Source organism: Halomonas sp. JS92-SW72, from assembly GCF_003547075.1.
GTDB lineage: Bacteria > Pseudomonadota > Gammaproteobacteria > Pseudomonadales > Halomonadaceae > Halomonas > Halomonas alkalicola.
The window spans coordinates 3,422,362-3,646,346 of sequence record NZ_CP032147.1 but is presented as its reverse complement, the minus strand read 5'-3'; the positions used below and the strand labels follow the sequence as shown (position 1 = coordinate 3,646,346).

Below are 223,985 nucleotides of genomic sequence, written 5' to 3'. Positions count from 1 at the left end.
GCCTACCTGACCTGCAACTTCACCCGCCCGGTGGGTGACAGGCCGGCGCTGCTGACCCACGACGAGGTGACCACCCTGTTCCACGAGTTCGGCCACGGCCTGCACCATATGCTGACCCAGCAGACCGTTGCCGACATCTCCGGCATCAACGGGGTGGCCTGGGACGCCGTGGAGCTGCCCAGCCAGTTCATGGAGAACTACTGCTGGGAGCGCGAGGGCCTCGACCTGATCGCCGGCCACGTCGAGAGCGGCGAGCCGCTGCCCGCCGAGCTGCTGGCGAAGCTGCAGGCAGCCAAGAACTTCCAGTCCGCCATGGGCATGGTGCGCCAGCTGGAGTTCTCGATCTTCGACCTGCGCCTGCACCACCAGCTGGCCGCGCCCTCGGCGGCGGAGATCCAGGCGCTGCTCGACGCCGTGCGCGACGCCGTCTCGGTGGTGCCGCGGGCCGAATTCAACCGCTTCCAGAACGGCTTCAGCCATATCTTCGCCGGCGGCTATGCGGCGGGCTACTACAGCTACAAGTGGGCCGAGGTGCTCTCCGCCGACGCCTGGAGCGCCTTCGAGGAAGCGGGTATCTTCGACCCGGAGACCGGCCGGCGCTTTCGCACCGAGATCCTCGAGCAGGGCGGCGCCCGGGATGCCGCGGAGCTGTTCCGCGCCTTCCGCGGCCGCGAGCCCAGCGTCGAGCCGTTGCTGCGCCACAGCGGCATCCGTGCCGCCTGATTCGTTCACCCTGCCCCGGCCCGCCGCCGGGGCCCGACAGGAGCCCTCATGGCCGCCCAGAAACGCTTTATCGCCGGTGCGATCTGCCCGCGCTGTGCCGAGCTGGACCGCATCCGCAGTTGGGAGCAGCACGGTATCCGCTACCGGGAGTGCGTGAGCTGCGACTTCTTCGAGCAGCTGCCCATCGAGGACGAGGCCGCCCCGGAGCTGGCCACCCGCGTCAACCAGGCCCGCGAGGAGCAGCGCCGCCAGGACTTCCAGCCGGTGAAGATCCTCGACCCCAAGGGCCACTGAGTTGACCCGCCAGGGAGTGGCACAGGCGCTGCTGTCGCGGCGCCATCATCTCGAGCTGCTGGGGCTGGCCGCGGCCGCGGCGCTGCTGCTGGCGCGGTTGGATCTTGCCACCCTGGCCGCCGGCCTGGGCCTCTTCCTGTGGGGCATGACCCACCTGGGCGACGCCATAAAGCGCCTCTCCGGCGGCACCCTGGACCGCTGGCTGCACACCGCCACCCGTCACCCCCTCCGCGCCATCGGGGTGGGGGCCGCCGCCACGGCGCTGGTGCAGTCCAGCTCCCTGGTCACCCTGCTCTCGCTCTCCTTCGTGGGCGCGGGTCTCGTCGCCCTGCCCGGCGCCATCGCCCTGCTGTTCGGGGCCAACCTCGGCACCACCACCGGGGCCTGGCTGATCGCCGGCTTCGGCCTGCGCTTCGACCTCGCCCAGTTCGCCATGCCCTTCCTGGCCCTCGGGCTGCTCGGCTCCCGGGTGCTCAAGGATGGCCGCGCCGCAGCGGCCGGGGTGCTGCTGGGCATCGGCCTGCTGTTTCTGGGCATCGACTTCATGAAGCTGGGCTTCGAGGCGTGGCAGGACGGCCTCTCCCTGGACGGCCTGGCCGGCGACAGCGCCTGGCACTGGCCGCTCTTCGTGCTGTTCGGGGTGGTGGCCACGGTAGTGATGCAGTCGAGCCACGCCACCCTGCTGATCACCCTGGCGGCCCTGGCGGGCGGGCAGCTGCCCTACCTGCCGGCCCTGGCCATCGCCATCGGCGCCAACGTCGGCACCACCGTCACCGCAGTGCTGGGGGCGCTGGGCGCCGGTGCCGCGGCGCGACGGCTGGCCGGGGCCCACGTGGTGTTCAACCTGGCCACCGCCGCCGTGGCCCTGGCACTGCTGGTGCCGCTGGCCTGGCTGGTGGACGAGCTCGGCGAGCTGATCGGCCTGGCCGCGGATGCCTGGCCGCTCAAGCTGGCGCTCTTCCACACCCTCTTCAACCTGCTCGGCATCGTGCTGATGCTGCCGCTGATCCCGCGGCTCGCCGCACGCCTGGAGCGATTCTTCCCCGAGCCCTCGCGGATCCCCCCCGCCCAGGCCCGCTACCTGAACACCAACGCCCTGGAGCACGCCGACACGGCGCTGGCCGCCATGGAGCAGGAGTGCCAGCGCCTCAACCGCCGCGCCTACCACCTGCTCTGCTCGGCGATCCTGATGCCCAGCGCCGAGGTGATCGGCCATCCGCCCTCTCGGGAGGTGGTCAAGGCGCGGATCGACACCACCGCCTGGCCGATGGTCAACGCCCGCTACCATGAGCAGATCAAGCCGCTGATGGCGGAGATCCTCGACTTCTACGCACGGCTCGACATGCCGCTCACCGAGGGGCAGCAGGCCAGGCTCGAGAGCCTCTATGCCCGCACCCTGCGCATGGTGGAGGCGGTGCGCTTCGGCGAGGTGCTGCAGCGCAGCCTGATGCGGCATGCCGCCCCGGCCAGCCCCCTGCGCGAGGCCCATGACGATATCCGAATGGCCCTGGCCCAGGGCCTCAACCGCCTGGCCGCCGCCCCCGACTCGGCGGATGTCACCTCGCCCATCGACGAGGTTCGCCAGCACTGGCAGCAGGCCCTGGCCGAGCGCCTGCGCCAGCACCGCCTCGACCCCTGGCTGGCCTCCTCGCTGATGAACGACCTGCACCAGGCCACGCGCCTGATGGGGGCCCTGGCCCCCGCCTGAACCCGCTGTGCGGATTTCCGCACACCCTCGCCTCGACCGGCGTGCGGCTTTCCAGCCTGGGCGCCTCCGCGGCGCTTCGACCATGGTCGAAGGCAGTGATTTCAAGCAATTGAAATAGAAATACTTTCCAGCCTATGGCCCACCGTTTGCCATGGATAACGTTGAATGAACACCCCGCCCGGCACCGGCGGGCACCGGAGGAGCTGCCAGACTACAGGCACCCCTCCGGGCCTGAACTGACCCCCAATAGTTGGACGTTTCATTCAGCCGGCGCCCAAGGCCTGAGTCCTGTACTCGATCAGTCAGACAGGACTGCCGCCTGACTTGCCGTACACAGGATTTGACAATAACTCCAGGCTTGGCCAGGTCCAGGGGTTCACCGGCGGCAGCCTTGCCTTGAACATGGCGTTCAAAGCGCTTGGCTTCTGCCTGAGTCTTGAAGGTGCGACGGACGCGACGAGATCCACGGCCACCCGGCTGGATATCGACTTGCCAACCCGTGGTGACTTTCCTGATGGCCATCAAGCGGCCCTCCCGAGTAATCGTCGATCTATGAGCTTCTGTTCAACGAGCTGCCGGAAGGCGGCGTTGTCGACCCCTCGGCGGCGGTAGTACTCGGCAAGGTCTTCCCACATGCCAGAACGCTGGAGGAAGCGGATAGCTTCATGGGTACGGAAGCCTTGCCGGGCGTAGATGCTGATGAGGTTACCGAAGGCGAGGCAGACGTTCTTTTCGTTTCCCAGGCCGGGAGCCTTGCGGGCACGCTTGTAGAGCCAATCGGGGGCGTCGCAGTAAAAGCGGGCGTCATCCTGGAGAAGCTGCCAGGAGGGATCAATGAGGCCTCGGGAGTGATCCAGGCGGTAAGACTGGAGAGCTGAACGCCAGAGGCCGGTTAGGTGGGGGATGGTGTCGGTGAAGCGGGCAAAGCCGTTGTCATCCAGAACTTCGCCGGTGTCGACGTTGCAGGGGATGGCCCGGGCGAACTCGGCAAGAACAGATTGATGAAAGCGCATTTCGATACGCCACACCTCGGCCTCGGGATCGTAGGCGGGGGCGAGGTCGTCGGTGGTGGCGCGTGACCAGATATTCTCCCAGAAGTGGATCTTGTCGCGGTGATGGGCTTCCTTGGTCTTGTTGTAGATGGCGCACTGGAGGGCTCCGGCAGTACCGAACATGAGGGTTTCGGCGCGACCGTAGGTGGTGGCGATGTTCCCTTGATCCAGGGTCATGGAGTCGATGCCGTCAATCTTCATGATCTTCTTGGAGCGGGTAACGAAGCGGTCCATGAAGTCGCGAGGCGGTTCCCAGCCCTGGACATCGAGGGCAAGGTGGACGGCGCAGCCGGCAGGCTCGAGGCCGCTGAGCATGTGCTTAGCGATGTTGTCCATGAAGGCCTGGCACTCGCCGGGGTCGAGTTCGTGGATGAAGTGGGGAGACAGCTCAATCTTCAGATGAGTGCCGACGGTGTCGATCTTCACGTGACGGGCCTGGAAAAAGACGATGACGCCGAGCTTGTTGTTCTGGAGGCGGTAGCGGAAGCCAGAGCCGGAGGCTCCAGCACCGACAGCCCAGGTGGTGCCGAAGAGGTCGATGGTAGCGCCGCGGCCTTCCTGGTAGGCGGTGATGATCTGATCGAACTGGCTTTGGCAAGGGCGGCCACGGTAAAGCTGACGAACGGTATCAACGCCGGCGTGGAGGATGCGGATAGCGTCAAGCTCGCGTTGGCCCTTGGGGCTGATGAAGAGACGGCCAAAGGGGTCTGGCTGGCCTTCGATGAGCGATGAGGGGGAGTAGCGTTCCCAACGTGACATTTTCTGAACTCCTTTCAACATGCCGTAGTGTGCTTTCGTGGGGGGTGACGTTGTCACTCTGCGAGACGTGTTACAGGGAGGGTCTCGCCCCGCTCCGCTCGTGCGTCGCGGGGATGCGGGCGCAAGCGTCCTCTCCCGCGACGCACAAGCGGGCGGGGGTGGGGAGGTCATAGGTCGAGGATTTCAACGTCATAGGGCAATCCCATGTCGAGGGCTTCGAGGCACATGGGCCGGGAGACCAGGAGGGGGCGGCCTTCCTGGTCGAAGAGGCGGCAGAGATCGGCATGCTGAAGACCGCCGTAGGCCGTGACTGTGGGGCGGGATAGCTGAGGCGCGGCGATAGTGGCCTGGGGGTTGGCCGTGTCAGCGGCGGTATCGGCGGAGGAGTCGCCAAAGAAGCCGGTAACCGAGTTGACGGCATAGGCGACGGAGGCGGCGGCGCCGAGGAAGACGACCGGGGCGATGACGAGGATACGGGGGAGGCGACGCTTGCCGGTGTGCAGGGTGGCGGACTGGTACTGGTCGAAGAGCCATTTCGGATACCTCCATACGGACACTTCACAATCGGCGTCCTTGGCGTGGCTGGCGGGGTTGGTGTGGCAGTTGCCTTCCCAGCGCCAGACGATGGCGCCGTTGAGCTTGCCCCGGCGCATGAGGTGTTCGTGGGTGTCGACCAGAGCGCGGACGTCGCTGGTGAGCTGGCTAGGGTTCTGGCAGGTGATGATGAAATCGATGCCACGATGCCGGTGGGTTTCGAGGGCGGCGATCTCGGGGGGCGGGGTGCCGGTGTTGCGGTAGCGACGCCAACGCTGCTGGACTTCGTCGATGAGGATGATGGCGCCGTCGGGGACATCCATCCATTCCTCAGGGATCGGGGCCTGGTTGCGCAGGCCGTTGACGTTGCCGAAGAAGGGGCGGTCGGCGCCTTCCTCGGTGCGCAGTAGGTTGACCATGGTGTAGACGGCGCGAAGGGTCTTACCCGCCCCTGGTACGCCAGAAATAAGGTGGATGGACATTTTAAAGGTCCTCCGAGTTAAGCACTTTCCACATAACCCAGACGAAGAAAACAATAAGGCAAAGCATTATAAGTTCAGGAAATGAAGGCATTTCAGTTGCCTCCAGTGATCGCCGATCCTGGGCGCATGCTCCAGGCGTTCATGGTGGCGCGGAGCATGAGCGCGGAGCCGATGGAGGAAAGGGCGATATCGAAACCAGCGAGCTGGATAAACCAGAGGGCTTGACCGACTTGGCCCAGGTGTGTGGAGACCTGGGAGAGAATGCCGGTGATGAGAACCGCGCCGATGGTGGTGAAGACGATCAGGCTGGCGACCTTGGCGAAGATGGAGCCCACCAGGAAGGTGGAGAAGCCGGTGAGGATCGTGACGAGAATGGCAGGCATGGGTTAGCCCCTCCTTAAGACGATGTAGAGCGAGAGGATCATGGCAACGGCGATGACAGCGCCGCGAATCATGGCGGCGAGATCGCAGAAGGGTTGCCAGTTGATCACCAGGTTGGAGTTCAGTGGGAACGGCAGGTTGATAACGGTCGGCGAAGGACACTGGCCAGAGCCGATGCCGATGTTGTAAGAAGGCAGTTCGTCAATGGTTTCGACTTGCCATTCTGGGTTGACCTCCGTGAAGTTGGGAACAGGTTCATCCCAGCGGTCGAGCATTTCATCTTGTGCAGTATTGCCACCAGGGGCAACGTTGGTGCCAGGGTGTGGCTCAGGATCGCCGTTAATCTGAGCGGTCATGTTCTCCGACAACTTAGCCACGTCCTCGAAAATCTCCGGTGCGGCTTGTCCATTGGGACTTGCCACTTGAGACAACGGAAGCGATGAAACATTTAAGGATTCGTACCAGGGCTCAGGGTAGGTATCAGCTTGGTAAATCTCCCTTAATAAAACGTCGGGTAAATGCTCATCAAGTGCAGAAAGTTCCGATTCTGGAACAGAGTTAGTAACCAAAGAAAGTTGTGGGGTAATAGTTGGTGATTGAGCTGTTGAGGTTATAGTAATGTTGGAAGGATTACCGACTGTGGAATATCGAATAACATATTGGACACAGACACCATTAGAGGTATTTGAACACCAATGGGATATAATATTGAGGTGTGAATAATATGATGTATTTTGCGGAATATAAGCAGAAAATAAGGTCAAAGGATCAGAATAACCAGTGTAAGAAGAACCAAAGTGCCAAGACCTACCATCAGAAATAAATTGAGAAATTAACTGTGAATCAGATTGATTTTGAAAAAGGGGATCAACATCATATACAGATGATGTCACATGGATGCCATCCTGTAGGCTCCAGGCCCAGCCAACAGCGGCTATAGCTACTGCAAAACCCGGATGCATGACGCCACGACCTAAAGCAGCAAGAGCCCCAATGCGTACAGTTTGCCGACTGACAAGGGACAGAGAACGATTATAGAAGCGGGGATCGTTGGCGCTGAATCGATAGTTACTAGATACCCTGGCCTCGATATGGGTTGGCGTAGAATTGCCAGTAGGGCGCACGTCGGTGATTTGAGCCTGCCAACTCGCGTGGCTCAGTGATGGAAAAGCAACCAGAAGGCCGGCAATAAGGCCAGCAGCACCAACATACCGGGGGAAAGTTCGAGCATGGGTCATGGCCTCAGGTCCTGATGGTAGTGGATGAAAAAGGGGCCCCGAAGGGCCCCGGGGGGTGTGGCATTGGCCCTGGATCAGCCACGCATGACGCGTTTCAGCAGCGCGAAGACCAGGATGGCGGCGAGGACGGACAGCACGGCGATTCCCACATCGCCGATGGGGCCGGTGGCACCTTCGATGGTGGTAACGAGGTCGGTGGTGTCGATGGCTTGAGCCATGGCGGCACCGGAGGCCAGGAAGGAGGCCGGGACCAGGACGACGGCTTTGGCTTTCTTGATGAGACGCATAGCGATTACCTCAAGGTAATGAACGAGTGGAGTTGTTGCGCGATGGCGCGAATCGCCCAGGCAGCGGCCCAGAGCGTTCCTATGGCCCCGGCGATCAGGAGAGCGCCGGGGACATCTAGCCAGGGCTCGGAAGCGGCCTGGACTAGCTCTGCTGCCTCGATCCATTCCAGGGCCAGGCATTGCCCGGTTTCCTGGTCGAGGTCGTGACAGACTTGAACTTGCATGGCTTAGGCCTTGGCCTTGGCGTCAGCGGGCTGGGGGTGGCCCGTGGCGGAAGGCTTGCGGATGGCGACGGCGTGAAGGGTGGCTTTACCACCGGAAACGCGCATTTCCACGTCGACCTCGAGGTTGCAGGGCAGGTGAGCCGCATAGGGGCGGACCTGCTCGAGGATGTCATAGGGGCCGGAAATGGTCATGACGTCATGGCCGACGCGGTTCTCGTTGTTGGGATCGGCGTCGTTCATGACGGTGATCTTGGCGCCCTTTGCACCGTTATCCATGGCGTAGCGCATGGCACCGAGGACGCGGACTTGCATGGTGTTGATCATGGTCATGGTGATGTTCCTTCCTGGTTAGCATTGGGCCCTGGCACGTTGTTCGCAGTGGTGCGCGAGGGCGTCCAGCTCAGTGGTTTCGGGGGTGTGGCCAGTGGTTTCGTAAAGCAGGTATTCGGCGAGCCGGTACAGGAGCGCGGCTTTGCCGTAGTCGCGGCCCTGGAGGCAGCGAGAAGCCCGCTCCCTCAAGGCTCGGGGTTCTGGGCAGGCACGTGCCGGCCCTTCCCGACGCGCCATCGGTCGTGATGCACGGCAGTCGACGCCCGTCCCGCGGTCAAGGGCGCTCGCTGCGCTCGCACCCTCGCCCTTGACCTGGGCCGGGGCGCCGACTCGGGGAGCCGTGCGACCGATGGGCGACGGGTGACGGGCAGGCACAAACATTTTCAGAGCTCCGAGCCGTGGACGCGGGCGGCGGTGGCGTCGGGGGTGGCCAGGGGGCCGGTGTCGCCGGCTTCGAGGCGACGAAGGCCGTCATCGATCAGGCGTTCACCCAGGGCGCTGGAGGTGAGGCCGTGGGTACCGGCCTGAATGAGATACCGGCTGTGGGTGTCCTGGTCGATGAAGACGCGGATGGGGATTTTCTTGGTGGTCATGGGGTGATCCTCGTTTAGCAGACGGAGCGCCGGGGCGGTTTGCCGCGTGATGCGCCTGTGGTGACGGGAGGGGGAGTCCCGAGTTGCCCGAACAGCTTCCGGCAGAGGCAGAAGGCAATGCCGAGAGCAAGAACGGAGAGAACCGCCATGGCGACCGCGAAGATCGGGGTCGTGCCGTCCTGGATGACGGTGACGATGGCGGTGGTGTCAGTCATGCCGGCGCCCCTCCCTGGTGGAGGTGGACGATGGCGGGTAGCTGACGCGCTGCGCTTGTCGGACTCCGGCCCTCACGAATCGGAGATTCGTTTCGGTCAGGAGTCTGGGGGAGGGGCTTGGGCGCGTTGTGTGTGTTGATCTGAAGGGCCTGGACGGCGGGCTGGGGTGCGGTGATGCCGTACAGGCTGGCAAGGAAGGCGAGGGCTTCCCGGCGGGTGGCGAAGGTGAAGTAGCGGACGCCTTCGCGGCTGGTCAGGTGGTTGTGGCTGGCGAAACGGGCGAGGGGGCCACGGTCGACCAGGTCACAGGGTGGGACGATGACGGTGCAGGCGTGGGGGTAGCCATCGTAGCCCTCGAGGGCGATGTGAGCGGAGCAGAGTCCACGCTTGTACTTGCCATCCGCACGGATGATGACGGTCTCGAAGGCGCCTTCTGAGCCGGTTTCGCCTACCTGGGCGGTGTGGAGGGTGTAGGTAGTCATGCCCAGTCCTCCGAATGCAGGCACTCGGCGGTGAGGAGTGCGACGTTCACCAGGCGGCGGCGGCCAACCTTGATGAAGGGGAGGTTGCCTTGCTGAATCTGGCCCCGGACGGTGTCGACGGTGAGGCCTGAAAGCTCGGAGAACCGCTCGAGGGTCATGACGGGCACGATGGCCGGGACCTGGGGCGCATTGCTCGTTTCCATATGGCACCTGCTCGCTTTGGCTGGTTGTGATAGTCTTCAGTGTGTAGAGCTAGGACTGGCTGGGTGTGTCACGATCTCAATATAGTAGGATCACAACACAGTGTCAAAGACTGATGGTGAAAAAATTCGGGAAATTCGTGAAGCCGAAGAAATGGGTCGGCAGGAATTTTGCGACCTGACAGGAATAAAGAAGCAGACGCTTATAAGTACAGAGCAAGGGAGAATGGCTTGTTCTTTGAAGACCGTGCGGCAGATAACAGCAGTATTTCCGCAGTACAGGTCGTGGCTGATCGACGATGTGGTAAATGAAGAAGCCGGGCAGATAAGCCCGGAGATCGAGAAGGCGCGGAAGACGCTGAAGCAAACAGGGACGGATATCGACTAGCCAGAAGAGCGGCGGAAAGTTGGTACCAGGGAGGAAGGCATAATGGATAATATGTTTGAGGGTTTATTTGTAAACATTTTTGGAGCAATATGGCCGCTGCTGCTGATGGCTGTAATTTGTTATGTGTTATTAGAACTGGTAAGGAAGAGTAAAAAAAAGGGAGTGAGTAAAGGTAAGAAGAATAATAAGCACAAGAATTACTCAGAATTGCTAATGGAGAAAGGGCAGGCCTATAGAAAGAAAGAATATTTCATGACGCCGGTGGAGCGTGAGGTTTATAAGTTGTTAGAAAGATCGTATGGAGATAGATACCGCATTTTTAGCCAAGTGCGTGTTGTGGATGTGGTGGAGCCAGATTCAACAAAGCATCATTCTAAGAGCCGTGAATTCATGTCACTATTCAGACAGCTTTCACAATGGCACTTCGATTATGTGCTATGTGAAAGAGACAGCTTCAAAGTGTACTGTGCGCTAGAACTAGATGATGCCAGCCATGAAAGAGAAGATAGGATAAAGCGAGATCGTATACTGGATATGGCATGCAAGAATGCAGGTCTTGAGTTAAAAAGAATGAGAATAAATCATGAAGATAGGAGTGTCGATGTAACTAATCGGTGAGGGAGGTGATAGGGGGAAAGGGTGTCAACGAAGCGTCGACGGCGATGAGCCGAAGCGGGCCAGAGTGGGCTGGCGGATGGTCGCAAAAGCGCCAGTTATGGCGGTTCCAGCCAGACCGGGCAGGCAGGAAAGGGCCTTGTAATCAGTAGGTCCCGGGTTCGACTCCTGGTGCCGGCACCATCAAGCAGCGCAAGATCAGCAGATTAGAGCGAATACTAACCGTCCACTGTGGCGGTTTTTTTGTGCGCGCGCAACGGTCCTGCGCCTCGTGCCTGCCTCTACTTCCTCTTCTTTGCGTATGCGGTCGATCAGGCACGGGGAAAGACAACGGCTGCCAGGGTCTTGAGGGAAGTGTGCCAACTGCCTAGGTCAGTAATAATTCCTCGGCAATTATTTTTATCGCTACCGCGAAAAGCATCAACATTACGACCTTGTCGAACCATTCAAGAGACAGTCGTTGTCCGAGACGCCCCCCCAGAGGCATGGCGGCGGAAATGATAAGGAGGGCGCCGGCGCTTGACACTGCCAGTGGCCAGGTGACGATCCCCAAGGACATCAAGGCAGGAAGCTGAACCACCGTGATGGCGGTAAAGAACGTTGAGATAGACCCTATGAAAGCTCTTCTTTCTAGACGCATGAAATTCAGGAACGCCACTGATATCGGGCCTGACATACCCACTGCACCCTGCAAGACACCACCGCATAGCCCAACAGGAAAAACCAGCCTCTCTGCCAGGGAGTGCTTGAGGTAGGCTTTTCGCTTCGATAGCCTGAGGGTCAGGTAGCACAGGATGGTAAGTGCTACTGCTATCGAAAGTGTGGCCTCGTCGATGCGGACAAGGGCCCAGGTGCCAAGTGCAACTCCGATTCCGCCTGAAAGTGCAAAGTAGACGAGAAATCTTGTCGGTAGCAGATGTCGCCTGTAGTGCCAAGTCTGCCATGCGTTGTTGAGAAGATTGGGGAGAAGCAGTACCACGATGGCGGTCTGTATATCATAAGCCATCGTCAATATGGGAATAACAATGAGAGGAACGCCAGACCCAATGGCGCCCTTGACAATGCCAGCGAAAGCAAGCGTTAGGATCGATAATATCAGCATCTGAACTGGGGCCCTCCTTGGCCCCAAGAGGGGTAGTGGCTTGGGAATGGTCGGTGTGACGCGCGACGCGGGGTCGATCTAGGCTGGATCTACGACTCGGGTATGCAACTCGCCCACGCCTTCAACACCCCCTACCAGCATGTCTCCCTTATTGACTGCCCCGACCCCTGAAGGTGTCCCAGTCATGATCAGGTCGCCAGCGCGCAGCTCAAAAAGGCTGGAAAGCTGTGAGATGATTTCCGGAACCTTCCAGATCATCTGGTCAAGATCGCCTTGCTGACGAAGCTCGCCGTTGATCTTCAGCCAGATTGCGCCTGAGCTAGGATGACCAATGGTCTTGGCAGGGACCAAGGCGCCACAGGGAGCTGCGCCCTCGAAGCTTTTGGCGGTATCCCAGGGGCGCCCCATTTTTTTCATTTCGGCCTGAATGTCTCGGCGTGTCATGTCTAGGCCTACGGCATAGCCATATACATGCTCCAATGCCTCTTCTACCGGGATATTGACGCCGCCCCTGGCTAGCGCCACCACCATTTCGATTTCGTGATGAACGTCCTGGGTTGCCGGCGGGTAAGGGAAATCTTGATCATCTGCGATCAAGGTGGTGGCGCTTTTCTGAAAGAAGAAAGGGGGCTCCTTGTCTGGGTCATGCCCCATCTCCACGGCATGTGCCGCAAAGTTTCGTCCCACGCAATAAATGCGGTGAACGGGAAAGCGCTGCGTAGATCCCTTGACGGGAAGAGTGGCTTGCTCTGGTGCTGCAATGACAAATGAAGGAGAGCTCATAAAATTGTCCTCAAGAAGAAGGGGGGAGTGGTGCTGGGCGCTCAGGCGGGATCGGGTGTCTGAAGCACATGATAGCCATGCCGACCGCGGGCCTCGCCGAGTGTCATGCCGCTGCGGACATCCTGAAGAATGGCTTCTTCCTTGTGCTCTATGTCCTCTGCGACAGCGAGAACCTCGTAGATGTAAGCCAGCGGGATCACGACGACGCCGTTGCCATCGGCACAGATGACGTCGCCGGGTTCCACCCGAACGGTGCCCAGGCAGACAGGCACATTGACAGCCTGCAGCATGACTCTGTCCTTGCCGGTTCTCATGTGCCCCTGACGTGACCAGATGGGGTAGTCGAGAGAAAGGCTTTCCTGAAGGTCTCGGTTGACCCCATCTACCACGGTACCTTCGACCCCATTGCGTTTGGCCACTTCGGTCATGATGTTGCCCCACACCGTGCAGTCGGTACGACCACGGTTGTCGATGACCACCACATCGCCCGGTCCTGGGTCATCAATGAAGTCGCCGACCGTGCCTCCGGAGGCACCAACTGGCAGATAGGCAAGGGTAAAGGCTTGGCCTGCAATGCAAGCCTCAGGAATCAGGGGATGGAGCCCTTCCACTGCGCCCGGCAGTCCACGCTTATCGAGCGCATCGCTTAGCGTGGATGTGGAAAGCTGCCGGCAGCGGTCGAGCACGGTCCGGTCGAGTCGTTGAGTTGTCATGAACCAGGGTCTCCTAGCGCCGAGTCAATCGAAAGTATTGTTGTGTTTATGATGGCTCACGTTGGTCGAGCGGCTTTTCACCAAGGTGAGCCAGGCCAAGGGGCGAATGCGATGTGAGCAGCTTCCGCTCTACGCTGAGCAAATGCTCCAGCATCATGGCCGAGGCAGCCCCGGGGTCACGATCGGCTATGGCCTGAATGATGCGCTCGTGCTCATCGAACGAGTGGTGGTTCGCGGGTGGGTGCGGGCTGCTACTTCGCCGGCGGCCCCATACCATGGCGCGCCTGACAGCCGACAGCATGTCAAACATCGACGACATGATGAGGTTCTGAGTGGAGTCGGCAATTAGCTTGTGGAACTGGTTGTCACAGGCTTCATACTCTCGCCATGTCGCGGCTTCTCGGCTGCGCTTGGCCACATCGAACATATCGTCGATATTTCGTGGGGTCGCTTGCAATGCCGCCTGAGCCGCCAAGGCCGGTTCGAGGGTCATGCGCGCCCGCATCACATCGGAGGGGCTGCACTGCTGCAGCAGGCTTGCGGGTTCAAAGGCCTTTAGAGGCGAGCGGTCCCCCACGAAAGTCCCTTTCCCTACATGCCGCCACACCAGTCCTTCCTGTTCAAGAATTGCCAAGGCCTTGCGCAGGTCTCCGCGAGTGACGCCGATCAGCTGAGCAAGTTCACGCTCAGGGGGGAGGCGGTCGTTAGGCCGCTTATCACCCTGAGACAAGTAGGCTCGCAACTGAATCAGCGCCGAATGCTGCTCATCCATAACTCCCTCCCGCAAGAATCAGTCCCTCAGCGTTCACTGTAGGCGGCAATCGAGAATTGGGCAACCATTTCTTGACCAATCCGGAAAATTGGTTAAATCTGTGATCAGGACTCGCGCCTCAAGGCCAGCCAATGGAGGGCAATGCCTAGCATGTCGGGCGCTGACGCCATGCATCTCAAGCGTCCACAGGCAGACAAGGCACCATCACAACAGCAACAAAGGAACACGCCATGAACAACAAGAAGGCTCTCGTTGGTGCGCTCGGCGCCATCGCACTGGCTACTACCTCCCTCGCAGCGCACGCCTGGCCGGATCGAACCGTGACGATCATCGTGCCCTACGCACCAGGCGGTATCGCGGACATTGCCGCACGCACCGTCGCTGAGGCCATGAGCGGGACCTGGGGGCAGGAGGTCATAGTGGACAATCGCACGGGAGGGGCGGGTTTTGTCGCCGCCACCGCGGTTGCCAGGGCTGCCCCAGATGGCCACACGCTGTTTGTGGCTGATATGGGGGTCAATGTCATCAATCCCTATCTGTTTGATGACACACCTTACGACCCGGCCACCGACTTCCGGCCGATCACGATGATCAGTGATACGCCCTTGGTCCTTGCGGCCTACAGAGGGGCTCCCTTCGACACGACGGAAGAGTATCTCGCCTACGCAGAGGCCAACCCGGGCGAGCTGAGCTTTGCTTCAGCCGGGATTGGATCTCTTAATCACATCGTGCCCGAGTGGATCAACTACGAAACTGGCATCGATACCGTGCATATCCCCTATCGGGGAGGTGCCCCTGCTGCTACTGCCGTTGCCTCCGGCGAAGCGCAGGTCGGGGTCCTGGCGCTCTCCTCAGTCGGGCCCTTTGTCGACAGTGGCGATATCAAGGTGCTCGGTGTGGCCCGCCAGGAGCGAGTGGAGTCGCACCCTGAACTGCCGACGCTGATCGAGGGCGGAGTCCCCAATGTCGCCGCAGGTCAGTGGGCGGGACTCTTTGCCCCGTCCGGAGTGAGCGACGAGATTGCCGACAAGATCTATCAGGATATGGTGGCGTTTCTAGAAACGGATGAGGCCCGTAACACCTTTGCCGAGCGCGGTGCCATCGTCTCACCCATGTCTTCCGAGGAATTCGGCCAGATGCTGGACGACCTGCGCGAGCAATTCTCGATCATCATTGAAGCCGCCGAGATCAGCGCCGACTGAGACCACCGGGCCGGGACCAGCCCATGAGGTCCCGGCCACTTCTGACGAGATTGCGCAATGAACGTACTGACCTCCAAGGATTTCTTGGCGGGACTCGTCTGCGTGCTGTTGGGTGGCCTGGTCTTGGTGGTTTCATCAGACTACAACTTCGGCACCCCGAGACGCATGGGTCCTGGCTTCTTTCCCATCACTCTAGGAGCTCTACTGGTCCTGCTGGGATGCGCCATCCTGCTGACTGCCATTCGCGTCGGTGAGCGCCTGCCGGCACTCAACCTTCGCCCATGGCTGGTCATACCTGTCGCCGTGCTTGCCTTCGCGCTGATACTGCCAAGGTTCGGTTTTGCTCCCGCGGGCATAGCCGTGGTCATTCTGGCCGGCATGGCAGACCGTGGAGCGAAGGTGATGACTCTCGCTCTACTGGCCGCCGTGTTGGTTCCTGCCGTGTGGGCGCTGTTCGCTCTCGTACTGGGTGTACCCCTTCCCTTCGTGACCTGGAGCTGACCCATGGACCTATTAGAGAGTCTGCAGTTGGGCCTGGCGACTGCCCTCACCTTGGAAAACCTTTTCTACTGCCTGCTAGGCGTCAGTGTCGGCATGATCGTGGGGGTGTTACCAGGCATTGGACACCTGGCTGCAGTATCCCTGCTGATGCCATTGACGTTCCATGTTCCCGCTACCGCCGCGTTGGTGATGCTGGCCGGGATCTACTATGGCGCCCAGTATGGTGGTTCCATTGCTTCGATTTTGCTTAACCTGCCTGGCACTGCATCCTCGGCTGTCATCTGCCTCGATGGCTATCCAATGGCACAGAAGGGGCGCGCCGGATCAGCGCTCATGATCACTACCATCGCTTCCTTCTTCGGCAGTTGCTTTGCGATCCTGGTGCTGATTCTGATGGCTCCGCCACTGGCGCAGTTGGCCCTGTCATTCCATTCAGCCGACTACTTCTCGATGATGGTGCTCGGCCTGGTGGCGGCGGGCTCCATCAGTCAGGGGCGTCCCCTGCTTGGCCTGGCCAGTGTCGTACTTGGCCTCTTGATTGGCCTGGTCGGCATCGATGTCAACAGCGGTGTCATGCGCATGACGTTTGGCGTGCCAGAACTGTTCGATGGGATCAGCATCATTGTGATCGCCATGGCCTTATTCGGTGTGTCTGAGGTCATCTCCAGCATTGGAAAGACGGGGGGTAGCGCCCGCTCCATCAATGTGAGCTTCCGCTCGCTTTTGCCGACAAGGAAAGAGTGGTCCCAGTCTGGCTGGCCGATTCTTCGCGGCTCTGGTGTGGGCACTGCCATCGGTATCCTTCCTGGGACAGGTGGGGGATCAATGGCATCCTTCATGGCCTATGCGGTCGAGAAGCGCGTGTCGTCGAAGCCTGAGTCCTTTGGCAAGGGAGCGGTGCCGGGAATCGCGGCTCCGGAGGGAGCCAACAATGCTGCCGCACAGTCATCCTTTATTCCGACCTTGACACTTGGCATTCCAGGCGATGCCATCATGGCGCTCATGTTGGGTGCTCTGATGATTCATGGAATTGCTCCTGGCCCCCGTGTCGTGACCGATAATCCTGAGCTCTTCTGGGGTCTGATCGTCAGCTTTCTGATCGGTAATCTGATTCTTCTGATCCTGAATATCCCTCTGATCAAGGTCTGGGTAAAGATTCTTCAGATTCCCTATCGGCTGCTGTTTCCCGCGATCATTCTTCTGATCTGCGCCGGAGTTTATAGCCTGGATCGTTCGGCAGTTGATGTGCTGATGGTGGCCGGGTTCTCGGCAGTCGGCTACCTGCTGATCAAGTTGGGATTCGAAGCCGCGCCTCTGCTGCTCGGTTTCATACTTGGTCCCATGCTCGAAGAGAACCTACGCCGCTCGATGCTGCTTAGTCGTGGCGACTTCATGGTGTTTCTGGAGCGTCCGGTCAGTGCCACCTTTCTGATTCTGTCGGCACTGCTCCTGCTATGGGTCATCTGGGGAACCCTGAAGCCCCGTCAGCGTCCTGTCGTCAACGTTTAGTGCATCATCCACACATCACGAGGAACTCAGGAATGAATAAATTAGCGATCAAGACCATTGCGCGTGCAGAAGCGGCTGTCATCCAGGGACTTGCCGAGTGCGGGGTGGCCACGGTGCATGAAGCCCAGGGGCGTACCGGTGCGATGGAGCCCGAGATCGGAGCCGTGGTGCCCGGGGCTGTCATGGCGGGCTCTGCCGTTACTGTGATGTGCGCGCCGGGTGATAACTGGATGCTGCATGTCGCCATCGAGCTCATGCAGCCCGGTGATGTGCTGGTGGTTGGCACCACTTCCCGTAGCCTCGATGGATTCTTCGGCGACATTCTTGCTGAATTCGTGTCGCAGCGTGGTGGTGCGGGTGTCGTTCTGGATACCGGGGTCCGGGACGTCCGCGACCTGAGGGCTCAGGGCCTCCCGGTATGGTCCCGTGCTATCAGCCCTCAGGGGACCGTCAAGGAGACGGTGGGTGCCGTCAACGTGCCCATCCAGTGTGGCGGTCGACTGGTAATCCCTGGTGATGTCGTGGTGGCTGACGATGATGGGGTCGTGATGGTACCGCGCACGAGGGCTGCCGAAGTCCTGGCAGCCTCTCGTCAGCGCATTGACAAGGAAGAGGCCATGCGCCATGCCATCCGGCAGGGGGGCAACACACTGGATCTGCTTGGTCTGCGCGACAAGGTCATCGAGAAGGGGCTCCGGTATGAAGAGGGGCCAGTCGACTGGTCGCTTCGCGGGGAACAAGGGGCCGTATCATGAAGATCGCTATCCTGGATGACTACGGCAACGACGCCCTTGGTCTGGCGGACTGGTCAGGGCTTGGAGAGGTCACGGTCTTCCGTGACACGCTTAAGGACGCAGATGAATTGGCCGAGCGGCTAAGGCCGTTTGACGTGCTCTGCGTGATGCGTGAACGCACTCCCCTCCCGGGATCGCTGCTTGAACGCCTGCCTCACTTGAAGCTGATTGTCACCTCCGGGCCAAGGAACCTCTCGATTGATCTCGATATCGCCAAGCGACAGGGCATCACCGTGTGCGGAACCGAGCTTCGCAAGACTACCACCGCCGAACTCACGCTGGCTCTCATGCTCGCCGTACAGCGCCGAATCGTGGTTGAGGCCAACCACCTTGCCTCGGGGCGCTGGCAGCAGGGTCTTGGGCGCGATCTTGCCGGCCTCACCCTGGGCCTTGTTGGGCTCGGCAAGGTGGGGCAGCAGGTCGCGGTATTGGCGAAGGCATTTGGCATGCAGGTTGCGGCTTGGTCGCAGAATCTCACCGAGGCCACCTGTCAGGCGCATGATGTGGCGTACGCCGACTCGCTCGAGGGACTGCTGGCTCAATCGGATATCGTGTCGGTGCATCTGGTGCTGTCTCCCCGGAGCCGTGGCTTGATCGGCCGTGAAGCGTTGCGCCATATGCGTCCTGATGCCTGCCTGATCAACACGTCGCGTGGTCCCATCATCGACAATGTGGCACTGCTTGAGGCATTGCGAGCCGGTTGGCTGGGCTCCGCCGCCATCGATGTATTCGAGGAGGAGCCCCTGCCTGGCGAGGCTGCCATCCGAGACCAGGCGCTGATCGACTGTGGACGCCTGCTGCTGACTCCGCATCTGGGGTATACCAGCCAGCAGACATTCGAGCTCTTCTACCGGCAGATGGTCGAGGCCATCAAGGCGTGGCGCGTTGGCGCTCCAATCCGACAGTTGCAGTAGTCGCTGGGGCCCCGGGCACAGAGATGTCGAGCCGGTGGTGGCGGCATGCCGTGGGCCGGCGGTAGTGGTACGCGGCGCCTGGTGCGGTAGACTGTATGGCTTGTCGCCGAGATGCGGCACGCATAATGAGAAGGAGAAGACCCGCCATGCGCTTTGTTCCACGTTTCACCGATGGCCAGGAGTTTCCCCACGCGCTCGGCAAGATCGTCTGCGTCGGCCGCAACTACGCCGATCATGCCCGGGAGCTCGACAATCCGGTGCCCAGCGAGCCGCTGCTGTTCATCAAGCCGGCGACCTGTGCCGTGCCGCTGGAGGAGCCCATCGAGGCGCCCTTCTCCCGGGGCGAGGTGCACTACGAGACCGAGCTGGCGCTGCTGGTCGGCGAGGAGCTCTCCCATGCCACCGCCGATGAGGCCGAGCGCGCCATCGTCGGCATCGGCCTTGGGCTGGATCTGACCCTGCGCGACCTGCAGACCCGCCTCAAGGAGAAGGGGCATCCCTGGGAGGTCTCCAAGGCCTTCGATGGGGCCTGCCCGCTCTCCACCTTCCTGCCGCTCTCTCAGGTCCCCAACTGGAGTGCGCTGACCTTCACCCTTGAGATCGACGGTGAGCTGCGCCAGCGCGGGGAGGGGGCCGACATGCTGTTCCCGGTCGCCACCCTGGTGGCGGAGATGAGCCGCCACTTCACCCTGCTGCCGGGCGATGTGGTGCTCACCGGCACCCCGGCCGGCGTGGGCCCGTTGCCCCGCGGCGCCGAGCTGCACTTCACCCTGACCGGCGGCCTCGAGTTCACCACCCGGGTGGTCGAGTGAGCCCGGATGGTCGAGTGAGTTAGTCACGCCCGATAGCGCAAGGCAGTCGTGCAACAACAGACGCCCCGCGGCCTGGCCGCGGGGCGTCGTCGTCTGGCAGGGCAGGCGAGCGCGCTATTCGAGGTAGGTATAGCCCGCCAGGCCCTCGGAGAGGTCGTCGAGGAAGCGCTGCTGCTCGGCCTCCTCGAGACCGCTGGCCGCGAGCTGGTCGGCCAGGTGCCGGCGTAGCACCTCGGCATCGAAGTTGACGTAGCTCAGCACGTCGGCGACCCGATCGCCCTGCTGGATATGGCTCAGGGCCCAGCTGCCGTCCTCGGCCAGGGTCGCATCCACCGAGTCGGTGTCGCCGAACAGGTTGTGCAGGTCGCCGAGGATCTCCTGATAGGCGCCCACCAGGAAGAAGCCCAGCAGCTGCTCCTCGCCCTCCTGCCACTCGGGCAGCGGCAGGGTGGTCTCCACGCCCTGGCCGTCCACATAGCCGTCGATGCGTCCGTCGGAGTCGCAGGTGATGTCCTGGATCACCCCGCGGCGCACCGGCTCCTGGTCGAGGCCGGTCAGCGGCAGCACCGGGAAGATCTGCTGGATGCCCCAGACGTCGGGCACCGACTGGAACAGCGAGAAGTTGACGAACAGCTTGTCGGCCAGCTTCTCCGCCAGCTCGTCGGCGATCTCGCGGTGGGCCCGATTGCGGGTGTCGAGGCGGGCGCGCAGCCTCGCGCAGGCGGCGAAGTAGACCGCCTCGCCCTCGGCGCGGGCGTTGATGTCGGTCATGCCGATCACGAAGCGCTCGTGCAGCTCGCCCATGGCCTGGACCAGGTCGTGCCAGGCTTCCACCAGGCCGCGTGGCTCGATGTGGGCGTGCAGCAGGTCATGCACTCGCCACAGCTCGTCGACCTGGGGGTCCCCCTCGACGCGGCGTTCGGGGGCCTGCTCGCTGACCCGCTCCTCGCCGATCACGTTGGTGATCAGTACCGCATGGTGGGCGGTCAGGGCGCGGCCGGATTCGCTGATCAGGTGCGGCTCGGGCAGCCCCTGTTCCTGGCAGGCCTGGCGGAAGGCGTAGACCACGTTGCGGGCGTACTCGAGCATCGAGTAGTTGGCGGAGCAGAAGCTGCGCGAGCGGGTGCCTTCGTAGTCGACGCCGAGGCCCCCGCCCACGTCCACGGTATCCACCGGGGCGCCCAGCTCCACCAGGCTCTGGTAGAAGCGGGCGCACTCGCGCAGCCCGCCCTGGATGTCGCGGATATTGGCGATCTGGGAGCCCAGGTGGAAGTGCACCAGCTGCAGACTGGCCAGGGCGTCGGCCTCGCGCAGCTGCTTCACCACGGCCAGGATCTGGCTGGCGGTGAGGCCGAACTTGGACTTCTCGCCGCCGGTGTTCTGCCAGCGGCCGCGGCCCACGGTGGCCAGGCGCGCGCGCAGGCCGATGCGCGGCTTGACCCCGAGCTCGGCGGCCTCCTCGAGGATCAGCGGCAGCTCGGAGAGCTTCTCCACCACCAGGTAGACGCGGTGGCCGAGCTTCTCGCCCATCAGCGCCAGGCGGATGTACTCGCGGTCCTTGTAGCCGTTGCAGACGATCAGCGAGGGGCCGTCGCCGGAGAGCGCCAGCACGGCGAGCAGCTCGGGCTTGCTGCCGGCCTCGAGGCCCACCCGGTCACGACCGCGCTCGGGGGTGGCGAGGATCTCCTCCACCACGCGGCGCTGCTGGTTGACCTTGATCGGGTAGACGGCGGTATAGCCGCCGCCGAACTCCTCCTCGGCCATGGCGGTGTCGAAGGCGGCGCACAGCTGCTCGACCCGGTCGTGGAGGATATCGATGAAGCGTACCAGCACCGGAAGGCGCAGGCCGGCGGTCTTGAGTTCTGCCACCAGGTCGTCCAGCGGCAGGGCCGGGCCCTCGATCTCGCTGCCCAAGGGGCGCACCAGGGCGTGCCCGGAGTCGTCCACGTCATAGTAGCCGCTGCCCCACTGGTCGATGTTCCAGACGCGCCGCGCGCGCTTCGCCGGGCTGCCGGCACTGGCCATGGAGAGACTCATGCATTCACCTCCGGGAGGGGAAGGGCGCCATGTGCCAGGCGCGCCTTGAGGATGGTGCGGAACTGTTCGGGGTCGTGGGGGGTGAGGTCGTGGGCCGGCGGATCCACGTAGACCACCAGCAGCCTCGAGAGCCAGTAGCGCAGCGCGGTCATGCGCAGCATCATCGGCCATGCCTCGCGCTCGGCCGCGGTGAGAGGACGGCGCGCCTGATAGGCGCCGAGAATGGCGTCATGGCGCTCGACGTTGAGGCGGCCGTCGGCCTCGGTGGCCCAGTCGTTGATGACGATGGCCAGGTCGAACAGCAGGTCGCCGGTGCAGCCGTTGTAGAAGTCGATGATGCCGCCCAGGCGGTCGCCCTCGTAGAGGGTGTTGTCGCGGAAGAGGTCGCCGTGCAGGGCCCCCTGGGGCAGCTCGGGGCTGTTGCCGAAGGCCTCCTGATAGATCTCCACCTCATCCTTCATCAGGGCCTGGTCCTCCGGCGAGAGGTAGACCAGCACCTTGTGGTGCATGGGCAGCAGCCAGTGGAGATCCCGCGGGTTGGGGCGATGGCCGGGGAAGTGCTGCGACACCCTGTGCATATGGCCCAGGGCATCGCCCAGGGCTGCACACTGCGCCAGGTTCGGCGACTTGGGATGCCGGCCGGGCAGGCGCGGGAAGAGCAGCGCCGGCTTGCCGGCGAGGCGGTGCAGCGCCACGCCCTCGCGGTCGTGGAGCGGTCCCGGTACCGGCAGGCGGTGTTCGTCCAGGTAGTCTAGCAGGTCGACGAAGAACGGCAGCTCCCCGAATTCGCCCTGCTCGAACAGGGTCAGCACCAGCGCTCGCCGGTCGGTGGTGACGAAGAAGGTGCTGTTCTCGGTGCCGGCGGGCACGCCTTCCAGGGAGACCAGCGAGCCGGCATCGAAGCGTGCCAGGAAGTCCGCGACCTGGGTCTCGGTAAGCGGTGTGAATACGGCCATGTGTCTCTCACCCGGGAATGCCAAGCCGCCTATTGTAGCGACTTGGCAGGCTGATGCACGCGTCCGGATTCGGGGAGGAACGATTGATGGCGATCGAGAGGCTCGGGCCGCTCCGTCTGGCGGGTCAGAAGGTCCGCAGGATCCACTGCGGGACGGCGATGCGGTCGCCATCCTGGCGCTCGAAGTTGCCGTCGCCGTCGTGGTCCACCAGGTAGTAGGAGGGGCCGCGGGAAGGCCGGATCTCGATGGCGTAGAGCTCGCCGTTGATGCGGTACTCGCGGATGGTGCGATCCTCCTCCTGGCGGATGGTGATGTCCGGTTCCAGGTCGGCAGAGGACTGGGCCAGGGCGGGGCCGGTGGCGATCAGCGAAAGCCCCAGCAGCAGGGCGATGAGAGTGCGTGTCACGATCATGGTGGCCTCCGGGCTGCCTGGGGCAGTAGCGAGGGGAGATACCCGCAGTGTAAGGCGCTCAGCGCACGCTGCCCACTACCCGCGGAAAAACGCGCCGGCAATGCGTATCATGGGTGATCAGGATCACTTTCCGCCCAGCTTGAATGGATGCCTCCATGGCCGATACCCCCATCGTACTCGTCGACGGTTCCTCCTACCTCTACCGCGCCTTCCACGCCCTGCCGCCGCTGACCACCTCCAGGGGCCAACCCACCGGTGCCATCAAGGGCGTGCTCAACATGCTCAAGCGGCTGATCAAGGAGTATCCGGACAGTCCCATGGCGGTGGTCTTCGACGCGCCGGGGAAGACCTTCCGGGACGATCTGTTCGCCGAGTACAAGTCCCATCGCCCGCCGATGCCCGACGACCTGCGCTCCCAGGTGGCGCCGCTGCATCGATGCGTCAAGGCGCTGGGGCTGCCGCTTTTGTGCATCGAGGGGGTGGAGGCCGATGACGTCATCGGCACCCTGGCCCGCCAGGCCACCGAGGCCGGCCGCGACGCGGTGATCTCCACCGGTGACAAGGACATGGCCCAGCTGGTCAACGCGCACATCACCCTGGTCAACACCATGAAGGACGAGACCCTGGACGTGGCGGGCGTGAAGGCGAAGTTCGGGCTGCCGCCCGAGCTGATCATCGACCTGCTGGCGCTGATGGGCGACAAGGTCGACAACATTCCCGGCGTGCCGGGGGTCGGGGAGAAGACCGCCCTGGGCCTGCTGCAGGGCATGGAGGGCGGCCTCGAGACCATCTATGCCGACCTGGAGAAGGTCAAGACACTGGATTTCCGCGGCGCCAAGACGCTGCCGAAGAAGCTCGAGGAGCACCGCGACCAGGCCTTTCTCTCCTATCAGCTGGCCACCATCAAGACCGACTGCGAGCTGCCGGTGGGCCTCGACGATCTCGAGATCGCACACCCCGACCGCGAGGCGCTCCTCGAGCTCTACCGCGAGTACGAGTTCAAGGCGTGGCTCGCCGAGCTGCTGGAGGGCAGCGACAGCGGCGTCGATGACCTCGCCGGCGGCCCGCCGCCCTCTGCCGATGCCGACGCGCCCCCCGGCAGCGCCGCACGGGAGGACCAGGTGATCCTCGAGCAGGCCGACTTCGACGCCTGGCTCTCGCGCCTGCAGGCGGCCGAGGCCTTCTGCTTCGACCTGGAGACCACCAGCCTCAACTACATGGAGGCGCAGATCGTCGGCGTGGGGCTCTCGCTTGCGCCCGGGGAGGCGGCCTATATCCCGCTCGCCCACGACTACCTGGATGCCCCCGCGCAGCTCGACCGCGACGCCGTGCTCGCTGCCCTCAGGCCGCTGCTGGAGGATGCCGGCAAGACCAAGATCGGCCAGAACCTCAAGTACGACATCTCGGTGCTGGCGAGCCACGGCATCAGGGTGGCGGGGCCTCTGGAGGACACCATGCTGGAGTCCTACGTGCTCGACTCCACCGCCACCCGCCACGACATGGACTCCCTGGCGCTGAAGTACCTCGGCGAGAAGACCGTCTCCTTCGAGGAGATCGCCGGCAAGGGGGCCAAGCAGCTCACCTTCAACCAGATCGCCCTGGAGCAGGCGGCCCCCTATGCCTGCGAGGACGTCGACATCACCCTGCGCCTGCACGGTGAGCTGCGTCCGCGGCTGGCGAAGGAGGGGCGCCTGGCCGAGGTGCTGGAGACGATCGAGCTGCCGCTGGTGCCGGTGCTGTCGCGCATGGAGCGCACCGGCGTGGCGCTGGACCCCGAGCGGCTGCACACCCAGAGCCGGGGGCTCGAGGGGCGTATCCGCGAGCTGGAGGCCTGCGCCCACGAACTGGCCGGGCGCGAGTTCAACCTGGGCTCGCCCAAGCAGCTCGGCCAGATCCTCTTCGAGGAGCAGAAGATCCCGGTGATCAAGAAGACCCCCAAGGGGGCGCCCTCCACCGCCGAGGCGGTGCTGGAGGAGCTGGCGCTGGACTACCCGCTGCCCAAGGTGATCATGGAGCATCGTGGCCTGGCCAAGCTCAAGTCCACCTATACCGACAAGCTGCCGCGGCTGGTCAACAAGGGAACCGGGCGGCTGCACACCAGCTACCACCAGGCGGTCACCGCCACCGGGCGGCTCTCCTCCAGCGACCCCAACCTGCAGAACATTCCGATTCGCACCGAGGAGGGGCGCAAGATCCGCCAGGCCTTTATCGCCCGGCCCGGCTACCGCATCGTCGCCGCCGACTACTCCCAGATCGAGCTGCGCATCATGGCGCACCTCTCCGAGGACAGGGGGCTGCTAGAGGCCTTCGCCGAGGGGCGCGACATCCATGCCGCCACCGCCGCGGAGGTGTTCGGCGTGCCCCTGGAGAAGGTCTCGGGCGACCAGCGGCGCAGCGCCAAGGCGATCAACTTCGGCCTGATCTACGGCATGAGCGCCTGGGGCCTGGGCCGCCAGCTGCATATCGAGCGCAATCAGGCCCAGACCTGGATCGAGCGCTACTTCGACCGCTACCCCGGTGTGGCCCGCTACATGGAGCGCATCCGCGCCCAGGCGGCGGAGGACGGCTTCGTCGAGACGGTGTTCGGCCGGCGCCTCTACCTGCCGGAGATCCACTCCCAGAACCGCGCCCGCCGCCAGGGGGCCGAGCGCACGGCGATCAACGCCCCCATGCAGGGCACCGCGGCGGACATCATCAAGCGGGCGATGATCGACGTCGATGCCTGGCTCCAGGCGGGAGAGATGGATGCCTGGATGGTGATGCAGGTCCACGACGAACTGGTCTTCGAGGTGGCGGAAGGGCAGGTGGAGGCCTTCATCGAGCAGGTGAAGGGGCGCATGCAGGGCGCCGCCGAGCTCAGCGTGCCGCTGATCGTCGAGGCGGAGAGTGGGGCGAACTGGGATGAGGCCCACTAGGGAAAAGGGCGATTTGCTATTGCGCTCGGGCTCTTGATAAAAGCAGCTGGCCGCCGGCGGTGCCGGTGCGCCGGCTCGGTTGTCTCCTCATGTAGCAGGCTACACTCCGGGAGCCGTGCTCCGGCGGCGACCAGCCTATCTTCGCTCATAACACAAATCTCTCCTGTTCCTATCTACTGAGTGGAATCCGTAGTAAGAACGCCACCGTCCTGTCTACTGGCTGAAAGCCGAAACAAGAACGCCACCGCGGCTGCGGTGGCGTTCTTGTTTGCGCGGTCGGTGATACTGGCTAGTCCCTGAGCACCGTGGCGGTGCGCTGGGGCTCGAGGCTGACCTGCTCGCCTACCTTCCACAGGCTGTGGCTGGGAGTGATGGCGCAGAAGTGCTGGCCGTGCTGCTCCAGCAGGTAGAAGCAGTCGTGGCCGCGGAACTCGCGCTCGACGATGGTGGCGCCCTGGCCGTCCGGAGCGGCGGAGAGGGCCAGGTACTCCGGGCGCAGCGAGAGGCGCACCGGGCCGCGCCGGTGGCTGTCGATGGCCACCGGGCCGAGGGCGGTACGGGCGATCTCGCCGTCGGCCTCACCCTCCAGCAGGTTGGTGTGGCCGAGGAACTCCGCCACGAAGGCGGTGGCCGGCGCCTGATAGATCCGCTCCGGGCGGTCCTTCTGGATCAGCTGGCCATAGTGCATCACCCCCACCTGGTCGGCGAAGGAGAGCGCCTCGGCCTGGTCGTGGGTGACCAGGATCACCGAGGTGCCGGCTGCCTTGAACAGCCGGCGCACCTCCTTGCGGGTCGATTCGCGCAGGGCGGCGTCCAGGTTGGAGAAGGGCTCGTCGAGCAGCACCAGCTCGGGCTCGGCGGCGAGCGTCCTGGCCAGGGCCACGCGCTGCTGCTGGCCGCCGGAGAGCTGATCGGGCATGCGCGCGGCGAGGTCCGCCAGCCCCACCAGGTCGAGCCACTCCCGGGACTTGGCAGCCCGCTTGGCCTTGGGCACGTGGCGCATGGCAAAGGCGACGTTCTCACCCAGGCTCATGTGCGGGAAAAGGGCGTAGTCCTGGAAGACGATGCCGATGCGGCGCTGCTGGGGCGGCAGGCGGGTGACGTCCTCGCCGCGCAGCAGGATCTCGCCGGCATCGGGGTGCTCGAAGCCGGCGATCATGCGCAGCGTGGTGGTCTTGCCGCAGCCGCTGGGGCCGAGCAGAGCGAGGATCTCACCGTTGTCCAGGGAGAAGCTCACGTCCTCCACCGCCAGCGGGTCCTGATGGCGATAGCGCTTGTGCAGCCCGCCCACCGAGAGCAGCGGCTCGGGTAGCCGGGTCGGCACGCCCTGAGGAGCGGCCTTGAGGTCGAGGTTGGACATCATTTGCCCTCCTTGGTGAGCAGCAGGCCCACGGACAGGCTGGAGAACACCACGATGGCGGCGGCGAAGGGAGCCGCTTCTGCCAACATGCCTTCCGAGGTGCGAGTGAAGACGGTCACGGCCAGGGTCGTGTAGCCGGTGGGGGCCAGCAGGAAGGTGATCGGCAGCTCCTTCATGCACAGCACGAAGACCAGCACCACGCCGGCCAGGATGCCGCGGCGCAGGCGCGGGAAGATCACGTGAATGAAGGTACTGATGGGGCCGTGGCCCAGGGAGTGAGCGGCCTCCTCCATGCTCGGCCGTGTCTGCAGCAGGGCGCTGCGGATTGGGCCCAGGGCCAGGGCCAGCGAGGCCATGGCCCAGGTGATGATCAGCATCGCCAGGGTCTGATAGAGGAAGGGGGCGGTGCGCAGCGAGAAGAACACCATGGCCAGCGCCAGCGCCAGCGGCGGAATGGCGTAGCCGATATAGGCCGAGCGCTCGACCAGGGTGGCGAAGGGTGAGCGGTAGCGCACCGTCAGGAACGCCACCGGCAGGGCGAAGGCCGCGGCCAGCAGGGCGGCCGGCAGGGCCGCGCCGGCGGAGCGCAGCAGGGTGCCCGGCACGCGGGCGAAGAAGGAGAGATCCGGCGGCGCCAGCAGCAGCCAGTAGGCCAGGATCATCACCGGCAGGCCGATGGAGGCGGTGAACAGCGCCACCAGATAGGGCCAGGCCAGGAAGCGTGCCCGGCCGAGCGGCTGGGGCGTCATCGGGCGGGCCACCCCAGTGCCGATGCGCGCCAGCTTGCGCTTCACCACCAGGCTGTCGAGCATCACGAAGCAGGCGGCCAACGCCAGCAGCATCAGCGCCAGCCAGGCGGCGTAGACGCGGTCGAAGGCGCCGGAGTACTGGGTGTAGATGGCGTAGCTGAAGGCCTCGTAGCGCATCAGCGCCACGGCGCCGAAGTCGCCCAGCACGTAGAGGGTGATCACCAGCCAGCCGGCCATCAACGCCGGCATCAGGTGGGGCAGGGTCACCCGACGAAAGATCTCGCCTTGGGTGTAGCCCAGGCTGCGTGCGCTCTCCTCGAGGTTGCCATCGAGACCCGCCAGGGCGGCGCGCAGGTTCAGGAACAGGTAGGGAAAGGTGTAGAGCGACAGCGCCAGGGTGGCGCCCCAGTAGCCCTGCAGGCGCGGCAGCTGGAGCCCGGTGAGCTGGGCCAGCACTCCGTAGTTGCCGCCGAGCCCGATCAGCGCATAGGCCATCACGTAGCCAGGCACCGCCAGGGGAATCACGCCGAGAATCGTCAGGGTCTTCCTGAAGCGGATATCGGTGCGGGTCACCAGCCAGGCCAATGGGAAGGCCATCAGGGTGGTCAACGCCACTACGCCGGCGGCCAGGGACAGGGTGTTGATCAGCAGCTGCAGGTTGCGGGGGCGGAATACCAGGTCGACGAGGGTGGCGCTATCGGCTTCGAACGCGCGTAGCCCCAGGTAGGCCAGGGGCACCAGCATCACCCCCGCCGCGATCAGCGAGGGCAGCAGGATATGCAGCGGAACGCCGCGAGGCAGCAGCCGGGGCAGGCCCGGGGTGCGGTGCGGCGTGGCGGTGTAGCGTGTCGGGTTCATCGTGCCTCGTTGGTGAAGACCTGCCGCCACGGGGCGGCAGGTCGCTGGCCGGGGTTACAGCAGCCCGGCGTCACGCAGCAGCCGGAGGGTGCCCTCGAGATCGCTCAGGTCGTCAAGGTCGATCTGAGGGGAGACCTCCAGCAGGCGGTCGAAGTCCTCGAGCACCGGGTTCTGGATCACGTCGCGGGTGACCGGGTACTCGTAGACGTTGCCGGTAAAGTACTGCTGGGCGGCCGGAGAGAGCAGGAAGCGCACGAACTCCACGGCGGCCTCCTGGTTGCTGCTGCTCTCGAGCACCGCGATGCCGGCCACGTTCACCAGATTGCCGATGTCGCCGTCGGCGAAGAAGGCCTGCTCTACCGGGAAGTCGGCGTCGGAGGCCACGAAGCGCGGCAGGTAGTAGTTGTTCACCAGGCCGAAGTCGATCTCGCCGTCGGCGATACCCTGCACCTGGGTGGTGTTGTTGCTGAAGGTGACGGCGCCGTTTGCCTTCATCCCCTTGAGCCAGGCTAGGGTGCGCTCGTCACCGTGCTCCACGCGCATGGCGGTGACGAAGGACTGGAAGGAGCCGTTGGTGGGTGCCCAGCCGACGCGGCCTTCGTAGCGCTCGTCGACGAGGTCGAAGACGCTCTCGGGCAGCTCATCCTCGCTGGTGCGCTCCGGGGAGTAGGCGACCACGCGGGCGCGACCGCTGGCGGCGACCCAGTTGCCGCTCTCGCTGGTGTAGATGGTCGGCAGGCCTTCGTAGATGTCGGCGGGCAGCTCGGCCAGCAGGCCGGCCTTGCTAAGCTCGCCCATGGCGCCGGCGTCCTGGCCCCAGTAGAGGTCCGCCGGAGAGCGGCGGCCCTCCTCCTGGACCAGCACCGCCAACTGAGCGGTGTCGCCGTAGCGGACGTTGACGCTGATGCCGGTGTTCTTCTCGAACTGGCTGATGATCGGCTCAACCATGGACTCGCCGCGACCGGAATAGAGTGTCAGGCTGGCGGCGGAGGCCAGGGGAGTGGCAAGCAGGGTGGCCACGAGGGTGGCGGAGGCGAACAGCGACTTCTGCATGTCGGAATGATCCTTGGGTTGGCAGTCGATACGATTCCGCTCTGCGGCGGTTAGCGGTCCACGGCCAGTCTCGGTCTATCGGCACGATAGCAAAATTATTGTCTGCTGCAAATGATAATGATACGCAAAAGGGTTTTCATGACGTGCGTCAATTCCTGCTCTCGCGATGGCCGAAGGTGGGAGCCTCGCGCCTTGAAAACCGAAGCGCCCGCCATGCGGGGCATGGCGGGCGCTGGGTGTTGCCGCTGGGCGGGCAGCACCGCCTTGTAGAGATCGATGATCTCCACCCCCTTGGGCGCCACCCCCTTCATGTAGAAGAGCGCATAGCCGAACGGCGGGGTGAGGAAGGAGGTCTGCAGCACCACCGCCACCATCACCACGAACCACAGCACGTCGATGCCCAGCTGCTGGACGATCGGCAGCATGATCGGGAAGCTCAGCAGCACGATGCCGGTCCAGTCCAGGAACATGCCCAGCAGGAACACCAGGAACAGCATGAAGATCAGCGCCCCCACGGTGCCGCCGGGCATGGCCATGACCAGGTCGCTGATCACCGTCATGCCGCCGCCGCGGGAGAAGACCCCGGTGAAGGCGGTGGCGGAACACCTCCAATGTCTCCAGTATGAGGCTTACCGGGGTGTCCGCTCCAATTAGACCAGTTCACTGTGGTGTCGCAATCTGTTGGGGTCAGTTACCCGGCAACTAACGCATCCGATATTGTGCGCCTTCCGATCGCCTTCCCGGATATCGACCAGCAGCAAAAAATCGCCGCCTTCCTCGACCGCAAGACCGCCGAGATCGACACCCTGATTGCCAAGAAGCGCCGCCTGCTCGACCGGCTGGCCGAAAAGCGTACCGCCCTGATCACCCGCGCCGTCACCAAGGGGCTCAACCCCGATGCTCCCATGAAAGAGAGCGGCATTGAATGGCTGGGGGAGATTCCGGCGCATTGGGAAACCGGCGTTCCGATAAAGTATCTGGTGACAATGTCCGGGGGGATGACTCCTTCAACCAGCAATCCACTTTACTGGGATGGAGATATTCCTTGGGTGAGCCCAAAAGATATGAAGAAGACTGAGCTATCTGATGCTCAGGATCATGTAACCGATCTGGCGTTGTCAGCGACAGGGTTGAATCTAATAGAGCCTGGCTCGGTGTTAATCGTTGTGCGAGGAATGATTCTAGTCCACTCGTTTCCAGTGGCTATCAATAGGGTTCCAGTAGTCCTTAATCAGGATATGAAGGCGCTGAAAGTCGGACCGCGCCTTTCACCAGAGTACTTTGCGCTCCTGTTGCGGGCCATTACCGACGTTATGCTTGCCTTGGTTGAAACATCAGCTCACGGGACAAAAGCACTACGCACAGACCGTTGGAAAGAACTTGTGATAGCGCTTCCCCCTATTGATGAGCAGGATGGTATCGTTACACAGGTGGAAAAGGTGGTTGCTGGCCTGGATTCTTTAGAGAATGCAACAAGTAGGACAATAGAAAAACTCGAAGAATACCGCTCCGCCCTGATCACCAACACCGTCACCGGCCAGATCAGGGTGGCCTGAACCGGAGAAGCCCATGCACCAGGAAATTTACTTCGAACAGGCCATGGAGCACTCGCTGATCGAGCAGGGCGGCTTCGAGCGCGGCGATGCTAGTGGCTTTGATCCGGCCCGGGCGCTGTTCCCGGAGGAAGTCATTGCGTTTGTCTCCGCCAGCCAGCCCAAGCGCTGGCAATCGCTGGTGAAGCTGCATGGCGATAAGGCGGGAGAGGTGCTGCTGAGTGCGCTGGTCAAGGAGCTGGCTTCCAAGAACGCGCTGTATGTGCTGCGCCACGGCTTCAAGTGCTTCGGCAAGACTTTCCGGCTGGCCTATTTCGCCCCCAATACCGGCATGAACCCGGAGGCCGCCGTGGCCTACGGCCACAACCGGCTGCGGGTGACCCGGCAGGTGCATTTCAGCGAGAAGCACCCGAACAAGTCCCTGGATATGGTGCTGTCAGTCAACGGCCTGCCGGTGGTGACGCTAGAGCTGAAGAACCCCATGACCGGGCAGACGGTGGGCGAAGCCATGGGCCAGTATCGGCGCGACCGCGACCCGGCCGAGCCGATCTTCCGCTTCAAGGAGCGCTCACTGGTGCATTTCGCCGTGGACCCGGACCAGGCCTTTATGACCACCCGCCTGGCCGGGGACGATACCCGCTTTCTGCCCTTCAACCGCGGCCACAACCATGGCGCCGGCAACCCGCCCGCCGAGGATGGCGGCTATCGCACCCGTTATCTCTGGGCGCAGGTGCTGACCCGCGACAGCCTGATGGATATCATCGCCCGCTTCCTGCATCTGGAGGTGAGCGAGAACAAGGTCACTACCAAGAAGGGCGTCAAGCGCCACCGGAAGGAAACGCTGATTTTCCCCCGCTATCATCAGCTTGATGCGGTGCGCCGGCTGATCGACTCGGCCCGCGCCCAGGGGCCGGGGCACAACTATCTGGTGCAGCATTCGGCGGGCTCGGGCAAGTCCAACTCCATCGCCTGGCTGGCTCATCGGCTCTCTAGCCTGCACGATGCCGACGACAACAAGGTCTTCGATACCGTGGTGGTGATCACCGACCGCCGGGTGCTCGACCAGCAGCTGCAGAACACCATCTACCAGTTCGAGCACAAGCAGGGGGTGGTGCAGAAGATCGACGAGAATACGCAGCAGCTTGCCCAGGCGCTCTCATCCGGGGTGCCCATCATCATCTCCACCATCCAGAAGTTCCCCTTCATCACCCAGGCCATGGACACCCTGGCGAAGAAGGGCGAGGGAGTGGCGCTCAACACCGGCGGCAAGCGCTTCGCGGTGATCGTGGACGAGGCCCACAGCTCCCAGTCCGGCGAGACGGCGATGGAGCTGCGCAAGGTGCTCAACCGCGACGGCATCGAAGCGGCCATCGCCGAGGAGTTTCTGGAGGTGGAGGAGGAAGATCTCTCCGAGGAGGCGCGCCGAGAGCTGTTCAAGGAGATGCTCAAGCGCCCGCGCCAGCCGAATATCAGCTTCTTCGCCTTTACCGCCACGCCCAAGTTCAAGACCCAGGCGGTGTTCAACGAACCCGGCCAGGACGGCCAGCCGCCGTTTCATCTCTACTCAATGCGCCAGGCCATCGAGGAAGGCTTCATCATGGATGTGCTGGCCAACTACACCACCTACAAGACCTACTATGGACTGATCAAGTCCATCGAGGACGACCCGCAGGTGCCCCGGCGCAAGGCGGCTCGGGCGCTGGCGCGCTTCATGTCGCTGCATCCGCACAACATTGCCCAGAAAGTGGAAGTGATCGTCGAGCACTTCCGCCACTACACCCGCCACCGCATCGGCGGCCGGGCCAAGGCCATGGTGGTCACCGCCTCGCGCCTGCACGCCGTGCGTTACAAGCAGGCTTTCGACAAGTACATCAAGGACCACGACATCACCGGCATCCGCTCGCTGGTGGCCTTCTCCGGCAGCGTCGCCGACCCGGATTTTCCTGATCAGTCCTACACAGAAGTGGGCATGAACGAGGGCATCAAGGAGTCGGAGCTGCCCGAGCGTTTCGCCTCCGAACATTACCAGGTGCTGTTGGTGGCGGAGAAGTACCAGACCGGCTTTGATCAGCCGCTGTTGCACACCATGTACGTCGATCGTCGGCTGGCTGGCATCCAGGCCGTACAGACGCTCTCCCGGCTCAACCGGACCACTGCGGGAAAGGAAGACACCTTCGTGCTGGATTTCGTCAATGAACCGGGGGAGATCTTTGAAGCCTTCAAGCCCTACTACGAAGTCACCCCCGCCGGGGAGCCCAGCGACCCCCACCAGCTCTATGACCTGCAGCACCGGCTGGACGAGCACCAGGTCTTCACCGCCGAGGAGGTCAATGCCTTCGCCGAGGTGTGGTACAGGAACCGCAACGAGCCCACCGTGGCGGATCACCGGAAGATCAATGCCATTCTCGATCTGGCCGTGGAGCGCTACCGCGCACTGGACGACGACCACCAGGACCAGTTCAAGGGCCAGCTTGCCAGCTTCCGCAACCTCTATGCCTTTCTGGCGCAGATCATCCCCTATCAGGACAGCAGCCTGGAAAAGCTCTACAGCTACGGGCGCTTTCTGCTCCACAAGCTGCCGCGCCGCGCCGATGACACCGTCTACGAGCTGGAGGACGAGGTTTCGCTGAAGTATTACCGGCTGCAGAAGATCAGCGAGGGCGCCATTGACCTGAATGTGGGCGAGGCGCACCCCCTCTACGGGCCCACCGAGGTGGGCACCGGCAAGGCCGAAGACGATGAGGTGGAGCTTTCCACCCTGATCGGCAAGCTCAACGAGCGCTTCGGCACCGAGTTCACGCCGGCCGACCAGCTCTTCTTCGACCAGATCGCCGAAAGCGCAATCGAGAACGACACCCTTCGCGAAGCCGCCCGGGCCAATACCCGCGACAACTTCGCCTATGTCTTCAACCGCATGCTGGAAAACCTGTTCATCGAACGGATGGACGGCAACGAGGAGATTTTCGGCCGCCTGATGAACGACGACGGTTTCCGGCGGGTAGCGGGGGAACACCTGCTGCATGAGGTGTATGAGCGGCTTCAGACGGGGGGAAGAGACCGGCCATGACGGAAAGGAAGGCGCCCTGGCTCCGCACCGCCCAGAGCATCTCGTCCAGCAACGGCTGGTACACCACGCCGTGGGTGAGGGCGTCACCCTCGCGCAGCAGCTCGCCGGCGGTGTGCGCGGCCTGCTTGAGGGTTGTGATCAGCGTGGTGGCTGGTTTCGTCATGTGGCCTGCTCCCTGGTCTTGAGTGGATCGTCGAGGCGCCGGCCACTCTCCCGGTGGAAGGGGTGCAGGGCGTCGCGGGTGACGTAAAAGCGCAGCGTCTCGCCCTCGGCCACCGGGGGCTGGCCGGCGGTGCGGATCACCGTGGGCTGGTCGCTGCCGGCCAGGCAGACGTAGAGGTGGCTCTCGGCGCCGGCGGCCTCGAACAGCTCCAGGGTCGATTCCACCACCAGGTGCGGCTCGCTCGGCGCCCGCATATGCAGGTCGTCGGGGCGGATGCCGACGATGTCGGTGCCCTCGGGCAGGTCGTGGAGCAGGGCCGTTGCGGTGTCGCCGCCCCCGTTGGTGTGTAGATAGTCCAGCGGGATCAGGTTCATGGCCGGGGAGCCGATGAAGGTAGCCACGAACAGCGAGGCGGGCCGGGCATAGATCTCCATGGGGGTGCCCACCTGCTCGATGCGCCCGCCGTTGAGTACCACCAGGCGATCGGCCAGGGTCATGGCCTCGAGCTGGTCGTGAGTCACGTAGAGGCTGGTGGTCTTGAGGCGGCGCTGCAACTTCTTGATCTCCACTCGCATCTGAACGCGCAGCTTGGCGTCCAGGTTGGAGAGCGGCTCGTCGAAGAGGAAGACCGCGGGTTCGCGCACCAGGGCCCGGCCCATGGCCACCCGCTGGCGCTGGCCACCGGAGAGCTGGCGCGGCTTGCGGGGCAGGAAGGCCTCGATCTCCAGCATCGTTGCCGCCGCCTCCACCCGGCGGCGGATCTCGTCGCGCTTGAAGCCGCGGTTCTTCAGGCCGTAGGCCAGGTTGTCGAACACCGTCATATGCGGGTAGAGCGCGTAGTTCTGGAACACCATGGCGATATCGCGCTGGGCGGGCTCCAGCTCGTTGACCCGGCGCTCGCCGATATGCAGCGCCCCAGCGCTGATGGTCTCAAGCCCCGCCACCATGCGCAGCAGGGTCGATTTGCCGCAGCCCGAGGGGCCCACCAGCACCACGAACTCGCCGTCGGCCACCTCCAGGTCAATGCCCTTCACCGCCTGCACGCCGCCGGGGTAGGTCTTCTCGAGGCCCTCGATCCTGATACTTGCCATGATTATTTCTCCGTCTCGGTGAGGCCCTTCACGAACAGGCGCTGCATGAACAGAATCACCAGCACCGGGGGCAGGGCGGCCATCACCACCGCGGCCATCACCAGGTGCCACTGGGGGTCGCCGTCGGCGGCGGTGGTCATGCGCTGGATGCCCATCACCACGGTGTAGTAGTCGCTGTCGGTGGTGATGAGGAGGGGCCAGAGGTACTGGTTCCAGCCGTAGATGAACAGGATCACGAAGAGCGCTGCGATATTGGTGACCGACAGCGGAAGCAGGATGTCCTTGAAGAACTTCAGGGGGCCGGCGCCGTCCACCCGGGCGGCTTCCAATAACTCTTCCGGCACCGTCATGAAGAACTGGCGAAACAGGAAGGTGGCGGTGGCCGAGGCGATCAGCGGGATGGATAGCCCGGCGAAGCTGTTGAGCATGCCGAGGTCGGCCACCACCTGGAAGGTGGGGATGATGCGCACCTCCACCGGCAGCATCAGGGTGACGAAGATCAGCCAGAAGAAGAACAGCCGGAAGGGAAATCGGAAGTAGACGATGGCGAAGGCCGAGAGCAGCGAGATGGCCAGCTTGCCGAAGGTGATCGCCAGCGCCATTACCAGGCTGTTGAAGAGCATCTGGCCCACGGGCGGCGCCCCGGCGCGGGAGAGCCCGCTCTCCCACATGGCGCGATAGTTTTCCAGGGCGTGGCCACCGGGCATCAGGGGAAGGGTGCCGCGCAGGAACTCCCCCGGCGCCTGGGTGGAGGCGACGATGGCGATATAGACGGGAAACAGCACCAGGGCAACGCCGGCGATCAGGATCAGGTGGGCGGCCAGCTGGCTAAGAGGGCGGTGTTCGACCATGGGGGGCTCCTCCGGGTCAGTAGTTGACGCGCCGCTCGATGAAGCGGAACTGCACCACGGTAAGGGTGACCACGATGGCCATCAGGATCACCGACTGGGCGGCGGAGCTGCCCAGGTTGAGCCCCACGAACCCATCGGCGTAGACCTTGTAGACCAGGATATTGGTGGCCTGGGCCGGGCCGCCCTGGGTGGTGGCGTGGATCACTCCGAAGGTGTCGAACATGGCGTAGACCACGTTGACCACCATCAGGAAGAAGGTGGTGGGCGTGAGCAGCGGAAAGACGATCGTCCAGAAGCGCTTCACGGGGCCGGCACCATCGATGGCCGCCGCCTCGATCAGCGACTGGGGGATCGATTGCAGCCCGGCCAGGAAGAACAGGAAGTTGTAGGCGATCTGCTTCCAGGCGGCGGCGATGATCACCAGTGCCATGGCGTCGGTGCCGGAGGTGCGGTGGTTCCAGCGGTAGCCGAGCATCTCGAGCACATAGGGCACGATACCGATGGAGGGGTTGAAGATGAACCACCAGAGCACCCCGGCGATGGCCGGAGCGATGGCGTAGGGCCAGACCAGCAGGGTGGTGTAGAGATTGCGTGAACGCAGCATGCGGTTGACGGTGGTCGCCAGCAGCAGGGCGGCGGACATCGACAGCAGGGTGGTGCCGATGGCGAACACCGCGGTCACCGAGAGCGAGTCGAGGTAGTAGGTGTCGGCGAAGAGTCGTCTGAAGTTGGCCAGGCCAACGAAGCTGGTGTTGAGGCCGAAGGCGTCCTCGCGCAGCAGCGACATGTAAAGTGCCTGAAGCGAGGGCCAGATGAAGAAGATCAGGGTGACGATCACCTGGGGCGCCAGCAGGGCATAGGGCAGCCAGCGCCCGGGAAAGGTCATGCGTTTGGTCTGCATCGATAACTCGACAGGAGAGTGGCAAGGCAGGTGTGGGGAGCGCCAGAGATAACGCCACCCGCTGCCGGGCAGCGGGTGGCGAGGGTGGTGTGTCTCAGCGGTTGGCGGCTTCGAAGTCGCGCAGCAGGGCGTTGCCGCGCCGGGCGGCATCGGCGCTGGCCTGCTCGCCGTTCTTCTGGCCGCTCATCACCGCCTCCAGCTCCTCGGAGATGATGTCGCGGATCTGCACGAAGTTGCCGAAGCGCAGCCCCTTGGAGTTCTCGGTGGGCGGGTTGAGGTTCATCTGCCGAATGGAGATGTCGGCGCCGGGATTCTCGGCGTAGAAACCCTGCTCCTCGCTCAGCTCCCAGGCGGCGTGGGTGATCGGCAGGTAGCCGGTGCGCTGGTGCCAGTCGGCCTGAACCTCGGGGCGGGAGAGGTACTCGAAGAAGGCGGCCAGGGCCTCGTACTCCTCGTCGCTGTGGCCCTGCAGGGCCCACAGGGTGGCACCGCCGATGATGGAGTTCTGGGGGGCGCCCTCCACATCGGCGTAGTAGGGCTGCATGGCGTAGTCCACCGTGAAGTCGGCATTGGCCAGCACCCCGGCCCGGGCGGCGGAGGAGCCGAAGAACATGGCGCACTCCCCCGAGTAGAACATCGGGGCGGCGTCATCCCCCGGCCCCGGGCCGCCCCAGCGGAAGACCCCCTCGTCCTGCCACGCCTTGAGGTTGTCCCAGTGGCGCGCCACCAGGGCATTGTCGAAGACGAACTCGGTCTCCAGGCCGCCGAAGCCGTTCTCCAGGGTGCCCAGCGGCGAGTCGTGCATGGAGGAGAAGTTCTCCAGCATCACCCAGCTCGGCCAGGAGGTGGTGAAGCCGCAGTTGGCGGCACCGCTCTCGCGCAGCTGGCGGGAGGCGTCGACGATCTCCTCCCAGGTCTCGGGCGTGCCGTCCAGGCCCGCGGCATCGAAGGCGTCGCGGTTGAGGTAGAGGATCGGGGTGGAGGAGTTGAAGGGGAAGGAGAGCATGTTGCCGCGGGTATCGGTGTAGTAGCCCACCACCGCCGGCAGGAAGGCCTCCCGGTCGAAGGCGCGGCCGTGGTCTGCCATCAGCTCATGGATGGGGTAGATGGCGCCTTCGGCGGCCATCATGGTGCCGGTGCCCACCTCGAAGACCTGCAGTATGTGCGGCTGCTCACCCGCGCGGAAGGCGGCGATGGCGCCGGTCATGGTCTCGGTGTAGTTGCCGCGGTAGCTGGGGCGCACCCGATAGTCGTCCTGGGAGGCGTTGAACGCCTCGGTGATGCCTTCGAGGATCTCGCCGAGCTCGCCGCCCATGGCGTGCCACCACTGGACCTCGACGGCGGCGTGAGCGGACAGCGACAGGGTGGCGGCGGCGACGCCTGCGGCCAGGCTCTTCAGGGAAAATGCGGACATGTAGCGCTCCTTGCGGTGTGATGAACAGCGATGTCGTGGATGGCGATCAGCCGCCCTGTTACGGGCAAGACGTTATCCGCACAAGATGACGCCACGGTGGCGAGCGCGTGTCAGTCGTATGGCAGCAACGTGACGCGCCTCGTCGGTCATGCCGTTGTCACCCGGGTGGTTCAGGCTGTCGGCCTTTCTCGAGCTACCGGGCCACTGGAGACCGACATGCGCCTTGCCCTCTTCGACCTCGACGACACCCTGCTGGACGGCGACTGCAGCGCGCTGTGGAACGACTGGATGGTGGAACGGGACTGGATCGCCGCGCCGGGTGACTTCCTGGCCAGCACCCAGAGGATGAACGACGCCTACCACGCGGGACGGCTGCGGCTTGAGGAGTACCTGGCCCTGACGCTGTCGCCTCTGGTGGGGCGCCATCTAGAGGAGGTGGCGAGAGAGGTGGAGGCCTTCGTGGCGGCTCGTGTCGTACCCCGGCTGTTCGCCCAGGGGCGCGAGCTGATCGCTCGGCACCGCCAGCAGGGCGATCTCCCGATGCTGATCTCCGCTTCCTCGCGGCATCTGGTGGCGCCGGTGGCGGTCGCCCTGGGCATCCGGGAGGTGATCGCCGTGGAGCCGGCCCTTGATGGGCAGCGCTTCACCGGCCACACCACTGGTGTTCTCTCCTACCGTAGCGGCAAGGTCGCCCGCCTGGAGGCCTGGCTGGCCAAGCAGGGCGTTGCGGCCAGCCACCTGAGCTTCTACTCAGACTCCCAGAATGATCTGCCGCTGCTCAACCGGGTCGATCGTCCGGTGGCGGTCAATCCCGACCCGGTGCTGGCCGAGGTGGCCAGGTATGAGGGCTGGGAGCGGCTGGATTGGCGCGACGGGTCAGGGCTCCATGGGTTGTCCATGATGGCGATCAGTGAATGAACGAAGCCTACTGCCTGCGCCTCACCGATCACCTGCGCGAGCTGCTCAGCGATCCCGACGCCTTCGAGGAGGGGCGGCTGGAGGGCAAGGCATAGGGGCTTGCCGGCCGCTCTTCACGCCATCTTCAGCTTTTCATGTAGGTGTTAGCCAAGCATCACCGGGTTGCCATTCGAGGTCGCCAGATTGCTGGTCTATACCAGAGCTGCAGTCCTGGTTGCCACTCACCCCACCCGGATAGCCACCATGTCCCTGTTTCCCCGTTCCCTGCTCCCTGCTCGGCGGCGCCGTTGCGCTGGCCATGATAACCGGCACCCAGGCCGCCACCGAGCTGACCGTCTACACCGCCGTCGAGTCGACGGCCCATCGATGACATCGGGCCGCTGTTTTTGCCAGAGTTGCTGAATACGGCGCGTTGCTGATGAAGATGTGACATCCGAGTGAAAGCATACTGTCATCGCGCTGTAAGCCAGTGACAATAATGTCGATGGGGCTCACTCATCGGAGGTTTTCCTAATGTCGAAGTGCCCCCTGTCAGCGGCCCTCTCCGCCGCCGTGGTTCTTGCCGGCCTGGCCCTTCCGGCTCTCGGTAACGAGAAGCTGGTGCTTTACACCAGCCAGCCCAACAGCGATGCCCAGCAAACCGTCGACGCCTTCCAGGCGACCTACCCCGAGATCGAGGTGGAGTGGGTGCGGGATGGCACCACGCAGCTGATGACCCGGCTGCGCTCCGAACTCTCCGCCGGCGTCAGCAACCCTGATGTGCTGTTGATCGCCGACAGCATGACCCTGGAGTCGCTCAAACAAGAAGGGCACCTGCAGCCCTACCTGAGCCCGGAACGCGAGGTCTACGCCGCCGAGCTCTACGATCCGGAAGGCTACTACTACGGCACCAAGCTGATCACCACAGGCATCGTCTACAACACTGGGGCCGAACGGCAGCCGCAGAGCTGGCGGGAGCTCACCCAGCCCGAGTACGAAGGGCAGGTGACCATGCCGAGCCCGCTCTATTCCGGCGCCGCGCTGATTCACATGGCGACGCTCGAGGCCAACCCCGAACTCGGTGAAGAGTACTACGCAGCACTCCAGGCCAATCGTGTCGAGGCCCAGGGCGGCAACGGCGGCGTGTTCAACGCCGTGGCGTCGGGCACCAAACCCTACGGCATCGTGGTGGACTTCCTGCCGATCCGCGAAGCGGCCAAGGGCTCGCCGGTGGCGTTCGTGTTCCCCGAAGAGGGCGTGAGCGCCGTGACGGAGCCGGTGGCGATCATGCAGGGCGCCAGGAATGTCGAGGCGGCGCAAAAGTTCGTCGATTTTGTTCTCTCACGTGAAGGCCAAGAGCTAGTCAGCGAGCAGGGTTATCTCCCGGCGCATCCCGAGGTCGCTCCGCCGGCCGGCTTCCCCGCCCGCAACGGCATCACGCTGATGCCGTTGGACATCGAAAGCGCCCTGGCCAGGGAAGCCGAACTCAAGCAGCGCTTCGGCGACCTGTTCGGAAGCTGACCATGTCGCCGGGTCTCGCCGATAGCAGGCAGCATCGCTGGCTGCTCACCCTGCTCATGCTCGTCATCGTGGCGCTCAGCCTCGTTCCCAGCCTGCGCTTGCTGATGGAGTCGCTGGGCGGCCTGGGCCAGGGCAGTGAGTCGCCGCTATGGCGCGTGCTGCAGGCCAAGAGTACCTGGCGGGCGCTGTGGCGCAGCCTCTATACGTCGGGGCTGGGCATGCTGATTGCGCTGGTGCTGGGCAGCCTGTTCGCCTTCGTGATTACTCTCACGGACATTCGCGGCAAGGCCTGGCTGGTGTTCTGCTTCATGTTGCCGATGATGATCCCGCCCCAGGTCACCGCGCTGAGCTGGCTGCAGCTGTTCGGGCCCGCCAGCCCGCTGCTGAAGAGCATCGGCATGGCGCCGCCCCTGGGCAGCCCCCAGCCGCTCTATTCCGCCGAAGGTATTGCCCTGTTGCTGGGGATCCAGAGCGCGCCGCTGGTGTTCCTGGCGCTGCGCACTTCACTGCTCTCCCTCCCCCGCGAACTGGTCGAGGCGGCCCGTATCAGCGGCGCCCGCCAGGCTCAGGTGTGGGGGCAGATCATCCTGCCGGTGACCCGTAGCGGCCTGATCGCCGGTGCCGCCATGGCTTTCATTTCGAGTCTGGGCAACTTCGGCATTCCCGCCATGCTGGGCATCCCCGCCGGCTACTACGTGCTACCGACCCTGATCTACCAGCGCATGGCCAGCTTCGGCACCGGCGTACTGGCCGAGATGGCCTCGCTGTCGCTGCTGATCGGCGTGCTCGCGCTGGCGGGGGTGGCGCTGCAGCAGGCGTGGATGAAGCGCAGCCGTTTTGGCCTGATGGGCCACAGCGGCCGCGCCCACGACTTTTCTCTGGGCCGCTGGCGGGGAGGGGTGACCGCCCTGCTGGTGACGCTATTACTGGTCATCCTCGTGGCTCCCTTGCTGGCGCTGGTGGTGAGTTCGCTGGTGCCCGCTGTGGGCGTGCCGCTTACCTGGGAGACCGTCACCCTGAACGCCTATCACGAGGTGATCGGCCGCCAGGGAGCGACCTGGCGCGCGGTGCGCAACAGCCTGTGGCTTGCGGGTTGCGCCGCCCTGGTGTTGATGCTGTGCAGCCTGCCGCTGGCCTACCGCCTACAGCGACTGTCGCCGCGCTGGCAAAGCTTGGCATTGAGCGCTATCGAGCTGCCCTATGCGCTGCCCGGTGTGGTACTGGCGGTGGCCTGTATCCTGCTCTTCGTGCGGCCCATCCCAGTTGTGAACGTGGCGCTCTACGGCACACTGGGACTGATCTTCGTCGCCTACCTGGCGCGCTTCCTGGTGGTGTGTCTCAAGCCGGTGGCCGCTGGCCTCGCCCAGCTCGACCCCTCGTTGGAGGAGGCCGCGCAGTTGGCAGGCGCTGGCCCCTGGCGGCGCCTGGGTGGCATTGTGCTGCCGCTGCTGGCCCCGGCGCTATTTGCCGGTGGGCTGCTGGTATTCCTGCTGGCAGTGAACGAGTTGACCGTTTCGGCGCTGCTGTGGAGCGCGGGGAACGAGACTCTGGGCGTGCTGATCTTCAACCTCGACGAAGGCGGCGAGAGCGTGCTGGCTGCTGCAGTTTCCGTGCTGGTGGTGTTGATGGTCGCCACGTTGATGCTCTGCCTGAGCCTGCTGGCACCGCGCCTGCCCAAGGGGGTCGTGCCATGGCAGGGTTGACGATCGATAGTGTGACCAAGCGCTTCGGTGAGCACCCTGCCGTCGAGGCGCTCTCCCTGGACATCGCTTCGGGAGAGTTCGTCGCGCTGCTCGGCCCCAGCGGCTGCGGCAAGACCACCATGCTGCGCATGCTGGCCGGCTTCGAGTCGCTCAGTGAAGGGGAAATTCGTCTGGGCGGGCGGATATTGGCCAGCCGCGAGCATCACGTTGCGCCGGAACGGCGCAATATGGCGATGGTGTTCCAGTCCTACGCTCTGTGGCCGCACATGAGCGTGGCCGACAACGTCGGCTACCCACTCAAGCTGCGCCGCCTGGCTGGCGAGACGTACCGGCATCGGGTGGCCCAGGCGCTGGCGCTAGTGGGGCTCTCGGCTTACGCAGAGCGCTCGCCGCAGGAGCTCAGCGGTGGCCAGCGTCAGCGCGTGGCGCTGGCACGCTGCCTGGTGACAGATCCGGAAGTGGTATTGCTCGACGAGCCGCTGGCCAACCTCGACCGCCACCTCCGTGCGTCCATGGAGCAGAGCTTTCGCGAGTTCAACCGCCGCACCCAGGCCACCCTGGTCTACGTCACCCACGACCAGAGCGAGGCCATGGCGCTGGCGGACCGCATCGCGGTCATGCGCGAGGGCAGGCTGGTGCAGTGGGCCACGCCGGAAACGCTCTATCGCCAGCCGCGGACCGCCTGGGTGGCCAGCTTCATCGGCCAGGGCAGCCTATTGAACGTGGCGGCCGGGCGGCCGGACCAGCGCCTGGAGGAGGCCACGCTGATGCGTGGGCTTGCCTCTGCTCCTGCTGAGCGCACCCAGCCGGTACTGGTGCGCCCCGAGCACGTGACGGTGCTGTCCGATGCCCTTTCCCCACAGGCGTTGTGCGGACGAGTGGAGAGCGTGACCTTCCGCGGCGAACGCTACGAGCTGCACCTGCGCCTCGAAAGCGGTGAAGCGCTGCTGGCTTACCACCACACGGCGCTCGATGAAGGGCGGCAGGTGGCCCTAATCCTGCGCGAGGGCTGGTGCCTGGAGCCCGAGACATGAGCCTGCGCATCGAGGTGCTAAGCGGGCTGGGCGACAAGGCGCCCGCCGCCATCCTGGTCGAGGCCGAGGGCAGGCGCCTGCTGCTCGACGCCGGCGGCGCCCTGCATCCGGGCCAGTCGATAGCCTGGGCAGAAGGGCTGGACGTCGATGCTGTGCTGATCAGTCACGACCATTTCGATCACATCGGCGGGGTCTCGGCGCTGCCTGCCGAACTGCCGCTCTACTGCGCGCCCTCGGTGGCGGCGGCGTTGCCCAGCGGCCGGGAGTGGCGAGCGCTGCCCGAGCGCGGGCAGTGCCGAATCGCGGGCATTCCGGTGACCACCGGCCAGGCGGGGCATTCGCTCGGTGGCGTATGGCTGCATCTCGGCATTGGTGACGGCGTATTCTACAGCGGCGACGCCTGCCGTGAGTCGCTGCTGTTTCCTTTCGACGAGCCGCCCCCGGCTCGCGTTGCGCTGCTGGACGCCTCCTATGGCAGCTACGACACGCTCCAGGCGCAGTGTCGCGAGGCCATCGCGCAGCGGCTGAGCGGACCTCGAGTGCTGCCGGTGCCGGTCTCGGGCCGAGCACTGGAGATGGCGCTATGGCTCGACGAGCTTGGTGTCGTCTGGAATCTGGACGACGCCTGCCGCGCGGGGCTCGAGGCGTTGCTGAGGCTGCCCCGTACGTTGCGCCGGCAAGGGCAAGATGATGCCATACGCCGACTGTTAGAGGCTTCACGTCCGGACTCCCCCACGCTGTGGCTGGTGGCGGACCGCGACGATGACCCCGAGGACTGGCCGGGGTACCGGCTACTACATACGGGCTATCTCACGCCCCGGCGGCAACGCCAGAGGATAGCCGGGGAGGTCGACTGGCAGCGCTGGAACGTCCACCTTCGGCTGTCCCATATGCGGGGGCTGGTGCAGCAACTGGGAGCGGAGCAGGTAACCCCCCTCTTTACCACCGAGGTGCGCGAAGTGAACGAGTTGCTGACGACAGATGAGCCACTATTGTCGGAGGAAGACAGCGATGCTGCTGGCTAGGCCCTTCGTCTTTATCCGCCATGGTGAAACGCAGCTCAACCGAGAGCAGCGCATCTGCGGCCGCAGCGACGTGCCGCTGACGTCGCTGGGTGAGGCCCAGGCGCGGCAGGCTGCTGCGTGGCTGGATCGGCCATGGAGTCTGGTCGTGACCAGCACGCTGCAGCGCGCCTGGCGCACCGCGGAACTGGCGGTTCCCGGCCAGGAGGCGATGCGACTGAGTGGGCTCAACGAGCGCAACTGGGGGCGACTGGACCAATTGCGCCTGACGCAGCAGCCTGCCTACGAGGCCACACCGCCCGGCGGCGAGAGCTGGGCGCGCTTCCAGGCCCGCGTGTTGGCGGCGCTGAACGGCGCGCTGGCAAGCGCGGAGATGCCGCTGGTGGTAGCCCACTCCGGTATTTTTCGCGTCATTCGTGCCCAGCTGATCGGCACCCCCCACGGCCCCCGGCTAGCCAATGCCACACCGTATCTGGTCCGTCCCGGCCTGCTGGGCTGGCAGGTTAACCGATATGTATCGCATCCCTCAGCTCGTCGTGCCGCTCGGGGTGGGCTACCACCAGACTGGTCCACTCGGTAGGCGCCGGGTTGCCGGCGAGGTCGGTGACCGTGCAGCCCGCCTCCCGGGCGATGACGATGCCGGCGGCGATGTCCCATAGCTCCAGCCGGGCTCCCTGGGACCAGAAGGCATCGAAGCGGCCAATGCCGGCATAGGCGATTTCGAGTGCCGCCGAGCCGGGGGCTCGAATGCCTGCCACCTTCGGCATCAGGTCGGCCATCTGGGACAGGCTGGTCGGGCAGTCGCCCTTGGCGTGGTAGGGCAGGCAAGTGGCGACCAGCATCTCGTGCAGGGCTCGCGCGGGAGGTGCTGTGATGCGCTGCGTTCCACGGTAGGCGCCTTGTTCGCGCTCCGCCCACAGCATTTCGTCCAGCAGCGGCTGGTAGACCACCCCGTGGGTGAGTATATCGCCCTCGCGAACGGCGATAGAGACGGAAAAGTGGGGCACCCGATGCAGGAAGTTGTTGGTGCCGTCCAGTGGGTCGATGATCACCGTGATGTCACCATCCCGCGCTGGGGTGGCGCCGGTCTCCTCGCCAAGGAAGCCCACGTCGGGATAGGCACGGCGAATGGTGTCGATAATGGCGTTCTCGGCCGCCCGGTCGTAATAGGTCACGAAGTCCGAGGCGCCCTTGCTTTCGAAGTTGATGGCTCCGTCGGCGTGGTAGCCCTCGCGAAGAATCGCGCCTGCCGCTCGGGCGGCGCGTTGCAGGGTCTCGCCTAGAGCTTCTGAGTTATCGATCATTTGAGTTCTCCTTTTAAATCCTGACGGAGGAGCAGTTATTCATCCTGAAATGGGCAGCCGCCTGCGGCTGAACACCGTCAGCGCCACCAGCAGCGCCGTGGTGGTGAAGATCGCCACGGCGCTCATCGCCATGCCGACGCCGGGGGAGCCCTGCTCGAACTGGCCGAACACGAAGGTGGAGACCGTGCGCATTCCGGCGGGCGCCACCATCAGCGAGGCGACGAGCTCCCGGGAGGCGATGGCGAACACCAGCAGCATGGAGACGATCAGCCTCGGGGCCAGGGCCGGCAGCAGGATGCGCCGGAAGGCGGTGAAGAAGCCGGCGCCGCACACCCGGGCCGCGGCCTCCAGGCTCTCGCCCATCTGGCGGAAGGCCGCCGAGGCGTAGCGCACCGGATAGGGCAGCAGCAGGCAGGCATAGGCGAGCAGCAGCATGGCGCCGGTGTTATAGACCTGGATCGGCCACCAGCTCTGGTTCCAGGCCAGGATCAGGCCCACCGCCACCACGATGCCGGGCATGGTATTGGGCAGCAGCGAGAGCAGGTCGAGCAGCCCCTTGCCGCGCAGGTGAGCCCGCACCACCAGGTAGCCCACCAGGGCTCCCAGCACTCCGGTGAGCAGCGCGGCACCGATGGCAAGCCCCAGGCTGGTGGAGAGCGCCTGCAGGGCGCCGCCTCGGTTGGCGAAAAGCGCCTCGAAGTGGCGCAGCGAAAGGTTCTCTGCGGTCAGGCCGCCGGAGAGGGTGCCGGTGAAGGCGGTAGCCAGCACGGCGATGAGCGGCACGCCCACCGAGACCAGCCCCACCAGGCCGAACAGCGCCAGCACCGGCCAGCGCAAGGGGCCCAGCTCGAAACGCTCCACCGCCGCCGGCTTGCCGGTCTGGCTGACGAAGGAACGTCGCGTCACCAGCCAGTGCTGCAGGGTGAAGGCGGCCATGGCCAGCATCACCAGCAGCAGCGAGAGCACTGCCGCCCCCGGGATGTCGATGGGCCAGTCGGAGAAGCGCTCGTGGATGCCGGTGACCAGCACCTTGTAGCCCGCCTGGGCGCCCAGGGTGGCCGGCGTGCCGAATTCCTCGATGGTCAGGGCGAAGACCAGCAGTAGGCTGGCGGCGATGCCAGGGGTGGAGAGCGGCAGGGTGATGCGCCAGAAGGCGCGCCAGGCCCCGGCACCGCTGACTCGGGCGGCCGAAGCGTAGCGTCCGCCGACGCTCATCATGGTGCGCGACACCGCGAAATAGACCACCGGGAAGATGTTGAGCACCATCACGAAGACGATGCCGGAGAAGGAGAACAGGAAGCCGCTGGCGGAGAACCCGGTGAGCTGCTCGGCGTAGCCCCGCGGCTGCAGTGTCAGCATCCAGGAGAGGGCCGCGATATAGGGCGGGATCATGAAAGGGATCAGGAAGATGAGATCCCAGGCGGCGCCGCCGGGCACCCGGGCCAGGGCGCGCAACGCTCCCAGCGGGATGGCCAGCAGGGCACAGGCGACCACTACCGCGAGGCCCAGACGAAGGGTATTGCCGAGCAGCCCCAGCAGCGCCGGGTCGGAGAGCAGCGGCATGAACAGGCCGAAGGCGCCGGCGAGCTCCCCGCGCGACCAGCCGGGAAAGATCGCCTGCAGCACCACGTAGAGCAGCGGCAGCCCCACCAGCAGCAGCAGGGCAGCGGCGGTCAGCAGCATGACGACGCCTGCCCCGGTGATCCGGGGCAGGCGAGAGACGACAGGGGCCGACATCAGCTCCCCGTGGCCTCGCGGAAGCGGGCGAGGATGGCGTCGCGCCGGGCATTCATGGCCTCGTTGTCCACCTCGATCAGGGTCAGCTCCTCGAGGGTCGGGCGCAGTGCCTCGACGTCGGTACGGGCCGGCATCAGGTAGCTGTCGGCGACCCGCGCCTGGCCCTGCTCGGAGAGCACGAAGTCGACGAATCGCTCGGCCTCGTCGGGCATGAAGGTGGAGGCGAGGATCATCATCGGCCGCGGGGCGATCACGGTGCCGCTCTCGGGGAAAATCACCTCGATGGCCTCGCCCTCGGCCTGCTGGCCCAGTGAGATGTAGTCCACCGCGCCGAAGACCACGGACTTCGCCCCCTGCAGCACCGGGTTGAGGGCGCGGGCGTTGGGGCCGGGCACGATCATGCCGTTGTCGGCGAGCGCTTCCATCAGCGCCCAGGTGGCCTCCTCGCCCAGGGCGGTGAGCAGGCCGGTGATCAGCTCGAAGGCGGCGCCGGACTGGGCCGGGTCGGGCATGGTCACCTGGTCGCGGTAGGCCGAATCGGTGAGATCGCTCCAGTCGGCGGGGGCGGGCACGTCGCTGTTGCGATTCCACACCAGGGCCAGGGCCGAGACCCCCTGGGCCACGTAGTGGTCGGTCTTGAGGAAGTCGGGCACCGTCTCGGCGTTGGGCGAGCGGTATTCGTGCAGGAGGCCGTCCGCGTGCAGTGATTCGGCGCTGTCCCAGGAGGCGGAGATCACCACGTCGGCCAGCGGATTGGCCTGCTCGGACTCCAGGCGCGCCATCACCTGACCGGTGGTGCTCTGGAAGACGTTGACCTCGATGCCCGTTTCCGCGGTGAAGTCGGCGGCCAGGTTCTCGATCAGGGCGCCGGGGCCGGCGGAGTAGACGGTCAGCGCGCTGGCGGCGGCCAGGCCTGGCAGGGCGAACAGGACGGCGCCGAGGGCGAGGGGTTTCAAGGGGAACATGTGAGTCTCCGGAATCAGGGATTGAGCGAGGGTGTCGGCATCAGCCGGTGGCGGTGGCCGCCACGTCGGCGTGGGGCATCAGGTCGAGCAGGCGCGCCTGGTCATCCCAGGCGCGCAGGGCGGTCACATCGAGGTCGATCCCCACCTGGCAGCCGCGCTCCGGGGCATGGGAAGCATGCAGCTTGAGGGCGCTGCCATCGGCCAGGGTGAGCCGAAGCGACAGGTGCTCGCCCTGGAACAGGCGGCCGGTGATGCGTGCCCGCAGCAGGCTGTCATCGGGGGCGCAGAGGCGCAGGGCCCGGCGCGGCAGCAGCAGGCGTACCTCGCCGCGGTAGCCGCAGGCCGCGGCCATCGGCAGCCGGGTGTCGGCGATGGCCAGTCCGCTGGCATCCAGCCGGCCGTCGAGCAGGGTGCCGGCATCCACGAACTCGGCGATGGCCGGGGTGGCCGGGGTGTGGAAGAGCGCCTCCGGCGAATCGACCTGCTGCAGGCGCCCCTGCTGCAGCACGGCGACCCGGTCGGCCAGGGCGAAGGCCTCGTGCTGGTCATGGGTGACGAATACCGCGGTCAGGTTGAGCTCCTCGATCAGGCCGCGGATCTCAAGTGCCAGGCTCTCGCGCAGGCCCTTGTCGAGGTTGGAGAGGGGTTCATCCATCAGCAGCAGGCGGGGCCTGGCGACGATGGCCCGGGCGAGTGCCACCCGCTGCTGCTGGCCACCGGAGAGGGCGCCGGGGGCACGCTCGGCGTAGTCGGCAAGCCCTACCAGCGAAAGCGCCCATTCCACCTGGGGGCGGCGCGCGTTGGCCTTCACGCCCTGCATCTCCAGCGGAAAGGCCACGTTCTGGTAGACGCTCATATGGGGCCACAGGGCGTAGTCCTGAAAGACCATGCCCAGGCGGCGGTCGTCGGGGCTCAGGTGGCGGCCCGGCGAGGCCACGCACTCCCCTTCGAGGTGCACCTCACCCTCATCGAGCTCGGCCAGGCCGGCGATGCAGCGCAGCAGGGTGGTCTTGCCGCAGCCGGAAGGGCCCAGCAGGGCCAGCACCTGGCCCCGGGGCAGGGCGAGATCGATGCCATCCAGGGCCACGGTGTCGCCGAAGCGCTTGTGAAGGCGCGAGATATGCAGTGCGTCTTTCATGGCGTACTCGGTCGCTGTTTCTCCTGCATGATGGAGGCCAACCATTGCATTTCCATGAAATTCGTCGGTACCTATCGGCGTGAATAAAAGCGTCACCTTCCTGACATGATCCCGGGATATCGTCCTCGGCCATACAACAAGAAGCCACCAATGGCCGTCCTCCATGCCGGTGCTGTTCGCCGAGCCGGGAGGCATCCCTTTTACTATCCCAAGAGATCATTCAAGGAATCCTGTCATGTTCAAGAAGTCACTCATCGCCACCGCCGTGGTCGGCGCGCTGTCCGCCTCTGCCGTCGCCCAGGCGGCCACCGTCTACGACCAGAACGGCACCAAGGTCGATATCTACGGCCGCATCAACTACATGATCACCTCCGGCGGACCCCAGGACCTGAGCCCAGGTGCAGAGAAGGAGAGCGGCAGCGAGTTCCAGAACAATGGCTCGCGCTTCGGCTTCCGTGCCAGCCACGAGCTGAGCAGCGACCTGAGCGCCTTCGCCCGCATGGAGTTCCGCTTCAAGGCCGACGAGGTCAATTCCGAGTCCATGACCGTTCGCAACAGCTTCCTGGGCCTGAAGAGCCAGCAGCTGGGCACCCTGACCATCGGCAACTTCGACAGCGTCTACTTCCAGGCGGTCAGCAGCCTGTTCGACGTCTACGAGAACGATGGCTTCATCAGCCTGGACACCGGCTCCACCAGCTCCCGCGGCGATACCGTGGCCTACGCCTCACCGGTCTTCAGCGGCCTGCAGGGCCATGTGCAGGTCAAGCACATCAGCGGTAACGATGCCGAGGTGGGCGCCCAGGACAACGGCTCCACCACCTCCACGGCGGCGGCGGTGACCTACAGCTGGGAGGATCTCTACCTGGCAGCGGGCTACAACCAGTCCAGGGATGTCTCCGAGCGCGGTGCTTCCTATGGCGGCGGCGGCAACAACTCGGCCGGCGAGGATATCTGGGGCGTCTCCGCCCAGTACAAGTTCCTGCCGAACTTCTCCGCGCGGGTCATGTACGAGGAGCTGGGCTCCGTGAACGAGGGGGCTTCGGCCAGCGCCAAGAAGGAGATCGTTGGTCTGGGTGCCACCTTCAACTACGGCCAGGGAAACCTCTACGCCGACGTCTACGACGTCAGCTATGTGGGCGACATCAGCAGCAGCAACCCCTGGGCCATCGGGGTCGACTATCGCTTCAGCCCGATGCGCGTCTACGCCGAGATCTTCGACGAGGATGTCAGCGGCGAGAACATCGACGATAGCCTGCTCTACACCGTCGGTATCCGCTACGACTTCTAGGCGCGCCCTTCACGTTTGATCCTGCATGACCCTGCCGGTCTTCGCCACCATCAGGCGGCGAGGGTCGGCAGAAGAGTCGCCGAAGACTCTCTTTCATCACCGTATGTCTCGCACTGATTCGATTCTTGCCGGCCGGGGAGACCCGCCGGCCTTTTTGGTTTACTGCATCGAGTAACCAGGCAGGAAGGCCCGGGAAATCGGCCATGAAAAAGGCCGCCTGGAGGCGGCCAAGGGTGAGAGAAATGAAGGGGGGGTCAGATCACCCGCTTGCGAATCCAGGCGCTGACCTGCTCCACGCCGATCACCACCACCAGGATGGCCAGGATCACGGTGAGGGCCTGGTCGTAGCGGAACAGGCTCATGGCGGCGGAGAGCTCCACGCCGATGCCGCCGGCGCCCACCAGGCCCAGCACCACGGCGCTGCGCACCGCCTTCTCCACCGAGAAGAGGCTGGTGGCCACGAAGGAGGGGGTGCACTCGGGCAGGATGGCGCCGCACACCACGCCGCTGCGTGAGGCGCCGGTGGCGGCCAGGGCCTGGCCGGGGCCGGGGTCCACCTCTTCGATGCGCTCCGAGAAGAAGCGCGCGCAGAAGCCGATGGTGTCCATGACGATGGCCAGGATGCCGGCGAGCGGACCAAGCCCCACGGCGACCACGAAGATCAGCGCCCATACCAGGTCCGGCACGGTGCGCAGGGTGGCCACCACGTTGCGGGCGATCACCCGAACGATGGGGTGGGGGCTGGTGTTGCGGGCGCAGAGCAGCGCCATGGGCAGGCTCAGGATCACCCCGAACACCACCCCGACGATGGCCATCTGGAAGGTCTCCAGCATGGCCATGGCGATCACGTCCCAGCGGGCGAAGTCCGGCGGCAGGGCCTCACTGAAGAAGGTGCCGAGGTTCGCAACGCCGCGCAGCAGGCGATCCGAGTGGATGTTGGCGCTGGAGAAGCCGCTGATGAAGAAGGCCGCGAAGGCCAGCAGCAGGATAAAGGCGATGGGAGAGGGGCGCTCAAGCCTGGGCGGCGCGGCGTGGCTCGACGATGAATCGCTCATCGGTAGCGGCCTCCTGTGGTGTGACGGTCTGGTAGAGGGCCGTGATGTCGGCGTCGGTGACCTCGGCGGTGGGGCGGTCGAAGGCCAGCTGGCCGCCGTGCAGGCCGATCAGCCGCTCGCCGTACTCCCGGGCGAGTTCGATCTGGTGCAGCACGCAGAGCACGGTCATCTTCCGTTCGCGCACCACCGACCAGAGCAGTTCCATCACCTCGCGGCCCGCGCGGGGGTCGAGGCTGGCCACCGGCTCGTCGGCCAGCACGATCTCGGCGTCCTGCATCAGCATGCGGGCGATGGCCACCCGCTGCTGCTGGCCCCCGGAGAGGGTGTCGGTGCGGCGCGCCGCCAGGTGGGCGAGGCCGACACGCTCCAGCGCCTCCATGGCCGCCTGGCGCGACTGCCGGCTGGCGGTCAGGGCGTGGCTGGCCAGAATGCCGCGGCGCCCCATCAGGCCGAACAGCACGTTCTGCAGCGCCGAGAGGTTGCCGACCATGTTGAACTTCTGGAAGACGCAGCCGATGCGCTGGCGCAGGGGGCGCAGCTCGCGACGCGATGCCGTGGTGAGGTCGACGCCGGCCAGGCTGAGGCGCCCCGAGGTGGGGCGCTCCAGGCCGGTCAGGCACTTCATCAGCGTCGACTTGCCGCAGCCGTTATGGCCCAGGATGACCACGCCTTCCCCGGGGCTGACGTTGAACGACAGCCCGTCGAGGGCGCGGGTCCCGTCCGGATAGACCTTGGTGAGATTGTCGATGCTTAGCTGCATGGAAGCTCCATCAGTCGGAGAGGCCGAGCAGGGCGTAGGACTCGCGCACCATGTCGTAGGCGCTGTCGTCAACCAGCACCATCTCGGCGCCCAGGTACTTGTCGCGCTCGCCCGGGGCGAGGATCGCCTGCAGCAGGCCATCGGGATCGTTCATGAAGGCCTCCTGCATCTCGCTGATGCACTCGGCGGAGAGGTGCGGGCCGGCCACCATGGGGTCACCCGGCATGTCCTGACCGCGGGCGATGATGCGGTAGTTCTCCTCGCCGTGCTGGGCGGCGAAGGGGGCGAAGTCGCGCACGCCGGTGCCAACGGCATCCACCTCGCCGGAGGCCAGGGCCTGCATGCGGGCGCCGTCCAGCAGCGAGATGCGCAGGTCACTGTCGATATCCAGGCCGGCCTGGCTCAGCATGTAGCTCGGCATGATGTGGCCGGTGGTGGAGCCATGGTCCTTCATGGCCACGTGCTTGCCCTTGATGTCCTCCAGGGTCTCGATATTGCTGTCGGTGGGGGCGATGAACACCGAGTAGTACTCGGGGCGCACGATAGCGGTAATCGGCTTGGTGCCCTCGACCCGCTCGGCCATCAGCACGTACTCGGAGGGGCCGGCCAGCACGATATCGACCTGCTCGAAGCGCAGGGCGTTGATGGCGGTGGTGCGGTTGCCCACCGGGAAGAACTCCACCGTCACGCCCAGGCGCGACTCGACTTCGTCGACGAAGCCCTGGTAGGCGCGCTGCAGCTCCTCGCTGCCCTCGATGCCGGTATCGGCGAAGCGCAGGGTGGTGGGGCAGGATTCGGCGGCCTGGGCCTGGGTAGCGGCGGCCAGGGCGATGGCGGTGGCCAGGGGGAGCAGGGACTTTTTCACGGTGTCACCTCAGGAGGGTTGCAGGATATGGGTTGGGATAAAGCGCCTTTACCCTGCCGGTGCGGGATGACGATGAGGTGACCCTGAGGTGACCGTCCGGTGACGTCGCGGTCGTTGGGACCGTCGCCCTCTTTATGGTCCTGGGTCGGCCGCAGATGGTATTTTCAGCCCAGGTAGTTCAGACGCCCCGAGCGGAGAGAGTCGATGGCAGAACAGCGCGCGCCGCATCTGGTGGTGTTTACCGGAGCGGGGATCAGTGCCGAGAGCGGTATCCAGACCTTCCGCGCCGAGGATGGCCTCTGGGCGGATCATCCGGTGGAGGAGGTGGCCACGCCCGGTGCCTGGCGGCGGGACCCGGCCCGGGTGCTGGCGTTCTACAATGCGCGCCGCGAGCAGGTGCGCCAGGCGCGCCCCAATGCCGCTCACAAGGCGCTGGCGGCGCTGGAGAAGCAGGGCTTCCGGGTCAGCATCATCACCCAGAATATCGATGACCTGCACGAGCGGGCTGGCTCCCGCCACGTGCTGCACCTGCACGGCGAGATCCTCAAGGCGCGCTCCACGGTGGACCGCCGCATGCACTATCCGCTGCCCCGGGGCGGCATCGAGCTGGGCGACATCTGCGACAAGGGCAGCCAGCTGCGGCCCGACGTGGTCTGGTTCGGCGAGGAGGTCCCTCACTTCGGTGAGGCCTGCGAGCTGGTCAGCGAGGCGGACCTGCTGCTGGTGGTGGGCACCTCGCTTGCCGTGATGCCGGCGGCCTCGCTGCTGCAGTACGCGCCCTTCGACGCCCCCTGCGTGCTGGTGGACCCCGAGGCCGAGGCGCTGGCGCCCCCCGGGGTGACCCGGCTCAGTCAGCCCGCCGGCAAGGGAGTGCCGGCGCTGGTGCGCCACTGGAAGCGTGAAGGGCGGCTCTGGGTGCCGGAGACGCTGCTGGTCTCCTGAAGGGCGCCTGCGGAGGTGCTAGAATGCGGCGCCTCTTTCCATGCGGTAGCCGCCATGCAGCACGACAGCCCTGACACCTGTGCCGAGCGTCCTCTGGACGGGGCGCTTTCCCACGACCCCGGAACCGCGCTTTCCCATGACCCCGGAACCGCGCTTTCCCATGACCCCGCCACCGGTCATCCACGGCCGCCGCGGCGCGAGTTCAAGGCCCGGGGCAGCTTCGTGGCGCGCTGCCCGGGCTGCCACCTGCCCGAGCTCAACTGCCTCTGTCCCTATGCGGTGAGGGCCGAGAGCGAGGCGCGAGTGTGGCTGCTGACCCACCCCATGGAGCACCACAAGCCCACCAACACCGGGCGGCTGATCCGTGACGTGCTGCCCGAGACCGAGGTCTTCACCTGGTATCGCACCGCGCCGGACGAGCGGCTGCTGGCGCTGCTGGACGACCCCCGCTATGCCCCCTTCGTGATCTTCCCCGACGACCAGCCGGACTACGCCGAACGAGTGGTGGGTATAGACGCCGTGGCCGAGTCCAAGGCCGCCGGGCGCACGCCGGTCTATGTGCTGCTGGACGGCACCTGGCGCCAGGCTAGGCGCATCTTCCGCAAGAGCCCCTACCTCGACCGGCTGCCGGTACTGCCACTGCACAGCGAGCGACTGACCCGCTACCGCCTGCGCAAGCCGGCCTCCGCGGCTCATCTGTGCACCGCCGAGGTGGCCGCCGAACTGCTGCGCCAGGGGGGCGACGACTCGGCCGCCCAGGCCCTGGACGACTACTTCGACGCCTTCAACGAGAGCTACGCCGCCAGCCGCCGCTTCGAGAAGATCGAAGCGCCGACGGCGGCGATGCGGCGCCTCCTGGCGCGAAGGGGATAGCGCTATAACGCAAAGCTAGGGGCGCTGGGGACAAGCCTTAGAGGAGGTCCTACGCCATGGATGGCGTCGGTAGCGTACATGGAGGTATTCACAGCGCCTCCTCGCAGGCTTGTCGCCAGGTCAGCCCCGGGCCTTAGGGGCTCCTGGCGTGATCAAGGCGAGCTGCCGAACAGGGCGCCGGCGATGCGGAAGCCCGCGACCCAGGTGCCGGCGGCGGAGCCCAGGGTGGCCAGCATGAAGACCAGCAGGGTGCGCGAGACGCGGTTGCGCCACCAGCCCGCAAGCTCGGTGACGTCATGGCGCAGAGTCGAGAAGTCGCGCACCTTGGGCTTGCGCAGGTAGAGCTCGACCCCGGCGGCCACGAAGCCGGCGCCGATGGTGGGGTTGAGCGAGGTGAGGGGCGCGGCGAAGAAGGTGGCCGTTACCGTCAACGGATGGGCCAGGGCGACCAGGGTGGCCGCCGCCGAGAGCACGCCGTTGATCAGGAACCACTCGCCGACGAGCTGCCAGCCCAGCTCGGTGTTGCGCGAGAAGCCGATGGCGAAGCCCGTCAGTACCAGCACGGTGATCACCCAGGGCAGCGCCTTCCAGACCTTCGACGGCGGCGGGGTCACCTCCAGCGCCTCGCGTTCCGGCGTCGGGGCCTCGGGCAGCGGCGCCTGAAGCTCCTCGGCCATGCCCTTCATGTGGCCGGCACCGATCACCACCAGCACATTCCGGTAGCGCCCCGGCGGGGCCTCCTCCGCCAGGCGCAGCACCATGTAGCGGTCGCGCTCGCTGATCAGCGGCGTGTAGAGGGTCTCGGACTCGGCGGCGAACTCGCTGAAGGTCGACTCCAGCACGTCGCCCTCCTTGAGGCGCTCGATCTCTGCGGCGGAGACGTCCTGGCGCGACAGCACGCTGCCCAGCAGCCCCGAGAACAGGGAGAAGCGCTGCCACCAGGGGACGTTGTGGTAGATGCGCTTGAGAGTGACGCCCACGTCGCGGTCGATCAGCAGCAGCGGCAGGCCCGCCTCGCGGCTCTCCTCCAGGGCAGCGCGCATCTCGGCGCCGGGCTCGATTCCCGACTGCTCGGCCACGCGCTGCTGGAAGGCGCCCAGCGCCAGGCTCGCCGCCACCATGCCCGCCTTGCCCTGGCGAAAGATCTCGAACAGGTCCTGATCATGCAGGGCATCCGGGTTGGCGAGGCTGTGGTGGCGCGAGTCGCACAGCTCGATGGCCACGGCGTCGAACTCGCCGGAACGGACCAGGGCGCGCACGTCGGCGGCGCTCTCGGCGGAGACATGGGCGGTGCCCAGCAGGGTATAACGGGTCTCGCCCACCTGGATGACGCGGCGCGGGCCGGTCACGCCGGCCGTCGAGGCGATGGGCATCGCGGTGTCCTGGGAGTCGGTCATGGACGCTCGATCTGAAAGAGTGAGGGACCGATTATCCACGATGGGCCCGTGCCGGCCAAATCCCCTCAGCGCCGCCAGAAGGCGGGGGTAAACAGCACCAGCACGGTGAAGATCTCCAGGCGGCCGAGCAGCATGGCCATCACCAGGATCCACTTGGCCAGGGTCGGCAGGTCGCCATAGTGGCCGGAGGCCTCACCCAGGGCCGGGCCCAGGTTGTTGAGGGCCGAGGCCACGGTGGACCAGGCGGTGACCTGGTCGACCCCGGTGGCCATCACCCCTACCAGCATCAGGAAGAAGAGCATCACGTAGACCGAGAAGAAGCCCCACACCGCCTGGGCGATGCCGTCCGGCACGCTCACCTTGCCCACCTTCACCGCGATCACCGCGTTCGGGTGGATCAGCCGCATCACCTCGCGCATCCCCTGCTTGAGGATCAGGATGATGCGGATCACCTTCATGCCGCCGCCGGTGGAGCCGGAGCAACCGCCGACGAAGGCGGCCATGAACAGCAAGAAGGGCAGCGCTCCCGGCCAGGCCGAGAAGTCGGCGACCCCGAAGCCGGCGGTGGTGGCCACCGAGACCACCTGGAAGACGCCGTGGCGCAGGCCGCGCTCGGTGCCGTAGGTCTCGGTGAGCCACAGCGAGACCACGGTGATCACCGCCAGGCCCAGCAGGAACAGCAGCAGGAAGCGCGCCTCGGGGTCCTGGAAGTAGTGGGTCAGCCGCTTCTCGCGCCAGGCCACGAAGTGCAGGCTGAAGCTCACCGCGGAGACGATCAGGAAGAAGACGCAGATCATCTCGATCAGGGCGCTGTCGAAGTGGCCGATGCTGGCGTCGTAGGTGGAGAAGCCGCCGATGGCCACGGTGGAGAAGCTGTGGCCCAGGGCGTCGAACCAGTTCATCCCGGCGGCCATGTAGGCCAGCATGCAGGTGACGGTGAGGGCGGCGTAGATGTACCACAGTGCCTTGGCGGTCTCGGTGATGCGCGGAGTGAGCTTGGAGTCCTTGAGGGGCCCCGGGATCTCGGTGCGGTAGAGGGCCATGCCGCCGACGCCCAGCGTCGGCAGGATCGCCACGGCCAGTACCACGATCCCCATGCCGCCCAGCCACTGCAGCTGCTGGCGGTAGTAGAGGATCGATTCGGGCAGGTGCTCGATGCCGGTGATCACCGTGGCCCCGGTGGTGGTCAGCCCCGAGAAGGACTCGAACACCGCATCGGTGATGGAGAGCGCCGAGTCGCCGGCGAGCATCAGCGGCAGCGAGCCGAACAGTGCCAGCACGCTCCAGAACAGCGCCGCGATCAGGAAGCCGTCGCGGGTGCGCAGCTCCTTGCGCGCGCGCCGGTTGGGCAGGAACATCGCCAGGCCGGTCAGCACGGTGATGCCGATGGCCACCGCGAAGGCGTTCCACTGGCCGTCGCCGAACAGCAGGGAGATCAGGATCGGCGGCATCATGGTCAGGCTGAACAGCATCAGCAGCAGGCCGAGGATGCGCAGGATCATGCGCAGGCTCATCGGTGACTCCCTGTCAGAAGAAGGTCAGGCCGACCTGGAACAGCCGCTCCACGTCGCGGATGCGGCGCTTGTCGATCAGCCGGCACGCCGCGGCCAGGCCCGAGGGGCCGGCGCCGACGATGACCACATCGAAGTCCATTGAGTCACGTTCGATCGTTGCCATGGAGTTCTCCTGTGTTTCCATCAGCGGTCAGGCCGCGTCCACAAGGTGGTCGCTGACATAGTCGAGGTGGTGGTCGACATCGCCCAGGTAATGATCGAACATCACCAGGTGCTTGGCGTAGTGGGAGACGTAGCACTCTTCGGTCATGCCCATGCCCCCATGCAGCTGGATGGCCTGCTCGGCGACGAAGCGTGCGGCCTCGCCGCAGTAGGCCTTGGCCGCGGCGAGGCGATAGTCGCGCTCGGCATCGGGAAGGGCCAGGCTGGTGGCGGCGAGAATCGCCATTGAACGGGCCTGCTCGAGGTGCAGGTGCATGTCGACCATGCGGTGCTGCAGGCTCTGGAACGCCGACAGGGGGGTGCCGAACTGTTTGCGCTCCTTGAGATAGTCGATGGTCTGCTCGCAGGCAACCTCCATGGCACCGACCGCCTCGGCACACAGCGCCGCGCGGCCGAGCGCGAGGGTGGCATCGAGGGCCTGGGCGACGTCGAGGCCGAGACAGCAGTCGTCGCTCAACGAGACGGCCTTCAGGGTCAGGTCGCTCGCCGACTGGTCGTCGATGGTGAGGTAGTCGCGGCGTGACAGGCCGTCGGCGTCGGCGGGGACCACGAACAGGCCCAGGCACCCGTCGTCGAGACGGGCGGTGACCAGCAGGGCAGCGGCCGAGGCGGCATTGAGCACCAGCTGCTTGTTGCCATCGAGACGCCAGCCATCGCCATCCCGGCGCGCCGCGGTGGCGATGCCGTGGGCATCGTAGCGGGCGTGGCTCTCCTGCCAGGCGAGTGCCAACTGATGGTCACCTTCCAGCAGCGGGGTCAGCCAGCGTTCCCGCTGCTTGGCATCGCCGAGTCGGGCCAGCAGATCGCCGGGCAGCACCAGTCCGGCCAGGTAGGCGTCGGGTACCAGGCCGCGACCCAGGGCCTGCATGATGAGCATCAGGTCAATGCCGTCACCGCCGAGGCCGCCGACCTCCTCGGCGAAGGGCATGTGCAGTAATCCGAGGTCGGCGAAGGTCTGCCACAGCGCCGAGGGTTCGTCGGCAGCTGCCTCGAGCATGGCGCGGCGCTGCTCGGGGGCGACCCGGTCGGCAATCAGGCGATCGAGGGTATCGGCGAGCATGCGCTGCTCGTCGGTCAGGGAAAAGTCCATGGGCGGCTCCTTGGGTGCCGAGGGTCGGCGACTCACATGCCGAGAATTGTCTTGGCGACGATGCTCTTCTGGATCTCGTTGGCACCGCCATAGATTGAAAGCTTGCGGCGGTTGAAGTACTGGGCGGCCCCAGCGGCACTCTCCGCCAGGGTCGGGTCGTCGAGCTCGCCGTCGCCGTGAAGGAAGTCGGGGAAGAAGGGCAGCGCGGCTGGCCCCAGGGCGCGGCGGGTCAGGTCGCTGAGCTCCTGGCGAAGCTCCGAGCCGCGCACCTTGAGCAGCGAACTCTCCGCCCCCGGTACGCCGCCATCCCGGGCCGCGGCGATGACCCTCAGGTTGGTCACCTCCAGTGCCATCAGCTCGAGCTCGGCCTTCACCACCCGCTGGCGGAAACTCGCCAGCTCGAGGAGCGGCCGCCCGCGATGCTGTACCCGGGTGGCCACTGACTTGAGATGGGTCAGCGCCTGCTTGGCGTGGCCGAGCCCGGCAATGCCGGTGCGTTCATGGGTCAGCAGGAACTTGGCGCAGGTCCAGCCCTGGCCCTCCTCGCCGATGCGGTTGGCCACCGGTACGCGGACCTCGTCGAGGAAGACCTCGTTGACCTCGTGGGCGCCATCCAGGGTGATGATCGGGCGTACCGAGATGCCCGGGCTCGCCATGTCGATCAGCAGAAAGCTGATGCCGGCCTGCTTCCTGGCGTCCGGGTCGGTACGCACGAGGCAGAACATCATGTTGGCGTGCTGCCCCAGGGTGGTCCATGTCTTCTGTCCGGTGACGACATAGTGCTCACCGTCGCGCACGGCGCGGGTCTTGAGGCTGGCCAGATCGGAGCCGGCCCCGGGTTCGGAGTAGCCCTGACACCACCAGTCCCGGTTGGCGAGGATACGCGGCAAGTAGTGGCGCTGCTGCGCCTCGCTACCGAACTTCATGATCACCGGCGCGACCATGTTGACGCCAAACGGCACCACGGTCGGCGCATGGGCGGCGGCACACTCCTCGTCGAAGATATGTCGCTGCACCGGGCCCCAGCCGGGCCCCCCGTGTGCCTCGGGCCAGTTGGTGGCCAGCCAGCCGCGCTCACTGAGAATATTCTGCCATCGCACGTGGTCATCGGCGGAGAGCCGCCGGCCGAGCCGCACGCGTTCGCGGATGTCGTCGGGGAGTGCCGTGGCGAGAAAGTCGCGTGCTTCCTGGCGGAAGGCCCGTTCCTCGGCACTGTAGGTCAGGTTCATGGGGATGTCTCCGAGGTGGCGGATGCAGAAAGGGTGGCCTGGCGATGGGGGCCGCCGAGATGACGCGGGTAGCCGAGGACCTCCACGGCCAGCAGGTCGATATCGCTGGTGCGATAGCAGACCCCCTGCTCGGCGAGGGACAGGCTGGCCGCCTCCATGGCGGCGCACCGGTCATCAGGCGAGGCGTTGGCCGCCCTAAGCAGCGCGGCGAGCAGGCTTTGGCCGCGGCTGACCACGACGGTCTGACGCAGTGCCTTGAGGGCAGAGGCCGTGGCCTGCTGCTGCTCGGCACTGGCGTGAGTGGCAACGAGTTCCACCAGCGCGCTCCGTGGCGACGTGACCAGCACCAGGTCTGCGTCAAGCTCATCCAGCCGGGCGATGCCCTCGGACGGCTGCAGGACGATGGACGGGCACCCCGCCGGACAAGGGGGAGTCTTGTTGTCGGGGGCGATCAGGCAGGCCTGTGTCGAGGCGTCCGGCAGGTCGGTCAGCACGATGTCGGCCCGGCCGGCATGGCCCTTGAGGCGGTCGAAGAGCGGGTGCTCGCCGAGCAGCGCGATGCGTGTCAGCATCGGGGGCTCGTCGGTGTCAGGCACCCTGTGCGGGGCGCGGGCGGCGAAGAAGGCGTGGATCAGTCCGGCCCGCTGGGGGGAGTCCATGCAGGCGAGGAACAGCTCGCGCTCGCGGCGCAGCCCCTCGGCCAGGCCGGCCTCGGTGCTGGCCGCGACCGCCTCGAGGCAACGGAATGGCGAGAACAGCTCGGGCACCTCGGCTTCGAGCCGAGCCCGATGGCGTTCGATGGCGCCGGGGTCGGCGGCGGGGGCGGGCAGCTCTCCGGTCCGGCGGGCGCTGCGCTGGCCTGCCAGGATGGCGCGGGCCGCGCCGAGGCCGGCATCCAGTGGAGCATCGGTTGCGTCGATGGCATCGATGATGCCAAGCGCCACTGCTTCCTCGACGGGCACGAACCGTCCGCTGGTGATCAGTTCCAGGGCGCAGTCCACACCGACCAGGCGGGGCAGCCGCTGGGTGCCGCCGGCACCGGGCAGCAGGCCGAGCTTGACCTCGGGCAGGCCGACCCGGGTGCCCGGCAGGGCCACACGGTAGTGGCAGCCCAGTGCCACCTCGAGGCCGCCGCCCAGGGCGGTGCCGTGGAGTACCGCCACCAGAGGCTTGGTGCTGGCCTCGAGACGGGCGATGACCTCCGGCAGCAGCGGCTGCCGCGGCGGCTTGCCGAACTCGCGGATATCGGCACCGGCGATGAAGGTGCGACCGTCTGCCATCAGCACCAGGGCGCGTGCGGCGTCATCGGCCAGGCCCCGATCGAGCGCCTCGATCAGGCCGCTGCGGACGGCGTGGCTCAGCGCATTGACGGGTGGATTGTCGATGCGGATCAGACCGATGTCGTCATGGCGCTGGTAGTGGACACAGGCTGGCATGCAATGGACTCCGGGTGATGGGCGTGGTGTGTGGCCGGTTCGCTTCACAGGCTCGGCTCGTGCGCGTCGCCACGGCGGTGGCGATGACTCCAGCGGGCCAGCAGGACGGCAGGCACCAGGGCGGCCAGCGAAATGCCGAGCAGTTCGACTTGGCTGAGCGGCACCATGCCGCCCCCGGGCAGGGCGAGAGTGAGCCCCGAGATCAGCACCAGGGTGCGAATCGCCGTCTCCTGGATCGCGCCATGACCCAGTCGCCCGACCCCGATCAGATAGCCCTGCATGGCCGAAGCGAACAGCACGATGCCTGCCAGTGCCTGGACGAACACCAGCACGATCTGCAGCGGCTCGCCCTGCATGATCAGCGCCGGGTTGAGCACGAAAAGGAAGGGAATGAAGTAGATCACGCTGCCCAGCCGCATGGCCTGCAGGCCGGTCGACATCGGTCGGGCGCCGGCGACGGTAGCGGCGGCGAAGGCACCCAGCGCCACCGGCGGCGTGATGAAACTGAGCATGCCCCAGTAGAGGATGAACAGGTGCACCGCCATCGGGTCGAGGCCGCCGCCCTGGATCAGGGCCGGTGCTAGGGCCACGGCCAGGAAGATGTAGGCGGCGGTGACGGTCATGCCGATACCCAGCACGAAGCTGGTCAGGGCGCCCATGATCAGCAGCAACGGAACGCTGCCACCGGCGAGATGGATGAAGTCATTGGCGATGGTGCCGGAGAGCCCCGTCATGGAGAGTGCGCCCACCAGCATCCCCACGCCTGCCAGGATGGCGATCAGCTCGGCGAACAGTTTGGCCGCACTCGACAGCGCCTCGCCAAGATCTTTCCAACCCCAGCGGTTGTGCCGGGAGAGCTGGTTGAGGACCAGCAGGAGTGCGGTGGCGTAGAAGGGGGCCACGGCCTCACGCTGCATCACCAGCAGCATCCAGACCAGCAGCGCGAAGACGAAGATGAAGTACCACCCCTCCTTCAGCGTCTGCCAGAGTGACGGCAATTCGACGGCGGGCAGCCCCTTGATATCGTATCGCGCGGCGTAGGCATCGATCTGGATGAACAGGCCGAGGAAATAGAGGATCGACGGGATGATCGCGGCCAGCACAACAGCGGAATAGGGCACGTCGAGAAACATCGCCATGACGAAGGCGGTGGCGCCCATCACCGGGGGCATCAGTACCCCGCCGGTGGAAGCGCAGGCCTCCACCCCGCCGGCGAAGGAGCGGCTCATGCCGATGCGCCGCATGGCGGGAATCGACAGCACGCCGGTGGTCAGCACGTTGCTGATCACGCTGCCGCTCATCGAGCCCATCAGGCCGCTGGAGAAGATCGATACCTTGGCCGGGCCGCCCCGCACATGGCCGAGCAGGGCGAAGGCCAGGTTGATGAAGAACTTGCCACCGCCACTTTTCTGCAGCACCACCCCGAATACCAGAAAGCCGATCACCAGGCCGGCGAAGGCCTGCAGCGGGATGCCCATGATGCTCTCGGTGCTCATGGTGTGGTACATGGCCGTTTCCGAGAGCGATGAAGGAAAGGCCTGAATGGGTCCCGGCATCACGTCGGCTGCGAGGGGGTAGAGTGAGAAGAGGGTGACGATCACGGCGATGGGCCAGCCGCCGGCGCGGCGCGCCGCCTCGATGATGAGCAGCCACCAGGCATAGCTGACCCACAGAGCGGTATCCGGAGCCGCGAAGGCCCAGCCCCGTTCCAGGATCGAGTCGGCGTGGATCACGAAGTAGCCGCTGACTGCCAAAGTTACGGCGCTGAGGAGATAGTCGTACCAGGGAATGGGGCGGTGCTGGCCCGCCGGGGTCAGCGGCCAGAGCAGGTAGATCAGTGGTAGCAGAAGGGCCACCACCGCATAGTAGAACTGGGTCTCCAATCCGGTGACGAAGGTCAGGTAGCCGAAATTGAAGAGGTAGTCCAGGGTCATCAGCAGCAGGGCCACCGTCACGGCGCCGGGTATCCAGCGCAGTGGCAGCGGCAGGGTCCGCATCTGGCGGATCTTCTCCTTGGCCTGTCGGGTGCCGTCGTTGTCAGCAGTGAGGGTCATGGCAGCGTCCAGAAAGCTGGGGGCAGCCCGAGCCGCCCCCCGGGGGGTCACTCGAAGACGGGGTCGAAACCAGCGTCGCGCAGTGCGGTGGCACGTGCCTCCATCCAGGCGCTGCCGAAGGCCTCTTCATCGTCGGGTGCGTCGTTGACGAAGTCTTCCCATGCCGCCAGCAGCAGGTTTTGACGCTCGACCAGTTGCTCCTGATGGGCCTGCATCTCGTCGGTCCAGACGCCGATCTCCTCGTAGTAGTCCACGACGGCGTCGTGGAAGGGGATCACCCACTGCAGATCCTGATACTCCAGGGCGTAGCCCACGGCACCGGGAGCGTTGTCCTTGTAGTCGTCATAGTTGTCCTGCAGGGCACGGATCAGGCCATAGGCAACATCGTCGTCGAGGTCGGCGTTACCGACCACGATGGGATAGGGGTAGCTGGCGCTGTCGACGGGGTTGTCGGCACTGACGCCGCCGGCGCCCGACGTGATCCGGTGGGGCTGGAAGTAGGGGGCGACGGCGGCCATGCGTTCCCAGCCCTCGGCGTCATTGGGATCGAGCACCGGCCAGCTGATGCCGCGGGGGCTGCTGGCGAGCTGCTGGGCGGGAGGGGTAACGGTGGTCGTGAAGGAGGCATCGACGTTACCGGCGATGATGCCATCGAAGGAGCGGCCATAGCCAGGATAGTCGATGCGTTCCACGTCGTCCCAGGTCAGGCCGCCGAAGGCCAGATAGGCCTCGGTTCCCTTGTTGAGGGCGTCGTCCCCGCGGATGTAGGCGATCCGTTTGCCGCGCAGGTCCGCCGGAGTTTCAACTCCCAGGTCACCGGCCACGGCAAGGGAGAGGCCGAACGAGGCGGTAGAGGTGGTGATCAGGCGAATGGGCTGAGGGCCCCAGTCGGGATGGGCGAACATCATCACCCCCTCGACGCCATAGTAGCTGGCAATGCCGCAAGCGCAGAGATCGACCCGCCCCTGCTTCAGCGGCGTCATGCGCGAGACGTCGTTGTCACCGGGCAGCACCCTGACCGCGGTGCCGTAGTTGGACTGCAGCATGTTGCCGATCGCCACGGCCTGGGCATAGCCGCTGGAGTTGGTGCCGTAGGCGGTCCACGCCATGGTGCGAGGGAGATTGATCTCGTTGGCTAGTGCGATGCTGCTGCCCAGCATGGCGAAGGGCAGGCTGGCGAGAGCGAGTTGGCGAGTGATTGATCGCATGGAGGGCTCCTCAGATATTGATATTGTTTTGCTGTGCGGTATTGAGTTCCGAATACGTCATCGATAGTAGGGAACTGGCAGCGACGATGTCAATGACATCGCGACGGGCCATGGGCCGCCTTGTCTTGGGACCAACGTGAAAAGGGGCGTTGGCTGGGCCACTTGGAGAAGCGCCAGAAGTGAAAGGCCTAGACCAATGTCTAGGCCGAAGCGCGATGCGGCGTCAGCCGATCAGCTGCCGGTGGTAGAGGAAGCCCCCAGCGCCTGCCAGGCCGCGTAGGTGCTGAGGAAGACCCGCCCGGTCAGGTCGTCGAGGAAGTCACTGCGCTTGAGGCGGTCCATCACCGGTCCCTTGACCTCGGCCAGGTGCAGGGTGACGCCGGACTCCTTGAGGCGGGCGTTGATGGCGTCGAGGCTCTCCAGCGCCGAGGCGTCGATCAGGTTGACTGCCGAGCAGATCAGCACCACGTGCTCGAGCCCGGGGCGGCGCACCACCAGGGCATGGACGGTGTCCTCCAGGTAGCGGGCGTTGGCGAAGTAGAGGCTCTCGTCGATGCGCAGGAAGGCGACGTGGCTCAGGGTCTGCACCTCGTGGCGGGTGACGCTGCGGAAGTGCTCGGTGTCGGGAATGCGCCCGACGATGGCGCTGTGGGGGCGGCTGGTGCGATAGAGGAACAGGCCGACCGAGAGCGTTACGCCGCCGATGATGCCGGCCTCGACCCCCTCCACCAGGGTCAGTAGGATGGTCACCGCCATGGCCGAGAAGTCGGCGCGGGAGTAGCGCCAGGTCTGGCGGATCATCGGGATGTCCACCAGGGTCAGCACCGCCACGGTGATGGTGGCGGCCAGGGTGGCGATGGGCAGGTGGTAGAGCAGTGGGGTGAAGGCCAGGGTGACCAGGCCGATGCCGAGCGCCGCGAAGAGCCCCGCCATGGGGGTCTGGGCGCCGGCCTCGTCGCTGATCACGGTGCGTGACAGGCCGCCGGTGACCGGCATGCCCGCCGAGAAGGCCGCGGCCAGGTTGGCTCCGCCAAGGCCAATCAGCTCCTGGTTGGGCGAGATCCGCTGGCGGCGCCGGGCGGCCAGCATCTGGGCCATGGAGATCGACTCCACGAAGCCCACCACGCTGATCAAGAGCGCCGGGATCAGCAGGGCGCGCCACAGCGAGGCATCGAAGCCGGGCAGAGTGAGGGGCGGCAGCCCCCCGGGGATGGCGCCGACCACCGCCACCCCGGCCTCGGCCAGGGCGAAGTGCCAGCTGAGCCAGGTGGTGACCAGCACCGCCAGCACCGGGCCCGAGCGCGACAGCAGGGCGGCGATGGGGTCGGCCAGGCCCAGGCGGAGCAGCAGCGTCCTGGCGTGGCGCCGGCACAGCAGCAGGAAGAGCAGGGTGCCACCGCCCAGCGCCAGGGTTGGCCAGTGCACGGCATCGAGGCTTGAGACCAGGCTGCCCAGCAGGGCGATGACGGTATAGCCATTGGCCTCGATGCCCAGCAGGTGGGCGGCCTGGCTGGCGGCGATCAAGAGCCCCGAGGCGGAGAGAAATCCCGCGATCACCGGGTGGCTCAGGAAGTTGGTGAAGAAGCCCAGGCGGGCCAGGCCCATGGCCGCGAGCATCAGCCCGGAGAGCAGCGACAGCACCAGGGCCGCCTGCAGGTACTCAGGGGTGCCCGGGGTGGCCACCCCTGAGAGGGCCGCACCGGTCATCAGTGCGATGATCGCCACCGGCCCCACCGCCAGGGTGCGGCTGGTGCCGAGCAGCGCATAGAGCACCGCCGGCAGGATGCTGGCGTAGAGCCCCACCACGGCGGGCAGGCCGGCGAGCAGGGCGTAGGCCAGCGACTGGGGAATCACCATCACGGTGACGATCAGGCCGGCCAGCAGGTCGGCGCCGCCCAGCCGGCGGTTGTAGTGGGGCAGCCAGGTGAGAATCGGCAGGTAGCGCTTGAGCATCCGTTCTTCGTTCGACAGGGGGAGTGACCCTAGAGACTAAACGATATGCGTGGCGGTGTTCAGAGTGGGTTAGCATCTGGTGAAATGGCCGTGTCGGCCCACCACCCACACCGGATCATCCACATCGGCTCATCCACAACAACCGCAAGGACACCTCATGAAGCGCGAAACCATCGCCCTGCACCACGGCTATGCCCCCGACGACCAGCACTCGGTGGCGGTGCCCATCCACCAGACCACCTCGTTCTCCTTCGACAGCGCCCAGCACGCCGCGGACCTCTTCGACCTCAAGGTCGAGGGCAACATCTACTCGCGGATCATGAATCCCACTTGCGCGGTGCTGGAGCAGCGCGTGGCGGCACTGGAGGGCGGGCTCGCCGGCCTCGCCGTGGCCTCGGGCATGGCCGCCATCACCTATGCGATCCAGACCATTGCCGAGGCGGGCGACAACATCGTCTCGATCAGCGAGCTCTACGGCGGCACCTACAACCTCTTTGCCCACACCCTGCCGCGCCAGGGGATCGAGGTGCGCTTCGCCGACAAGGACGACCTGGCCGGCCTCGAGGCGCTGATCGATGCGCGCACCAAGGCGGTCTTCTGCGAGAGCGTCGGCAACCCCTCGGGCAGCGTGGTGGACATGCAGGCCTTGGCCGAGGTGGCCCATCGCCACGGCGTACCGGTGATCGTCGACAACACCGTGCCCACTCCCTTCCTGTGGCGCCCCATCGAGCACGGCGCCGATATCGTGATCCACTCGGCCACCAAGTACATCGGCGGCCACGGCACCACCGTGGGCGGCGTCATCGTCGACTCCGGCAAGTTCCCCTGGGCCGAGCACGCCGAGCGCTTCCCGCTGCTCAACCAGCCGGATGTCTCCTACCACGGGGTCTGCTACACGCGGGATCTCGGCGAGGCCGCCTTCATCGGCCGCGCCCGGGTGGTGCCGCTGCGCAACATGGGGGCGGCGCTCTCCGCCCAGGCCGCCTGGAACCTGCTGCAGGGGCTCGAAACCCTGGCGCTGCGAATCGAGCGTATCTGCGACAACGCCCAGCGGGTGGCCGAGTACCTGGAGGGCCACGACGCGGTGACCTGGGTGAAGTACGCGGGCCTGCCGAGCCACAAGGACCACGGCCTGGCCCAGGCGTACATGGGCGGACGCGCCTCGGGCATCTTGAGCTTCGGCATCAAGGGCGGCCGCGAGGCCGGCGCGCGCTTCTACGACGCCCTGGGCATGATCCTGCGCCTGGTCAATATCGGCGATGCCAAGACCTGCTCATCGATTCCCGCCGCCACCACACACCGCCAGCTCAACGACGAGGAGCTGGTCAGGGCGGGGGTGACGCCGGACATGGTGCGCCTCTCCATCGGCATCGAGCATATCGACGACATCCTCGCCGACCTCGATCAGGCTCTGGCCGAAAGCCAGCGCTGATCGCCTCGTCATCCAGGAGCGGCGCCGTCCCCTTGTCGTGGCAGGGGGGCGGCGCCGCTTTGTTGATGGAAGGCAAGCGCTTTCGGGCGCTGTCGTCCAACGCTGTCATAACTTGAGTCCAACCATGGTGTGTCAGGCCAAAGTGCAGGTCTCACCCGGCGCCGAAGGGACTAAGCTGCTGTCCGGAAATAACAACAACGTATGGGGCGCATGACTATGCAGCTTGTCATCTATCTTCTCGCAGCGCTGGTGGCCGTCGCAGCCGGCGTGGTCACCCATCATGGGATGTCTCCCTGGACACCCTGGCTTGCCCTGCCGCTCGCCACTGTGGCCGGTGCCCTGGCCCTATATGCCGGGATGCTGAGGATCTACGCCTTGCCTGCTTTGGAGCTGAAGGCCCGGCGGCGAGCCTGGTTGCCTCCGGTACAGGACTATCTGGCCCTGCGCCGCCTGGGCCATGACCTGGTAGGGCGCACCGGCGTGGCGGCCATCGCCTCCGCTGAGGTCTCCTACCACGCCGATCGTCTCGATCAGCGGCTGACGCGCCAGGAGCGCGTTGTCCATGACGCCTCCACCAGCATGACGGCCATCAGCAGTGCCATCGAGCAGGTGGCCAGCGGGGCGAGTCAGGTCGCCCGGCTGGCGACCAGCTCTCGGGAGGGGAGCGAGGTGAGCCGAGAGCAGCTTGAGGCGGTGGTCAAGGAGATGCAGGCGCTGGCCGAGCGCTCCACCGAGGCGCTGGCGCAGCTCGGCTCTCTGGAGGAGAAGGCCGGCGGTGTGAAGCGGGTCACCGCCATGATCGAGGAGATCGCCGAGCAGACCAACCTGCTCTCCCTGAATGCCTCGATCGAGGCGGCGCGGGCCGGGGAGCACGGGCGCGGCTTTGCCGTGGTGGCAGGCGAGGTCAGGGCGCTGGCCGGGCGGACGGCCGATGCGACCCGCCACGTCGAATCTCTGGTAAGCGATATCGGCGTGAGCATTCACCAGGTGGTCGAGAACATCGGTTCGCTGATGGGGCGCGTGGGGCACCAGGCGGCCGAGATGACGACGGTGGGGGAGCGCCTCACCGCCATGAGCCACAGCGTGCAGGGCGTGGAGCGTGAGATTGCCGAGATCGCCACAGCCATGGAGGATACGAGGCACCATAGCCAGCGGATTGCCGTCACTCTGCAGTCGCTGTCCCATGAGGTGGATGAGGGCAACCGCGACATGCACAGCCTGGCATGCCAGGCCCGTGCCCTGATGCAGAGCGCCGAAGGGGTCGAGGCGGCCCTGGCCCAGCAGCGCCTCGATGGTCGCCATCAGCAGGTCTATCGCGTGGCACGTCAGGCGGCGGATCAGCTGCAGGGACTGCTGGAGAAGGCGCTGCGCCGCGGGGAGCTGAGCATCGATCAGCTCTTCGACGGCCGCTATGAACCGGTGCCGGACACCCAGCCCACCAAGTATCGGACTCGCTATGACGAGTTCTGCGACCGTCTCTTTCCTGGCGTGCAGGAGCCGTTGCTCAAGGCACATGGCCTGGCCTACGCCATCAGCTGCGATCGCAACGGCTATGTGCCGACCCACAACCTGGCCGTCAGCCAATCTCCCACCGGTGATCTCGCGCACGATCTCAAGTTCAGCCGCAGCAAGCGGATCTTCGATGACCCGACCGGCAAGCGCTGCGGCAGTCACCGCCAACCGCTGCTGCTGCAGACCTACAAGCGCGACACCGGTGAAATCATGCACGACCTGTCGGTGCCACTCATGGTGGCGGGCAAGCACTGGGGCGGCTTCCGGGTCGGCTACTCCCCGGTGCTCGAGAGTCACGCCACGAGGCAGGTGCCGTCCTCCCTCGAGGGCGAGCTGCTGGCGGCGGATCCAGAGGTGCGAGCTTCGCCGGATCCGGCGCGGCGCCAGCACGAAGCCCTTTCGTGATCACTCCCTGGCTATCTCGCGCCGCGCTCGCCCCTGCCAGGCGGACCAGGTGTAGAGCGCAAGCGCCGTCCAGATCAGCGCGAAGGTGGCCAGCTGCACCGCCGTGAGCGGCTCGCCGAACACGAGCAGGGCGATGCCGAACTGGATGGTGGGGTTGATGTACATCAGAAAGCCGAGGGTGGCCAGGCGGAGCCGCCTGGCCGCGCCGGCGAAGGCCAGCAGGGGCAGGGCGGTGATCACTCCGCTGGCAATCAGCAGCAGGGTGGTGCGGGTATCCCCCAGGAAGTGGGAGAGGTCGACCTGGACTAGCCAGGCAAGCGTCAGCAGCGCCAGCGGCAGCAGCAGCAAGGTCTCCACGAAGAGCCCCGAGAGGCCGTCCAGCGGCACCTGCTTGCGCAGCAGCCCGTAGGTACCGAAGGAGAAGGCGAGCCCCAGGCTGATCCACGGCAGCTCTCCGAGCAGCAGCAGCTGGATCAGGATTGCCACGGCGGCCAGCCCCACGGCCGCCGCCTGCAGCCGGTGCATGGTCTCGCGCAGCACCAGCATGCCCAGCGCCACGTTGACCAGCGGCGTCATGAAGTAGCCCAGGCTCGCCTGCAGCACCTGGCGGGTCTCCACCGCATAGATGTAGAGCCCCCAGTTGATCGCGATCAGCAGCGCGCAGCCCAGCACGCTGCCCAGGCGGCGCGGCTCGCTCAGGGCCTTGCGGATCGGTGCCCAGCGCTTGAGCAGGGTGACCAGGCCCACCAGGAACAGGCAGGACCAGAGGATCCGGTGGATCAGGATCTCGAAGGCCGGCACCCCCTGGAACAGGGCGAAGAAGAGCGGAAAGCAGCCCCACAGGATATAGGCGGAGAGGCCGAAGGCGACCCCCTTGGCGGGTTCGCGATCGGGGGCAGGGCTGGGCGATGGACGCATCGGGGTCTCGTGGCCAGGGCGGCGGATAAGGTGACGGGAGAAACTGTACGTTAGCAGGCTATCGGGCTGGCCGCTACGGGGGCGGCTGACGTGGCACCGGGCCTGAGTTACGCTTGCTGTCACAATCACCTATCGAGCAGGAGCGCCCCATGAGCGAGTTGAGAGTGACCCTGGTGCAGTGCGACCTGCGCTGGGAAGACCCGGACGCCAACTGCCGGATGCTGGAGGAGACCCTGGGCGACCTCGGCAAGGCCGATACCGACCTGATCGTGCTGCCCGAGATGTTTGCCACCGGCTTCACCATGAACTCCCGCGAGATGGCCGAGCCCATGGCGGAGAGCCGCACCGTGGCCTGGCTCAAGGACCAGGCCTGGCAGCGCGGCTGCGTGGTCACCGGCAGCGTGGCGATCGTGGAGCAGGGTTGCTACTTCAACCGCCTGATCTGGGCGCGCCCCGACGGGACGCTTGCCACCTACGACAAGCGCCACCTGTTCCGCATGGCCGGCGAGCACGAGCGCTACGCCATGGGCCACGAGCGGGTGATCGTCGAGCTCAAGGGCTTCCGGCTCCTGCTCAGCGTCTGCTATGACCTGCGCTTCCCGGTCTGGCTGCGCCAGCAGCCGGCCCCCGGCGAGCACTTCGAGTACGACGCCCTGCTCTGCGTGGCCAACTGGCCGGCCCCGCGGCGCCACCCCTGGCGCACCCTGCTGCAGGCCCGAGCCATCGAGAACCTCTGCCCGGTGATCGGCGTGAATCGCGTAGGCGAGGACGCCAACGGACTGCCCTACGCCGGCGACTCCATGCTGATCGACGCCAAGGGCGAAGCGCTGATCGACGAGCCCGAAGGCAGCGTCTTCGTGAAGACCGGCAGCCTGTCGCTGGATGAGCTCAAGGCCTTCCGGGAGAAGTTTCCCGCCTGGCGCGATGCCGACCACTTCACCCTCTCCGACGGAGTCGGCTTCTGATGCGCCTCGACCGCTTCCTCTCCGAGACCACCGAACTGACCCGCAGCCTGGCCAAGAAGGCCCTGCATCGCGGGGAAGTCAGCGTCGACGGCGAGATCGTCAAGAACCCCGCCACCCAGATCGGCGAGGCCAGCCGGGTCACCTGGAACGACGTGCCGCTGGCGCTGGTGGGGCTGCGCTACGTGATGCTCCACAAGCCCATGGGAGTTGAGTGCACCGCCCGGCGCACCCTCTATCCCCGGGCCATCGACCTGATCGAGCTACCCAAGGTCGAGCGCCTGCAGCCGGTGGGACGGCTCGACGTCGACACCACCGGGCTCGTGCTCTTGACCGACGACGGCCAGTGGTCCCACCGGGTCACCTCCCCGAAGCACCGCTGCGGCAAGGTCTACCGGGTCACCCTGGCCGAGCCGCTGGAGGGCGATGCACTGGCGCACGCCATCGAGGCCTTCGCCGAGGGCGTGGTGCTCGACGGCGAGGAGACGCCCACCCGCCCGGCGGAGCTTGCCATGCGCGAGCCAATGGTCGCCGAGCTCACCCTCTATGAGGGCAAGTACCACCAGGTGAAGCGCATGTTCGCCGCCATCGGCAACCATGTGGTGGCCCTTCACCGCGAGTCCATCGGCCCGCTGGCGCTGGGCGAGCTGCCCGAGGGTGAATGGCGCGAACTCACCGCCGACGAAATTGCCGCCTTCTAGTCTCGAAAACCAGGAGCGTACGCCATGAAGATTGCCATTGCCGGTACCGGCTACGTCGGTCTCTCCAACGCCATGCTGCTGGCCCAGCACAACCGGGTCGTGGCGGTGGATATCGTCCCTGAGCGGGTCGCGATGCTGAACGAGGGGCGCTCGCCCATCGAGGATGCCGAGATCAGCGAGTTCCTGGCCCACCGCCAGCTGGACTTCACGGCGACCCTGGACAAGGAGGCGGCCTACCGCGATGCCGACTTCGTGGTGATCGCGACCCCCACCGACTACGACCCGAAGACCAACACCTTCGATACCTCGAACGTCGAGGCGGTGATCCAGGACGTGATGGCGATCAACCCAGGCGCAGTGATGGTGATCAAGTCCACCGTGCCGGTGGGCTACACTGCCGAGGCCAGCCGGCGCTTCGGTACCGAGAACCTGATCTTCTCGCCGGAATTCCTGCGCGAGGGCAGGGCGCTCTACGACAACCTGCACCCGTCGCGGATCATCGTCGGCGAGCACTCCCCCCGCGGGGAGGCCTTCGCCGGCCTGCTCAAGCAGGGGGCGCTGGACGACGAGATCCCGGTGCTCTTCACCAACAGCACCGAGGCGGAGGCGATCAAGCTCTTCGCCAACACCTATCTCGCCATGCGGGTGGCCTACTTCAACGAACTGGACAGCTACGCCGAGACCCACGGCCTGGATACCCGCCAGATCATCGAGGGGGTGGGGCTCGACCCGCGCATCGGCAAGCACTACAACAACCCCTCCTTCGGCTACGGCGGCTACTGCCTGCCCAAGGACACCAAGCAGCTGCTGGCCAACTACCAGAACGTGCCGAGCAACATCATCGCGGCCATTGTCGATGCCAACCGCACCCGCAAGGACTTCATCGCCGAGCAGATCCTCAAGCGCCATCCGCGGGTGGTGGGGGTCTACCGGCTGATCATGAAGACCGGCTCCGACAACTTCCGCGCCAGCGCCATGCAGGGCGTGATGAAGCGCATCAAGGCCAAGGGTATCGAGGTGGTGGTCTATGAACCGGTGCTCGCCGAGAAGACCTTCTTCGGCTCCCGGGTGATCCGCGACCTCGATGCCTTCAAGGCCGAGGCCGATGTGATCCTTTCCAACCGCATGGCCGCCGAGCTCGACGACGTCGCCGAGAAGGTCTACACCCGGGACCTGTTCGGCAGCGATTGACCAAGCTCCCCAGGGCCAGAGTCCGATTGCCTAAAGAAGTAATAAATGTATGAGCAGATCGAGGCACAGGCCGCCCAGCTGCTGATCCTATAGCCTGTGCAGCTCTGGGGGGCACTTCACCCCTGAAATTGCGCTGTATGCTGGCGGCGGCTGTGCTGATGCTTGGCGCATCTACCCATCGCTCCGCCAGGCGGCGACTAGCTCGCGGGCCTGCCGCCCGACGAGCTCGGGAGCCTGGCCAGGACGATAGAGCGCGCCGCCCAGCCCGGCGCCATCGATGCCGGCGGCTCGCCATGCCGAAAAATTCGAGATGCCGATGCCGCCCACGGCGTAGAGCCGGGTACCCGCCGGCAGCACGGTGCGCAGCGCCTGCATGCCGTCGATGCCGACCTGAACCGCGGGGAACAGCTTGAGCCCATTGGCACCGGCCTCCAGAGCGTCGAAGGCCTCGGAGGGTGTGACGATGCCTGGCCAGCTCTGCATGCCGAGGTGACGGGTGGTCTCGATCACTGCCGGGCGGCAGTTGGGCGAGACGATAAGCCGACCGCCGGCGGCGTGAACCTCGCGCACCTGGCTTACCGTCAACACGGTACCGGCTCCGACCAGGGCACGCTCGCCCAGCGCCTCTACCAGGCGGCGGATGCTCTCCAGGGGCTCCGGCGAGTTGAGCGGCACTTCCAGGGTCGTGATGCCGGCGGCCACCACCGCCTCGCCCACCGCCACCGCCTCTTCAGGGGTGACGCCTCGCAGGATGCCGATCAGGGGCAGGGGCTCAAGCAGGGGCATGGGGACGTCTCCCGTGTCGTTTCTCACTCGGCCAGGGGCTGGCGGGCCAGGGCTCGATGGGCCAGGGCGAGACCGTCGAGTACGGCGCGTTCCCCGTCCAGGCAGCGACTGGTGTGACCGACGGCCTCCAGCGCCAGGGCATAGCGTTCACAGAGCGCTGCATCGCCAATCAGGGTAACGGGCCCAACTGGTGTGACGCCGGGGTCGGGTAGTCGCGTGCCGGCCAGCTCCAGGCCGATGACGAGACCCGAGAGGCGCGCGGCCAGGTGAGCGGCTCGGCCTTCTCCGGCCGGCAGGTTGTCGTCCAGCAGGTCGGCGGCGCGCAAGCCGAAGAGATGCGCTGAAAAGTCCCCGGGCGATGCCAGGCTTTCACGGACGGCCGCGACGAAGGCCTCGTGACAGCCGGGATCATCCAGCAGCTCCGCGCTCTGCCCGTGAGCCACGGAGTGTCTCAGGACCGACTGTCGGGCCAGCAGTGCATAGAGTTCGCCGGTCAGAAAGGTGGTGAAACGAGTCATGGCGCCACGTTCGAGCCGAGCCCACTTGGCATGGGTGCCGGGCAGACAGACGAAGCCCGAGGTGTCAGGATCATCTGCGATCAGGCCCGCGAGCTGGGTCTCCTCGCCGCGCATCACATCGAAGTGGCCTGGAGCGGTCTGGCAGAGCCCCGGGAGGAGCCGGACCCGCAGTCGCGGATCCTGGCACGGCGGCGACACGGCGCTTCGTGCCAGGGCGTCCAAGCGGGTCGGCACCGGCAGATAGGCGGCTTCTCGCCAGCCCTGCCGCGCGCCGGCCATGCCGCAGACCAGTACGTCCCGGCGGCTGGTGTCGGGGAGCCAGTCGCCGATCACGTTCAGCAGGGCGCTTTCATACTCGTCCGGGGTCAGCGAGAGCATGCCGCGTTCGCTGCCTCCTCGTGCCAGGACCTGGCCTCTGGCGTCCAGCGCCCAGGCGCGCAGATGGCTGGAGCCCCAGTCGACGCCGATCCAGCAAAGACTTTCGGCCACCATGCCGCTCACCATTCGGCCACCGAGCCGTCCTCATGGGTCCACAGCGGATTGCGCCAGCGATGGCCGACCCGGGCGCGCTCCTCGACGAAGGCCTCGTCGATCTCCACGCCGAGACCGGGGCCCTTGGGGATATCACAGAAGCCCACCTGGATAGCCAATGCCGATTTGTCGACCAGGTAGTCGAGGACGTCGTTGTCCCGGTTGTAGTGAATGCCCATGCTCTGCTCCTGGATGAAGGCGTTGTGGCATACCGCATCCAGCTGCAGCGAGGCGGCCAGGGTCAGTGGGCCGAGTGGGCAGTGGGGCGCCAGCGCCACGTCGTGGGCCGAGGCCAGGGCGGCGATCTTCAGGCCTTCGCTGATGCCGCCGCAGTGGGAGAGGTCGGGTTGGATGATGTCGATCATGCCCTCGGCCAGCAGGTCGCGGAACTGGAAGCGGGTGTGCAGCCGCTCGCCGGTGGCGAGGGGGTAGCCGAGCCCGCCGGCGATCTGGCCGAGGCAGGGCAGATGCTCCGGGGCCACCGGCTCCTCGACGAACATCGGGTGGAAGGGCTCCAGCTCGCGCAGCAGCGCCTTGGCCATGGGGCGGTGCACTCGACCGTGAAAATCGATGCCGATACCGACATCGGGACCCACGGCATCACGAGCCTCTGCCACCCGGGCTACGGCCTCGTCGACCTTGCGGTGGGAATCAACGATCGCAAGTTCCGCGGTACCGTTCATCTTGAAGGCGGTGAAGCCCTGGGCAACCAGCGCCCGGGCGCCGTTACCCACGTCGCTGGGGCGGTCGCCACCGGTCCAGGCATACATGCGCATCCGGTCGCGTACCGCACCGCCCAGCAGCTGGTGAACCGGTACCCCGAGGTCACGCCCCTTGAGGTCCCAGAGCGCCTGGTCGATGCCGGCAATGGCGCTCATCAGGATGGGCCCGCCGCGATAGAAGCCACCGCGGTACATCACATTCCAGAGGTGCTCGATGCGGTGGGGATCCTGGCCGACCAGGAGATCGGCCAGTTCATGGACGGCTGCCTCAACGGTGGCGGCGCGTCCCTCGACGACCGGTTCACCCCAGCCGTAGCAGCCATCGTCGGTCTCTATCTTGAGAAACAGCCAGCGCGGCGGCACCTGCCAGGTCTTGAGTCGGGTGATCTTCATCGCTGTCCCTCGCGGGTGGCTGACGTCATCGGGTGTCGATCGAGGTGAGGTGTGCAATGCAGGCCTCGACCAGCGCGGCGGGCGACCGGTCGATATCCAGGGGGATCGCCTCGTCTGGTCCGGGGGGTTCCAGAGCGGCGAGCTGGCTGTCGAGCATGGCGTCGCCCTTGAAGAAGTGGGACTCACGCTGCCCGAGCCGCTGTCGTAACCGCCCGCGGCTACCCTTCAGGAAGAAGATCAGCAGCTCAGGGTCGCCGCGACGCAGAGTGTCCCGGTAGCGTCGCCTGAGAGCCGAGCAGCCGATCACCAGGGGAACCTGTCGCTCCCGGTGATCGGCCAGGAAGCCCGCCAGCGTCTCGAGCCACTCGCGTCGATCCTCATCATTGAGGGGGATGCCGCGGGCCATCTTGTCGATGCTGGAGGGCGAATGGTGGTCGTCGCCGTCGATGAACTCAGCCCCCAGTCGCGCCGCCAGCAGGCGGCCGACCACGGTCTTGCCCGAGCCGGACACCCCCATCACCAGGATACGGCGTGTCGTCGTCACATCCCTCTCCTCGGTCAGTTGCCGCGCACGGCGGCCAGGTCGGGCAGCCAGGTGACGATCCCCGGAAAGGCGATCAGGATCACCAGCACCACCAGCAGCGTCGCGTAGTAGGGCAGCATCGCCCTGACCAGCGCCTCCATGGAGACCTTCCCGACGCCGCATCCCACGTATAGGCAGGTGCCCACCGGTGGCGTCAGCAGGCCGATCCCGAGGATGAAGGCCATCAGCACGCCGAAGTAGACCGGGTCGACGCCCACCGATGTCACGATCGGTGTCAGCATCGGCGCCATGATGACCATGGCCGGGGTCAGGTCCATCACGAATCCCACCAGCAGCAGCAGGCCGGCGACGATCAGCAGCAGCAGGAAGGGCTCCTGGGTGATGGCCTGCACCTGACGTACCAGGGTCTGGGGCACCATGTTGATGGTCAGGAACCAGGCGATCACCGTGGCGAAGGCGAGAAGCAGCAGCACCATGCCGGTCAGGCGCGCGGTACGGATCAGCATCCCCCACAGGGCACGCAGCGGAAACTCGCGATAGACCACCAGTGAGATGAACAGCGAGTAGAGCAGCGCAGCCACGGCCGCCTCGGTGGCGGTGAAGACCCCGCCGATGATGCCGCCGATGATGATCACCGGCAGTACCAGGGCTAGCCAGGCGGCCTTGAAGGCCTGCCAGAGCACATCGAGACGGAACTGCCGGGTCTGACCGGAGTGCTGGACGGTGGCGATGATGAAGGTGGTGAGCATCAGGCCGGCGCCGATCAGCAGGCCCGGCACGATGCCGGCGATGAACAGGCGGCTGATCGAGGTCTCGGTGACGATGCCGTAGAGGATCAGCGGAATCGAGGGCGGGATGATGATGCCGATCACTGAAGAGACGGTGTTGATGGCGGTGGCATGGGGCGCCGAGTACCCCTGCTGCTTCATCGAGGGAATCATCATGGCGCCGGTAGCGGCGGTGTCTGCCACGGCGGAGCCGCTGATGCCACCGAAGAACATGGACCCGGTAATCGCCACCTGGCCGAGCCCCCCGCGCACGAAGCCCACCAGGGCGCCAGCCAGATCCATCAGCCGCCGGGCAATGCCGCCGTGGCTCATCACCTCGCCAACCAGAATGAAGAAGGGAATGGCCAGCAGGGGGAAGTTGTTGACCCCGCGAATCGACTGCTCGATGAGGATCGACAGCGGGATATCGGAGAGCAGGGCCATGACCACCGCGGCCACGCCCAGTCCGAAGGCGATCGGCAGCCCGAGAGCCAGCGACGTGAATAGAATGCCCAGGAAGATCCACAGCATGGTCTAACGACCTCCTTGGTGATGCGGTGAGGCCGGGCGACATATCTGGACGACGCTTTGCCAGGCGCGCCACAGCGACACGGCCAGAATGAAGGCGGAACAGAGCACCAGCGAGAAGTTGATCAGATTCCATGGCACACCGAGCAACGCTGTTCGACCGGTGGAGCGAGACATCACGACATAGCCTCCCCAGAGCATCACAGCCATCAGGCCGGTGATAACCAGGTGCTGCAGCAGGTAGAGGGCATGAGCGGCGCGCGGCCGCAGCCGGCGCACCAGGAAGTCCACGGCGATGTGCTCGTAGCGGGCGAACGCCGCCGCGGCACCCACGAAGATCAGCCAGATGAACAGCATACGCGCCAGTTCATCGGCCCAGGGCAGTGAACGGTTAAGCAACGAGCGGCCGATGACATTGGCCGATACCGAGACGATCAGCGCCACCAGCAGCGTGGCAATCAAGTGCTCCATCGCCAGGGTGATCCAGCGAAAGATCGCAGGCCCCTTTCGGATCTCGGTGTCGATCTCCAGCGGGGCACGGTTGGGGTCATCGAGGTAGGCCTCTGCCTGATCGATGGCCGCCTGGATATCGATGGCCTCGACGGGACGAGGCGCCGGAGGGGGAGAGGCAGGCATGGGGCTACTCCATTGGCCGGACATGGTCCGACCGTCAGTCCGCCTCCGGCCCACCGCGGGTGGGCCGGAGGAATCGCCAGGGATCAGTCGTTCATCGACGCCTCGACGATGGCCTGGATCTCGGCGATCAGATCCTCGCCGATGCGCGGTGCCCACTCGTCGTAGACGGGTTGTACGGCCTCCTGGAAGGCCGCGATCTGCTCGTCGTCGAGACGGGTGATCTGCATGCCGCGAGCCTCGAGCTGATCGCGTGACCAGTCGTCATACTCGGTGGCCAGTTGGATCTCGTATTCCGCCGACTGGCGGGCGGCTTCCTGGACCAGTTCCTGGTACTCGGGTGCCAGACGGTTCCAGGTGCGCTCCGACATCATCATGATGAACGGGGTATAGACATGGCGACTCTCGGTGCCATAGTCCTGCACCTCATGGAAGTTGGAGGTGAGGATGGTGCTCCAGGGGTTCTCCTGGCCGTCGACCACACCTTGTTCCATGGCCGAGAACAGTTCGCCGAAGGCCATCGGCGTGGGGTTGGCGCCCAGCGCCTGCCAGATCGCCAGGTGCACGGGATTCTCCATGGTGCGCACACTCAGGCCGCGCACGTCCAGACCGGCGACATCCTCGGGGGAGGTCACCGGGCGGGCGCTGTTGGTGAGCTGGCGATAGCCATTCTCGGAGAAGGTCAGCGCCTTGATGCCGGTACCCTCGAAGGCATCCAGCATGGACTGCGCCACGTCGCTCTGCATCACCGCGACGGCGGCTTCGCGGGTGGGAAGCAGGAAGGGCAGATCGAAGGCTGCCAGCTCGGATACGTAGGTCACCGCCGGCGAACTGGAGGGGTAGCTGAGGTCCAGGGTGCCGGTCTGCAGCATCTCCATCATCTGCACATCGTCGCCCAGCTGGCTGTTGGGGAAGATATTGAGAGTGATACGACCCTCGGTGCGCTGGCTGAGGATCTCGCCGAAATACTGGCTGGACAGATATTGCGGCGAGGTCTCCGCCAGGCCGATACCCATGCGCAGGGTGTGGCTGCCGTGGTCGCCGACCACCTCGCCCTCGATGGCGGGGGGATCCGAGAGGTCAGGCGTCTGCGCATGAGCGGCCAGTCCGACGCCGAGGGTCAGTGAGGCGGCGCCGGCCAGGGTGAGGGTGCTGCTCCAGAGCGTTTTCATTGTGAGGCTCCTGTGGCATGTCTCGCAGCTGCGAGGCTGCGAGGGCAATCGTGGTTGTTGTTATGCAGGGAGAACTATGACGTGGTGTATGCTTGTATGACAAGTATGTTTGATGAAAGCTTGCTCAACGATTGAGGCCCTCTTCAGGGTAGACGCTAGACGGCAGGAGTTCCGGAACCCCATGAACAAGAATGCATTCAAACAGCGCCTGCTTGGCGGTGAGCCCATGACGGGTATCTGGCTGGGCCTGGCCAGCCCCTATGTGGCAGAGCTTGCCGCCACCGCCGGCTTCGACTGGCTGCTGCTGGACGGCGAGCATGCGCCCAACGATCTGGCCAGCCTGCTGGGGCAGCTCCAGGCCATCGCCCCTTATGCCAGTGCGCCGGTGGTGCGTCCGCCCGAAGGCAATACCGTACTGATCAAGCAGTACCTGGACATCGGCGTGCAGAACCTGCTGATTCCCATGGTGGAGACCGCGGAGCAGGCCGCCGAGGTGGTGGCTGCCACCCGCTATCCTCCCGAGGGCGTGCGCGGCATGGGCAGCGTCCTGGCCAGGGCCTCGCGATGGGGGCAGGTCGAGGACTACCTCGACCGCGCTGGCGAGGAGATCTGCCTGATCCTGCAGTTGGAGAGCCCCGTGGCGCTGGCGAACCTGGAGGCCATTGCGGAAGTGGCGGGGGTGGACGGGCTGTTCATCGGGCCGGCGGACCTCTCCGCCGCGATGGGCCACCGCGGCAATCCTGGACATCCCGAGGTGCGTGCGGCCATCGACGACGCCATCGTGCGGATCCGCGCTGCCGGCAAGGCGGCCGGGATCATCACCCTCGACGAGACCGAGGCCCGTGGCTATCTGGCAGCGGGGTGCGGCTTCGTCGGTGTGGGGGTCGATGCCCTGGTGCTGGTCGAGGGGCTGCGTGGGCTGGCCGGGCGGTTTTGTCCGGCCTGACTGGATTGCCCTGCGCGCCCGATCTCCTGATTCAGGCGCTCAGGTGCTCTCGCCCTCGAGAAGGGTGAAGCCGACGTCGTGCTGGCGCCTGCGCACCGGCTTGCCGGCCAGGCGCCGTAGCACCTCCTCGGCGGCCACCCGTCCGATGGTGGCGCGGGGGGAGAGGATGGTGGTCAGCCGCGGCGTGACATGCCGGCCCAGGGGCAGGCCGTTGAAGCCGGCGATGGCGATCTGACCGGGCACGTCCAGGCCCAGGCGCTGGGCATGGAGGAGGGCGCCGGCGGCGAGGTCGTCATTGGCAAAGTGGATGGCAGTGATACCGGGGTGACGCTCCAGGGCGAGATCGAGCCCTCGCGCCCCGCCGTCGAGGCCGCCTGGCCGGCCGATGTCCAGGCAGGGGGCGGTGAACCCCTGACCCTCCAGCACTTCGCGGTGGCCTTCGAAACGCAGCCCGGCACGGTAGTCGTCGCCCATGCCGGCGCCCACATAGGCGATGGCGCGGTGTCCGCGTTTCAGCAGGTGGCGGGCCATGCAGCGGCCGGCCTCCTGATGGTCGAGGCCGACGTTGAGATCCAGGGCATCGCCCAGTTCCATGACCTCCATGATCGGCTGGTCCCAGCCCTCGAGCAGGGTGCGGCAGGCGGGGCTGTGGCGAAGACCGGCGGTCACCAGCGCCGAGCATGACCAGCCGAAGAAGGTGCGGATCATCTGGTACTCCCGCCGCAGGTCGTAGTCGGTGTTGCCGAGCAGGATCTGATAGCCCTGGGCCTCGAAGGTCTCCTGCAAGCCCTGGATCACCTCGATGAACACCGCGTTGGCAAGCGACGGTACGATCACCGCGATGAAGCGCGAGCGAGCCGACGCCAGACTGCCGGCTACCAGGTTGGGTACATAGCCGATCTGCTCCACGGCCTGCAGCACCCGGGTACGAGCGGCTTCGCTGACAAGCTCCGGGGTGTTGAGGGCGCGCGAGGCGGTGATCGTCGAGACGCCGGCGGCCTCGGCGACCTCCTTGAGCGTGGGCTGGGTCGAGCCACGGCGCCGGCGCGGTTCGATTGGTGTGCGGCTAGACATTGGTCGCATCTCCCCGTTCGGTGCTTGCCGCCCGTTGGGCGATCATCTAGAACAGTTGTGGAGCAAATGATAGCGCTAACATGATAGCGCTACCAATGCAGAATCGGATGTCTCGGTGTGGCGAGCGTTTCGATGCATCGGACAGTTCCAGGCAACCAGCGGAGGCGGGCGAGTGAACAATGCGACGGGGAGCAAGCCCAGGGTAGGGGTGATCGGCCTGGGTGCCATGGGATTGGGTACCGCGACTGCCCTGCGGGAGGCGGGACTGGAGGTGATCGGCTGCGACATCTCTCCTCAGGCACGTCAGGCGTTCGAGGCCCGTGGCGGGCGTTGCGTCGCGGCCCCGGAGGCGCTCGCCGAGCTGTGCGAGGTGGTGCTGCTGGTGGTGGTGAGTGCCGATCAGGTGGAAGCGGTGCTGTTTGGCGAGCAGGGCCTGATTGACAGGATGCCCCCCGGAGGGCTGGTCATGCAGTGCGCCACGGTGGCACCGAGCTTCGCCCGGCAGCTGGGGGGGCGTCTGGCAAAGAACAATCTGCTGATGCTCGATGCGCCGATCAGCGGTGGCGCGGCCAAGGCCCGCAGCGGCGAGCTCTCGGTGATGGCCTCTGGCACCAGTGCGGCGTTTGCGAAAGCGACGCCGGTCCTCGACGCCATGGCCGCCACCGTCTACCGCTTGGGGGACGAACCGGGCATAGGCTCCAGCATGAAACTGGTCAACCAGCTGCTCGCCGGCGTGCATATCGCCACCGCCGCCGAGGCCATGGCGCTGGGGATCCGCATGGGACTCGATCCTGCGACGGTCTACGAGGTAATCACCCACTCGGCAGGCAACTCCTGGATGTTCGAGAACCGCGTGCCGCATATCCTCGCCGGCGACTACACCCCGCTCTCCGCCGTGGACATCTTCGTCAAGGATCTGAACCTTGTGCATGAGACAGGGCGCGAGCTTGCCCTGCCGACGCCGGTGGCGGCCAGCGCCCTGCAGCAGTTCACGGCGGCCCGGGGCGCCGGCTTCGGCCGTGAGGACGACGCGGCGGTGATCAAGGTCTACCAGCGGCTCTCCTGCATCGACCTGCCCGAGGCGGCCAACGACGACGGGGAGGCATGACATGACCATCGTGCTCGGGGCCATCGCCGACGACTTTACCGGTGCCACCGACCTGGCCAACAACCTGGTGCGCGGCGGCATGCGCTGTGTGCAGACGATCGGCATACCCGATGCCCCGCTGTCACCTCAGGAGACCGAGGCGCTGGAGAACGTCGATGCCATCGTGGTGGCGCTGAAGTCACGCGCCTGCCCGGCCGCCGAGGCGGTGGCCGATTCCCTGGCGGCCCTCGACTGGCTGCAGGCCCGCGGTGCCCGGCAGATCTTCTTCAAGTACTGCTCGACCTTCGACTCCACCGACGCCGGCAACATCGGCCCGGTCAGCGATGCCCTGCTGGAGCGGCTGGGGGGATCCCGGACGGTGATGGTGCCGGCCTTTCCGGTCAACGGCCGCACCGTCTACCAGGGTCACCTGTTCGTCGGCGACCGCCTGCTCAACGACAGTGGCATGCAGGACCATCCGCTCAACCCCATGCGCGATGCCGACCTGGTGCGGGTGCTGTCCCGGCAGACGCCGCATCGGGTGGGCCTGGCGGCGCGTCCGGTGCTGGAGCGTGGCGCCGAGGCCGCGCGCCGTCATCTCAATGCCCTGGCGGAACAGGGGGTGCGTCACGTGATCTGTGACACCCTCGACGAGCATGACCTCGAGGTGCTGGCCGAGGCGGTGGTGGACTACCCACTGGTCACCGGCGGCTCCGGCCTGGGCCAGGCGCTGCCCGGGCAGTATCGACGGCGCGGTTGGCTGGCCGATGTGGCCGAGCCTGGCCGTCTCGAACCAGCCGTCGGCGGTGCCCTGGTGCTGTCGGGCAGCTGTTCCCGGGCCACTCTCGGGCAGGTAGCGCACTTTCTCATGCATCACCCGAGCTTTGCCCTGGACCCCCTGGCCCTGGCCGAGAGCAACGACCACCTTGGAGAGGCGTTGGCCTTCGCCCGCGCTCACCTGGCCGACGGTGGGCCGGTGCTGGTGTACGCCTCCGCCGACCCCGCGCGAGTGAGGGCGGCGCAGGCCGCGCTGGGCGTCGAGCACGCCGGGCGGCTGGTCGAGGAGGCCCTGGGACAACTGGCCAGGATACTGGTCGATGAGGGCGTGGGGCGGTTGGTGGTAGCCGGTGGCGAGAGCTCGGGAGCGGTGGTCTCCGCGCTCGGCGTCCGTCAGCTGCGCATCGGCGAGCAGATCGACCCCGGCGTGCCCTGGACCCAGGCACCGCTGCCGGGCCGGGCAGCACCGCTGTCGCTGGCACTCAAGTCCGGCAACTTCGGTGGCGAGGACTTCTTTACCCGGGCCTTCGAGGTGCTGCCGATGGAGACAACGCCATGAGCGCTCACGACGAGAACGGCCTGCGCGAGCAGATGGCCAGCCTGGGGAAGTCGCTGTTCGACCGCGGGCTGACCATGGGGTCGAGCGGCAACATCAGCGTCCGGCTGGACGACGGCGGCTGGCTGATGACGCCGACCAATGCCTGCCTGGGGCGACTGGACCCGGCGCGGATCTCGCGTCTTGATCGCGACGGGCGGCTGCTCGACGGCGATGCGCCGACCAAGGAGAGCTTCCTGCACATGGCGATGTATGGTGAGCGGCCGCAGTCGGGGGCGATCGTCCACCTGCATTCGACCCACTCCGTTGCCGTCTCCTGCCTGCCCGAAGTGGATCCCTGCGATTGCATTCCGCCGCTGACCGCCTACTACGTGATGCGGGTCGGCCGGCTGCCGCTGGTGCCCTATCACGTGCCTGGTGACCCCAGTCTGGGCGATGCGGTGCGCGGCCTGGCGGGCCGGCACAATGCCGTGCTGCTGGCCAATCACGGTCCGGTGGTGGCCGGCAAGTCGCTCGAGGCGGCGGTCTACGCCACCGAGGAGCTCGAGGAGACCGCACGGCTCTATCTGCTGCTGCGCGGCCAGAATCCGCGCTGCCTGACGCCCGAGCAGGTCGCCGAGCTCGAGACGCGCTTCCCGCGCGACTGACGACACTCGAACAGGACACGATCATGATCCGACTGGCCGCCAACCTCAGCATGCTGTTCACCGAACACGACTTCCTCGACCGCTTCGCGGCCGCGGCCGATGCCGGCTTTCGCGGCGTCGAGTACCTCTTCCCCTATGCCCACTCGCCAGAGGCGATCGGCGCGGCCCTGCGCGATGCCGGGCTGGAGCAGGTGCTGTTCAACTTGCCCCCCGGCGACTGGGAGGCCGGCGAGCGCGGGCTGGCCAGCCTGCCCGGCCGCGAGGCCGAGTTTCGCGACTCGGTGGTCGAGGCGCTGCGCTATGCCGAGGCCCTCGACTGCCCGCGCATCCACGCCATGGCCGGCCTGCTGCCGGCGGACGCCGATGTCGAGACCCGGGCGGCGCATCAGGCGACCTATCTGGACAACTTGCGCTTCGCCGCCGGCGAGGCGGCCAAGTCGGGGCGCGAGGTGCTGATCGAGCCGATCAACACCCGCGACATGCCGCGCTACTTCCTCTCCCGCCAGCCTCACGCACTCGCCGTGCTGGAGGCGGTGGGCGCCGACAACCTCAGGCTGCAGTTCGACCTCTATCACTGCCAGATCATGGAGGGGGACCTGATCCGGCATCTGGAGCGGCAGTTCGAGCGGATCGGCCATGTGCAGATCGCCGGGGTGCCGGAACGCCACGAACCGAACGTCGGCGAAGTGCACTACCCGGCGGTGTTCGAGCGGCTTGAAGCCCTGGGCTACCGCGGCTGGGTGGGGTGCGAGTATCGCCCGGCCGGCGGCACCCGCGAGGGGCTGGGGTGGGGCAGGGCATACGGCCTGCGTGATGCCTCTTCGGGAGCCTGACCTCGGGCCGCCCCGACAGCATCGGCACAGCAACGCCGCGGTACAACAAGCACACAAAGACAACAGGAGCCAGACATCATGCATATCGCCATCACCGGCGCCGCCGGTTTCCTCGGGCAGCGCCTGGTCAAGCAGCTGGTCGATCTGGGAGAGCTCGATGGTAGGGCGATTCTTCGCCTGACGCTGATTGATCAGGTGGAGCCGCCCGCACTCGATGCCGGCGAGATCGAGGTCGTCTCGCGGGCTCTGGACATCACCACGTCCGGTGAGCTCGATGGCGTGCTTGCCGAACGCCCCGATGTCATCTTTCACCTGGCGGCTGTGGTCAGCTCGGCGGCCGAGGCGGATCTGGACCTCGGCATGAAGGTCAACTTCGATGCCACTCGCTCCCTGCTCGAGGGGTGCCGCCGCCACGGGCTCGCCGAGACACGGCTGGTCATGGCCAGCTCCGTGGCGGCCTACGGGGGGGAACTCCCCGACGTGCTCGATGACATGACCGCCGTCCAGCCGCAGACCTCCTACGGGACCCAGAAGGCGATGTGCGAGCTGCTGATCAACGACTACAGTCGCCGCGGCCTGATTGACGGACGCGTGCTGCGCCTGCCTACCATCGTCATCCGCCCCGGACGGCCCAATGCCGCGGCGTCGAGCTTCGCCTCGAGCATCCTGCGTGAGCCCTTGAACGGCGAGGAGGCGATCTGCCCGGTGCCGCTCGATCAGGAGCTGTTCGTGATGTCGCCGACACGGGTGGTCGAGGCCCTCATCCTTGCAGCCGAGCTGCCCGGCGAGGCAATGGGCGCCTTCCGAGCCCTGATGCTGCCCGGGATCACCGTCAGCGTGGCGCAGATGCTCGACACCCTGCGAGACGTCGCCGGCGAAGAGGCGGTGTCCAGGGTTCGTCACGAGCCGGACGAACGGATTCGCCCTCTGGTTGCCAGCTGGCCGGCGCGCTTCGAGACCGGCAGGGCCGACCGCCTGGGGTTCCAGCGCGATGCCAACTTCCGCGAGATCGTCGAGGCCTACCTCGCCGAACGCGCATGAACTTGCCGCCCGGCGTGACCGGTGGGCATGTCGCCGGGCCGTTGCTCCCAACATGGATGCTCGGCCCATGATCCACGCATCACAACCACCATCACAGCAACGACTGTCACAACAACAATCGAGGACATTGCCATGACCACGCGTTTCGCACGCCGCGCCCTCACTGCCAGCTCCCTGGCGGCTAGCAAAGGATAACTCCTATAGGCGATTTGATCATCCGGGACCCTACATATATGAACATCATCAAATAACGGCACCCTTTGGCCCCATACCTGCTCAGCTCCCTTCGAGTGCATACACATCGGGAGCCAACCATGAACCGTCGCGATTTTCTGAAGGGAACCTCCACCCTGGCCGTCGGGGCCGCCTGCCTGCCTTTCCTCAAGGTCATGCCCGCCCTCGCCAGTGCCGGCGAGACGCTGGTGGTAGTGATGGGCAGCACGATCAACAGCCTCGACATCCACCGCAGCGGCACCAATCGGCCGAGCTACCAAGTGGCCGTCAACTGCTACGACCGCCTGCTCACCTTCGGCACCAAGACGCTCGAAGACGGTTCACTGAGCTACGACTACGACAACCTGCAGGGCGAGCTGGCCGAATCCTGGGAGGTCTCGGAGGATGGCCGGACGCTCACCTTCACCCTGCGCGAGGCCACCTTCTGGGATGGCCGCCCGGTGACCGCCCAGGACGTGAAGTGGTCGTTCGATCGCGCCGTGACCCTAGGGGGCTTTCCCACCACGCAGATGGCGGCAGGCTCGACCCGGGACCCGGAGCAGTTCGAGGCAGTGGATGAGCGCACCTTCCGCATTCACCTGCCCCACGCCTCCAAGCTGACCCTCCCCAACCTCACCACCCCGATTGCCATCGTCATCAACTCCGAGCTGGCCCTGGAGCATGCAACGGACGATGATCCCTGGGCCACCGAGTACCTGCACCGCCACCCGGCAGGCTCCGGGGCCTATCAGGTCGAGCGCTGGGAGCCCGGCCAGCAGCTGGTCTATCGGCGCAATCCTCAGTGGGCCAGCGGCGCACTGCCCAGCGCCGAGCGCATCATCCTGCGGGAAGTGCCCTCCTCCGCCACCCGGCGCGCCCTACTCGAGCGCGGTAACGCCCACCTCTCGCAGGATGTCCCGCCTCGCGACGCCCTGGAGCTCGCTGCCCACCCGAACGTCCAGGTGGTCAGCACCCCGATCGAGAACTGCCTGCACGTGCTGTGCCCGAACCTGGCCTTCGAGCCCTTCCAGGATGTGCGGGTTCGCCAGGCCATCGCCTGGGCCATCCCCTATGACGCCATCCTGCAGAATGCCGCCTACGGTCGCGGGGTGCCGATGTGGGGCGCCGAGAGCAACACCCCTGCCGATACCCATTGGCCACAGCCATTCCCCTACCACACCAACCTCGAGCGCGCCCGGGCACTGATGGCCGAGTCCGACTACCCCGACGGGTTCGAGGTCCCGCTCTCCTTCGATCTTGGCCAGGCCGACTGGGCCGAGTCCACCGCCCTGCTGATTCAGGAAGCGCTTGGCCAGATCGGTATCACGGTCACCCTGGACCGTATCCCCGGTGCCAACTGGCGGACCCGCGCCCTGGTCGATAAGCAACTGCCGCTGCACCTGGAGAACTTCGGCGGCTGGCTCAACACCCCCTGCTACTACTTCTTCTGGGCCTACATCGAAGGCAACCTGTTCAACTCCTCGAACTACCACAGCGAAGAAATCGCCCAGCTGGTCGATGACACCCTATTCATGGCCATGGACGACCCGGACTACGCCCCGAAAATCCGTCGCATGATCGAGATCGCCTTCGAGGACGTGCCGCGCATTCCGCTCTACCAGCCGGCTTTGAATGTCGCCATGGGGCCGAACCTCGACGGCTACACCTTCTGGTACCACCGCCAACTCGACACCCGCGTTCTGCAGACCGCGTAAGGAGCCTGCCATGACACACCTCGCGCGTGGTCGGCTGATCGGGTGGCGCCTGGTTCAGGCGATTCCCGTCATCGTCGGCATCATCATCGTCTCGTTCGTGTTGACCCGGGCACTGCCCGGGGACCCCGCCGCCTACTTCGCGGGCCCAGCGGCGGATGCCGCCTCCATCGAGCAGATTCGCAGCAGCATGGGGCTGGATCGTCCGCTGCCCCTTCAGTTCGTGGCCTACGTTCAGGACCTGCTGCAGGGCGATCTGGGCATGTCGATCTCCACGGGGCAGCCGGTCATGCAGGAGCTCGCCTCGCGCCTGCCGGCCTCGCTGGAGTTGACCGGCTTCGCGCTGCTCTTCTCCGTGGCGATTGCCATGCCACTGGGGATTCTCGCCGCCACGCGCCCCAACAGCTGGATCGACCATCTGTGCCGGGCGGTGGTGACCGCCGGGGTCTCGCTGCCGACCTTCTTCACCGGCCTGGCGCTGATCTATGTCTTCTACTACCTGCTCGGCTGGGCGCCCTCGCCCATGGGCCGGCTCGACTTTCTGTACCTGTCACCGCCCCGCGTCACCGGTTTCTACGTGATCGATGCGCTGATCGCCCGCGATCTGGAGACCGCCCGCGCCGCCCTGGCGCAGCTCGCTCTACCCGCCATCACCCTGGGCCTGTTCACCCTGGCCCCCATCGCGCGCATGACCCGGGCCGCCATGCTGCAGATCCTCGAGGGGGAATTCATTCGCACCGCTCGCGCCGCGGGTCTCCCCCGCCGCCAGGTCCTGTTCACCTATGCGCTGCGCAACGCCGTGCTGCCGGTGATCACCACGCTGGGCATGGTGTTCTCCTTTGCGCTGGGGGCCAACGTGCTGGTCGAGAAGGTCTTCTCCTGGCCAGGTATCGGTTCCTACGCCGTCGAGGCGCTGGTGGTCTCGGACTATGCCGCCGTGCAGGGCTTTGTCCTCACCATGGCACTGCTGTTCGTCACCCTGAACCTGATCATCGACATCATCTACACCCTGGTGGATCCCCGCCTGGACACGGAGGCCTAACCCATGACGACGCTCACGGCTGATCGTGCCTCACCGCTTCAAGGAACGCGCCGCTTCGTGCGCCACCTGCTCTATGTGATGACCGACAACCCCATGACGGCGTTTGCCTTCACACTGTTCGTGCTGATCATCGGGGCAGCGCTCCTCGGCCCTTGGCTTGCGCCCTATGACCCGCTGGCGACCGACGCCAGTCGCACCCTGCAGGCGCCCTCCTGGCAGCACTGGTTCGGTACCGACCAGCTGGGTCGCGACGTCTTCTCCCGCGTGCTGGTGGCCACCCGTCTGGACCTGATGATCGCCGTGTCGGCAGTGGCCATCGCCTTCGTGGTGGGCTCCACCCTGGGGGCCATCGCCGGGTTCTATGGCGGCTGGTGGGATCGGGTGATCGGGCGCTCCATGGACACCATCATGGCCTTCCCGCTGTTCGTGCTGGCCATGGGCATCGTCGCCGCGGCCGGCAACACCCTGGAGAACATCATCTACGCCACGGCGATCATCAACCTGCCCTTCTACGCGAGGATGGCGCGCACCGAGGTGGCCGTGCGCCGCAACGCCGGCTATGTGCAGGCGGCACGCCTCTCGGGCAACGCCGACTGGCGCATTCTCGCCTTCCAGATCTTTCCCAACGCCCTGCCGCCGATGATGGTCCAGATCTCGCTGAACATGGGCTGGGCGATCCTCAATGCCGCCGGCCTCTCCTTCATCGGCCTCGGCGTCACACCGCCCACGCCCGAGTGGGGAATCATGGTGGCCGAGGGGGCCAACTACATCATCTCCGGTCACTGGTGGCTGGCCCTGTTCCCCGGTCTCGCCCTGATGTTGGCCGTGTTCACCTTCAACCTGCTAGGCGACGGCCTGCGCGATCTCGTCGATCCGCAACGCCGTACCTGATCCATCCGTGATTGAGCCCCCTGCTCGAGGAGCCACCCCATGAGAAAGCCACTGCTCGACATCCAGGATCTCACCGTGGAGTTCGCCACACGCAACGGCACCGTCACCGCCGTCCAGCAGGTCGACATTCATCTGCACAAGGGCGAGACGCTCGGCATCGTCGGCGAATCCGGGTCCGGCAAGTCGGTCACCTCCTATGCGCTGCTGCGCATCCTGGACCGCGCCGGCAAGATCGCGAACGGCAGTATCGTCTTCGGCGGGGTCGATATCGGCGGCGCCACCGAGCGCACCATGAGCGAGATGCGCGGCCGTGAGCTGTCGATGATCTTTCAGAACCCCCGCGCGGCGCTGAACCCGATCCGGGCGGTCGGTCGCCAGATCGAGGATGTGCTGATCCAGCATGGCCTGGCCACCCGGGGCAATGCGCGCCACAAAGCCATCCAGATGCTCGAAGCCGTCAAGATTCGCGACCCCGAGCAGCGCTATCACGCCTACCCCTTCGAGCTCTCCGGGGGGATGTGCCAGCGCATCGTGATTGCCATTGCCCTGGCCTGCCGTCCCCAGCTGCTGGTGGCCGACGAGCCAACCACCGGCCTGGATGTCACCACCCAGAAAGCGGTCATGGACCTGATCGTGGAACTCGCCGCCGAGCGGCAGATGGCCACCCTGCTGATCACTCACGACCTGGGCCTCGCCGCCAGCTACTGCGATCGCATCGTGGTGATGGAGAAGGGAAGGATCGTGGAGTCGGGCGCCACGGAGCAGCTGTTTGCCCGCCCGCGACACCCCTATACCCAGCGCCTGATGCGCGCCACGCCGAGGCTCGATGCGAAGGTCGCCGACCTGCTGCCCCTCGACGATACGCGCCGGGCCACCCCCAGGGCGCGCCCGCTGGGCACGCCGCTCCTCGAGGTCGAGCAGCTGGTCAAGACCTTCGGCAACGCCGACGACACGGATGCCGTGCGCGCCGTGGACGATCTCAGCTTCACCGTGCACGAAGGAGAAAGCCTGGGCCTGGTGGGAGAAAGCGGCTGCGGCAAGTCCACCACCTCGGCGATGGTCATGCGGCTGCTGGACCCCACCCGCGGCGCCCTGCGCTTTGCCGGCACCGACCTGGCGGCGATACCGGCCAAGGCCTTTGCCCGCCACGCGCTGCGCAGCCAGCTGCAGATGGTGTTCCAGGACCCCACCGACAGCCTGAACCCGCGTTGGAGTGCGCGCCGCTCGATTGCCGATCCGCTGATGCGCCTGGGCCAGCACGCCCCACGCGAGCGTCGGAAGCGCGTGGAAGCACTCGCCGAGCGGGTGGGCCTGCCGAGCCATCTGCTCGACCGCTTCCCCCATCAGCTCTCCGGCGGCCAGAAGGCCCGGGTGGGCATCGCCCGGGCGATTGCGCTCGATCCCAAGCTGCTGATCCTGGATGAGCCCACCGCCGCCCTGGATGTCTCGGTGCAGGCGGTGGTGCTCAATCTGCTGGTCAGGCTGCGCGAGGAGCTCAACATGAGCTACCTGTTCATCAGCCACGATCTCAACGTGGTCCGCCTGCTGTGTGACCGCGTGATGGTGATGCAGGCCGGGCGGATCGTCGAGGAAGGCCCCACCGAGCGGCTGCTGAGCGAGCCCAGCCACCCCTATACGCGCACCCTGCTCGACGCCATTCCTCACCCGCCGGCGATGCCGGCCAGCTTCCCGCCGCCGCTCAAGGAGATCGCATGAAGAGCGATGCCATGCTCTCCCGCGCGCGGGAAGGCACCACCGTGGATGAGATGCTCGAACAGCTCGCCGACGAGATCATTCGCGGCGAGCTGTCACCGGGCACCAAGCTGGACGCCCGCGTGATCGCCGAGCGGTTCAACGTCTCGCGTACGCCGGTTCGCGAGATGTTTGCCCACCTCGCGGCGATGGGGCTGGTCATTCGGCGCCCCAACCGCGGGGTCACGGTCGCCGAGATCTCCAATGAGGCCCTGATGGCGATGTACGAGGCCATGGCGGAGCTGGAGGCCGCCTGTGCGCGCCTGAGCGCCCTGCGCATGACCCTGCGGGAGCGCCAACACCTGCAGCAGCTGCATGATGCCGCGCAGCGCCACGTGCGTGATGACAACACGGCGGAGTATGAGGCCTACAACCTGGCGTTTCATGGCTGCCTCTACGACGGCGCCCACAGCGATTACCTGCGCGAGTTGGCGCTGGCCACCCGCAGTCGCCTGCAGCCGTTCCGCCACGCCCAGTTTCGCCTGCCGCAGCGTCCCAGCCACTCCTGGGAGGAACATGACGCCATCGTGAGCGCCATTCTGGCGGGCGACGCGGAGGCGGCCGCACGCGCCACCCGTGACCATGTGCTGCAGGTCAGCCACGGCTCCCGCCACTATCTCGACACCCATCGCAGCTGACACAGGACGTTGACCATGCCCCTTGATCTGACCATTACCTCGCTGCACGCCGCCTACCGCGACGGCACCCTGACCCCGGCCCGACTTCTGGACAGCCTGCTGGAAAAGGCCGAGCGCCGCGGCCCCGATCCCGCCTGGATCACCCGGCTCAATCGCCACCAGCTGCAGGGCTATCTGGCACGCCTGGAGGGGCACTCCCCCGAGTCGTTGCCGCTTTTCGGGATCCCCTTCGCCATCAAGGACAATATCGATCTGGCCGGCGTGCCTACCACGGCGGGCTGTCCGGCCTTTGCCTATGTGCCGGAAGAGAACGCCTTCGTGGTACAGCAGTTGATCGATGCCGGCGCGATTCCCCTCGGCAAGACCAATCTCGACCAGTTTGCGACCGGCCTAGTCGGCGAACGTGCGCCCGAGGCCTATGGGGTGCCCGGCAACGCCTTTGACCCCGAGCGGGTGCCAGGGGGCTCGAGCAGCGGTTCGGCGGTGGTCACGGCCGCGGGACAGGTGAGTTTCGCGCTGGGCACCGATACCGCGGGTTCCGGTCGCGTGCCGGCCTGCTTCCACAACCTGGTGGGCGTCAAACCCAGCCTGGGCCTGCTCAGCAGCCGTGGTGTGGTGCCCGCCTGTGCCACCCTGGACACCATCAGCCTGTTTGCCCTGACCGCCGATGATGCGGCGACCCTGCTCGACATCGCCGCGGTGCCGGATCCCGAATGCCGCTGGTCGCGGGCCCACGACTTTGCCCTGCACGGCAAGCGCTATGGCACGCCACCGGCGCGTTTTCGCTTCGGGGTGCCGAAGGCGGCGCAGTGGCAGACGGATCCCGATTACACCCATGCGATGCACGAGGCCATCAGGCTGCTGGAGTCGCTGGGCGGAGAGCGGGTGGATATCGATGCCACTCCGCTGCTGGCGGCGGCACGTTTGCTCTATGAGGGCCCCTGGGTGGCCGAGCGCTACCATGCCATTCGCGAGCTGATGGAGCAGGATCCCGAGTCGGTGCATCCGGTGACGCGACAGATCACCGCCGGTGGCGCGACGCCGCTGGCCGTGGACGCCTTCGACGCTCGCTATCAGCTGGCGGAGTACAAGCGTCAGGCCGATGCGTTGCTCGCCTGCGTGGATCTGATGCTCACCCCCACCACCGTGGCCCATCCCACCAAGGCCGAGGTGGCCGCCGACCCCATCGGCGTCAATGCGCGGCTGGGGACCTGGACCAACTTCATGAACCTGTTGGACTACAGCGCGCTGGCCGTGCCGGCGGGCTTCACGGGCGCCGGGTTGCCGGTGGGTGTCACCCTGTTCGGGCGCTGTTATGATGATCTGCGCCTGCTCAGCCTGGCGCGGGCCATGGAGGCGGCGCTGGCCTTGCCACTGGGGGCGACGGGCCTGCCACGGCCTCTTACCAAGGCCATGGCACCGGCAAGCGACGGCTATCTGGAGGTGGTGGTGTGTGGTGCCCATCTTGAGGGGCTACCCCTCAATGGTCAGCTAACCCAGCGTGGTGGTGTGCTGGTCGAGCGCACCACCACAGCGGCCCGCTATCGGCTCTATGCATTGGCCGGTGGGCCGCCGGCGCGACCTGCCCTGGTGCGTGACGAGGCCAACGGCAGCGCCATCGACGTCGAGGTCTGGCGCCTGCCACAGCAGTGGATTGGGAGTTTCCTGGCCGGCATTCCAAGCCCGCTGGGGCTCGGCCAGGTGGAGCTTGCCAACGGCGGGTGGGCATGCGGGTTCATCTGTGCCGCTGGGGGGCTGCATGAGGCTGGCCCGGCCCGTGACATCACGGCGTATGGCGGCTGGCGACAGTGGCTGGCGGCAGTGACTGACGAGCGAGCGATGTCTGGCAGTGAGCTGATCGAGACGTGTTGACAGCGAGTCGGTGGCCTATGGTTCTGGTAACATCCAGAAACATTCGACCGCAGGGATCGCTATGGAAACCTCTACTCCTCACCGCCGCCTGATCGGCTGGTTTATCGGCACCGCCTTCTTCACCTTTGTCGTGCTGCTGCATGTGACCTTTCCCAACCTGGGCGGCACGGGGCTTCGCATGCCCCACAATGCCGCGATGTGGATGGGCTTCGCGGTGTTGATGGCGCTGGCGATATGGCCCGCGTCTCGGGGGGTAATCCGCTACAGCGCCTTCCACAAGGGGCTGGGGCTCCTGCTGCTGGCCCTGTGGCTGCCGCTGGCCTGGAGCTGGAACGAGGCCTCGCATCTCGCCTTGCCGCGGCTGCTCACGCTCACCGCAGGCGCCCTGCTGCTTCTGGGGTTGGCCCAGCTGCCGCTGACGCGCCGCCACTGGTGGTGGCTCGGCATGGCGATACTTGCCGGTGCGCTACTGGAGACCGCCTACGGCTATGTGCAGTACTACCTGCTGGAACCGGGCAACTGGGTGGGCTACAACCCGGACTACGGGCGACCCTGGGGCGTGTTCCAGCAGGTTAATGTGATGGCGAGCTTCCTGGCCGTGGGGCTGGTGATCTCCGCCTGGCTCTATGGCGAGGCGAGAAGCCGCCTGGAGAAGGGAATCATTCTGCTGGCGCCGCTCTTCATGCCGGCCATGCTCTGGGTGATCGCCTCGCGCAGCGGGTGGCTGGGCGCGGCCATCGGCGTGCCGCTGGTGCTGATGCACCTGTGGGGGCTGGAGCGTGCAAGGTTCAAGCAGTGGGCCGGGGCGTTGCTGGGCGGGCTGCTGCTGGCGGTGGTAGTAGCCAACACCGGCGGGGGAACGGCGCGTAGCGCCGAGGCGATCACCTCCCAGGGCCTGAGGCCCCAGGTCTATGAGCACAGCCTCAGGATGATCGCCGAGAAGCCCCTGGCCGGGTGGGGCTACGGGCGCTTCGTGCATGACTTCGTGCATAGCCACGCCGACTGGCGCACCGCCGAGGAAGGGCGCACCCCGCTACGCGAGCACTACGGCCACCCCCATAACGAACTCTTCTACTGGGGCATCGAGGGGGGGGTGCTGCCGGTGCTCGCGCTCCTGGCGTTTGCGCTGTGGCTGGCCAGGCGGATCATCATCAGGGGGCCAAGGGGTGAGCGGCTGATGCTGCTGGCACTGCTGGCCCCCCTTGCGGTGCATAGCCTACTGGAACTGCCCTTCTACCACTCCATCGCCCACTGGCTGGTGATGCTGCTGCTGCTGGGGCTGGTGGCCAGCCGCTGCTGGGAAGCACAGGAAAGGGAGCATCGCTACACCTTCGGGGTCAAGGTCGTCGGCGGGCTCGCGGCGCCGGCGCTAGTGCTCTTCATGGCCACCCACCTGCATACGCTGTGGCAGGTAAAGGCACATGTGGAGAGCGGTGGCGAACAACCGGGCACCCTAACGGCCATTATCAACCCCTTCGGGATGCCCATGACGCTGGACTTCCAGGTGATGTCCCAGCAGCTGCAGGCCGCGGCCGGTCTGGGAATAGGCGGCTTCGTCGAGGAGTACCTGGTATGGGGAGAGGAGCACGCCCGACTGGCGCCCAACCCGGCACTCTACGCCAATATGGTGCGCGCCGAACGGGTGCTGGGCCGAGATCTGGAAAGTTCAGGCATCGCCCAGCAGGCCGGCCGGCTCTTTCCGTACTTCGAAGTGGTGACAGAAGCTTTAAAGCCCGACGCCTCAGGTGCAGAGATCATTACCAGCGCCGATGAGCTGGAATAGCGGAAAGCGAGATATAAAAAAACCAGCGGACGGCATCGCTGCCGACCACTGGTGGTACTTCAGGCAAAGTGGTAAAATAGAAGCGGGGAGTACCCGGCTAGCTCAATTAGTCAAAGTTATAGTTTCTTCACAAGCCGCAGGACGGAATTTAACTTCCACACCACCTGTCGGGGCGCCACAAATCCATTCATCAGTGGCTGCATTATATCGAAAGCCCATTGTTCTACTCTCGATACTTGGCGCTGCATTTGATGCCATGGTAGCTATTATGGTGATAAAACCGTCACTAGCAAGTGGATCGGTTGTTGCAGAAGAATTAATCAAAACTTGCTCCACATACCTTCCAGTTGCTCTACCTCCATAAACTCCTTCCGTACCAGCTGTGCCAGTAGCAGCGGTTGTCTGGGGAATTATTGCTCCCTGATAAATTCTGTCTTCAATGGCAGTTTGATACCCTCTTGTAAGACTAATTGCTTCAGTCACCTGCGACCTGGCCACATAATCCTGATACCTTGGAATCGCAATCGCAGCCAGAATCCCGATAATCGCCACCACGATCATCAGTTCGATCAGGGTAAAACCACCCTGCGTCCTGTTGCGCTGCGTCTTTCTGTTCATTTTGTCCATTTTCGTGCCCCTTGAATTCATGTCCGCCCCGGCAGTGGTCTGCCCCCTGCGGATGTGCCCAAGCCAGGCAGCCACGCTGCCTACTCTCCACGGAGCCGCCTCGGCGGCGGCTCCTACCAGTTACTCTAAGTTACGAATTGTAATTCTGCAAGGCCGAGTTCACGTTGCGTGACAATTTCTAGCGGTGCGCGGCACCTGCATGCACCGGCGGCGTGTCGCCACGCACTGGGCACCGCAACCCTCGCCCATGGCGGGACTGCCTCCCCTCCCCGGCGTTGCTGGCTTTGTTGAGCGCCGAGATGCACTACCATTGGGGCAGCAGTCAAACCATCCAGACCAAGGGAGCCTGCCTGATCGCGTGCCAGCCCCCCGGCACCAGCACCTCCTCCGCGGAGACATCGCCCCCCTGCAGGCCGAGATCAAGCAGCTCAAGGCTCAGAGCCGCAAGGCAGACGACCGTGAGGAAAAGTGAGCCATACCAGATGATTGGAGGCCGTGCCGTGGAAGCTGGCATCAGCGAATACCGTCCGGAGGCAAAGCCCCCGCAAGACGAATTCTGGAAGGCCTTGGGGCTCCCTTCAGCTAGACTAGCGCTGCATGAGGCCGTGAAGGAGGGCGTCCCCTACTCGGTCTACACCAAGCTCGCCGCGGCATCCGGTCTGGAGAGCAGGGAGCTTGCGCAATATGTCGTCATCTCGTCAGCGACTCTGCGGCGGCGAGCTAAAGCCGGTCGGTTCAGGCTAGACGAAGGTGATCGGTTGTACCGCTTCGCCGTGGTCTACAAGAGCGCTATTGAGCTCTTCGAGGGGGATCGGGAGCTGGCGCGGCGCTGGATCCTCAACCCGGTGCAGGGCCTCGATGGACGCCGGCCGGTGGAGATGGTGACGACGACAGTGGGCACCAAAGCAATATTGGACCTCATCGGACGGCTTGAGCATGGCGTCTTCCCGTGAGCACGGTTCGCAGATACCCCCTCATCAGCCGGAAGTGACTCCAGACGGCTTTACCTCGCATACCCCGGCGAGGCTGCTGCAACCGTGTGCCCCACCAAACCACCGCGCAGGCCAGGGCTTTACACACCCAATAGCCGCTGCTACTGTATGGATGTCGAGCTAAATCGCTCGGTCGGGTTTGGCGACCCGAATGCAAGAGGCGCACAAGCGCCACTGCCATGGTAGGCGCTTTTTCTTTGCCTGCCATGTCTATGGCGGTCGTGCGTGGGAGACCCTCGGGTCTGCCGGTTCCCTTTTGCGCCGGTTCGCCAACCCGCGTACGGCCGCCCCCATACTGTTTGGCGACAGCGGGGTCGGCTCCAAGCAAAAGGAGCCCCACCTATGGTCCACCCGACCGTTTTCCCCCATCGCAGCAGTCGCCGTGCGCGCGCGGCCGCTCATCGCGCCATGGCCATGGCCGCCCTGGCCTCCAACAGCAGCCTGCAAGTTCGCTACAGCCGTTACCACGCACACATGCGTAAGGCCGAGGCCCTCTCGCGGGCCGCCGACGCCATCGCCCTGGAGGCAGTGCAGGAGGTGAGCGAATGAGCCCGCGCGTCGATCCTGCAACCACCCTGCCCTCCCCGAAGCCCCGCCGTCACGATCCTCTGTCGCGCATGATCGCCGAGGCCCTGGACAGTCAGCTGCTCTGTTGCGCAGAAGCCAACGAGTCCTTCACCACGTACGAGATCCGTGACCAGCTGCTCAAGCGGCCGGAATTCGAAGACATTGACCCGACTCTGCTGCGCTTTCGGGTCCGCGACCGGCTCAAGACGCTCGAGAAGCACAGTCTCGTCGTGGCGGTTGGGGTCCGTGGAAAAAATCGCCGGCTGTTTCGCATGCAGCTGGACACCCCTGAAGAACCGTCGGAGACCACAGCGCCACCCTCATCACCAGGTCATTTCCATGCTGATTCCTCGACAGAACCCACCAGGCCACTGCTCGAACATCTGGAGCAGGAGTGTCACTACCTGCAGACGGCCATGCATGCCGCCATCAGCGAAGCGGAGCACTACCAGCACCTGATCACGTCATTTCCCGATGAACGGTCGCAGATCGCACCACTGCTGGAGGCGGCTATCGAACACAGTGGCCGACTGCAGGGACAGTGGGATGCCAACCTGAAGATCCGGCAGCGCCTGGCGCCCCCCGGTGAGTGCGAGGCGTCTGCTGCTCAGGAGGGTCGCTCATGATGTTGCCTCCCACTTCACGCCATGCGGCGCGCCCTGCCCTGCCGCCCCTGCGCACCTGGCAATCGGCCTGCCTGCAACAAGCGCTCGCCACGCTGTCACCGAAGCATCCACACTTTCTGTGTCAGGCCACGCCCGGTGCCGGCAAGATGCGTCTCGCCGCGGAGTTGGCCAATGAGCTGATGGCGCGAGGCGACATCGACTATGTCCTCTACTGCGGCCCCACCCGGGCCGTGGTTCAGGCTGCCATCGAGGCGCTGCAGACCGTCACCGGAAAGCCCATGAACGGCCAGTTGGGCGCCGCCGGTGCCGGGATGACCTATCAGGCCCTACCAAGACGGCTGGACGCCCTGAAGCACCTGGGGCAGCGACATCGCGTGCTCTTGATCTGGGACGAGAGCCACCACGCTGCCGGGCACCTGGGTGGTGAGGGGCCGAACCAGTGGGGCAGCACGCTGATGGCGCTGGAACGTCATATGACCTTCACCCTGGCGCTGTCAGGCACGCCATGGCGGACCGACGGGAGCTGCATGCCGCTGCTGCGGTATCTGGAGGTCGCGGATGATGCCAAGGATAACGCCGCGGGGCCGGGGGCATCGGAGGGGGTGATGACCGAAAGGGTCGCTCCGACGTCAGCGGCCGCACAGGTCTTGCAGCCAGACTTTGTTTACACCCTGCAGGATGCCATCCGCGATGGCGTGTGCCGCTACCCCCGCGTGCAGCTGGTGGACAACCGCGAGATCGAGCTGAGCAGCTTTCATCCGCGCACCGGTCGCCAGGAAACGCATCGCTACGCCAGCATCCCTCAGCTGCTGCGTCATCCCGCCATCGACTATGGCAGCCTGGTCCGGCTCGATGCCCCCATGCAGCGCCTGCTGGCTCTCGGCACCCAGCAGCTCAACAGCCTCCGCCAGCGGGATCCCCAAGCCGCCGGCCTGGTCGTCGCTGCCGATATCGAGCATGCCGAGGCGGTGACGCAACAGCTGGAGGCAGAGGGGCATGAGGTTTGCCTGGTCACCAGCCGAGACCGTCTCGCTCACGTTCGGCTGGAGGCGTTTCGCGACGGCTCTACGCCCTGGATCGTGGCGGTCGGCATGGTCGCCGAAGGTGTCGATATCCCGCGCCTGAGGGTCGGCTGCTACCTCAGCCATATCCGCACCGAGCAGCATTTTCGTCAGGTCTTGGGGCGGATTATCCGCCGTCAGGGTGAAGACGATCCCGACTGCTACTTCTACGCGCTGAACGACACCCGACTCGCCCAGATGGCACGACGCCTAAGCGACGACCTCCCCCAGGACCTGGCCAAGGTATCCGTGAACGCCGATGCGTCAGGACCCATAGGCGGCCACGGCGCCTCACCGCCAGGAGATTCGCCTACCACGCCTCACGTCCCGGATACGGCTGCCGCAACGACGGAGAGCCCGTCTGATACCAACGTGGCCGGCAGGAGCGTCACGGTCTCCATGGGCGCAGCCAGCGCGGAGGGAACGATCAGCGTGGCGCCCGATGTGGCGTTTTCCGCGTCGTTCTTCGAACGCCTGATCGCCCTGCGGCTGACACCTTGAGGGGGAGCTGATGATGAAACGAGATCCATCGCGTCAACGGCTGACCCATCAACGGCCAAGCCCCTATGACCAGGGTGCCATGACCGCCCCAGTGGAGGGGCTGTCCCGGGAAGCCCGGCGTCTGCTGTCGGAAAGCGTCTCGCCCAACACGGTGCGCGGCATGCGCTCAGACCTGAGGGTCTACCAGAAGGCTGGGGGGATGCTGCCGGCAACCGAGATCGATATCGCCAACTTCCTCTCGGCACAGAACAAGCTGGGCAAGAAACCCGCAACGCTGGAGCGCTACGCCAACTCGCTGCACATGTGGCACCGCTATCACAACCTGCCCTCGCCGGTAAAGACGATGGCGGTGCGCAGCGTGATCCGCGGGATCAAGAAATCGCGAGATACCCGCCAAGCGTCCGCGCCGGCGCTGCGGCTCAAGGAGCTACATCGCCTGCTCGATGCGGTTGAGCAAGATTCCCTGCACGGCCTGCGCGATAGCGCCCTGTTCCTGCTCTCATTCTATGGGGCTTTCCGGCGTAGCGAAGTGGTAGTGATCGCCTGTGAGGACCTGGAGTGGCGGCCTGAGGGGGTGATCGTCACCCTCCACTACAGCAAGATGAACCGCTCAGGACGCATCGAGACCAAGAGCATCATGCGGGCCCCGCCCGGTACGCGCTACTGCCCGGTGGGCATGCTGGAACGCTGGCTGGAAGTCTCCGGTATACAGAAAAGCGCGATCTTTCGTGGTGTGAGCATAGCTGGGCGGTTGGGGGCCGGTCGCATGACGGCCAACACTCTGGCGGTGCGCATGAAGAAGGGGCTGGCGGCGGCGGGACTGCTGGAGGAAGGCTACTCACCGCACAGCTTCCGGGCCGGGTTTATCACCGAAGCGCATCTGCGCGGCAAGTCGGATGTGCAGATCAAGCGGGTGAGTGGCCACCGGGATCAGCGCACCTTCGAACGATACATTCGCGTCGCGGATGCGTTCGAAAACCATGGAGGTGACTTCTTTGGTCTGTGAGCCTAAGCGGCGCTCACACTCTCATTGAGGCAGCGCTCGGGCGGGTGGCCATAAACACCGCGGGCGCCCTGAAGGCGCCCGCGGTGAGTGTATGTCCATGGCGTTATCTCGCCCCTTCACCGGTGACGATTGTCTTCAACGTCTTAAAGGCGATCAGGATATCCAGCCACAGCGAGAAGTGCTTGATGTAGTAGAAGTCGTACTGGAGCTTGGTGGTCATCCCGTCGACCTCGGCGGCATAGCCCTGCTCCACTTGGGCCCAGCCGGAGATCCCCGGGCGCACTACGTGACGGTAGCTGAAGAAGGCCACGTCCCGCTCGTACCATTCGGAAAGCTCCATGGACTCGGGCCGCGGGCCGATAAAGCTCATCTCGCCCCTGATCACGTTGAACAGCTGCGGCAACTCATCAAGGCGGCACTTGCGAATGAAGCGCCCCACCCGAGTGATGCGGGGGTCGTCATCCCCTTCCGTGAAGCCACTGCCCCGCTGATCGATGTACATGCTGCGAAACTTGTAGACCCTGAAGGGCACGCCACGGAAACCCATCCGCTGCTGGATGAACAGGGCGGGGCCGGGGCTGTCCAGGCGGATGGCAACGGCCGTCGCCAGCATGAGGGGGGCGAGGATCGGCAGTAACAACAGTGCCGCCATCAGATCGATGAGGCGCTTCGCCCCCTGATAGCTCAACGATGGCAGCAGGCTGCCATACTCGTTCTCGGTCAGGTGCTCGATACGCACGCGCCCCGTCATCGACTCCTGGATCTGCCTGACGTGATAAACCGGGATATGGTGAAGCGTGCAGCGCGCCAGGAATCGTTCCCACTCCGGACCCAGTTCGTCGGTGTGCAAGTCCGCCACCACGCCGTCGTAGCGTACTTTGGCCAGATCAGGCCCTTCCAGGCAGCGAAGCTCGATATCGGGCGTCGGCTTCAGGGCGGTCGCCCGACCTGCAGGCACGACGGCGAGTTTCATCCGCCGATAGCGCCGACCCAGGAAGAAGGCCAGGTAGAACCAGCCCAAGCTCATCAGGTAGCTGCCGAACAGCACCTGCCGGGTGTACTCCTCGCGGGTAAAGAACAGCACGGCCACTACCAGCAGATAGGCCACCGACACCGTGGGGGCGATAAAGGCAGAGATGCGAGCCCCCGGGAAGCGGTGCATCCGCCGCAGGGTGAAGAGTATGCCCACAAAGGCGAGGCCGCAGGCCAGCAGTGTATTGCTGCGCACCGGCGGCAGAAACTCCCAGAAGCCCCAGTGCCAGCGCTCCCAGGCCGGCAGCCCCACCACCACCAAGGCGCCAACGATCAGCTGAAATGGCCACCCCAGCAGCAGCGCCTCATACCAGCGCGAGTGGCGGCGCTCGTAGCGCATGCGTTCCGTCATTTCGTTCATCGTCCCTCTGGCTACCCGCTCAGCCTATCCACCACAGCTGGCAGGCTCAATCGTTACCGAACAGGTCGCGAGTGTACACCTTCTCGGCAACGTCGCTGAGCTCTTCCGCCATGCGATTGCTCAGGATCACATCGGAGACTGACTTGAAAGTATCGAGATCGCGGATCACTCGGGAGCCGTAGAAGCTCTCCTCCTGAAGCACCGGCTCATACACCACCACCTCGATGCCCTTGGCCTTGATGCGCTTCATCACGCCCTGCATGGCGCTGGCCCGGAAATTGTCGGAGCCAGCCTTCATGATCAACCGGTAGACCCCTACCACCCGCGGCTGGCGCTTGAGGATCTGTTCGGCGATGAAGTCCTTGCGGGTGCGGTTGGCATCCACGATGGCCTGCACCATGTTGCTGGGCACATCCTCATAATTGGCCAGCAGCTGCTTGGTGTCCTTGGGCAGGCAGTAGCCACCGTAACCGAAGCTGGGGTTGTTGTAGTGGCTGCCGATGCGCGGATCGAGCCCCACACCCTCGATGATCTGGCGGGTATCCAGGCCGTGAGTCTCGGCGTAGCTGTCCAACTCGTTGAAGTAGGCCACCCGCATAGCGAGATAGGTGTTGGCAAAGAGCTTGATCGCCTCCGCCTCGGTGCTGTTGGTAAACAGCACCGGAATATCTTCCTTCACCGCACCCTGCTTGAGCAGTCCAGCGAACTGCTCGGCACGCACGGAACGCTCCCCCACGATGATACGCGAGGGGTAGAGGTTGTCATGCAACGCCCTGCCCTCACGCAGGAACTCCGGCGAAAAGAGCAGGTTCTGGGTACCGAACCGCTCGCTCGCTTCCACTGTGAAGCCAACGGGCACGGTGGACTTGACCACCATCACCGCATCGGGGTTGATGGCCATCACGTCCTGAATCACCGCTTCCACGCTTGATGTGTCGAAATAGTTAGTCTTCGGGTCGTAGTCTGTGGGGGTCGCGATCACCACGAAGTCAGCATCTCGATAAGCCGCTTCACGATCCAGCGTCGCGGTAAACTTCAGTTGGCGGCGTGCAAGGAAGTCGCTGATTTCAGCATCTTCGATCGGGGAGACTCGCTCGTTCAGCATCGCGACCTTCTCAGGCACAATATCCAGCGCTATAACTTCATTGTGTTGGGCCAGAAGCATGGCGTTTGAGAGTCCGACATATCCAGTGCCGGCAATAGCGATCTTCATCGTTCATCCTTGTAGTGCATTTTCAAGGCTGGATTCATACTCTTCCGCCAAGCTAGCCACCCAATACACAAAGTAGGCGGCACACAACTCATCACTGTGCTGCTGCGCTCAGCGCTTCAAGCATTTTTCCCGCTTGCTGATCACGGGAGTAGGTTCTAGCGGACTCAAGGCCGCGTTCGCGGATCGCCGCTCGCCGCTGAGGGTCGCGCTGCAGAGACTGAATGGCCTCGGCCATGGCCTGTGGGTCTTCGGGCGGGACGCACACCCCCGCCCCGGACTCTTTAAGGATGCCGGTGGCCTCACCTTCTGGCAGTGACATCAGCACCGGAATGCCCATGGCCATGCACTCGAACATCTTGGAGGGAATCACGCTCTCGAAGACTGGCGTATCTCTCAACGGGATCAGCGCCAGGTCACACAGAGACCAGTAGCCCGGCATAGCCTCCTTGGGCTGTCGCGGAACGAAGCGCAGGTTGGTCAGCCCCATTTCCCGAGCCTGAGCCTCAAGCCCTGCCTTGGCAGCGCCGGCCCCCACGAACAGAAAGACAATTTCCTCAGAATCGCGCAGGAGGGCGGCCGCCTCGAGCACCTTGTCCAGTGCATGGGCCATGCCGTGGGTGCCCAAGTAGCCCACCAAGAACTTGCCCTCCAGCCCATGCTCGCGGCGCAGGGCCTCATCCGGTGCCATCGGCTGATAGCGCGCCAGATCCACGCCGTTGAGCACCACATCGACCTTGCCGCCATCGATGCCCCGCGAGATCAGGTCCTGCTTGAATGAGTGGGTCACCGCCACCACGCGCCGGGCACGGCGGTAGAGAAACAGCTCGAGCTTCTCGAGCAGGCGGATGGTACGGCTCTCTTCCATGGCCCCCACGGCGACGATGGAGGCCGGCCAGAGATCACGCAGCTCGAAGATGAACGGCTTGCGCCGCACCGCCGCAAGGGCCCAGCCGCCCACGGCAGCAAAGAACTGTGGCGAACTGGCCACGACCACATCCGGCTTCTTCTGAAAGAGCCCCCCAATAAAGCCGCTAACCATGAAGGAGACATAGTCCAGAGTGCGCTTCAGGAAGCCCTCGTTGGAGGTGATATAGCTCTTCACCCGCACCACGCGGATGCCGTCCCACTCCTCCACCGCATACCAGCGGTTGCGATAGCCGGGAAACACTTTCCCCTCCGGGAAATTGGGAGCGCAGGTCACTACCGTGACCTCATGGCCGGCCCGCACCCAGCGCACGGCATGATCATAGAGCCGATTGGCGGGAGCATTGGTTTCGGGGGGGAAGTTATCCGAGAGAAACAGGATGCGCATGGGACTCGTCTTGAAGCGAAGAAGGAACAGGGGCACAAGCGGGGCTCAGGCCCAACGAAAGCTGGTGGAACAGGCGGGGGCCGTGAAGGCCACCACAAGGCACTGACTTGGGTGAGATTCGCCGAAGCGGGGATGCCAGCTGGCAGACTCGACGCGCGCCTCCCCGCCGTCGATGGCCAGTGCCAGGCGGCGGCCATCGGGCAGGGTCAGCTCTCCATATTGAGAATTTTCCAGTCTCACCGACACACCTGGATGACAGTGGAAGCGCGCCTCGGCGCGGGTGAAACGACCCTCAAGTCGATCCTGAATCACCAGTTGCCCTTCCTGGAACACCCACTCGCGGCGGTGAGTCACCCTGCCGGGCAAGCGCCGATAGCCGTCGTGGCTTCCAGTGATTGTCAGCCCCTCAGCCTGGGCATCGATGCTAACCGGCCCCGGTCGGGCACGGCGGGCGACGCGAAACCCCGCCCACACCTCGGAGGAGTTCTCGTCGTCCACCACCACGGTGTTGTGGGCAACCGTAGAGCGCTGGCGGTGGCGCTCGGAATCCTCGCCATACTGGGAGATGCCAGAATTGACCAGCACCCGCTGGCCAAACAGGCTGAGCTCAAAGCTCAGAGTATCGGCATGGGCATGGCCGGGCTGGTAGTCCGGTCCCACCGGGGCCAGGTCGAGCAGCGCCAGGTTGCCCTCCCCCCACTCCACGCCCAGGTAGCCACTGGCCGCTGCATGCCGCAAGCCATAGTCTCCACCTTGCCGCCCCACCATGCGGACGCCTTCCGCCGGCGACTGAATGCTCAAACAATCGGCATAGCGCTGCAGGTCGGCCAAGGTCGGGGCGATGCCGAAGGCGGCATCGTTGAAGAAGCCGATCTCACCGTCCGGGTGGGTCATCAGCTCCAGCCAGGCCAGTCCCCGTGCCAGGGTCTGGCGCCACCCATGAGCGCGCTCGCACAGCGCGAGGAGGCCGGAGCACTCGGCTAGCTGAATCAGGTCGGCCAGGTCCCACAGCAGAGTGGCGTGGTACATGGGTGAGCGCTCGAAGTGCCCGCCGTCCTCCAGGAACTGCTCGGGAATCTCGGCATCGAGGATCTTCAGCCCCTGGCGCAGCCAGCGCTCGGCGTCCTTGCCCTCTATGAAGGCGCCGGCGAAGGTCAGCGCCTTGCCGTTAGCGAAGAGGTGATTGGCCAGGATGTGGTATTCGCGCTGGGCGGCAAGGGCCTGTGCCTGTCGGGCCAGGCTCGCCACCCAGGCAGCAGGGATCGGCTCACCGCCCTGCCAAGCCTTCCCGTTCAGCCACTTGACCAGGTTCACTAGGCGCAGGGAGAGCGTATAGGGTTCCCAGCCATTACCGGCCAGCGGCGGGTTCTCGTCGATCCAGCGCGCCACCAGCGCCCGGTGCTGGGCATGGCGGTCTGCTGCCCCCTGGGCGCAGAGGTCATCCAGGTAGTGCAAGTTATAGAGCCACAGCTTGCTCTTGCCGGGATGGTTCCAGTCTTCCGCCCTGGCCAGCTCACCCTGCTCGCCGAGAAAATCGAACGCCCACTTCCCGGGCTCACGCTCTCCTGCTTTCGACTCCCCAGCCTTCACCTCGCCTACCAGCACCGGCGGCATCCAGGCCGGTGCCGACCAGGCATCGGCCCATTGGCGCCGTTCCACTGGCCCCAGGGGGGCCATGGCCTGCCGGCGCACGCGGCTTCGCAACAAGCGGTAATAGAGCCGCCAGCCGATTTGGCCAGGCTTGAGGTAGCGGACGGTATGAAACAGGCGCGAGTAACGCGACAACATTGAAAGTTCCGTTTTCAAGACCAAAGAACAACGCCGAGAGACTCGGCCTCGGCGGTTCACTATCACACGATTGTCGATTCTTGAGTCATCGATAGGAGAAGGGGCTTCAGCCCACCGGTTTCATCAGGGGAATGGTGGGACGGGGCAAGCGTGCTTCGGCCGACATCCGCAGTGCGTGCTCACGCCAGAACGGCCAAGTGTTATATACGGCATTGTATCGCATAAATTCACTGATAGCAGCTTCGGAAAGGCCATCTTGGTAACGGTAGGTCGCAGCAAAGCAAGCCGTTATCTCAGCCAGCACATGTACCGAATCTTCATCGCCTGCTTTAGACAGCAGTACAAACCTTACTCCATAATCGATACGAGCCCTCAGCAAGCTATCGGCACCGTCCTCGCCGGCCTCAATAGGCTCCAGCAGATCGACAGAAACGGCCAGCTTATCCTGCTGCGCCATTCCTTCGGGAATATTATTCTGATGAATTTCATCATGACGGCTTACGGTAGAGCCATAGAGATAGATATCGACAATCTCGACCTTTTCCATCGCCTCGGCAATCAGCTGCTTATCCATACCGCAGCTCTTCAACGGCCAATGTCTTGACGCGATAGCGTGAAAAGGCACTGCTGCTCACGCCATCACCGGCATCTGGAGAGTGAGTCTCCCATGACTCGGCATCTCCCGGCTCGCCGGATACCTGGTGGCCGATAACACGCTTGCGAAAAGTAAAAGTGCCATGAGTCATGACTTTCAAATCATTGACAAGTTCCGGGTGGCGAGAGCACAAGCGCAGCAATCTATCCATCGCGGCGCTTTGGGTCACCTCCCCTCTTTCGTATTTTGAAAATGCATTTCTGCCTCCGCCAAACAGTAGAGCCGCCATTTCCTGATTGAGCTTGAGTTTACTGCGCAATCGAACAATATCGCTACCGGTCAGCAGGCCATCCTGAGCACGCTTCGCATCGCGGACTGCAGCATCATTACGCCGAATCTGCTCCGTCGCAATAAACTCCCTCCCGCAATTGGCACATACCGAATACTCCATAGGCACTTGTAGCACGGCTTCTTTATACCTCACCGGCTCTACTTCGGTATATTGTTGAATCTCGTGGGAACCGCACAGTTTGCAATGTCCCATGATGCCACCTCGTTTCAAAACTGCGTCAGATGGAAAGAGCCTAGGTCCACGACCAGGCAGTTATCGATCAAGCAAAATTTCACGTATAGCTGATCCGTCTCTCCATCCTGACTATCCGGCCGTGGATAGCGACAAATGTACTCATCATCACCGGGCGCGGCTTGGCGAAGATGGCTCTTGCTGAACTCTGCCTCGCTCAGCCTCGACAGACAGTCCGCAACATCCTCAAGTTCATAGCCCAGGTTCGCCACATCGCGCATGACCTTACGTCCCCGATATTCGATTCGTAGCTGCCTTGCCGCAGCATGGACATCGTTCAGGTCATAGATCGGCACCACCCACCCCTTCTAACCACCATGGTTAGCTCCCTGAGTGTAACGTGCAAACCGATCATGCGCCAGCTACAGGGGCCGGCGACGGTGCGAGCATTTCGAGCCAGCTACCCCAGCCTTCACTGCGCTGGGTGCGCCTCGGCAGTCTCACCACTCTCTCGCACCCGCGCGACCAGTACATCACTTCAGCGCCGGTTCTGCCCGGCCCATATCCCTCGGGTGTCCACCAGATGGCGGCCGGCCAGGCGCGCGCCCTCCACCTTCTTGAACGCCTTGTGGTCCACCAGCAGCACAACGATATCGGCCTCGGACAGGGCCGCGTCGATGTTTGCAAGATTGGCGCCTTCCAGACTCTCCGGAAGTGTATCGATATTGGGCTCCACCACTACCAGCCGGCCGGGCAGCCGGGCCTTAAGCGCCTGAGTGATCGCAAGGGCCGGGCTTTCACGTAGATCATCAATATCAGGCTTGAACGCCAACCCCAGGCACGCCACAGTGACCTCCCGGGCAGTGCGTTCCGGGTTCTGGCTAAGGAACTGCCCCACCGCCTGATTGACCTGGTCTATTACCCACTCGGGCTTGCCGTCGTTGACTTCGCGGGCCGTACGAATGAGGCGGGCCAGCTCCGGGGTCTCGCTGACGATGAACCAGGGATCTACGGCGATGCAGTGGCCGCCCACCCCGGGGCCCGGCTGCAGGATATTTACCCGCGGGTGGCGGTTGGCCAGGCGAATCAGCTCCCAGACGTTGATATCGAGCTTGTCGCAAATAATCGAGAGCTCGTTGGCAAAGGCGATGTTCACATCGCGAAAGCTGTTCTCGGTCAGCTTGGCCATCTCGGCAGTGCGTGCCGTGGTGGTAATGCACTCCCCACGAACGAACAGCTCATAGAGCGCGCAGGCGGCCTTCGAGCAGCGCGGCGTCATGCCGCCGATCACCCGATCGTTTTCCACCAGCTCACGCACCACATGGCCGGGCAGCACACGCTCGGGGCAATGCGCCACGCGAATATCCGAGGCCTCACCCTCCTGGCTGGGAAAGCTCAGGTCAGAGCGCGCCTCAGCGAGCCAGGCCTCCATCTGCTCGGTGGCCCCCACCGGGGAAGTGGACTCCAGGATGACCAGATCCCCCGGCTTCAATACCGGCGCGATTGCCAGACTGGCCGCTCGGATATAGCTCAGGTCTGGAACATGCTCCTTGCCCTCCTCACGCTTGAAAGGCGTTGGCACAGCGACCAGAAAAGCATCGGCCGGCTCCGGGGTGGTGGTGGCCCGCAGGTGGCCCTCCTTCACCGCCGCATGCACGAGCATGTCCAGCTCGGGTTCGACGATATGGATTTCACCACGGTTGATGGTATCCACCGCCCGTTGGCTGATATCCACGCCGATGACCTTCTTGCGGCGCGAGGCAATGACGGCGGCGGTAGGCAGGCCGATATAGCCAAGGCCAACCACGGAAATTGTCTTGAAATCCATCTCTCAGTGCTCCTGCGGTTGGGCCGCGCCAGCCAAGTGGTCGAGGATTCGCGAGCAGGCCTGACCGTCCCCGTAGGGGTTGTGGGCGCGGCTCATCCGTCGATAGGCCTCGGTATCACCCAGCAGGGTATCGAGTGCGTTTGTGATGGCATCTACATTGGTGCCCACCAGCTTGACGGTACCCGCCTCTACCGCCTCCGGCCGCTCGGTAGTATCGCGCATCACCAGCACCGGCTTACCCAGCGACGGCGCCTCTTCCTGAATGCCGCCGGAGTCGGTGAGAATCAGGTGGGCGCGATTCATCAAATACACGAAGGGCAAATAGTCCAGCGGCTCGATCAGGTGGACGTTGTCAATATCCGCCAGCAGCCGGTTTACCGGCTCCTGCACCTGGGGATTGAGGTGCACCGGGTAGACGATCTGTACCTCGGGGTGCCGGCTCGCGGTGGTCCGCAGCGCCTGGCAGATGCGCTCGAAGCCGCCGCCGAAGCTCTCCCGGCGGTGCCCGGTGACCAGCACCATCCGGCGGGCGTCATCCAGAAAGGCGAACTGGTCGCGGAACCGTACCTGCAGCGCCGGTGTGGTTTCCAACTTCTCGACCACCTCAAGCAACGCATCCACCACGGTATTTCCCGTGATCTGGACGCTATCCGGGGCGACGCCCTCCTCGAGCAAGTTGCGCTGCGAACGCTCGGTCGGCGCGTAGTGCCAGGCGGCCAACGCCCCGGTAAGCTTGCGATTGGCCTCTTCCGGCCATGGTGAGTAGAGGTCGCCGGTGCGCAGCCCTGCTTCCACATGGGCCACCGGGACCTGCTGATAGTAGGCGGCCAGGGTCGCGGCGAAGGTGGTGGCGGTATCACCATGCACCAGCACCACATCGGGGCGCTGGTCAGTTAGTACCTTCTTCATCCCCTGCAGAATGGCCGTGGTGACGTCGGTCAGGTCCTGTCCCGGCTGCATGATCGCAAGATCATGGTCAGGTACCAGCTCGAACAGCGCGAGGACCTGGTCGAGCATCTCCCGGTGCTGGCCGGTTACGCACACCCGTGCATCGAAGCGAGGGTCGGCCTGCAAGGCGAGCGCCAATGGGGCCATCTTGATCGCCTCCGGGCGCGTACCGAAGACGCAGAGGGTGCGCAGGGGTCGTGGTGAAGTCATGCACAGTCATCCATCAGAGTAATCGCGTAAATTGAGTCGGTTGGCGGCCATGACGGGCCCGCCGAGCTGACAAAGCGCCCTACTGTGCCCGCAGCGCCTCGGCCGCTTCGATGCTGACTCGAGCAACCTCGAAGATCTCCTCGGCGGGAATGGGCGTGGGCTGGCCCTCGGCAATGGCGGAGAGGAAGGCCGCAGTGCAGGCCTGCTGGCCCTTGTCCTGCTTCCACAGGTTCAGCTTGCGGAAGCCCGGCCAGCCGAAGCCCTTGAGCTTGCGGAAGTTATCGAGCTGCAGCACGCGGCCGGCGGCGAACACCTCGACGCGCTCCTTGGGGAAGCTCGCAGCGCCGTTGGCCAGGTAGTGGATGGTGCCAAAGGAGCCATCGGCGAAGCCCAGGAGGATGGCCGCCTTGTCTTCGGTGATCGCCATGCCGGGGTTGTCGCCCATCCGCCGTACCTGAACCGAGACGATCTCGCTGCCAGCCAGGAACCGCATCAGGTCGATGAAGTGGCAGGCCTCGCCGATGATGCGCCCGCCGCCAACAGCTGGGTCCTGGGTCCAGTGCTCGGGGGGGATAGCGCCGGCATTCATGGTCATGATGAAGCTCTTGGGCTCCTTCATCGCGCCCAGCAGCGTCTTCATCTTTTGCACCTGGGGGGCAAAGCGGCGGTTAAAGCCCACCATCAGGTGTGGATTACGGCCGCTGACGTGAGCGGTATGGTAGGCCGCCTCCACCTCGGCAAGGCCCTCGGTGGTGATCGCCAGGGGCTTCTCGACGAACACATGCTTGCCCGCCGCCAGGGCCTGGACGACGAAGTTCGCATGTGTGTCGTGGCGGGTGACGATAGCCAGGGTATTGACGGTGTCGTTGGCCAGCATGCCTGCCAGATCGGTGGAGGCCTCGGCGAAGCCGGCCTTCTCGCCGTGGATCACCCCGTTGATGCCCCCGGCAGTGACCAGAGTATGCAACTGGGCGCCAGCGGCCTTGAAGGCGGGTATCAGCACCCGGGAGGCGTAGTTGCCGGCGCCGATCATCCCCAGCACCGGCCGGGTGCCATCGAAGTGCGCCTCGGGGTCAAGGGTGACAGAGGAGACCCTGCGTGCCTTCAACGGGGCATCGTACTCGAGCAGGATGCCCAGTGCCGCGCGCTCCTCGGTGAGCACCCGGTAGGCCTCCGGCGCCTTGTCAAAGGCGAAGCGGTGGGTGATCAGCGGGTCGACGTCCAGCTGGCCGCTGGCCAGCATATCCAGTACCGCCTCGAAGTTGCGCTGCTCGGTCCAGCGCACGAAGCCCAGTGGATAGTCGTGGCCCTGCTCCTCGTAGGATGGATCGTAGCGTCCGGGGCCGTAGGAACAGGAGACCTGGAAGCTGAGCTCCTTCTCGTAGAAGTCGGCGCGGTTGAGCTCCAGCCCGGTGACGCCTACCAGGATGATACGCCCGCGCTGGCGGCTCATGCGCGCCGCCTGGGTGACCGGGTCATTGGACTTGGTGGAGGCGGTAATGATGACACCATCCACGCCCTTGCCGCGGCTGAAGGCCAGCCCCGCCGCCACAGGGTCTTCACCCTGGGCCGGGTTGCAGGTCTCGGCGCCGAACCGTTCGGCCAGGGCCAGCTTGGCGGTATCGAAATCGATGGCCAGCACCCGACAGCCGTGGGCACGCAGCAGCTGCACAGTGAGTAGCCCGATCAGTCCCACCCCGGTGACCACGAAGGCCTCTCCCAGGGTCGGCTGGGCCAGGCGGATGCCCTGCAGGCCGATCGCGCCCACCACGGTAAAGGCCGCCTGCTCGTCAGAAACGCCATCAGGGATACGTGCGCAGAGGTTCTGCGGCACCTTGACGATCTCAGCGTGGGGCCCGTTGGATGCCACCCGATCGCCGGGCTTGAAACCCGAAACACCCTGCCCCACCTCGCTCACCACGCCGACATTGCAGTAGCCCAACGGCAGCGGCTGGGCCAACTTGGAGCGCACCGCCTCAACCGTTGTCATCAGGCCATCGGTCTGGACCTTCTCCAGCACCATCTTGACCTTCTCCGGCTGCTGGCGGGCCTTCTGCAGGTAGGACGCACGGCCGAAATCCACCAGCATGCGCTCGGTGCCGGCGGAGACAAGGGTGGTCGAAGTCGCAATCAGCAGGTTACCGGCGCTGGCGCGGGGTGAAGGCGCCTCGGTAAGGGTAGTGGCGCCCTTGGCGAGGTCTTGGAGGACTTGTTTCACAGCACTTCCCGTATATTGATGTATATCAAGTGATCTTGAGGCGTATTTTGCCAGCCTGAGTACGAATGGGTGACTCAACGACTTCCAAGTTCCAGTTGATATCCAAATCGTCAAGATCGAAGCCGGCCATCAGTCGCTGAGTTGAAATCGCCATATCTTGCGGGGTAGCCACCAAGCTGATCTCGCCCCGTGAATCTTCACGAACCTGCAGATGCTTCAGCAGCGAAAACGCTGAATGATGCCGGCCGAAAATAATAGCTGTGAGGGAATGACGTTTGCCTTGGCGATCAATAATAAAATCGCCAACACGCCCTTCGGTGATACGAAACGCCAACGACGGTTCTGAGAAACAAACAGGCTCCACCAAGTCACCCGTATCATAGCGAATGAAGGGATGGGTGAAATTATGATGGGAGGTGCAGATCAAGCGGTGCTCACTCCCTTGAGCAGGAACCGCCTCTGCATAGCCATAAGTGGGAAATGACTGATAGACACCTAAAGCAGTCTCCCTCGCTAGAAGCGCCATTTCGCTATGCCCGTACCAACTGACAATATTCGTGCTCAGATTTTCTGCAATAGCATCGCGGTAAACCGGAGCTGGATACTCTGAGCCTAAAAGCACACCAAACAAGCGTCTGGAAAACGCATTGACATCATATGAGCGTGAGCAAGAAAGCTCATGAGAAAACTCGGCAATCAAGCTAGGGTAACCATGTATCCACCTGATGATGTCCTTGCGAGGAAGTTCCATCAGCGCCTCAACGATGTCTCGCATATGACAATTAGCATTGACAACATATTCGTTATGCACAGCATTATAACGAATAGGATGATCTTGCTCGAAATGCTTGCCGCGAAACGTCAACTTCAAATGGTGCGGGCGGTAGCCATGAGCCTTCCAAATGGCATGCATGTGAGCCCACTCACGACCAAAAGCACGGCTATCCAGATAGAATTCTAGCGGCTGACCCGAAGTTCCACCCGTATTGATCTTCATGCCTTTGTTTTTTGCAGCGCAACGTTCACCCAAGGAGAAATTTTGCATATCAGCCTTGGTTACAATAGGTACACGCTGCCAATCATCCCATTCCTTAATCTGCTCTGAGCTGAACCCTTTCGAGCGGTAGAAATTGCGATAAAAAGGCACTTCAGCTTCTGCAAAACACACCATGGCCACACATCGCTGAAACAGATATTGCGAAACCACTTCACTGCTGGCTCGCTCATATTTCACAATACCGCGAGAAGCGGATGCATACGAGGGGCCTAGACGAAGAGTGTAGGGAACGCTGCTAAGCGGCTTTCCGACTGAAGGAGGTACTGATTCGGCAAGCTGCTTAAGCCTAGATACCATTAGCACGTCAACCACGCCTCCTATAAGATTTAACCCCAGCTTTTGTCGCAGCATCGATTAGTATTTGCCGACCTTTAATCCAACAGTCTCTCATGGAGTTGAAAAGAGATGAGTCAGCATCTTGGTAGATTGGAAGCAGCTTTCTTTTGATGCGATTTTTTTTGAACCAGATAATATATTCATCATGCGTGTAACCTTCAAATTCTGGTACCAGGCTCATTGCATCGTCGCCAATATTTTCTGCCCGCTGATATTCCACAGTATTTGGGGGTATAAATTTTGCGTGATGGAGCACATCACCATCTAAGCCCAGCTCAATTGCTATCTGGTGAAAGCTTGACTGAGGGAACTTCAGCTTTCCAGAAAAAAACTCACCATAGGAAAACGCCCAGTTCCCCAAACTATAAGCGATAGTGCGACCTTTATAACGCTCAACCGGACCTACGACATGGGGATGGTGAAAAATAACAGCATAAACCCCAAGGTCTATCAACTGAAAAGCAAGTTTTCGATGAGCGGGCTGCGGATATCTTTCAAACTCATAATTGCCATGTATTACCACGACCGTTCTATCGCTTGGATGTTTCCCTATGGCTTCTTTGGCCAGCTCTCGAACACGATTCCCTTCCAGTGTATTGACACCCGGCGCTCTGTTATCAGCAGCCTGGCAGCCTATTACTGGCCAGCCACATCCGATCAAATGATACTCAACACCGTTAGACGCACATGAAACCCTGCGCTTTGCTTTATCAACATTGAGCCCAGCACCAAAGCATTCCAGCCCAGCCCCTGAAGCTAATTTCAGGGTCTTCTCTACCCCTCCTTCTATATCATGGATATGATTATTGGCGATAAATAGAGGCCCTAGTTTAAATCCATTAAACGACTGTACCCAAGCGGTCGAATTATAGCATCCCCAGCCATTAGACAAATCATCTATTGATCCAATAGCGCCTTCCAGATTTATACACCAAGGTGAGTTTTTAAGGTGGTCGGGGAAGTCTAAAAACTCAAAACTTACACCATCAGCGATAGCCACATCACCAGAAAAAATCATTAGGCACTACCTTGTGAGGCAGCTGTGCGAAAAAGCTCAATATTGTCTGAAACTGATTTCGCATCTTCTGCCTTATTCACGGAAAAAGATACGGCTTTACGTCGCATGCGCAGAAGACTCGCAGGCTCCATGTTAGCTACTTCATCAATTTTTTTTGCAAATACAAGCATATCAGAAAGGGAAAATGACCATCCAACATCATGCTCTTCCAGATCCTTCCATGGCGTTTGATCACTAATCAAAACAGGCAATCCGGCCAAGAGTGCCTCATGAATTACATGCCCATAGTTTTCTCCGCGAGTGGGAAAGAAAAACAAGTCGTGCTGAGATAGCTCGGCATTGACATTACTGGGATGAACTTCTCCGGCATAGACAACATTGATGTTGTCGGGCAAATCTTCGATCAGCGCCTCACATCGCTCCCAATACGACGCTAGTTCTTTAGGCCCATAAATTGTAAATGTAATACCTGACGAAACCTCTCGTAACACCGACAGAGCAAAATCCAAATTCTTCTTTGGCGATATCCTGGAAAGAAAACATACTCGAAGCGCCTGGCCCGATCGCCCTGAAGAAATGGTAACTGGTCCGATGGAATTCTTGGGTGCCAAATTAATTACTTCTTTAATATTCTCTTGTTTTAGAAACTTCAAGCTTTTTACTATATCATTTCGCTCGTGAGCACTAGATGCCTGCCAAGTCAGGTTCCGATAAAGGCCAAGCAAAGATGAAAGCAAAAGATAAACCTGTTTTTTCCCACGCTTCAAATCAAGGGCCCCTTCAGAAAACTCACCCCGCGGGGCCAAAATAAGCGGGATATTACCTAGCCTACCGAATCGCCGCGCCCAAAGAACACGTTGTGTAAAAGTTGAGTCAAAAAAACTGTTCAGATAGATCGCATCGGGTGAAACTTCCAAGATAAGCTTTACAAGTTGATGGATGGAAATATTGTCAGGGCTCAAGTACATAACCTCAGCCTTTCCCACACTATTCCATATCCCTTGCTCAACTTGTGCGTATGGTTGGCGGTCACCTGCATCTCGATCAAGAGTCAAAATACGGAAATCGAATTCGTCACTGAGGTGCTCAACCATATTGGCCAAGGTTCGGATGGGTCCGCCTGCCTTAAAGCCCGGCAAGTAATATTTGTTGAACACCAGTATTAATGGTTTTTCGCGCATACACAACCTTAAATTAATTAACCTTATAACATTCAGAAAGCATGGCTAGCTTATGCAACAATATCATGATCCAAATGAAAGCTTACTGACAACAACCGGCTTCTGCCTATTATTATGTGCAGCGGCCAACCAAAGGCCCAATGTAAACCAAAACCAGGAACTCCCAACAAACACAGTAAGAGAAATATTAAGGGCCGTATATAACAACATAAGAGACTTAAATCTAAAAAACGGAGTTTCTTTTCCAATATTTCTAAACTGAACCATCTTCGCGAATGCTAAAATATAAGCCACACAAGAAACCAAGAAAAAAGGCAAGCCAAAAAATTGCCATCCACTCAATGCATTATGGATATACCACCCAACATTCCCCAACTCACTTGCAAGCAAAGTGGGGTCCCCAAACAGAATCTGACGATGTAAAAGATTGAGGCCAATATTAAGTGCATAAGTTCTTTCCTGCCAACTACCAGAAGAATCTCGATCAAAAATCAACAAAAAGTGCTCTATATATAGCGGATTAATCAAACTCAAATAGCCATAAGAAATAGCCAGCAAAACAGGGGACATGACGAGCATAAAAACCACTTTCTTCCAAGCCTTGATGCCGTTACTAAAAAATAACTCATAAAAAACAATTGTAACAATGAAAAACAGCAACCCAGATCTACTCCCTGCCAAAAAAAGGGAAGCTACAGATAGCGAAAAAACTAAAACCCTTAGCCACAAAGACTTTAAACCAGCATAGGATAAAAATGAAAATATAATCAAACCCTCAGTTATCCAAAGATGGCTATACGAATCTACCCCAGTAACCTCCCTTAGATAAGCATAATCCACGCGCCCCTCATTGGAGCTTTGAACTACGAAAAAAAAACTTATTAACAATAAGAGAAACGGAATTTTAACTGAGTAATGCGGCGTGAAATTACTAACGCTAACGCCTACCAAGAACCATGTCACTCCGTAGGCACAAATAAAGGCGGCATATTGAAGCGACGACCTACCTAGGTAGTCATACCTGTCCGATAAAAGAGCACTCTGCAACATAACTGAAATGACAGGCAAAGCTAAAATACTTAAAAAAAGAAATAATTGAAACGCACTCATCTTAACTTGCCTCAACCGAGACAAGGAAAATGCACTCATCAATAAAAAAACAAAAACTACTAAAATAAATGAATTTCCGGAAATCAATTGGTAGTGAAAAAACAACCACTCCATTATTCTAATGAAAAGGATGGCAAGCAACACCGACATAGCTGCCTGGCTGGGGAAGTGCTCAGTAGTCTTCAGAATCATCACCCCTGCCTCACACCATCATCATCTTTTTTATATATAACGAAACTCTATTAAATTCGTCTAGCCAAGTGCTGTCGAGACTTTTATAATTCACTTCTTTGTTTCTTGAAGCCGAACTAAGCTTGATTATTTTGTGTGCAACTGATTCTAAGCTCTCCTCCTCTTGAATCAAAACTGAAAATTCCTCCCCTTCTAGGAGTTTTTTTATGGGTGGTTGATCTGTAGATATGATACAAATGCCAGCTTGAGAGTATTCAAATAGCTTATTTGGCGCACAATAAATGTTATTAAGACCTTCATAAGGATAGGTCACAATACCTATATCAGCATGTGACGTAATTGCCGGCAGATAATTGTTTTCTACTCGGCCCAGGGTCGATACTCGGTTTTCAATATTATGCTTCTTGATTGTTTCTTTTAGACGCCCAAGATCAGGACCATCTCCAACAATTATGATTCGGTAATTATTGGGCAAGAACTTAATTACCTTAACAAAACGCATGAGGCCACGCCGAAAAGATACATCGCCTTGGTAAATAAGAATGCATTCGTCGTCATTTTTTCTTACTAAGGCTGGATAACTTTCAAGTACGTTAATTTTTTCTTCTTCTTTGATTTCCCGTCTTTCTGGAATGTTCCGCATATATGTCGAAAAGTTTTTGATGCTGTAATGCCGCCCCATAATTTCAGCCCGCTCCGGGTTGGCTGAAATAACTAAATCAGCTTTTGGCACTACAAATTTTTCTAAGACATACCAAAATCTGGCACGGTGTGACGTCGACTTACCTTTCTCTGGAACAATTAGTTCATACGCATCATAAACAAACTTAGCATCAAAAAAACGCGAAGCCATCCAGCCTGGAAATGTAGTGTAATAATTTTCCGCGAAAATTAGATTTGGCTTTATCTTCCAAGCCTCTCTTACAACTCTCCACCAAAACACAATGTGACGACGTACCACGCCCCAATTCTCTCTCAATAAAACACGACTATGCGAAGCACGGGTTTCACTATTTATTCTTGTCGATGCATCGATTATCGATACCTCACCAAATTGTTTTGCCACTTCTATCATTCGTTTGGCACGGCCGTCAAAATCAACATCACCGTAGAGGATCACCAGACTCTTAGTCATTCCACTCTCGACCTAAAATTCCAAAAAGAAAATGCGGAAAAATTATACCCAGTTAAATGACGGGCCCAGGCCAGCCCCAAAGCATTAACAGTGAATAGACTGGCACCAGTAGCCACTGCAGCACCTTCCATACCGAAAGCAGGGATCAGTAGAATGTTAAGTGATATATTCATCATGAAAGTTGCAGCTGTTACAGCTGCAGCAACACCTGGTCTCCCCAGCATGCTGAGCGCAAGCCCCGAGAAACCGACTGACGCATAGGCAACCTTCCCCAAAGCTAGTATAGACAGTGCTTGTGCCGCTGGCGCAAAATCCGGTCCAAAAGCATAATTCAATAATGGGGCAGCAAATATAATAACAACCAGTGATAGCGGCAGCATGACCACTGTTGCTACTTGGTGGCTTAAAACCAACATTTTCCGTAGGCGCTGCCAATCCTGCTGAGCATGTAAGCGCGCTATTTGGGGACCAATCGCCATCGAAATCGCAAACATCGTGACACCCAACCCCTCAACGATTTGCAATGCGACACGATACCTTCCAACTGACTCTTGCGTCGTCAGCAAGCCAAGCATCAGGATGTCAGTTTGGTAGTTGAGCACCTGCACGCCAGCAAGAAGCAGGAAAGGTAAGCTGAGCCGAGCCAGCTTTAGACGCTGCATGTCTGGAATGGACACCCTCACCTTGTGAGGCAGCTTATGCAACAGTAAAGCGACTCCAGCCGCGACGGCTACAGCCGCTGATACAGCGTGCGTAGCCAGTGCACTTTCTGGCGTAAGTGAAATTCCGCCGATTGAGATTATGACTAGTACAGCGAGAAAGACAAAGGGCCTGACGACCTGACCTGGTAACTGCCCGAGTACTACATGTCCTAACCCTCTTGTAGCCCCGCCCAAGGTGGCGGAAAACGCCAAAAGCGGAAAAATTATCAGCCCAACTGTAAGAGCCGAACTAGGTGCTTGGGCCAAACCGGCACCACGCAGCCAGAGTAAGAGACAAGCACCAGTGGCAATAACAAAAGAAACACTCACTACAATCTGTGCGGCCCCGGACAGGAGCCCTCGTGTTTCGCTATAATTTCCGTTCGCCTCAGCCACAGAGACGAACCTTACCAGTGATGCCGGGAAACCAAATTGAGCAATAATGGCGAGAAGCTGCACTAACGCCATGGTAAAGGCATAAATGCCCAGTGCCTCTGGCCCTAGGGCGCGCGCCAACGCAACGCCAACCATGAATTGGAGAGCAAGGTAGCTTGCTTTTACACCGAGACTAGCTAGACTTCCACACACCAGCTTTTTCCGCAGTCCATCACCAGAGAAGGTGAGTTTGGAAACCTTACCCCTGCTAAAGCTTGCCTCTTCTCGCATTTTTTATGCCCACTCCCGGAGTCATAGTCAAACCGAAGCACTTTGGGCCGCACGGTAGAGCCAAGAAGGCCAGCGTCGTTACATTTCTAGGCTCATCGTCCACAATGAACTAATGAAGCGCCCCCCTGCGCAGATCTCGGGCTAGCTGAAACTATGCTTCCCGGGAGACCGGCATATGCAGGTTTCACATGATAACATCTACCGAAACCCATACATCACAGTGCGTTGAGTATGCGGCATCTAAGTTCTAAGCTAGGGAAAATGCATGAAAAATCCTACACCTAGCTATGGTGAGTTCTAGTGTACGGGAGGAGGTAGGAAGGGTGGCGTATATTGCTGATTGATCACAACCAAGTGATCTTGCCCAGCAACAGTGGACACCCCGTGAAGGTAGTACACTCAACGAGGTGACCCATGGCCAAGCAAGCTACCCCGATGAAGAAGACCCGTGCCCGTTACTCCGACGCCTACCGCGAGGAAGCTCTTGCCCTCGCTGACCGAGTGGGCACTGCCGCTGCCGCCCGTGAGCTGGGCCTGCAGCCCAGCTAACTCTATCAGTGGCGCGCCAAGGCCCAACAGAAGAAGAACACCTCCGAGCGCGAGCAATCACTGGCTGATGAAAACGCCCGGCTGAAGCGGCAACTCGCTGAAATGTCAGAGGAACTGGCCATAACAAAAAAGGCCGCGGTACGCTCAACTGGTCATCGCAACACAGCCACCCTACAGAGAACGATATGGCAAGACGAGGACGGCCCGGTGGACTCTCCGCAAACCAGAAGCAGCTACTCTGGGAGCAGTGGCAAGCCGGTCAATCATTAAGCGAGATCAGCCGGCTGCTTTGTCAGAATCCAGGATCGGTGCATCGTGTTCTGTCCACCAGCGGTGGTATCGCACCGCACCCTCGTTCACGATCCAGTCGGCACTTGACCCTGGCTGAGCGGGATCCAGCGCGGCTTTCTTCTGCTTTCGCCGGATGCCGGCTTTGAAACGAGTCTCCCCTTTCAGATAATTCAAGGCGATGTGACGCATCCTGGCGAGGTTTTCCGCCGCCTGTCCTCGGTGAATTTTGCAGGCGTCCTCGCGGAGCGCCACGTCCAGGGACCAGTGGAGTGTCGGGTCCCGGGTGATTGACCACCCGTTTGGTAAATAACTCAGGTCGCTTGGCCTGCCATTCCTTCATCGCCGTGATCGGCGATTGGTGGTGCAGCGCTTTCTGCGGGATATGGTGATTGTACAGCCAGCTGTAACGCTTGAGCGTCTGCTCCAGGTCTTCACCTGAGGTGTAGCGCCGGGTCGCCAGCACGTCGCTGATACGGCCGTTGAAGCGCTCCACCATGCCATTCGTTTGCGGCCTTCCCGGCTTGATCAGGCGGTGCTCGATGCCGTGGGCCAGGCACTCCTGATCGAAGGGATGGCGCCCGCTGGGCTTGCGCTCACCTGCCCGCGTGAAGCGATCAGTGAACGACTTGCCGTTGTCGGTCAACACCGTCTGGATCTTGAAGGGCGCCTTCTTCTCGACCTGCTTCATAAACGCCCGAGCATCCTTCGCGGACTGGCTGCGTCGGACCTCCAGGTAGACCCAGCGTGTCGCACGGTCGATGGCAACGTACAGGTAGCGCTTCTGCTCCTCGTCGGGCATCTGAGGCAGGTGCTTGATGTCGATATGCACGTAGCCCGGCTCATAGTCCTTGAAGGGCTTGTGCCGGGGCTTCTCGTCGCCACCGGCATCCTGCCGCGCCAGTTCCGCCAACGCTGCTGGTGCTGGTGTTCCCGGCGATCGTGCTGTTCCTGCCCCAGCTACTCTATTGATGGCCACCCGTGGCGGCGGCCCTCGGCAGCGTGCGGCGCCTTAAGCGACACCATTTATAGGGCTGTTTGTCTTTAAGATGTATCAAAAAAGCCCCCGGTTTGACTGAGGTCAAACCGGGGGCTTTTGCTTTCCACTACGCTGACATCATGCCATGAGGTGATACCAGAGTAAGGAGAGCGTTATGGAAAGGCTGTCAGATTATATTCAGGGCGAGCGGGTCGTTCGCGAGCTGCGCCGCCACGCCCCCGAGGCCCTCGAGGCGCTGGCCCGCGACCTGGAGCAGCCGCTCAGCCCGCCGCTGGAGAAGGCCATGGCGCGCAGCCTGGATGACCGTCGGGTGCCCGACTTCGCCGCCTCTGAGGTGCTGATGCCGGCGATGATGACCACCTTCGCGGTGGACCCGGCGGCTATCGCCGAGGAGGAGCTGGCCGGGCTGGAGGAGACCTGCAATCGCTGCAGCGAGGTGGGGCGCTGCTGGCAGGCGATGCGTGCCTTCGCCGAGGCCGAGGCGTGCCGCGGCTTCTGCCCCAACGCCGAGACCTTCATGGGCCGCGGCGTCGAGGAGGCCGAGGGGGTCGCCTAGCCCGGGCGGCTACTTGATGATCAGCACCGGCACCGCGGCCAGCTGTGCCACCTTGTGGCTGACGCTGCCGAGCATCAGCTCCCGGACGGTGCCGAGCCCGCGGCTGCCGATCACGATGAGGTCCTGGTGGTGCTCCTCGGCGTGGCGGCAGATGGCCCGGGCGGGGTCGCCTTCCAGCAGCAGGGTGCGGCACTCGAGCCCCTCGCGCATCACCAGCTCCCGGGCGTGGGCGAGCAGCGCCTTGCCCCGCTCGCGGGCCTGCTCGCGCTGCTCGCGGCGCGCCTGGCTGGCACTGCCGGCCATGTCGGCGAACATCAGCGGTGCCTGGCCGTCGTCGGGCAGGGCGTGCACCAGGCTCAGGCTGCCGCCGGCCTGGCGCGCCTGGGTGATGGCGGCATCCAGCACCCGCTGGCCGTGGGAGGAGCCGTCCAGGGCGGCGACGATACGTTCGAATCTCATGGTCAGCTCCGCTGCAGGCTGGGGGAAGAGGAGGCGGATGCCTCGGCGTCACGGGTGGCGAGTTCGTCGGTGATGTCCTCCTCGTGGGGCTCGCCGGCCGGCTGGCCCTCCTCGCGGCCCAGCAGCAGGAAGTAGAGCACCACACCGGAGCCGATGCCCCAGGCGGGGCCCATCACCGCGGTGAGCACGCCGATGGCCAGCACCAGCCCCCGGGAGATGTTGCTGCTCACCATGGACATCGCCACGTAGGCGCAGGCGAAGCCGGTGAGGATGATGGTCACCGAGAGCGCCACCGGCAGCATCGGCATGATGATGCCGAGCACCGGCATCAGGAGCCCGATGGGGATCGCCATCAGGTAGAAGTTGGTGGTGCCGGTGAAGAGCGAATCCATCACGTTGCGCCCCTTCTTGTAGCGCTCGATCAGAAACACCTGCACGCCGGTCCAGATCGGGCCGTGGAGCATCACCAGGGGGCCGGCGGTGACCAGCTGGGCCAGGTTGCGGATCGCCAGCACGTAGTGGCTGCGGGTGGCGTCGATGTCGAGCTTCTCGTCCGGTCGGGCGCGGTCGGCCTCCTTGAGCAGGGTGTCGGCCACCAGCAGGTCGCCGAAGGCCAGGACGTAGATCATCACCCCGATGGGCACCGCCGAGAGGATCACGCTCCAGGAGGGCAGCCCGACGGACCAGGGGGCCAGGGTATCGAGCGTCTCGCCCAACGGCGGCACGAAGATCCCCCACTGGATATCGAAGCGGAGCTCGCCGGCGATCAGCCCCACCACCCCGGCCGCGGCGAAGGCCACCAGCATGGCGTTGGCCGCCACCAGGGCCTTGAGCCGGCTGTTGGGCAGGCGCGCGAAGGGCGCGGAGAACATCAGCCCCAGCACCACCACCCAGGCGGTGACCAGGGTGAAGGGCATGCTGGGCAGACGGTCGAACTCCGACTGGAAGGCCGCCACCGCCGCGCCCATGATGATCCCCGCCTTGATGGTGGCGGGGACCAGGTTGTTGAAGCGCTCCCCCAGCCGGGTCAGGCCGAAGAAGAGAAACAGGAAGGAGACCACCAGGGTCACCGCGATCATGGCGCGGATCGCCTCCGGCCCAGGGTCGAAGCCGTTGAGGAACACCAGGGTCAGCGGCAGGCCGGCGGCGATGCCGCCCGCCGAGTAGACGTCGCCGAACAGGAAGGTCTGGGCGAAGACCCAGAAGAACATCACCAGCATCACCGTCCAGGCGATCTCGAAGGAGACGCCGAAGTACTGCATCAGCAGCGGGGCGGTGGCGCCGCCGGTGGCGAGCAGCAGCAGGCCGCCCTGGAAGTGGACGCTGGGGGTCAGGCCGACGTGCACGCCGGGAATCCGCAGGGTGAAGGGGCCCCAGTGGATGCCGGGCTGCACGGCGCCGTGGTCACGCTTGATCGTCATGGAAACTCACGTTCGTCGTCGGTCAGGGAAGGGAGTCGTGCTGGAAGGCGGCCAACACGAAAACAGGACGGGGCCTGGGGCCGCCGTCCTGTCGTGTCGCGATGGCTCAGTGGTCGAAGTTGAGCGTCACGTTCTTGCTGATCGGGAAGCACTGGCAGCTGAGCACCATGCCCGCCTCGATCTCGTAGTCCTCGAGGGCGAAGTTGGCGTCCATCTCCACCTCGCCCTCCTCCACCTTGGCCAGGCAGGTGGAGCAGACCCCCGCCTTGCAGGAGTAGGGCAGGTCGGCGCCGTGGGCGTTGCCGGCGTCGAGGATGCTCTGGGTGTTCTTCGGCAGCTCGAACTCCAGGGTGCGGCCGTCGATGATCACCTTGATATGGGAGCTCTCCGGGGCCACCTGGCCGACGCCGCCGGCCTCGGGGCGCCGTGCGCTGGCGGTGGGGCGGGTGCCGAACAGCTCGAGCTGGATGCGCTCCGGCGCCATGCCGAACTCCTTGAGGGTGTCGCGCACCGTCTCGGACATCGCCTGGGGGCCGCACAGGAAGGCCGCCTCGAGGCTCGGCACGTCCAGCCAGCGGTCGAACAGGGTGCGGCACTTCTCGGCATCGATGATGCCGTTGTAGAGCTCGATGTCCTGCTCCTCGCGGTTGAAGATGTGGATCAGGTTGAGCCGCTCCATGTGGCGGTTCTTCAGGTCCTGCAGCTTCTCGCGGAACATGGTGGTGGAGGTGGAGAAGTTGCCGTAGACCAGGGTGAAGCGGCTCTCGGGCTCGGTCTCCAGGGTGGTGCTGATGATCGACAGGATCGGCGTGATGCCGCTGCCGGCGGCCACGGCCAGGTAGTGGCCCTTGCGGCTCGGGTCCAGGGGCACGAAGAACTTGCCCTGGGGCGGCATCACCTCGAGGGTGTCGCCCACCTTCAGCTCCTGGTTGGCGAAGGAGGAGAAGGCGCCGCCCGGCACCAGCTTCACCGCCACGCGGATCTCGCCCTCGTGCACGCCGGTGCAGATGGAGTACGAGCGACGCACCTCCTCCCCGGCGATCTCGCGGCGCAGGGTCAGGTACTGGCCCTGGGTGTACTGGAAGGCGTCATGCAGGGATTCGGGGACCTCGAAGGCGATGGAGACGGACTCGCTGGTCTCCTTGCGGACGTCGCGAACGGTCAGGGCGTGGAATCGGCTCATGGGGTGATCTCGTCAAAGGCACTTGAAGTAGTCGAAGGGTTCCAGGCAGTCCCGGCAGCGGTAGAGCGCCTTGCAGGCAGTGGAGCCGAACTCGCTGACCCGCTCGGTATGCTCGCTGCCGCACAGCGGGCAGGGCACCGCCGGGTCCTCGCCCAGCAGGCTGCGCTTGCTGGCACTGCCTACGGGGGGCGCGATGCCGAAGGCGCGCAGCTTCTCGCGGCCCTCCTCGGTGATCCAGTCGGTGGTCCAGGCCGGCGAGAGGCGGCGTTCGATCTGCGGGGCGACGTAGCCGGCGGCGGTCAGCGCCTCCTCGATCTGCTGCTCGATCGCCTCGGTGGCGGGGCAGCCGGAGTAGGTCGGCGTGACCTGGACCCGCAGGCGGCCCTCGACCCAGTCGATGCCGCGCACGATACCGAGCTCCACCACGTCGACGGCGGGCACCTCGGGATCCGGCACCTCGTGGAGTACCGCCAGCACGGCGTCGACGTCGCCCTCGGGCCCGGCCGGAGGCAGGCCGCGGCGGTCGCTGCCGATCAGGTCGGTGGAGGGCCAGTCGTCCTGGCCCTCGTGCCGCCGATCGATGGGGGCGTTACCAGACGGTCGCATCGGGGTAGGCCCTCGGCAGGTACTGCATCTCCGCCAGCAGGAAGCCCAGATGCTCGGTGTGGTGGCCGGCCTTGCCGCCGGTATACATCCAGGCATCCGCAGGCGGGCGGGTCAGGGTCGCCGCTTCCAGCACCTTCTCCACGGTGGCGTTCCAGCGGGCCACCAGGGTCTCGGCGTCCGGGGCGATGCCGGCCTCTGCCATGGCCTGGTCGACCTCGTCGAACTGCACAAGCTCGCCGGTGAAGCGCCACAGGGTGTCGATGGCGCGCTGCATGCGGGCGTGGCTCTCCTCGGTGCCGTCGCCCAGGCGCACCACCCACTCGGAGGAGCGGCGCAGGTGATAGGTCGCCTCCTTCAGGGACTTGGCGGCCACCTCGGCGATGCGCGGGTCGCTGGCCTCGGCCAGCCCCTCGAGCAGCGGCACGTGCCAGGCGTCGAACAGGAACTGGCGCGCCATGGTCTCGGCGAAGTCGCCGTTGGGCTGTTCCACGAGCAGCAGATTGCGGAAGTCCTGGGCGTCGCGACGGAAAGCCAGGGCGTCGGCATCGCGGCCGTCCCCTTCCAGCTCCGCCGCATAGGTGAGCCAGTTGCGGGCCTGGCCGAAGAGGTCGAGGCCGACGTTCATCAGCGCCATCTCCTCTTCCAGGGCCGGCGCCTTGCCGCAGAGCTCGGCGTGGCGCTGACCCAGCACCAGGGTGCTGTCGCCGAGGCGCAGCAGGTACTCGATCAGCGGGGTCTGGGTCTTGCGTGACACGTTCTGCATGGGAGCCCCCTTACATGTGGCCGACTTCTTTCGGCAGGTCGTAGAAGGAGGCGTGGCGGTAGACCTTGTCGTTGGACGGGTCGAACAGCGCTTCCTTCTCGTCGGGGGCGGAGGCGGTGATGTCGCTGGCCAGCACGACCCAGATGCTCACGCCCTCGTTGCGGCGGGTGTAGAGCTCGCGGGCGTTCTCGAGGGCCATCTGGCGATCGGCGGCATGCACGCTGCCGACATGCTTGTGGTTCAGGCCGTGCTTGCTGCGCACGAAGACTTCGTAGAGGGGCCAGTCTGCCATGGGGGAATACCTCGTTCGGTGTCGGGGGCGGACGCCGCCCGGCGGCGTCCGTGGTTGTCTGGTGTCGACAGGATCCTGTCGGCGTCTCAGGCGGCGCGGCGCTGGCGCTGCTTCTCGGCGTGGGCCACGGCGGCCTCGCGGACCCAGGCGCCCTCGTCGATGGCGCGGCGACGGGCCTCGATGCGCTCACGGTTGCAGGGGCCGTTGCCCTGGATGACGTCGAAGAACTCCTGCCAGTCGATCTCGCCGAACTCGTAGTGGCCGGTCGCCTCGTTCCACTTGAGGTCCGGGTCCGGCGCGGTGCAGCCGAGCAGCTCGAGCTGGGGCACGGTCTGGTCGAGGAAGCGCTGGCGCAGCTCGTCGTTGCTGTGGCGCTTGATCTTCCAGGCCATGGACTGGGCGCTGTTGGGCGAGTTGTCGTCGGAGGGGCCGAACATCATCAGCGCCGGCCACCAGAAACGGTTGATGGAGTCCTGCACCATCGCCTTCTGCTCCTCGGTGCCCTCGCGCATCAGCGTCAGCAGGATCTGGTAGCCCTGGCGCTGGTGGAAGCTCTCCTCCTTGCACACCCGGATCATGGCGCGGGAGTAGGGGCCGTAGGAGGTGCGCTGCAGCGGCACCTGGTTGACGATGGCGGCGCCATCCACCAGCCAGCCGATGGTGCCGATGTCGGCCCAGTTCAGCGTCGGGTAGTTGAAGATGCTGGAGTACTTCGCGCGGCCGTCGTGGAGCTTCTGGATCTCCTCGTCGCGATCGGCGCCCAGGGTCTCCATGGCGCTGTAGAGGTAGAGGCCGTGGCCCGCCTCGTCCTGGATCTTGGCCATCAGCTGCAGCTTGCGCTTCAGCGACGGGGCGCGGGTCAGCCAGTTGCCCTCGGGCAGCATGCCGACCACCTCGGAGTGGGCGTGCTGGGAGATCTGGCGGATCAGCGTCTTGCGATACGCCTCCGGCATCCAGTTCTTGGGCTCGATCTTGATCTCGGCATCGATGCGCTCCTGGAAGGCGCGCTCCTCGGGGCCCATCTCCTCGAGGGTCTTGAGCTTCTTGGTGCCGGTCTCGACTAGCTGCGCGTACATGGTGACCTCCGCGTCGTCGCAATCAGGGGGAAACGCTCATTGTCGTCTTGTCTTGCAGTATAGTGACACACGATTTTTTGGCAAGGGTCAGTCTTGTGTGTCGCTTTAGACCATAGGCTAAGGCGTCGGTTCTTCCGCGTCTCGCCGATAGGCGCCGCGTAGCCCCCGCATCGCGGGGGGAAGGGGCGTGCGGGTGGCGCGGTGACAAGGCGACACAAAAAAGCCCCCTTGCGGGGGCGTGAAAGCGGCCGAGAGCGACCACATGAAGGGGTGTCAGGATGGGGTGGGCGGTCTCAGCGCAGGTCCTTGACGCGCTTGGCCTTGCCCACGGAGCGCATGACCTCTTCCACGCCGCAGACGTCGACCTGGGTGCTGATGCCGACGTAGGTCTTGATGGCGTGCTGCAGGCGCTTGGCCAGCTGCTCGCAGGCCGACGGGTCGCGGGCGACGTCGTTGCTGCACGCCTCGACGCGCACGCGCACCATGTCCATGTTGCCCTGGCGGGTGACCTCGATCTCGTAGTGGGGCGAGAGCTGCTCGATCTTGAGCAGCTGCTCCTCGATCTGGGTCGGGAAGACATTGACGCCGCGGATGATCAGCATGTCGTCGCTGCGGCCGGTGATCTTGTCGATGCGGCGCATCGGGCGCGCGGTGCCCGGCAGCAGGCGGGTGAGGTCGCGGGTGCGGTAGCGGATCACCGGCAGGGCTTCCTTGGTGAGGGTGGTGAAGACCAGCTCGCCATACTCGCCGTCCGGGAGCACCTCGCCGGTGACCGGGTCGATGATCTCGGGGTAGAAGTGGTCCTCCCAGATGGTCGGACCGTCCTTGGTCTCCAGGCACTCCATGCCCACGCCCGGGCCCATCACCTCGGAGAGGCCGTAGATGTCCAGGGCGTCGATGCCCAGGCGCTTCTCCAGCGCGGTGCGCATGTCGTTGGTCCAGGGCTCGGCGCCGAAGATGCCGGCGCGCAGCGGCAGCTGATGCGGGTCGATCCCCTGGCGCTCCATCTCGTCGGCGATGTTGAGCATGTAGGAGGGGGTGACCATGATGATGTCCGGCTGGAAATCGCGGATCAGCTGGACCTGCTTCTCGGTCTGGCCGCCGGACATCGGGATCACCGCGCAGCCCAGGCGCTCGGCGCCGTAGTGGGCGCCCAGCCCGCCGGTGAAGAGGCCGTAGCCGTAGGCCACGTGGACCTTGTCGTTGCGGGTGCCGCCGGCGGCGCGGATGGAGCGGGCCACCACGTCGGCCCAGGTGTCGATGTCACGCTGGGTGTAGCCCACCACGGTGGGCTGGCCGGTGGTGCCGCTGGAGGCGTGGACCCGGACGATCTCGCTCATCGGCGTGGCGAACATGCCGAAGGGGTAGTTGTCGCGCAGGTCCGCCTTGGTAGTGAAGGGCAGCTTGCCCAGGTCCTCGAGGCTCTTGATGTCGCCGGGGTGGACGCCGGCGCGGTCGAAGGAGTCGCGGTAGAAGGGCACGTTGTCGTAGGCGTGCTTGAGGCTCCACTGCAGGCGCTTGGTCTGGGTGGCGCGCAGCTCGTCGATGCTGGCGGTCTCCAGGTGGTCGAGGCTGGCGGTGTCGATACGCTTGACGATCTGGTTCATCGGAATCTCCGGTCGCAGGGGAATGTCGTTGTGCGCTGTCTCAGAGGCGCTCGATGATCAGGGCGATGCCCTGACCCACGCCGATGCACATGGTGCACAGCGCATAGCGTCCCTGCCGGCGTTCCAGTTCATGCAGGGCGGTGGTCACCAGGCGGGCGCCGCTCATGCCGAGCGGGTGGCCGAGTGCGATGGCACCGCCGTTGGGGTTGACGTGCTCGGCGTCGTCGGCAAGGCCCAGGTCGCGGGTCACGGCCAGCGCCTGGGCGGCGAAGGCCTCGTTGAGCTCGATCACGTCCATCTGGTCGAGGGTCAGGCCGGTCTGTTCGAGCACCTTGCGGCTGGCGGGGGCCGGGCCGAAGCCCATGATGCGCGGCTCGACGCCGGCGGTGGCCATGCCGATCACCCGGGCGCGGGCCTTGAGGCCGTAGCGCTCGGCCGCCTCCGGCGAGGCGAGCAGCAGGGCGCAGGCGCCGTCGTTGACCCCGGAGGCGTTGCCGGCGGTCACTCTGCCGCCCTCGCGGAAGGGGGTGGGCAGGCCTGCCAGCTGCTCCAGGGTGGTGGAGGCGCGGGGGTGCTCGTCGGTATCCACGACCAGCGGCGCCTGCTTGCGGCGCGGCACCTCGACCGGGACGATCTCCTCGGCCAGGCGGCCCGCCTCCATGGCGGCGGCGGTGCGCTGCTGGCTGCGCAGGGCGAAGGCGTCCTGGTCCTCGCGGGAGATATTGAACTGCTCGGCCACGTTCTCGGCGGTCTCCGGCATGGAGTCGACGCCGAACTGCGCCTTCATCTGGCGGTTGATGAAGCGCCAGCCGATGGTGGTGTCGAAGATCTCGGCGCTGCGCGAGAAGGCCTGCTCGGCCTTGCCCATCACGAAGGGTGCCCGGGACATGGACTCGACGCCGCCGGCGATCATCAGCCCGGCCTCGCCCGCCTTGATGGCGCGGGCGGCGTTGCCGATGGCGTCCATGCCGGAGCCGCACAGGCGGTTCAGGGTGGTGCCGGGCACCTCCACGGGCAGGCCGGCCAGCAGCGCCGACATGCGCGCCACGTTGCGGTTGTCCTCGCCGGCCTGGTTGGCGCAGCCGTAGAAGATGTCGTCGATGCGGGTCCAGTCCACCGAGGGGTTGCGTTCCATCAGGGCGCGCAGGGGCACGGCGCCCAGGTCGTCGGGACGCACCGGGGAGAGGGCGCCGCCGTAGCGGCCGATGGGGGTGCGGATGGCGTCGATGATCAGGGCGTCTTTCATGCTTGGCTCTCTGCGGCGGTCTCTTCCAGGCGGCGAACGGTGCCGCGGATCTTGTAGGAGCGCCCACGGAACAGGGCGACCTCGTCGCCGTGCTGGTTGCGCACGGTGATGTCATAGATGCCGGTGCGACCCCGGCGGCTGCGCTCCTCGGCGGTGGCGGTGAGCACGTCGCCCAGCTGCCCCGGGCCCAGGTAGTCGATGCTGCAGCCTGCCCCCACGGTGGCCTCGTCGTAGGTGTTGCAGGCGAAGGCGAAGGCGGAATCCGCCAGGGCGAAGATGAAGCCGCCGTGGCAGTTGCCGTGGCCCTGCACCATGTCCTCGCGCACGGTCATGGTAAGCACGGCACGACCCGGCGCCACGCTCTCGATGCGCATGCCGAGGTTCTGGCTGGCGTTGTCCCGGGCGAACATGGACTCGGCGCAGGCCTCGGCCAGCTGCTGCGGGCTCAGCTCGCGATCAGACATGGAAGGTCTCCTCGGCCAGGGCCTTGCGGCGCAGCAGGAAGGAGGCGCGGTAGCGCTCCTCGCCGTAGCTCTGCTGCAGATGGGTCAGGGTGCGGTGCACGAAGGCCAGGCCCAGGGCGTCGGCCCAGGCCAGCGGCCCGCGGGGATAATTGACGCCGGCCTGCATGGCGAGATCACCATCCCGTGCGCTGCACACGCCCTGCAGCACGGCGTCGGCGGCCTCGTTGGCCAGCATGGCCACGGTGCGCAGCACCGCAAGGCCGGGGGTGTCGGTGAGCCAGGCAACGTCCAGGCCCAGGCGCTGAAAGAACGCGGTGGCCAGGGTGCGGGCCTCGGCGTAGACGCCGGGGCTCGCCGCTAGGGCGATGGCGCTGGCGGTCTCATAGTCCAGGCAGAGGTCGAAGAGCACCAGGGCTTCGAGGCCCTCGTCCCGGGCGCGCTCGGCGGCGCAGCGGCCGTCGCTCAGGGCCAAGGTCAGGCCGTCCAGGCGCAGGCGCGCCTCGCCGGAGATGCTCTCCCGGCGTACCACCTCGAGGCCGGCGGCCTCGGCCCGGGTCACCAGGGGGGCGATGGCGCCGAGCTGGCCCTCGGCCACCAGGGGCGGCAGTGCTGCCTCGGCGGCGGGGGCGAAGTCGGGTGCGACGGAGGTGGCACCCTCTCGATAGTCGTAGAAGCCCTGGCCGCTCTTGCGGCCCAGGCGCCCGGCCTCCACCAGCGCGAGCTGCACCAGGGAGGGCTCGAAGCGGGTGTCGCCGTAGTAGGCGTCGAACACCGAACGGGTCACGGCGTAGTTGACGTCGTGGCCGATCAGGTCCATCAGCTCGAAGGGGCCCATGCGGAAGCCGCCCGCCTGGCGCAGCAGGGCGTCCAGGGTGGCGGGGGCGGCAGCGCCCTCCTGCATCAGGCGCAGCCCCTCGGCGTAGAAGGGGCGGGCGACGCGGTTGACGATAAAGCCCGGCGTGGAGCTGGCGTGGACCGGCACCTTGCCCCAGGCCGCGGCGGTGGCGTAGAGGGTCTCGGCGACTTCGGCGTCGGTGGCCAGGCCCGAGATCACCTCGACCAGCTTCATCACCGGCGCGGGGTTGAAGAAGTGCAGGCCGGCGACGCGCTCGGGGCGCTCGAGGCCGGCGGCGATGGAGGTGATGGAGAGCGACGAGGTGTTGCTGGTAAGCAGGGTGTCGGGGCCGCAGATGGCCTCGAGCTCGGCGAACACGCTGCGCTTGACCTCGAGGTTCTCGACGATCGCCTCCACCACCAGGCGGCTGTCGGCCAGCTCCGCCAGGGTGGCGGCCGGGGTCATGCGGCTGACGATGGCGTCGACGTCCGCCTGGGCCATCTTGCCCTTGGCCACGCGTTTCTCGAGCTGGCGGCGTACGCCGTCGATGCCGGCCTGGGCCGCGCCGTCGCGGTTGTCGTAGAGGCGCACCGGGTGGCCGGCCTGGGCCGCCACCTGGGCGATGCCGGCGCCCATGGCGCCGGCGCCGATCACGGCGATGATGTCACTGGTTGCGAGGGCGGGCATCTCACTCCCCCTTGAAGCTGGGCTTGCGTTTTTCCATGAAGGCAGCCACGCCCTCGCGGTAGTCATCGGTGCGGCCGGCCAGGCGCTGCAGGTCGCGCTCCAGGTCGAGCTGGGCGTCGAAGTCGTTGTCGGCGCTGGCGTGCAGGGCGCGCTTGATCAGCGCCAGGCCGCGGGTCGGCTGGGTGGCCAGGTGGCGGGCCAGGGTCAGGGCCTCGTCCTGCAGGGCCTCGTCATCCACCACCTTCCAGATCATGCCCCACTGCTCGGCCTGCTCGGCGCTGAGCTTGTCACCCAGCATCGCCAGCCCCTTGGCGCGGGCCATGCCCACCAGGCGCGGCAGGCTCCAGGTGCCGCCGGAATCCGGCACCAGGCCGATCCGGCAGAAGGCCTGGATGAAGCTGGCCGAGCGCGCGGCCAGCACGATGTCGCAGGCCAGGGCGATATTGGCGCCGGCGCCGGCGGCCACGCCGTTCACCGCGCAGATGGTTGGGAAGGGCAGGTCGCGCAGGGTGCGCAGCATGGGGTTGTAGCGCTTCTCCAGGGACTCGCCGAGGTCCGGCGCCTCGGCGCCGGGGGCCACGTTGCGGTCGGAGAGGTCCTGGCCGGCGCAGAAGCCGCGGCCGTTGCCGGTCAGCAGCAGGGCGCGCACGCTCTTGTCCTGGCGCACGGCCTTGAGGGCCTGGCGCATCTCGGCGTGCAGCTCGGCATTGAAGCTGTTGAGGCTGTCGGGGCGGTTCAGCGTGAGGCGGGCGACGCCGTCTTCCACGGTATAGAGCAGGGGCGCTTCACTCATGATCGGTTTCCTGTGTATCAGTGGCCGCTGAAGGTGGCGGGGCGTTTTTCCTGGAAGGCGCGGATGCCCTCCTCGCGATCCCGGGTGCCGGCCAGCAGCGTGAAGGCGTGGCGCTCGAAGCGCAGGCCGGTGGCCAGGTCGGTGTCCTCGGCCTTGTGCAGCGCCTCCCGGGCCAGGCGCACGGCCAGCGGCGCCTTGGTGGCGATGGTCTCGGCCACGGCGACGGCGCGCTCCACGGTCAGCTCGGGCTGGGTGATCTCGCTGACCAGGCCGGCCTCCAGGGCGCGGCGGGCGGAGATCGGCTCGCCGGTGAGCACCATCTGGGTGGCCATCGCCTTGCCCACGGCGCGCACCAGGCGCTGGGTACCGCCGGCGCCGGGCATGATGCCGAGGTTGATCTCGGGCTGACCGAAGCGGGCATCCTCGCCGGCGATCAGGATGTCGGCGTGCATGGCGAGCTCGCAGCCGCCACCCAGGCAGAAGCCGTTGACGGCGGCGATGATGGGCTTTCCGAAGCGGGCGATGGTGGCCCAGTGGCGCTGGCGGGGGTCCTCGAGGATGCCCACCAGGTCGCGCTCGGCCATCTCCTTGATGTCGGCGCCGGCGGCGAAGGCGCGCTGGCTGCCGGTGATCACCACCGCGCGAACCTCGGCGTTCTGCTCGGCGGCGGTCAGGGTCTCGGCCAGCTCCCCCAGCAGGGCGGTGTTGAGGGCGTTCAGCGCCTCGGGGCGGTGCAGGGTGATGCGCAGCACCCCTCTCTGCGGCTCCTCGACGATCAGGTGGTTCGGCATGGTGTCCTCGTCTCTGGCGCGGCGTCGGCGCGGGTGGCTGGCCCGTGGCCTGCACGGGCGGCTATTGAGGCCGAGTATAGGTTTTTTTTGATACGCATCAACTTGCAAGGCTCGTCAATGATGTATCGTGTTTGCTCGAGCTGTTCCAATTTATGCTGGCTTGTCATAGGGTTATCTTGCAGATAGTCCCGCGCAGGCGGGCAGGTTAGACCATGGTCGAAAGTTGGTGGTCGGGCGGCAGAAAGTTTGCTCAAAGCGCTGATATGGAAAGGGTTTTCTGGCTATCGCGGCGGGCGGCAAGGGGTCGGCAGCGGCGGCGTGGTTTGATGTTTCGTTACGCTATGGATAGTCTTCCGTGCTATCCCGTATCGAATAAAGCCGCTCATGGCAGGAGCCACCCATGTCACAGCAAGCCCAGCAGATGCTCGACCGTCATCGCGAGACCCTCGATCAGGCCGTCGAGGCCATCACCACCCGCGGTTTCTGGAGCCCCTATCCGGAGAACATCCGGAAGTATCCGGAAGAGGCGGTGAAGGGGGCGTCCCAGCGCTTCGAGGCGATGCTCAAGCAGCACTACGCCCTCAAGGTGCCGGCGGTGGCCGGCCAGGTGGGTGCCGAGGTCTCCCCCTACGGCTTCGAGCTGGGCGTGACCTATGACCAGCCCGAGCAGGGCGCGCTGATCGCCGCCATGCAGGCGGCCATGCCCGCCTGGCGCGACGCCGGCGCCGAGGCCCGGGTCGGCGTCTGCCTGGAGATCCTGGCGCGCCTCAACGCCATGAGCCCCGACATCGCCGAGGCGGTGACCCACACCAGCGGCCAGGCGCCGATGATGGCCTTCCAGGCCGGTGGCCCCCACGCCCAGGACCGTGGCCTCGAGGCCGTGACCTACGCCTGGCAGGCGATGTCCCGGGTGCCGGCCACCGCCAGGTGGGTGAAGCCCCAGGGCAAGCATGACCCCTTGGTACTCGACAAGCGCTACCACATCGTGCCCCGCGGTATCTCCCTGGTGGTGGCCTGCTCCACCTTCCCCACCTGGAACACCTACCCGGGCCTGTTCGCCAGCCTGGCCACCGGCAACCCGGTGATCCTCAAGCCGCACCCGGCCGCCATCCTGCCGGTGGCCATGACCGCCCGCGTCGCCCAGGAGGTACTCGAGGAGGCCGGCTTCGACCCCTGCCTGGTCAGCATGATGCCCGACACCGCCGAGGCCCCGGTGACCAAGGAGCTGGCGCTGGATCCTGCCGTGAAGCTGATCGACTTCACCGGCTCCAACGCCTTCGGCGAGTGGCTCGAGCAGAACGCCACCCAGGCCCAGGTGTTCACCGAGAAGGCCGGCATCAACACCGTGATCATCGACAGCGTCGAGCAGATCAAGCCGGTGGCCCAGAACCTGGCCTTCACCCTGAGCCTCTACTCCGGCCAGATGTGCACCACCACCCAGGCGATCTACGTGCCCAAGGGGGGCATCAAGACCGCCGAGGGCCAGCTCTCCTTCGACGAGGTGGCCGGGGCACTCGCCAAGGCCGTCGAGAAGTTCCTCTCCGACAACGACCGTGCCTGTGCCGTGCTGGGGGCGATCCAGTCGCCGGCCACCGCCGCCCGCATCGACGAGTGCCGCGGTCTCGGCGAGGTGCTGCTGGACAGCGAGCCCCGCGAGCACGCCCAGTTCCCCAGGGCGCGCATCCACACCCCGCTGCTGCTCAAGGTGGACGCCAGCCAGCGCGACGCCTTCAGCGAGGAGCGCTTCGGCCCGATCAGCTTCGTGATCGCCACCGACAGCACCGCCCACAGCATCGAGCTGGCCCGCGAGGTGATCGGCGAGAAGGGTGCCATCACCCTCGGCGCCTACACCACCGATGACGCCGTGGCCGAGCAGTTCGAGCAGCTGGCCATGGAAGTGGCGGCCCCGCTGTCGCTGAACCTGGACGGTGGCGTCTTCGTCAACCAATCCGCGGCCTACAGCGACTTCCACGCCACCGGCGGCAACCCGGCGGCCAACGCCTCCCTGTGCGACCAGGCCTTCGTGGCCCGTCGCTTCGTGGTGGTGCAGAGCCGTCGCCACGGCAAGCCGGACTGAAGGAGCGCGTCATGCCCTGCTATCGACTCGAGGGGGTGACCCCGGTGGTGCACCCCACCGCCTACGTGCACCCCACCGCGGTGCTGGTCGGTGATGTCATCGTCGGCCCGGGCTGCTACGTGGGGCCCGGCGCGGTGATGCGCGGCGACTTCGGCCAGCTGGTGCTGGAGGAGGGGGCCAACCTTCAGGACACCTGCGTGATGCATGGTTTCCCTGGCTGCGTCACCAAGGTGGAGAAGGATGGCCATATCGGCCACGGCGCCGTGCTGCACGGCTGCGTGGTGGGCCAGGACGCCATGGTGGGCATGAACGCCGTGGTGATGGACAACGCCGTGATCGGCGCCCGCTCCATCGTCGCCGCGGCGGCCTTCGTCAAGACCGGCTTCACCTGCCCGCCCCAGTCTCTGGTGATGGGTGCGCCGGCCGCGGTGAAGCGCGAGCTCACCGATCAGGAAGTGGCCTGGAAGCAGCAGGGCACCCGGGAGTATCAGCGGCTGACCGAGCGCTGCCGCGACAGTCTGGAGCCCTGCGAGCCGCTGGCGGAACTGGATGCCGACCGGCCGCGCCTCAATGCCGGCGACACCCAGCCCAAGCAGCAGACCCTCGCCAAGGAGTAGTCGTCATGAGCCAGGAGATGATCCGGGTCGAGACCCATGAGGCGGTGGGCGTGATTCGCCTGGACCGCCCCCAGGCCTACAACGCCCTGTGCGCCCGACTGGTCACCGAGATGGCCGAGGCCCTCGAGGCCCTCGAGGCCGATGAGGCCATCGGCGCCATCGTCATCACCGGCGGCGAGAAGGTGTTTGCCGCCGGCGCCGACATCGGCGAGATGCTCGAGCGCACCCACGCCGATCTCTTCGCCGAGGACTTCCCCAATACGGCCGGCCAGGCCTGGGAGCGCCTGTCGCGCTGTCGCAAACCGGTGATCGCCGCGGTCTCCGGCTTCGCCCTGGGCGGCGGCTGCGAGCTGGCCATGGCCTGCGACACCATCATCGCCAGCGACACGGCGAAATTCGGCCAGCCCGAGGTGAAGATCGGCACCATGCCGGGCGCCGGTGGCACCCAGCGCCTGGTGCGCGCCATTGGCAAGGCCAAGGCCATGGAGCTCTGCCTGACCGGCCGCATGATGGAGGCCGAGGAGGCCGAGCGGGCCGGGCTGGTGTGCCGGGTGGTGCCGGCCGCCGAGCTGGAGGCCGAGGCCCTGGCCCTGGCGGCCACCATTGCCTCTCACTCCCGGCCGGTGGTGCAGATGATCCGCGAGTCCGTGGATCAGGCCTTCGAGATGACCCTGCAGGCCGGGCTGCTCTTCGAGCGCCGCGCCTTCCAGAGTACCTTCGGCTTCGAGGATCGCCGGGAGGGCATGGCGGCCTTCGCCGAGAAGCGCAAGCCGCAGTTCCGGCACAAGTAGCCGCCGATCGGTAACGGTTGGTGCTGTCATCGCGGTGCTGACAACCTAAACGCCCCCTGCCATGAGCCATGGCAGGGGGCGTTTGCGTGGCGGCGCTGGTACTACTCCAGTCCGCCGAAGCGGCGGTAGAAGCTGGGGCCAGGGGCCGGCAGCGGGCCCTCTGCGGTCTCCAGGTGGCGGTCGAGCCAGTTCTCGGCGCGCCGGTAGATCATGCGATAGATATTGCGGCACAGCTGGTGGGCGTTGCGCCCCTCCCAGGCGGTGGGCAGCAGCTCGTCGGGCAGCTGGGGGTCGCGCAGCTGCACCCGTCGATACTCGTGGATCAGCAGGGTGCGGGCGATGAAGCAGGCCTCCTCGTCGAGGTGGTTCTCCTCGTTGAGGGCCTTCCAGAGCGGGCGGAAGAGGGTCAGGAAGCGCTGGTAGTGCTCGGCCAGCTCGTCGAGGTTCCAGCTCTCGCGCACCTGCAGCCGCAGCGGCTTGCTGGCCAGGGGCTCCAGGGCCTCGGTCTGCATCACGATGGCCTCGTCGGCGGCCCCCAGCTCCTGCAGGGCGGCCATGGCCTCGCTGCGGCCGAGCATGGGGTGGGCGAGCAGCCCCGGGGCGAAGTGGCCGAAGCCGAGCCACTCCAGCTCGTCGCGCACCTTCTGGCGGCGGGCGCTGTCGAGCTGGCTCAGCAGCACCAGGGTCCACTGGCCCGACCAGGGGGCCTGGGCGCCGTGGTAGACGCGCTTGAAGGCCTGCTCGAAGCGGCGCCTGCCCGGGCCGCTCAGGCTGTAGTAGCTCCGTCGGCCGACCTTCTCGCCCTGCAGCCAGGTCTCCCGGGTCAGGCGATAGACCGAGGTGCGCACCAGCCGCTCGTTGATGCCGATGGGTTCCACCAGCTTCGAGAGGCTGCCCAGCCAGACGGTGCCGCCGCGGGGCACGATGGCATCGCCGTAGACGGTGATGATCAGCGAGCCGGCGCGGATCGGTCGGCGCTGCTGGAAGTCATCGATGAGGGCGGAGACGCATTCGGTGGCGGATGACATGTCGAGACTCTGAGGCTTGCCTGTTGGGTGTCGCGAGGGGACGGCGGTGCGCCCGCCTCACGGTAGCGATCATCGCAACATGATACCGCCTGTGAGGCCACAAGCGAACGCGATGTATCGGCTATTGACTCAGGCGTCGGGGAGGCGTCCACCCAGCCGGGCGGTGATCTCGGCGGCGGTGTCGCGCACCAGGGCGCCCAGCTCCAGCAGGCGTGTCTCGGGGATGCGCGCCACGGGCCCGGAGACCGAGATGGCGGCCAGCGGGATGCCGTGCTCGTCGTGGATGCAGGCGGCCACGCAGTGCAGGCCGATGGCGTGTTCCTCGCGATCACAGGCGAAGCCCTGGCGGCGAATCTCGGCGAGGCCCGCGCGCAGCGATTCGGGCGTGTGCAGGGTGTTCTCGGTAACCCGGGCCAGGCCCCGCTCGGCGAGGACGCGCTCGAGCTCGTCGTCGGGCAGCCAGGCCATCAGCGCCTTGCCGACGCCGGAGGCGTGCAGCGGCGCCCGGGAGCCCAGCCGGGTGATCATGCGCATCATCTGGGACGACTCGCTCTGGGCCAGGAACACCGCGGTGCCGTCGTCGCGGATGCCCAGGTTGGCGGTCTCGCCGGTCAGGGCGGTGAGGCGGCGCAGGAAGGGGCGGCTGGTGGCCACGAAGTCGCGGGCCTCGAGGAAGCTGTTGCCGATGCGGAAGGTCTTGACGTCGATCTTCCAGACGCCGAGCTCGCTGTCCTGGGTGACGAAGCCCTGTCCCTGCAGCGCCTGGAGCAGGCGATGGGTCGTCGAGGGGGCGAGATCGGCCTGTTCGGCCAGCTCCGAAAGCGCAAGCCCCCCGGGGCTCGCCGAGAGGCGCTCGAGCAGGTTGAGCCCGCGTACCAGCGACTGGCTGTGGCCGCCGCTGGCCTTCCCCGATCCCGCGGGGCGTCCCGCCGTCCTGCGCTTGACCTCGCTCACCCTCGACTCTCCTCGTATCGGCTGCCCGCTATGGGCCACAGGATACCCTGTCGGCCGCGGGCTGTCGCGCCTGCGGAAATCACTTCCACACCCTCTCTGCGCGAGGCCGTCGACCCTTGCGATCGTCGGCACCCGGCGCTATCGAAGGCGCCCCGAGCTATCGATGTCGCCTCGAACTACCGATGTCGCCCCGAACTACCGATGTCGCCATTGGGGCGGGCGCTTCTCGATAAAGGCGTCGATGCCCTCGCCGGCGTCCTCGGCCATCATGTTGCAGGCCATCACCTCGCCGGCGAAGGCGTAGGCCTCGTCCAGGGGCATCTGCAGCTGGCGCTGGAACATGCCCTTGCCGGTGCGCACCGCCACCGCGCTCTTGGCGCAGATGCTGTCAGTGAGCGCGGCCACGGCCTCGTCCAGGGCGTCGTCCTCGGCCACGCGGTTGATCAGCCCCCAGTCGCGGGCGGTCTCGGCATCGATGAACTCGCCGGTGAGCAGCAGCTCCATGGCGCGCTTGCGGCTGACGTTGCGCGACAGCGCCACCGCCGGGGTGGAGCAGAAGAGCCCGGCATTGATGCCGGAGACGGCGAAACGCGCCGAGCGTGCGGCCACGGCCAGGTCACAGCTGGCCACCAGCTGGCAGCCGGCGGCGGTGGCGATGCCCTGCACTCGGGCGATCACCGGTATCGGCAGCTCGACGATGGCCTGCATCACCCGGCCGCAGCGGGCAAAGAGCTCCTGGTAGTAGGCCTTGTCGGGGTTGGCGCGCATCTGCTTGAGGTCGTGGCCGGCGCAGAAGGCACGCCCCTCGGCGGCGATCACTACGCAGCGCACGCTGCCATCGTTGGCCAGGCGGCCGAGCTCCTCCTTGAGGGCGACCAGCATCGCCTCGGAGAGGGCATTGAAGCTCTCCGGGCGGCTGAGGGTCAGGGTGGCCACGCCGCCTTCATCGCGGCGCCGCAGGGGCGGAGTCGAGTCGCTCATCATGGTCTCCCGGTTGTTGTTCGGCGTCTGACGCCCAGCCTAGCGCGCGCGGCCGTGGGCGCGCACTTCGACCATGGATAGTTCGACCATGGAGAGTTCGACCATGGAGAGTCCGGCCATGGAAAGGGGAGCGAGGCCCCTGAACACAAACCGCCGCGTCGAATGACGCGGCGGCAGGCCTTGCGGGAGGCGGCGGGAGGCGTCAGGCCTGCTGGCCGCTCTCGGAGTAGAGCACGCGCACCTTGAGGGTGTGTTCCACCTGGCGAAGGGCATCGAGGGCCTGGGGGCCGTAGGCCTTGTCGACGTCGATCACCACGTAGCCGACCTTCTCGTTGGTCTGAAGGTACTGGCCGGCGATGTTGATGCCGTTCTCGGAGAGCACCCGGTTGATCTCGGACATCACGCCCGGCACGTTGTCGTGGATATGCAGCAGGCGATGCTTGTCTGGGTGGGCCGGCAGGGCGACCTCGGGGAAGTTGACCGAGGTGACGGTGGTGCCGTTGTCGGAGTAGGTGACCAGCTTCTCGGAGACCTCGATGCCGATGTTCTCCTGGGCCTCAAGGGTGGAGCCGCCGATGTGCGGGGTGAGGATGACGTTGTCCAGGCCGCGCAGCGGGCTCTCGAACTCCTCGTCGTTGCCCTTGGGCTCCACCGGGAAGACATCGATGGCCGCGCCGTTGAGCTTACCGGCCTTGATGGCGTCGGCCAGGGCCTCGATTACCACCACGCTGCCGCGGGCGGCGTTGATCAGGATGGCGCCCTCTTTCATGCGGGCGATCTGCTCGGCGCCGATCATCCACTTGGTGGAGGGCAGGTCGGGCACGTGCAGGCTGACCACATCGGCACGACGCAGCAGCTCGTCGAGACTGCCCACCTGGCGGGCGTTGCCCATGCCCAGCTTGGTCACCACGTCGTAATAGATGACGTCGAAGCCCAGCGACTCGGCCAGTACGGAGAGCTGGGAGCCGATGCTGCCGTAGCCGACGATCCCCAGGGTCTTGCCGCGGGCCTCGTGGGAGTTCTTCGCCGACTTCTGCCAGCCGCCGCGGTGGGCCAGGGCGTTCTTCTCGGGGATGCCGCGCAGCAGCATGATCGCCTCGGCCAGCACCAGCTCGGCCACCGAGCGGGTGTTGGAGTAGGGGGCGTTGAAGACCGGGATGCCGCGCACCAGGGCCGCGGTGAGGTCGACCTGGTTGGTGCCGATGCAGAAGCAGCCCACGGCCACCAGCTTCTCGGCAGCGGCGAAGACGCGCTCGTTGAGCTGGGTGCGGGAGCGAATGCCGATGAAGTGCACGTCGCGGATCTTCTCGATCAGCGCCGCTTCGTCCAGCGAGGTGGGCAGGTGCTCGATGTTCGAGTACCCGGCGTTGTGCAGATTGTCCACCGCGCTCTGGTGGACCCCCTCGAGCAGCAGGACCTTGATCTTGCTCTTGTCCAGGGACGTCTTGGCCATGGTCGAATCAACCCCTTCCGGCGCGTGCCGCATGCAGTGACAGGTAGGAAAAAAGAGGCGCTATTCTAGCACAGGCCCGGCATGAGCCAGGATGAAAATGCTGCGCTGCCAAGATGAACGCCATGCAAGTCAGGGCACCCGGCACCGGGGCAGACGACCCCCGGGGGGGAGCGTGTATACTGTCGCCTTTCGAGACGCCGGACGCAGTCGGCAGCGGGGCGAGGAGAGCAATGGCGGAGCGCAGGCAGCGGCCCGATGGCCAGCAGAGTGACGGGGCGGAGGCGACCGATTTCGCCACCACCGTCGATCGCCTCGAGCGGCTCGTGGAGCGGCTCGAGTCCGGCGAGCTGTCGCTGGAGGACTCCCTGGCCGCCTTCGAGGAGGGCATTCGCCTGACCCGCGACGCCCAGCGCCGCCTCGACGAGGCGGAGCTCAGGGTGCGCACCCTGACCGAGGGCGCCGAGGGCGGCATGACCCTGACGCCCTTCGCCCCTCCCGCGGAGGATGAGAGTGAACGCTGAGACCCTGGCGGCCGGCCTGGCCGCGGATCGTGCCCGGGTGGATGCCCGGCTGGAAGCGCTGTTCGGCGAGCGGGGCGCCGCGGTGCCGCGCCTGGATGCCGCCATGCGCCACGGCGTGCTGGTGGGCGGCAAGCGGCTGCGCCCGGTGCTGGTCTATGCCGCCGGTCGCGCCCTGGGCGCGGCGGACGACGCCCTGGATGCGCCGGCCATGGCCATCGAGCTGGTCCACGCCTACTCCCTGGTCCATGACGATCTGCCGGCCATGGATGACGACGACCTGCGCCGCGGCCAGCCCACGGTACACAAGGCCTACGACGAGGCCACCGCGATCCTGGCCGGCGACGCCCTGCAGGCGCTCGCCTTCGAGGTGCTGGCCCGCTCCACCCACCCGCGGCTGGCCGCCATGCTGGTCACCCTGGCCGAGGCCGCCGGCCGCGACGGCATGGTGGCCGGCCAGGCGCTGGATCTGGCGGCCGTGGGCGGCCACCCCGACGTGGCAGCGCTGGCCACCATGCATGGTCACAAGACCGGCGCGCTGATTCGCGCCGCGGTGCGCCTGGGCGGGCTCGTCGCCGTGGCCGAGACGGACCCGCGCCTGGCCGCCCTGGAAGACTACGCGCGCGCCATCGGTCTGGCCTTCCAGATCCATGACGACGTGCTCGATGTGACCGGCGACACCGCCACCCTGGGCAAGGCGTCCGGGGCGGATGCCGCCCGCGACAAGCCCACCTACCCGAGCCTGCTGGGGCTCGAGGGCGCCCGCGCTCGCGCCGGCGAGCTGGTGGAGGAGGCCGTGGCGGCCCTCGCCCCGCTGGGCGAAGGCGCGATTCCCCTGAAGGCCCTGGCCCGCTACATGATCGAGCGCGACCACTGACACGACAGATGAGCCCATGAAGCTGTTCGACGAGATTCCCGCCGAGCGTCCGGCCACGCCGCTGCTCGACACCCTGGACACCCCGGCCGCGCTGCGTGCCATGTCCACCGCGCAGCTGGCGCAGGTGGCTGACGAGCTGCGCGCCTACCTGCTCTACAGCGTGGGGGTCTCCGGGGGGCACTTCGGGGCCGGCCTCGGCGTCGTGGAGCTTACCGTGGCGCTGCACCAGGCGCTGGAGACCCCCTACGACCGCCTGGTGTGGGACGTGGGCCACCAGGCCTATCCCCACAAGATCCTCACCGGGCGCCGCGAGGCGATGCCGAGGATCCGTCACCACGGTGGCCTGGCGGCCTTTCCGCGCCGGGCCGAGTCGGAGTACGACACCTTCGGGGTGGGCCACTCCAGCACCTCCATCTCGGCGGCGCTGGGCATGGCGCTGGCCGCCCGGGCCCGCGGCGAGACGCGGCGCACCTGCGCGGTGATCGGCGACGGCGCCCTGACCGCGGGCATGGCCTTCGAGGCCCTGGCCCACGCCGGCCACGTGGACGCCAACCTGCTGGTGGTGCTCAACGACAACGAGATGTCGATCTCCGAGAACGTCGGTGGCATCGCCAGCTACCTGGCGCGGATCCTCTCCAGCAAGCCCTACCTGACCATGCGCGAGGGGGGCAAGAAGGTGCTCTCCCACCTGCCCGGGGCCCTGGAGCTGGCGCGGCGCACCGAGGAGCACATGAAGGGCATGGTCAGTCCGGCCACCCTCTTCGAGGAGATGGGCTTCAACTACATCGGCCCCATCGACGGCCACGACCTGCCGCTGCTGGTGCAGACCCTGCGCAACCTGCGCGACCTCGAGGGACCGCAGTTCCTCCACGTGCGCACCCGCAAGGGGCGCGGCTTCCTGCCCGCCGAGGCCGACCCCATCGGCTACCACGCCATCACCAAGCTGGAAAAGAGCGAGCCGGAGAAGCACGGCGAAACGCTGCCGCCGCTCAAGCCCGCCGCGTCGAAGAAGAAGTACTGCAACGTCTTCGGCGACTGGCTGTGCGACATGGCGGCGGCCGATGAGCGATTGATCGGCATCACCCCGGCCATGCGTGAGGGCTCCGACCTCGTGCGCTTCTCCCGGGAGCATCCCGAGCGCTACTTCGACGTGGCCATCGCCGAGCAGCACGCGGTGACGCTGGCCGCCGGCATGGCCTGCGAGGGCATGAAGCCGGTGGTGGCGATCTACTCCACCTTCCTGCAGCGCGGCTACGACCAGCTGATCCACGACGTGGCGGTGCAGGACCTCGACGTCACCTTCGCCATCGATCGCGCCGGCCTGGTGGGCGAGGACGGCCCTACCCACCACGGCAGCCTGGACCTCTCCTTCCTGCGCTGCGTGCCCGGGCTGGTGGTGCTGGCGCCCGCCGACGAGGCGGAGTGCCGCGCCATGCTGAGCGCCGCCTACCACCACCCCGGCCCCGCCGCGGTGCGCTACCCCCGCGGTACCGGCCCGGGCGTCACGATCCCTACCCACCTGGAGCCGATGCCGATCGGCCAGGCCGAGACGCGCCGCGAGAGCGGCGCCGAGCCGGGGCGGCGCGTGGCCCTGCTGGCCTTCGGCAGCCTCAACACGCCGGCCGCCGAGGTGGCCGAGCGCCTCGACGCCACCCACCTCAACATGCGCAGCATCAAGCCCCTGGACCGCGAGGCGATCCTGGCCGCGGCCGAGGGCCACGACCTGCTGGTGACCCTGGAGGAGAACGTGGTGGCCGGCGGCGCCGGCAGCGCGGTGGGCGAGCTGCTGGCCGCCGAGGGCGTGCAGGCGGCGCTGCTCACCCTGGGGCTGCCGGACGCCTATGTGGAGCACGGCAAGCCCGCCGAGCTGCTCGCCGAGTGCGGCCTGGATGCCGCGGGCATCGAGGCGGCGATCAGGGCGCGGCTGGGCTAGCCCTTGCGTTCGATATCCACGTCGCTGGCCTGGGTGAAGTCGCCCAGCGCCATCATGTGGCCGAGCTTGCCGGCCTTGGTGGAGAGGTACTGCTCGTTGTGGGGGTTGAGCCCGGTGGTCAGTGGCACGCGTTCCGCGATGTGCACGCCGGCGCTGGTCAGGGCCTCGACCTTGCGCGGGTTGTTGGTCATCAGCCTGAGCGAGGCGATGCCCAGGTGCTCGAGCATCGGCACGCAGAGATCGTAGCGACGCAGGTCGGCGCCGAAGCCGAGCTGCTCGTTGGCCTCCACGGTATCGGCCCCCTGGTCCTGCAGGTGGTACGCACGGATCTTGTTGAGCAGGCCGATACCGCGCCCCTCCTGACGCAGGTAGAGCAGCACCCCGCGCCCCTCGTCGGCGATGCGCTTGAGCGCCTCCTGGAGCTGGTAGCCGCAGTCGCAGCGCATCGAGAAGAGGGCGTCGCCGGTCAGGCACTCGGAGTGGACCCGCCCCAGCACCGGCTCGCCGTCGGCCACGTCGCCCAGGGTCAGGGCGATATGGTCCTTGCCGGTGGCCTCGTCCTCGAAGCCGTGCATGGTGAAGGTGGCCCAGGGGGTGGGCAGTCGAGAGGCGGCGATGAAGCGAATCGTCACTGGGTACCTCGGTATCAGGCCGCGGGCGGTGCCGCAGAGTGGTGGGCCATTCTAGCAGGAACGGCGGCGTGGCTCACGGGCAGGTTGAGATCAGGCCGAGCCGGCGCGGCCGCCACCGTGGAGCTTGGCCTCGGTCAAGCCTGGCGTGCGGTGATGCGCTACAATGGCGCGACATTTCCCGTGGATGACCGCCTGCATGGAACTCAAGAACGATCGCTTTCTGCGCGCCCTGGCGCGTCAGCCTGTGGACCGCACCCCGGTATGGATGATGCGCCAGGCCGGCCGCTACCTGCCGGAGTACCGCGCCACCCGCGCCGAGGCCGGCGACTTCATGGATCTCTGCCGCAACCATGACCTGGCCTGCGAGGTGACCCTGCAGCCGCTGGAGCGCTATCCGCTGGACGCGGCGATCCTCTTCTCGGATATCCTGACCATCCCCGATGCCATGGGCCTGGGGCTCTACTTCGAGACCGGCGAGGGGCCGAAATTCCGCAAGCCGGTGCGCACCGCCGAGGATGTGGCGGCGCTCAGCGTGCCCGACGCCGAGCGCGATCTGGACTACGTGATGCGGGCGGTCTCCACCATCCGCCGCGAGCTCAACGGCCGGGTGCCGCTGATCGGCTTCTCCGGCAGCCCCTGGACGCTCGCCACCTACATGGTGGAGGGCAGCTCCAGCAAGGACTTCCGCCACGTCAAGACCATGCTCTACGACACGCCCAGCGTGATGCATGACCTGCTCGACACCCTGGCCACGGCGGTCACCGAGTACCTCAACGCCCAGATTCGCGCCGGCGCCCAGGCGGTGCAGATCTTCGATACCTGGGGCGGCGTGCTCTCCACCCCGGCCTATCTGGAGTTCTCGCTGCGCTACATGGAGCAGATCGTCGCCGGCCTGATCCGCGAGCACGACGGGCGCAAGGTACCGGTGATCCTGTTCACCAAGAACGGCGGCCAGTGGCTCGAGGACATCGCCCTGGCGGGCCCCGATGCGGTGGGCCTGGACTGGACGACGGAATTGTCCGACGCCCGCGCCCGAGTCGGCCACAAGGTGGCCCTGCAGGGCAACCTGGACCCCAACGTGCTGTTTGCCCGCCCCGCGGCGATTCGTGCCGAGGTGGCGCGCATCCTCGACAGCTATGGCGCAGGGCCCGGCCACGTCTTCAACCTGGGCCACGGCATCAGCCAGTTCACCAACCCGGACAACGTCACCGCCTTCATGGAGGCGCTGCACGAGCTGAGCCCGGCCTACCATCGCCGGATCCAGCATGGCTGAGAGGCCCCTGCTGACCCGGCTTGAACGTCTGCACGACCGGCGCCGCCTATGGGCGGCGCTGGCCGTTCTGGGGGCGCTGGCCATCGCCCTGGGCAGCCTGACGCCGGGCAGCCAGATGCCCTCGAACCTGCCCTGGGACAAGGCCAACCACTTCCTCGGCTACGCGGGGCTGGCCGGCCTGATCGGCCTGGCCGGGGTGCGCCTGCCGCTCGCCTTCCTGGTTGCCGTGCTCTACGGCATCGCCATCGAAGTCGCCCAGATCCCGGTGCCGGGCCGCAGCGGCGGCGACTGGGCCGATATCCTCGCCAACTCCCTCGGCGCCGCCTTCGCGGTGCTGCTGCTGGCCGCCTTCCGGCGCTGGCTGCGCTGAGCCCCGCCCAGGCGACCCTCGTCCGCGCATGCACCCGAATGGTGAGCGGCTTCGCACGGCCGCGCGATATGGTGCGCGGCACCCGGGCGGGGCAGCCGCCGCTTGCGTTGAAATGGCGCGATCGCGGCAGGCTAACCGGGTTGGAACGATCCTTGCTAGTGTCCAGAGACGTGCTCCGGCACGTCTCAACAATGGACAACGATCTCATCTAGCGAGGGACGATCCCCATGCTCAACAAGAAGAACAAGCTGATGCTGCTGGCCTCCGCCGGCGCCCTGACCCTGGCCGCCGCCGGTGTCGCCCAGGCCTCCACTCTGGAGGAGACCCGCAACCGCGGGGCGGTGCAGTGTGGCGTCAGCGACGGTCTCCCGGGCTTCTCGGCCCCGGATGACGAGGGCGAGTGGCAGGGCCTGGACGTCGACGTCTGTCGCGCCGTGGCCGCCGCGGTCTTCGGCGACGCCGAGGCGGTGCGCTACGTGTCGCTCAACGCCGTGGAGCGCTTCACCGCGCTACAGTCCGGCGAGGTGGACGTGCTCTCCCGCAACACCACCTGGACCACCACCCGCGACACCACCCTGGGCCTCAACTTCACCGGGGTGACCTTCTACGACGGCATCGGCTTCATGATCCACACCGAGATGGGCATCGACAGCGCCCAGGAGCTCGACGGGGCGGCGATCTGCGTGCAGTCCGGCACCACCACCGAGCTCAACGTGGCCGACTACTTCCGCGCCAACGGCATGGAGTTCGACCCCATCGTCTTCGATACCTCCGAGCAGACCGTGGGCGGCTACGAGGCCGGCCGCTGCGACGTGCTCACCTCGGATACCTCCCAGCTGGCCGCGCTGCGCATCCAGCTCTCCGATCCGGACGCCTCCAAGATCCTGCCGGAGATCATCTCCAAGGAGCCGCTGGGCCCGGTGGTGCGCCAGGGCGATGACCAGTGGTTCAACATCGTGAAGTGGTCGCTGTTCGCCATGCTCAACGCCGAGGAGATGGGCATCACCAGCGACAACGTCGACGAGATGCTCGAGTCCGAGGATCCGGACATCGCCCGCCTGCTGGGCCAGGACGGCAACTACGGCGAGGGCATGGGCCTCTCCGCCGACTGGGCCTACCAGATCGTCAAGCAGGTGGGGAACTACGGCGAGAGCTTCGAGCGCAACGTCGGCATGGACTCCCCGCTGGAGATCGAGCGCGGGCTCAACGCCCTGTGGACCGACGGCGGCATCCAGTACGCTCCGCCGATCCGCTGAGCCCGGAGGCCGGGGCGGCACCCCTCGCCCCGGCGCCTTCCCCGCTGGCCGTCCCGGCAGATCCGGGGCGGCCGGCGTGAATCCTGCTTGACGGATCCAGGCGGAGACTTCCCATGTCCGTTCGACACCCGGCCCGCCGCCCCGCGGGCCCACGCCCCCCGTTCTGGCGCGACCGCGCCAAGCGGGCGCTCTTCTTCCAGGTGCTGCTGCTGGCCGCCGTGGCGGCCTTCCTGCTCACCATCATCGGCAACACCCAGGACAACCTTGCCGCGCGAGGCATCACCACCGGCTTCGGCTTCCTGGGCAACACCGCGGGCTTCGGCATCGTCCAGAGCCTGATCGACTACTCCTCCCAGAGCACCTATGGTCGCACCTTCCTGGTGGGACTGCTCAATACCCTGCTGGTCTCGGCCCTGGGGGTGCTGGCGGCGACCGTCATCGGCTTCACCGTGGGCATCGCCCGGCTCTCGCCCAACTGGCTGATCGCCCGGTTGGCCAGCGGCTATATCGAGACCTTCCGCAACATCCCGCTGCTGCTGCAGATCTTCTTCTGGTACTTCGCGGTGCTGCGGACCCTGCCGGCGGCCCGCGACAGCCTCAGCTTCGGCGAGGTGATCTTCCTCAACGTGCGCGGCCTCTACCTGCCGGAACCGCAGTTCGAGTCGGGCTTCGGGCTGGTGCCGCTGGCCACCCTGGTGGCGGTGGTGGCCAGCATCGTGCTGGTGGTCTGGAACCGTCGGCGCCACGAGGCCACCGGGCGGCGGCTGCCGGCGGGCTGGATCTCGCTGGCGCTGATCGTCGGCCTGCCGCTCGCCGTGCTGGTCGTCACCGGGGTGCCGGTGACCTGGGAGGTGCCGGAGCTGCGCGGCTTCAACTTCCGCGGCGGCATCACGGTAATCCCGGAGTTCCTCGCCCTGTGGGTGGCGCTCTCCATCTACACCGCCTCGTTCATCGCCGAGATCGTGCGCTCGGGGATCCAGGCGATTCCCCACGGCCAGACCGAGGCGGCCCAGGCCCTCAGCCTGCCCCAGGGGCTGGTGCTGCGGCTGGTGGTGATCCCCCAGGCGCTGCGGGTGATCATCCCGCCGCTCACCAGCCAGTACCTCAACCTGATCAAGAACTCTTCGCTGGCTACCGCCATCGGCTATCCGGACCTGGTCTCGGTGTTCGCCGGCACCACCCTGAACCAGACCGGCCAGGCCATCGAGGTGATCGCCATGACCATGGCGGTCTATCTCACCATCAGCCTGCTGGTCTCGCTGTTCATGAACTGGTTCAACGCCCGCGTGGCGCTGGTGGAACGCTAGGAGAGCGCCATGACGATTCGCGACAAGATGATCGAGGCGCGACCGGCGCCGATCCGTACCGTGGGCCTCCTGGCCTGGCTGCGAGCCAACCTGTTCAGCGGCCCGATCAACAGCGTGTTCACCCTGCTGGGCCTCTACCTGCTCTACCTGCTGCTGGCGCCGACGATCCAGTGGGCAATCATCGATGCCGACTGGGTGGGCACCAGCCGCGACGACTGCTCCCGGGAGGGGGCCTGCTGGGTCTTCATCAATGCCCGCCTGACCCAGTTCATCTACGGGCTCTACCCGCGGGCCGAGCTGTGGCGGGTGAACATCGTCTTCGCCGGCTTCGCGGCGCTGATCGCCTGGCTGGCCATTCCGCGGCTGCCCTTCAAGCGTTGGGTGGCCGTCGCCACCCTGGTGGGCTTCCCGGTGGTCGCCTATGTGCTGCTCTACGGCGGCTACTTCGGCCTGCGGGTGGTGGAGACCCACCGCTGGGGCGGGCTGATGCTGACCCTGATCCTCGCCGTGGTGGGGATGGTGGCGGCGCTGCCGATCGGCATCCTGCTGGCCCTCGGCCGCCGTTCGCAGATGCCCATCGTCAAGAGCTTCTGCGTGGTGTTCATCGAGTTCTGGCGGGGGGTGCCGCTGATCACCATCCTGTTCATGGCCTCGGTGATGTTGCCGCTGTTCCTGCCCACCGGGGTCAGCGTCGACCGCCTGGTGCGCGCGCTGATCGGCATCACCCTGTTCCAGAGCGCCTACATGGCCGAGGTGGTGCGTGGCGGCCTGCAGGCGATTCCCAAGGGGCAGGAGGAGGCGGCCGCGGCACTGGGCATGGGCTACTGGATGCGCATGGGGCTGATCGTGCTGCCCCAGGCGCTGAAGATGATGATCCCCGGCATCGTCAACACCTTCATCTCGCTGTTCAAGGACACCACCCTGGTGATGATCATCGGGCTCTTCGACCTGCTGGGCATCGTCCAGGCGGCACTCTCGGACTCCCGCTGGCTGGGCTTCGCCCTGGAGGGCTACATCTTCGCCGCCTTCATGTTCTGGATCTTCTGTTTCAGCATGTCGCGCTACAGCCAGTACCTTGAACGCAAACTGAATACCGGCCACAAGCGGTAAGGAACGACAACAATGAATGAACAGGCAACCCGGGCCGGCGCCGAGACCCCCATGGTGGAGATGCGCGGCGTCAACAAGTGGTACGGCGACTTCCATGTGCTGCGCGATATCGACCTCACCGTGAGGCGCGGCGAGCGCATCGTCATCTGCGGCCCCTCGGGCTCCGGCAAGTCGACGCTGATCCGCTGCATCAACCACCTGGAGGAGCATCAGGAGGGGGAGATCGTGGTGGGCGGCGTGCCGCTGACCCAGGACGTCAAGCGCATCGAGCAGATCCGCCGCAGCGTCGGCATGGTGTTCCAGCACTTCAACCTCTGGGTAACCGGAATATCTGGTTGATTTGTCAGGTGCATCGCGGCTCGATCTTGCTCCACACCGGAAGAACTGATTGCTTGAAAGGATTTCCTCTTGCAAACATACCGTCCGTACGGTATTGTTCGTTTTTTTTGACGAGAAAGATCAAATATGAATGAGTTAATGCTGTACTTGGGCGTATTCATAGGAGCTGCGACACCTGTACTTGAAGTATGGCTAGCCGTCCCGTTGGGTGTATTAGCTGGCTTACCTTGGTTGCCTGCGGCGTTAGTTGGCTTTGCGGGCAACCTTATTACCTTGTTGCCAGTGATTTATGCTGGAGAGAAAATAAAATCCTGGATTAAGCGCTGGCGCAAAAAAGCACCATCTGAGGGTGTTGATGATGTCGCGGATGAAAAATCTCGAAAGCGAGTGATTTTTGAGCGATTCGGCGTGCCTGGTTTAGCTTTCCTTGGGCCGTTCTTGATTGGAGTTCACGCTGCTTCGGCTTTTGCTATAGCTTCGGGAGCTAATAGAAGAAATGTTGTTATCTGGTTTTCGGCTTCGATATTAATATGCTCGCTTGTATTTGCCATATTAGCTAACTTGGGGCTTGCAAGTTTCGTCGAAGGTCGAGCATTGCCGTTTGTGAGTTGACACGAAGTTTTTGATTTTTTTAACCCAAAGTTTAAGCCAGAAGTATAGGTAAATCACAAATGAAATCATGTCATCGAATAAAGAAGCTAGAAGGGATAGGACGGCTTTTCGCTATCGTTTGCCTGTTTGAAGGATTGACATAGGCAGGCCTGCTGATCGGAATGTTCCTAAAGTACGCAACTGCGACCACCGAGCTCGGTGTATGGCTATTCGGGCGTTTGCATGGCGCCGCATTCCTGTTCTACGTAGTTATTGCAATCCTTTCTACCCGACGCCTGCTGCATAGACTGCCGCAGCAAACTGTGTAGGCAAGCGATCCCCATGTTTAACCAGCGGACGGGGCACGAGCTCTCCACATTTTCGTTAATTTTCGTATTAAGAAGAAAAAGTTAACAGATACCAAGAGGTGCCAATGGAATCCTATCGCAGGAAAAAACAGCCAGAACTTGTAAAAAAGCAACTTATAGAAGCAGGGGTTTCTATTGCGCTCAAGCGTGGTTTGGCCGCAGTGACAGTCCAGGGTGTATCTGAAATGGCTGGGGTTACAAAGGGCGGGTTCTTGCATCACTTCCCCTGTAAAAAAGATTTAATACTGGCAATGTTCAATGATTTACTTTTTTCAGTTGAAAGAGACTTAGAGCAACACATGGCTGAGGATCCTGAAGAGTACGGATCATTTACACGTGCATATATTGAATTTTCAATGGCTTCAGCATGGGATGGAATGCATGACAGAAGGACGGCTTTAGCAGTACTTTCTATTGGTGAATCAGAACTTCGTTCGATTTGGGCAAGCTGGTTCAACAAGATGCAAAGAAAACATTTTCAGACAGATGGGGATGATCACTTAGCTATAACAAGATTAACTGTTGATGGATTATGGATGGCAACATTGTCTGATATAAATCTTCCAAATATAGGAAAGATACGAGAAAGTCTGCTCGATGCTACGCGCAAGAGGGGCTGACTGATTGTGATCGGTTCTGCCAACATAATCCACTTGTCAACATACCAAGTACTGGACTGCCGACACACCGACGAAGACATGCACTTCCAAGTGGACGCGCCTGATCCAATCGCCTGCGAGGACTGCGGCGTGATGGGTGAGCTCGTGCGGTTCGGTAAGCGTGATGTTCCTTATCGGGATCTGCCCATTCACGGCAAGCGGGTCACCCTTTGGGTGGTCCGCCGTCGGTACACCTGCCGGGCCTGCAAGACCACCTTCAGGCCCCAGCTACCGGAGATGGTGGATGGCTTCCGCATGACGCTGCGGCTGCATGAGTACGTGGAGAAGGAATCCTTCAACCACCCCTACACCTTCGTGGCGGCGCAGACCGGCTTGGACGAGAAGACGGTACGCGATATCTTTAACGCCCGCGTCGAGTTCCTGGGGCGCTGGCACCGCTTCGAGACGCCTCGCATTCTGGGCATCGATGAGCTGTACCTGAACAAGCGCTACCGCTGCATCCTGACCAACATCGAGGAGCGAACCCTGCTCGACCTGCTGGCCACCCGCCGTCAGGACGCGGTGACCAACTACCTGATGAAGCTCAAAGACCGGCAGAAGGTCGAGATCGTCAGCATGGACATGTGGAACCCCTACCGGGCAGCGGTCAAGGCGGTGCTGCCACAGGCCCGCATCGTGGTCGATAAGTTCCATGTGGTGCGTATGGCCAACGATGCGCTGGAGAAGGTGCGCAAGGGCCTCAGAAAGGAGCTGAAGCCCTCACAGAGCCGAACCCTTAAGGGAGACCGGAAAATCCTGCTGAAACGCGCTCACGAAGTCTCAGACCGGGAGCGCCTCATCATGGAGACCTGGACAGGCGCATTCCCGCAACTGCTGGCCGCCTACGAGCACAAGGAGCGCTTCTACGGCATCTGGAATGCTACCACACGGCCCCAGGCAGAAGCCGCCCTGGACGAATGGATAGCCACCATCCCGAAGGGCCAGAAGGAAGTCTGGAGCGATCTGGTCAGGGCGGTGTGTAACTGGCGCGAAGAGATCATGATCTACTTCGAGACGGATATTCCCGTCACCAACGCTTACACGGAGTCCATCAACCGATTGGCCAAGGACAAGAACCGTGAAGGGCGTGGTTATTCCTTTGAGGTGATGCGGGCACGAATGCTCTACACCACGAAGCACAAGAAGAAGGCCCCGACTGCGAAGGTCTCTCCGTTCTACAAGAAAACCATCGGTTACGGACTGCCGGACTTCGCAGAGGAACTCAACTACGGGGTCGATCTATCAACCATCTGAGGGAGGTATCAGGTTGGTGGGGTGAAGGTGCCCCATCAACCATTAAATCCGTATACCCCAACCTCTTTCCCCACCTGACGGTGCTGGAGAACTGCTGCCTCTCGCCCATGTGGGTGCAGAAGAAGTCGCGCCGCGAGGCCGAGGCCCAGGCGATGCAGTACCTGGAGCGGGTGCAGATCGCCGAGCAGGCGCGCAAGTACCCGGGCCAGCTCTCCGGCGGCCAGCAGCAGCGGGTGGCCATCGCCCGCTCGCTCTGCATGCACCCGGACGTGATGCTCTTCGACGAGCCCACCTCGGCGCTGGACCCGGAGATGATCAAGGAGGTGCTCGACGTCATGATCGAGCTGGCCCGCGAGGGGATGACCATGCTCTGCGTGACCCACGAGATGGGCTTCGCCAAGACCGTGGCCGATCGGGTGATCTTCATGGACCAGGGGCAGATCATCGAGGAGAACGCCCCTGGGCCCTTCTTCAACGCGCCCCAGTCGGAGCGGACCCGGCTCTTCCTCAGCCAGATCCTCGGTCACTGAGCCGCGCCCGTGGAGCGCTGCCTCGGCCTAGAGGCGCGGTTCCCGGGCCGGCGTGGTCTCGACCTGGCCGCCGGCCAGGTCCAGTGAGGGCTCCCGGGCGGCCTGCCGGGTGCGCAGCGGTTCGGCGGGTCGCCGTACCCGGGCGCTGCCCACCACGCTGTCGTCGGGGGCCAGCGCGCGGGCGTCGCTGGTCCAGGCGGTGCCGGGGTCATGCACCGCCGGGCGGCGCTCGAAGGAGCGGGTGATCACCGGCCCGGCGCCGAGCTGGCCGGCCAGATGGTGGGGCAGCAGCCACAGCTCGGCGAGCAGGCGCAGCGCCACCGCGGCCAGCAGCCACAGGCCGCCGCCCAGCGCCAGCGCTGGCCAGGCCTCCGTCCACCCCATCGGGGCGAGCCAGGGAGTGCGGGGCGCCAGCCACAGGGCGGCACCGGCCGCGAGGGCGAGCTGCAGCAGCAGGTGACAGGTGAGCAGGGTGCCGCGGGACAGCGGGCGGCGGGGAAACAGGAACTGTTGCATCGGGGTCCTCCCGGAGGCACATCGTGGCGATGAGGCGCGCCGACGTCCATGCCGGCGATGATGGGATGCTACCGCAGATGGTGCACGGCTGCAGCCGTGGCGTCGCGCGATGCGGGCATCATGGCAGCAGCGTGATGCTGGCCGGTGCCAGCGGCGCGCGGTCGCGATGGGCGTTCAGCGGGCGCCCCTCCAGGGCGGTGAGCAGGATCTGCAGCGGATCGCCGTGGCTGACCAGCAGGATGGTCTGTCCCTGCGCCTGGGCTTCCAGGTCAGCGATCACGGCGAGCAGGCGATTCGCCACGCGGGTGACGCTCTCCACGCCGAAGGCCTGGTGCTCGGGGTCCTCGGCATCCAGGGTCCAGGTGTGTGCGTAATGGCTGTCCGCCAGGCCTTCCAGGGTGCCGAAGCTGCGCTCGCGAAGACCGACATGGGATTCAGGGGCAAGGCCGAAGTGCCGGGCGACCCGCTCGGCGGTCTCGGTGGTGCGGCGGAAGTCGGAATGCAGCAGGCGTTCGGGGCGTGGCCAGCGCCAGTCGTCCAGCAGCTCCGCCAGCTGGGCCTGGCCCTGGCTCGAGAGCCCGAAGCCTGCCAGGCCACGCTCCGGGGTGCTGATGATCAGCCCCCGGGCGTTGGCCTCGCTGTGGCCGTGGCGCATCAGCAGGTAGCGGTTGCGGCGGGGGGGATGAGTGGGGAGAGACGGGGTCGACATGTGCTGGCCGTATCGTGGGGACGTTCTCGGATGCTATCCCAGATCAAGCGCCGGTGCAGTTCTTCGCCGCCGGGGGCGCCGGCGGGTTGACCGGGCCCGGGTCGCTTGCCAATGTTGAGTGAGTAGTGCGGCCGAGGCCCGTGGTCTCGGTATCGGTAGAACCTGCATCAAGGAGAGGCTATGACGACGTATATCGTGGTGGCAGACGCAGCGCGGGCGCGGATCTTCACCCGCGACGCGCTCAAGCTGGTCGAGCAGGAGAGCCTGGTGCATGCGGCCAGCCGGCTCCATGAGGGGGACCTGGTGACCGACCGCGGCGCCGACGTGCACGAGTCGACGTCGACGACCTCGCGTTCCTCCGGTGGCGAAAGCACCGCCCGCACCCATGAGGAGATGATCTTCGCCAAGGAGGTGGCCGAGCGCATCTACCGGGCCCGGGTCGACAACACCTTGCAGAAGCTGATCCTGGTGGCGCCACCGCGCTTCCTCGGCCAGCTGCGCGAGAAGATCGACGGCCCCACAGCCAAACTGGTGATCCACTCCCTGGCCAAGGATCTCTCCAAGGCCAGCCTCGAGGAGATCCAGGAGGCGGTCAGCGATATGCGCTGAGACGCCCCCCTCCTTCCGGTTCGTCGCGCGGGCCCGGCCACCATGGCCGGGCCCGCTGCCGTTGTGGCCCTCAGGGCACCGGTGGCAGGGCGATCTGGTCGCTTCGGGTGATGCCCTCGGTCATCTGCCGGCACAGCTTGAGGAACTCGCGCATGCCGGTGGCCAGGTACTTGTGGCGGTGCCAGATGAAGGCGAACTGGCGGCTCAGGTCCAGCTCCGGGGTGGGAATCGGCACCAGGCTGCCGCGGCGGAAGGCGTCGCGCAGCGCCAGCTTCGACACGCAGCCGATGCCGAGGCCCGATTCCACGGCACGCTTGATGCCCTCGGTATGCTCCAGCTCCAGCAGCACGTTGAAGCGGCCGCGGCGGTGGCGCGCGGCCTGCTCCAGGGTCAGGCGGGTGCCCGACCCCTGCTCGCGCATGATCCAGGCCTCGCGCAGCAGCCGCTCCAGCTCCACCGGGCCGCCCCCCGCCAGGGGGTGGCGCGGTGAGCAGAACACCGCCAGCTCGTCCTCCACCCAGGGCTGGGTGACCACGTCCTCCGCCTCGCAGTGCCCCTCGATCAGGCCCAGGTCGAGCTCATGGTGGCGCACCCCCTCGATGATGGCGCGGGTGTTGCGTACCGCCAGGCGTACCCGGCTGCCGGGGAAGCGCTGCATGAAGTCGCCGATCAGCAGGGTGGCCAGGTAGTTGCCGATGGTCAGGGTGGCGCCCACGTCCAGGGTGCCGATGCCCTGGCGGCCGCGCAGCAGTTCCTCCACCTCCTCGGCCCGGTCGAGCAGTGCCACCGCCTTGGGCAGCAGCTGGAAGCCCAGGGCGTTGAGCTTCAGGCGCTTGCCGATGCGGTCGAGCAGCTGGCAGTCGAACTGGCGTTCCAGCTCGGCCAGGGCGGTGCTGGTCGCCGACTGGGAGAGCGACAGGGCCCGGGCCGCCCGGGAGACGCTCTCGTGCTGGGCCACGGCGACGAAGACCTCCAGCTGGCGCAGGGTGAAACGCATGTCGCAGGCTCCGGTGATCCATATCAAGACTATGGATAAGGGTTATCCATACAATCCATTTAACAGATAACGCCCTTTCCCTTAGAATTCAATGCAAATATTAACCAGCCATCTATTCCTTTTTGGAATATAAAGCCTTTCGGGAATACTAGGAGCCGTCATGAGCAAGTTTGCCCTGGAAGAGGTGCTCAGCGTCCACCACTGGAACGACACGCTGTTCAGCTTCCGTACCACCCGCGAGCGCAGCCTGCGCTTCAAGAACGGCCAGTTCGTGATGATCGGCCTGGAGGTGGGCGGCAAGCCGCTGATGCGCGCCTACTCCATCGCCAGCCCCAACTACGAGGACCACCTCGAGTTCTTCAGCATCAAGGTGCCGGACGGCCCGCTGACCTCGCGGCTACAGCACCTGAAGGTGGGCGATCAGATCATGGTCAGCCGCAAGCCCACCGGCACCCTGGTCACCGACGACCTGCTGCCGGGCCGTAACCTCTACTTCCTGTCGACGGGCACTGGCCTTGCGCCCTTCATGAGCCTGATCCAGGACCCGGAGGTCTACGAGCGCTTCGAGAAGGTGGTGCTGATCCACGGCGTGCGCAGCGTCAGCGAGCTGGCCTATGCCGATTTCATCCAGAAGGAGCTGCCGGCCCACGAGTACCTGGGCGACGAGATCAGGGAGAAGTTGGTCTACTACCCCACGGTGACCCGCGAGGAGTTCCACACCATGGGCCGCCTCACCGACCATATCCGCACCGGCAAGCTGTTCGAGGACACCGGCCTTCCGCCCATGGACCCCAAGCAGGATCGCGCCATGATCTGCGGCAGCCCCGCCATGCTCGACGAGACCAGCGCGCTGCTCGACGACCTGGGCTTCAAGATCTCCCCGCGCATGGGCGAGCCCGGCGACTACGTGATCGAGCGGGCCTTCGTCGAGAAGTAAGCACCAGGCCTCAGGCCCCAAGCAAAACCCCCGGTGCCAAGGTGAACTGACCCCCAATAGTTGGACGTTTCATTCAGCCGGCGCCCAAGGCCTGAGTCCTGTACTGGGAGATCGAGAAAATCGCGGAAGCAGCTTAATAAAAGTGTCCGCTACGACTTGACCAGAACATTTTTATGTTTGCTTCTCAGGAGTGGATCGGCATGGCAGATCCCTTGATGCCAGTATGGCGGCTTGCCCTGCGCAACAAGGTCCGGATGGCCCCTGGCAACCGGCTAGAGGCGGCTCGCAATATTAGAATTCGCCACTGCCAGATCTCGATCAAGGGCACTGGTAATCGGTTGGTGATCGAGCCTGGTGCCAACCTGCGCGGCGTGCAGCTAGAGATCGATGGCGAGGGCTGTGAGTTGCGGATCGGTGCGGAGACGGTGATCGGCGAGGGGTGCTACCTCTCCTGCCGGGAGAGTGGCACGCGGCTGGTGATCGGCCGTGACGGCATGCTGTCCCGCAACGTCAAGGTCATGACCTCCGACGGGCACGAGATACTGGCCGGCGGTCAGCGCATCAACCCGGCGCGTTCCATCACCATCGGCGATCACGTCTGGCTGGCCGATAGCGCCATCGTGCTGAAGGGTGCCACCATTGGCGACAACGCGGTAGTTGGCATTGCAAGCCTGGTGACGGGAAAGGTCGAAGCCGGCTGCGTAGTGGCGGGCAATCCGGCCCGGGTGGTGAAGGAAGGGGTGACCTGGCTGCGCTGAGCCGCGGCGGGTTACCGAGATATCAGTGAAACAAGGTGCTTTTTTGATGGCAGGTGTGTTTTCGCGGGACCGGGCCCTTTCTATCAATGCCTGGGCGATGATGATCGCCCTGGTACTGCTGGTGGCCACGCCGGTGCGCAGCACCGTGGTGGTGGCGCTACTGATGCTCTACGGCATCGCCTACTTGATAGCCAATCGTCACAGTTTTCAGATGATGGCGCTGGACTGGTGGGTGGTGCTGCTGCTCAGTGCACTGCTGATAGGGCGGATAGGGCCCTTCGTGGTGGGGGACTACTCCAGCCGCTACTTGAGCGATGGGTTGCATATGGTGGCGACGATTCCCATCTACCTGATGCTGCGCCATGCGGTAGGTCAGGGGGATGTGTTGCGCTTCCGGGCCTTTCTGGAGTGGGGGCTGATCCTGGGTGCCGTCGGCGGCGGAGTGCTGGCTATGTACCAGACCCAGTGGCTCGGCATGCAGCGCGCTGATGGTTTCCTCTTCAGCATCAACTTTGGCTATTTGAATGCCATCCTGATGACGCTGGCTTTGGTACTCATGGCCGGCTCGCCACGACGCTGGTGGCTGGCCCTGGCCGCCTTGGCCGCTGCCGCCGCGGTGCTGCTCTCCGGTGCCCGGGGCGCCTGGCTGGTGATTCCTGTGGCGCTGCTGCTGGTGGGACTGGCCTATGCGCCCCGGCTGGGTTGGAAGTGGCTGGTGGCAGGAGCTGTTGCGCTGCCTCTGCTGGCAGTAGTGGTGGTGACCCAAGTGCCCGAGGTCGAGCGGCGCTATCAGCAGACGGTCTCGGAGGTGCAGCGAATCCAGAGCGGCAACCTGAACACCTCGGTAGGCTACCGGTTCCAGTTCTGGTACGCGGCCATGGAGGCCTTCAAGCAGCGCCCGCTGATCGGGCTGAGCTACCCCGAGCGCGAGGCGCTGAATGCGGAACTGCAGGAGCGGGGGGAGATCGCTCCCTTCGTGGGCCAGAGCAGCCGGGGTCATGCCCATAGCCAGTACTTCGAGATGATGGCCACGGGTGGGCTGATCGGCCTGCTTGCGCTGGTGGGCTACCTGGTAGTGCCGGGGGTCTACCATGCCCGCACCTGGTGGCGCGACCGCGAGAACGTCTACGCCATGGCGGGGCTGGGACTGACCGTCTCGGTGGCGGTCTGCGGACTGACGGAGGTGCTGCTGCAGCAGGAGATGATCGCTGCCATGTATGCCTACCTGCAGGGGATGCTGCTGGTGCTGGCGTTGGCCTGGCGGCGGTACCCCGAGCAGAAGCCTGTATGATGAAGGCGTTATTCGCTGACAGGAGCCCCACGGCTTGAGACTGGTGACGCTGGATTTCGAGGGAGTGAAAAGCCGCTTCGTGCTCTTCGAGTATGAGGGGCAGGGGAGGTCGCTACGGCTGGTCAAGGATGATCGCGCGCGCCTGCTGGAGGGCATAGCGAGTAGTGAGTTCTTCTTCGATGTGGAGTCCGGTGCCCTGGCCAAGGTGAAGCGGGACAAGTACCGCGGGCGCAAGCGGCCGCTTCGCTGGCTTTTTCGGGACTATTTCGAGAAGCGACTGATGTTTCAGTTCGAGGCGCGCAAGGAAATCCGCAGCCAGCGTGCGGTGCGTGCCGCCGGCCTGGTCACTCCTAGGTGCGTCGCCTGGGGGCTCTCCTTCAACCCCTTCAACCGGCGCGGCTCGCTGCTGTTGATGGAGCACGTCCAGGACGTAGTGACCGGGGAGCAGCACTTCGCCTCTCTGGAGGTGGCCGGACGTGAGGCCTTCCTGATGCGTTTTTGCGGCGACCTGATGCGGCTAGCCAGGGCGGGCTATGCCCACCGCGACCTGCACATGAACAATCTGCTCTGTACCGCGAGGGGCGAGATCATCTGGGTGGATACCCATGTGCGCCCCCTGCCGCGCAGCAAGCGCGGCAAATGGCGAGAGGTGTACCGTTCCATTTCCAATCCACGCCTGCTGGATGACGGCTGGAGGGAGTGGCTGCACAAGGAGATGAAGCGGCGCTGGAAGGCCGAGGATCAGCGCAGGTAGAAAAAGAGGCTAAATGTCGGGTCCCGTGTGATTGATTACCCGCTTGGTAAATAACTCTGGTCGCTTGGCCTGCCACTCCTTCATCGCCGTGATCGGTGATTGATGATGCAGCGCCTTCTGCGGGATGTGGTGATTGTACAGCCAAGCGTAGCGTTTGAGCGTCTGCTCCAGGTCCTCGCCTGAGGTATACCGCCGGGTGGCCAGCACGTCGCTGATGCGGCCGTTGAACCGCTCCACCATGCCGTTCGTCTGTGGCCTTCCCGGCTTGATCAGGCGATGGTCGATACCATGGGCCTGGCACTCCTGGTCGAAGGGGTGGCGGCCGCTGGGCTTGCGCTCACCTGCCCGCGTGAAGCGATCGGTGAACGACTTGCCGTTGTCAGTGAGCACCGTCTGGATCGTGAAGGGAGCCTTCTCCTCCACGCGCTTCATGAACGCCTTGGCATCCTTGGCAGACTGGCTGCTCCTGACCTCCAGATAGACCCAGCGTGTGGCACGGTCGATGGCGACATACAGGTAGCGCTTCTGCTCCTCATCAGGCATCTGAGGCAGGTGCTTGATGTCGATATGCACATACCCGGGCTCGTAGTCCTTGAAGGGCTTGTGCCGGGGCTTCCCATCATCGCCAGCGTCCTGCCGAGCCAGTTCTGCCAGTGTCGGCACCTCGCGCCGCTGGAGCATGCGGTGCAGGCCTGAGCGAGACAGTCGAGGGTTCAGGAACTCACGTGCCACGACGAGGAGATCATCCAGGCCCAGGCGCAGGAATCCGCGAGCGGCGATCAGTACCTCCTCCTGCTCGGACGTGAGGGTGGCCAGCAGGTTGTGACGCGTGTGCGGTCGGTCATGGACATCGTCGCGGTACCGCCAGCGCCGGATGGTCGCGGGGGAGACGCCATACTGGCGGGCCAGCTCGCTATCCGTGATGCTGGCGGGTGCCGCCTGGATTTCAGCACGGATCTTCGGTGTCGTCGTGGCCTGCTTATGCAGCTTGATGTCCATGAACCTGCTCCCGAATGAATTGCTGTAGAAGCTCTCTGGCTGCCAGCAGAGGATAACTCCTATAGCTCATCTGATCATCCGGGACCCTACAGCTAAACGCTATGGCCGCTCCGGAGTAGGCTAAGTCTGCTTGGGGTTTTCAGCATCGCTCAGTACGCGGGTTGATACTTGTTGACGGGTCCATTTGCCTTCCGGTTTGTCAATATATTGGAAGTGCTCGTTGGTGAAGCTGCCCTGGTGCACGGCGTGGCGATAAGAGACAGTAGGAATGTTGTTAAGATTGAGAGCTTCAATGAACACGCCGGGGCCGGTAATCTCAAACACGTTTGATTTGTTGTTCTCTTGGATGTTCTCCACGACCCGCTCAATCAGCCTGGCCAGGTTGGGATTGCCCGGCGCGCTGGCGATGAAATAGTTGCTCAGCTCCCCTTTTCGCGTCGTCACATAGAGTTCTTGGTGGTCGCCCAGCACCCGGGAGAGCGGCCAGATCTGGTGGGCGTCGATATCCAGGTAGACACCGCCATGCTTGTGAAGAACCAGCAGGCGCCAGAAGTCGGCCTGAGCGGCACCGATCTGCAGGCGCTCGTAGTGGGGGAGAATCTCCGGGTAGTACTCGCCGATGAACTTCCTGCGGGCCTCGGTGATCATGAAACGGTATTCGAAGCGCGGTGCCATTAGCCGGTTGAACAGATAGTTCAGGTAGACCGGTAGAGTCACTCGGTTGGTGAAGTTGGTCTGCCAGATGATGCGCGGAATGGGGCCGACCTTGCCGTCCTTGAGCAGCGGTGCGGCCTGTTCCGGGAGCGTGAAACGCATTTTCGGCAGCACCCAGTGAAAGGGGTAACTGATCACCTTGGTGATGTTGGCCACCAGCTTGATGAGGCGGCTGGTGGCAACTATCAGTGTTTGTTTCATGTGGCCTCTGTGATTATCTACCCGTTCTGGTAAATATTGCCGGGGCGCCGGCGGCGCCATGCCCGGCGGCGCCGGGTTCCCACCTGTGGTGTCAGTGTCCGTGGCTAGGCTCCGGTGCCGCTGGTTGTGCGGCCTATCGTTGAAGCGTCGCGGAGCCAGTCTTACACCTGTAGGACCCAGGGCAGTGGCTGCTCAGCCTGCGTCCGTTTCTACCTCGAAACCCACGATCTGGCGCTTATCGCTTGAAAACTCCACCCCGATCAGGTGAATCACCTTGCCCTGGCCGAGATACTTGTCGGCATAGCCCTTGTCCTTGATCTGCTGTAACGCGCGGTCTTCGGGGAGCTGCTCCACCACCTTGAACTCGAACAGGTAGAGGTGCCCGGCAAAATCGACGGTCATATCGACCTTGCCGTGGTGGCTGGCGTCTTCCACGGTGACTCGCAGGCCCAGGGCGGCGAAGTGACTGTAGAAGACGCTGGCATAGTGTCCCTCATACTTCGCAATCGGGTTGTTTCGATACCAGTCGTGGGGCAGGCCGGCGAAGAGCGCCTTGAGGTGGGATTCCAGGCCTGGCAGGTCGGCGGTTTTCAGCAGGCGAGGCAGTCGTACCATCAGCTCGTCGAGGCTGTCGTTGTTGATGCCCAGTACCGGCAACAGCGCCTCGTTCAGGCTGGCCTCTACCTCCTGGTTGGGAAACCCCAGTGCATAGATCGGGCGGTTCGGGATTTCCTCACGGATGGCCTTGATGGTCAGGTAGCCGGTCTGGAACAGCAGCGCCTCGGTGGCGATATCATCGACGTCGAACCTGCTCAGCAGTGCCGGTCGGCTATGCCAGGCAGTCAGCGCTGGAGTAAAGACACCGCGCTGCTTGAGCACGTCGACCAGGAAGGTCGGCGTCGCGCTCTCGAACCAGTAGGGGCTGAACTTGCGCTCCTGGAACAGCAGCAGCACATCGAAGGGGTTGTAGACGGAGGCGACGTCCTGGCCGCCCCAGCGATAGCCGTTGTACCAGGTACGGATTTGGTTACGGTCGAGTGCCTGAAGCTCGGGGGCGAAGACGCTGTCGATGTCCTCGTCGGTATAGCCGCAGATCGATGAATATGCCTCGCTCAGGGTGATATCACGCAGGTTGTTTAGCCCGGAAAAGAGGCTGACCTTGCTGAACTTGGAGACGCCGGTGAGCAGCACGAAGGCGAGGTGCGGGTCGGCATCCTTGAGCACGCTATAGAGATTCTTGAGCCCCTCGCGCAGCTCGCGGGCGCGCTCGGGCGCGAGCAGGTTGTCGAGGATCGGCTTGTCGTACTCATCCACCAGGATCACGACGCGCTGGCCATGCAGGCGGTGGACCTTGTGGATCAGCTCGCGAAACCTGCCGGCAATGGAGATGTTGTCGAAGGCGACGGAATGGCGCGTGGCCTCGGCCTGCAGCAGCTCGGTGATGTGCTGGTCCAGGGCCTCACGGCTATCGATGACGCCATCGGCGAAGCTGATCCGGATGACAGGGTGCCGAGCTTGCCAGTCCCACTTGTCTTGGATGAAGAGCCCCTCAAACAGCGCTTCTCGGCCCTCGAAGAGGCAGCGCAGGGTGTCCACCAGCAGGCTCTTGCCGAAGCGCCGCGGCCGCGAGAGGAAGTAGTACTTGCCCTCTTCCACCAGGCGGTGAATGTGCGGTGTCTTGTCGACGTAGTAGTAGCCGCCCTCGATGATGTCGGCGAAGGTCTGGATGCCGATGGGCAGCTTCTTCTTGCGGGTGCGGGTCAAGGCAACCTCCGGTAGGGGCAAGCGTCGTCAAGGATAGCAGAGTTACCTCAGCCGCTTCTTGATGCTGTCCATCCAGCCAAGCGCACCCGGGGTGGCCTGGAAGAGGTCGCGCATCTCCTGGCGGTAATACCACGCCTGATCGGGGCCACCGATGGTCATGCCCTGGGGGTTGAGCTTTGGCGGCTTGCGCTTGTTGGCGACCAGGTAGTTGAGCACCTTGGGTAGCGCCCGATAGGCCTCGGAGAGGGCCTTTTCGGCGTCATGCAGCCGGTTGAGTCGCACCAGGGCCAGCACCCGGCCATAGCGGGTCTCGGCCAGGGCGTCGTCTGGAAACCGCTCGCAGATGGCCAATGCTTGTTCATCCTGCCCATCGCGCAGCAGGGCGTTGACCAGCGGGGCGCGCACGCCCAGGTTGTCGTTCGGGCAGAGAGCCAGCAGCTGCGAGAGGCTGCGAATGGCGGCGCTCTGGCCCTCCTGGTCGAGGGCGTGCTGCATCATCAGCCTGAGCAGGGGGCGATGTTCCAGCCACGCCCAGGGCAGCTGGCCGCCCTCGGGCAGGGCGTCCAGGACATGGGCAATCACTCGCTCCTGCTGCCGCTGCAGCGCCTTGTTGAACTGCTCGTGAGCGGTGCTGAAGACAGTGCCGGCAAAGGCGTCGAGCTGCTGCAGGAAATCGGGGCTCTGCAGCAGCGCCGGATGCTGGCGGATCAGCTCGGGATCCAGCGGATCTGGACCCTCGCCGGCCTGGTAGAGGACCGCCTGGGCCCGTTCGACCTCGGCTGGCAGCATCAGCACCCACTGGGTTCCATCGCCATCGGGGCCGGGCGGGCCCGGTTCGAAAGTGACCGGGTAGAGCGGCTGGCGGAGTGCAGCCTTCAGCAGGCCGGCAACCGGCCTCAGTAGCTCATCCGGCGCGCCGAACAGGGCCATCAGGCTGTCGTCTTCCGGGGGGGCATCGGCGAACGCTTCGGGCTCATCCTCGTCATCCGGGATGTCGTCCGGCAGGGTGGCCAGGCTGGCCTGCTCTTCGAAGAAGGCGATGGCATCCTCGAGCCCCAGCTCCCGGGCAGCCGGCAGCCACTCCTGGGCGGTACGCTGGGCCTCGGCATCGGCGCCGATATCGCGCAGGCAGACCACCTTGAAGAGGCCGTTGGCCAGGTTGTCCGGGTCCAGCGTCTCGGCCTGGTGGAGCAGGGCCATGGCTTCGGCGGGGCGGCCATCCAGCAGCGCCTGGCCCGTCAGCCAGTGGAGCGCCTCGGCGGCGGCCGGCGGCTTAAGGGTTGGGAGCAGGTCGCTCAACGCCTTCTCGCCGGCCGATTGATGGCCGAGGGCGTTATAGGCGTCGCCCAGCAGATGGACGGCCTGGGCCTGAAGGTCGGCCTCCAGGACTCCCTGCTTGAGCAGTTTCAACAGCTGAGTGCGCGCCTTGCCGGGGTGTTTGTCATCCAGTTCCAGCTCGGCGAGCACCAGCAGCAGTCTGGGCGGTGCTTTGCTGGCGGCTTCCTTGCGCTGCTTGGCGGTGAAGAGTGACGCGGCGATACGCAGCACCGGCAGCTCGTCGTTGAGGCCCAGGGGGAGTTCCTGCTGCAGCGGTTGGCAGCAGCGCTTGAACTTCTTGCCCGAGCCGCAGGGGCAAGGATCGTTGCGCTTCGGCGCAGGAAGCGGGTCCGGCCGGAAGCCCCGCGAGGGCAACGGCGCGTTGTCCCAGAGGGTGCGCGCGATCGGCCAGAAGGGCATCTGCGGATCGAACCATTCGGTAACGCCGCTGTGTCGGGCGATCTCGTCGAGCGCTGCGAAGTAGGCGTCCGCACTCTCATGCTGGAGGATGTGCCGTAATGACGCCTCCAGGAAGGTGTCGATGCTGATTTCGAGCTCTGCAGGAATCTCGGGAAGATCGGCGTCAACCATCGGTACCTTGTTTCTACTGTCAAGTTCGTGATCGAAGGTCATGAATCCTCTACGCTCAGGCGTTAACCACCTCGGCCCAGAGATCATACTCATCGGCATTAGTCACCCGCGCCCGTACGATCTGCCCGGGCCTGAGCTCAAGGTCGGTTTCCAGCCCTGAGGTGTCGAGAAAGACCATGCCGTCGATCTCCGGGGCGTCGGCGTGGCTACGGCCGATGGGGCCTTCGTCGGTGATCTCGTCGACCAGCACCTCGATCTCGCGGCCGATTTTGGCCTGCAGGCGGGCGGCGGAGATCTGCTGCTGGTGGGCCATGAAGCGCTCCCAGCGCTCCTGCTTGACGTCGTCCGGCACCGGCTCGAGATCCATGTCGTTGGCGGGGGCGCCGTCTACCGGGGAGTACTGGAAGCAGCCGACGCGGTCGAGCTGGGCCTCGGTGAGCCAGTCGAGCAGGGTCTGGAAGTCCTCCTCGGTCTCGCCGGGGAAGCCGACGATAAAGGTGGAGCGGATGGTGAGCTCCGGGCAGATCTCCCGCCAGCGCTTGATGCGCTCGAGCGTCCTGTCCTCGAAGGCCGGGCGCTTCATCGCCTTGAGCACCCTGGGGCTGGCGTGCTGGAAGGGGATATCCAGGTAGGGCAGGAGCTTGCCCTCGGCCATCAGCGGGATCAGCTCGTCCACGTGGGGGTAGGGGTAGACGTAGTGCAGGCGTACCCAGATGCCGAGCTCGGAGAGCGCCTCGCACAGCTCTGTCATGCGGGTCTTCACCGGGCGGCCGTTCCAGAAGCCGGTGCGGTACTTGAGGTCGACTCCGTAGGCGCTGGTGTCCTGGGAGATCACCAGGAGCTCCTTGACGCCGGCGCGCTTCAGCCCCTCGGCCTCGCTGAGCACCTCGCCCACCGGGCGGCTGACCAGCTTGCCGCGCATGGAGGGGATAATGCAGAAGCTGCAGCTGTGGTTGCAGCCCTCGGAGATCTTCAGGTAGGCGTAGTGGCGCGGGGTGAGCTTGACGCCCTGGGGCGGCACCAGGTCGATGCGCGGGTCGTGGTCCTGGCGGGGCGGCACCACCTCGTGCACGGCGCTGACCACCTGCTCGTACTGCTGGGGGCCGGTGACGGCGAGCACGCTGGGGTGAACGTCGCGGATGGCGCCTTCCTCCACGCCCATGCAGCCGGTGACGATCACCCGGCCGTTCTCGGCGATCGCCTCGCCGATGGCATCGAGCGATTCCGCCTTGGCGCTGTCGATGAAGCCGCAGGTGTTGACCACCACCACGTCGGCGTCGTCGTAGCTCGGGGTGATCTCGTAGCCCTCGGTGCGCAGCTGGGTGAGAATCCGTTCGGAATCCACCAGCGCCTTGGGGCAGCCGAGCGAGACGAAACCGACCTTGGGTGTGGACATGCAGAAGACCTTTGCTTGGAAACGCGGGAAGCGCGGATTTTACCGTGTCGGGGCGCGGGGGGCCACAGGAGGGGCCTGTCCTGGCATGGGCTGCCATGGCGAATGGAGGGCGCTGTTGTGCGGTGTGGGCTGTGATATGGCGCCAGAGGCGCTTGCTTGTCCGATTTGCTATGCTGGGCGCAATGCTCTTGGGGTGGCAAGCACTGGGAGGTAAGTGATTATGCAGCTTGAAGAACTCATTACCAAAGTGAGCCGTCTGCCGGAAGTTCGCCAGCAGGAGGTGATGGACTTTGTTACCTTCCTGGAGCAGCGCTATGGCCAGGCCGATCCCGCTGAGGCGGAACAACTCGATTGGTCTGAGAAGCAGTTCCGTTCCATGAGCATTGAGCAGGCGATGCGTGATGTGGAGGCCGAGCCCGACCTCTACTCGGAAGATGACCTGAATGAAAGATGGCATTGACCCTATCAAGTGGTAACTGACCCCCATGGCCACCATCGAACACAGCGCGATCCTGAAGGCGCCACCGGAGCGGGTCTTCGCCCTGCTGGAGCGGGTGGAGGACTTCGCCGACTATTCTGACCTGATCCACGCCATCGAGCCGCTGGGGAATGACCGCTACCGCTGGCACGTGCATGCAGTGGGGCGAGACTGGCACTTCGATGTGGCGGTAACGGAGTCACGTTCCCCGGAGGTGCTGGCCTGGGAGTCGCTGGATGGGGTCAAGAACCAGGGCTGCTATCGGCTCACGCCGGTGAAGGAGGGCACCGAGGTGGCGCTGACGCTCACCTATGTGCTGCGCAACAAGCTGGTGGAGAAGGCCGTGAACAAGGCGGCGAGGCCCCTGGTGGGGCGGGTGAGCCGGCAGATCCTCGAGCGGGTGGAGGAGAGGCTATAGGTTCCTGCGGCTTGATGGGGAAATTCTATTAGGCTGCTATCTACTTTTTACGCTGCGGTAGACCTATCATGACCTTGACGAGGCCGCCGGCCTCACAGAGGAATCCGTCATGATCAAGGGGCTTATGTGGTGCTTCGCCATCCTGGGCGTGCAGCTTGGCCTTTTGCGTTACATCGATATTCGCGTGGCTGCTATGCCGCGGTTGCAGGACCCTCCCGAGGAGCCGGGCAATCCTGACTCCCAAGTCACCGAGGCTGTTGCTTCTGGTGGGAGCCACGCTCTGCGGGGCGAATAGACGCATGCAACCCCGCTGGGCGCCTGCGGCGCCATTCGCCGGGCGGAACCCAGCTCCCACCAGTAGTTTGAAGCGGTGGGGACACAGCCATTCGCCGCGTTGGGCCCGGCTACCACCAGTGGATTGAAGCGGTGGAAGCACAGGCATTCGCTCGGCAGAGCCGGTCTCCCACTAGTAGCTTGGAGCGGTGGGGACACAGCCATTCGCTGGGTAGCGCCCGGCTCCCACCATCAACAATCAGGCATACCTGTTTTTCGTTACCGGTACCGATAGATCCGCAGGCTGGGCAGGAAGGGTTCGTCCTCGAGCTTCTCGTCGCGTCTTCTGGCGCGGGTGCGCTGCTCGGGCGGCGCGAGCGGGGGGAGGTTGTGGTCGGGCAGGCGGCCGTCGGGGCTGGGCACGAAGAGCGGCAAGGCGACGTTCATGGCGCGGCGGATGCGGCCGTCATCGAGGGGCTCCCGATAGAAAAGGTTGGCGCGCATCAGCGGGGCCTGGCGCTGCACCTGGGCCAGCGGCTCTGCGCTTGGGATTCCGGCCAGTTTTCGCAGCTGAATGCGCACGTGGGCGGCCTCCGTATCTAGCTTCGTCAGCTTCTGCTCCGCCTCCTGCACCGTCAGGCGCTTGATGGAGCGCCCGCTCGCGTACCAGGCCAGCCGCACCCGGGCGAGCGGCGCCTCGGCCACGGGGATCGCTCGCCAGCACTGCTTGAGATGCACCCGGGCCAGGCCCTGGCCGCGCAGGTGGTCGTGCAGCTCCGGGTGGCGGAAGGGCAGCACCGCCTTCGCCTCGGGAATCAGCTCGGGCTCGCTCTCCTTGATGTGGGCGAGCAGGGCGGCGAACTCGGCCTTGGCGATGTTGGTGCGTGCCACCGCGTCCATCAGGGTCTCATCGGCGGCCACCAGCCCGATATGGGTGCGAGTGGCGCGGCCGTCCTGGCCATCCTGGTACCAGACATCCAGCAGGGCGTGGCGCAGCCAATCGGCCGCGCGCTCGGCGCTTACCGGTTCCGGCTCGCCGAAAATCCAGCTGGCACCGGGGCGGTGGCCATAGGCAGCCGCAACCGCCTCAGCGGCTTCGAGCAGGGCGTCGAAGGCAGCCTCTAGTTCGGCCAGCAGGCGGTATGCGGGGCGTGGCATGGTGCTCAACGCGAAATCACGCTGCAGCACTCTTCAGCAGAGGCCAGGCACCTTGTTTGGATGCTTCCAGAATCACGACTTCTACAATGGAACCATCCTCGGCGTAGCTGATATGGGTGTTCCAGTCCTGGGAGGCCTCCTTCACGATCGGCTTGTCGGCCAGGTGGAGCACCAGGATATCGTCTGCTTCGTCATAGGTGGTGCGCATGATCATTTCTCCCACTTGAAGTGATGCATGACGGTCTTTACGACCAGTCTATCTTCGAGGACCACTGCTGCACAGATGAGGTTGTCAGCCCGACCTTTGAACTCCTTAGCAACCCACAGGCGGGTGTCGTCCTTGTAACGGGGCATGCCTGTGTCGATAAGGTCGACCAGCTCAATCTGGCTGATCTTCCTTTCCGTCATGCGCTCCGCGGCGTGTCGGGTCACATGGACTGGCAGTCCAAAGCGCTTACTTTGCATCTTGTTACCTACTCATCCTGCAAGCCACGCTCGGCGCGCAGGATCATCTCGTCGATCTCGGTCTCGTCCATGGCGGGCTCGCCGGCAATGCGGTGGCTGCCATCCGCCCAGGCGCCGAGATCCAGCAGGCGGCAGCGCTCGCTGCAGAAGGGGCGGTAGGCGTTCTTCTCGCTCCACACGACCTTCTTGCGGCATTGGGGGCAGGCGACTTCCAGGGGGCGGCTTACTTCACTCATGCGTAACCTCGATGTCGGGCGGAAGTTTCACAAGTCCTCCAGGGACACAGGAATTTCCGGCTGGGAACTGCGCTGATCGGCTAGACGATTCAGCTCCTCGTCTTCCAGCTGCTCTTCAAGTGCATCTGTTTCATTTTCCATGGGATTGATCACTCGTAATTTGTCGATACCGCCGATCCAGTTCGGCGACCCGGCGGCGCATCTCGGCTTCGCTGCCGCCATTGTCCAGCACATCGTCGGCGCGGGCGAGGCGTTCGGCGCGGGGCATCTGGGCGGCGACGATGGCGCGGGCCTGGGCCTCGTCGACGTCGTCCCGGGCGGCGGTGCGCTCGATCTGCAGCGCCTCGGGGACGTCGATCACCAGGCAGCGGTCGGCCATCTCGCTCTGGCCGGATTCGAAGAGCAGCGGCGAGACCAGCAGCACATAGGGGGCGCCTGAGGCCTCGAGGCGTGCCAGGTGCTCGACCAGCCGCGCGCGGATGCGCGGGTGGGTGACGGATTCAAGCCAGCGGCGCTGCGCCGGGTCGGCGAAGACGATTTCCCTGAGCGCTCGGCGGTTCAGGGTGCCGTCGTGGTTGAGCACCCGCCGGCCGAAGCGCTCGTGGATCTCCGCAAGCGCGGGCTCGCCGGGCTCGACCACTTCGCGGGCCACGTCGTCGGCATCCACCCAGGGCACGCCCAGGGCCTCGAAGGCCCTGGCCACGGTGGACTTGCCCGAGGCGATGCCGCCGGTCACGCCTATGATCATCCCGTCACTCTCTCCCTGCTGTCGTCAGCCGATGCTGTGGGTCCATACAGTCTATGGAGTTTGGCGGTGAAGAGCGAGTAGGGCGCTGCGCCTACGACTTTAGGCGCAAGTTGGCGGTTAATTCATGCGTGGTCATGGACTTGCCATGGGCAAGGTAAGACCATTGGACCGCGAGATGCCCATAGAGGCATCAGCAGTCTCATTAGATCCCATCAGGTTTCCCAACCGTTCCAGCTAGGAGAGTCGCATGAGTGCCATCGTTCTTCTGGTCCTGGGTCTTGCCGCGATGGCTGCCGGGTACTTCCTGTACTCGAAGTTCATTGCCGAGAAGATCTATCGACTGGACCCCGACTTCAAGACGCCCGCCCACGAGTACGAGGACGGCGTCGACTTCGTGCCCACCAACCGCTTCGTGCTGTGGGGCCACCACTTCACCTCGGTGGCCGGGGCCGCGCCCATCGTGGGGCCCGCCATCGCCGTGATCTGGGGCTGGCTGCCGGCCTTCCTGTGGGTGGTGTTCGGCACCATCTTCTTCGCCGGGGTGCATGATTTCGGTGCCATCTGGGCCAGCGTGCGCAACAAGGCCAAGTCCGTCGGCGCCCTGACCGGCGACGTGGTGGGCAAGCGCGCCCGCAGCATCTTCATGATCGTCATCTTCCTGGTCCTGCTGATGGTCAACGCGGTGTTCGCCGTGGTGATCGCGGGCCTCATGATGAACTTCTCCAGCGCCGTGGTGCCGGTGTGGGGCGCCATCCTGGTGGCGCTGATCATCGGCCAGCTGATCTACCGTCGCATGCTGAGCCTGCCGATGGTCTCCATCATCGGCGTGATCGCCCTCTATGCGCTGATCGGCATCGGGCCCTCGGTGCCGATCCAGATGCCCGCCGAGGTGGGCGGCCTCTCCGGCAACGCGGTGTGGATCCTGATCCTGTTCGCCTATGCGGCCATCGCCTCGCTGCTGCCGGTGTGGGTGCTGCTCCAGCCCCGCGACTACATCAACGGCCTGCAGCTCTTCATCGGCCTGATCATCCTCTACGGCGCCATCGTGCTGATGAACCCGACCCTGGTGGCCCCGGCGTTCAACACCAACGTGCCGGCCGGCACGCCGTCGCTGTTGCCGCTGCTCTTCGTGACTATCGCCTGTGGCGCCATCTCCGGCTTCCACGGTCTGGTCTCCTCCGGTACCACTTCCAAGCAGCTCAACCGCGAGACCGACGCCCGCTTCGTCGGCTATTTCGGCGCCGTGGGCGAGGGCATGCTGGCCCTGGCTGCGATCCTGGCCGCCACCGCCGGCTTCGCCACCTTCGGCGACTGGCAGGCGATGTACAGCGCCTTCGGCCAGGGCGGCGTGAATGCCTTCGTCGAGGGCGGTGCCTTCATCATCCATAATGGCATCGGCCTGCCCGAGGCCACCGCGGCAACCCTGCTCACCGTGATGGCGGCGCTGTTCGCCGGCACCACCATGGATACCGGCTTGCGCCTGCAGCGCTACATCTTCCAGGAGTGGGGCGAGATCTATAATCAGCAGTGGATGAAGAAGCCGGCCATCGCCACCTTCCTGGCCGTGGGCAGCTGCCTGCTGCTGGCCTTCGGCGCCGGCGGTGCGGATGGCTCCGGTGGCCTGATCATCTGGCCGCTGTTCGGCACCACCAACCAGCTGCTGGCGGGCCTGACCCTGCTGGTGATCACCGTGATGCTGGTGCGCCTGCGTCGCCCGATGTGGTACACCCTGGCGCCGCTCTGCTTCCTGCTGGTGATGACCATCGCCGCGCTGCTGATCCAGCTGCGCACCTTCTATCAGCAGGGCAACATGTTCCTGCTGGTGCTGGATATCGTGGTGTTGATCGCGGCGATTATGGTGGCCATGGAGTGCGCCTCGGCGCTCAAGCGCTCCCGTGCGGAGATGGTCGCCGAGCAGAAGTGATGAAGGAGTGACCCATGAACGACGATCATGACCGCGGTCATGATCCTCGTCTCGAACGGATTCGGGCCTGGCTTAGCCAGGCCCGTTTCTTCGCGGAGGAGGTCTACTCCTCCCGCTACCGGGGCGCCATCGCTCGCGCCCGCCGAGACGAGGATGACCTCTTCATGCTGCTGGTGTTCTCCGAGATGATGGGGGTGCCCAACCCGGCGGCCTACTACACCCTGGAGCTGCAGCCGCTGCTGCTGGAACGCTTCCATGACTGGCATCGGCGCATGGGCATGGAACGCTCGCCGCTGGATCATTTCAAGTGTTGCTGAGGCCCTCATGAAAGAACTGCTGAATAAACGCCTGCTGTGGGTGGGCGGCAAGGGCGGGGTCGGCAAGACCACGGTGGCCGCGGCCCTGGCGGTGCTGGCGGCGCGACGGGGCAGGAAGGTGCTGGTGGTCTCCACTGACCCGGCCCACAGCCTGGGCGACGTCTTCGACCGCGAGTTGGGTGACGTGCCGCGCCGGCTGCTGCCCAACCTCGACGCCATGGAGATCGACCCCGATGCCGAGGTGGAAGCCCATCTGGCGCGAGTCACCGAGCAGATGCGTCGCTACGCCGCCCCGGAGATGATGAAGGAACTAGAGCGGCAGATGCGCCTGACCCGGCAGTCGCCGGGCACCCAGGAGGCGGCGCTGCTGGAGCGGCTCTCGCGGCTGATCACCGATGACGAGGCCGACTGGGACCTGATCATCTTCGACACCGCGCCCACCGGCCACACCCTGCGCCTGCTGACCCTGCCCGAGGCCATGGCCGCCTGGACCGATGGCCTGCTGGCCCACAACCGCAAGTCGGAGGAGCTGGGCAAGGTCCTCTCGCACCTGACCCCCAAGCGCGGCCGCGACGTGGCCACCCCCTTCGACGATCCCCAGGAGGATCCGCTCGCCGACCTGGACGAGAAGACCCGCGACGTGGCGAAGACGCTGATCGAGCGCAGGCGGCTCTTCCACCGGGCGCGGCGGCGCATCGAGAACGCCGAGGAGACCGGCTTCTTGTTCGTGCTGACTCCCGAGCGGCTGCCGATCCTCGAGACCGCGCGGGCCGTGGCGACCCTCGAGGAAGCCCATGTGCCGGTGGCCGGCACCCTGGTCAACCGGGTGATTCCCGAGGATGCCGACGGGGAGTTCCTGCGCGCCCGCCGGGAGCAGGAGGCGACCTACCTGGAGCGCATCGATCAGGAGCTCGGCCACCTGCCGCGCCCGCGGCTGCCCTGGCTGCCCACCGACGTGCAGGGCATCTCGATCCTCGAGGAGCTGGCCGACCGGCTGGAGGGTGAGGGCTTCTAGCCCCGCGTCAAGCGCCGCCGCGGTGGCGCTCCAGCAGCGCCTCGCGCCCCCACAGCACCCCGCGCCCTAGCCACTCGTGCAGGGCGCGGGTGCTTTCGTTGAGGTGATAAGCGCGCGGCATCCAGCCATGCACCCCCGGCGGCGGTGCGCTGGCGAACTCCGTCGGCGCGGCGATCACCGCAAGCCCCGCGCGTTCGAACTCGGCGATAGCTCGCGGCAGGTGCCAGGCCTGGGAGACCAGCGCCACCCGCTCGATGCCGTCGCGTTGAAGCATGGCGGCGCTGAAGCGGGCGTTCTCCGCAGTGTTGCGGCTCTCACCCTCCAGCCAGCGTACCGGTACCTCAAACACCTCGCGCAGCGCCGCGGCCATCAGACTCGCCTCGGCGCTGTGCTCATCATGGACCCGCCCGCCGCTGACCAGGATCGGCAGGCCGCTGCCCCGGTGCAGGTGGGCGCCATAGGCCAGCCGCCGCCAGGTGGGGTTGGAGGGGGCATCGCCCCAACCGAACTCAGGGGCGACGTAGTCGCGCCCGCCGCCCAGGATCACAATGGCCTGGGCGCCGCGCAGCGTGCCAGGGCCAGCCAGCGGCGCGGGCTCGAGCCCCTGGCGCAGGGCGTGGCTGGCCCAGGGGGTGGCGAGCAGCAGCAGGCTTACGAGGCCGAGTGTGACCAGCAGGCCGCCGGCGAGGCGCTTCGCGCCGAGGGCCAGACCCACCAGCACCAGCAGGACGTTGACCAGCGGCGGCAGCGCCAGGTACTTGAGCACGTCCATCAGCGCGGCCTCCCGATGCCGGTGTCGAGCAGGTCGAGGCGCCGTGTGGGCCAGTGCACCACGGCGGTGTGGCGGTGCATGCGCTCGGCGAGCCAGGGGTGACGCTCCTGGATCACGCGGCTCGCGAAGTCGGCCAGGAAGTGCGACTTGAGCTCGGCCCTGGCGCGATCCACCCCCACTGCCTGGTAGGGAGTGGAGGCCAGCAGCATGAGTCCGTCATCGGGAATGCGTCCGGCGGCCATGTTGGCATCGATGATGTCGGCGGCGGTGCCGATGGGCTCGGCGAGGCTCGGGCCGTAGGGGCCGATGATCAGCGCGGTGTTGGGCAGGTGCAGGAAGTCGAAGCCGCGCCCCACGCAGATAACCCACTCGCGATGCTCGATATCGAGCTGGCGGGCCACGCCGCGCAGGCTCGCCGCATGGGCTAGGTTGCCCTCGAGCAGCGGCAGCAGGTCGCGGCGGATATCGGCCGGCATGTCCGGGCAGAGGGCGGCGACCCGGTGGCCGAGGCTCTCGCCGTTGTCGGGGGCGAGCGCGCCGATGTCCAGGGTCGCCTCCCCCTCGCCGTGCAGGATCAGGGCGTCGGAGTCGGTCTCGAAGCCGCACACCAGCGGGTAGACGTGCTGGTGGTCGGTGCCGAACAGCCGCTCGGCCTGGGCGCGGATCTCGCGGGCGTGAGTCAGGGCGGCACCGGCATCGCAGCCGAAGCCGGCGCAGCCGCGCAGCCGCTCTCCCCGGGAGAAGTGGTAGGTGATCATCAAGAGCGAGCCGTGGCCCTCGCGGATCCCCTCGGCCACCGCTTCGGTGACCAGTTCTCCCAGGTAGGGCCAGCCCAGGTCGAAGATGCCACCGAGGTTACGAAAGGGGGAGATGATGCCCAGCGGCGTGCGGGTGGCGTGGGGAATATGGATGCGCCCGTCCATGCACTTCAGTACCAGCAGGCGGGTGGGGTGACGGGCCAGATAGCTCTCCCGGGCCAGGCTGGCCGAGGGGCTGCAGTAGGTGTCGGCATGCTGGCGGGAGAGAGCCAGCAGCGCCTCGATGCGCTCGGCGATGGGGCGGTCGTGGAGTTGGATGGGCATGGGGCGACGGGTGGGGTCCTTGTTGTTGTCCCGTCATGTTCCACCAGGCCGACGAACGATGCAAAGTCGGCGGTGCACGGGCACTGCCTCAGCGTGCGGCGGGATCCAGCAGCCTCTCGCGGTGGCGCTCAACGTAGAGGACGGCCTGGTAGACCGCATGGACCACCGCCCGGGAGGTCACCGTGGCGCCGCTCAGGGTATCGAAGTCGCCGCCATCACTCCGCAGCGCCCAGGCATCGTCCTGGTCCTCGAGCCCGCGCCCCTCGAACTGCCGGATCCAGTCGTCGTGGGTGATCTCGATGCCATCGCCGTAGCCCGGCGACTCTTGGTGGTGGAGGACTCGCGCCCCGGTCACCCGGCCTTCGTGATCGATGCCGACCAGCAGGACGATCTCCCCGCCATAGCCGCGCCCGGTGACCACCGGCAGCACCACGCCGGTTACCCGTTCCTGCTCAGTACCGGTCCCACTGCGGGTGCGCCAGGCCACGAAGTCGGTGCGCTGGCCGAGACGCCGCTCGGCGGGCAGGGTCAGGGTGTCGGCGAGCGGGTCGTTGTCATGGCCTGGCGGAGCCACGGCCAGCACCTGCCGATGAAGCTCGGCCCGATCCGCGGACTGAGCGGCGGCCAGGGCGGGCGCCGCCAGCAGGGTGCCGGCAAGCAGGAGGGCGAGCAGGAATCGCCGACGCAGGGCAGGGCACATGGTCATCTCCAGCGGGGGCCTGCCCTAAATATCGACCTTCTCCTTGAATTCGCAAAGGTCCTCGATGACGCAGCTGCCGCAGCGCGGCTTGCGCGCCACGCAGGTGTAGCGGCCGTGGAGGATCAGCCAGTGGTGGGCGTCCTGGCGAAACTCCTTCGGCACATGGCGCAGCAGCTTCTTCTCGACCTCAACCACGTCCTTGCCCTTGGCAATACCGGTGCGGTTGGAGACCCGGAAGATATGGGTGTCCACGGCGATGGTGGGCTGGCCGAAGGCGGTGTTGAGGATGACGTTGGCGGTCTTGCGGCCCACTCCGGGCAGCGCCTCCAGGGCGGCGCGGGTCTCGGGGACCTCACCACCGTGCTTGTCGATCAGCAGGTGGCAGGTCTTCATCAGGTTCTCGGCCTTGGTATTGAAGAGGCCGATGGTCTTGATGTGCTCCTTGAGCCCCTCGAGGCCGAGCTCGATGATCGCCTGGGGGGTGTTGGCGACGGGGAAGAGCCGGGCCGTGGCCTTGTTGACGCCGACGTCGGTGGCCTGGGCCGAGAGCAGCACCGCCGCGAGCAGCTCGAAGGGGGTCGTCCAGTGGAGTTCGGTGGTGGGCTCGGGGTTGTGCTCGCGCAGCCGCGCGAAGATCTCGAAGCGTTTCTGTGCGTTCATGGCGGTCCGTAAGGTGGCTGATCACGGGGCTTCTCCGGCAGCAGCTCTATGAGGAGGCGCCATGAACCCCTCCCTGGGGGCTACCTAGACCATCCTTGGTCCACGGACCTCCTCTACGAGCTGCCCCCGGCGCCCCTGTCCTGGCGGTAATTCAGCTGGCCCTGATTCGGCTAGGCTAGGTCGACTGACTCTGCTCCAGCGCGCTTCTGGCCTCGGCGAGCAGCCGCTCGGCCTCGGGGAGCTGGGTCCTGGCGGTGGCCTCGGCCTGGGCGTCGCCGCGGCGCTGGGCGCTCTCCAGCTGCTGCTGCACGCGCTTGACGGCCTGTTCGGCGGCCTTCAATGCCATCTGGCGTTGTCGCTTTACCGCGGGGCCTGCGGCGGCCGGGCCCGAGCCGCCTGGGCGGCGCTGCTGCATCATCCGCTTCTGGCGCTCCAGGCGCTTCTCCTTGGCCTCCCGGGCCAGACGCGCCTGGCGGGCGCGGTGGCGGGTGCGCCCGAGCGTGGCGCGCCGGGCCAGGTAGGCGTCGCGCTCTTCCTCGCCCTCGGCGGCCTGCCAGGTGGGGTGTGGCACCAGATCGATGCAGTCCACCGGGCAGGGCGCCACGCAGAGCTCGCAGCCGGTGCACTCGTCGACGATCACCGTATGCATGCGCTTGGCCGCGCCGAGGATGGCGTCCACCGGGCAGGCCTGGATGCACTTGGTGCAGCCGATGCACTCGTCCTCGCGGATCACGGCGGCCAGCGGCGGCTGGGCGGGCTCCGCCAGGGGCTCCACCGGCCGGCCGGTGAGCGCGGCCAGGCGCACAAGCGTTGCCTCGCCACCAGGCGGGCAGCGGTTGATGGGCTCGCCCGCAGCGATCGCCTCGGCGTAGGGGAGGCAGCCATCGAAGCCGCACTTGCTGCACTGGGTCTGAGGCAGCAGGGCGTCGATGGCCGCGATCCGCTCGCGCTGGCTCACCGCCTCAGGTCACCCGCTGGCCGGGCTCGGCGCCGGCATCGGGCGAGAGCAGGTAGATGCCCTCGTCGTTGGCCGAGGCCAGTACCATGCCCTCGGAGAGGCCGAAGCGCATCTTGCGCGGGGCGAGGTTGGCCACCATCACGGTGAGCCGGCCCTCCAGGGCCTCGGGAGCATAGGCGCTGCGGATGCCGGAGAACACCGTGCGGGTCTCGCCGCCGAGATCCAGGGTCAGCTTGAGCAGCTTGTCGGCGCCCTCGACGTACTCCGCCTTGGCGATCCGCGCGATGCGCAGGTCCACCTTGATGAAGTCCTCGAAGCCGATCTCCGGGGCGATCGGTGTCTCGGCCAGGGGTCCCTTCGGGGTCTCCTTGAGCTTCTGTTCTTCCACCAGGTCCTCCTTTGACGCCGCCATCATGGCGTCGATCTTCTCCCGCTCCACGCGGGTCATCAGTGGCTTGAACTTGGCGATCTCGTGGCCCAGCAGCACCTCATGGCGGCTATGCCAGTCGAGGCCGTCGAGCTTCAGGAACGCCCGGGCCTCCTCGGCCATGGCCGGCACCACCGGTGCCAGGTAGACCATCAGCTGGCGGAACAGGTTGAGACCCACCGAGCAGATGTCGACGACCTCCTGCTCGCGTCCCTCCTGCTTGGCCAGCACCCAGGGCTCGGCATCGGCGATGTAGGTGTTGGCCTCATCCGCCAGTTCCATCACCCGACGCATGGCACGGCCGAACTCGCGGGCCTCGAAGAACTCGGCGATCTCGTCGCCAGCGGTGATGAAGCGGGCCACCATCTCCGGCTCGGCGCAGTGGGCCGAGAGCCTTCCGCCGCCCAGCTTGTTGACGAAGCCTGCGCAGCGACTGGCGATGTTGACCACCTTGCCGACCAGGTCGCTGTTGACCCTGGCGGCGAAGTCCTCGAGGTTGAGGTCCAGGTCGTCCACCCGGGAGGTGAGCTTGGCGGCGAAGTAGTAGCGCAGGTACTCCGGGTTCAGGAAGTCCGCGTAGGTGGCGGCCTTGATGAAGGTGCCGCGTGACTTGGACATCTTGGCACCGTTCACGGTCACGAAGCCGTGGCAGTTGACCGCAGTGGGAGTTCGGAAGTCGGCGCCGTGGAGCATGGCCGGCCAGAACAGCGCGTGGAAGTAGACGATGTCCTTGCCGATGAAGTGGTAGACCTCTGCCTGGCTGTCCTTGTGCCAGAAGGCGTCGAAATCCAGCCCCTGCCGGTCGCAGAGGTTCTTGAAGCTGGCCAGGTAGCCGATAGGGGCATCCAGCCAGACGTAGAAGTACTTGCCCGGGGCGTCGGGAATCTCGAAGCCGAAGTAGGGGGCGTCGCGGGAGATATCCCACTCGTTGAAGCCAGCCTCGAACCACTCCATCAGCTTGTTGCGGATCTGCGGCTGGACGTGGCCGTCGTTGATCCACTCGTGCAGGAAGTCGGCGAAGTCCGGCAGCTTGAAGAAGTAGTGGGTGGAGCTTCTCACCTCAGGGGTGGCGCCGGAGATGGCAGACACCGGGTCGATCAGCTCCGCCGGGGTATAGGTGGCGCCGCACGCCTCGCAGTTGTCGCCGTACTGGTCATCCGCCTTGCACTTGGGGCAGGTGCCCTTGATGAAGCGGTCGGCCAGGAACAGCCCCTTGACCGGATCATACATCTGCTCGATATCGCGGGTGGCGATATGGCCCTTGTCGCGCAGGCGGGTGTAGATCAGCTCGCTGAAGTAGCGGTTCTCGTCGGAGTGGGTCGAGTGGTAGTTGTCGAAGGCCACGCCGAAGGTGGCGAAGTCCGCCTGGTGCTCCTGGCTGACGCGATCGATCAGTGCCTCGGAGGTGATCCCCTCCTGCTCGGCGCGCAGCATGATGGCGGTGCCGTGGGCGTCGTCGGCGCAGACATAGTGGCACTCGTGGCCGCGGCTCTTCTGGAAGCGCACCCAGATATCGGTCTGGATGTACTCGAGCAGGTGGCCGAGGTGGATGGCGCCGTTGGCGTAGGGCAGGGCGCTGGTAACCAGGATCTGGCGCTTGGCGGTCGTCGACATGTCGGCTCTGGATTCCCATGAAAATCAGGCCATCGATTGTAGCGGTCTTGGGGCGTGGCTGCACCCGCGCACCACCCGGGTTTGGCGAGTCGCACACTGTTCGGTTAAAATGATAGGGTCAATCGGTGAGTGGCACGGATCGCCACCCGCCGGATGGCCAACCTCAGCGTCACGCATGCCTGGAGCCTGCTTCCCAACAGACTTCATGGAGGAACTCCCATGCGTATGCGTCTTGCCCTGCCCCTGATTGCGGCCACTGCCCTACTGGCCGGCTGTGCCGGCAATGCCATCTCACCGACCTACACCAGCGTCGACCCCGACCTCATGCGGATCGGCGATGATCGCCCCGCCAACCCCGAGAAGCGCGTTGAGGAGATGGGCTCCTACTGCCTCGAGATCACCGAGACCTGGAACGCCCATGGCACCACCCCGGACGGCCAGAGCCTTTGGGCCAAGGACACCGCCCGCAAGGTCGTGCCCTGCAGCTGAGGCCAGGTACGCTCTGACCGCAAGCCGCCCGGTGCGACCCCGCATCGGGCGGCTTCGTTCGGGCGGCTGCCGATAGCATGCAAACAGTGTTCGAAAACGTTTGACGGCCCTCCCGGCCGGGGGTATATAGCCTTGCCGGCCAATGGGTGCCGGCATCGGATCGACTCACTCTGAGGGTTTTGTGAACATGCCTCTGCGCCGCTGTTTACCCGTCCTGCTCGTGGCTGCCCTGGCAGCCGGCTGTGCCAGCAACACCACCATCGCACCCCGCTACACCACCGAGAATCCCGATGTGCTACGGATCGGTGGCGAGCGTCCCGCCAGCCCCGATCCCCGCGTGGAGAACGCCGGCTCCTTCTGTCTCGAAGTCACCGAGCGCTGGAGTGAGCACGGTCGTACCCCCGATGGCCAGATGCTGTGGGCCAAGGATACGCTGCGCAAGGTCGTGCCCTGCAGCTGATCCGAGCACGCTTGAACGAACAAAGCGCCCGGTGCCTACCCGCACCGGGCGCTTTGTTATGAGCAGATCGTTTTGGGAGCATCGTTATGGGGGCATCTTCCCCCTTCTCCCCAGGGGAAACCGCCGGGCTGCCACCCTCGTCAGGAGGAGCCGCCACTGGGCTTGGAGTCGGCCATCAGCATGTCGTGGTTGCGGGGCGGCTGACACTGGGTATGCGTGCCCGCGGCCAGGTAGTGGCTCAGGATCGGCTCCATGCCCTTGAGCACCTGGACCGGCAGGGCCGAGGTGAAGCGGAAGCGGTCCGACTCGCTGCCGGCCACGTAGGCGGTGAGGGTGCCGAAGTGGTCGTCGCCCAGGTAGAAGACGAAGGTGGCGGTGCGGTTGCGCGCCTCGGAGTGCACCACCTGGCCGGAGCGGGTGACGGTCTGGAAGCGGTTGTTGCCGGTGCCGGTCTTGCCGCCGAGGGTCAGCGGGGTGTCGTCGTCAAGCCGGAAGCTCCCCTGCAGGCGGCGGGCGGTGCCGCCCTCCACCACCTGGGAGAGGGTGTGGCGCAGCACCGCGGCCACCTCCGGCGCCATGACCTGGCGGGCGCGGCCGTGGTCGGGCAGGAAGCGGGTCTCGTAAGGGGTGCCCTCGGCCAGGTGCAGGTCGTCGATGCGCAGTGTGGGCAGCCGCACCCCGTCGTTGAGGATGATGCCCATCAGCTCGGCCAGGGCCGCGGGGCGATCCCCCGAGCTGCCCACCGCGGTGGCCAGCGACGGCACCAGGTGGTCGAAGGGGTAGCCGAGCCGCGCCCAGCGCTGGTGGATATCGAGGAAGGCCTCGACCTCGAGCATGGTGCGGATGCGGGTGTCGCGGGCGCTGCGGTGGCGGGTGCGCAGCAGCCAGCCGTAGACCTCCTGGCGTGCCTCGCGGCTGGCGGCCTCGGCGTCGGCGTAGCCGGCATCGGGCTGGTCCTGCAAGAAGCCCACCAGCCACAGCTCCAGCGGATGCACGCCGGCGATATAGCCCTGGTCGGAGAGGGTGAGGGCGCTGGGGTCGCTGCCCTCGAACAGCACGCTCGGTCGGAAGCTGGCGTCGCGGCCGCCCAGCCGCTCGGCGACGAAGGCGGTGAAGCCGATGGGGTCCGCCTCCGGGTAGAGGTAGCGGTAGACCGCCGCCAGCCGCCGCGCGCCGGGGCGCAGCCCGCCCAGGAAGGCCTCCAGGCGCTCCTCGGGTGGCAGCGCCTGGTACTTGCGCCAGAAGCGCTGCAGGAACACCCGGCCCTCGCGATCGGCGAAGCTCGCTAGATAGTCCAGCCGACGCGGATCGCTGTCGTCCTCGAGCAGTCTGCGGCGGTTCTCGTCGCGGTGGATGCTGTAGTTCACCAGATCGCGCATCAGGCGGATGAAGGGCAGGTTGAGGGACTCCCGCATCGCCTCCTCGAGGGTGGGGTTGCGGCCGTTGTCCTCGCGCCGGAAGTTACTGAAGGTGTGGCGCCCGCCCCCGGTGAAGAAGGCCTCGTGGGGGCTCGCCGAGTAGCGGCGCTGCATGGCCTGGGTGAGCAGCTCGTCGAGCGGCACGTCCGGGGTGGCGATCAGCCGCTCGATCACCCAGCGGCTCAGGTGGTCCTGGCGGTCCACTGGGATCTGGCGCAGGGTGTCGGCGGGCAGCCCGGCGTGGCGGGCGTGCAGCTCGGCGATCACCTCCAGGTAGGTGGCCAGCACCCTGAGCTTGGCAGTGGAGCCCAGCTCCAGCTTGCTCCCCTCGTTGATATCGAAGGGCTGGCCGCTGTTGTCGGTCTGCACCCGCACCCGAAACCCCTCCTCGCTGCGCTCGAAGAGGGTGAAGCTGTAGCGCACCTCGGCGGTCTTCTCCGGGGCGAGCAGGCGCTCGCCGAACAGGCCGATCTCTCCGGCGAAGGCCGGGTCGGCCAGCCGATGCAGGTAGTCGGTGACCTCGACCTGCAGGTCGGGGTGCAGGGTGGTGCGCGCGGTGAGGTCCAGGCGGTCCAGTTCGTGGAGCGAGACGCCCAGCATGCCCGCCAGGCGGGTGCGTGCCACCTGCAGCCCCTTGTCGCGGGGCACCCGGTGGGCCACCGGGGCCGCCTGGAAATCCCGGAACACCAGGCGCTGGGCAAGGGCCGCCTCGCTTAGCTCGGCAGGCAGCACGCCCTCGCTGGCGAGCAGCCGCAGGTGGCTGTCGGTCAGCCGTTCCAGGGCCTCACGACCGCCCCGCAGGTACCAGGAGGGGCGGCGCTGGGCAATCATTAGCGCGAGCACCTGGCGTGTTGCCAGCCCCCGGCGCGCCAGGGTATCGGGGCCGTTGAAGTCCGGCACCAGCAGGCGGTTGATCTCGTCGGGGTCGGCACCGAACCAGACCCACAGGCCGTCGGCGAGGCCATGCACCTCGCCGTGGCCGGGAGCGGCGGCCAGCGGCACGCTGTTGAGGTAGTCCAGGGCGATATCCTGGCGGGCGGTGAGGGTCTCGGGGCCGTGGCGGTAGCCGCGCACGCTGGCCGAGACCATCTGGCGCAGCTTTTCCATGGGGGTGTCGGTGCGCCCGCCGGGGGAGTGACGATACTTCTCGATCTGGGTGGCCAGGGTGCTGCCGCCGGCGGATTGGTCCGAGACATCCAGAGCCCGGCTCGCCTGGGAGAGGGCGGCGCGGGCAAAGCGTGGCCAGTCCACCGCGGGGTTGGCGTTGGGGGCGCTGGCGTCGAGCAGCTGGCGGTTCTCGATGAACAGCAGCATCTCCAGCACCATGGGCGGCACGGCGTCGAAGTGGGGGAAGTGACGTCCGGGGTGGCGGTAGACGTAGAGGCTTTCGCCGGTGCAGCTCTCCAGGGTCAGGCCGGTACGGGTCTTCTCGCCGTAGGGGGGGAAGAAGCCGTGGTTCACATAGTCCATCAGCGCCGGCGAGAAGCGCGCCTGGCGCTCCACCAGGAAGCCGCGCTCCACCAGCCGCGACTGGAACTCGGGCAGCCGGGTGTAGCCGAGTCGCTCGTCGAAGGGGCCGTGGGTGGGGGCGAGCAGACGCTCGCTGCGTCCCGGGGCGACGGTCCAGGTCAGGGTGGCGGCGTAGCGGGAGAGCTCCTGTGACTGGAAGCGCGAGGTGCGCGCCTCGGCCACCAGCAGGGTGGCCAGCACACTGGCCACCAGCGCGAAGAACAGCAGCAGCCACAGTCCGAGGCGCCGCCGCTTCCTGGGTGGAGGCTCGGCCGACAGCCCGGCGCCTGGTGGCCGGGGCCAGCCGGGATCGAGAAGCGGCTCCTGGGAGTCCAGCCTGCCCATACGCTACCTCCGCCATGGCCCGGTACGAATGCGTACCTCCTTCCATAAGCGTAGAACGGTTCTGGCGTTTGAGTAGCGAAATGTAACTATCTGGATGCGATGTTTCGATAGACGCCGAAGTGGGTGAGGCCACGATCGTGCAGGTGCAGGGCCTGCAGGCGGCTCATCACTCCCTGGTCGCAGTAGAGGAGGTAGCGGCGATCGTCCGGCAGGGCCTCGGCCCGCTGCTGCAGCTCGTAGAAGGGAATCTCCAGGCGCGGTACCTCGGGCAGCGGTAGCGGCGTCTCCTCACGCTCGCTGGGCGGGCGGATGTCGATCACGCTGACGTCATCGGCGGCGGCGAGGGCCGCCGGGGAGTCCAGGGTGAAGGGCGCCTGCGGGGCGGGGACTGTCGTGTCGCCGAGGCTATCGCTGCGGGTGAGGGTGGCGGCCTCGATGGCGGCGTCGAGCACGCCGAAGTCGAAGTCGGACTCGGCGGCCGCGACCTGGTCGCGCCGGGCGCGGGTGTGGGGGCGCTTGGAAATCACCCCACAGTACTCCGGCATCGCCTCGGCGAAGCGTGCGGTATCGATCCGACGGGCCTGGTCGATGATCGCCTGCTTGTCCTCGGTGAGCAGCGGGCGCAGCACCGGCAGGGAGCTTGCCTCGTCGATCAGCGCCAGGTTGGTCAGGGTCTGGCTGGAGACCTGGGCGATGGCGTCGCCGGTGACCAGGGCCGGCACCCGGGCGCGCTGGGCGATGCGCGAGGCGGCGCGCACCATCATGCGCTTGAGCACCACCCCCATGAGGCTATCGGGCACCGTCTTGAGGATCTCGGCCACCACCGACTCGAAGGGCACCGAGATGAAGTTGACCCGATGCGACAGGCTGTAGCGCTGCCAGAGGTGGTGGGTGACCTCGCGAACGCCGCGCTCGTGCTCGGGGCCGCCGAGATTGAAGAACAGAAAGTGGCACTTGATGCCGCGGCGGATCATCCGCCAGGCGGCCACCGGGGAGTCGTAGCCGCCGGAGATCAGCGTCATGGCCTGGCCCTGCATGCCCAGCGGATAGCCGCCGAGCCCCGGCCAGCGCTGGCGGATCAGGCGCAGGCGAGCGTCCACCACTTGCACCGGCACCTCGACCTCGGCGTGGCGCAGATCGACCCGCGCCGTGGGGGCCGCGGCGAGCAGCTGAGTGCCCAGGTGACGCTCCATGTCGGCAGAGGTGAAGTCGTGGTCGCCGCGGCGCTTGGCGGTGACCCGGAAGCGCCGCCCGGCGATGGCGTGCTGCCATAGCGGAACCACCTGCCTGGCGATGTCCTCGAGGCCGTCGAAGTCGACCTCCTCGACCGCCTGTACCTCGTGGATACCGGGAATGCGGGTCAGCCGTTCCTGCATCTCCTCCTGGTACGCAGGGGAGAGGTCATCGGGCAGGGCCACCTGCAGGATGTCCCAGCGCTCCTGGACCTTCACCCGCGGGTCCAGCGGGCGCAGGGTATTGCGCACGTTGGAGGCGAGGCAGCGGATCATGTGGCGCCGCACGGAGCGCGACTTGATGGTGATCTCGGGGAACAGCTTGAGCAGGTAGTACATCGTGAAAATTCTGTAAAGCTTTTGTAGAAACAGTGCCTTACAGTTTACCAGACTCGGCGGGCAGGGGCCCGCAACGACGACGCCCGGCAGGGCCGGGCGTCGAGGGTGCGCTTGATGAGGTGCCGGAAAGGCGGGGAGGAGGTGGGCAGCAGCAGCGGCCGAGAGCGGCGCTCAGTAGAGAGCCTGCTCCTCGTCCACCACCTCCTTGAGCAGCTCCAGGAAGAGGCGGTCGGCCTCGGAGTGCTCGGCCGGATCCTCCGGTATGTGCACGCTGGTGGTCTCCGAGATCTCGTTGGCGATGCGCGCCATCACCGCGCTGCCGCCGCCCTCGGGCAGGTGGCGCCGGGCGATCTCGAGGGACTGGTCGAGGATCTTCGGGTCCTGCAGCAGCTTCTTGATGAAACCACGCAGCTCGTTGATGACCCGGGTCTTCTGGATTTCCGATGAGGACATGGCCTTCTCCTTGGGTAGCGTTGCCGTGCCGCAGTGGCGTGACAATATCACGTTTGATCGCTTCGGGAGAGAGGCGGGCGCTGACCCTGTGCGGGGCATCGACGGGGCGGGACTCTACAGCGTAATCCCTGGCTTACGTCAAGAAAGTACGATTTCGTCGGCTCGCCGAAGCGGAGTGAGTGGACAAGTGGCCACATAAGATTACACTGGGTAACAAACAGGGCGGGCATCAGTCTAAAGTGCCGAGCCTCTCCTCTGGCAGGCGACTACCTTTCTGGTAATCCCGCTGGCTCAGGAGCTAGGAGAACGGGAAAGGATGCGCCATTCCGGCGAGCAGGAACCACGCCGGGAATGCGACCCGAACAAGAAACAACACACTCCAGCCGGGTATCGGCCTACGGTCAGCGCCCGGGGATCATGCAAAAGGGAACTATCATGACACGCGCCACCGTAGTTATCCGTTACCTTCACGGCCAGCGTCGTCTCGCCGGAGCCGCCGTTGTCGGCTCCGCCCTGACGCTGCTGCCGTTGGCCGCCGCCGTGGCCCAGAGCCTGCCGCCGGGGTTGGCTCAGCCCGGCTCCACCGACATGACCGAAGTGGTGCGCCAGGCGCTTGCCACTAACCCGGAGGTGCACGCGGCCTGGAACGGCCTGCGTGCCGCCGGCAACGACGTGGGCGTGGCCCGCGGCAACTACCTGCCGAGCATCGATGCCGCCGCCGGTATCGGTCGTGAAGACCGACAGGATGATGGTCGTGGCAGCTATGAGACCACCTTTGCCGAGCTGACCCTGAGCCAGATGATCTGGGACGGCTTCGCTACCCGCAGCGAAGTGGAGCGGCTCGATCGGGCCAAGCTGGTGCGCTACTACGAACTGCTCGGGGCCAGCGAGAACGTCGCCCTGGAGGCCTCCCGCGCCTACCTGGACGTGAGCCGCTACCGCGAGCTGGTACGCCTGGCTCAGGACAACTACGCCGACCACCTGCGTGTCTTCAACCAGATCGAGGAACGGGTGCGGTCCGGCGCCGGGCGCGGCGTCGACCTGGAGCAGATCAGCGGCCGCCTGGCCCTGGCCGAATCCAACCTGATGACCGAGGCCTCCAACCTCCACGACGTCACCGCCCGCTACCAGCGCATCGTCGGTCGGCTCCCCGCCGAGAACCTGGCGCCGGCGCCGCAGCTGGATAACCGCCTGCCGCCCAGCGTGGCAGAGGCGGTGAACCTGGCCTTCCAGGGCAACCCCGAGTTCCACGCCGCCATCGAGAACATCGAATCGAGCCGCGCCGCCCAGCAGGGCACCCGGGCCGGCTTCCAGCCGCGCCTGGACCTGCGCGGCCGCACCGGCACCTACGACAGCAGCGACGGCAACTTCGACCCGCTGGGCCGTCGTGACCGCCACAGCATCGAGCTGGTGGCCAGCATGAACCTCTACCGGGGCGGCAGTGACCTGGCCTCCTTCCGCGCCGCCAGCGATCGCGTCGAGCAGTCGATCAACCAGCGCGAGGTGGTGTGCCATAACATCCGCCAGACCACCCAGATCGCCTACAACGATACCCGCCGCTTGCGCGAGCAAATGCAGTACCTGAACCAGCACCGCCAATCCATCGATCGGGTGCGCGGCGCCTACCAGCAGCAGTTCGATATCGGTCAGCGCACCCTGCTCGACGTGCTGGACAGCGAGAACGAGTTCTTCGAGGCCAGCCGCGCCTTCGTCAACGCCCAGTACGACGTGGCGCTGGCCGACGCCCGCACCCTGGCCGCCATGGGGCAACTGATGCCCACCCTGGGCGTGGTGCGTGACGACATGCCGACCCTGGCCGAGATGGGCAGCGATGGCGTGGCGCTCAACCCCGACGTGGTCTGTCCGGTCGAGGGGCCCATGGGCTTCACCCTGCAGGACTTCACCGGCGGGATCAGCGCACCGGCCCCGACGCGGGCACCGGACGTGACCCTTTCCGCCGATGCGCTGTTTGCCATCAACAGCGCCGAGCTCTCCGCCGAGTCCCGCGGGGAGCTCGGCCAGCTAGCGCAGCAGATCCGCGGCATGACCAATCTGGAGCGCGTGTTCATCGCTGGCCACGCCGACAGCACCGGCAACGATGCCATCAACGATCCGCTCTCCCAGCGGCGCGCCGACAGCGTGGCCGACTATCTGGTGAGCCAGGGCGTGGAGCGTGGCCTGGTGCAGACTCGGGGCTACGGTTCCCGCCAGCCGGTGGCCACCAACGATACCGTGGAGGGGCGCCGCCAGAACCGCCGCGTGGAGGTGACCCTGGAACGGGTAGGCGAGAACCTGGATCTGGGCTTCGCGCCGGTCGAGGTGCAGCCGCAGGCGCTGGCCGCCGGCAGCGACGCCGTCTCGCGGGCCTGGGCCGAACCCTCCCCGGTCACCCTCTACACCGAGGCCGGTGTGGTCCGGGCAGAGCTCGAACAGGTCGCCGAGGTGGCGCCTTCCGGCACCTTCCTGCAGGTCGCCGCCCTGCGTGACCAGCACAGTGCCCTGGGGCTTGGCGAGCGGCTCTCCGCCGAGCTGAACTTGCCGATGCAGCTGGACAGCTCGGGCAGCCTGCACCGCGTGCAGCTGGGTCCGGTCGCTCCCGCCGAGGCGCGTGCACTTCAACAGCGGCTCGCCGCGATGGGGTATGGCGACAGCTATACGGTAAAGGGATGATCGTGATCTGATGCGGGGTGTCACCATTATCCCCGCTTGTCCTCTCTCCTTCGGCCCTGCCAGCCTCGCTGGCAGGGCCTCTCCCCTGATGAGGTGTTCGTGAGCCAGAGAGAATCCCTGGACCCCCCGGAGGCGCCGGGCTCCCGCTCGGCGGTTCACGACGAGCTGCTGGAGTGCCTGCAGAGCGTCGCCACCCTGCATGACCAGACTACCACCGCCGAGACCCTGACCGCTGGGCTGCCGCTGGAGGAGGGCAGGCTGACGCCGGGAGTCTTCCCGCGTGCCGCGGCCCGGGCGGGCATGACGGCTCGCCTGGTCAAGAGCCGCCTGGTGCAGCTCAACCCGGCACTCTTCCCCGCGGTACTGCTGCTGGAGCCTGGCCGCGCCTGCGTGCTGGTGGCGCTGGACATCAAGGCGCGCCGCGCCAAGGTGATCTTCCCGGAGCTCGGCGATGCGGTCAGCGAAGTGAGCCTCGACGGCCTACAGGCCAGTTACTCCGGCCAGGCGATCTACGTGCGGCCGCGCTTCCACTTCGATGCCCGCGGGCCCGAAGTGAACAAGCAGCGCAGCCGCCACTGGTTCTGGGGTGTGGTTCGTGAGAACCGCAGGCTCTACCGCGACGTCATCGCCGGCTCGGTGATGATCAACCTCTTTGCGGTGGCGATGCCGCTGTTCGTGCTCAATGTCTACGATCGGGTGGTGCCCAACCACGCTACCGAGACGCTCTGGGTGCTGGCGGTGGGCATCTTCATCGTGCTCTGTTTCGATCTGGCGCTGCGGTTGATGCGCAACGCCTTCGTCGACCTGGCGGCCAGCCGGGCCGACGTCAAGCTCTCCTCCTCGATCATGGCCCGGGTGTTGGGGCTGCGCATGGAGGCCAGGCCCGCCTCCACCGGCTCCTTCGCCGCCACCCTGCAGTCCTATGAGTCGGTGCGTGGGTTCATCGGCTCGGCCACGGTGGTGGCCCTGGTCGATCTGCCCTTCGTGCTGATGTTCGCCGCCATCATTGCCTTGATCGGCCCGCCGCTGGTGATTCCGGTGCTGGTGGGCATCGCCTTCGTGCTGCTCTACGCCCTGGCGGCCCAGGGTAAGCTGCACGAGCTCTCCGAGACCACCTGGCGGGTCAGTGCCCAGCGCAACGCCACCCTGGTGGAGTCGGTTTCCCAGCTCGAGACGGTCAAGGCGCTGCGCGCCGAGAGCCGCATCCAAGGCGTGTGGGAGAAGGCCTCGGCGTTCCTCTCCCGCACCTCCGCGCAACTGCGCCTGGTGAGCTCCTCGGTTTCGAGTGTCGCGCTGTGGGCCCAGCACTCGGTGGCGGTCTGCGTGATCATCATAGGGGTCTACCTGATCATCGACGGCAACCTCACCCAGGGCGGGCTGATCGCCGCCTACCTGCTCTCCTCGCGGGCCATGGCACCGGTGAGCCAGGCGGCGGCGCTGCTGGCCCAGTACCATCAGTCCTCCACCGCGCTGCAGTCCCTCAACGGGGTGATGGAGCGTCCGGTGGAGCGCCCCGAGGGCAAGGCCTTCGTCAGCCGCCCGGCGCTGCGCGGCGAGATCGCCTTCGACAAGGTCACCCTGCGCTACCCCGAGGAGGAGCGCGAGGCGCTCCGCGACGTGACGCTGAAGATCGACGCCGGCGAGAAGGTGGCGCTGCTGGGCCGGGTTGGCTGCGGCAAGACCACCCTCAACAAGCTGATCCTCGGTCTCTACCAGCCCAGCGCCGGGGCGGTGATGGTCGACGGCGTCGACCTGCGCCAGATCGATCCCATCCAACTGCGCCGCCAGATCGGCTATGTACCCCAGGACGTCAGCCTCTTCTACGGCACCCTGCGCGAGAACATCGTCGCCGGCGGCGGCAGCGAGGGCGTCGACGACGAGGCGCTGCTGCGGGCGATCCGGCTCAGCGGTCTCGAGAGCCTGGTCAACGCCCACCCCCAGGGCGTTGACCTGCAGGTGGGCGAGCGCGGTCAGGCGCTCTCCGGCGGCCAGCGTCAGGCGGTGGCCATCGCACGGGCCCTGGTCAACGACCCGCAGATCCTGCTGCTCGACGAGCCGACCAGCTCCATGGACCACGCGAGCGAAGAGACCTTCAAGGCCAACCTCAAGCAGTTCGCCCGGGCCAAGACGATGATCGTCGTGACCCACCGCACCTCGCTGCTCTCGCTGGTGGATCGCATCATCGTGATCGACGGCGGCAAGGTGGTCGCCGACGGGCCGCGAGACAAGGTGGTGGAGGCCCTGCGCAAGGGCCAGATCGGGAGGGCGCGCTGATGGCTGGCAAGAGCAAGGACCTGCGCAGCGCCGAACAGCGCGGCTTCGAGGCGATCGGGCGTTTCTCCGAGAGCGGCGGCAAGGTCTTCCGCCCCTTCATGGACCGCCTCTTCGCCCGGCGCGTCACTGCGGCGCACCTCAATCGCGACTGGGCCAGCGACGCCGACTGGGCGCGTATGCAGCAGGACCCCATCCGCGCTCGTGCCTTTCTCTATGTGGTGCTGCTCACCGTGGTTGCACTGCTGGTGTGGTCCTGGTTTGCCGCCATCGACGAGGTGACCCGCGGCGCCGGTCGGGTGATTCCCTCCAGTCAGCTGCAACGGGTGCAGACCTTCGACGGTGGCGTGGTGCAGGAGATCCTGGTGCGCGAGGGGCAGCTGGTGGAGGCGGGCCAGGTGCTGATGCGCATCGACCCCACCCGCTTCGTCGCCACCTTCCGGGAGAACCGCGCACAGGCGCTGTCGCTGCAGGCGCGGGCCGAGCGCCTGCGGGCGCTGATCACCGACACGCCCTTTGACCCCTCGGAAGAGCTGCGCGCCGAGGCGCCGGGCATCGTCGCCCAGGAACGGGAGGTCTACGAGAGCCGCCGCGAGGAGCTGCGTGAGCAGGAGAACATCCTGCGCGACCGCATCCGCCAGCGGGAAGAGGAGCTGCGCGAGGCCCAGGCACGGCGAGATACCGCCCAGCGCGAGGCCAACATGGCCAGCCAGGAGCTCAACCTGACCCGGCCGCTGTTGCAGTCAGGGGCGGTCTCCGAGGTGGATATCCTGCGCCTGCAGCGCGAGGTCTCCCGCGCCACCGGCGAGCGTAACCAGGCCGCGGCCTCGGTCTCGCGTTTGGAGTCCGCCGTGGAGGAGGCGCGCACCCAGCTGCGCGAGCTCGGCATCGAGCGCCGCAGCGACTGGCGTAACGACCTGGCCCAGGTCATGGGCGATCTCTCCGCCCTGGACGAGTCCAGTGCCGGCCTGCAGGACCGCGTACGACTTGCCGAGGTGCGCTCGCCGGTGGACGGCGTGGTGCAGCGGCTCAACATCAACACCATCGGCGGGGTGGCCCAGCAGGGGCAGGAGGTGGTGGAGATCGTGCCCAGCGACGATCAGCTGCTGGTCGAGGCGCGCATCGCTCCCCAGGACATCGCCTTCCTGCGCCCCGGGCAGCCGGCCACCATCAAGCTCACCGCCTATGACTTCTCCATCTATGGCGGCCTGCAGGCGGAGCTCGACCACATCAGCGCCGACACCATCACCGACGATAACGGCAACACCTTCTATCTGGTGCGCGTGCGCGCCCTGGACGGCGAGGAGGTCAACCAGCAGCTCGCCGTGATTCCCGGCATGACCGCCCAGGTGGACATCATGACCGGCAAGCGCACTGTCATGCAGTTCATGCTCAAGCCCGTGCTGCGGGCCTGGAGCGATTCCTTGGGAGAGCGATAGATGGCGATCTACTTCATCAGTCAGGGACGCGACGAGATCCCCCGCTGGCGCGAGGCTTTCAGCGATGCCCGCCTGATCTCCCCGCGGGAGATCCATGCCCGGCTGGTGCGCGGCGACTGCGTGTGGGTCATGGTCGACGGCGAGGATTGGCCGCAGCGGGTGGCCGATCTGAGCCGGCGCGGTGCGGTGGTCGGAGTGATGACCCACTCCCCCAGCGCCGCCGAGGCCTTCGAGTCGTTGGAGAGCGGTGCGCGCGGCTATGTGCATGCGCTCTCCGCCCCTGAAGTGCTGCGCCAGGCTCAGGTGGTGATCATGAACCAGGGGATCTGGGTGCCGCCGGAGCTGATGGCCCGGGTGGTAGGGGGGACCTTCCGCGCGCTGGGTGGGCGGGCGCAGGCCCACTCCCAGGCAGAGGAGCTTCAGGCACTCACTGAGCGGGAGCGGGCGGTGACCCTGGCCGTTCTCGAGGGGCACAGCAACAAGGAGGTGGCCCGCGCGCTCGGCATCACCGAGCGCACCGTCAAGGCACACCTCGGGGCGGTGTTCGGCAAGCTTGGTGTGCGCGACCGCATGCAGCTGGTGCTGCGCCTGTCCGGCCTGCACGCGGCGATGTCTGATTCAGGTCAATAAAGGCGTCGAACTGCACTCCGGTACAGTGGGTTTTCCTCCAGGAAGCCGCGATGCTTTCGATATAGCCACTGGCGTTGTCCACCCACCGTGACGGAGGTGTCCATCATGAGCATTGCCACCCTGATTTCCCTTGAAGGCCAGGCCTGGGCGCGTTCGCCGGATGGCCAGCTGCGTGAGCTGCGCATCGGGGACGCCCTGCAGCCCGGCGAGCACCTCGTGGCGGGCACCAACAGCCGCGCCCTGCTGGATGTGGTCGACTCCCCCGAGAGCGTGGCGATCGGTGCCGGGCGCGTGGTGGAGATGTATCCGGAGGTGCTCGATGCCCTGGCGGGCGCCGAGAGCGACAGTCCCCGCGACGATGCGGAGCTCGAAGCGCTACTGGCGGCCCTGGAGGATCCCGAGGTCGACCTGTTGGCGGTGCTCGACCCGGCCGCGGCTGGCCCCGGCGCGGGCGGCGAGCAGGGCGGCCATGACTTCGTGCGCCTGCCGCGCATCGTCGAGAACGTCGAGCCGCTGAGCTACGAGTTCGACCAGGGCGGTGAGCGCGAGCTGCCCGAGACGCGGGATGCCGCCCCGGATGCCGTGGCGGCCGCGGGAAGCGACGCCGCCCCCGAAGCACCTGCCGAGCCCGAGGAACCGGAAGAACCGGTTGAGCCTGAGGAGCCCGAAGAGCCCGAAGAGCCCGAAGAGCCCGAAGAGCCCGAAGAGCCCGAAGAGCCCGAAGAGCCCGAAGAGCCCGAAGAGCCCGAAGAGCCCGAAGAGCCTGAAGAGCCCGAGGAGCCGGGTATCATCGCGGCCGTGACGGCGCACACCGTGGGCCAGGGGGCCGGCACGCTCTCTACCGTGGATAGCCTCAAGGATGTCCCGCACCAGAGCGCCTTTCTCTCCGAGCTGGAAGGCGGCTTCTACGCCGTGGATCACGCCGCCGCCAGCGATGACCCCGAGGCCATCGAGTTCGGCGAGGCCCTGCTGTTCGAGCTGGCCGCTCCCGCCGATACGGCGACCTTCGAACTGACGGGCTCCATTGCTGGTGGCACCTATCACCTCTATGACGACACAGGCCTGCGTATCTTCGAGGGCAGTCTCGAGGAGCTGGACATGCAGGATGGCCTGGTGACCATCGATCACGAGGACGCCTTCAGCTATGTCGCCTTCCTGGGGGGAAGCTCGGGCCCGGGCAGCAGTGGCGACGAGAGCGCCTTTGCCGTCAGGCCGGTGGCGCTGGTGCCGGAGGTTGACACAGAGGCGGAAGTGACGTCGCTTCAGGAGCCGGATGCCGACGCGCTGGATTGGGCGGGTGCCGAGGAGGAGTCGGCGTTCGCTGTCGAGCAGGAGTCCCCCAACCTCTATCGCCTCGGCGATGAGGGAGCGCTGGACCTTCGTGACCTGCTCAGTGAATGGAATGGCGACAGCGATTCGCTGGATGATTTCCTCCAGGCTTCCGCATCGGCGGATGGTGACACCCTGCTGCATGTCAGCGCCGAGGGCGGCTTCGGCGACGGGGATCTGGAGGTGGCCGACCAGGTGTTCCTGCTGGAAGGCGTCGCCTACCACGACAACATCCTCCAGCAGCTGCTGGAGGACGAAGAGCTCGATATCGAGTGATACGCAGGTTTCGGCCGGGGCTTCGGACGCAGGGCGTCGCGGAGCCCCGGTCGTTCTTGATGTGCGTCAACTCTTTGGCCCTCCTGTCCATCGGTCCAATACTCCCCCTCCCAGCTCGCGCCTAACTTGAAAGTATCAGTCGGCACTGCGCCGTCTCGTCGTCATAACACCAAGATCATCATGCAGGGAGTCTTACCATGACCATCGCAACCGTAATCTCCATCACCGGTCAGGCCTGGGCGCGGGACGCCGATGGCAACCTTCGCGAGCTTCGTGTGGGTGATACCCTGCAGGAGGGCGAGACCCTCGTTACCGCCGACAATGCCAGGGTCCAGCTCGATTTCGGTGATGGGCTCGGCCCCACTGTGATCGACGGCGGCCAGCAAGTTGCCATGACCCCTGAGCTCGACGCCGAGCAGCCGGTTGCCGCCTCCGAGTTCAGCGCCCTGGATGAGGACCTCGAGGCCCTGCTCGCCGCCATCGACGAAGGTGAGGGCGACCTGCTCGACGCGCTTGACGCGACCGCGGCCGGCGCCGGCCCCGGTGGTGGCGCCGACGGCGGCCACAGCTTCGTAATGCTGGGGCGCATCGCCGAGGACGTGAATCCGCTGGCTTTCAACTTCGAAGGCGGCGAGCTGGCGGCAATCGATTTCCCCGAGGATGTCGCTGAGCTAGAAGCGGTCGAGGAAGATGAGCCCGTTGAGGAGCCCGTCGATGGTGCACCCGAGGCCGGCTCATCGGCTGCCGAGCTGTTCGATGCCCAGCTCCTGCAGGAGGGCGGCTCCGTCTTCACCGGCACCCTGGCGTTCGACTTCGGCCCCGACGGTGCCGGCAGCATCGGTTTCGCCGGCATGGATGGCACCACCGGGCAGGTCGGCACCGAGACCGTTACCTACAGCTGGGATGCCGCTACTAACACCCTCACCGCCACCGGCCCGCGCGGTGAACTCTTCAGCCTGGTGGTGAACCCGACCACTGGCGAATACACCCTGACCCTGCTCGACAACGTACTGCACGCTGAGGACACAGATGAAGCGGGCATCGAGCTGGCTTTCACCGTTATCGACGGGAATGGCACTCCGACTGATGGCACTCTGGCAGTGACGTTCTTTGATGATATGCCGACGGTGGACGAGGGTGCGCTGGGCGAGTTCTCGCTGGCCTTCAGCGTGAACGAAGCTGTTCGAAGACGTGCTTCATCTCGAGTTCGAAGAAGGCCGGGTCGGTGAACATGCTGCGGTGGCAGCGGAAGATGCCCTTCTCGGCGTCGTCGACGACGGCGCCGCGGACGCGCGCTTCGAGCTGGTCAAGTTTGCTGGTCATGGTCCAGGTCCTCGATGTCTTGTCGTATCTATCTTCGGAGCGGTTCCGGGGGCGGGTCGATTTTTTCCTTCGGCCTGCCCCCGGCGCTCCTGGCGGAATGTCAGGGGTCAGGAGATGGGGCTCAGACCTTGGCGGTGCCGGCCAGCTGGCTGTGCTGGTCCTGCTCGTCTTCCTTGGCGCGCGGGCGGGCGTGACGGGTCTGCAGCTCGGCCACATCGGTCTTGGCCAGCTCGACGTCGAACACCACCTCGGAGAAGGGGCCGTCCAGCTCGCGCTTGGCGATCACGCCCGCATCCTCGATGCGCTCGGCCGGCACCACCAGCTCCTCGCGGGTGGCGAAGGCGAAGTCGTCATAGGTGTAGGGGTCGCCCGCCAGGTTGATCTGGGTGGTCAGGTGCAGGTGGTTCGGCGCGGAGACGAAGTAGTGGATGTGCGCCGGACGCTCGCCGTGACGGCCCAGGGACTTCAGCACCACGTCGGTGGGGGCGCCTTCCGGCACGCCGTAGCCGGACGGGATGATGCTGCGCGCGGTGTAGCGGCCTTCCGCGTCGGTGACGATGGTGCGACGCAGGTTGTACTCGGACTGGCTCGGGCGCCAGCGACATACAGCGGGCCCTCGATGGTGCGCGGGGTGCCGCCGACGCGCTTGGCCTCGGCGTCGATGGCGTCCTGGCGCATGTCCAGGTAGTGGTCGAAGCCCAGGCCCGGCGAGAGCAGGCCGAACTGGGTCTGGCCGCCCAGGGCGTTGAGCATGCTGACGGCGGACCAGTACTCCTCGGGGGTGACGTCGAAGTCGTCGATCAGCTTGAACAGGTCGGAGAGCAGGCGGTGCATGATCTGCTTGGCGCGCTCGTTGCCACCTTCCTGATCGAAGCCGGCGACGGTCTTCAGGAAATCCTGGACTTCGGGGGTATCGAAAATCTTCACGGTCATGATAAGTATCCTCTGCTTTATATCTTTGCTTCCGCCGGGGCGGGGCTGGCGTGATTCATCCGTGACTCAGGAGTCGTCCTCGCGGATGGAGGACGGGTGGCGACACAGCGGCTTGACGCTGATCTCCATGTAGGGGAAGAGGGGCAGGTTGGAGATGATCTCCTGCAGCTCGGCGTTGTCCTCGACGTCGAAGATGCTGACGTTGGCGTAGCTGCCGGCCACGCGCCACAGGTGGCGCCACTTGCCGGAGCGCTGCAGCTCCTGGGCGTAGGCCTTCTCGGTGGCCTTGATCTCGGCGGCCTGCTCGGCCGGCATGGACGGGGGCAGCTTGACGGTCATTTCCACCTGAAACAGCATGGCTCGATCCTCCGATTGTCGTGTCGTTTCTTACTTGCGCGCGTAGTGCGCCAGCTTGTCTTCGTCGAGGGTGATGCCGAGACCCGGGCCGGCCGGCAGGTCCACGCCGAACTCGCGGTAGCGCAGCGGCTCGACGACGATGTCGTCCTTGAGCAGCAGCGGGCCGAACATCTCGGTGCCCCAGGCCATCTCGGGAAGGGTCGCCCAGGCGTGCAGGGAGGCGGCGGTGCCGATGGTGCCCTCCAGCAGGGTGCCGCCGTAGAGGCCGATGCCCGCGGCCTGGGCCACGTGGGCCAGCTCCAGCACCCCCTGCAGGCCGCCGGACTTGGCGATCTTGAGGGCGAAGGCGCCGCTGAAGCCGCCGCGGGCCAGGTCGAGGCCGTCGCGGGCGTCCTGCACCGCCTCGTCGGCCAGCATAGGCACGTTGAAGCGGTCGGCCAGGCGGATCAGGCCGGCATGCTCGCGGGCGGGGATGGCCTGCTCGATCAGCTCGATGCCGGCGTCCTGCAGGGCCTGGATGCCGTAGACGGCGGTGGACTCGTCCCACGCCTGGTTGACGTCGACGCGCACGCTGGCGCGATCGCCCAGGGCCTCCTTGATGGCGGCCACGTGGCGCACGTCGTGCTTGACCGGGTTGGCGCCGATCTTCAGCTTGAAGTCGCAGTGGCGGCGCTGCTCGAGGCGCAGCTGCGCCTCCTCGATATCCTTGGCGGTATCACCGCTGGCCAGGGTCCAGAGCACCGGCAGGTGGGTCTGGCGGGCGCCGCCCAGCAGCTCGGCCACGGAGAGGCCCAGGCGCTTGCCCTGGGCGTCGAGCAGCGCGGTCTCCAGCGCCGACTTGGCGATCATGTTGCCGCGGGCATGGCGGTTGAGCAGGGCGCGCAGGGCGTTGACGTTGCCGGAGGGCTGGCCGATCAGCAGCGGCGCCAGGTAGGCGTCGATGTTGCACTTGATGCTCTCGGGGCTCTCGGGGCCATAGGCCAGGCCGCCGATAGTGGTGCCCTCGCCCAGGCCCTCGATGCCGTCGCTGTGGCGCATCCGCACGATGACCATGGTCTGGCAGGCCATGGTGGTCATGGAGAGCTTGTGGGGACGGATGGTCGGCAGGTCGACCAGCAGCGTCTCGATGGACTGGATAGTGGCGCTCATGGGGGCTCCCGATGCGGGCAGTATGGTGATTGCATGGCAGTCTGATTGCAGCGGGAAGACGGAACCAATATTGTTTGGGTGCCCTTCCATACCCAGGAGGTATCATGGAACTGCGCCATCTGAGGTACTTCTGTGTGGTCGCGGAGGAGCTCAACTTCACCAGTGCGGCCGAGCGGCTGCACATGTCACAGCCGCCTTTATCAAGGCAGATCAAGCAGTTGGAGCAGGAGGTAGGGGCCGAGCTATTCGAGCGGGGGCCGCGCGGCCCGCGCCTGACGCCCACGGGACTGTTCTTTCAGCAGCACGCCCTGCAGATCCTCGAGAAGGTGGACGCCACGGTGGAGGCGACCCGCCGCATGGCGCGAAGCAAGCGCGTGCTGTTCGGCATCGGCTTCGTGCCCTCGGTGTTCTACGGGCAGCTGCCGCTGCTGGTGCGCGATCTGCGACAAAAGGATAATGTCGAGCTGAGCCTGGCCGAGCTGACCACGGTGCAGCAGATCCAGGCCCTCAAGGCGGGGCGCATCGACATGGGCTTCGGGCGCCTCCGGATCGACGACCCGGAAGTGGAGCAGGAGGTGCTATTCGACGAGCCGATCATGGCCGCGGTGCCCTGCGGCCACCCCCTGGAAGGCACCACGCCCACCCTGGCCGAACTGGCCCGCTACCCGCTGATCCTCTTCCCCGCCAAGCCACGCCCCAGCATGGCCGATATCATGCTGGGCATGTTCCGCCGCCAGGGGCTCAAGGTGGAGGTGGTCCAGGAGGCCAACGAGCTGCAGACGGCGCTGGGGCTGGTCGCCTCGGAGATCGGCATCAGCCTGGTACCGGAACAGGTCAAGCGCGTGCGCCGCGACGGTGTCAGCTTCGTCTACCTCGCCGACAAGAGCCTCACCTCCCCGGTGATCTGCAGCCGCCGCCGCGGCGAGAAGCCCTCGCCGATCATGCAGGAGGCCAACGCCATCCTCGCGGTACTGGTGGAGAACCGCCGCAGCGGGCGCTATCCCTGAGACCAACCGGCAGAGGTCGCTTCAGCCCTGCGCCATCTCCACCGCAGCCTCCCGGGCCAGGAGCCTCCGCGCCGCCACCACATCCGCCTCGGGATCGTGGTTCCAGAGCCAGTCGAAGCGGGTCTCGAGGTTCTCGATGAGCCTCGCCTCGTCGTCACCGATCCCTTCACCGGCGTACTCGTAGACGTTCCCCGCCTCGTGGGAGGTGCGCTGCACCCGGCAGGTGCGCCCATGGCGGACCGCCTCGAAGGCCGCCAGCACCTGCTCCACGCTGTCTCTGGTGCAGGCATCGTCGCCCAGCAGGCTGGCCAGCACGTAGGCGTCTTCCAGCGCCTGGCCGGCACCGGCGCCCTGGTGGGGCACCAGCGCATGGGCGGCATCGCCCACCAGCAGCACGCGGCCGCGGTGGTAGCGCGGCAGTTCGGGCAGCTCGTGAAGCGCCCAGCGGGTCGGTTCGGGAATGCACGCGAGGATCGCCTGGGAGGCCGCGCCCCAGCCGGCGAAGACCTCCAGCATCTCCTGCTGGGTCACCGCCTGGACCCACTCCTCCCCCTCGGGCAGTTTCGGCTCGGGGGTTGAACGGTCGGTGATGAAGGCCACCACGTTGATCAGCTCCGACTGCTTGACCGGGAAGGTGAGGATATGGCGGTCGTAACCCAGGTACATCTGCGGCACCAGGGCCAGGCGCCGGTCGGCGCCCCTGTTCTCCAGGGCCTCTTCCAGCCGGGCGGTGGGGATCATGCCGCGATAGGCGTAGGTGCCGCTCCAGACGGGCGCGATCTCGCCGAAGGTCTCGGCGGGCAGCACGTTGGCGCGCACCGCCGACTTGATGCCGTCAAAGCCGATCAGGATATCCGCGGTGAAGGAGGTGCCGTCGGAGAAGTGGGCGGTGGCGCTATCACCCTGCTGGGTGACCTCGACGCAGCGCTTGCCGAAATGGGCGATGCCGGCGGGCAGCTGGGCCACGATGGCGTCCAGGAAGTCCGCCCGGTGCACCGAGGACTGACCGCAGCCGGGGGCCAGGGTGGCGGTCAGGTAGCCGTCGTCGCTGCCGCGCCGCCACTCGAACCAGACGTCCTCGAAGGGTGCCGGCGAGGAATCGGCGATGTGACGGTAGGCCGCCTCGAGGCCGAGGCGCTGGATGGCGCGCACGGCGTTGGGACCGAAGGAGACCCCGGCGCCGATCTCGGAAAACTGCGGCGCCGCCTCGAAGAGCTGCACGTCGAGGTCGGCATGGCGGGAGAGGGCCACGGCGAAGGCTACGCCGCCGATGCCGCCGCCGATGATGGCGACGGACAGGCGAGAAGCAGAGGGGGACGCGGTGTTGTGATTGGGCATGGTGCGCGCTCCATCAGGGACGTTGTGCTTGGAATGACGCCGTTATTGGCATGGCGTCAGCTGATGACGCGCAGGCTAGAGCGTCTCCGATATTCACACAACACAGCCACTTTCATATCCTGAATAAGAAGAAGTAATATTCTATCTAATACAGTCAATTAGGTGAGGCAGGGCATGCTGCGGCTGGCGGATATCGATGTGAACCTGCTGGTGGTCTTCGACCTGCTCTATCGCGAGGGCAACACCCAGCGGGTGGCCGAGCGGCTCGGCGTGACCCAGCCCGCCGTCAGCCACGCGCTCAAGCGCCTGCGCCGGCTGCTCGGCGATGAGCTCTTCGAACGCACCTCCAGGGGGCTTTCGCCGACGCCGCGGGCGGACCAGCTTCACCCCGGCATCGCCGAGGCGCTGGCCCGGCTGCATGAGACCCTCAACCTGGGCGATGACTTCGAGCCGGCCAGCAGCGAGCGCACCTTCCAGCTGGCGATGACCGATATCGGCGAGATCGTCTTCCTGCCGCGGCTGCTGGAGCACCTGGCCAGGGAGGCACCGGGCATCCGGCTCAGCACGGTGCGCAGCCATCGCGAGGACCTGAAACGGGAGATGGAGGAGGGGCGGATCGACCTGGCCGTTGGCCTGATCCCCCAGCTGGGGGCCGGCTTCTACCAGCAGCGGCTCTTCGTGCAGCGCTATGTCTGCCTGATGCGGGAGGGCCACCCGCTGGCGGCGGGCGACTTCAACCTGGAGGCCTTCACGGCGGCCACCCACGCGGTGGTGGTGGCGAAGGGTACCGGGCACGGCATCGTCGAGGAGCAGCTCGCCCGGGCGGGCATCGAGCGCCCGGTCCGGCTGCAGCTGCCCCACTTCGCCGCCGTGCCCTACATCATCAGCGAGAGCGACCTGGTGGTCACGGTGACCGACAAGTTCGCCGAGGCGACCCGGGCGCGCTTCGGCCTGGCCGTGCAGGAGCACCCTCTGCCCTTCCCCGAGATCCCCATCAACCTCTTCTGGCATCGCCGCTACCACCGCGACGCCGGTAACCGCTGGCTGCGCGGCCTGCTCTTCGCGATGTTTGCGGAATAGCGTCCGGCCGGCTGGCGGGTCATCGGAGTCTGGCGGAGCAGCAGGGTTACTGTGGCTTGGCCCAGGCCGCCCGGGTGCTGTGCACGGCGCTCTTGTGGGTGATCTGCCAGCGGCCGTCGAGCTTGAGCAGCGCCAGCACGTCCACCCAGGAGTCCGCCAGGTTTTCGGTGTTGTCGAAGCCCAGCAGCACGCTGGCCACCTCGCCGGCCTGGGTCACCTGGATGACGCGACCACGCACCTGTCGGTGGCTGGCCGCCCAGCGCTCGAAGCGATCGCTGATCAGGTCCCTGCTGAAGCCACCCTCGGCGTCCACCGCCAGGATCCAGGCGTCCTCGTGGAAGGCCGCTTCGAGCTTGTCCCGACGGCCCTGAAAGCCCTCCACATAGCCCTGCACCACGCGGACGATCTCGTCATGGTCAGGCGTGCGTTCGTCGACTGTCGTGTTCATGCGCTTTCCCTCCTGGTAGCGAATTCATGCCAGCGCCGCCCGCCGTGAGACGGCAGGCGGCGTACAACCCAAGCGGCTGGATCAGGCGGGCTGGCCGAGGCCCAGGATCTCGCGGGCCTGCTGCCAGGTGGCCACCGGGCGCTCGTACTTCTCGCACAGCGCCACGGCGCGCTCGACCAGGGCCGCGTTGGAGGGGGCCAGGGTGTCGCGGTCGAGGCGCACGTTGTCCTCGAGGCCGGTGCGGGTATGGCCGCCGGCAGCGATGGACCACTCGTTGAGCTTGAGCTGGTTGGAACCGACACCGGCGCCGCACCACTGGGCATCCGGCGCCAGGCGCTTCAGGGTCTCGATGTAGAAGTCGAAGGTCGGCTTGTCGGCCGGCATGGCATTCTTCACGCCCATCACGAACTGCACGTAGAGCGGCGCCTTGAGCTTGCCCTGCTTCGACAGGTTCACCGCCTGGTGGATGTGCGACAGGTCGAAGGCCTCGATCTCGGGCTTGACGTCGTACTTGAGCATCTCGCCGGCCAGCCAATCGACCAGCTGGGGGGCGTTCTCGTAGACGCGGTTGGGGAAGTTGTTGGAACCCACCGACAGGCTCGCCATGTCGGGCCTGAGCGGCAGCATGCCGCCACGCTCCTCGCCGGCCCCGGAGCGGCCGCCGGTGGAGAGCTGGATGATCATGCCCGGGCAGTGCTTCTTCAGGCCTTCCACCAGGCGCGCGAACTTCTCCGGGTCGGAGCTGGGGGTCTGGTCATCGTTGCGCACGTGGCAGTGGGCGATGGTCGCCCCGGCCTCGAAGGCCGCCTGGGTGCTCTCGATCTGCTCCTCGACGGTGATCGGCACGGCCGGGTTGTTTTCCTTGCGCGGAAGGCTGCCGGTGATGGCGACACAGATGATGCAGGGGTTGGACATGGTGACCTCGCTTCGCACCGACGACTTGCCCCGGTGCGAATGATTGAAGGATTGGCATTGTTGGAGGTGCGCCTGTGGGACCGCAGGGAAAACCGCGGCTGACGAGACGCGGCTCAGGCTTGCTGCATGACACTCAGCAGCTTCTCGGCGAAGAGGCCGGGCACCTCCACGGAGGGCACGTGACCCACGCCCTCGAGGATCTCGAGGGGCGCGCCGTCGAGCTCCGCGGCCAGGGCCTCGAGGGTTGCCGGCGGGGTAGCCAGGTCCTCGCTGCCACCCAGCAGCTGCACCTTCACCGGCTTGCCGCTGAGCTTGCCGGTAAAGGCGTGGCTGCCCAGCATCTCGCACAGCCTGGCGTAGGAGTCATCGTCGCCACGGCCCATCTGGGTGCACCAGCCCGCCTTGAGGGCCGGCTCGGCCTCGAAGCAGGCCGGGGCGAACCAGCGCGGCACGATCTCCTCGGACATCGCCGCCAGGCCTTCCACGCGGATGCGGCCGGCGCGGGTGTTCCACAGCTCAGCATTACCGATCACCGCCCCGGTGTTGGTCAGCGTGGCGGAGAGCAGGCGCTCGGCGTGCTCGCTGATCAGCTGCTGGCCCACCACGCCACCGATGGAGGTGCCGGCGAAGTGGAAGCGCTCGGCACCGGCGAGCTCGGCCAGGGCCAGGGCCTCCGCGGCCAGGTCGGCCGGGGTGATCGGACGCTCGCCCCAGGCCTGGCTGGCGCCGTGGCCGGGCAGGTCCCAGGTCAGCACCCGGTAGCGCGGCAGCAGCAGGGGCAGGACGTCGTCCCATACCGCCTGGCTCATGCCCAAGGGGTGCGCCAGCACCACCAGGGGGTTGGCCTCGCTGCCGAGCAGGCGATAGGCGACGCTGCGCCCGTTGATGTTCAGAAATGCCATGGTCTCTCTCCGTGCAGTGCAACGGGAAGGGCCGGCGACAGTGGTTGGCCGGCCCCGATTCCTCGCTTGGTCGCGCCTATACCCGCTCTATCAGGGTAGCAATGCCCTGCCCCACGCCTACGCACATGGTGCACAGGGCGTAGCGCTTGCCGCTCTTCTGCAGCTCGTGGGCCGCGGTCAGCAGCAGGCGGGCGCCGGACATGCCCAGCGGGTGGCCCAGCGCGATGGCGCCGCCGTTGGGGTTGACCCGCGGGTCGTCGTCGGCAATCCCCAGCTCGCGCAGGCAGGCCAGCGCCTGGGCGGCGAAGGCCTCGTTGAGCTCGATCACGTCGATCTCGTCCAGCGACACGCCGGTGCGCGCGAGCAGCTTCTGCACCGCGGGCACCGGCCCGATGCCCATGATGCGCGGTTCGACGCCGGCGGTGGCCATGCCGAGGATCTTCGCCATGGGGGTGAGGCCGTGCTGCTCCACCGCGGCGGCACTGGCCACCAGCATGGCGGCGGCGCCGTCGTTGACCCCGGAGGCGTTGCCGGCGGTGACGCTGCCGCCCTCGCGGAAGGGGGCGGGCAGGGCGGCGAGCTTGTCGAGCGTCGTCGCGCGCAGGTGCTCGTCTTGGTCGAAGCGCAGCGGCTCCTGCTTGCGGCGCGGGATCTCGATGGCGGTGATCTCCAGGGCGAAGCGGCCGGCGGCCTGGGCGGCGGCGGCCTTCTGCTGGGAGCGCAGTGCGAAGGCGTCCTGGTCCTCGCGGGAGATCTTGAACTGCTCGGCCACGTTCTCGGCGGTCTCCGGCATCGAGTCGACGCCATAGGCCTTCTTCATCAGCGGGTTGATGAAGCGCCAGCCGATGGTGGTGTCCTCGATCTGCTGGCCCCGCGAGAAGGCGCTGTCGGCCTTGCCCATCACATAGGGGGCCCGGGACATGGACTCCACGCCGCCGGCCAGCGCCAGGTCCATCTCGCCGGCCTTGATGGCACGGAAGGCGGTGCCCACCGCATCCATGCCGGAGCCGCACAGGCGATTCAGGGTAGTGCCGGGCACCGAGGTTGGCAGGCCCGCCAGCAGGGCAGACATGCGCGCCACGCTGCGGTTGTCCTCGCCGGCCTGGTTGGCGCAGCCCATGAACACGTCGTCGATGGCCGCCGGGTCAAGATCGGGAGCTTCCGACAGCACCGCCTTGAAGATGGCGGCCGCCAGATCGTCGGGGCGCACGCTGGCGAGGGTACCGCCGAAACGGCCCACGGCGCTGCGCCGCGGATGGCAGAGGAATACGTCGGTCATTGCCTTATCTCCTGGAAATCGCTGCGGGTTGCGGCATCACGCCCCGGCGTGGGCACGGGCGGTACGGTCCTTGAGGTCCCGCAGGATCTCGAGCTCATGGGCGGAGGGCTCAGGCGTGGTCTCGAGCCGCTCGGCAAAGCGGATCTCCCAGCCGGTGGCCTCGATCACGTCCTCGCGGGTCACGCCCGGATGGAGCGACACCACGACGAGCTCCTTGGTCTCGGGGTCGGGCTTCATCACGCACAGATCGGTGATCACCCGGGTCGGGCCCTTCCCGATATTGGGCACGCCATCGCGGCCCTTGCCGTCACGGCCGAAGCCCAGGGTGGTGACGAAGTCGACCCGGTCGACGAAGGCGCGCCTGGAGTGCTTCAGGGTGATGAAGACCTCGCCCGCATTCGTTGCGATCTCCGGCGCGCCGCCGCCGCCCGGCAGGCGCACCTTGGGCTCGCGGTAGTCGCCGATCAGGGTGGTATTGAGGTTGCAGTAGCGGTCGATCTGGGCGGTGCCCAGAAAGCCCACGTCGATCTTTCCGCCCTGCAGCCAGTAGCGGAACATCTCGGGCACCGCCACGGTGGTGAGCGCCGTCTCGGCCAGCTCGCCGTCGCCGATGGAGAGCGGCAGCACGTCGGGCTTGGTCTGCAGGGTGCCGGACTCGTAGATCAGCACCACGTCGGGGGCATGGGTCAGGCGCGCCAGGTTGGCGGCCTCGGAGGGCAGGCCGATGCCGACGAAGCAGGTGGTGCCGTTCTCCAGGGCGCGAGCGGCGGTGACGGTCATCATCTCCGAGGAAGTGTATTCGAGGCTCATCGGGCGTTCCCCCCTGCGTTCATGACGTTCTCTTCGATCCAGGCCGTGAAGGTGTCGCGATCCCGCGCGATGGCATCCCACTCCTTGTAGAAGGCGTTGTTGCGCGGGTAGTAGCCGTGGGCATAGGAGGGCAGCGAGCCCTTCTCGGCCACGGCGATGGCGTCGATGGCCCAGCCGGGAATGATGCAGGTGTTGGGGTGGTAGTCCGGCTCGGTGCGCAGGTCGTCGACGATCTCCTCGACGGTGACGATGCTCTTCTTCGCCGCCAGCACCGCCTCCTTCTGCACGCCGACGATACCTTCCACCAGCACGTTGCCGGCGCGGTCGGCCTTCTGGGCGTGGACGATGGAGACGTCCGGGCGCACCGAGGGCACCGCGGCCAGGCGCTCACCGGTGAAGGGGCACTCGATGAACTTGATCTGGTCGTTGACGCTGGGCAGCTCGCTGCCCACGTAGCCGCGCAGCACCGCCAGGGGCAGGCCCGCCGCGCCGGCCTCGAAGGCGCAGGCCATGGCGGCATGGCTGTGCTCGAGGATCTCGACCTTGTGGGGCCAGCCCTTCTCCACCGCGTCGCGCAGGCGATGCAGGGAGCCCACGCCGGGGTTGCCGCCCCAGGAGAAGATCACCTTCTTCGCGCAGCCCGCGCCGATCAGCTGATCGTAGATCAGGTCGGGGGTCATGCGGATCAGGGTCAGGTCGCGTTTCTTCTGGCGAATCACCTCGTGACCCGCGGCGAAGGGAATCAGGTGGGTGAAGCCCTCCATGGCAACGGTAGCGCCATCCTCGACGTAGCGCGCCACCGCGTCATGCAGGCTCAGGAACTCGGCCATGGGATCTCCTCCTGGCGTTGATTCTCGCAAAAGTTCGAATAGCGAACTATGTTTTGTGATGCGAACAACTTATCCCGCTTTCGGCCCATGGTCAAACCTGCACTGGCGTTCATTGCACAAGAAAAAGCCGCATAACGAACCAATGTTCGTTATGCGGCATCGTGGTAGACTGGCAGACAGCCTGTGTATTCAAGGAGGATAGCGAGATGTCACGCAGCGGCAGCGATGAGGTCCTGACCCCCGACGATCGCGATTTCGTCACCGCCCTGGCGAGCGGCCTGGAGGTGATCCTGGCCTTCGACGAGGCGCACCCGCGCATGACGCTCAGCGAGGTCGCCGCGCGCACCGGCATGAACCGCGCCCGCGCCCGGCGCTTCCTGCTGACCTTGCATGCCCTGGGCTACGTGCGCAAGCAGCAGCGAGTCTTCGAGCTGGCCCCCCGGGTCCTGCAGCTGGGCTACGCCTTTCTCTCCGCCAACGACTATCGCAGCGTGATCCAGCAGGTGCTCGAGGATATCACCGAGGCCTGCGGCGAATCGTCCTCGCTGGGGGTGCTGGATGGCGACGAGGTGATCTATGTGGCCCGCTCCTCCTCGCGCCACCGGCTGATGGCCATCACCCTCTCGGTGGGCACCCGCCTGCCGGCGGCCCACACCTCCATGGGGCGCGTGCTGCTGGCCCAGCTGCCGGACGAGGAGCTCGACGCCTGGCTCGAGCGGGCGGTGCTGGAGAAGCACACCGACAAGACCATCACCGACAAGGCCGAGCTCAGGCAGTGCATCCTGAAGGTGCGCCAGCAGGGCTACGCCATCGCCGACCAGGAGCTCGACTCCGGCCTGCGCTCCATCGCCGTGCCGGCCTTCGACGCCAACGGCAAGCTGCTGGGCGCCATCAACATCAGCACCAATGCTGCCCGGATCAGCCACGAGACCCTGATGGAACAGTACCTGCCGCTGCTGCAGGAGAAGTCACGACTCATTCGCACCAGCATCAGCTGAGGCCCTCCCCCCCTCTTCACTTCACCCTCCAAGGAAAGGAAGGCAACACCGTGCTGGAGATACTGGCCATTACCCTGCCGATCTTCCTGCTGATCGGCGCCGGCTTCACTGCCGCCCGGTCCGGCCTGATGAGCCGCGACAACATGCAGGGCGTGGGCACCTTCGTCATGTACCTGGCGCTGCCCTCGCTGATCATCCGTGCCCTGACCGACTACCCCCTGGCCGAGGTGTTGAACCCCGGCTACCTGCTGGCCTACGGGGCGGGGTCGCTGGCGGCCTTCCTGCTGGGGCTGGCACTCTCCGTGAGGCTGCGCGGCAAGCGCCTGGATGCCGGCGCCATCCACGCCCTGGGCATGTCGGCGTCCAACAGCGGCTTCATCGGCTACCCCGTGGCGCTGATGGCCATCGGCCCGCCGGCGGCCATCTTCATGGCGCTGAACATGGTGGTGGAGACCCTGATCATCATTCCCTTGGCGCTGATCCTGGCCGAGGCGGGTCGCCAGAACGGCAACGGCCTGGGCCCGGTGATGCGCCAGACCTTCGCCCGCCTGACCCGCAACCCGGTGCTGATCGGCCTGCTCATCGGCATCGCCCTGGCGCTGAGCGGCCTGCGCCTGCCCGGCCCGTTGGCACAGGCCATCGACATGCTGGCCGAGGCCGCCGGCCCCGCGGCGCTGTTCACCATCGGCGGCATGCTGCATGGGCTCAAGGCGCGCGGTATGGCAGCGGACGTCAGCCAGGTCGTGCTGGGCAAGCTGCTACTCCACCCCCTGGCGGTACTGGCCGCCTTCCTGCTGCTGCCCGACCCGGACCCGCTGCTGATCGCCGGGGCCCTGCTGTTCGCCTGCGCGCCGATGATCAGCGTCTACCCGCTGCTCGGCCAGACCTACGGCCAGGGCGAGGTCAGCGCCGCGGGCCTGATGGTCAGCACCCTGGCCTCCTTCGTGACGATCAGCCTGATGATCTGGCTGCTGACCCACTACGGGCTGCTGCCACTGTAGCGTCGTGCTCGCCTACCCTTGCTCCCCACCGAAGCAGCTGCCGGCCAGCGACACCAGGTTATCCAGCGCGGGAGAGTCGTTGCCCGTGCGCCAGGCCAGCCACAGCGGCATGTCGCAGGCGGCGAGCTCGGCCAGCCCAAGGAAGTGAACCCCCGGCATGGGCAGGCAGGCGCTGGCGGCGGGCACGATGGCGATACCAAGGCCGGCGGCCACCATGCTCAGGATGGCGGTATTGTCGGCACCGAACTGGACGATCCGCGGGTGGAAGTCGAGGCGCTGGAAGTGGGTCATCACCCGGTCGTAGTAGACCGGCGAGACGCTGCGAAAGCCCCAGATGAAGTCCGCCTGTTCGAGCTCGTGCAGGCGCTGCGGCGGCGAGCCGGCCCAGCGCGAGGAGGATGGCACCGCCAGGATCAGGTGGTCGTCCTGCAGCCGCCGGGTCTCGAGGCCGTGCTGCTCGGCGCTGTCGAGGTAGAGGATGCCGGCATCCAGGGTGCCTTCGCGCAGCCGCTCGAGCTGAGGGCCGGAGAGCAGCGGAAAGACCTCGAAGCCCACCTGCGGGTAGCGCTGCCGGTAGCGGTTCATCAGGCCGGCGACTTCCGGCACCCACAGGTGGGTCACCGTGACCCCGAGGCTCAGCTTGCCGGTCATGCCGCTGCCCAGCGCCGAGAGCCGCGCCTTGATCTGGCTGCGGCGGTCGAGCAGGGCCACGGCCTCCTCGAAGAGCAGCCGCCCCGCCACCGTCAGCCGCACGCCCCTGGCGTGTCGCTCCAGCAGTTGCGTCTCGAGGCTCTCCTCCAATAGTCGTATCTGGCGGGTCAGCGCCGGCTGGGCCACGTGCACGCGGCGGCTGGCGGCCGAGATCGAGCCCGTCTCCACAACCGCAATGAAATAGCTGAGTTGGCGAAATTCCATGGGGGTCTCGGCGCCCTGAAGCGAGGAGCCTCCACTCTAGCCATATCACTTCGGCATGTCAGCCATGCAAAACCTATATTTTTTCTATCGCAGGGAGCGTTTCATAGTGGAGTGACAACCCACAACAAGTCTCGCCTTGCGAGCTGGACCCTCACGATGACCAAGACCTACCACCTGCTGACGGGGCTGCACTTCGCGCTGTGCACCCTGGCCATGATCTGGCCCGGCGCCCTGATCGCCAACCGCATCGAGCCCACCGTGCTCGGCCTCCCCTTCCTGTTCTTCTGGTACATCCTCTGGATGCTGGTGCTGTTCGCCGGCATGTGGGTGGCCTTCGTGGTGCGTCACGGGGGTGGCCGTCATGAATGATTCGCTGATCGTCGTCGGCATCACCCTGACCTACCTCGTCGGCGTGCTCTGGGTCGGCCTGCGCGCCCGCGGCCAGGAGAGCTCGAGCCTCGAAGGCTACGTGGCCGGCGGACGCCACGTGGGCGTGGTGATCCTCTTCTTCATCCTCGGCGCCGAGATCTTCTCCGCCTTCGCCTTCCTGGGAGCACCGGGCTGGAGCTACCAGCACGGCGCGCCGGCCTTCTATATCCTCGCCTACCTCTCGCTGGTGCCGATCACCATCTGGGCCATGGGCCCGCGGGTCGCGGCACTGGGGCGCGAGAAGGGCTACCTGACCCAGGGCGATATGATCGCCGACCACTACCAGAGCAAGCCGCTCGGCATCCTGGCCGGGGTGATCGGGGTGCTGGCCCTGGTGCCCTACCTGACCATCCAGATCGCCGGCGCCGGCCTGCTGTTCCAGGCCGCCACCGACGGCCTGATCCCCTTCTGGCTCGGCGCGCTGCTGGCCTTCATGGTGGTCGCCGCCTACGTCTTCTGCAGCGGCCTGAACGGCATCGGCTGGACCAACCTGATCCAGGGCATCATGATGATCGCCATCGCCTGGTTCCTGGGCCTGTCGATCTCCGAGCGCCTCTATGGCGGGGTCGGCGAGATGTTCAGCCAGATCCAGCTGACCATGCCCGAATACCTGACCATGCCCGGGGCCACCGGCATGAACTGGGGCTACTTCAGCACCGCGGTGCTGGTCAGCGCCTTCGGCGGTGCCATGTGGCCACACCTGTTCATGAAGTTCTACTCGGCCGACAGCGGCAAGACCCTGCGCAAGGTCAGCGTCTTCTATCCCCTCTATGCCTACCTGCTGGTGCCGCTGCTGTTCATCGGCTTCGCCGGCATCCTGGTGTTCGCCGACGAGCCCCTGGCGCGCTCCGACACCGTGCTGCTGCGCATGGTCATGGACGTGGCCAACTTCTCCCCCTGGGTGGTCGGCCTGATGCTCTCCGGCGCCCTGGCGGCGGCCATGTCCACCGGCGCCAACCTGGCCCATACCGCCGCCATCGTGCTGGTCCGCGACGTGGTCGGCCCCACCGTGATGAAGGGGGCAAGCGAGAAGAGCGTGGTACGCGCCACCCGCTGGAGCGTGCTCGGCCTGTCGCTGATCGCCTACCTGTTCGCCCTGGCCAACCCCGCCTCGCTGGTGCTGCTGCTGCTCGGCGCCTACGGGCTGATCGTCCAGCTCTTCCCGATGGTCATCGGCGCTCTGTTCCTGCCGCAGCTGCGTCGCGCCAGCGTGATGGCCGGCGCCCTGGTCGGCAGCCTCGCCTACCTGCTGATGGACTTCGTCTGGAGCTCGCCGCTGGGCTGGCACGCCGGCGTCTGGGCGATGCTGCTCAACGTCGGGGTGGTGGCGGCCTGGCAGTGGCTCGGCAAGCCCGCCCTCGCGGCTTCGACCCCGCAACGCACCCAATGAGCGCCATGGAGGCCATGATGACAACCCAATCCCCGACGCTGGATCTCAAGGGCGCCATCGGCGCCCAGGTAGACGCGACCCTCGAGCAGATCCAGACGCTCTATCGCCAGCTGCACCAGCATCCGGAGCTGCCCTTCCAGGAGCATGAGACATCCGCACGGCTCGCCGAGGCCCTGGAGGGGCTCGGCTATGAGGTGACCCGTGGCGTGGGCGGCACCGGCGTGGTGGCGCTGCTCCGAAACGGCGAGGGCCCCACGGTGATGCTGCGCGGCGACATGGACGCCCTGCCGATCAAGGAGGCGACCGGCCTCGACTTCGCTAGCCGCGATACCGCCATCGCCGATGACGGCAACGAGGTGCCGCTGATGCACGCCTGCGGCCATGACCTGCACAGCAGCTGCGTGGTGGGTGCCGCCGCGGTGATGGCCGGGCTTCGGACGCACTGGTCCGGCACCCTGATGCTGATCTGCCAGCCCGCCGAGGAGATCTTCGGCGGCGCCAGGGCGATGCTCGACGACGGCCTCTACACGCGCTTCGGCCGCCCCGACGTGGTCCTCGGCCAGCACAACATGCCGGCCCTGGCCGGCACCGTCGGCCATATTGCCGGCGGCGCCATGGCGGCCTGCACCAACCTGGCGGTGACGATCCACGGAGCCGGGGGCCACGGCTCCATGCCGGCCCAGACGGTGGACCCGGTGGTAATCGCCGCCCACGTGGTGACCCGCCTGCAGACGATCGTCTCCCGGGAGGTGCCGCCGGAGGAGACCGTGGTGGTCACCGTCGGCAAGCTTGCCGCCGGCACCCAGGCCAACATCATCCCGCATTCGGCGGAGCTCGAGATCAACGTGCGCAGCTTCGACAACGCCCTGCACCGCCAGGTGGTCGCGAGCATCGAGCGCATCGTGCGCGCCGAGTGCGAGGCGGGGCGCTCGCCCAGGCCGCCGGAGTTCCGGGTGCTCAACGAGACCATCGCCCTGCACAACGATGCCGTAGCGGTGGAGCATGTGCGCCGCGCCCACGCCGAGCACTTCGGCGAGGCCAGCCTCTACGCCATGCCGCGGCTCAACGGCAGCGAGGACTTCCCCTTCTTCGGCAACGCCGAAGCGGGCGGCTTCGGCGGCGAGGATATTCCCTGCGTCTACTGGTTCATCGGCGCGACGCCAGCAGCGCGCTGGGCCGACACCCCCGGGGCGAGCGTGACCGAGAAGATGCGCCACCTGGAAATGCCCCACTCCCCCTACTACTTCCCGGGCAACCCGGTGACCCTGCGCACCGGCATCGAGGCCATGGCCGCGGGGGCCCTGGCCTGGCTGGCCCGCTGAGGCCCAGTTCATACGGCACGCTCATACGCCACGCTCATACACCACCATGCAGAAAGGCCGCCCCGAGGGGCGGCCTTTCTGCGTGGCGGCGGGCGTGACTGCGCCGGCCTCAGCACTCGATGGCACTGACGGCCAGCCCCCCCTTCGAGGTCTCCTTGTACTTCGCCTGCATGTCGGCCCCGGTGTCGCGCATGGTGCGGATCACCTTGTCCAGGGAGATGAAGTGCTCGCCGTCGCCGCGCAGCGCCATCTGGGCGGCGTTGATCGCCTTCACCGAGGCGATGGCGTTACGCTCGATGCAGGGCACCTGAACGAGCCCCCCCACCGGGTCGCAGGTCAGCCCCAGGTTGTGCTCCAGGCCGATCTCGGCGGCGTTCTCCACCTGGGCCACGCTGCCCCCCATCACCTCGGTGAGCCCGGCGGCGGCCATGGCGCAGGCGGAGCCCACCTCGCCCTGGCAGCCCACCTCGGCGCCGGAGATCGAGGCGTTCTTCTTGCACAGGATCCCCACCGCCCCGGCGGTGAGCAGGAAGCTCACCACGTCGCGCTCGCTCGCCCCCTTCCGGAACTGCATGTAGTAGTGCAGCACCGCGGGGATGATCCCCGCCGCCCCGTTGGTGGGGGCGGTGACCATGCGCCCGCCGGCGGCGTTCTCCTCGTTGACCGCCAGGGCGTAGAGGTTGACCCAGTCCATGGCCGACATGGTCGAGGCGATCAGCGAGTGGTCATCCTCGCTGGCCAGCATGCGCTGATGGAGGACCTTGGCGCGGCGCTTGACGTTCAAGCCACCCGGCAGCACGCCCTCGGCCTCCATGCCCTGCCGGACGCAATCCTGCATGGCGGCCCAGATCGCAAGCAGGCCGTCGCGGATCTCCTCCTCGCTGCGCCACGCCTTCTCGTTCTCCAGCATCAGCTCGCTGATGCACAGGCCGCTCTCCCGGCACATGCGCATCAGGTCGTCGCCGGTCTGGAAGTCGTAGGGCAGCGCGGTGGTGTCGCTGTCGAGCTCGCCCCGCTCGGCCTGGGCCGCATCGATGACGAAGCCGCCACCCACCGAGTAGTAGGTGTTGCGGTGGAGCTCGCCGGCGTGGCCGTGGGCGATCAGGCGCATGGCGTTGGGGTGATGCGGCAGGCTCTCGTCGAGCAGCTGCATGTCGCGAGCCCACAGGAAGGGCACGCTGTGGCGGCCATCCAGCAGCAGCGCCTCAGACTCCTGCAGCTCCTCGATGCAGGGCACGATGATGGCGGGGTCGATGCGGTCCGGCCGCTCGCCCATCAGCCCCATGATCACCGCGCGATCGGTGCCGTGGCCGATCCCGGTGGCGGAGAGCGAGCCGAACAGCTGCACCTCGAGGCGCGCCACCCGCGTCAGCAGCTCGCGCGCCTTCAGCTCGTCGAGGAAGTCACAGGCGGCCCGCATGGGCCCCACGGTGTGGGAGCTCGAGGGCCCGACGCCGACCTTGAACAGGTCGAAGACGCTGATTGACATGCTGTACCACCCTGGGCCGCGGAGCGGCCCTGTTGTTATGAATCGAATGTGATGAATCGAATGTTATGGATCTTACGGCCGATGAAGCGGGGCCGAGCCGCCGAGGGTCGCCCCACCCTGACAGCATAGGCACCCTCACTTGCCGCGGTAGTAGCCCGGCGCGACGAAGGGGGTCGGGCTGACCACCATCGGCAGACGCTTGCCGCGCACCTCGGCGAAGAGCGTGGTACCGACCTCAGCCAGCGCCACCGGCACATAGCCCAGAGCTACCGGCTTGCCCACGCTGGGGCCGAAGCCGCCGGAGGTGACGATGCCGATCAGGTTGCCCTCGGCGTCATAGAGCTCGGTGCCCTCGCGCACCGGGGCGCGTCCTTCGCCGAGCAGTCCGACCCGCTTGCGGCTGTGGTCCTTGGCCTCCACCTGGTGGAGGATCGTCTCGGCGCCGGGGAAACCGCCAGGGCGCTCGCCGCCATGGCGGCGCGACTTGCCGATTGCCCAGATCAGGCCGGCCTCGACGGGCGTGGTGGTGGTGTCGATATCGTGGCCGTAGAGGCAGAGCCCCGCCTCCAGACGCAGGGAATCGCGGGCGCCCAGGCCAATCGCCTCCACCTCCGGCTCCGCCAGCAGGCGGCGGGCCAGCGCATCGCTCTGCTCGGCGGCGACCGAGATCTCGAAGCCATCCTCGCCGGTATAGCCGCTGCGGCTGACCCAGACCGGGATGCCCGCGATCTCGAAGCGGCCGTGCTGCATGAAGATCATCTCGCAGGCCGCCGGGCAGAGCCGCTGCATGACCGTGGCGGCCTTGGGCCCCTGCAGGGCGATCAGCCCCCGGTCCAGCACCTCGATCTCGTGGCCCTCGGGCAGGTGCGCGCGCAGGTGGGCGATGTCCTGCGCCTTGCAGGCGGCGTTGACCACCAGGTAGAGGTGGTCGCCGGCGTTGACCGCCATCAGGTCGTCGAGAATCCCGCCCTCCTCGTTGGTGAACAGCGCATAGCGCTGCATCCCCTCGGGCAGGCCGATGATGTCCGCCGGCACCAGGGTCTCCAGCGCCTCGGCAGGAGCGGGGCCGCGCAGCAGCAGTTGGCCCATGTGTGAGACGTCGAACAGGCCGCAGGCGGCACGGGTATGCTCGTGCTCCTTCTTCACGCCTAGCGGGTACTGCACCGGCATCTCGTAGCCGGCGAAGGGCACCATCCTGGCGCCCAGTTCCACATGGAGGTCATGGAGGGGGGTACGGTTCAGCTGGCTCATCGCGGCGGCCTCTACAAGCGATCATGGCATTCGACCCGGCCCCCATCGCTGAGTGCCGGACCGACTCGGTTTCGGATGGGTCAAGAGTAGACCATGTTTCCTATTGGAAACAATGGGTGCGAGGGGAGAATCGCGTTCGCGACGCCATGGCCACATTCCAGCAAGTTCCGGGAAAGCTTGCCGGCAGGCGGGAGAACGGGTTTCCCATGGGAAACATGGGGCGACCGGCATGCCGCCGCAAGTTAGCCGCCGTCCGTCCCCTTGACGAGGGGCGCCATGCCCAGGCGCTCCACGCCGGGCAGCTTGAGCGCCGGACGACGCAGGTCGAGGCCCACGGCCAGCCCCAGCAGGTTCAGCTCCACCCCCTCGTCGAGGCCCAGGGTGAGGCCGAGCACGCCTCCCAGGGAGGCGGTCATGCCCCGGCCCCCCGGCGCCGGCGCCAGGGGGCCATCGAGCAGGTAGTCCTTGCCCACCGCGGTCACCGGCAGCACCGCCTCGAACCCCGGCACCTCGCGCACCACCCAGGCGGTGAAGGTGTTGCTGTTGGGCCCCGGCCAGGCGCGATAGGCCTGCGGGGCGGGGTAGTCCGCCACCGCCGCCTCGATGGCCGGGATCAGCGCCTCGGCGGGCGCTCCGCGGTAGTCTGCCAGCAGCGCCGGCGTGCTGCCGTACCAGGCACGGTCGGGGGCGGCGGTGGTCTCGCTGACCAGCGCCGGGCGCCGCCAGCTCATCACGTGATGCAGCTGCCACTGCGGGGCACCGGCCTCCCGGGTAGCGATCCAGGTATGCACACCGAAGGCGCCCCGCCAACCCCAGGCGCGGGCGGCATAGAGCTGCACGACCGCCTCCGGCGCCTCGGCAGGCGTAGGCGCCAGCCCCGCCGGCTCGCGTCCCGCCGAGGCCCAGTGCCGGCCCGTCGCCACCTCCTCGCTGGCAAGCATCCACAGCGGCCCCGCCAGCAGCAGCGACAGCATCAGCACCAGCCCGGCGAGCAGCCGCCACAGCATCCCCATCGCGCCCCTCCCCTTGAATACGCCCGCGGTTACCCGCATCTTCTGTGCAAATCCACTCTGACCCGGGAACCCCAACCATGCCCATCGTCGACCCGCGCACCGGCGAGCCCCTCGCCGCCGACACGCCCTCCGGCGCCAGCGATCCCGCCCCCGCCGGCGACGCCCCCGAGGTGATCGTCGACGCCGATGCCGGCAATATCCAGCAGCTGCTGGAGCTCTCCATGCAGGTGCCGGTACTGCTCGACTGCTGGGCCCCCTGGTGCGAGCCCTGCAAGAACCTGATGCCGATCCTGGAGAAGCTGGCCCGTGAATACCGTGGCGCCTTCATCCTGGCCAAGCTCAACATCGACGAGAATCAGGAGATCGCCGCCCAGCTCGGCGTGCGCTCGGTGCCCGACGTCAAGCTGATCAGCCAGGGCGGCCTGGTCGACCACTTCCAGGGCGCGCTGCCCGAGAAGCAGGTCCGCGAATGGCTGGGCCGCTATTTCCCGGCGCCGGAGGACGCCCCGGCCAGCCCCGAGGAGCAGGCCGCCGAGGCCCTGGCCACCGGCGATGCCGCCACCGCCCGCGCCCTCTACGAGGAGCTGGTGCAGCAGAACCCCCAGCACTACCCCTTCCAGGTGGAGCTGGCCCGGGCCCTGGTGGCCGAGGGCCGCGCCGCCGACGCCCGCGCACTGCTCGACAACCTGCCCCCGGAGGAGCGCGACGCCGCCCCGGCCCGGGGTGTGCGCGCCAGCATCGAGTTCGGCGAGGAGGCCCCCAGCGCCGAAGAGCTGGCCGCCCTGGGCGAGCGCGACGACAGCGAGGCGCAGTATCTGCGCGCCCTGCGAAACGTCGCCGACGGCAACTACGAGGCGGGCCTCGATGCCCTGCTGGCGCTGATGAAGGCCGACCGCGCCTATGGCGATGACGCCGCCCGCAAGACCCTGCTGCGGGTCTTCGACGCCCTGGGGGCCGACCATCCGCTGACGGTCACCTACCGCCGCCGGCTCTTCGCCCTGCTCTACTGAGCGGGCACCGACGCGGTACGACCAGGG

At 65.5% G+C, this 223,985-nt stretch carries 208 protein-coding genes and 6 pseudogenes (1 of these 214 running past the window's edge); 91 read left to right on the top strand and 123 right to left on the bottom strand.

Annotated features, from left to right (window positions below; translation table 11 throughout):
- The 3 genes in view from prlC to D1793_RS17180 are tightly spaced (at most 48 nt apart) and all read left to right on the top strand, a layout consistent with a single transcriptional unit that may run on beyond the window.
- A protein-coding gene (gene prlC / locus D1793_RS17190) for an oligopeptidase A (protein WP_119023229.1) crosses the window boundary here: on the top strand, positions 1-723 show its 3' end. It extends 1,326 nt beyond the left edge of the window; the window shows 723 of its 2,049 coding nt (coding positions 1,327-2,049); its start codon lies beyond the left edge, outside the window; the stop codon is at positions 721-723.
- Between the two features lie 48 nt (positions 724-771).
- Entirely contained in the window at positions 772-1,017 is a 246-nt protein-coding gene (locus tag D1793_RS17185; protein ID WP_110070272.1) for a YheV family putative zinc ribbon protein, read from the top strand.
- A gap of 1 nt (position 1,018) precedes the next feature.
- Positions 1,019-2,725 (top strand): Na/Pi symporter, encoded by a 1,707-nt coding sequence (locus D1793_RS17180; RefSeq protein WP_119023228.1) that lies wholly within the window; start codon positions 1,019-1,021, stop codon positions 2,723-2,725.
- A 521-nt stretch (positions 2,726-3,246) separates the two neighbouring features.
- On the opposite strand, the gene D1793_RS17170 is transcribed toward D1793_RS17180, so the two are convergent.
- The 10 genes from D1793_RS17170 to D1793_RS17125 form a co-directional block, all read right to left on the bottom strand.
- Positions 3,247-4,536, bottom strand: coding sequence for a hypothetical protein (locus D1793_RS17170; protein WP_119023227.1), 1,290 nt, complete (start codon positions 4,534-4,536; stop codon positions 3,247-3,249).
- A 167-nt stretch (positions 4,537-4,703) separates the two neighbouring features.
- Positions 4,704-5,552, bottom strand: a complete 849-nt coding sequence (locus tag D1793_RS17165; RefSeq protein WP_119023226.1) for a zonular occludens toxin domain-containing protein — start codon at positions 5,550-5,552, stop codon at positions 4,704-4,706.
- Between the two features lie 92 nt (positions 5,553-5,644).
- Positions 5,645-5,935, bottom strand: coding sequence for a hypothetical protein (locus tag D1793_RS17160; RefSeq protein ID WP_119023225.1), 291 nt, complete (start codon positions 5,933-5,935; stop codon positions 5,645-5,647).
- Between the two features lie 3 nt (positions 5,936-5,938).
- On the bottom strand, positions 5,939-7,171 hold the full coding sequence (locus D1793_RS19540; RefSeq protein ID WP_162900006.1) for a virulence factor TspB C-terminal domain-related protein: 1,233 nt from the start codon (positions 7,169-7,171) through the stop codon (positions 5,939-5,941).
- Between the two features lie 74 nt (positions 7,172-7,245).
- Complete coding sequence (locus D1793_RS19535) at positions 7,246-7,458, bottom strand: major capsid protein (RefSeq protein WP_162900005.1); 213 nt, start codon at positions 7,456-7,458, stop codon at positions 7,246-7,248.
- Positions 7,459-7,685: 227 nt separating this feature from the next.
- Positions 7,686-8,012 carry a hypothetical protein gene (locus tag D1793_RS17145; RefSeq protein WP_240407706.1) on the bottom strand — a complete coding sequence of 109 codons (327 nt, stop codon included), beginning with the start codon at positions 8,010-8,012 and terminating at the stop codon, positions 7,686-7,688.
- A gap of 383 nt (positions 8,013-8,395) precedes the next feature.
- Positions 8,396-8,605, bottom strand: coding sequence for a hypothetical protein (locus tag D1793_RS17140; protein ID WP_119023222.1), 210 nt, complete (start codon positions 8,603-8,605; stop codon positions 8,396-8,398).
- Positions 8,606-8,619: 14 nt separating this feature from the next.
- Positions 8,620-8,820: a major capsid protein gene (locus D1793_RS17135; RefSeq protein WP_119023221.1), complete on the bottom strand. Its 201-nt coding sequence runs from the start codon at positions 8,818-8,820 to the stop codon at positions 8,620-8,622.
- The gene (locus D1793_RS17130; protein ID WP_119023220.1) at positions 8,817-9,302 is read right to left on the bottom strand and encodes a hypothetical protein; all 486 of its coding nucleotides are present in this window, start codon (positions 9,300-9,302) and stop codon (positions 8,817-8,819) included. The genes D1793_RS17135 and D1793_RS17130 overlap by 4 nt, the downstream gene beginning before the upstream one ends.
- Positions 9,299-9,505, bottom strand: a complete 207-nt coding sequence (locus D1793_RS17125; RefSeq protein WP_240407705.1) for a DNA-binding protein — start codon at positions 9,503-9,505, stop codon at positions 9,299-9,301. Before D1793_RS17125 ends, D1793_RS17130 begins: the two co-directional genes overlap by 4 nt.
- Before the next feature lie 100 nt (positions 9,506-9,605).
- Here D1793_RS17125 and D1793_RS19530 point away from each other — a divergent pair, with 100 nt between their 5' ends.
- The gene (locus D1793_RS19530; protein WP_162900004.1) at positions 9,606-9,890 is read left to right on the top strand and encodes a helix-turn-helix transcriptional regulator; all 285 of its coding nucleotides are present in this window, start codon (positions 9,606-9,608) and stop codon (positions 9,888-9,890) included.
- 42 nt (positions 9,891-9,932) lie between these two features.
- Positions 9,933-10,508, top strand: coding sequence for a DUF2726 domain-containing protein (locus D1793_RS17120; protein ID WP_119023219.1), 576 nt, complete (start codon positions 9,933-9,935; stop codon positions 10,506-10,508).
- 364 nt (positions 10,509-10,872) lie between these two features.
- Here D1793_RS17120 and D1793_RS17115 read toward each other — a convergent pair whose 3' ends face one another.
- The 4 genes from D1793_RS17115 to D1793_RS17100 all read right to left on the bottom strand — a co-directional run bounded on the left by D1793_RS17115 (position 10,873) and on the right by D1793_RS17100 (position 13,875).
- On the bottom strand, positions 10,873-11,607 hold the full coding sequence (locus D1793_RS17115) for a sulfite exporter TauE/SafE family protein (protein ID WP_240407704.1): 735 nt from the start codon (positions 11,605-11,607) through the stop codon (positions 10,873-10,875).
- Positions 11,608-11,685: 78 nt separating this feature from the next.
- Entirely contained in the window at positions 11,686-12,390 is a 705-nt protein-coding gene (locus D1793_RS17110) for a fumarylacetoacetate hydrolase family protein (RefSeq protein WP_119023218.1), read from the bottom strand.
- 41 nt (positions 12,391-12,431) lie between these two features.
- Positions 12,432-13,103 (bottom strand): RraA family protein, encoded by a 672-nt coding sequence (locus D1793_RS17105; RefSeq protein ID WP_119023217.1) that lies wholly within the window; start codon positions 13,101-13,103, stop codon positions 12,432-12,434.
- Positions 13,104-13,149: 46 nt separating this feature from the next.
- On the bottom strand, positions 13,150-13,875 hold the full coding sequence (locus tag D1793_RS17100; RefSeq protein WP_119023216.1) for an FCD domain-containing protein: 726 nt from the start codon (positions 13,873-13,875) through the stop codon (positions 13,150-13,152).
- A gap of 230 nt (positions 13,876-14,105) precedes the next feature.
- Here D1793_RS17100 and D1793_RS17095 point away from each other — a divergent pair, with 230 nt between their 5' ends.
- The 6 genes from D1793_RS17095 (at position 14,106) to D1793_RS17070 (ending at position 19,607) form a co-directional block, all read left to right on the top strand.
- Positions 14,106-15,077, top strand: a complete 972-nt coding sequence (locus D1793_RS17095; protein ID WP_119023215.1) for a tripartite tricarboxylate transporter substrate binding protein — start codon at positions 14,106-14,108, stop codon at positions 15,075-15,077.
- Positions 15,078-15,134: 57 nt separating this feature from the next.
- On the top strand, positions 15,135-15,578 hold the full coding sequence (locus D1793_RS17090; protein ID WP_119023214.1) for a tripartite tricarboxylate transporter TctB family protein: 444 nt from the start codon (positions 15,135-15,137) through the stop codon (positions 15,576-15,578).
- Positions 15,579-15,581: 3 nt separating this feature from the next.
- Entirely contained in the window at positions 15,582-17,087 is a 1,506-nt protein-coding gene (locus D1793_RS17085) for a tripartite tricarboxylate transporter permease (RefSeq protein WP_119023213.1), read from the top strand.
- Positions 17,088-17,119: 32 nt separating this feature from the next.
- On the top strand, positions 17,120-17,842 hold the full coding sequence (locus tag D1793_RS17080; RefSeq protein WP_119023212.1) for a 4-carboxy-4-hydroxy-2-oxoadipate aldolase/oxaloacetate decarboxylase: 723 nt from the start codon (positions 17,120-17,122) through the stop codon (positions 17,840-17,842).
- Positions 17,839-18,795: a D-2-hydroxyacid dehydrogenase family protein gene (locus tag D1793_RS17075; protein WP_119023211.1), complete on the top strand. Its 957-nt coding sequence runs from the start codon at positions 17,839-17,841 to the stop codon at positions 18,793-18,795. Before D1793_RS17080 ends, D1793_RS17075 begins: the two co-directional genes overlap by 4 nt.
- A 146-nt stretch (positions 18,796-18,941) precedes the next feature.
- Positions 18,942-19,607: a fumarylacetoacetate hydrolase family protein gene (locus D1793_RS17070; RefSeq protein WP_119023210.1), complete on the top strand. Its 666-nt coding sequence runs from the start codon at positions 18,942-18,944 to the stop codon at positions 19,605-19,607.
- 114 nt (positions 19,608-19,721) lie between these two features.
- On the opposite strand, the gene speA is transcribed toward D1793_RS17070, so the two are convergent.
- The 3 genes from speA to D1793_RS17055 form a co-directional block, all read right to left on the bottom strand.
- The gene (gene speA, locus D1793_RS17065; RefSeq protein ID WP_162900003.1) at positions 19,722-21,644 is read right to left on the bottom strand and encodes a biosynthetic arginine decarboxylase; all 1,923 of its coding nucleotides are present in this window, start codon (positions 21,642-21,644) and stop codon (positions 19,722-19,724) included.
- Positions 21,641-22,600 (bottom strand): homoserine kinase, encoded by a 960-nt coding sequence (locus D1793_RS17060; RefSeq protein ID WP_119023208.1) that lies wholly within the window; start codon positions 22,598-22,600, stop codon positions 21,641-21,643. The genes speA and D1793_RS17060 overlap by 4 nt, the downstream gene beginning before the upstream one ends.
- A gap of 124 nt (positions 22,601-22,724) precedes the next feature.
- On the bottom strand, positions 22,725-23,012 hold the full coding sequence (locus D1793_RS17055) for a DUF2782 domain-containing protein (protein WP_119023207.1): 288 nt from the start codon (positions 23,010-23,012) through the stop codon (positions 22,725-22,727).
- A 155-nt stretch (positions 23,013-23,167) separates the two neighbouring features.
- Here D1793_RS17055 and polA point away from each other — a divergent pair, with 155 nt between their 5' ends.
- Positions 23,168-25,927 (top strand): DNA polymerase I, encoded by a 2,760-nt coding sequence (gene polA, locus D1793_RS17050; RefSeq protein ID WP_119023736.1) that lies wholly within the window; start codon positions 23,168-23,170, stop codon positions 25,925-25,927.
- A gap of 289 nt (positions 25,928-26,216) precedes the next feature.
- Here polA and D1793_RS17045 read toward each other — a convergent pair whose 3' ends face one another.
- The 4 genes and pseudogenes from D1793_RS17045 to D1793_RS17030 all read right to left on the bottom strand — a co-directional run.
- Complete coding sequence (locus D1793_RS17045; RefSeq protein ID WP_119023206.1) at positions 26,217-27,287, bottom strand: ABC transporter ATP-binding protein; 1,071 nt, start codon at positions 27,285-27,287, stop codon at positions 26,217-26,219.
- A complete protein-coding gene (locus D1793_RS17040; protein WP_205527568.1) occupies positions 27,287-28,894 on the bottom strand; it encodes an iron ABC transporter permease in 1,608 nt (535 codons plus the stop codon). The genes D1793_RS17045 and D1793_RS17040 overlap by 1 nt, the downstream gene beginning before the upstream one ends.
- Positions 28,895-28,948: 54 nt before the next feature.
- Entirely contained in the window at positions 28,949-29,947 is a 999-nt protein-coding gene (locus D1793_RS17035; protein WP_119023205.1) for an iron ABC transporter substrate-binding protein, read from the bottom strand.
- Positions 29,948-30,198: 251 nt separating this feature from the next.
- A pseudogene (locus D1793_RS17030) lies at positions 30,199-30,546 on the bottom strand (TRAP transporter large permease subunit); the annotation flags it as partial.
- A 69-nt stretch (positions 30,547-30,615) separates the two neighbouring features.
- On the opposite strand from D1793_RS17030, the gene D1793_RS17025 reads away from it, so the two are divergent.
- Positions 30,616-31,503 (top strand): restriction endonuclease subunit S, encoded by an 888-nt coding sequence (locus D1793_RS17025; protein WP_162900002.1) that lies wholly within the window; start codon positions 30,616-30,618, stop codon positions 31,501-31,503.
- 13 nt (positions 31,504-31,516) lie between these two features.
- Entirely contained in the window at positions 31,517-34,567 is a 3,051-nt protein-coding gene (locus tag D1793_RS17020; RefSeq protein WP_119023203.1) for a type I restriction endonuclease, read from the top strand.
- 159 nt (positions 34,568-34,726) lie between these two features.
- On the opposite strand, the gene D1793_RS17015 is transcribed toward D1793_RS17020, so the two are convergent.
- The 4 genes from D1793_RS17015 to ugpB form a co-directional block, all read right to left on the bottom strand.
- A complete protein-coding gene (locus D1793_RS17015) occupies positions 34,727-35,821 on the bottom strand; it encodes a sn-glycerol-3-phosphate import ATP-binding protein UgpC (RefSeq protein WP_119023202.1) in 1,095 nt (364 codons plus the stop codon).
- Between the two features lie 2 nt (positions 35,822-35,823).
- The gene (ugpE, locus tag D1793_RS17010; RefSeq protein WP_119023201.1) at positions 35,824-36,672 is read right to left on the bottom strand and encodes a sn-glycerol-3-phosphate ABC transporter permease UgpE; all 849 of its coding nucleotides are present in this window, start codon (positions 36,670-36,672) and stop codon (positions 35,824-35,826) included.
- A 16-nt stretch (positions 36,673-36,688) separates the two neighbouring features.
- A complete protein-coding gene (gene ugpA, locus D1793_RS17005; protein WP_119023200.1) occupies positions 36,689-37,573 on the bottom strand; it encodes a sn-glycerol-3-phosphate ABC transporter permease UgpA in 885 nt (294 codons plus the stop codon).
- Positions 37,574-37,667: 94 nt separating this feature from the next.
- On the bottom strand, positions 37,668-38,987 hold the full coding sequence (gene ugpB / locus D1793_RS17000; RefSeq protein WP_119023199.1) for a sn-glycerol-3-phosphate ABC transporter substrate-binding protein UgpB: 1,320 nt from the start codon (positions 38,985-38,987) through the stop codon (positions 37,668-37,670).
- Positions 38,988-39,203: 216 nt separating this feature from the next.
- On the opposite strand from ugpB, the gene D1793_RS16995 reads away from it, so the two are divergent.
- From D1793_RS16995 to D1793_RS16970, 6 genes are all read left to right on the top strand, one after another.
- Complete coding sequence (locus D1793_RS16995; RefSeq protein ID WP_119023198.1) at positions 39,204-39,905, top strand: HAD family hydrolase; 702 nt, start codon at positions 39,204-39,206, stop codon at positions 39,903-39,905.
- 513 nt (positions 39,906-40,418) lie between these two features.
- Positions 40,419-41,405, top strand: coding sequence for an ABC transporter substrate-binding protein (locus tag D1793_RS16990; RefSeq protein ID WP_119023197.1), 987 nt, complete (start codon positions 40,419-40,421; stop codon positions 41,403-41,405).
- Positions 41,406-41,407: 2 nt separating this feature from the next.
- The gene (locus tag D1793_RS16985) at positions 41,408-43,108 is read left to right on the top strand and encodes an iron ABC transporter permease (protein ID WP_119023196.1); all 1,701 of its coding nucleotides are present in this window, start codon (positions 41,408-41,410) and stop codon (positions 43,106-43,108) included.
- A complete protein-coding gene (locus D1793_RS16980; RefSeq protein WP_119023195.1) occupies positions 43,096-44,142 on the top strand; it encodes an ABC transporter ATP-binding protein in 1,047 nt (348 codons plus the stop codon). The genes D1793_RS16985 and D1793_RS16980 overlap by 13 nt, the downstream gene beginning before the upstream one ends.
- Positions 44,139-45,167, top strand: a complete 1,029-nt coding sequence (locus D1793_RS16975) for an MBL fold metallo-hydrolase (protein WP_119023194.1) — start codon at positions 44,139-44,141, stop codon at positions 45,165-45,167. Before D1793_RS16980 ends, D1793_RS16975 begins: the two co-directional genes overlap by 4 nt.
- Positions 45,154-45,744 carry a histidine phosphatase family protein gene (locus D1793_RS16970; RefSeq protein WP_162900001.1) on the top strand — a complete coding sequence of 197 codons (591 nt, stop codon included), beginning with the start codon at positions 45,154-45,156 and terminating at the stop codon, positions 45,742-45,744. The genes D1793_RS16975 and D1793_RS16970 overlap by 14 nt, the downstream gene beginning before the upstream one ends.
- On the opposite strand, the gene D1793_RS16965 is transcribed toward D1793_RS16970, so the two are convergent.
- Genes D1793_RS16965 through D1793_RS16950 form a run of 4 tightly spaced genes read right to left on the bottom strand, consistent with a single transcriptional unit; the run spans position 45,668 to position 50,308 of the window.
- Positions 45,668-46,468: an inositol monophosphatase family protein gene (locus D1793_RS16965; RefSeq protein ID WP_119023192.1), complete on the bottom strand. Its 801-nt coding sequence runs from the start codon at positions 46,466-46,468 to the stop codon at positions 45,668-45,670. The two genes, D1793_RS16970 and D1793_RS16965, sit on opposite strands and share 77 nt — an antisense overlap.
- Before the next feature lie 39 nt (positions 46,469-46,507).
- Positions 46,508-48,205 (bottom strand): iron ABC transporter permease, encoded by a 1,698-nt coding sequence (locus D1793_RS16960; RefSeq protein ID WP_119023191.1) that lies wholly within the window; start codon positions 48,203-48,205, stop codon positions 46,508-46,510.
- Entirely contained in the window at positions 48,205-49,170 is a 966-nt protein-coding gene (locus D1793_RS16955; protein WP_119023190.1) for an ABC transporter substrate-binding protein, read from the bottom strand. The genes D1793_RS16960 and D1793_RS16955 overlap by 1 nt, the downstream gene beginning before the upstream one ends.
- A gap of 40 nt (positions 49,171-49,210) precedes the next feature.
- Positions 49,211-50,308: an ABC transporter ATP-binding protein gene (locus D1793_RS16950; protein WP_119023189.1), complete on the bottom strand. Its 1,098-nt coding sequence runs from the start codon at positions 50,306-50,308 to the stop codon at positions 49,211-49,213.
- Between the two features lie 235 nt (positions 50,309-50,543).
- Here D1793_RS16950 and D1793_RS16945 point away from each other — a divergent pair, with 235 nt between their 5' ends.
- Positions 50,544-51,596: a porin gene (locus D1793_RS16945; RefSeq protein WP_162900000.1), complete on the top strand. Its 1,053-nt coding sequence runs from the start codon at positions 50,544-50,546 to the stop codon at positions 51,594-51,596.
- A gap of 254 nt (positions 51,597-51,850) precedes the next feature.
- On the opposite strand, the gene phnE is transcribed toward D1793_RS16945, so the two are convergent.
- The 3 genes from phnE to phnD are packed head-to-tail and all read right to left on the bottom strand — an operon-like array spanning position 51,851 to position 54,276.
- The gene (phnE, locus tag D1793_RS16940; protein ID WP_119023187.1) at positions 51,851-52,651 is read right to left on the bottom strand and encodes a phosphonate ABC transporter, permease protein PhnE; all 801 of its coding nucleotides are present in this window, start codon (positions 52,649-52,651) and stop codon (positions 51,851-51,853) included.
- Complete coding sequence (gene phnC, locus D1793_RS16935) at positions 52,608-53,411, bottom strand: phosphonate ABC transporter ATP-binding protein (protein ID WP_119023186.1); 804 nt, start codon at positions 53,409-53,411, stop codon at positions 52,608-52,610. The genes phnE and phnC overlap by 44 nt, the downstream gene beginning before the upstream one ends.
- 10 nt (positions 53,412-53,421) lie before the next feature.
- The gene (gene phnD / locus D1793_RS16930; protein WP_119023185.1) at positions 53,422-54,276 is read right to left on the bottom strand and encodes a phosphate/phosphite/phosphonate ABC transporter substrate-binding protein; all 855 of its coding nucleotides are present in this window, start codon (positions 54,274-54,276) and stop codon (positions 53,422-53,424) included.
- A gap of 204 nt (positions 54,277-54,480) precedes the next feature.
- Between phnD and D1793_RS16925 the strand changes: the two genes are divergently transcribed.
- Complete coding sequence (locus tag D1793_RS16925) at positions 54,481-55,218, top strand: NAD-dependent deacylase (protein ID WP_119023184.1); 738 nt, start codon at positions 54,481-54,483, stop codon at positions 55,216-55,218.
- Between the two features lie 54 nt (positions 55,219-55,272).
- Entirely contained in the window at positions 55,273-56,091 is an 819-nt protein-coding gene (locus D1793_RS16920; RefSeq protein WP_119023183.1) for a DTW domain-containing protein, read from the top strand.
- Positions 56,092-56,243: 152 nt separating this feature from the next.
- Here D1793_RS16920 and D1793_RS16915 read toward each other — a convergent pair whose 3' ends face one another.
- From D1793_RS16915 to sulP, 9 genes are all read right to left on the bottom strand, one after another.
- A complete protein-coding gene (locus D1793_RS16915; protein WP_119023182.1) occupies positions 56,244-57,488 on the bottom strand; it encodes a TraB/GumN family protein in 1,245 nt (414 codons plus the stop codon).
- Between the two features lie 65 nt (positions 57,489-57,553).
- Positions 57,554-59,002, bottom strand: coding sequence for a TrkH family potassium uptake protein (locus tag D1793_RS16910; RefSeq protein ID WP_119023181.1), 1,449 nt, complete (start codon positions 59,000-59,002; stop codon positions 57,554-57,556).
- A gap of 13 nt (positions 59,003-59,015) precedes the next feature.
- Positions 59,016-59,165, bottom strand: a complete 150-nt coding sequence (locus tag D1793_RS19525) for a hypothetical protein (protein ID WP_162899860.1) — start codon at positions 59,163-59,165, stop codon at positions 59,016-59,018.
- Positions 59,166-59,192: 27 nt separating this feature from the next.
- Entirely contained in the window at positions 59,193-60,314 is a 1,122-nt protein-coding gene (locus D1793_RS16905) for an acyl-CoA dehydrogenase (protein WP_119023180.1), read from the bottom strand.
- A 32-nt stretch (positions 60,315-60,346) separates the two neighbouring features.
- Complete coding sequence (locus tag D1793_RS16900) at positions 60,347-61,543, bottom strand: acyl-CoA dehydrogenase family protein (RefSeq protein ID WP_119023179.1); 1,197 nt, start codon at positions 61,541-61,543, stop codon at positions 60,347-60,349.
- Positions 61,540-62,979, bottom strand: a complete 1,440-nt coding sequence (locus tag D1793_RS16895) for an enoyl-CoA hydratase/isomerase family protein (protein WP_119023178.1) — start codon at positions 62,977-62,979, stop codon at positions 61,540-61,542. The genes D1793_RS16900 and D1793_RS16895 overlap by 4 nt, the downstream gene beginning before the upstream one ends.
- A 44-nt stretch (positions 62,980-63,023) precedes the next feature.
- Positions 63,024-65,033 (bottom strand): TRAP transporter fused permease subunit, encoded by a 2,010-nt coding sequence (locus D1793_RS16890; RefSeq protein ID WP_119023177.1) that lies wholly within the window; start codon positions 65,031-65,033, stop codon positions 63,024-63,026.
- A 47-nt stretch (positions 65,034-65,080) separates the two neighbouring features.
- Positions 65,081-66,241: a TAXI family TRAP transporter solute-binding subunit gene (locus D1793_RS16885; protein ID WP_119023176.1), complete on the bottom strand. Its 1,161-nt coding sequence runs from the start codon at positions 66,239-66,241 to the stop codon at positions 65,081-65,083.
- 231 nt (positions 66,242-66,472) lie between these two features.
- Positions 66,473-68,194 (bottom strand): sulfate permease, encoded by a 1,722-nt coding sequence (gene sulP, locus D1793_RS16880; RefSeq protein WP_119023175.1) that lies wholly within the window; start codon positions 68,192-68,194, stop codon positions 66,473-66,475.
- A 157-nt stretch (positions 68,195-68,351) separates the two neighbouring features.
- On the opposite strand from sulP, the gene D1793_RS16875 reads away from it, so the two are divergent.
- Both D1793_RS16875 and D1793_RS16870 read left to right on the top strand, forming a co-directional pair.
- Entirely contained in the window at positions 68,352-69,626 is a 1,275-nt protein-coding gene (locus tag D1793_RS16875) for an aminotransferase class I/II-fold pyridoxal phosphate-dependent enzyme (protein ID WP_119023174.1), read from the top strand.
- Positions 69,627-69,836: 210 nt separating this feature from the next.
- A complete protein-coding gene (locus tag D1793_RS16870) occupies positions 69,837-71,543 on the top strand; it encodes a methyl-accepting chemotaxis protein (protein WP_240407703.1) in 1,707 nt (568 codons plus the stop codon).
- Here the strand turns inward: D1793_RS16870 and rarD are convergent, their stop codons facing one another.
- Positions 71,544-72,461 (bottom strand): EamA family transporter RarD, encoded by a 918-nt coding sequence (rarD, locus tag D1793_RS16865; RefSeq protein ID WP_119023172.1) that lies wholly within the window; start codon positions 72,459-72,461, stop codon positions 71,544-71,546.
- Positions 72,462-72,610: 149 nt separating this feature from the next.
- Between rarD and D1793_RS16860 the strand changes: the two genes are divergently transcribed.
- From D1793_RS16860 to D1793_RS16850, 3 genes are read left to right on the top strand one after another with little or no spacing between them, the layout of a single operon-like run.
- Complete coding sequence (locus D1793_RS16860; protein WP_119023171.1) at positions 72,611-73,426, top strand: amidohydrolase; 816 nt, start codon at positions 72,611-72,613, stop codon at positions 73,424-73,426.
- A complete protein-coding gene (locus tag D1793_RS16855; protein WP_119023170.1) occupies positions 73,426-74,124 on the top strand; it encodes a pseudouridine synthase in 699 nt (232 codons plus the stop codon). Before D1793_RS16860 ends, D1793_RS16855 begins: the two co-directional genes overlap by 1 nt.
- 24 nt (positions 74,125-74,148) lie before the next feature.
- Positions 74,149-75,315, top strand: coding sequence for a nucleotide sugar dehydrogenase (locus D1793_RS16850; RefSeq protein ID WP_119023169.1), 1,167 nt, complete (start codon positions 74,149-74,151; stop codon positions 75,313-75,315).
- Positions 75,316-75,486: 171 nt separating this feature from the next.
- Here the strand turns inward: D1793_RS16850 and D1793_RS16845 are convergent, their stop codons facing one another.
- From D1793_RS16845 to D1793_RS16815, 7 genes are all read right to left on the bottom strand, one after another.
- A complete protein-coding gene (locus D1793_RS16845) occupies positions 75,487-76,101 on the bottom strand; it encodes a 2-dehydro-3-deoxy-6-phosphogalactonate aldolase (RefSeq protein WP_119023168.1) in 615 nt (204 codons plus the stop codon).
- Between the two features lie 23 nt (positions 76,102-76,124).
- Positions 76,125-77,111: a 2-dehydro-3-deoxygalactonokinase gene (locus D1793_RS16840; RefSeq protein ID WP_240407702.1), complete on the bottom strand. Its 987-nt coding sequence runs from the start codon at positions 77,109-77,111 to the stop codon at positions 76,125-76,127.
- 5 nt (positions 77,112-77,116) lie between these two features.
- Positions 77,117-78,265: a galactonate dehydratase gene (dgoD, locus tag D1793_RS16835; protein WP_119023166.1), complete on the bottom strand. Its 1,149-nt coding sequence runs from the start codon at positions 78,263-78,265 to the stop codon at positions 77,117-77,119.
- A gap of 25 nt (positions 78,266-78,290) precedes the next feature.
- Entirely contained in the window at positions 78,291-78,809 is a 519-nt protein-coding gene (locus D1793_RS16830) for a gluconokinase, GntK/IdnK-type (protein ID WP_346426385.1), read from the bottom strand.
- A gap of 14 nt (positions 78,810-78,823) precedes the next feature.
- Entirely contained in the window at positions 78,824-80,107 is a 1,284-nt protein-coding gene (locus D1793_RS16825) for a TRAP transporter large permease (RefSeq protein WP_119023164.1), read from the bottom strand.
- A gap of 3 nt (positions 80,108-80,110) precedes the next feature.
- Complete coding sequence (locus tag D1793_RS16820) at positions 80,111-80,740, bottom strand: TRAP transporter small permease (protein ID WP_119023163.1); 630 nt, start codon at positions 80,738-80,740, stop codon at positions 80,111-80,113.
- Positions 80,741-80,823: 83 nt separating this feature from the next.
- Positions 80,824-81,909, bottom strand: coding sequence for a TRAP transporter substrate-binding protein (locus tag D1793_RS16815; RefSeq protein WP_119023162.1), 1,086 nt, complete (start codon positions 81,907-81,909; stop codon positions 80,824-80,826).
- Between the two features lie 181 nt (positions 81,910-82,090).
- On the opposite strand from D1793_RS16815, the gene hpaI reads away from it, so the two are divergent.
- Entirely contained in the window at positions 82,091-82,855 is a 765-nt protein-coding gene (gene hpaI / locus D1793_RS16810; RefSeq protein ID WP_119023161.1) for a 4-hydroxy-2-oxoheptanedioate aldolase, read from the top strand.
- Between the two features lie 39 nt (positions 82,856-82,894).
- Here hpaI and D1793_RS16805 read toward each other — a convergent pair whose 3' ends face one another.
- A complete protein-coding gene (locus tag D1793_RS16805; protein WP_119023160.1) occupies positions 82,895-83,929 on the bottom strand; it encodes a LacI family DNA-binding transcriptional regulator in 1,035 nt (344 codons plus the stop codon).
- A gap of 172 nt (positions 83,930-84,101) precedes the next feature.
- Here D1793_RS16805 and ltnD point away from each other — a divergent pair, with 172 nt between their 5' ends.
- The 12 genes from ltnD (at position 84,102) to D1793_RS16745 (ending at position 98,773) form a co-directional block, all read left to right on the top strand.
- Complete coding sequence (ltnD, locus tag D1793_RS16800; protein ID WP_276110578.1) at positions 84,102-85,037, top strand: L-threonate dehydrogenase; 936 nt, start codon at positions 84,102-84,104, stop codon at positions 85,035-85,037.
- Position 85,038: 1 nt separating this feature from the next.
- On the top strand, positions 85,039-86,352 hold the full coding sequence (gene otnK, locus D1793_RS16795) for a 3-oxo-tetronate kinase (RefSeq protein ID WP_119023159.1): 1,314 nt from the start codon (positions 85,039-85,041) through the stop codon (positions 86,350-86,352).
- Positions 86,349-86,996, top strand: a complete 648-nt coding sequence (gene otnC, locus D1793_RS16790) for a 3-oxo-tetronate 4-phosphate decarboxylase (RefSeq protein ID WP_119023158.1) — start codon at positions 86,349-86,351, stop codon at positions 86,994-86,996. Before otnK ends, otnC begins: the two co-directional genes overlap by 4 nt.
- 23 nt (positions 86,997-87,019) lie before the next feature.
- Positions 87,020-87,829 carry a 2-oxo-tetronate isomerase gene (gene otnI, locus D1793_RS16785; RefSeq protein ID WP_119023157.1) on the top strand — a complete coding sequence of 270 codons (810 nt, stop codon included), beginning with the start codon at positions 87,020-87,022 and terminating at the stop codon, positions 87,827-87,829.
- A gap of 78 nt (positions 87,830-87,907) precedes the next feature.
- Positions 87,908-88,870: a D-erythronate dehydrogenase gene (gene denD, locus D1793_RS16780; protein WP_119023156.1), complete on the top strand. Its 963-nt coding sequence runs from the start codon at positions 87,908-87,910 to the stop codon at positions 88,868-88,870.
- Positions 88,871-89,184: 314 nt separating this feature from the next.
- The gene (locus D1793_RS16775) at positions 89,185-90,798 is read left to right on the top strand and encodes an ABC transporter substrate-binding protein (RefSeq protein ID WP_119023155.1); all 1,614 of its coding nucleotides are present in this window, start codon (positions 89,185-89,187) and stop codon (positions 90,796-90,798) included.
- A 10-nt stretch (positions 90,799-90,808) separates the two neighbouring features.
- The gene (locus D1793_RS16770) at positions 90,809-91,837 is read left to right on the top strand and encodes an ABC transporter permease (protein WP_119023154.1); all 1,029 of its coding nucleotides are present in this window, start codon (positions 90,809-90,811) and stop codon (positions 91,835-91,837) included.
- 3 nt (positions 91,838-91,840) lie between these two features.
- Positions 91,841-92,728, top strand: coding sequence for an ABC transporter permease (locus D1793_RS16765; RefSeq protein ID WP_119023153.1), 888 nt, complete (start codon positions 91,841-91,843; stop codon positions 92,726-92,728).
- A gap of 39 nt (positions 92,729-92,767) precedes the next feature.
- On the top strand, positions 92,768-94,444 hold the full coding sequence (locus D1793_RS16760) for an ABC transporter ATP-binding protein (RefSeq protein WP_119023152.1): 1,677 nt from the start codon (positions 92,768-92,770) through the stop codon (positions 94,442-94,444).
- Complete coding sequence (locus tag D1793_RS16755; protein WP_205527567.1) at positions 94,441-95,118, top strand: GntR family transcriptional regulator; 678 nt, start codon at positions 94,441-94,443, stop codon at positions 95,116-95,118. The genes D1793_RS16760 and D1793_RS16755 overlap by 4 nt, the downstream gene beginning before the upstream one ends.
- 15 nt (positions 95,119-95,133) lie before the next feature.
- A complete protein-coding gene (gene atzF / locus D1793_RS16750; RefSeq protein WP_119023151.1) occupies positions 95,134-96,990 on the top strand; it encodes an allophanate hydrolase in 1,857 nt (618 codons plus the stop codon).
- 61 nt (positions 96,991-97,051) lie between these two features.
- The gene (locus tag D1793_RS16745; protein ID WP_119023150.1) at positions 97,052-98,773 is read left to right on the top strand and encodes a Wzy polymerase domain-containing protein; all 1,722 of its coding nucleotides are present in this window, start codon (positions 97,052-97,054) and stop codon (positions 98,771-98,773) included.
- 102 nt (positions 98,774-98,875) lie between these two features.
- On the opposite strand, the gene D1793_RS16740 is transcribed toward D1793_RS16745, so the two are convergent.
- Entirely contained in the window at positions 98,876-99,400 is a 525-nt protein-coding gene (locus D1793_RS16740; protein ID WP_162899999.1) for a pilin, read from the bottom strand.
- 500 nt (positions 99,401-99,900) lie between these two features.
- Between D1793_RS16740 and D1793_RS16735 the strand changes: the two genes are divergently transcribed.
- The 5 genes from D1793_RS16735 to D1793_RS16715 all read left to right on the top strand — a co-directional run bounded on the left by D1793_RS16735 (position 99,901) and on the right by D1793_RS16715 (position 104,153).
- On the top strand, positions 99,901-100,353 hold the full coding sequence (locus tag D1793_RS16735; RefSeq protein WP_240407701.1) for an antitoxin Xre-like helix-turn-helix domain-containing protein: 453 nt from the start codon (positions 99,901-99,903) through the stop codon (positions 100,351-100,353).
- Between the two features lie 381 nt (positions 100,354-100,734).
- Positions 100,735-100,941 carry a hypothetical protein gene (locus tag D1793_RS16730; protein ID WP_119023147.1) on the top strand — a complete coding sequence of 69 codons (207 nt, stop codon included), beginning with the start codon at positions 100,735-100,737 and terminating at the stop codon, positions 100,939-100,941.
- Entirely contained in the window at positions 100,938-101,585 is a 648-nt protein-coding gene (locus tag D1793_RS16725) for a hypothetical protein (protein ID WP_119023146.1), read from the top strand. The genes D1793_RS16730 and D1793_RS16725 overlap by 4 nt, the downstream gene beginning before the upstream one ends.
- Entirely contained in the window at positions 101,582-103,147 is a 1,566-nt protein-coding gene (locus tag D1793_RS16720) for a DEAD/DEAH box helicase family protein (RefSeq protein ID WP_119023145.1), read from the top strand. Before D1793_RS16725 ends, D1793_RS16720 begins: the two co-directional genes overlap by 4 nt.
- A 13-nt stretch (positions 103,148-103,160) precedes the next feature.
- Entirely contained in the window at positions 103,161-104,153 is a 993-nt protein-coding gene (locus tag D1793_RS16715; protein WP_240407700.1) for a site-specific integrase, read from the top strand.
- 103 nt (positions 104,154-104,256) lie between these two features.
- Here the strand turns inward: D1793_RS16715 and D1793_RS16710 are convergent, their stop codons facing one another.
- The 16 genes from D1793_RS16710 to D1793_RS16635 all read right to left on the bottom strand — a co-directional run bounded on the left by D1793_RS16710 (position 104,257) and on the right by D1793_RS16635 (position 123,577).
- A complete protein-coding gene (locus tag D1793_RS16710) occupies positions 104,257-105,546 on the bottom strand; it encodes an exopolysaccharide biosynthesis polyprenyl glycosylphosphotransferase (RefSeq protein ID WP_205527566.1) in 1,290 nt (429 codons plus the stop codon).
- A 46-nt stretch (positions 105,547-105,592) separates the two neighbouring features.
- On the bottom strand, positions 105,593-106,759 hold the full coding sequence (locus D1793_RS16705; protein WP_119023143.1) for a nucleotide sugar dehydrogenase: 1,167 nt from the start codon (positions 106,757-106,759) through the stop codon (positions 105,593-105,595).
- Positions 106,760-106,850: 91 nt separating this feature from the next.
- Positions 106,851-108,071 (bottom strand): glycosyltransferase family 4 protein, encoded by a 1,221-nt coding sequence (locus D1793_RS16700; protein WP_119023142.1) that lies wholly within the window; start codon positions 108,069-108,071, stop codon positions 106,851-106,853.
- Between the two features lie 45 nt (positions 108,072-108,116).
- Entirely contained in the window at positions 108,117-109,859 is a 1,743-nt protein-coding gene (locus D1793_RS16695) for an alginate lyase family protein (protein ID WP_119023141.1), read from the bottom strand.
- 106 nt (positions 109,860-109,965) lie between these two features.
- Positions 109,966-110,433, bottom strand: coding sequence for a hypothetical protein (locus tag D1793_RS16690; protein ID WP_119023140.1), 468 nt, complete (start codon positions 110,431-110,433; stop codon positions 109,966-109,968).
- Positions 110,426-110,998, bottom strand: coding sequence for a type II toxin-antitoxin system MqsA family antitoxin (locus tag D1793_RS16685; protein WP_119023139.1), 573 nt, complete (start codon positions 110,996-110,998; stop codon positions 110,426-110,428). The genes D1793_RS16690 and D1793_RS16685 overlap by 8 nt, the downstream gene beginning before the upstream one ends.
- A gap of 14 nt (positions 110,999-111,012) precedes the next feature.
- Positions 111,013-111,333 (bottom strand): type II toxin-antitoxin system MqsR family toxin, encoded by a 321-nt coding sequence (locus tag D1793_RS16680; RefSeq protein WP_162899998.1) that lies wholly within the window; start codon positions 111,331-111,333, stop codon positions 111,013-111,015.
- A 182-nt stretch (positions 111,334-111,515) separates the two neighbouring features.
- Positions 111,516-112,805 carry a UDP-N-acetyl-D-mannosamine dehydrogenase gene (wecC, locus tag D1793_RS16675; RefSeq protein ID WP_119023137.1) on the bottom strand — a complete coding sequence of 430 codons (1,290 nt, stop codon included), beginning with the start codon at positions 112,803-112,805 and terminating at the stop codon, positions 111,516-111,518.
- 3 nt (positions 112,806-112,808) lie between these two features.
- A complete protein-coding gene (gene wecB / locus D1793_RS16670) occupies positions 112,809-113,963 on the bottom strand; it encodes a UDP-N-acetylglucosamine 2-epimerase (non-hydrolyzing) (protein WP_119023136.1) in 1,155 nt (384 codons plus the stop codon).
- A 79-nt stretch (positions 113,964-114,042) separates the two neighbouring features.
- Positions 114,043-116,181, bottom strand: a complete 2,139-nt coding sequence (locus D1793_RS16665; RefSeq protein ID WP_119023135.1) for a bi-domain-containing oxidoreductase — start codon at positions 116,179-116,181, stop codon at positions 114,043-114,045.
- Between the two features lie 25 nt (positions 116,182-116,206).
- Positions 116,207-117,415 (bottom strand): CoF synthetase, encoded by a 1,209-nt coding sequence (locus D1793_RS19520; RefSeq protein WP_162899997.1) that lies wholly within the window; start codon positions 117,413-117,415, stop codon positions 116,207-116,209.
- A gap of 127 nt (positions 117,416-117,542) precedes the next feature.
- A complete protein-coding gene (locus D1793_RS16655) occupies positions 117,543-118,592 on the bottom strand; it encodes a CapA family protein (RefSeq protein ID WP_119023133.1) in 1,050 nt (349 codons plus the stop codon).
- Entirely contained in the window at positions 118,592-119,773 is a 1,182-nt protein-coding gene (locus D1793_RS16650; protein ID WP_119023132.1) for a glycosyltransferase family 4 protein, read from the bottom strand. The genes D1793_RS16655 and D1793_RS16650 overlap by 1 nt, the downstream gene beginning before the upstream one ends.
- A gap of 63 nt (positions 119,774-119,836) precedes the next feature.
- Positions 119,837-121,075, bottom strand: a complete 1,239-nt coding sequence (locus tag D1793_RS16645; protein ID WP_119023131.1) for an O-antigen ligase family protein — start codon at positions 121,073-121,075, stop codon at positions 119,837-119,839.
- A gap of 10 nt (positions 121,076-121,085) precedes the next feature.
- Positions 121,086-122,210, bottom strand: a complete 1,125-nt coding sequence (locus D1793_RS16640; protein WP_119023130.1) for a glycosyltransferase — start codon at positions 122,208-122,210, stop codon at positions 121,086-121,088.
- On the bottom strand, positions 122,207-123,577 hold the full coding sequence (locus D1793_RS16635; RefSeq protein ID WP_119023129.1) for a flippase: 1,371 nt from the start codon (positions 123,575-123,577) through the stop codon (positions 122,207-122,209). The genes D1793_RS16640 and D1793_RS16635 overlap by 4 nt, the downstream gene beginning before the upstream one ends.
- Positions 123,578-123,991: 414 nt before the next feature.
- On the opposite strand from D1793_RS16635, the pseudogene D1793_RS19880 reads away from it, so the two are divergent.
- Positions 123,992-124,258: pseudogene (locus D1793_RS19880) on the top strand (transposase); the annotation flags it as partial.
- 430 nt (positions 124,259-124,688) lie between these two features.
- Here D1793_RS19880 and D1793_RS16630 read toward each other — a convergent pair.
- Positions 124,689-125,291: pseudogene (locus D1793_RS16630) on the bottom strand (DDE-type integrase/transposase/recombinase); the annotation flags it as partial.
- Between the two features lie 277 nt (positions 125,292-125,568).
- Between D1793_RS16630 and D1793_RS16625 the strand changes: the two are divergent.
- Positions 125,569-125,970 (top strand): hypothetical protein, encoded by a 402-nt coding sequence (locus D1793_RS16625; RefSeq protein ID WP_119023128.1) that lies wholly within the window; start codon positions 125,569-125,571, stop codon positions 125,968-125,970.
- Between the two features lie 9 nt (positions 125,971-125,979).
- Here the strand turns inward: D1793_RS16625 and D1793_RS16620 are convergent, their stop codons facing one another.
- The 13 genes from D1793_RS16620 to paaF all read right to left on the bottom strand — a co-directional run bounded on the left by D1793_RS16620 (position 125,980) and on the right by paaF (position 138,193).
- Entirely contained in the window at positions 125,980-126,429 is a 450-nt protein-coding gene (locus D1793_RS16620) for a universal stress protein (RefSeq protein WP_119023127.1), read from the bottom strand.
- A gap of 2 nt (positions 126,430-126,431) precedes the next feature.
- On the bottom strand, positions 126,432-127,850 hold the full coding sequence (locus D1793_RS16615; protein WP_205527565.1) for a hypothetical protein: 1,419 nt from the start codon (positions 127,848-127,850) through the stop codon (positions 126,432-126,434).
- A gap of 106 nt (positions 127,851-127,956) precedes the next feature.
- Complete coding sequence (paaE, locus tag D1793_RS16610; protein WP_119023126.1) at positions 127,957-129,033, bottom strand: 1,2-phenylacetyl-CoA epoxidase subunit PaaE; 1,077 nt, start codon at positions 129,031-129,033, stop codon at positions 127,957-127,959.
- Positions 129,034-129,045: 12 nt separating this feature from the next.
- Positions 129,046-129,639 carry a 1,2-phenylacetyl-CoA epoxidase subunit PaaD gene (gene paaD, locus D1793_RS16605; protein ID WP_119023125.1) on the bottom strand — a complete coding sequence of 198 codons (594 nt, stop codon included), beginning with the start codon at positions 129,637-129,639 and terminating at the stop codon, positions 129,046-129,048.
- A complete protein-coding gene (gene paaC, locus D1793_RS16600) occupies positions 129,623-130,402 on the bottom strand; it encodes a 1,2-phenylacetyl-CoA epoxidase subunit PaaC (RefSeq protein WP_119023124.1) in 780 nt (259 codons plus the stop codon). Before paaC ends, paaD begins: the two co-directional genes overlap by 17 nt.
- A gap of 10 nt (positions 130,403-130,412) precedes the next feature.
- Positions 130,413-130,694: a 1,2-phenylacetyl-CoA epoxidase subunit PaaB gene (gene paaB, locus D1793_RS16595; protein WP_119023123.1), complete on the bottom strand. Its 282-nt coding sequence runs from the start codon at positions 130,692-130,694 to the stop codon at positions 130,413-130,415.
- A gap of 86 nt (positions 130,695-130,780) precedes the next feature.
- Positions 130,781-131,770, bottom strand: a complete 990-nt coding sequence (gene paaA, locus D1793_RS16590) for a 1,2-phenylacetyl-CoA epoxidase subunit PaaA (protein WP_119023122.1) — start codon at positions 131,768-131,770, stop codon at positions 130,781-130,783.
- A gap of 293 nt (positions 131,771-132,063) precedes the next feature.
- Positions 132,064-133,377, bottom strand: coding sequence for a phenylacetate--CoA ligase PaaK (paaK, locus tag D1793_RS16585; RefSeq protein WP_119023121.1), 1,314 nt, complete (start codon positions 133,375-133,377; stop codon positions 132,064-132,066).
- Positions 133,378-133,417: 40 nt separating this feature from the next.
- Positions 133,418-134,623, bottom strand: a complete 1,206-nt coding sequence (gene pcaF, locus D1793_RS16580) for a 3-oxoadipyl-CoA thiolase (RefSeq protein WP_119023120.1) — start codon at positions 134,621-134,623, stop codon at positions 133,418-133,420.
- Positions 134,620-135,087, bottom strand: a complete 468-nt coding sequence (gene paaI / locus D1793_RS16575; protein WP_119023119.1) for a hydroxyphenylacetyl-CoA thioesterase PaaI — start codon at positions 135,085-135,087, stop codon at positions 134,620-134,622. The genes pcaF (D1793_RS16580) and paaI overlap by 4 nt, the downstream gene beginning before the upstream one ends.
- Positions 135,080-136,609 (bottom strand): 3-hydroxyacyl-CoA dehydrogenase PaaH, encoded by a 1,530-nt coding sequence (gene paaH / locus D1793_RS16570; protein ID WP_119023118.1) that lies wholly within the window; start codon positions 136,607-136,609, stop codon positions 135,080-135,082. The genes paaI and paaH overlap by 8 nt, the downstream gene beginning before the upstream one ends.
- 1 nt (position 136,610) lies before the next feature.
- Positions 136,611-137,402 carry a 2-(1,2-epoxy-1,2-dihydrophenyl)acetyl-CoA isomerase PaaG gene (paaG, locus tag D1793_RS16565; protein WP_119023117.1) on the bottom strand — a complete coding sequence of 264 codons (792 nt, stop codon included), beginning with the start codon at positions 137,400-137,402 and terminating at the stop codon, positions 136,611-136,613.
- A gap of 17 nt (positions 137,403-137,419) precedes the next feature.
- Positions 137,420-138,193 carry a 2,3-dehydroadipyl-CoA hydratase PaaF gene (paaF, locus tag D1793_RS16560; RefSeq protein WP_119023116.1) on the bottom strand — a complete coding sequence of 258 codons (774 nt, stop codon included), beginning with the start codon at positions 138,191-138,193 and terminating at the stop codon, positions 137,420-137,422.
- Positions 138,194-138,593: 400 nt separating this feature from the next.
- Between paaF and paaN the strand changes: the two genes are divergently transcribed.
- Genes paaN through D1793_RS16545 form a run of 3 tightly spaced genes read left to right on the top strand, consistent with a single transcriptional unit; the run spans position 138,594 to position 141,678 of the window.
- Positions 138,594-140,270, top strand: coding sequence for a phenylacetic acid degradation protein PaaN (gene paaN, locus D1793_RS16555; protein ID WP_119023115.1), 1,677 nt, complete (start codon positions 138,594-138,596; stop codon positions 140,268-140,270).
- Positions 140,271-140,281: 11 nt separating this feature from the next.
- Positions 140,282-140,887: a phenylacetic acid degradation protein PaaY gene (gene paaY / locus D1793_RS16550; protein ID WP_119023114.1), complete on the top strand. Its 606-nt coding sequence runs from the start codon at positions 140,282-140,284 to the stop codon at positions 140,885-140,887.
- Positions 140,888-140,892: 5 nt separating this feature from the next.
- On the top strand, positions 140,893-141,678 hold the full coding sequence (locus D1793_RS16545) for an enoyl-CoA hydratase-related protein (protein WP_119023113.1): 786 nt from the start codon (positions 140,893-140,895) through the stop codon (positions 141,676-141,678).
- Positions 141,679-141,779: 101 nt separating this feature from the next.
- Here the strand turns inward: D1793_RS16545 and paaX are convergent, their stop codons facing one another.
- From paaX to serA, 4 genes are all read right to left on the bottom strand, one after another.
- Positions 141,780-142,706, bottom strand: coding sequence for a phenylacetic acid degradation operon negative regulatory protein PaaX (gene paaX, locus D1793_RS16540; protein WP_119023112.1), 927 nt, complete (start codon positions 142,704-142,706; stop codon positions 141,780-141,782).
- Between the two features lie 129 nt (positions 142,707-142,835).
- Positions 142,836-143,660 carry an IclR family transcriptional regulator C-terminal domain-containing protein gene (locus D1793_RS16535; RefSeq protein WP_119023111.1) on the bottom strand — a complete coding sequence of 275 codons (825 nt, stop codon included), beginning with the start codon at positions 143,658-143,660 and terminating at the stop codon, positions 142,836-142,838.
- Between the two features lie 195 nt (positions 143,661-143,855).
- A complete protein-coding gene (locus tag D1793_RS16530) occupies positions 143,856-144,641 on the bottom strand; it encodes an enoyl-CoA hydratase (protein WP_205527564.1) in 786 nt (261 codons plus the stop codon).
- 202 nt (positions 144,642-144,843) lie between these two features.
- Positions 144,844-146,094, bottom strand: a complete 1,251-nt coding sequence (gene serA, locus D1793_RS16525) for a phosphoglycerate dehydrogenase (protein ID WP_110069062.1) — start codon at positions 146,092-146,094, stop codon at positions 144,844-144,846.
- A gap of 230 nt (positions 146,095-146,324) precedes the next feature.
- Here serA and D1793_RS16520 point away from each other — a divergent pair, with 230 nt between their 5' ends.
- The 3 genes from D1793_RS16520 to dxs are packed head-to-tail and all read left to right on the top strand — an operon-like array spanning position 146,325 to position 149,422.
- Positions 146,325-146,615 carry an exodeoxyribonuclease VII small subunit gene (locus tag D1793_RS16520; protein WP_110069061.1) on the top strand — a complete coding sequence of 97 codons (291 nt, stop codon included), beginning with the start codon at positions 146,325-146,327 and terminating at the stop codon, positions 146,613-146,615.
- The gene (locus D1793_RS16515) at positions 146,605-147,489 is read left to right on the top strand and encodes a farnesyl diphosphate synthase (RefSeq protein ID WP_240407699.1); all 885 of its coding nucleotides are present in this window, start codon (positions 146,605-146,607) and stop codon (positions 147,487-147,489) included. Before D1793_RS16520 ends, D1793_RS16515 begins: the two co-directional genes overlap by 11 nt.
- 16 nt (positions 147,490-147,505) lie before the next feature.
- Positions 147,506-149,422: a 1-deoxy-D-xylulose-5-phosphate synthase gene (gene dxs / locus D1793_RS16510; RefSeq protein ID WP_119023109.1), complete on the top strand. Its 1,917-nt coding sequence runs from the start codon at positions 147,506-147,508 to the stop codon at positions 149,420-149,422.
- Here dxs and ribA read toward each other — a convergent pair.
- Entirely contained in the window at positions 149,419-150,054 is a 636-nt protein-coding gene (gene ribA, locus D1793_RS16505) for a GTP cyclohydrolase II (protein WP_110069058.1), read from the bottom strand. The two genes, dxs and ribA, sit on opposite strands and share 4 nt — an antisense overlap.
- Before the next feature lie 196 nt (positions 150,055-150,250).
- Here ribA and hemE point away from each other — a divergent pair, with 196 nt between their 5' ends.
- The 10 genes and pseudogenes from hemE to D1793_RS16445 all read left to right on the top strand — a co-directional run.
- Entirely contained in the window at positions 150,251-151,327 is a 1,077-nt protein-coding gene (gene hemE, locus D1793_RS16500) for a uroporphyrinogen decarboxylase (protein WP_119023108.1), read from the top strand.
- Positions 151,320-151,697 (top strand): VanZ family protein, encoded by a 378-nt coding sequence (locus D1793_RS16495; protein WP_119023107.1) that lies wholly within the window; start codon positions 151,320-151,322, stop codon positions 151,695-151,697. Before hemE ends, D1793_RS16495 begins: the two co-directional genes overlap by 8 nt.
- 227 nt (positions 151,698-151,924) lie before the next feature.
- Positions 151,925-152,953: an amino acid ABC transporter substrate-binding protein gene (locus D1793_RS16490; RefSeq protein ID WP_119023106.1), complete on the top strand. Its 1,029-nt coding sequence runs from the start codon at positions 151,925-151,927 to the stop codon at positions 152,951-152,953.
- A 113-nt stretch (positions 152,954-153,066) separates the two neighbouring features.
- Positions 153,067-154,260: an amino acid ABC transporter permease gene (locus D1793_RS16485; RefSeq protein ID WP_119023105.1), complete on the top strand. Its 1,194-nt coding sequence runs from the start codon at positions 153,067-153,069 to the stop codon at positions 154,258-154,260.
- Between the two features lie 9 nt (positions 154,261-154,269).
- Entirely contained in the window at positions 154,270-155,370 is a 1,101-nt protein-coding gene (locus D1793_RS16480; protein ID WP_119023104.1) for an amino acid ABC transporter permease, read from the top strand.
- A gap of 51 nt (positions 155,371-155,421) precedes the next feature.
- Positions 155,422-155,688, top strand: a pseudogene (locus D1793_RS16475) (ATP-binding cassette domain-containing protein); the annotation flags it as partial.
- A gap of 147 nt (positions 155,689-155,835) precedes the next feature.
- Positions 155,836-156,321 (top strand): small multi-drug export protein, encoded by a 486-nt coding sequence (locus D1793_RS16470; RefSeq protein WP_068811893.1) that lies wholly within the window; start codon positions 155,836-155,838, stop codon positions 156,319-156,321.
- A 412-nt stretch (positions 156,322-156,733) separates the two neighbouring features.
- Positions 156,734-157,288 (top strand): TetR/AcrR family transcriptional regulator, encoded by a 555-nt coding sequence (locus D1793_RS16460; RefSeq protein ID WP_068811892.1) that lies wholly within the window; start codon positions 156,734-156,736, stop codon positions 157,286-157,288.
- Positions 157,289-157,291: 3 nt separating this feature from the next.
- On the top strand, positions 157,292-158,581 hold the full coding sequence (locus tag D1793_RS16455) for an ISL3 family transposase (protein ID WP_040460797.1): 1,290 nt from the start codon (positions 157,292-157,294) through the stop codon (positions 158,579-158,581).
- A gap of 59 nt (positions 158,582-158,640) precedes the next feature.
- Positions 158,641-159,111, top strand: a pseudogene (locus tag D1793_RS16445) (amino acid ABC transporter ATP-binding protein); the annotation flags it as partial.
- Positions 159,112-159,138: 27 nt separating this feature from the next.
- On the opposite strand, the gene D1793_RS16440 reads toward D1793_RS16445, so the two are convergent.
- Together D1793_RS16440 and D1793_RS16435 are read right to left on the bottom strand one after the other, a co-directional pair.
- Complete coding sequence (locus tag D1793_RS16440) at positions 159,139-159,627, bottom strand: hypothetical protein (RefSeq protein WP_119023103.1); 489 nt, start codon at positions 159,625-159,627, stop codon at positions 159,139-159,141.
- A 118-nt stretch (positions 159,628-159,745) separates the two neighbouring features.
- Entirely contained in the window at positions 159,746-160,336 is a 591-nt protein-coding gene (locus tag D1793_RS16435; RefSeq protein ID WP_240407698.1) for a histidine phosphatase family protein, read from the bottom strand.
- A 180-nt stretch (positions 160,337-160,516) separates the two neighbouring features.
- Between D1793_RS16435 and D1793_RS16430 the strand changes: the two genes are divergently transcribed.
- Positions 160,517-160,945 (top strand): host attachment protein, encoded by a 429-nt coding sequence (locus D1793_RS16430; RefSeq protein ID WP_119023102.1) that lies wholly within the window; start codon positions 160,517-160,519, stop codon positions 160,943-160,945.
- 70 nt (positions 160,946-161,015) lie between these two features.
- Here the strand turns inward: D1793_RS16430 and D1793_RS16425 are convergent, their stop codons facing one another.
- On the bottom strand, positions 161,016-161,942 hold the full coding sequence (locus D1793_RS16425) for a LysR family transcriptional regulator (RefSeq protein ID WP_119023101.1): 927 nt from the start codon (positions 161,940-161,942) through the stop codon (positions 161,016-161,018).
- Positions 161,943-162,102: 160 nt separating this feature from the next.
- On the opposite strand from D1793_RS16425, the gene D1793_RS16420 reads away from it, so the two are divergent.
- From D1793_RS16420 to D1793_RS16405, 4 genes are all read left to right on the top strand, one after another.
- On the top strand, positions 162,103-162,879 hold the full coding sequence (locus D1793_RS16420) for a ferredoxin--NADP reductase (RefSeq protein WP_119023100.1): 777 nt from the start codon (positions 162,103-162,105) through the stop codon (positions 162,877-162,879).
- A gap of 200 nt (positions 162,880-163,079) precedes the next feature.
- Positions 163,080-163,637 carry an acyltransferase gene (locus D1793_RS16415; RefSeq protein ID WP_162899996.1) on the top strand — a complete coding sequence of 186 codons (558 nt, stop codon included), beginning with the start codon at positions 163,080-163,082 and terminating at the stop codon, positions 163,635-163,637.
- 46 nt (positions 163,638-163,683) lie between these two features.
- Positions 163,684-164,928, top strand: coding sequence for an O-antigen ligase family protein (locus D1793_RS16410; RefSeq protein WP_119023098.1), 1,245 nt, complete (start codon positions 163,684-163,686; stop codon positions 164,926-164,928).
- 43 nt (positions 164,929-164,971) lie between these two features.
- Entirely contained in the window at positions 164,972-165,682 is a 711-nt protein-coding gene (locus tag D1793_RS16405; RefSeq protein WP_240407848.1) for a lipopolysaccharide kinase InaA family protein, read from the top strand.
- 9 nt (positions 165,683-165,691) lie between these two features.
- Here the strand turns inward: D1793_RS16405 and D1793_RS16400 are convergent, their stop codons facing one another.
- From D1793_RS16400 to rimO, 5 genes are all read right to left on the bottom strand, one after another.
- Complete coding sequence (locus D1793_RS16400; protein ID WP_119023096.1) at positions 165,692-166,681, bottom strand: IS481 family transposase; 990 nt, start codon at positions 166,679-166,681, stop codon at positions 165,692-165,694.
- A 120-nt stretch (positions 166,682-166,801) separates the two neighbouring features.
- Positions 166,802-167,596 carry a glycosyltransferase gene (locus D1793_RS16395; RefSeq protein ID WP_119023095.1) on the bottom strand — a complete coding sequence of 265 codons (795 nt, stop codon included), beginning with the start codon at positions 167,594-167,596 and terminating at the stop codon, positions 166,802-166,804.
- A gap of 192 nt (positions 167,597-167,788) precedes the next feature.
- Positions 167,789-169,360: an ATP-binding protein gene (locus D1793_RS16390; protein ID WP_119023094.1), complete on the bottom strand. Its 1,572-nt coding sequence runs from the start codon at positions 169,358-169,360 to the stop codon at positions 167,789-167,791.
- 42 nt (positions 169,361-169,402) lie between these two features.
- The gene (locus D1793_RS19705; RefSeq protein ID WP_205527563.1) at positions 169,403-171,268 is read right to left on the bottom strand and encodes an SEC-C metal-binding domain-containing protein; all 1,866 of its coding nucleotides are present in this window, start codon (positions 171,266-171,268) and stop codon (positions 169,403-169,405) included.
- Between the two features lie 55 nt (positions 171,269-171,323).
- Entirely contained in the window at positions 171,324-172,664 is a 1,341-nt protein-coding gene (gene rimO, locus D1793_RS16380; RefSeq protein WP_119023093.1) for a 30S ribosomal protein S12 methylthiotransferase RimO, read from the bottom strand.
- Between the two features lie 220 nt (positions 172,665-172,884).
- On the opposite strand from rimO, the gene D1793_RS16375 reads away from it, so the two are divergent.
- The 3 genes from D1793_RS16375 (at position 172,885) to D1793_RS16365 (ending at position 173,855) form a co-directional block, all read left to right on the top strand.
- Positions 172,885-173,124, top strand: coding sequence for a DUF2281 domain-containing protein (locus D1793_RS16375; RefSeq protein WP_119023092.1), 240 nt, complete (start codon positions 172,885-172,887; stop codon positions 173,122-173,124).
- A gap of 25 nt (positions 173,125-173,149) precedes the next feature.
- The gene (locus tag D1793_RS16370) at positions 173,150-173,560 is read left to right on the top strand and encodes an SRPBCC family protein (RefSeq protein ID WP_119023091.1); all 411 of its coding nucleotides are present in this window, start codon (positions 173,150-173,152) and stop codon (positions 173,558-173,560) included.
- 109 nt (positions 173,561-173,669) lie between these two features.
- Entirely contained in the window at positions 173,670-173,855 is a 186-nt protein-coding gene (locus D1793_RS16365; RefSeq protein WP_119023090.1) for a hypothetical protein, read from the top strand.
- A 257-nt stretch (positions 173,856-174,112) separates the two neighbouring features.
- Here D1793_RS16365 and D1793_RS16360 read toward each other — a convergent pair whose 3' ends face one another.
- From D1793_RS16360 to coaE, 5 genes are all read right to left on the bottom strand, one after another.
- Complete coding sequence (locus tag D1793_RS16360) at positions 174,113-174,991, bottom strand: DNA replication terminus site-binding protein (protein ID WP_119023730.1); 879 nt, start codon at positions 174,989-174,991, stop codon at positions 174,113-174,115.
- Between the two features lie 16 nt (positions 174,992-175,007).
- Positions 175,008-175,199, bottom strand: a complete 192-nt coding sequence (locus D1793_RS16355; RefSeq protein ID WP_110070307.1) for a DUF2283 domain-containing protein — start codon at positions 175,197-175,199, stop codon at positions 175,008-175,010.
- Between the two features lie 2 nt (positions 175,200-175,201).
- Entirely contained in the window at positions 175,202-175,456 is a 255-nt protein-coding gene (locus D1793_RS16350; RefSeq protein WP_119023089.1) for a DUF4258 domain-containing protein, read from the bottom strand.
- 8 nt (positions 175,457-175,464) lie between these two features.
- Positions 175,465-175,692 carry a DNA gyrase inhibitor YacG gene (gene yacG, locus D1793_RS16345; RefSeq protein ID WP_119023088.1) on the bottom strand — a complete coding sequence of 76 codons (228 nt, stop codon included), beginning with the start codon at positions 175,690-175,692 and terminating at the stop codon, positions 175,465-175,467.
- A 130-nt stretch (positions 175,693-175,822) separates the two neighbouring features.
- On the bottom strand, positions 175,823-176,440 hold the full coding sequence (coaE, locus tag D1793_RS16340; RefSeq protein ID WP_119023087.1) for a dephospho-CoA kinase: 618 nt from the start codon (positions 176,438-176,440) through the stop codon (positions 175,823-175,825).
- Positions 176,441-176,687: 247 nt separating this feature from the next.
- On the opposite strand from coaE, the gene D1793_RS16335 reads away from it, so the two are divergent.
- From D1793_RS16335 to D1793_RS16325, 3 genes are read left to right on the top strand one after another with little or no spacing between them, the layout of a single operon-like run.
- On the top strand, positions 176,688-178,364 hold the full coding sequence (locus D1793_RS16335; RefSeq protein WP_119023086.1) for a carbon starvation protein A: 1,677 nt from the start codon (positions 176,688-176,690) through the stop codon (positions 178,362-178,364).
- 14 nt (positions 178,365-178,378) lie between these two features.
- Positions 178,379-178,681 (top strand): cory-CC-star protein, encoded by a 303-nt coding sequence (locus tag D1793_RS16330; RefSeq protein WP_119023085.1) that lies wholly within the window; start codon positions 178,379-178,381, stop codon positions 178,679-178,681.
- A gap of 7 nt (positions 178,682-178,688) precedes the next feature.
- Positions 178,689-179,696, top strand: a complete 1,008-nt coding sequence (locus D1793_RS16325) for an ArsA family ATPase (RefSeq protein ID WP_119023084.1) — start codon at positions 178,689-178,691, stop codon at positions 179,694-179,696.
- A gap of 7 nt (positions 179,697-179,703) precedes the next feature.
- Here D1793_RS16325 and D1793_RS16320 read toward each other — a convergent pair whose 3' ends face one another.
- The 6 genes from D1793_RS16320 to metG form a co-directional block, all read right to left on the bottom strand.
- On the bottom strand, positions 179,704-180,468 hold the full coding sequence (locus D1793_RS16320) for a YdcF family protein (protein ID WP_119023083.1): 765 nt from the start codon (positions 180,466-180,468) through the stop codon (positions 179,704-179,706).
- A complete protein-coding gene (locus D1793_RS16315; protein ID WP_119023082.1) occupies positions 180,468-181,550 on the bottom strand; it encodes a hypothetical protein in 1,083 nt (360 codons plus the stop codon). The genes D1793_RS16320 and D1793_RS16315 overlap by 1 nt, the downstream gene beginning before the upstream one ends.
- A gap of 88 nt (positions 181,551-181,638) precedes the next feature.
- Entirely contained in the window at positions 181,639-182,250 is a 612-nt protein-coding gene (locus D1793_RS16310) for an RnfABCDGE type electron transport complex subunit G (protein WP_162899995.1), read from the bottom strand.
- 24 nt (positions 182,251-182,274) lie between these two features.
- Positions 182,275-182,910: an endonuclease III gene (nth, locus tag D1793_RS16305; RefSeq protein ID WP_119023080.1), complete on the bottom strand. Its 636-nt coding sequence runs from the start codon at positions 182,908-182,910 to the stop codon at positions 182,275-182,277.
- 175 nt (positions 182,911-183,085) lie between these two features.
- Complete coding sequence (locus tag D1793_RS16300) at positions 183,086-183,868, bottom strand: RnfABCDGE type electron transport complex subunit B (RefSeq protein WP_119023079.1); 783 nt, start codon at positions 183,866-183,868, stop codon at positions 183,086-183,088.
- Between the two features lie 4 nt (positions 183,869-183,872).
- Positions 183,873-185,909, bottom strand: a complete 2,037-nt coding sequence (gene metG, locus D1793_RS16295; protein WP_119023078.1) for a methionine--tRNA ligase — start codon at positions 185,907-185,909, stop codon at positions 183,873-183,875.
- 219 nt (positions 185,910-186,128) lie between these two features.
- Between metG and D1793_RS16290 the strand changes: the two genes are divergently transcribed.
- Both D1793_RS16290 and D1793_RS16285 read left to right on the top strand, forming a co-directional pair.
- A complete protein-coding gene (locus D1793_RS16290; RefSeq protein WP_119023077.1) occupies positions 186,129-186,398 on the top strand; it encodes a hypothetical protein in 270 nt (89 codons plus the stop codon).
- 220 nt (positions 186,399-186,618) lie between these two features.
- On the top strand, positions 186,619-186,858 hold the full coding sequence (locus tag D1793_RS16285; RefSeq protein WP_240407697.1) for a hypothetical protein: 240 nt from the start codon (positions 186,619-186,621) through the stop codon (positions 186,856-186,858).
- Positions 186,859-186,998: 140 nt separating this feature from the next.
- Here D1793_RS16285 and D1793_RS16280 read toward each other — a convergent pair whose 3' ends face one another.
- The 3 genes from D1793_RS16280 to D1793_RS16270 form a co-directional block, all read right to left on the bottom strand.
- Complete coding sequence (locus tag D1793_RS16280; protein WP_119023075.1) at positions 186,999-190,130, bottom strand: transglycosylase domain-containing protein; 3,132 nt, start codon at positions 190,128-190,130, stop codon at positions 186,999-187,001.
- Positions 190,131-190,216: 86 nt separating this feature from the next.
- A complete protein-coding gene (gene thiI, locus D1793_RS16275) occupies positions 190,217-191,701 on the bottom strand; it encodes a tRNA uracil 4-sulfurtransferase ThiI (protein ID WP_119023074.1) in 1,485 nt (494 codons plus the stop codon).
- 171 nt (positions 191,702-191,872) lie between these two features.
- Positions 191,873-192,154 (bottom strand): hypothetical protein, encoded by a 282-nt coding sequence (locus tag D1793_RS16270; RefSeq protein WP_110070292.1) that lies wholly within the window; start codon positions 192,152-192,154, stop codon positions 191,873-191,875.
- A gap of 435 nt (positions 192,155-192,589) precedes the next feature.
- On the opposite strand from D1793_RS16270, the gene D1793_RS16265 reads away from it, so the two are divergent.
- The 6 genes from D1793_RS16265 (at position 192,590) to D1793_RS16240 (ending at position 201,998) form a co-directional block, all read left to right on the top strand.
- Positions 192,590-194,824 (top strand): TolC family outer membrane protein, encoded by a 2,235-nt coding sequence (locus tag D1793_RS16265; protein ID WP_119023073.1) that lies wholly within the window; start codon positions 192,590-192,592, stop codon positions 194,822-194,824.
- Between the two features lie 99 nt (positions 194,825-194,923).
- Positions 194,924-197,098, top strand: coding sequence for a type I secretion system permease/ATPase (locus D1793_RS16260; RefSeq protein ID WP_119023072.1), 2,175 nt, complete (start codon positions 194,924-194,926; stop codon positions 197,096-197,098).
- Positions 197,098-198,534, top strand: coding sequence for an HlyD family type I secretion periplasmic adaptor subunit (locus tag D1793_RS16255; RefSeq protein WP_119023071.1), 1,437 nt, complete (start codon positions 197,098-197,100; stop codon positions 198,532-198,534). The genes D1793_RS16260 and D1793_RS16255 overlap by 1 nt, the downstream gene beginning before the upstream one ends.
- On the top strand, positions 198,535-199,164 hold the full coding sequence (locus tag D1793_RS16250) for a response regulator transcription factor (protein WP_119023070.1): 630 nt from the start codon (positions 198,535-198,537) through the stop codon (positions 199,162-199,164). It abuts the gene before it with no gap.
- Positions 199,165-199,269: 105 nt separating this feature from the next.
- Entirely contained in the window at positions 199,270-200,769 is a 1,500-nt protein-coding gene (locus D1793_RS16245; protein ID WP_119023069.1) for a retention module-containing protein, read from the top strand.
- Between the two features lie 197 nt (positions 200,770-200,966).
- Positions 200,967-201,998, top strand: a complete 1,032-nt coding sequence (locus D1793_RS16240; protein WP_119023068.1) for a retention module-containing protein — start codon at positions 200,967-200,969, stop codon at positions 201,996-201,998.
- Here the strand turns inward: D1793_RS16240 and D1793_RS16235 are convergent.
- The 4 genes and pseudogenes from D1793_RS16235 to D1793_RS16220 form a co-directional block, all read right to left on the bottom strand.
- The gene (locus D1793_RS16235; protein WP_205527562.1) at positions 201,934-202,092 is read right to left on the bottom strand and encodes a hypothetical protein; all 159 of its coding nucleotides are present in this window, start codon (positions 202,090-202,092) and stop codon (positions 201,934-201,936) included. The genes D1793_RS16240 and D1793_RS16235 overlap by 65 nt on opposite strands.
- Positions 202,093-202,213: 121 nt before the next feature.
- A pseudogene (locus tag D1793_RS16230) lies at positions 202,214-203,025 on the bottom strand (dioxygenase).
- 66 nt (positions 203,026-203,091) lie between these two features.
- The gene (gene catC, locus D1793_RS16225) at positions 203,092-203,382 is read right to left on the bottom strand and encodes a muconolactone Delta-isomerase (protein ID WP_119023067.1); all 291 of its coding nucleotides are present in this window, start codon (positions 203,380-203,382) and stop codon (positions 203,092-203,094) included.
- A 30-nt stretch (positions 203,383-203,412) separates the two neighbouring features.
- A complete protein-coding gene (locus D1793_RS16220; protein ID WP_119023066.1) occupies positions 203,413-204,531 on the bottom strand; it encodes a muconate/chloromuconate family cycloisomerase in 1,119 nt (372 codons plus the stop codon).
- Positions 204,532-204,635: 104 nt separating this feature from the next.
- Between D1793_RS16220 and D1793_RS16215 the strand changes: the two genes are divergently transcribed.
- Positions 204,636-205,538: a LysR family transcriptional regulator gene (locus D1793_RS16215; RefSeq protein ID WP_119023065.1), complete on the top strand. Its 903-nt coding sequence runs from the start codon at positions 204,636-204,638 to the stop codon at positions 205,536-205,538.
- 21 nt (positions 205,539-205,559) lie between these two features.
- Here D1793_RS16215 and salA read toward each other — a convergent pair whose 3' ends face one another.
- Positions 205,560-206,876 carry a salicylate 1-monooxygenase gene (salA, locus tag D1793_RS16210; RefSeq protein ID WP_119023064.1) on the bottom strand — a complete coding sequence of 439 codons (1,317 nt, stop codon included), beginning with the start codon at positions 206,874-206,876 and terminating at the stop codon, positions 205,560-205,562.
- Between the two features lie 174 nt (positions 206,877-207,050).
- On the opposite strand from salA, the gene D1793_RS16205 reads away from it, so the two are divergent.
- Positions 207,051-207,956 (top strand): LysR family transcriptional regulator, encoded by a 906-nt coding sequence (locus D1793_RS16205; RefSeq protein WP_119023063.1) that lies wholly within the window; start codon positions 207,051-207,053, stop codon positions 207,954-207,956.
- A 46-nt stretch (positions 207,957-208,002) separates the two neighbouring features.
- Here the strand turns inward: D1793_RS16205 and D1793_RS16200 are convergent, their stop codons facing one another.
- The 6 genes from D1793_RS16200 to D1793_RS16175 all read right to left on the bottom strand — a co-directional run bounded on the left by D1793_RS16200 (position 208,003) and on the right by D1793_RS16175 (position 213,140).
- Entirely contained in the window at positions 208,003-208,404 is a 402-nt protein-coding gene (locus tag D1793_RS16200; protein WP_119023062.1) for a nuclear transport factor 2 family protein, read from the bottom strand.
- A gap of 81 nt (positions 208,405-208,485) precedes the next feature.
- Positions 208,486-209,319 (bottom strand): 3-keto-5-aminohexanoate cleavage protein, encoded by an 834-nt coding sequence (locus D1793_RS16195; RefSeq protein ID WP_119023061.1) that lies wholly within the window; start codon positions 209,317-209,319, stop codon positions 208,486-208,488.
- A gap of 113 nt (positions 209,320-209,432) precedes the next feature.
- Complete coding sequence (locus tag D1793_RS16190) at positions 209,433-210,221, bottom strand: alpha/beta fold hydrolase (RefSeq protein WP_119023060.1); 789 nt, start codon at positions 210,219-210,221, stop codon at positions 209,433-209,435.
- 76 nt (positions 210,222-210,297) lie between these two features.
- Positions 210,298-211,500, bottom strand: a complete 1,203-nt coding sequence (gene pcaF / locus D1793_RS16185) for a 3-oxoadipyl-CoA thiolase (protein WP_119023059.1) — start codon at positions 211,498-211,500, stop codon at positions 210,298-210,300.
- 36 nt (positions 211,501-211,536) lie between these two features.
- A complete protein-coding gene (locus D1793_RS16180) occupies positions 211,537-212,310 on the bottom strand; it encodes a CoA-transferase subunit beta (RefSeq protein WP_119023058.1) in 774 nt (257 codons plus the stop codon).
- Positions 212,307-213,140, bottom strand: a complete 834-nt coding sequence (locus D1793_RS16175; RefSeq protein ID WP_119023057.1) for a CoA-transferase — start codon at positions 213,138-213,140, stop codon at positions 212,307-212,309. The genes D1793_RS16180 and D1793_RS16175 overlap by 4 nt, the downstream gene beginning before the upstream one ends.
- A 206-nt stretch (positions 213,141-213,346) precedes the next feature.
- Between D1793_RS16175 and D1793_RS16170 the strand changes: the two genes are divergently transcribed.
- Together D1793_RS16170 and D1793_RS16165 are read left to right on the top strand one after the other, a co-directional pair.
- Positions 213,347-214,138, top strand: a complete 792-nt coding sequence (locus D1793_RS16170; RefSeq protein WP_119023056.1) for an IclR family transcriptional regulator C-terminal domain-containing protein — start codon at positions 213,347-213,349, stop codon at positions 214,136-214,138.
- Between the two features lie 50 nt (positions 214,139-214,188).
- Complete coding sequence (locus D1793_RS16165) at positions 214,189-215,139, top strand: AEC family transporter (protein ID WP_119023055.1); 951 nt, start codon at positions 214,189-214,191, stop codon at positions 215,137-215,139.
- A gap of 12 nt (positions 215,140-215,151) precedes the next feature.
- Here D1793_RS16165 and D1793_RS16160 read toward each other — a convergent pair whose 3' ends face one another.
- Complete coding sequence (locus D1793_RS16160) at positions 215,152-216,054, bottom strand: LysR family transcriptional regulator (protein ID WP_119023054.1); 903 nt, start codon at positions 216,052-216,054, stop codon at positions 215,152-215,154.
- A 156-nt stretch (positions 216,055-216,210) separates the two neighbouring features.
- On the opposite strand from D1793_RS16160, the gene D1793_RS16155 reads away from it, so the two are divergent.
- Genes D1793_RS16155 through D1793_RS16145 form a run of 3 tightly spaced genes read left to right on the top strand, consistent with a single transcriptional unit; the run spans position 216,211 to position 219,195 of the window.
- Complete coding sequence (locus D1793_RS16155) at positions 216,211-216,423, top strand: hypothetical protein (RefSeq protein WP_119023053.1); 213 nt, start codon at positions 216,211-216,213, stop codon at positions 216,421-216,423.
- Positions 216,416-217,873, top strand: a complete 1,458-nt coding sequence (locus D1793_RS16150) for a sodium:solute symporter family protein (RefSeq protein WP_119023052.1) — start codon at positions 216,416-216,418, stop codon at positions 217,871-217,873. The genes D1793_RS16155 and D1793_RS16150 overlap by 8 nt, the downstream gene beginning before the upstream one ends.
- A gap of 17 nt (positions 217,874-217,890) precedes the next feature.
- Positions 217,891-219,195 carry an amidohydrolase gene (locus D1793_RS16145; protein ID WP_119023729.1) on the top strand — a complete coding sequence of 435 codons (1,305 nt, stop codon included), beginning with the start codon at positions 217,891-217,893 and terminating at the stop codon, positions 219,193-219,195.
- A 109-nt stretch (positions 219,196-219,304) separates the two neighbouring features.
- Here D1793_RS16145 and D1793_RS16140 read toward each other — a convergent pair whose 3' ends face one another.
- The 3 genes from D1793_RS16140 to D1793_RS16130 all read right to left on the bottom strand — a co-directional run bounded on the left by D1793_RS16140 (position 219,305) and on the right by D1793_RS16130 (position 222,948).
- Positions 219,305-220,684, bottom strand: a complete 1,380-nt coding sequence (locus tag D1793_RS16140) for an L-serine ammonia-lyase (RefSeq protein ID WP_119023051.1) — start codon at positions 220,682-220,684, stop codon at positions 219,305-219,307.
- Between the two features lie 135 nt (positions 220,685-220,819).
- Complete coding sequence (gene gcvT / locus D1793_RS16135) at positions 220,820-221,935, bottom strand: glycine cleavage system aminomethyltransferase GcvT (protein ID WP_119023050.1); 1,116 nt, start codon at positions 221,933-221,935, stop codon at positions 220,820-220,822.
- Between the two features lie 242 nt (positions 221,936-222,177).
- Positions 222,178-222,948, bottom strand: coding sequence for a DUF3750 domain-containing protein (locus D1793_RS16130; RefSeq protein WP_119023049.1), 771 nt, complete (start codon positions 222,946-222,948; stop codon positions 222,178-222,180).
- Between the two features lie 77 nt (positions 222,949-223,025).
- Here D1793_RS16130 and D1793_RS16125 point away from each other — a divergent pair, with 77 nt between their 5' ends.
- Positions 223,026-223,958, top strand: coding sequence for a tetratricopeptide repeat protein (locus tag D1793_RS16125; RefSeq protein ID WP_119023048.1), 933 nt, complete (start codon positions 223,026-223,028; stop codon positions 223,956-223,958).
- Positions 223,959-223,985 lie beyond the last annotated feature (27 nt).

What these genes read in the sequence shown, in the direction of transcription:
- D1793_RS16240 (WP_119023068.1), top strand. Translation starts at nt 200,967, where the DNA reads ATGACCATCGCAACCGTAATCTCCATCACCGGTCAGGCCTGGGCGCGG.
- D1793_RS17040 (WP_205527568.1), bottom strand. Translation starts at nt 28,894, where the DNA reads ATGAACCCGACACGCTACACCGCCACGCCGCACCGCACCCCGGGCCTG.
- D1793_RS16140 (WP_119023051.1), bottom strand. Translation starts at nt 220,684, where the DNA reads ATGTCAATCAGCGTCTTCGACCTGTTCAAGGTCGGCGTCGGGCCCTCG.
- D1793_RS16125 (WP_119023048.1), top strand. Translation starts at nt 223,026, where the DNA reads ATGCCCATCGTCGACCCGCGCACCGGCGAGCCCCTCGCCGCCGACACG.
- D1793_RS16625 (WP_119023128.1), top strand. Translation starts at nt 125,569, where the DNA reads ATGGAAAGGCTGTCAGATTATATTCAGGGCGAGCGGGTCGTTCGCGAG.
- paaK (WP_119023121.1), bottom strand. Translation starts at nt 133,377, where the DNA reads ATGAACCAGATCGTCAAGCGTATCGACACCGCCAGCCTCGACCACCTG.
- D1793_RS17035 (WP_119023205.1), bottom strand. Translation starts at nt 29,947, where the DNA reads ATGCAGAAGTCGCTGTTCGCCTCCGCCACCCTCGTGGCCACCCTGCTT.
- D1793_RS19525 (WP_162899860.1), bottom strand. Translation starts at nt 59,165, where the DNA reads ATGGCAACGATCGAACGTGACTCAATGGACTTCGATGTGGTCATCGTC.
- D1793_RS16215 (WP_119023065.1), top strand. Translation starts at nt 204,636, where the DNA reads ATGGAACTGCGCCATCTGAGGTACTTCTGTGTGGTCGCGGAGGAGCTC.
- D1793_RS16695 (WP_119023141.1), bottom strand. Translation starts at nt 109,859, where the DNA reads ATGTTGTCGCGTTACTCGCGCCTGTTTCATACCGTCCGCTACCTCAAG.
- D1793_RS17080 (WP_119023212.1), top strand. Translation starts at nt 17,120, where the DNA reads ATGAATAAATTAGCGATCAAGACCATTGCGCGTGCAGAAGCGGCTGTC.
- D1793_RS16855 (WP_119023170.1), top strand. Translation starts at nt 73,426, where the DNA reads ATGCGCCTCGACCGCTTCCTCTCCGAGACCACCGAACTGACCCGCAGC.
- yacG (WP_119023088.1), bottom strand. Translation starts at nt 175,692, where the DNA reads ATGAGTGAAGTAAGCCGCCCCCTGGAAGTCGCCTGCCCCCAATGCCGC.
- nth (WP_119023080.1), bottom strand. Translation starts at nt 182,910, where the DNA reads ATGAACGCACAGAAACGCTTCGAGATCTTCGCGCGGCTGCGCGAGCAC.
- D1793_RS16410 (WP_119023098.1), top strand. Translation starts at nt 163,684, where the DNA reads ATGGCAGGTGTGTTTTCGCGGGACCGGGCCCTTTCTATCAATGCCTGG.
- D1793_RS16480 (WP_119023104.1), top strand. Translation starts at nt 154,270, where the DNA reads ATGACGATTCGCGACAAGATGATCGAGGCGCGACCGGCGCCGATCCGT.
- D1793_RS16180 (WP_119023058.1), bottom strand. Translation starts at nt 212,310, where the DNA reads ATGAGCCTCGAATACACTTCCTCGGAGATGATGACCGTCACCGCCGCT.
- D1793_RS16845 (WP_119023168.1), bottom strand. Translation starts at nt 76,101, where the DNA reads ATGCCCCTGCTTGAGCCCCTGCCCCTGATCGGCATCCTGCGAGGCGTC.
- D1793_RS16900 (WP_119023179.1), bottom strand. Translation starts at nt 61,543, where the DNA reads ATGAACCTGACCTACAGTGCCGAGGAACGGGCCTTCCGCCAGGAAGCA.
- D1793_RS16715 (WP_240407700.1), top strand. Translation starts at nt 103,161, where the DNA reads ATGAAACGAGATCCATCGCGTCAACGGCTGACCCATCAACGGCCAAGC.
- D1793_RS16360 (WP_119023730.1), bottom strand. Translation starts at nt 174,991, where the DNA reads ATGCCACGCCCCGCATACCGCCTGCTGGCCGAACTAGAGGCTGCCTTC.
- D1793_RS16975 (WP_119023194.1), top strand. Translation starts at nt 44,139, where the DNA reads ATGAGCCTGCGCATCGAGGTGCTAAGCGGGCTGGGCGACAAGGCGCCC.
- otnK (WP_119023159.1), top strand. Translation starts at nt 85,039, where the DNA reads ATGACCATCGTGCTCGGGGCCATCGCCGACGACTTTACCGGTGCCACC.
- D1793_RS16370 (WP_119023091.1), top strand. Translation starts at nt 173,150, where the DNA reads ATGGCCACCATCGAACACAGCGCGATCCTGAAGGCGCCACCGGAGCGG.
- D1793_RS16915 (WP_119023182.1), bottom strand. Translation starts at nt 57,488, where the DNA reads ATGACCGACTCCCAGGACACCGCGATGCCCATCGCCTCGACGGCCGGC.
- D1793_RS16820 (WP_119023163.1), bottom strand. Translation starts at nt 80,740, where the DNA reads ATGCCTGCCTCTCCCCCTCCGGCGCCTCGTCCCGTCGAGGCCATCGAT.
- D1793_RS17185 (WP_110070272.1), top strand. Translation starts at nt 772, where the DNA reads ATGGCCGCCCAGAAACGCTTTATCGCCGGTGCGATCTGCCCGCGCTGT.
- D1793_RS16950 (WP_119023189.1), bottom strand. Translation starts at nt 50,308, where the DNA reads ATGAAAGACGCACTGCATATCTCGCGCCTTCACAAGCGCTTCGGCGAC.
- D1793_RS16870 (WP_240407703.1), top strand. Translation starts at nt 69,837, where the DNA reads ATGACTATGCAGCTTGTCATCTATCTTCTCGCAGCGCTGGTGGCCGTC.
- D1793_RS17125 (WP_240407705.1), bottom strand. Translation starts at nt 9,505, where the DNA reads ATGGAAACGAGCAATGCGCCCCAGGTCCCGGCCATCGTGCCCGTCATG.
- serA (WP_110069062.1), bottom strand. Translation starts at nt 146,094, where the DNA reads ATGGCCAAGACGTCCCTGGACAAGAGCAAGATCAAGGTCCTGCTGCTC.
- D1793_RS16700 (WP_119023142.1), bottom strand. Translation starts at nt 108,071, where the DNA reads ATGCGCATCCTGTTTCTCTCGGATAACTTCCCCCCCGAAACCAATGCT.
- paaH (WP_119023118.1), bottom strand. Translation starts at nt 136,609, where the DNA reads ATGCCCGCCCTCGCAACCAGTGACATCATCGCCGTGATCGGCGCCGGC.
- D1793_RS16755 (WP_205527567.1), top strand. Translation starts at nt 94,441, where the DNA reads ATGAAGAGCGATGCCATGCTCTCCCGCGCGCGGGAAGGCACCACCGTG.
- D1793_RS16815 (WP_119023162.1), bottom strand. Translation starts at nt 81,909, where the DNA reads ATGAAAACGCTCTGGAGCAGCACCCTCACCCTGGCCGGCGCCGCCTCA.
- pcaF (WP_119023059.1), bottom strand. Translation starts at nt 211,500, where the DNA reads ATGACCGACGTATTCCTCTGCCATCCGCGGCGCAGCGCCGTGGGCCGT.
- D1793_RS17105 (WP_119023217.1), bottom strand. Translation starts at nt 13,103, where the DNA reads ATGACAACTCAACGACTCGACCGGACCGTGCTCGACCGCTGCCGGCAG.
- D1793_RS17160 (WP_119023225.1), bottom strand. Translation starts at nt 5,935, where the DNA reads ATGCCTGCCATTCTCGTCACGATCCTCACCGGCTTCTCCACCTTCCTG.
- D1793_RS16375 (WP_119023092.1), top strand. Translation starts at nt 172,885, where the DNA reads ATGCAGCTTGAAGAACTCATTACCAAAGTGAGCCGTCTGCCGGAAGTT.
- D1793_RS16640 (WP_119023130.1), bottom strand. Translation starts at nt 122,210, where the DNA reads ATGACTAAGAGTCTGGTGATCCTCTACGGTGATGTTGATTTTGACGGC.
- D1793_RS16250 (WP_119023070.1), top strand. Translation starts at nt 198,535, where the DNA reads ATGGCGATCTACTTCATCAGTCAGGGACGCGACGAGATCCCCCGCTGG.
- D1793_RS16270 (WP_110070292.1), bottom strand. Translation starts at nt 192,154, where the DNA reads ATGTCCTCATCGGAAATCCAGAAGACCCGGGTCATCAACGAGCTGCGT.
- D1793_RS16290 (WP_119023077.1), top strand. Translation starts at nt 186,129, where the DNA reads ATGCGTATGCGTCTTGCCCTGCCCCTGATTGCGGCCACTGCCCTACTG.
- D1793_RS16745 (WP_119023150.1), top strand. Translation starts at nt 97,052, where the DNA reads ATGGAAACCTCTACTCCTCACCGCCGCCTGATCGGCTGGTTTATCGGC.
- D1793_RS16650 (WP_119023132.1), bottom strand. Translation starts at nt 119,773, where the DNA reads ATGCGCGAAAAACCATTAATACTGGTGTTCAACAAATATTACTTGCCG.
- D1793_RS16770 (WP_119023154.1), top strand. Translation starts at nt 90,809, where the DNA reads ATGACACACCTCGCGCGTGGTCGGCTGATCGGGTGGCGCCTGGTTCAG.
- D1793_RS17145 (WP_240407706.1), bottom strand. Translation starts at nt 8,012, where the DNA reads ATGACCATGATCAACACCATGCAAGTCCGCGTCCTCGGTGCCATGCGC.
- D1793_RS16840 (WP_240407702.1), bottom strand. Translation starts at nt 77,111, where the DNA reads ATGGTGGCCGAAAGTCTTTGCTGGATCGGCGTCGACTGGGGCTCCAGC.
- speA (WP_162900003.1), bottom strand. Translation starts at nt 21,644, where the DNA reads ATGAGTCTCTCCATGGCCAGTGCCGGCAGCCCGGCGAAGCGCGCGCGG.
- sulP (WP_119023175.1), bottom strand. Translation starts at nt 68,194, where the DNA reads ATGCTCAAGCGCTACCTGCCGATTCTCACCTGGCTGCCCCACTACAAC.
- D1793_RS16470 (WP_068811893.1), top strand. Translation starts at nt 155,836, where the DNA reads ATGAATGAGTTAATGCTGTACTTGGGCGTATTCATAGGAGCTGCGACA.
- wecB (WP_119023136.1), bottom strand. Translation starts at nt 113,963, where the DNA reads ATGACTTCACCACGACCCCTGCGCACCCTCTGCGTCTTCGGTACGCGC.
- D1793_RS17090 (WP_119023214.1), top strand. Translation starts at nt 15,135, where the DNA reads ATGAACGTACTGACCTCCAAGGATTTCTTGGCGGGACTCGTCTGCGTG.
- wecC (WP_119023137.1), bottom strand. Translation starts at nt 112,805, where the DNA reads ATGGATTTCAAGACAATTTCCGTGGTTGGCCTTGGCTATATCGGCCTG.
- coaE (WP_119023087.1), bottom strand. Translation starts at nt 176,440, where the DNA reads ATGATCATAGGCGTGACCGGCGGCATCGCCTCGGGCAAGTCCACCGTG.
- D1793_RS16155 (WP_119023053.1), top strand. Translation starts at nt 216,211, where the DNA reads ATGACCAAGACCTACCACCTGCTGACGGGGCTGCACTTCGCGCTGTGC.
- D1793_RS16220 (WP_119023066.1), bottom strand. Translation starts at nt 204,531, where the DNA reads ATGAGCGCCACTATCCAGTCCATCGAGACGCTGCTGGTCGACCTGCCG.
- D1793_RS16990 (WP_119023197.1), top strand. Translation starts at nt 40,419, where the DNA reads ATGTCGAAGTGCCCCCTGTCAGCGGCCCTCTCCGCCGCCGTGGTTCTT.
- D1793_RS16685 (WP_119023139.1), bottom strand. Translation starts at nt 110,998, where the DNA reads ATGGGACATTGCAAACTGTGCGGTTCCCACGAGATTCAACAATATACC.
- D1793_RS17110 (WP_119023218.1), bottom strand. Translation starts at nt 12,390, where the DNA reads ATGAGCTCTCCTTCATTTGTCATTGCAGCACCAGAGCAAGCCACTCTT.
- paaF (WP_119023116.1), bottom strand. Translation starts at nt 138,193, where the DNA reads ATGCCGAACCACCTGATCGTCGAGGAGCCGCAGAGAGGGGTGCTGCGC.
- D1793_RS16725 (WP_119023146.1), top strand. Translation starts at nt 100,938, where the DNA reads ATGAGCCCGCGCGTCGATCCTGCAACCACCCTGCCCTCCCCGAAGCCC.
- D1793_RS16490 (WP_119023106.1), top strand. Translation starts at nt 151,925, where the DNA reads ATGCTCAACAAGAAGAACAAGCTGATGCTGCTGGCCTCCGCCGGCGCC.
- D1793_RS17075 (WP_119023211.1), top strand. Translation starts at nt 17,839, where the DNA reads ATGAAGATCGCTATCCTGGATGACTACGGCAACGACGCCCTTGGTCTG.
- catC (WP_119023067.1), bottom strand. Translation starts at nt 203,382, where the DNA reads ATGCTGTTTCAGGTGGAAATGACCGTCAAGCTGCCCCCGTCCATGCCG.
- dxs (WP_119023109.1), top strand. Translation starts at nt 147,506, where the DNA reads ATGAAGCTGTTCGACGAGATTCCCGCCGAGCGTCCGGCCACGCCGCTG.
- D1793_RS16635 (WP_119023129.1), bottom strand. Translation starts at nt 123,577, where the DNA reads ATGCGAGAAGAGGCAAGCTTTAGCAGGGGTAAGGTTTCCAAACTCACC.
- paaA (WP_119023122.1), bottom strand. Translation starts at nt 131,770, where the DNA reads ATGTACGCGCAGCTAGTCGAGACCGGCACCAAGAAGCTCAAGACCCTC.
- paaC (WP_119023124.1), bottom strand. Translation starts at nt 130,402, where the DNA reads ATGCAGAACGTGTCACGCAAGACCCAGACCCCGCTGATCGAGTACCTG.
- paaE (WP_119023126.1), bottom strand. Translation starts at nt 129,033, where the DNA reads ATGAGCCGATTCCACGCCCTGACCGTTCGCGACGTCCGCAAGGAGACC.
- D1793_RS16145 (WP_119023729.1), top strand. Translation starts at nt 217,891, where the DNA reads ATGACAACCCAATCCCCGACGCTGGATCTCAAGGGCGCCATCGGCGCC.
- D1793_RS16460 (WP_068811892.1), top strand. Translation starts at nt 156,734, where the DNA reads ATGGAATCCTATCGCAGGAAAAAACAGCCAGAACTTGTAAAAAAGCAA.
- paaX (WP_119023112.1), bottom strand. Translation starts at nt 142,706, where the DNA reads ATGTCATCCGCCACCGAATGCGTCTCCGCCCTCATCGATGACTTCCAG.
- D1793_RS16325 (WP_119023084.1), top strand. Translation starts at nt 178,689, where the DNA reads ATGAAAGAACTGCTGAATAAACGCCTGCTGTGGGTGGGCGGCAAGGGC.
- D1793_RS17095 (WP_119023215.1), top strand. Translation starts at nt 14,106, where the DNA reads ATGAACAACAAGAAGGCTCTCGTTGGTGCGCTCGGCGCCATCGCACTG.
- D1793_RS16705 (WP_119023143.1), bottom strand. Translation starts at nt 106,759, where the DNA reads ATGAAGATCGCTATTGCCGGCACTGGATATGTCGGACTCTCAAACGCC.
- D1793_RS17070 (WP_119023210.1), top strand. Translation starts at nt 18,942, where the DNA reads ATGCGCTTTGTTCCACGTTTCACCGATGGCCAGGAGTTTCCCCACGCG.
- D1793_RS16175 (WP_119023057.1), bottom strand. Translation starts at nt 213,140, where the DNA reads ATGGCCGAGTTCCTGAGCCTGCATGACGCGGTGGCGCGCTACGTCGAG.
- D1793_RS16265 (WP_119023073.1), top strand. Translation starts at nt 192,590, where the DNA reads ATGACACGCGCCACCGTAGTTATCCGTTACCTTCACGGCCAGCGTCGT.
- D1793_RS16775 (WP_119023155.1), top strand. Translation starts at nt 89,185, where the DNA reads ATGAACCGTCGCGATTTTCTGAAGGGAACCTCCACCCTGGCCGTCGGG.
- hpaI (WP_119023161.1), top strand. Translation starts at nt 82,091, where the DNA reads ATGAACAAGAATGCATTCAAACAGCGCCTGCTTGGCGGTGAGCCCATG.
- D1793_RS16910 (WP_119023181.1), bottom strand. Translation starts at nt 59,002, where the DNA reads ATGAGCCTGCGCATGATCCTGCGCATCCTCGGCCTGCTGCTGATGCTG.
- paaD (WP_119023125.1), bottom strand. Translation starts at nt 129,639, where the DNA reads ATGCGACCGTCTGGTAACGCCCCCATCGATCGGCGGCACGAGGGCCAG.
- D1793_RS16740 (WP_162899999.1), bottom strand. Translation starts at nt 99,400, where the DNA reads ATGGACAAAATGAACAGAAAGACGCAGCGCAACAGGACGCAGGGTGGT.
- D1793_RS16895 (WP_119023178.1), bottom strand. Translation starts at nt 62,979, where the DNA reads ATGCCAGCCTGTGTCCACTACCAGCGCCATGACGACATCGGTCTGATC.
- D1793_RS16280 (WP_119023075.1), bottom strand. Translation starts at nt 190,130, where the DNA reads ATGGGCAGGCTGGACTCCCAGGAGCCGCTTCTCGATCCCGGCTGGCCC.
- paaY (WP_119023114.1), top strand. Translation starts at nt 140,282, where the DNA reads ATGCCCTGCTATCGACTCGAGGGGGTGACCCCGGTGGTGCACCCCACC.
- D1793_RS16255 (WP_119023071.1), top strand. Translation starts at nt 197,098, where the DNA reads ATGGCTGGCAAGAGCAAGGACCTGCGCAGCGCCGAACAGCGCGGCTTC.
- paaB (WP_119023123.1), bottom strand. Translation starts at nt 130,694, where the DNA reads ATGGCAGACTGGCCCCTCTACGAAGTCTTCGTGCGCAGCAAGCACGGC.
- D1793_RS16310 (WP_162899995.1), bottom strand. Translation starts at nt 182,250, where the DNA reads ATGTGCCCTGCCCTGCGTCGGCGATTCCTGCTCGCCCTCCTGCTTGCC.
- D1793_RS17055 (WP_119023207.1), bottom strand. Translation starts at nt 23,012, where the DNA reads ATGATCGTGACACGCACTCTCATCGCCCTGCTGCTGGGGCTTTCGCTG.
- ugpE (WP_119023201.1), bottom strand. Translation starts at nt 36,672, where the DNA reads ATGGTCGAACACCGCCCTCTTAGCCAGCTGGCCGCCCACCTGATCCTG.
- D1793_RS16235 (WP_205527562.1), bottom strand. Translation starts at nt 202,092, where the DNA reads ATGACCAGCAAACTTGACCAGCTCGAAGCGCGCGTCCGCGGCGCCGTC.
- D1793_RS16970 (WP_162900001.1), top strand. Translation starts at nt 45,154, where the DNA reads ATGCTGCTGGCTAGGCCCTTCGTCTTTATCCGCCATGGTGAAACGCAG.
- ugpB (WP_119023199.1), bottom strand. Translation starts at nt 38,987, where the DNA reads ATGTCCGCATTTTCCCTGAAGAGCCTGGCCGCAGGCGTCGCCGCCGCC.
- D1793_RS16805 (WP_119023160.1), bottom strand. Translation starts at nt 83,929, where the DNA reads ATGTCTAGCCGCACACCAATCGAACCGCGCCGGCGCCGTGGCTCGACC.
- D1793_RS16435 (WP_240407698.1), bottom strand. Translation starts at nt 160,336, where the DNA reads ATGTCGACCCCGTCTCTCCCCACTCATCCCCCCCGCCGCAACCGCTAC.
- D1793_RS16365 (WP_119023090.1), top strand. Translation starts at nt 173,670, where the DNA reads ATGATCAAGGGGCTTATGTGGTGCTTCGCCATCCTGGGCGTGCAGCTT.
- D1793_RS19535 (WP_162900005.1), bottom strand. Translation starts at nt 7,458, where the DNA reads ATGCGTCTCATCAAGAAAGCCAAAGCCGTCGTCCTGGTCCCGGCCTCC.
- phnC (WP_119023186.1), bottom strand. Translation starts at nt 53,411, where the DNA reads ATGCAGCTAAGCATCGACAATCTCACCAAGGTCTATCCGGACGGGACC.
- D1793_RS16530 (WP_205527564.1), bottom strand. Translation starts at nt 144,641, where the DNA reads ATGAGCGACTCGACTCCGCCCCTGCGGCGCCGCGATGAAGGCGGCGTG.
- otnC (WP_119023158.1), top strand. Translation starts at nt 86,349, where the DNA reads ATGAGCGCTCACGACGAGAACGGCCTGCGCGAGCAGATGGCCAGCCTG.
- D1793_RS16350 (WP_119023089.1), bottom strand. Translation starts at nt 175,456, where the DNA reads ATGCAAAGTAAGCGCTTTGGACTGCCAGTCCATGTGACCCGACACGCC.
- D1793_RS16200 (WP_119023062.1), bottom strand. Translation starts at nt 208,404, where the DNA reads ATGAACACGACAGTCGACGAACGCACGCCTGACCATGACGAGATCGTC.
- D1793_RS16710 (WP_205527566.1), bottom strand. Translation starts at nt 105,546, where the DNA reads ATGAACGAAATGACGGAACGCATGCGCTACGAGCGCCGCCACTCGCGC.
- thiI (WP_119023074.1), bottom strand. Translation starts at nt 191,701, where the DNA reads ATGTACTACCTGCTCAAGCTGTTCCCCGAGATCACCATCAAGTCGCGC.
- D1793_RS16315 (WP_119023082.1), bottom strand. Translation starts at nt 181,550, where the DNA reads ATGCCCATCCAACTCCACGACCGCCCCATCGCCGAGCGCATCGAGGCG.
- D1793_RS16690 (WP_119023140.1), bottom strand. Translation starts at nt 110,433, where the DNA reads ATGGATAAGCAGCTGATTGCCGAGGCGATGGAAAAGGTCGAGATTGTC.
- atzF (WP_119023151.1), top strand. Translation starts at nt 95,134, where the DNA reads ATGCCCCTTGATCTGACCATTACCTCGCTGCACGCCGCCTACCGCGAC.
- D1793_RS16730 (WP_119023147.1), top strand. Translation starts at nt 100,735, where the DNA reads ATGGTCCACCCGACCGTTTTCCCCCATCGCAGCAGTCGCCGTGCGCGC.
- D1793_RS16195 (WP_119023061.1), bottom strand. Translation starts at nt 209,319, where the DNA reads ATGTCCAACCCCTGCATCATCTGTGTCGCCATCACCGGCAGCCTTCCG.
- otnI (WP_119023157.1), top strand. Translation starts at nt 87,020, where the DNA reads ATGATCCGACTGGCCGCCAACCTCAGCATGCTGTTCACCGAACACGAC.
- D1793_RS17115 (WP_240407704.1), bottom strand. Translation starts at nt 11,607, where the DNA reads ATGCTGATATTATCGATCCTAACGCTTGCTTTCGCTGGCATTGTCAAG.
- D1793_RS16875 (WP_119023174.1), top strand. Translation starts at nt 68,352, where the DNA reads ATGAAGCGCGAAACCATCGCCCTGCACCACGGCTATGCCCCCGACGAC.
- dgoD (WP_119023166.1), bottom strand. Translation starts at nt 78,265, where the DNA reads ATGAAGATCACCCGACTCAAGACCTGGCAGGTGCCGCCGCGCTGGCTG.
- pcaF (WP_119023120.1), bottom strand. Translation starts at nt 134,623, where the DNA reads ATGAAAGACGCCCTGATCATCGACGCCATCCGCACCCCCATCGGCCGC.
- D1793_RS16420 (WP_119023100.1), top strand. Translation starts at nt 162,103, where the DNA reads ATGAGCAAGTTTGCCCTGGAAGAGGTGCTCAGCGTCCACCACTGGAAC.
- D1793_RS16965 (WP_119023192.1), bottom strand. Translation starts at nt 46,468, where the DNA reads ATGATCGATAACTCAGAAGCTCTAGGCGAGACCCTGCAACGCGCCGCC.
- paaN (WP_119023115.1), top strand. Translation starts at nt 138,594, where the DNA reads ATGTCACAGCAAGCCCAGCAGATGCTCGACCGTCATCGCGAGACCCTC.
- paaI (WP_119023119.1), bottom strand. Translation starts at nt 135,087, where the DNA reads ATGTCTGATCGCGAGCTGAGCCCGCAGCAGCTGGCCGAGGCCTGCGCC.
- D1793_RS19705 (WP_205527563.1), bottom strand. Translation starts at nt 171,268, where the DNA reads ATGGTTGACGCCGATCTTCCCGAGATTCCTGCAGAGCTCGAAATCAGC.
- D1793_RS19540 (WP_162900006.1), bottom strand. Translation starts at nt 7,171, where the DNA reads ATGACCCATGCTCGAACTTTCCCCCGGTATGTTGGTGCTGCTGGCCTT.
- paaG (WP_119023117.1), bottom strand. Translation starts at nt 137,402, where the DNA reads ATGAGTGAAGCGCCCCTGCTCTATACCGTGGAAGACGGCGTCGCCCGC.
- D1793_RS16245 (WP_119023069.1), top strand. Translation starts at nt 199,270, where the DNA reads ATGAGCATTGCCACCCTGATTTCCCTTGAAGGCCAGGCCTGGGCGCGT.
- D1793_RS16190 (WP_119023060.1), bottom strand. Translation starts at nt 210,221, where the DNA reads ATGGCATTTCTGAACATCAACGGGCGCAGCGTCGCCTATCGCCTGCTC.
- D1793_RS16955 (WP_119023190.1), bottom strand. Translation starts at nt 49,170, where the DNA reads ATGTTCCCCTTGAAACCCCTCGCCCTCGGCGCCGTCCTGTTCGCCCTG.
- denD (WP_119023156.1), top strand. Translation starts at nt 87,908, where the DNA reads ATGCATATCGCCATCACCGGCGCCGCCGGTTTCCTCGGGCAGCGCCTG.
- D1793_RS16850 (WP_119023169.1), top strand. Translation starts at nt 74,149, where the DNA reads ATGAAGATTGCCATTGCCGGTACCGGCTACGTCGGTCTCTCCAACGCC.
- ugpA (WP_119023200.1), bottom strand. Translation starts at nt 37,573, where the DNA reads ATGCAGACCAAACGCATGACCTTTCCCGGGCGCTGGCTGCCCTATGCC.
- D1793_RS17100 (WP_119023216.1), bottom strand. Translation starts at nt 13,875, where the DNA reads ATGGATGAGCAGCATTCGGCGCTGATTCAGTTGCGAGCCTACTTGTCT.
- D1793_RS16765 (WP_119023153.1), top strand. Translation starts at nt 91,841, where the DNA reads ATGACGACGCTCACGGCTGATCGTGCCTCACCGCTTCAAGGAACGCGC.
- D1793_RS16645 (WP_119023131.1), bottom strand. Translation starts at nt 121,075, where the DNA reads ATGATTCTGAAGACTACTGAGCACTTCCCCAGCCAGGCAGCTATGTCG.
- D1793_RS16170 (WP_119023056.1), top strand. Translation starts at nt 213,347, where the DNA reads ATGTCACGCAGCGGCAGCGATGAGGTCCTGACCCCCGACGATCGCGAT.
- D1793_RS16400 (WP_119023096.1), bottom strand. Translation starts at nt 166,681, where the DNA reads ATGGACATCAAGCTGCATAAGCAGGCCACGACGACACCGAAGATCCGT.
- D1793_RS16395 (WP_119023095.1), bottom strand. Translation starts at nt 167,596, where the DNA reads ATGAAACAAACACTGATAGTTGCCACCAGCCGCCTCATCAAGCTGGTG.
- hemE (WP_119023108.1), top strand. Translation starts at nt 150,251, where the DNA reads ATGGAACTCAAGAACGATCGCTTTCTGCGCGCCCTGGCGCGTCAGCCT.
- D1793_RS16160 (WP_119023054.1), bottom strand. Translation starts at nt 216,054, where the DNA reads ATGGAATTTCGCCAACTCAGCTATTTCATTGCGGTTGTGGAGACGGGC.
- D1793_RS16615 (WP_205527565.1), bottom strand. Translation starts at nt 127,850, where the DNA reads ATGACGATCAAGCGTGACCACGGCGCCGTGCAGCCCGGCATCCACTGG.
- D1793_RS16430 (WP_119023102.1), top strand. Translation starts at nt 160,517, where the DNA reads ATGACGACGTATATCGTGGTGGCAGACGCAGCGCGGGCGCGGATCTTC.
- D1793_RS16440 (WP_119023103.1), bottom strand. Translation starts at nt 159,627, where the DNA reads ATGCAACAGTTCCTGTTTCCCCGCCGCCCGCTGTCCCGCGGCACCCTG.
- D1793_RS16545 (WP_119023113.1), top strand. Translation starts at nt 140,893, where the DNA reads ATGAGCCAGGAGATGATCCGGGTCGAGACCCATGAGGCGGTGGGCGTG.
- D1793_RS16415 (WP_162899996.1), top strand. Translation starts at nt 163,080, where the DNA reads ATGGCAGATCCCTTGATGCCAGTATGGCGGCTTGCCCTGCGCAACAAG.
- D1793_RS16720 (WP_119023145.1), top strand. Translation starts at nt 101,582, where the DNA reads ATGATGTTGCCTCCCACTTCACGCCATGCGGCGCGCCCTGCCCTGCCG.
- polA (WP_119023736.1), top strand. Translation starts at nt 23,168, where the DNA reads ATGGCCGATACCCCCATCGTACTCGTCGACGGTTCCTCCTACCTCTAC.
- D1793_RS16130 (WP_119023049.1), bottom strand. Translation starts at nt 222,948, where the DNA reads ATGGGGATGCTGTGGCGGCTGCTCGCCGGGCTGGTGCTGATGCTGTCG.
- D1793_RS16885 (WP_119023176.1), bottom strand. Translation starts at nt 66,241, where the DNA reads ATGCGATCAATCACTCGCCAACTCGCTCTCGCCAGCCTGCCCTTCGCC.
- gcvT (WP_119023050.1), bottom strand. Translation starts at nt 221,935, where the DNA reads ATGAGCCAGCTGAACCGTACCCCCCTCCATGACCTCCATGTGGAACTG.
- D1793_RS16485 (WP_119023105.1), top strand. Translation starts at nt 153,067, where the DNA reads ATGTCCGTTCGACACCCGGCCCGCCGCCCCGCGGGCCCACGCCCCCCG.
- D1793_RS16495 (WP_119023107.1), top strand. Translation starts at nt 151,320, where the DNA reads ATGGCTGAGAGGCCCCTGCTGACCCGGCTTGAACGTCTGCACGACCGG.
- D1793_RS17015 (WP_119023202.1), bottom strand. Translation starts at nt 35,821, where the DNA reads ATGGCAAGTATCAGGATCGAGGGCCTCGAGAAGACCTACCCCGGCGGC.
- rimO (WP_119023093.1), bottom strand. Translation starts at nt 172,664, where the DNA reads ATGTCCACACCCAAGGTCGGTTTCGTCTCGCTCGGCTGCCCCAAGGCG.
- D1793_RS16150 (WP_119023052.1), top strand. Translation starts at nt 216,416, where the DNA reads ATGAATGATTCGCTGATCGTCGTCGGCATCACCCTGACCTACCTCGTC.
- D1793_RS16860 (WP_119023171.1), top strand. Translation starts at nt 72,611, where the DNA reads ATGAGCGAGTTGAGAGTGACCCTGGTGCAGTGCGACCTGCGCTGGGAA.
- metG (WP_119023078.1), bottom strand. Translation starts at nt 185,909, where the DNA reads ATGTCGACGACCGCCAAGCGCCAGATCCTGGTTACCAGCGCCCTGCCC.
- D1793_RS17085 (WP_119023213.1), top strand. Translation starts at nt 15,582, where the DNA reads ATGGACCTATTAGAGAGTCTGCAGTTGGGCCTGGCGACTGCCCTCACC.
- D1793_RS16825 (WP_119023164.1), bottom strand. Translation starts at nt 80,107, where the DNA reads ATGCTGTGGATCTTCCTGGGCATTCTATTCACGTCGCTGGCTCTCGGG.
- D1793_RS16890 (WP_119023177.1), bottom strand. Translation starts at nt 65,033, where the DNA reads ATGACCCTCACTGCTGACAACGACGGCACCCGACAGGCCAAGGAGAAG.
- D1793_RS16925 (WP_119023184.1), top strand. Translation starts at nt 54,481, where the DNA reads ATGGCAGAACAGCGCGCGCCGCATCTGGTGGTGTTTACCGGAGCGGGG.
- D1793_RS17170 (WP_119023227.1), bottom strand. Translation starts at nt 4,536, where the DNA reads ATGTCACGTTGGGAACGCTACTCCCCCTCATCGCTCATCGAAGGCCAG.
- D1793_RS16355 (WP_110070307.1), bottom strand. Translation starts at nt 175,199, where the DNA reads ATGCGCACCACCTATGACGAAGCAGACGATATCCTGGTGCTCCACCTG.
- D1793_RS16980 (WP_119023195.1), top strand. Translation starts at nt 43,096, where the DNA reads ATGGCAGGGTTGACGATCGATAGTGTGACCAAGCGCTTCGGTGAGCAC.
- D1793_RS16330 (WP_119023085.1), top strand. Translation starts at nt 178,379, where the DNA reads ATGAACGACGATCATGACCGCGGTCATGATCCTCGTCTCGAACGGATT.
- D1793_RS17135 (WP_119023221.1), bottom strand. Translation starts at nt 8,820, where the DNA reads ATGACTGACACCACCGCCATCGTCACCGTCATCCAGGACGGCACGACC.
- phnE (WP_119023187.1), bottom strand. Translation starts at nt 52,651, where the DNA reads ATGAGCGATTCATCGTCGAGCCACGCCGCGCCGCCCAGGCTTGAGCGC.
- D1793_RS17060 (WP_119023208.1), bottom strand. Translation starts at nt 22,600, where the DNA reads ATGGCCGTATTCACACCGCTTACCGAGACCCAGGTCGCGGACTTCCTG.
- D1793_RS16920 (WP_119023183.1), top strand. Translation starts at nt 55,273, where the DNA reads ATGCAGCACGACAGCCCTGACACCTGTGCCGAGCGTCCTCTGGACGGG.
- D1793_RS17130 (WP_119023220.1), bottom strand. Translation starts at nt 9,302, where the DNA reads ATGACTACCTACACCCTCCACACCGCCCAGGTAGGCGAAACCGGCTCA.
- rarD (WP_119023172.1), bottom strand. Translation starts at nt 72,461, where the DNA reads ATGCGTCCATCGCCCAGCCCTGCCCCCGATCGCGAACCCGCCAAGGGG.
- D1793_RS16655 (WP_119023133.1), bottom strand. Translation starts at nt 118,592, where the DNA reads ATGATTTTTTCTGGTGATGTGGCTATCGCTGATGGTGTAAGTTTTGAG.
- D1793_RS16520 (WP_110069061.1), top strand. Translation starts at nt 146,325, where the DNA reads ATGGCGGAGCGCAGGCAGCGGCCCGATGGCCAGCAGAGTGACGGGGCG.
- D1793_RS16760 (WP_119023152.1), top strand. Translation starts at nt 92,768, where the DNA reads ATGAGAAAGCCACTGCTCGACATCCAGGATCTCACCGTGGAGTTCGCC.
- D1793_RS16995 (WP_119023198.1), top strand. Translation starts at nt 39,204, where the DNA reads ATGCGCCTTGCCCTCTTCGACCTCGACGACACCCTGCTGGACGGCGAC.
- D1793_RS16425 (WP_119023101.1), bottom strand. Translation starts at nt 161,942, where the DNA reads ATGCGTTTCACCCTGCGCCAGCTGGAGGTCTTCGTCGCCGTGGCCCAG.
- D1793_RS16335 (WP_119023086.1), top strand. Translation starts at nt 176,688, where the DNA reads ATGAGTGCCATCGTTCTTCTGGTCCTGGGTCTTGCCGCGATGGCTGCC.
- D1793_RS16620 (WP_119023127.1), bottom strand. Translation starts at nt 126,429, where the DNA reads ATGAGATTCGAACGTATCGTCGCCGCCCTGGACGGCTCCTCCCACGGC.
- D1793_RS17165 (WP_119023226.1), bottom strand. Translation starts at nt 5,552, where the DNA reads ATGTCCATCCACCTTATTTCTGGCGTACCAGGGGCGGGTAAGACCCTT.
- D1793_RS16320 (WP_119023083.1), bottom strand. Translation starts at nt 180,468, where the DNA reads ATGGACGTGCTCAAGTACCTGGCGCTGCCGCCGCTGGTCAACGTCCTG.
- D1793_RS16945 (WP_162900000.1), top strand. Translation starts at nt 50,544, where the DNA reads ATGTTCAAGAAGTCACTCATCGCCACCGCCGTGGTCGGCGCGCTGTCC.
- D1793_RS17140 (WP_119023222.1), bottom strand. Translation starts at nt 8,605, where the DNA reads ATGACCACCAAGAAAATCCCCATCCGCGTCTTCATCGACCAGGACACC.
- D1793_RS17045 (WP_119023206.1), bottom strand. Translation starts at nt 27,287, where the DNA reads ATGTCCAACCTCGACCTCAAGGCCGCTCCTCAGGGCGTGCCGACCCGG.
- D1793_RS16985 (WP_119023196.1), top strand. Translation starts at nt 41,408, where the DNA reads ATGTCGCCGGGTCTCGCCGATAGCAGGCAGCATCGCTGGCTGCTCACC.
- D1793_RS16905 (WP_119023180.1), bottom strand. Translation starts at nt 60,314, where the DNA reads ATGGACTTTTCCCTGACCGACGAGCAGCGCATGCTCGCCGATACCCTC.
- D1793_RS17120 (WP_119023219.1), top strand. Translation starts at nt 9,933, where the DNA reads ATGGATAATATGTTTGAGGGTTTATTTGTAAACATTTTTGGAGCAATA.
- D1793_RS16205 (WP_119023063.1), top strand. Translation starts at nt 207,051, where the DNA reads ATGCTGCGGCTGGCGGATATCGATGTGAACCTGCTGGTGGTCTTCGAC.
- salA (WP_119023064.1), bottom strand. Translation starts at nt 206,876, where the DNA reads ATGCCCAATCACAACACCGCGTCCCCCTCTGCTTCTCGCCTGTCCGTC.
- D1793_RS16960 (WP_119023191.1), bottom strand. Translation starts at nt 48,205, where the DNA reads ATGTCGGCCCCTGTCGTCTCTCGCCTGCCCCGGATCACCGGGGCAGGC.
- D1793_RS17020 (WP_119023203.1), top strand. Translation starts at nt 31,517, where the DNA reads ATGCACCAGGAAATTTACTTCGAACAGGCCATGGAGCACTCGCTGATC.